Raw genomic sequence first — 228868 nt, 5'->3', positions numbered from 1 at the left:
GGGCCGGTGAGCGTCGCCGTCGTGGTGCCCACCTTGCGCGCCTCGAACCCCGGACGGAAGACGGCGCCCTCCGACGCTCCGCCGGCCGAGAACTCCGCGATCGTGGGATCGGCCGTCGTCCCGCTCCACTCGGCTTCGGTGCCGTCGGGCACCGCGAGCACGAGGGCGGTCGCCACGACGACCGTCGCGTCGCGAGTGTCGAGTTCTCCGGGCGAGACGACGGTCGGCGGAAGCGCCTGCGAGCCAATGGACGCCGCGGGGCTCGCGCCCGAACCCGTCACCGGCGTGTCGCCCGACGCGGAGGGAGTGCATCCCGCGACCAGCAGCGGGAGGGCGACGACAGCGACGACGAGGGACCAACGCTTCACGGGTGACCTGCTTCCGGCTCGGGCCCGTCGACGCGGGCGCTGAGGGGATCGTAGCGAAGCCATGCTCACCCCCGACGAACGCGCCCCCTACTCCTCCGGCGACGTGCTGTCGTCGACGGCGGTCACCGGGATCTCGATCGACGAGATCGACGTCTCACCGAGCCCGAGCAGAGCGGGCGACGCGACGTCGAGTGGAGCGTCGTCGGGCAGGACCTCGGCGCGACTGCGCGGCCGCTGGGGCTCGCCGGGAAGGCCCGCCCACTCGCTCGGTTCTTCGGGACGCTGCACGAAAAGACCCATGGCACCATTCTCGCTCGTCACGACCGGTCGCGCATCGCCTCTCGGACGACCACGGCCCGGCGGGCGCCGATCTCCCCCACGCCAAACCGGATGCCGTTCCTCGCGCCGCACGCGACCCTCGCCCGATCAGCGGGCGAAGACGTACTGCAACGAGAGTCGCCCGTCGGCGTCGACCGCGACGTGGGCCGAGACCGTGATGCTGCCGAGGGGCGTGGGCGGCAGGCTCGCCGTGGTCGCCTGGCCCTCGGCGCGGGCCGCGTCGCCGACCTGTTGCGCGAGGGTGGCGACGTCGGCCTCGGACCATCCCCACTGAGCCGCCCGTTGCTCGAGGTCGGCGCGGATGCTGACCCACGTCGTGCTCGAGGCCGGCTGCACGCTCACCGCCGACAGGCGATCGCCGCCCGTCGCGAGCGCGAACCACGTCACGCCCGAGAAATCCCGGGACTCCCCGTCGGCCCGCACCGTCACCGTGAGCGGCACGAGGGTCTCCACCGGCGTGTCCGCGTCGGCGGGAAGGCCCAGGTCGCTGGCCGACGCCGAGGTCGTCAGATCGATGACGACGGCGCGCTGCCGGTTGAAGAAGTCGGTCCCGGCGCGGTCGAATCGGGATTGTCCGTCCGACAGCTCTTGGTCGGCCGACGGCGCGGGATCCTCGACGACCCACCAGGAGTTCGCCATCGCGTACGCGCCGACGCCGACGGCCGCGCAGATGACGACGACCACCGACAGGGTGATCCACGTCGCGAGCTGCTCCCTGCGACGGCGCCGCTGCTGCGCCGACCGAGGCTGCGCCGACCGAGGCCGCGGGGGCGGCGGTGTGGTTCGGGTCATGCGGCGTGCCCCTTCGCGAGTGCGGCATCACGTCGGGGCGGGAAGAAAGCAAAAGCCCCGGCTTCTCGCAACATACGCGATGACCGGGGCTTTTCGTCTTGCTGGGGTACCTGGACTCGAACCAAGAACAACGGAACCAGAAACCGCCGTGTTGCCAATTACACCATACCCCAAGGCGGTGAGCCGTAACTCGTGCCGAGGGACAAGCTTACGCGACGTCGGCCCGAGTGCCAAAACGGGGCCGGCCCGCGCGCGTCGCGCGGGCCGCTCCGCTCAGCCCAGGTGCTGCACCAGGGCGCCGAGGCGGCGGAGGGTGTCGGCCTTGCCGAGCAGTTCCATCGACTCGAACAGCGGCGGCGACACCCGGCGGCCCGTGAGGGCGACGCGCGGGGGGCCGTAGGCGACGCGGGGCTTGAGCCCCAGCTCGTCGACCAGAGCGCTCGACAACGCCGCCTGCACGGCCTCGGTGGTGAAGGCGGACTCGGGCACGAGCTCGAGGGCGGCGACCGAGGCGACCAGCACCTCGCCCGCGTTGGCCGGAAGGCCCTTCAGGGCGTCCTCGGCGTACTCCACGTCGGGGACGAACAAGAAGCCGAGCATCCCCGGCACCTCGCCCAGCAGCTGCACGCGCTCCTGCACGAGGGGAGCTGCCGACGCGATGATCGCGCGGTGCTCCTCGCTCGGCTGCTCCGCGATGAGACCCGCACCCGCGAGGTAGGGGACGATCCGCGACGCGAAGTCATCGGCATCCAGCAGGCGGATGTGGTCGCCGTTGATCGCCTCGGCCTTCTTCTGGTCGAAGCGCGCCGGGTTGGGGTTGACGTCGGCGATGTCGAACGCGGCGATCATCTCGTCGAGCGAGAACACGTCGCGGTCGCTCGCGAGCGACCATCCGAGCAGCGACAGGTAGTTGAGCAGACCCTCGTGGATGAATCCCTTCTCGCGCTGCAGGAACAGGTCGGCCTGCGGGTCGCGCTTGGAGAGCTTCTTGTTGCCGGTCTCGCCCAGCACGAGCGGCATGTGTCCGAAGCGCGGAACGTAGTCGGTGACGCCGGCGTCGAGCAGCGCGCGGTAGAGCGCGAGCTGGCGAGCGGTGGAGGGCATGAGGTCTTCGCCGCGGATGACGTGGGTGATGCCCATGAGGGCGTCGTCGACGGGGTTCACGAACGTGTACAGCGGGATGCCGCCGGCGCGGACGACCACGAAGTCGGGGAACGATCCGGCCGGGAACGTGACCTCTCCGCGAATGAGGTCGAGGTAGGTGAGGTCTTCGTCGGGCACGCGCACGCGCCAGGCGGGCTCGCGCCCCTCGGCGCGGAAGGCGGCCTTCTGCTCGTCGGTGAGGTCGCGATCGTAGTTGTCGTAGCCGAGCTGCTTCGCCCGACCGTTGGCCGCGTTGCGCGCGTCGATCTCGTCGGCGGTGGAGTAGCTCTCGTACACGGCCCCGGCCGCGATGAGCTTGTCGAGCACCTCGCGGTAGATGTCGTGACGCTGGGACTGCCGGTACGGCGCGTGCGGGCCGCCCACCTCGACGCCCTCGTCCCAGTCGATGTTCATCCACCGCAGCGCCTCGAGCAGCTGCTGGTAGCTCTCTTCGCTGTCGCGCGCGGCGTCGGTGTCTTCGATGCGGAAGACGAGTTTGCCGCCGTTGTGCCGGGCGTAGGCCCAGTTGAACAGGACGGTGCGGATGAGACCTACGTGCGGCAGACCCGTCGGAGACGGGCAGAAGCGGACGCGAACGTCGGCGCCGGAGGCGGTCGTGGTGCGGGGATCAGGCGTGGCAGACATCGCCTCGATCCTACCGGCGGGCGGTGCCGGTTCCCGAGAGACGGAGGTGATCGGCGAGCACGTCGGTCATCACCTCGAGAGCCGCCCCCACGGCGGGAACGTGCTCCGCTCCCCGCGCGGTGACCACGTGCAGGGTGCGCGCCTCGGCGGCGGGCAGACGGGGAGCGGCGATTCCGGCGAGCAGGGGCAATGACACCACGGCCATGCGCGGCAGGATCGCCATGCCGACCCCCTGGGCGACGAGGGCTTCGACCGCGATGAAGTTGTCGGTCTCGAACGCGATGTCCGGCGTGAATCCGGCCCGCCCGCAGGCCTCGAGCAGGTGTCCGCGGCACTGCGGGCAGCCCGCGATCCAGCGCTCCCCCGCGAGCCGCGACAGATCGATCGGGTCGTGGGCGGCGGCGGGGTGCCCGATGGGCACGACCACGACGGTGTCGTCGTCGCCGATCACCCGCGCCGAGAGTCCGGATGCCGCGGACTCCAGGTGTTCGCGCCGATCACCCGGGTAGCTGTAGATGAGGGCGATGTCGGCGCGGTTCTCGCGCACGGCGGAGATGGCTTCGGGCGGCTCGGCCTCGATGAAGCTGATCGAGACTCCCGGACGCCGGGCGGTGACCGCGGCGATCACGCGCGGCACGACCGTCGACGAGGCAGAGGGGAACGCCGCGATGCGCACTCGCCCCGCGCGAAGCCCCCGCAGCTCGGCGAGATCGCCGGCGGCCGCGTCGAGCGCGGTGGTGACGGTCGCTGCGTGCCGCGCGAGCACCAGGCCGGCCTCGGTGAGCCGGATGCCGCGTCCGACCCGCTCGACGATCGGCAACCCGGCGCGCCGCTCGAGCCGGCGCAGCTGCTGGCTCACGGCGGGCTGGCTGTAGCCGAGCGCGCGGGCGGCGGCGGTGATCGACCCCGTGTCGGCGATCGCCTTGACGACGCGGAGGGCGTTCGCATCGAGGACGTCGTCTGTCTCGCTCATCCCCATACATAAGCATTCTTGATGCTTCTCATGCAACACCTGCCCTGGTGCAATAACCCGTTCGGCGGGAACCTGGAACACATGAGCAGCCTCACCTCGCACTTCGCCGGTGGCCGCGACTACCTCGCCGCCTGCACCCTCGGCCTCCCGCCGCGAGCGACGGTCGCCGCCGTCCGCGCCGACCTCGAGTCCGCGGCATCCGGTCGTCCCGACGTCGTCGCGGCGTCGCTGGCCGTCGAGCAGGCCCGATCGTCGTTCGCCCGCTTGGTGTGCGCGCCCGTCGGCGACGTGGCCATCGGCTCGCAGACCTCGGTGCTGGTCTCGCTCATCGCCGCGTCGGTGCCCGACGGTGCCGAGGTGCTCTGCGCCGAGGGCGACTTCTCGTCGCTCGTGGCGCCCTTCGTCCACGCGGGCCGCGGCATTCGCTTGCGCACCGCTCCCCTGCACGAGCTCGCCGACGCGGTCTCGCCCGACACGTGGCTCGTGGCGTTCTCGCTGGTGCAGTCGGCGACGGGCGAGGTGGCGGATGCCGCCGGCATCGCCGCCGCCGCGGCGCGAGCGGGCGCCCGCACCCTCTGCGACCTCACTCAGGCCGCGGGGTGGCTTCCGATCGACGCGACGATGTTCGACGCGACGGTGTGCCACACCTACAAGTGGCTGTGCTGCCCCCGCGGGGTGGCATTCCTCACGATCGATCCCGACTTCGCGCGCGAGATCCGTCCGGTGCAGGCCGGCTGGTACTCGGGCGACGACCCGTGGTCGTCGTGCTACGGCACCGGCGGCACGCTGGCGTCCGACGCCCGACGCTTCGACGTGTCACCCGCCTGGCAGGCGTTCGTCGGTGCAGCCCCCGCTCTCGCTCTCTTCGCCGACGCCGACATCACCGCCATCTACGCCCACGCCACCGGCCTCGCGGCGCGCTTCCGCGACGGTCTCGGCCTGGCTCACCCCGCCCGCCCCTCGGCGATCGTGACGTGGCCGGACGCCACGGGCGAGGCCCTCGCCCAGCTCACCGCCCACGGCATCACGGCGTCGGGACGCGCGGGCCGCGCCCGGGTGGCGTTCCACGTGTTCAACGACGAGCTCGACGTCGACCGCGCCCTGCACGCCCTCGGCGTGCGCAATGCCTCCGACCTGTCCCCGTTCGACGGCCTGGTCTACGCGATCTGACCGCGCCCCGGCGCTCCCGCGGGTCGCGCGTGAGTCGCCAAGGATCGTCGCTACGGGGCTCTCCGAGGCGACGGATTCCGGCGACTCACGCGGGGGTTCGGGTTCGGCGCAGCAGGGCCGCGCTCAGGCAGACCGCCGACACCGGGACCAGAGCCCAGAGCGCCAGGCCGTCGTAGCCCACCGCCCCGAGGATCAGGCCGGCGAGCACCGATCCCACCGCCGCGCACGCCGTCATGAGGGTGTCACTGCGCCCCTGGCGGCGCGGACGGAGCGCGAGCGGGGTCGCCTCGGTGAGCAGCGCCGCGCCCGACACCGTTGCCGCGCTCCAGCCCAGCCCCAGCAGCACGAGCGCGACCAACACCCCCGCCTGCGAATCCGGCATCGTGGCGGCGACGGCGAGCGAAGCCGCCAGCAGCACCTGCCCGAGCACGATGACGCGGATGCGGCCGAACCGATCGGCGAGGGCGCCGAACACCGGCGACAGCCCGTACATGCCGAACACGTGCGCGGCGATCGTGACACCGACGGCGAGGGTCACGGCATCCGGAGCCACGATGTGCGACAGATGCACCGGCGTCATCGCCATCACCGACGCCATGGTCACGTGCGAGGCGGCGACGGCCAGCATGGCGAAGCGGGCGAGGCCGGGGCGGTCGGCCTGCGGAGCGGGCGCGGAGGCGGATGCCGTCTTCTCGCGGTCGAGACGTTGAGCGAGCAGCAGCGGGTCGGGGCGCAGGACCAGCACGTACAGCGCGAACGCGCAGACCTGGGCGGCGAACGAGAACAGGTAGGCGCCGGTCAGGCGCGGCATGCCGACGCTCGCCCCGATCAGCTCCCCCGGCGCGAGGAGCAGGGGCCCCACGACCCCGCCGACGGTGGTCGCCCACACCACCGTCGCCAGGTCGCGGCCGCGGCGGGCGGTGCTCGAGAGGTCGGTGGCGGCGAAGCGCGACTGCAGCGTCGCGGCGTTGCCGGCACCGATGAGCGCGATCCCCACGAGCAGCAGGGGGAAGAGCCGAAGACCCGCCGCCGCAATGACGACGACGATTCCGATCAGGGCCGCGACGTTCCCCGTGGTGAGGGCGACCCGCCGACCGCGGCGCCCCGCCAGGCGCGCGAGCGGGATCGCCGTCAACGCCGCACCGAGCGTGACCGCCGCCGTGGCGAAGCCCGACAGCGCCTCTTGCCCCGAGAGATCGGCGGCCAGAAGAGCGCCGAGCGACAGCGTCGCGCCGAACGCCACGCCGGTGAGCACCTGTCCCGCCGCCAGCACCCGCACCGTGCGGCGCTGAGCGGCGGCGAGGTCGATACCCGCCGGCGCGGCGAGGTCAGGCATCGCGCGCGGTGTTGCGCAGCACCCCGATGCCGCTGACCTCGATCTCGATCGTGTCGCCGGCGTCGAAGGGACCGACGCCCGCCGGGGTGCCGGTGAGGATCAGGTCTCCCGGGAGCAGGGTGAACACCGCCGAGGCGTACGCGACGAGTGCACCGATGCCGTGGATCATGTCGGAGACCGGCCCCTGCTGACGCACCTCGCCGTTGACGCGCGTGGTGATCGCGGCGGCGTCGAGATCGAGGTCGGTCTCGATGACGGGGCCGACGGGGCAGAACGTGTCGAAGCCCTTCGCCCGCGACCACTGCCCGTCGGAACGCTGCAGGTCGCGCGCCGTGACGTCATTGGCGACGGTGTAACCGAAGATGTACTCGCTCGCCCGCTCGGCGGGGACGTTCTTGGCGATGCGGCCGATGACGACGGCGAGCTCGCCCTCGTAGTCGGTGTGCGAGGTCAGGCTCGTGGGGCGCACGATCACGTCGCCCGTACCGATGACCGAGGTGTTCGGCTTGAGGAACATCAGGGGCTCAGCGGGGGCTTCGCCGCCCATCTCGGCCGCGTGATCGTGGTAATTCTTGCCGATGCAGACGACCTTCGAGCGCGGGATGACCGGCGCGAGCAGGGCGACCTCGCCCAGCGGAACGCGCTCCCCCGTCGTCTCGAACCCGGCGAACATCGGGTCGCCGGCGAGCACCACGAGTTCACCGTCGTCGACGATGCCGTAGCGGATGGACTCCTGGTAGCTGAATCGAGCGATCTTCACCGCTCCAGCCTATCGGCGGGCTCCGACACGCCCATCTCGGCCGTCCGGGCGCCGGCCCGACGAGCGGCCCGGCCCCAGGCGCACGCCTTGTCTCCGGCCCGCCCTGCACCTGTGCAACGACGGGCCAGGCCCGCGCAGACCGCTCCCCCGCGATGAACGCCGATCCTCGCGACACACGCCGCGGCGCATAGTGTCTCGGGAAGGACCGTGGTCATCGGGCGCGGGTGAGGCCGCCCTCGATGCAAAACGGAGCGACCCCCGGTCGCCCGGGAGTCCCTCCGTCCGTCGCCACGATTCAGGCGTCGAGGCGGTAGAGCCAGCCGTGCTTGTCTTCGGCGCGACCGTACTGGATGTCGGTGAGCTCCTGGCGCAGCTCGAGAGCCAGGGTGCCCGTGGGCTGCTCGTCGATGAAGTCGCGACCCTTGAGCAGACCGATCGGGGTGACGACGGCGGCGGTGCCGCAGGCGAACACCTCGACGATGTCTCCGGATGCCACACCCTGGCGCCATTCGTCGAGCGAGACGTTGCGCCCCACGACGTGGTGACCGCGGTCACGGGCCAGCTGCAGCAGCGAGTCGCGCGTGATGCCCTCGAGGATCGAGTCGGACTGCGGGGTGACGATCGTGCCGTCTTTGTAGACGAACACCACGTTCATGCCGCCGAGTTCTTCGACGTTGCGGTCCTGGTCGAGGAAGACGACCTGGTCGCACTCGTTCTCGTAGGCCTCGGACTGCGGCAGCAGGCTCGCGGCGTAGTTGCCGCCGGTCTTCGCCGCTCCCGTGCCGCCCTTGCCGGCGCGCGAGTAGTCCTCGCTCAGCCAGATCGAGACCGGTTTCACGCCGCCCTTGAAGTAGGCGCCGGCCGGGCTCGCGATGAGGTAGTAGGCGACCTTGTGCGCGGGACGCACGCCCAGGAACGCCTCTTTCGCGAACATGAACGGGCGCAGGTACAGGCTCTGGTCTTCGCCGGAGGGCACCCAGGCGCCGTCGACGGCGATGAGCTCGCGCAGCGACTGCAGGAAGTAGGGCACGGGCAGCTCGGGCAGCGCCAGGCGCCGCGCGGAGCGCTGCAGACGGCGGCCGTTCTGGTCGGGACGGAACGTGTGCACCGATCCGTCGGCGTGGCGGTACGCCTTGATGCCCTCGAAGATCTCTTGGCCGTAGTGCAGGACGGCCGCGGCCGGGTCGAGCGAGATCGGGCCGTACGGCGAGACGCGCGGGCGGTGCCAGCCGCCGCGGACCGACCAGCAGATGTCGACCATGTGGTCGGTGAAGCTCTGCCCGAAGCCGGGAGCGGCCAGGATCGCGTCGCGATCGGCCGCGTTCTTGGCCGCGAGGTTACGGGTGACCGAGAACTCGAGCGGGTCGAGTCCGGTGTCGGGGTCGGTGTCGATGGTCGTCATCAGTGATCCAAAATCTGTCGATTGCGCGGAGGCGATGCGGGCCGATCGGTCCAGGTTACGCCTGGACGCCGGCGGCGATGGCGTCGCCGATCTGGGCGGTGGTGCGGGCGCCGGTGCGGCTCGCGATGTCGCTCTCGACCGCGCGGGTGATGCGGGCGGATTCGTCGGTGAGCCCGAGGTGGTCGAGCAGCAGGGCGACGGAGAGGATCGCGGCCGTGGGATCGGCCTTCTGGGTGCCCGCGATGTCGGGCGCCGATCCGTGGACGGGCTCGAACATCGAGGGGAACGCGCCGTCGGGGTTGATGTTGCCCGATGCGGCGAGGCCGATGCCACCGGTGACGGCGCCGGCCAGGTCGGTCAGGATGTCTCCGAAGAGGTTGTCGGTGACGATCACGTCGAAGCGGCCCGGGTTCGTGACCAGGAAGATGGTTGCCGCGTCGACGTGCAGGTAGTCTACGGCGACCCCCGGGAACTCGGATGCCACCGCGTCGACGATGCGCTTCCACATGCCGCCCGCGTGCACGAGCACGTTGGTCTTGTGCACGAGGGTGAGCGTCTGGCGGCGACGTTCGGCGAGGGCGAAGGCGTAGCGGACGACGCGCTCGATACCGAAGGCCGTGTTGACCGAGGTCTCGTTCGCGATCTCGTGCGGGGTGCCCTGTCGGATGGAGCCGCCGTTGCCCACGTAGGGCCCCTCGGTGCCCTCGCGCACGACGACGAAATCGATCTCGCCCGGGTCGGCGAGCGGGCCGGAAGCTCCGGGGTACAGCTTCGACGGACGCAGGTTGACGTAGTGGTCGAGCGCGAAACGCAGCTTCAGCAGCAGCCCGCGTTCGATGTTCGCGTTCTTCAGGCGCGGGTCGCCGGGTACTCCCCCGACCGCGCCGAGCAGGATCGCGTCGTGTGCGGCGATGGCGGCGAGGTCGTCGTCGGTGAGCGTGTCGCCGGTGTCGAGGTAGCGACCCGCGCCGAGCGAGAACGGGGTCTTCTCGAACGTGACGTCGGATGCGGCGGTGACGGCGTCGAGAACCTTGACGGCCTCGGCGACCACCTCGGGACCGATGCCATCACCGGGAATGACGGCCAGCTTCACGACACGCGACATCGCTCTCCTCAGAGCTCGGGGCACGTCACTTCTTCGACGTGCTGCGGGATCCTCCCAGGGTAGTGGCAGCGATCACGGCGGCGACGACGATCAGCCCCGCACCGATGAGCGCGGTGATCACGACACCCGAGTCGAAGGCGTGCGCCGCCGCGAGACGCAGCGACTCGGCGAGAGAGGGGTCGGAGAGCGTGTTCGACACCGCCACTGCTCCGGCCAGAGTCTCTCGCGCGGCGTGCGCTGCTTCTTCGGGCAGCCCCGCCGGCAGCACGAGCCGCGCCCGATAGAACGCGGCGAGGATGCCACCGAGCACCGCCGTGCCGAGCACGGCGCCCACCTCGTACGCGGTCTCGGAGACCGCGCTGGCCGCGCCCGCCTTCGCGGACGGCGCGCTGGAGAGGATGAGCTCGTTCGACACGGTCTCGGCGGCGCCGATGCCGATGCCCAGCAGCGCGAAGGCGATGATCAGCAGGGCGAGGTCGGCCGTGGAGATCGCGACCATCACGTACGCCACCACCGAGAACGACAGCGCGACGGGCACGACGATGCGGGGCGAGAAACGTTTCGCCACGGCCACGACGGCCAGACCCGAGATGATCATCAACACGAGTCCGGGGAGCAGGGCGAAGCCCGCGACCATCGGCGACAGCCCGACCACCAGCTGAAGGTGCTGAGCCACGAAGTAGAGGAAGCCGACCAGGCCGACCACGCTGAGCAGGTTGACGAGGATGGCGCCCGAGAAGGTGCCCTGGCGGAACAGGGTCATGTCGAGCATGGGCGAGGGGAGGCGACGCTGACGACGGACGAAGAGCCAGCCGAAGGCGACGCCCACGACGAAGAGCACGGGTGCGAGCGAGATCGGTCCCTCGACGGCCAGCTTCTTGATGCCGTAGACGATCGGCACCATGGTGGCGAGGGAGAGCACCACGCTGAGGGGGTCGAAACGACCCGGGGCGGGATCGCGGCTCTCGGGGACGAAGAAGGGGGCGAGGATCAGCAGCGGCACCAGCACGGGCACGGCCATGAGGAACACCGAGCCCCACGAGAAGTGCTCGAGCAGGAAGCCGCCGACGATCGGGCCGAGAGCGGCACCGGCCGAGAAGCCCGAGGCCCACACGGCGATGGCGATGCGACGCTGGTCGCGGTCGCGGAAGATGGTGCGCAGCAGCGACAGCGTCGACGGCATGAGCATGGCACCGAAGACGCCCATGAGGGCGCGACCGGTGATCAGCAGGGCCGCGGTGGGCGCGAACGCCGACAGAGCGGACACGGCGGCGAAGCCGATGGCCCCGATGAGAAGCATGCGGCGGCGACCGAAGCGGTCGCCGAGGGTGCCCATGGTGACGAGCAGCCCGGCCAGCACGAGCGGGTAGACGTCGATGATCCACAGCTGCTCGATGCTCGACGGCTGCAGCGCCAGCGAGATCTCGGGCAGCGCGAAGCTCAGCACCGTGTTGTCGACCGAGACGAGCAGCACGGGCAGCATGAGCACCGCCAGCGCGAACCATCCCCGCCACCCCGCGCGGGTCACGGTGATCTCATGGGTGGGCAACGACGAGGTGAGCATTTTCGGATTCCGTTTCTAAACCGTCCAGCCGGTATAGTAACAGAGTGTCAGCCCCATCCGCCAGTACGATCGAGGAGCCATGAGCCGCCCCCCACTCGCCCGCGACGCCGTCCTCGATGCGTTCACCCGCATCCTGGTCGATGACGGTGAACGCGCGGCGACCATGGATGCGACGGCCCGCGCCGCGGGGGTGTCGAAAGGCGGCCTGCTCTACCACTTCAACTCCAAGAGCGCCCTCGAGGCCGCCCTGGTCGAGCGCCTCGAGCACCTCGCCCGCGAAGACGTCGCCGAGATCGAGAACTCCACCGAGGGCGTCGTCGCCGCGCATCTGCGCTCCTCGCAGAACACCGGCTCGGCACTGGACGTCACGATCCTCGCGGTGTCGAGACTGGCGCAGAACGGCAACGACACGGCATCCGCGTCTCTCCGCCGCGTGCGGGAGCTGTGGGAAGAGAGCCTGCGCGCGCACACGCGCGACGAGACCGCCCTGCAGATGGTGCTGCTGGTAAGCGACGGGCTGTACTTCAACGCCGTACTCGACCTCAACGCCGTCCCCGGCCCCGCGCTCGAGTGCGCCGACCTCGACAAGCTGATCGAGGCCGTCGTCTCGGCGACCACCTAAGACGTCTCTAGGGCGGATACGCGTCCTCATCGCACGCCGTCCGGATGCCGCTCATGGCTTCGGCGATGACTTTCGAGTCTTCACCAGTGCTACGACGCCACCTGAGACAAGCAGGACACCACCGGCTGCTCCGAGATAACCGACGACTGCGTCGGCCCGAATGGTGAGAACCCCGACAGCGATGAACGCGACCCCGATCGCGATGAGCATCGCGTTGAGCATGATCAAGCTCCTCATTCTCATCCCCTCCTGAAACGAGACGTCGAATTCCACAAATCTTTGCAGGGACCAATCAGCGCGGCTCCGCCGTTGGAGGCCGCGCCGAGAATGGCGAGCCAGTTGCGCCCCAGTATGCCTCCAGCGGCGGCGAAGCCGCTCCCCGCGAGCCGCAATTGACATTGACCAAGGAGAGCTCGTTCTCTCGCAGACAGGTCCGGACCAACAGTCGTGTAAACCGGGCGACCCGTCGAGGGGTTGATGTAACACCCTACTGATGAAGAGCAGTACTGCTGAGGGGGAGGAGCTCCCCACTGCGCATGGGCCGACGCCGTGGGAGCAAGCGTGCTCATCAGAATTGCTCCCACGACGGCCACAGATCTGAGACCCCGCGACCGTCTTACGCGTTGCGAGATGGACGGTTCCGGGGCGATGCCGGTGTCGAGGGTGTGGGAACTGAGACTTTTCATGCCGGAACGTTCTCACCACATCGCTTGTCCGCCGTTCGGGGGACAGTCTGAGAAGCCCGAAATCACTGGGCAGAGAGGAGGGCTATCGGAACCTGAGGCAAAAAAATCACCTCTCTCTTCGCCCGCAGCCCCGAGGCGTTCATCCCGACGACGCGGTTTCCTTCTTCGAGTGAGGTACATCCCAAGACCGCGTGACATGACCGCCCGGCGCCCCGTCCTGCACCCTCTGAGCACGGATGCCGTGGGGGCCGGACACACGACGAAGGGGGCCGCACCCGCGACCCCCTCCCCCGATGCCGTGCGGGTCTCAGCCCTCGACGATCTCGATCTGGCGGAACAGGTCGGCGTTCACGGCCTCGCGCATGGCGCTGAGGATGTCGTCGGGAACGGGCGAGTCGACGGTGAGCACCGAGAGGGCGCGTCCAGTGGCGTCGGGCCGCGCGACCTGGAGCCCGGCGATGTTGATGCCCGCTTCGCCCAGCTTCTGGCCGTAGATCGCGACGATGCCGGGGCGGTCGGCGTACCGCATGACGAGGTGGTGCTGCTCGATCGGCACCTCGATGTCGTAGCCGTTGATCGAGACGACCTTGGGCACCATGCGGGTGCCGGCGAGGGTACCCGCCACGGTCAGCGTCGAGCCGTCGGACAGCGTTCCCCGCAGGATGGTGATGTTGCGGTACAGCGGGCTCTCGGCCTCGACGACCAGTCGCGCCTCGACGCCGCGCTGCTCGGCGAAGAGCGGGGCGTTGACGTACGAGACGGTCTCGCTGACGATCTGGCTGAAGATCCCCTTGAGGGCGGCGAGGCGGTACACGCTCACGTCGTACTGCGCCAGCTCGCCACGTACCTCGATGTCGAGGCTGGTCAGCGCGCTGTCGGCGAGTCCGCTGAAGAACTGACCGAGCATCTCGACGAGCGCGATGCCGGGGCGCACGAACGGGTCGATCGCTCCACCGGCGACGTTCACGGCATCCGGGACCAGGTCGCCCTCGAGGGCGAGCTTCACCGAGCGGGCGACCGAGACGCCGGCCTTCTCTTGCGCCTCGTCGGTGCTCGCACCGAGGTGCGGGGTGACGACGACGTTCGGCAGGTCGAGCAGGCGACGCGCCGGCCCGTCTTCTGCGGGGGGTTCGGTCGAGAACACGTCGAGTCCGGCACCGGCGATCTCGCCCGTGGTGAGGGCCTCGTACAGCGCGTTCTCGTCGATGAGGCCACCGCGGGCGACGTTGATGACGAAGGCGGACTTCTTCATGCGACGGAGCTGCTCGGCGCCGATCATGCCGGTCGTCTCGGGCGTCTTCGGCATGTGGATGGTGACGAAATCGCTCTGCTCGAGCAGTTCGTCGAGCGAGACCAACTGCACACCCAGCTGCTGGGCGCGGGTGGCGGTGACGTAGGGGTCGTAGGCGATGACCCGCATGTCGAAGCCCTGCAGGCGGGCGGCGATCAGGGCGCCGATGCGACCCAGACCGATGATGCCGATGGTCTTCTCGAACAGCTCGGTGCCGGTGAACGAGCTGCGCTTCCACAGGCCCTGCGCGAGCGAGGCGTGCGCCGCCGGGATGTGGCGCGCGAGGCTCAGCACGTGGCCGACGGTGAGTTCGGCGGCCGAGATGATGTTCGACGTCGGCGCGTTGACCACCATGACGCCGGCCGCGGTGGCCGACTTGATGTCGACGTTGTCGAGACCGACACCGGCGCGGGCGACGACCTTCAGCGAGGGCGCCGCGGCCAGGGCCTCGGCGTCGATCTTGGTGGCCGAGCGCACGAGCACCGCGTGCGCATCGGCGAGAGCCGAGAGCAGCGCGGGGCGGTCGGTCCCATCGACGTTGCGCACGTCGAAGTCGGGGCCGAGCGCGTCGATCGTGGCGGGAGAGAGTTCTTCGGCGATGAGCACGACGGGCTTCGTCACGGATGCGTCCTTCGAAACGGTGCGTGGGGACCGGCGCGCACCCCTGTGCCTGTCCGGCGCGAACCGGAAGCGCGAAGCGTGCGGGCCGTCTGCCAGCCTAGCGCGGAGCCGAGGACGCCCCCGACCGTGTGACGGAGAGTTCCGGATGCCGGGAACCGGGCGCCGACAGCGGACGCCGCGAATCGCGCGGTGACGTCAGCGGCTCAGCTCACCCGCCGTAGAGCCCGTACGAGGTCGTCCCGTACCCGACGATGGCCAACCAGAACGCGGCCGACAGCGTCAGACCCGCGAGGAGGACGATGGCGAACTCCCCCGCCTTGCGCCGCTGGCCGATCGCGAAGGCGGCGCCGAACGCGAGCAGGGGGAACACGATGGGGAGGATGTAGACGACCCATCCGAGGCCGTTCAACCCGAGGGGGCCGGTGGCCTGGAGGATCAGCAGCGCGACCGCGCTCCACACGACGTAGGCGTAGAAGAGGCCGAACAGACCGGCGATGGTCACGACGAGGCCGGTAGGCAGGTGACGCGGGCGGGCGGGCGCGCTCATGCGAGGGATCCCATCGACAGGAAGGGCCAGGGAACGAGCAGGACGATGCCCAGGATCAGCAGCAGGAACCGCTGCCAGGTGCGCCACCCGCGCGTCAGCACGAGCACGGCGACGAACCACACGATCGGGGCGAGAGTGGCGCCGATCGTCATCGCGACGACGGTGACCTCGGGGATCGGGATCCCGAGTCCCTGCAGCTGCCGACCGGCGAGCAACCAGCCGACGGCGAAGAGCAGGAAGGTCGCGGCCACCATGCCGATGCCGACGAGACCCGCGTTGCCGAGCGGCGCCGCGCTCCGCGCGGCCGCGGTGTCGTCGGGAGCCGGTTCGACCGGCGCGTCCGCGGCGGTCTCGTGCACGGGGGCGTCAGCGGCGGGCGCGTCCGCCTCGGGACGGTGGACCGGCTCGGGCACGAGAGGTTCGGGCCGCGGCTCGGGGACGAGCGGGTCGGGCCCGGTACCGCTCGGATGCTCGGCGGCACGCTTGTCTCCGACGTCGAGCGTCGGATCGTCGTCACCGCCCCACGAGAGGGCGTCGTCATCGCGCGGAGTACTCACGCGTCCACGGTAGCGTCGCTCCCCCGCCCGCCGCTCGCGCCCCGCCGGACGGGGAACTCGTGCGACGGCCGAGCACGCGGCATCCGATGACCGTCGCCCCCTCGGGAAACACCGAACGCCCCGGAACCGCAAGGTTCCGGGGCGTTCGAGTGGCCAGACTCAGCGCGCGGCCGAGCCCTCGACGTAGTCGCTGTCCTGCTGCTTCCACGCGAACAGACCGCGCAGCTCCTTGCCGGTGGCCTCGATCGGGTGACCCTGCTCCTTCTCGCGGAGCTCGAGGAACTCGGGGGCGCCGTTGTCCTGGTCGGCGATGAAGCGCTCGGCGAACGCGCCCGACTGGATGTCGGCCAGCACACCCTGCATGCTCTTCTTCACGTCGGACGAGATGACGCGGGGGCCCGAGACGTAGTCACCGTACTCGGCGGTGTCGGAGATCGACCAGCGCTGCTTGGCGATGCCGCCCTCCCACATGAGGTCGACGATGAGCTTGAGCTCGTGCAGCACCTCGAAGTACGCGATCTGCGGCTGGTAGCCGGCCTCGACGAGGGTCTCGAAGCCCGCCTGCACGAGGTGGCTCATGCCACCGCAGAGCACGGCCTGCTCGCCGAACAGGTCGGTCTCGGTCTCTTCGGTGAAGGTGGTCTTGATGACGCCGGCACGCGTGCCGCCGATGGCCTTCGCGTACGAGAGGGCGGTGTCCCAGGCCGAGCCCGAGGCGTCGCTCTCGACGGCGATGATGTCGGGGATACCGCGACCCGCGACGTACTCGCGACGCACGGTGTGGCCGGGGGCCTTGGGGGCGACGAGGATGACGTCGACGCCCTCGGGGGCGTCGATGTAGCCGAAGCGGATGTTGAAGCCGTGCGCGAAGGCGAGGGTCTTGCCCGCGGTCAGCTTGTCCTTGATGGAGTCCGCGAAGATCGAGCGCTGGTGCTGATCGGGCGCCAGGATCATGATGAGGTCGGCCCACTCGGCCGCGTCGGCGACGTTCTTGACCTCGAAGCCGTCTTCCTGCGCCTTGGCGGCCGACTTGGAGCCGTCCTTGAGGGCGATGGTGACCTCGACGCCCGAGTCGCGGAGGTTCTGCGCGTGCGCGTGGCCCTGCGAGCCGTAGCCGACGATGGCGACCTTCTTGCCCTGGATGATCGCGAGGTCGGCGTCGTCGTCGTAGAAGATCTCTGCCATGAGGATGTTTCTCCTTGAATCGTGGCCCGCTCCGGGGCCGCTGGTGAATGGAAGTGAAAAAGCTCAGCCGCGCAGGACGCGCTCGGTGATGCTCTTGCCGCCGCGACCGACCGCGAGCAGCCCCGATTGCGCGAGCTCCTTCACGCCGAAGGGCTCGATGGCCTTCAAGAACGCTTCGACCTTGCCCTTGTCGCCGGTGATCTCGATCACGATGGCGTCGGACGCGTAGTCGACGACCGAGGCGCGGAAGAGGTTCACGACCTCGAGCACGTTGGCCCGCGTCGAGTTGTCGGCGCGCACCTTCACGAGCACGTGCTCGCGCTGCACGGATGCCGCGGGGTCGAGCTCGACGATCTTGATGACGTTGATCAGCTTGTTCAGCTGCTTCGTCACCTGCTCGAGCGGCAGCCCCTCGACGTCGACGACGACGGTGATGCGGGACAGGCCCGGCACCTCGGTCACGCCCACGGCGAGGGATTCGATGTTGAAGCCGCGACGGGCGAAGAGCCCGGCGACGCGGGTCAGCAGACCCGGTTTGTCCTCCACCAGGAGGCTCAGCACGTGCCTCGACATGTCAGTCCTCCTGCTCGCTGAACGTGGGCGAGTGGTCGCGGGCGTACTGGACGTAGCTGTTGCTGACGCCCTGCGGCACCATCGGCCACACCATGGCATCGGCACTCACGACGAAGTCGATCACCACGGGGCGGTCGTTCGTGTCGAGCGCGAGCTGGATGGCGGCGTCGATCTCGTCTTCGCTCTCGACCCGGATGCCGAGGCAGCCGTACGCCTCGGCCAGCTTCACGAAGTCGGGGATGCGGCGCGTGCCGTGCCCGGTGTTGAGGTCGGTGTTGGAGTGGCGTCCGTCGAAGAACAACGTCTGCCACTGGCGCACCATGCCGAGCGAGGAGTTGTTGATGATCGCGACCTTGATCGGGATGTCGTTGATGACGCAGGTCGCGAGCTCCTGGTTGGTCATCTGGAAGCATCCGTCGCCGTCGATCGCCCACACCGCGCGCTCGGGCTGGGCCACCTTGGCGCCCATGGCCGCGGGAACGGCGTAGCCCATCGTGCCGGCACCGCCGGAGTTGAGCCACGCGTTGGGACGCTCGTACTTGATGAACTGCGCGGCCCACATCTGGTGCTGTCCGACGCCCGAGGCGTACACGCCCTCGGGTCCGGTCATCTCACCGATGCGCTGGATCACCTGCTGCGGCGACAGCAGACCGTCGGTGGTCTTGGCGTATCCGAGCGGGAACTCCTCGCGGAGTCCGTTCAGGTACGTCCACCACTCGGTGTAGTCGTGCGGCTGCTCGGCGTCTGCGGCGCGGAAGGCGGCCTCGAGGTCGATGAGAACCTCGCGCAGGTCGCCCACGATCGGCACGTCGGCGAATCGGATCTTCGAGATCTCGGCGGGGTCGATGTCGACGTGCACCACCTGGGCGTGGGGGGCGAACAGCGCCGCCTTGCCCGTGACGCGGTCGTCGAAGCGCGCGCCGAGCGAGACGATGAGGTCGCTCTCTTGCAGCGCGAGCACGGCGGGCACCGTGCCGTGCATGCCCGGCATGCCGAGGTGCTGGTCGTGCGAGTCGGGGAACGCGCCGCGCGCCATGAGCGTCGTCACCACGGGGGCGCCTGTCGCTTCGGCGAGCACCTTGAGCTCGGCCGAGGCATTCGAACGGATCGCGCCGCCGCCCACGTACAGCACGGGCTTCTTGGCGGTGGCCAGCAGCTGCGCGGCGGCCTGGATCTGCTTGCCGTGCGCCTTGGTCACCGGGCGGTAGCCGGGCAGGTCGATCTTGGGCGGCCAGACGAAGGGCGCCTCGGCCTGCTGCGCGTCCTTCGTGATGTCGACGAGCACGGGGCCGGGGCGGCCGGTCGAGGCGATCTCGAAGGCCGCGGCGATGGCACCGGGGATCTCGTCGGCGGCCTTGACCAGGAAGGAGTGCTTCGTGATCGGCATGGTGATGCCGACGATGTCGGCCTCTTGGAAGGCGTCGGTGCCCATGAGGGTCGAGAACACCTGACCGGTGATGCACACCAGCGGAACCGAGTCCATGTAGGCGTCGGCGATGGCGGTGACGAGGTTGGTCGCACCGGGGCCCGACGTGGCGATCGCCACGCCGACGCGACCCGATGCGGCCGCGTAGCCCTCGGCCGCGTGGCCGGCGCCCTGCTCGTGGCGCACGAGGATGTGGCGGACGTTCTCGTCGTCCATGAGGGGGTCGTAGACGGGCATGATCGCCCCGCCCGGAAGACCGAACACGTCGGTCACCCCGAGAAGATCGAGCGATCGGACGACCGCCTGCGCACCCGTGAGCACGGGTGCCGGTGCGGTGCGTGCGGGCGGCCGGGGAATGGCCGTGGTGGAATCGACGGACATGGTGGTACCTCGAGAACCAGAGAAGGTGAGAAGGGGACGGCCGTCAGCCCGTGACCGCGCCCTCCGCGGCGGAGTGCACGAGCTTGGAGTACTTGGCCAGAACGCCACGGGTATAGCGCGGGGGGAGCGGTTCCCAGCCCTCACGGCGGGAACTCAGCTCGGCCTCATCGACGATCAAGTCGAGGGTGCGAGCGGCGATATCGACCCGTATCAGATCACCATCGCGCACGAAGGCGATAGGACCTGCGTCCACCGCTTCGGGAGCTATGTGGCCGATGCAGAGTCCGGTTGTGCCGCCTGAGAATCGACCGTCCGTCAAGAGTAGTACATCTTTTCCGAGACCCGCGCCCTTGATGGCGGCGGTGATGGCGAGCATCTCGCGCATACCGGGGCCGCCCTTGGGGCCCTCGTACCGGATGACGACGACGTCGCCGGCGGCGATCTGCCCCGCCTCGAGGGCGTCCATGGCGGCGCGCTCGCGTTCGAACACGCGCGCGGGGCCCTCGAAGACGTTGCCGTCGAAGCCGGCCGACTTCACGACCGCACCCTGGGGCGCCATCGACCCGTGCAGGATCGTGATGCCGCCGGTGGCGTGGATCGGGTTGTCGAACGAGTGGATGACCTTGCCGTCGACGGGGTCGGGGTTGAGGTCGGCGAGGTTCTCGGCGAGCGTCTTGCCCGTGACGGTGAGCGCGTCGCCGTGCAGGAGGCCCTCGTCGAGCATGGCCTTCATGATGACCGGGATGCCGCCGTGGCGGTCGACGTCGTTCATGACGTACTGACCGAACGGCTTCATGTCGGCGACGTGCGGCGTCTTGTCGCCGATGCGGTTGAAGTCGTGCAGGTCGAGGTCGACCTCGGCCTCGTTGGCGATCGCGAGCAGGTGCAGGACGACGTTGGTGGAGCCGCCGAGCGCCATGGCGAGGGCGATGGCGTTCTCGAACGCCTCTTTGGTGAGGATGTCGCGCGTGGTGATGCCCTGGCGCAGCAGGTTGACCACGGCCTCGCCCGAACGGTGGGCGAAGTAGTCGCGGCGACGGTCGGCCGACGGCGGTGCGGCGGAGCCGGGGAGGCTGAGGCCCAGGGCCTCGGCGACGGAGGCCATGGTGTTGGCGGTGTACATGCCGCCGCACGCGCCCTCGCCCGGGGCGATCGCGCACTCGATGCGCTTGAGGTCGGCTTCGCTCATCTTGCCCGCGAGGCACGCACCGACGGCTTCGAAGGAGTCGATGATCGTGACGTCCTTCTCGGTGCCGTCGCTGAGCTTGACCCAGCCGGGGGCGATGGAGCCGGCGTACAGGAAGACGCTCGAGAGGTCGAGACGGGCGGATGCCATGAGCATTCCCGGGATCGACTTGTCGCAACCGGCGAGCAGGACCGACCCGTCGAGGCGCTCGGCCATCATGACGGTCTCGACGCTGTCGGCGATGACCTCGCGCGACACGAGCGAGAAGTGCATGCCCTCGTGGCCCATCGAGATGCCGTCGGAGACGGAGATGGTGCCGAACTGCAGCGGGTATCCGCCGCCGGAGTGCACGCCCTCTTTCGCACCCTGAGCGAGGCGGTCGAGGCTGAGGTTGCAGGGCGTGATCTCGTTCCAGCTCGACGCGATGCCGATCTGGGGCTTGTCCCAGTCCTCGTCACCCATGCCGACCGCGCGGAGCATTCCGCGCGACGTGGTGGCTTCGATGCCGTCGGTGACGACGCGACTGCGGGGCTTGATGTCGAACTCGCCGTTGTTCGGATTCTGCGGTGCGGGCATTGCTGAAGTCTATTGCGCGTGCCGACCCTGCCACGCCCGTCGACGCGCGATCCTTCGATTACCGGTCACGGTCGGATATGCGCTGACGGGATGCGCTCTCAGCCGGTGTGCGCGGCGCGCAGCCGCGCCACCGTCTCGAGCACCTCGACGAACCCGTCGATGTCGGAGACCGTCAGGGCGGCGACGGTCTCTCCCCCGCCCACGCGCACCCCGAGGTCGCCCGGCTCGAGCGAGGCGAGGGCGTCTTCGTCGGTGACGTCGTCTCCGGCGAACAGCACGCCGGTGGCGCCGAGGCGTTCGCGCAGGTGTCGCACCGCGGAGTCCTTGCCCTCGTGACGGAAGGAGTACTCGAGGATGTCGTGGCCCGTGCGCCGACGCCAGGTCGGCGCCTGCGCCTGCACCAGTCGATCGGCCGTCGCGCGCGCGGCCTCGGCTCCCCCGGCGTCCGCCGTGCGGGTGTGCACGCCGAGGCCGTACTGCTTCGGTTCGATGCGCACGCCCGGGATCTCGGCGACGGCGCGCGAGATCTCGGCCGTGAGGCGGTCGCGCAGCGCGGTCTCATCGGCGGCGTCGGCCGGGGTCCCGTCGGCGGTGCCGACCGGAGCGTCGGACGAGACCGTCGTCTGCTCCCCCGGCATCCGGAATTCTGCGCCGTGCGAACCCGCCAACCAGATGGGCGAGTCGTCGCCGTGCTCCGCGATGACGCGCAGATCGGCGAGGGTCCGGCCCGAGACGAGGGCCACGGTCGTGCGGGGAAGCGCGGCGAGCTCGTCGACCACCGCGCGCGCACCCGCGGTCATGCGGGCCGTGAGTGGTTCGTCGACGAGAGGCGACAATGTGCCGTCGAAGTCGAGGGCGACGAGCAGGGTCTCGGTGGTGGCGACGGCCTCGATGGCCGCGTCGGGCGCGGTCATCGGGCGTCCTCGCCCTCGGTGCCCGCCTCGACCTCGACCGCGGCGGTCGCGCTGGTCTTGTCGTGGAAGGCCGAGAGTGCTTCGAGGAAGCCGCGCGACCAGGCCTCGACGTCGTGCTCGCGCACGCGCCTGCGCAGAGTGCGCATGCGTCGTCCCTGCTCGGCCGCGGGCATGTCGATCGCGCGGATCACGGCATCCTTGAGCCCGTCGATGTCGTGCGGGTTGATCCTCAGCGCACTGCCCATCTCGTCGGCGGCACCCGCGAACTCGCTCAGCACGAGGACTCCGCGGTTGTCGATGCGGCTGGCGACGTACTCCTTGGCCACGAGGTTCATCCCGTCGCGCAGCGCCGTGACGAGCATGACGTCGGCGGCGAGGAACAGCGCCACCATCTCTTCGCGCGGGTAGGACTGGTGCAGGTAGCGGATGGCGGTGTGCGTGGTCGTGTCGTAGTCGCCGTTGATGCGCCCGACGGTCATCTCGATCTCGTCGCGCAACTGCATGTAGGCGTCGACGCGCTCCCGGCTGGGACTCGCGACCTGCACGAGGGTGGCGTCTTCGACCGTGGCGCGTCCGTCTTCGAGCACTTCGCCCCACGCCTTGAGGCGGTGGCGGATGCCTTTGGTGTAGTCGAGGCGGTCGACACCGAGCAGGATCTTGCGCGGATTGCCGAGACCCTCGCGGATCTCGCGGGCGCGCTGCTGGATGTCGGGGCGCTGCGCGAGCTCGATATACGACTCGGCGTCGATCGAGATGGGGAACGCCTTCGCGAGCGCGACGCGCGTGCCGCCCTCGCCGTCGGGCACCAGGATGCCGCTGGCCTTGGTCTCGTAGCGCAGCTGACGCCGCACGGCACGGGCGAAGTTACCGGCGTCGGCCACGCGCTGGAAGCCGATGACGTCGGCGCCGAGGAGCCCCTCGAGCACCTGCTTGCGCCACGGCAGCTGCGAGTACAGGCCGTACGCGGGGAAGGGGATGTGGTGGAAGTACCCGATCGTGACGTCGGGGCGCAGCTCGCGCACCATCTTGGGTACGAGCTGCAGCTGGTAGTCCTGCACCCACACGGTGCCGTTCTCGGCGGTGGCGTCGGCAGCGGCCCGGGCGAAGCGCTGGTTCACGCGGACGTAGGCCTCCCACCAGGCGCGCTTGTACGTGGGCGGGGAGATCACGTCGTGGTAGAGCGGCCAGATCGTGTCGTTGGAGAAGCCCTCGTAGTACAGCTGCACGTCGGCGACCGACAGGGTGACCGGCACCAGCAGCGTGCCGTCGAACTCGAAGGGCTCGACCTCGACGTCGGCTTGACCCGCCCAGCCGACCCAGGCGCCCTCGGCGCTGCGCATGACGGGCTCGAGGGCGGTGACCAGCCCTCCCGGGGATCGCCGCCATCCCTCGCCGTCGGGGGTGCGATCGACGGGCAGACGATTGGCGACGACGACGAACTCGGCCTGGGTCACAGGTCCTCCTCGGGGATTGCTCTCAGGCTAACAGCGGTGCGGAAACGCGCAGGGGGCTGGACGGGATGCGACACGAGCGTCGACGGACCGTGGCGCGCGCCCGCGGTCGACGCGGCGTCCGAGCTCGGTCGATCGACGCGTCGGCGCGTCACCGTGTCAAGGCGCGTCGTGCGTTCCCCCACCCTGGGTAGGTTGGGCGCATGCGCCAGTACATCTTCGGAACCGGTCTTCTCAGCGCCATCACCGGCGGCGTCACGCTCTTGCGCGCCCTGCGCAACGACGAGCCGTTCACGTGGCGCGTCGCGCTCGCGTGGCTCAGCTGGGGCATCACCCTGGCCCTGGCCATCGGGTCGGTCGTCGACACCCGTCGCGCACGCCGCGGCAAGGTCATCGCGGGCGACTCCCCCGTGTCGAAGAAGCAGCAGAAGCTCCTGAAGAAGCGCCTCGCGCGCTGACCCCCCCCCCTGACGGCGAACGGATGCCGCGGCCTCGAGGTCGCGGCATCCGTTCCGTGTTTCAGTCGGCGACGTTCTCGCGGGTGAGGATCAGCGCGTCTCCCTGGCCGCCGCCGCCGCAGAGCGCCACCGCCGCCGTGCCACCGCCCCGCTTGACCAGCTCGTGCACGGCGTGCACGACGAGGCGGTTGCCCGAGACCCCGATGGGGTGACCGATCGCGATGCCGCCGCCGTGCGGGTTGACCACGTCGTCGGACAGGCCGAGCTCGGCCTGGGAGCGGGCGACGACCGCGCCGAAGGCCTCGTTGATCTCGACGAGGTCGAGGTCGCCCGCGCTCAGCCCCTGCGCGTCCAGGGCAAGGGCGATCGCGCGTGCCGGCTGGGCGTGCAGCGAGTTGTCGGGGCCGGCGACCTGGCCGGCGGCGCCCACCACGGCGAGAACGTCCCAGCCGTGGTCGGCCGCGGTGCGACGGGTGGTGACGACCACGGCCGAGGCGCCGTCGGAGATCTGCGAGGCGTTGCCGGCGGTGATCGACCCGCCCTCCGCGAAGGCGGGGCGCAGCTTCGCCAGGGTCTCGACCGTGGTGTCGGCGCGGATCCCTTCGTCGGCGCGCACGACGAGCGGCTCTCCCTTGCGCTGCGGGATGGTCACGGGCACGATCTCGGCGTCGAAGACCCCGGCCGCCTGCGCGGCGGCGGCCCGCTGGTGCGAGCGGGCGGCCACGGCATCCTGATCCTGGCGCGACACCTCGTACCGCGTGTTCGCCCGCTCGGTCGACGCGCCCATGCTCTCGTGGTCGTACGCGTCGGTCAGCCCGTCGTGGGCGAGGTGGTCGAGCACCTCGACCGAGCCGTAGGCGTAGCCCTCGCGCGAGTTCATCAGCAGGTGCGGCGCGCGGGTCATGGACTCCATACCGGCGGCGACGACGACCGTGGCGTCACCGAGGCGCAGCATGCGCGCGGCGTCGATGATCGCGGTGAGGCCCGACAGACACACCTTGTTGACCGTCGCGGCGTGCACGTCCCACCCGATGCCGGCGGCGAGGGCCGCCTGGCGCGCGGCGTTCTGCCCGACTCCGGCCTGCAGCACCTGGCCCACGAGCACCGCGTCGACCGACGCGGCCGGGATCCCGCCGCGTTCGAGCGCCCCGCGGATCGCCGCGGCCCCGAGCTCGACGGCGGTGAGCGGGGCGAGCTGCCCCTTCAGCCGTCCCTGGGGCGTGCGGGCGGCGGCGACGATGACGACGTCGGTGTCGTGTGACATGGCGGTGTCGAGTGACATGGGGTGTCCTTCCGGTCGGGAGACGGTGGAGCGGGGCCGTCAGGGCCGTGCGGAGACGCCGGGGGCGACGATCAGGGCGGGCTCGGTGGCATCCTGCACCTCTTCGATGGTGACACCGGGGGCGAGCTCGGTGAGCACGAGCCCCTCGTCGGTCACGTCGATGACGGCCAGGTCGGTGATGATGCGGTCGACGACGCCCCGGCCGGTCAGCGGCAGCGAGCAGGTGTCGACGATCTTGGGCGTTCCGTCTTTGGCGACGTGTTCCATGAGCACGATCACCCGGGCCGCTCCGTGCACGAGGTCCATCGCGCCGCCGGGGCCCTTCACCATCTTGCCCGGGATCATCCAGTTCGCGAGGTCGCCGGATGCCGACACCTGCATCGCCCCGAGGATGGCGGCGTCGATCTTCCCCCCGCGGATCATGCCGAAGCTCAGCGCGGAGTCGAAGAACGCGGCTCCCGGGAGGATGGTCACCGTCTCTTTGCCGGCGTTGATCAGGTCGGCGTCGACGGCGTCGTCGGTCGGATAGGGACCGACGCCCAGGATGCCGTTCTCGGACTGCAGCACGACGGTCACGCCGTCGGGCACGTGGTTGGGCACGAGGGTGGGCAGGCCGATGCCGAGGTTGACGTAGGCGCCGTCGGCGAGTTCGAGGGCGGCACGCGCGGCCATCTCGATGCGGGTCAGGGGCATGTCAGATCCTCTTCTCGGACGGGGCGGACGGGGCGGAGGCGATCGGCGGCCGGGGCGGCGACGGACGCCGGCACGCGCGGCACCTCATCGGGCGCTCCCGCTCACCGTGCGCTTCTCGATGCGCTTCTCGACCTCGCCCACCTCGACGATGCGGTGCACGAACACCCCGGGCAGGTGCACGGCGTCGGGCTCGATCTCGCCCGGTTCGACGAGGGTCTCGACCTGCACGATGCACGTGCGCCCGGCCATCGCCGCGAGGGGGTTGAAGCTCCGCGCCGCCTTTCGGAACACCAGGTTGCCGTGGCGGTCGCCCTTCCAGGCGTGCACGAGGGCGAAGTCGGTCGTGATCGCCTCTTCGAGCACGAACTCCCGGGGCTGGCCGTTCACGTCGAACGTGCGCACGTCCTTGGGGGCGAGGCCACCGCGATGCCCCCGGATCCGTCGTAGCGGCGGGGCAGACCCCCCTCGGCCACCTGCGTGCCCACGCCGGTCTGGGTGAAGAAGGCGGCGATACCGGCGCCCCCCGCACGCAGCTTCTCGGCGAGCGTTCCCTGGGGCGTGAGTTCCAGCTCGAGTTCGCCCGAGAGGAACTGCCGCTCGAACTCCTTGTTCTCGCCGACGTACGACGAGGTCATCTTGCGGATGCGTCCGGCCCCCAACAGGATGCCGAGTCCCCAGTCGTCGACGCCGCAGTTGTTCGAGACGACCGAGAGGTCGCGGGTGCCCTGGGCGAGCACCGCTTCGATGAGGGCGATGGCGTTGCCCGACAGGCCGAACCCGCCCACGGCCAGGGACGCCCCGTCAGGGATGTCGGCGACGGCCTCGGCGGCCGAGCTCCAGGTCTTGTCGATCACGCGAACTCCTTCGTGTCTGCGTCGTCAAATGCTGCTCCGGCGAGCGCCGGGACCGGCAGCGGGTTCTTGCCATGTGGATGAGTCGGGGCGTAGCGTCCACATCATGGACACGGCATCCGGAATCGACCCCGACGACGGCGCGGGTCGACGCGGCGGATCGCCCACCCCGTCCGCGGGCGGGCGCGGGGTGCCCGGCGCTCAGGCGATCGCCCGGGCCGCGCACCTGCTGCGCCTCGTGACGGCGGCGGGCGCACGCGGCGCGACCGTCGGCGACCTCGCCCGCGACGCCGACCTCACCCGCCCGACCACGCACCGGCTGCTCACGGCCCTTCGCGCCGAGGGCCTCGTCGACCGTGACGAGCACAGCGGGCACTGGCTTCCGGGTCCGGAGCTGTACCTGATGGGGAGCGTCGCGGCATCCCGCTTCGACATCACCGCGACGGCGCGCGACATCGTGCGCTCGCTCGCCGTCCGCACCGAGGAGAGCGCCTTCCTCTCGGTGCGTCGCGGGGACGAGACCGTCTGCCTCGTCCGCGAGGACGGCAGCTTCCCCATTCGTTCGTTCGTGCTCTCGGAGGGCGTGCGGTTCCCGCTGGGCGTCGCGTCGGCCGGCCTGGCGATCCTCGCGTTCCTACCGCCCCAGGACGTGGACGCGTATCTCGAGCGGCATCCGGAACTCGTCGAGAAGTGGGGCGCCTCGCACTCGCCCGCGCGGTTGCGCACGCGGATCGGCGATACGAAGGCGCGCGGCTATGCGGTGAACCCGGGGCTCATCGTGGAGGGCAGCTGGGGCATCGGCGCGGCCGTGTTCACCCGCGACGGCGACCCGCAGTGGGCGCTGAGCCTCACGGGCGTGGAGTTCCGCTTCGGCGGCGAACGGCTGGCGGAGCTCGGGCGCATCCTGCTCTCGCACGCGCACCAGCTGTCGACGCGCCTCGGCTCGCGTTAGATACCCCCGGTATATACCTGCGGTATGCTTTTGGTATGACCCGCGACGACGACCTGCAGAAACTCCTGCTCGCGGTGCACGCCCTCACGCGCATCGCGGCCATCGACACCCAGAACGACGCCCCCGGCGCGCAGTGGCGCACCTTGACGCTGCTGCGCGACCACGGCCCCCAGCGCCTCGGCGACCTGGCCACCCTCAGCCGGGTGACCCAGCCCGGCATGACCCGCCTCGTCCACCAGATGGACGCCGCGGGGCTCGTGGCCCGACAGGCCGACCCCGCCGACTCGCGGGTCAGCGTGATCGCCGCGACCGACGCCGGGATCGAGGCGCTCACCCGCTGGTTCGAGTCGCTGCGCACAGCCCTGGCCCCGCAGGTGGCGGATCTGACGGATGCCGAATGGGACGCCGTGCGCGTCGCCGCCGGCGCCCTGTCGGCCCGCGTGGGCCTGCAGCCCACCCCCGCGCCCGAGACGATCGGAGCCGGTCGATGAGCGGCACCACTCCCAGCGTCTGGAAGCAGCCCGCACAGGTGTGGGCGGTGGCGTTCGCCTGCGTCGTCGCCTTCATGGGTATCGGTCTGGTGGATCCGATCCTGCCGGCCATCGCCGACGCCCTGCAGGCGAGCCCCGTCGAGACCGAGCTGCTCTTCACGAGCTACCTCGTGGTCACGGGACTCGCGATGCTCGTCACCAGCTGGATCTCGAGCCGCATCGGCGCGAAGGCGACCCTGCTGGTCGGCCTCGGACTCATCGTGGTCTTCTCGCTGCTGTGCGCTCTGAGCGGCAGCGTGGATGCCGTGATCGGCTTCCGCGCCGGCTGGGGTCTCGGCAATGCCCTGTTCATCTCGACCGCGTTGGCCACCATCGTCGGAGCCGCATCCGGCGGCAGCTCGGCGGCCATCATCCTGTACGAGGCGGCACTCGGCCTCGGCATCGCCATCGGGCCGCTGCTCGGCGGCATCCTGGGCGAGGCGAGCTGGCGCGGACCGTTCTTCGGTGTGGTCGTGCTCATGGCGATCGCGTTCGTCGCGGTCACCCTGCTGCTGCGCGGACCGACGCCCGAGCGGCGGCCGATCGCGTTCAGCGCGCCGTTCCGTGCTCTCGGTCGTCCCGCGCTGGCGATCCTCGCGGCGACCGCGCTGTTCTACAACATCGGCTTCTTCACCCTGCTCGCCTTCTCACCGTTCCCGCTGGGGTTCGGGGCCATGGGGATCGGCCTGACGTTCTTCGGCTGGGGCCTGGGGCTCGCCGTCACGAGCGTGTGGGTCGCCCCGCTGCTGCTGCGGCACCTGCGCTTGACGACCGTGCTGCTGATCGCCCTGCCGCTCCTGGCCGTCGATCTGCTGGTCGCCGCCTTCGTGGTGTCGTCGGCCACGGCACTGGTGGCGTGCATCGTCGTCGGAGGTCTCGTGCTCGGCGTGGTGAACACCGCGCTGACGGAAGCGGTCATGGAGGCCACCGACCTTCCGCGCTCGGTCGCGTCATCGGCGTACTCCGCCGTGCGGTTCCTCGGCGGGGCCGTGGCTCCCCCGCTGGCCGCGCTGCTCTGGCACGCCTACGGCGCCGGAGTGCCCTACGTCATGGCCGCGGTGTCGGTCGTGATCGCGAGCGCGTGCATCCTGTTCGGACGCCGCCTGCTGGCCCACATCGACGGAGCACACGCGGATGCCGCGGACGAAGGCGCTGCGGTGCTGATCGGCGACGCCGCCTGAGGGGCGGCGTGAAGGGCCTCGGTCTGCGGCGTGAGTCGCGGGGCGGGGCCCTTCGTCGGTGTGAAGGGTCTTCGGGGCGGGGGCGTTCCGGGGGCGTGATCGGGCGGGGGTGCGGGCGTTCGGCGGAGTCGCGAGCGTTCGGCGGGGGACGCGGTTCGACCTTCGAGTGTCCCCGTCGACGACCGTTCCGCCGATGTCGGAGGTTGCCGATACCGTCTGGACATGAGCCTCTCCGCCCCCGTGAACGGCAGCCGCCGGGCCGTCGAATGGTGGCGCGATGTGCCGCCTCCGAGCGCCCGAGATCTGCAGCTCGAAGCCGACACGCTCTGGGCGAGAGAGCTCGGACTCCTCGACGGTGAGGAGAATGCCGGCGGCCTTCCCTCCGGCGAGTTCTCCTGGACCGAGATAGACAGGTCGACCGACATCGTCGACTCTGACGACGACCCCGGCGGCGACGACCCAGCGCCCACCGCGCACGACGGCTTAACCAGCGCATCGCAGGACGGCTCGACCCCCACCGCAGACACTGGCGAGGTCGCGAGCGCGCCGATCCTCGACGGCGAGGCCGACGTCGACGATCTGCTACGCGCGCTCGAGGTCGCAGCGGTGACGCAGCGCCGCGCCACCGCCGAGGGGTACCGACTCATCGCGCTTCTCGTGAGCCGCGCGAGCATCGATCCCGAACCCTGGGTCGGCCCCGACCCCACGCTCGACGGCGTGGGGAGCGACCCGCGACGCCGTGGGGCCGCGGCCATCGCGCGCGACCGGTGCGACCTGGCTCAGCGCGCGGCCGTCGCCGAGATCGCCGTGCGCCTGCGCCTCTCCGAGCAGACGGTTCGCCTCCGCGGCTCGCAGGCAGAGAGCATGCAAGAACGCTGCCCGCGCACCTGGAACGACTTCGCCGAGGGGCGCACGTCGGAGCGGCACGCCGTCGAGACCGCTCGTCTCGCGGACAGCCTGCCCGACAGCCCCGAGACGTGGGCGGCCTTCGACGACGGCGCCTCGGAACGCGCGCGCACCTTGACGCCCGCAAAGTTCGTCGTGGCTGCGCGCGCGCTTCGCGAACGCGTCCACGCCGACTCCCTCGAGCAGCGACACGCGCGAGCCGCTCGCGACCGCGGCGTATGGGTGACGGCGGAACTCGACGGCATGGCGACACTGAGCGCGCTGCTGCCCGCGGATCGTGCCCACGCGGCGATGGCGCGCGTAGACCGGTTCGCCCGACACCTGCGCGCGACCCCCGACGAAGAACGGACACTGGCGCAGCTGCGCGCCGACACGCTGGCCGACCTGCTGGACGGAGCCGACACGGTCGACGGCGCGCGCCCAGGCTCCGCACCGGCCACCGCCCCATCCCCCGGCCTGGCCACCCCACACACCCCCACGGCTCGCGCGCGCCCCGCCCCCTCACGCGGCTCCATCGTCGTGACCGTTCCCGCGCTGACGCTCCTCGGCGGCGGCGACGGACCGGCGACCCTCGACGGGTACGGTCCGATCGACCTCGACACCGCCCGTCGCCTCGCGGGTGGCGCCACGAGCTGGACCCGTCTGCTCACGCACCCGCTCAGCGGGGCCCCGTTGGCGCTCGATCGCACGTCGTATCGCGTGACGGCCGCGCTGCGCCGGTGGTTGGGCGTCACCTCACCGACGTGCGTATTCCCCGGCTGTGCGCGCAGCGCGCGGGACTGCGACATCGACCACCTCACGGCATGGGCCGAGGGAGGCACGACAGACGCCGACAATCTCGAACCCGAGTGCCGACATCATCACCGACTGCGGCACGAGTCGCGCTGGAGTCCCTCGCGCGATCCCGACACCGGCGATGTGCGATGGACCTCCCCGCGCGGCCACGAGGTCGACACAGACCCGCCACCGTTCTGACCGAGCGAAGCGCGACGGAGCCCTACACCCCCGCCACCTCGGCGTGAACCGCCCCGCGCGGCCGCGAAGTCGACACAGACCCGCCACCGTTCTGACCGAGCGAAGCGCGACGGAGCCCTACACCCCCGCCATCTCGGCGTGGACCTCCCCGCGCGGCCACGAGGTCCAGACAGACCCGCCACCGTTCTGACCGCAAAGCGGGAGGGAGCCCTACGCCCCCGTCACCTCGGCATCGCCCTCACGCACCCGCTCCCCCAGCACGTCCCAGAGCTGATCGAACCGCATGTTCCACGGGGTGGCGAAGACACCGTCCTTCCACCGCTCGTGCACGACGTCGAGTGTGACCCACTCGGCATCCAGGACCTCTTCCGGGTCGGGGATCGGAGTCACTTCGCTCGCCACCCGCGCGACCCAGAGGTCGAAGAGGGCGCGCGGCTCCACGACACGGCCCACGAGGACGAGGTCGTCCGGGGCCACGGCGATACCGGTCTCCTCCTCCAGTTCGCGGACCGCCCCGCCGCGGCTCGACTCTCCTCGAAGGGCACTGCCCGCGGGGAACTCCCACGCGAGCGGGTAGTCCTTCCCCGCGGCGCGTCGGCTCATCAGCACCCGACCGCTCGGGGCGACGACGCACACCGAGGCCACGATGTGGAACGAGCCCTCCGGCACCGGTCCGTCCCCCCGGCGGTGCAGCCCACCCGTCGGAGTACCCTGCACATCGGTCACGTCCCACAGTTCGTCGTCGGCCATGGCATCCCCCGTCTGCGCCGCGACGAGCACGCGCGGGCTCCTCCATCTTGCCGCGGGACAACCGACCGGCACCCGGAGAATCGCCCCGAAAATGCGAAAATCCCCCCTCGCCCTGGTGAGGCGAGAGGGGAATTTCGGAGGTGGTGCACCCCCTCGGACTCGAACCGAGAACCCATTGATTAAGAGTCAATTGCTCTGCCGATTGAGCTAGAGGTGCGTCTTCACAGTTCGAAATCGGCGTCTCGAACCGAGGGATTACGTTACCAGGCATGACGCGGCGACACCAAATCGTGCCAGGGGCGCCGGTTATCCTGGTGCGGTGTCCTCCACTGCTGCCCCCTCCGCGACCTCGACGGATCTGACCGACGACCTCGCCCTCGCGCTGCGGCTGGCCGACGCCGCCGACGCGGTCGCCATGGAACGCTTCGACGCGGCCGACCTCCGCATCGACACCAAACCCGACCGCACCCACGTCACCGAAGCCGACCTCGCCACCGAGCGCGCGATCCGCGCGATCCTCGATGCCGAGCGGCCCGACGACGCCATCCTCGGCGAGGAGTTCGGCACCTCGGGCGACACCGCGCGCCGGTGGGTCATCGACCCGATCGACGGCACCCACAACTACATGCGCGGCATCCCGGTGTGGGCGACGCTGATCGCCCTCACCGTCGACGGCGTACCTCAGATCGGCGTCGTCAGTCAGCCGGCGATCGGTCGACGCTGGTGGGCCGCCACCGGGCAGGGCGCGTGGACGACCACCGCCACCGGCGACGAGCGCCGCATCCACGTCTCGGGCGTCGACCAGGTGTCGGCTGCGAGCATCAGCTTCCAGAGCATCGAGCAGTGGGATGACGTCGATCACCTTCCCGCACTGGAGCGTCTCACGCGAGCGGTGTGGCGTGATCGTGCCTACGGTGACGCATTGCCCTACATGTGGCTCGCCGAGGGTCGGCTGGAACTCGTCGCCGAATTCGGAGTCAAGGAGTACGACATCGCCGCCATCGCCCCCATCGTGCGCGAAGCCGGCGGACGTTTCACGGCGTTCGACGGCTCCGACCGTCTCGACGCCGAGTCGTCGTTCGCGACCAACGGCCTGCTGCACGACGCGTTTTTCGCCCTGCTGCACGAGGACGCCTCGTGAGGCGCCGTCCCCTCGCCCTCGCGCTCTCGACGACGACGTTGACCGCCGTCGCCCTCATGGTCCTCGCGGGGTGTTCGGGACCGGCAGCGCCTCGGGAGGTACCGGCGGGAGCAGTTACCTCGACGCCGTCGGCCTCCGCAGCACCCGAGGTCACACCGACCACCGACGCCGTCGCAGAAGACCCGACCTGCCAGAACATCATTCCCCAAGCGACGGCCGACGACTTCGTCAGCCTGGGGTGGAGTGCGCAGTCCGAGCCGTTCCGCATCGGAAGCATCGAGCTCGACGAGGGCATCCAGTGCAAGTGGGGCGATCAGAAGATCACGACCGATCGTGTGCAGATGTTCGGCTGGGCACGCATCGACGATGCCGATGCCACGGCGGCCGAGAAGGAGCTCGTCGCCTCGGGCTGGCGTCGCGAGGTCGGCGACGCGGGCACCTACATCACCGAGGACCCCTCGTGGGCGATCAGCACGGACGGCGACGGGTACGGCATCACCTACCTGTTCGGTGACGGCTGGGTGAAGCTCGCCGACACCCGGCAGAGCCTGGTGCTCGTCGAGGGTCCCCAGTAACGCACCCCCGCCTCGGTACACCGGTCGAGGGCGTCCACTCGGACGGTCACCGGTACGGGTTGACCGCAGCCGCATCGCGCGCGGCCCCGAACCCCTCGTCCCAAGCGTCGCCACGCGCCTCGACCTCGCGCCACAGTGCGTCCGCCTGCACGACGCGGTGCGCGAACGCGACCCAGTCCGCCCACGAGGCGGTGATCCCGGATGCCGAGTCCCCCGACTGCTGCGGAGCGTGCGAACCCGAACCCGGTTCCCCGTCGTCATCGGCAGCGGTGATCCCGGATGCCGGCGCACCCCCGCTCTGCCCGGAACCGGTCCCCGTGCCACGGCGCGCGAGGGCGGTCCAGGTTCCGGCGTTCGGGGTGGGAGCGAGGTGGAACGGACCGACGTCGATCCGTGCGGCGCGGGGGTCTGGCATCCCTCGACGCTACGGTCGGGGTGGCACGCGCGGCAACCGTCCCGCAACCGTCCCGCAACCGACCGACCACCGGGGCGGACCGCCCCGCTTCGCGCGAGCCTCTTCCCCACCCCGTCCTGACGTAGGCTCGAGCCTCGTGGCTATCGGCGCGACCATTCACACGTTCACCGTGCAACTGTCCGACGTGGACCGCGGCGTCTACGAGGAGCTGGCCCTGCGCGTCGCGCGGCATCCCTCCGAGACCGCCCCGTACATGCTGACTCGCGTGCTCGCGTACTGCCTCGAGTACGAAGAGGGCATCACGTTCAGCGAGGGCGTCGCCGCCACCGACGAGCCCGCCGTGATGGTGCGCGACCTGACCGGCTCGATCGTCGCCTGGGTCGAGGTGGGCGCCCCCGATGCCGCCCGCCTGCACACCGGCAGCATGAAGGCCGAGCGCACCGTCGTCTACACGCACCGCGACCCCGAGAAGGTCGCCGCCGCGTGGGCGGGCAAGCGCATCCACCGCGCCGAGGACCTGCTTCTGCACAGCTTCGAGCCCGGCTTCGTCGAGCGCGTCTCCGAAGGCATCGAGCGGCGCAACACGGCCACCCTCACCCGCACCGAGGGGCGTGTCTACCTCGAACTCAACGACGTGTCGGGCGAGAGCGACGTGCACACCCGCACGGCCGCCTGAGCGCCCACACCAAGCGCTCGGTTCGATCCCGAAACCAAGAAAGCCCTCGTCCCCGCCGAAACGGGCGGGAACGAGGGCTTTCTCACGTGACAGTGACTCGTGGAGCTGGGGGGAATCGAACCCCCGTCCAACGCTGGGTCTCCGCGTTTTCTCCGGGCGCAGTCTGTGCAGACGTTCTACTCGGCTCCGACCTTTGTCACAGACACCTAAGTCGACAAGCCCAGCCTGGGAAAGTCCCGTGTGACGTCCAGACGCCATCACACAGCAAGACCCCTAAATGACGCCAGGATCCGTGGCGGGGTCGCACACGGTCTGACGGACTATCGGGCTCGCTTACGCAGCGAGGGCGAAGTCAGTGCGCTTAGCATCGGCACTTATTGTTTTGCAGGGAGCGTTTACGAGATAACCCCACATCCTCGGCCCGCTTTCTCGCGGGTTCGCAGACGCTGTCGAAACCGATCAGCCCCGTGAACTCCGTGTGGAGCGGCCACTGTCACGCTGTTGAATTACCAATCCGGATGCCGAAGCACCGGAGCCTCACAGTCTACAACGCTCCGACACCCGGCGCATTCCGCGTGGCCCGCAGCGGTGGCGAGCTGGTGCCGGGAACTCGACGCGACCCCGCGGCGGTCGGCACGACGCGCGGCCCCGTACCCCGCCCCCTCGATCTCCTCCGCAGAACAGCGATTCCCCTCGCGTAGGCTCACCGCATGAGCGAGGTCGTGGTCACCGTCCGAGGAGAGAGCGAAGCACGCGTGCGCGCCGAAGAGGCCGCCGTCCGGGTGACGGTGTCGACCGACGGGCCGTCCCGCGGACCTGTGATCGAGGGCGCCCAGGTACGAGCCTCGTCGGTGCAGGACGGCCTGGTGGCGCACCTTCGCTCCGGCGAGGTGTCGGAATGGTCGAGTGCTCGGGTGTCGGTCTGGTCGGACCGACCGTGGAACAGCGACGGCGCGCAGCTGCCGCTCGTGCACCACGCCAGCGTCGAGCTGTCGGCGACGTTCACCGACGCCGGGGCCCTGTCGTGGTGGCTCGGCGACGTCACCGAGTCCGACGACGTGCAGGTCATCGCCGTGGAATGGCGCCTCTCCCCCGCCACACGCGTGCGCGTCGAGAGCGACGTGGCCGCCGCCGCGGTACACGTCGCCGTCGAGCGCGCGGGCGCGTACGCAAGCGCTCTGGGCTTGGCCTCCGTGTCACCGGTCGAGATCGCCGACGCCGGCCTGCTCGGGGCACGGCCGGAACCGACGGCACCCCTGTCGGCGCGCTTCGCCGCGGCCTCGGACTCGAGCGGCCCGTCGTTCAGCCTGCAGCCACCCGAGATCGTCGTGAGATCGGTGGTCGAGGGGCGCTTCCGCGCGGAATGACCGCGTCCCGCGGCAACCCAGCGCGCTGACCGCGCACGTAGGTCACCGCAACGAGCGTCACGGCAACGCAGGTCACCGCCACGAATCCGACCTCAGTCGCCCAGCCGGTTCTTCGTGCGCATGGCGCGCTCGGCTTCGCGCTTGTCTTCGCGTTCGCGGATCGTCTGGCGCTTCTCGAACTCGCGCTTGCCCTTGGCCACCGCGATCTCGACCTTCGCGCGACCGTCGAGGAAGTACAACCGCAGCGGGACGAGCGTGTACCCACCGGCCGACACCGCGTGCGAGAGCTTCACGATCTCTTCGCGGTGTAGCAGGAGCTTGCGGGTGCGCTTGGCCGAATGGTTCGTCCAGTGACCCTGCGAGTACTCGGGGATGTGCACGGCGTCGAGATACGCCTGCCCGCCGTCGATGTAGGCGTACCCGTCGGTGAGGTTCGCGCGGCCCTGCCGCAGCGACTTGACCTCGGTTCCGGTCAGCACGAGACCGGCTTCGTAGGTCTTCTCGATGGCGTAGTCGTGGCGCGCCTTCTTGTTCGACGCGATCAGTTTTCCACCCTGCTCACGAGGCATGGTGCCACCTCCTCATGATCATGGGCACACAGAGCCCTCCAGCGTACAGGATGCCGGGGTCACCGGCATCCGGGATCCGACGTCGAACGACGCAGGGGTTTATGCGCGCAGCCAGCGACGGATCGCGAAGCTCGCGCTGAGCGCCGCGAGGATCACGCCGATCACCACGATCACCGGGATCACGAAGGCGACGTCGGACAGCCCCACCCACGACGTGATGAAGCCGATGCGGTCGCGCAGGTACTGGTTGACCCCGACCCCCACGATCGCCCAGACGGCCACGCTCGCCAGAGCCGACCCGATGAGGGCCGCCAACACGCCCTCGACGATGAACGGCGTCTGGATGAAGCGGTTGGAGGCGCCGACCAGGCGCATGATGCCGAGCTCTCGCCGTCGGGCGAACGCCGACAGTCGAATGGTCGTCGCGATCAGCAGTACCGCGGCGATGAGCATGAGACCGGCGATGCCGACGGCGACGTAGGTCGCGACCGTCAGCGCCTGGAACAGCGGCTCGAGGTACTGCATCTGGTCCTTCACCTCTTCGACGCCGGTCTGGCCGCCGAAGGCTTCCGAGATGACGTCGGCCTGATTCTGGTCCACGAGGTTGATGCTGAAGGTCGCATTGAACTGGTCGGCCGTCACCACGTCGGCGATGTCGTCGGACAGCAGGCTCTTCGCGTTCTCGAACACCTCGTCGCTCGTCGAGTAGGTGTAGTCGCGGATGAGCGGGGCGAGCGCCTCGCCGTCGAGCGTCGCCTTGACGGCGTCGATCTGCTCCTGCGTCGCGGCTTGCCCCGGGGTGCAGGTGTCGACGTCGGACACCGCCGCGCACATGAACACCGCCACCTGGGCACGATCGGCCCAGTACGACTGCATCTTGCCGATCTGCATCTGCATGAGCATCGCGGCGCCGACGAAGGTCAGCGACACGAAGGTGACCAGGATGACCGAGATCACCATGGACGCGTTGCGACGCAGGCCGGTGAAGGCCTCCGAGAGGATGAGCCCGAACCTCATGACGTGGGTCCCACTTCGTCGTTGCGGTCTTTCTTCTCGCCCAGTCCCAGCCGGTCGGCGAGGCCCAGGGCGTCGACGTCCGGCGTAGTGACCGGGATGGAGCGCGTGTTCGTGCCCGGTTCGCGCGGGGCGTCGGCGGACGGCGTGGTCACGGCGGGCGTGGCGCCCGGGGCCGCCGCGGGCTCGGCGGACGGGGCCGGAGCCGGCGCGCCCTCGGGGCCGCGCAGGGGCTCGACGGGGCCGGAGATGTGGGTCACTTCGCGCTGCACCTCGAGCACGGCCGTGAGGGCGGCGACCGCGGCCGCACCCTTCTCGACCTCGGGGGCCAGGCGGGGCAGGCTCGACGTGTCGCCGTAGCCGCCGTGGCGCTCGTCGCGCACCATCTCGCCCCCGCTCAGCTCGATCACGCGACGCTGCATCTGGTCGACGAAACCGGCCTCGTGGGTCGCCATGACCACCGTCGTGCCACCGGCGTTGATGCGGGCCAGCAGACGCATGATGTCGATCGACGTGCCGGGGTCGAGGTTTCCGGTCGGCTCGTCGGCGAGCAGCACCTGGGGACGGTTGACCAGCGCGCGGGCGATCGCGACGCGCTGCTGCTCACCGCCCGACAGCTCGTGGGGAAGGCGCTTCTCTTTGCCGTCGAGACCGACGAGCGCGAGCACCTCGGGAACGGCCTGCTGGATGAACCCGCGCGAAGCGCCCGTGACCTGCAGGGTGAAAGCCACGTTCTGATGCACGGTCTTGTTCGGCAGCAGGCGGAAGTCCTGGAAGACCGAGCCGATGTGGCGACGGAAGTAGGGAACCTTGCGGTTCGACAGCGTGCGCAGGTCGCGACCGAGCACCACGACACGACCGTCGCTGGGGGTCTCGGCGCGCAGGATCAACTGCAGGCACGACGATTTGCCGGAACCCGAGGCACCGACGAGGAAGACAAACTCCCCGCGCTGCACCTCGAAGTCGACGGCGTTCAGGGCGGGCTTCGCGGTGCCGCGATACCGCTTGGTGACGTTCTCGAACCGGATCATGGCTCGATGAGCCTAAGCGGGTGCCCCGACGACCTCGACAGGACGCGCCGTGTCCGCAAACCGAGAGAGTCCTATGGATGCCGGGGTGACGGCATCCATAGGACTCTCGGACCGCGGGGGTCGCGGATCAGTCGTCGTCCTTGCGCTTGCGCCACCGGATGCCGGCGGCGATGAGCCCGTCGAGGTCGCCGTCGAAGACGACCGCGGGGTTGCCGACCTCGTACCCGGTGCGGAGGTCTTTCACGAGCTGCTGGCCGTAGAGGAAGTAGGAGCGCATCTGATCGCCCCAGCTCGCGGTGATCGTGCCGGCGAGCTCTTTCTTCTTCGCGGCCTCTTCTTCGCGCTTGAGCAGCAGCAGTCGCGTCTGCAGCACGCGCATGGCGGCCGCACGGTTCTGGATCTGCGACTTCTCGTTCTGCATCGACACGACGAGGCCGGTCGGGAGGTGCGTGATGCGCACGGCGGAGTCGGTCGTGTTGACCGACTGTCCGCCGGGGCCCGACGAACGGAAGACGTCGACGCGGATGTCACCCTCGGGGACCTCGACCTCGACGGCTTCTTCCATCACGGGGATGACCTCGACCGCGGCGAAGCTCGTCTGGCGCTTGTCGGCGCCGCCGAACGGGCTGATGCGCGCCAGGCGATGCGTGCCGGCCTCGACCGACAGGGTGCCGTAGGCGTAGGGGACGTCGACCTCGAAGGTGGCCGACTTGATGCCCGCGCCCTCGGCGAAGGACGTGTCCATGACCTTCACGGGGTACTTGTGACGCTCGCACCAGCGCAGGTACATGCGCAGCAGCATCTCGGCGAAGTCGGTGGCGTCGTCGCCCCCGGCGCCGGAGCGGATCGTGACGACCGCCGAACGCGGGTCGTACTCGCCGTCGAGGAGGGTCTGCACCTCGAGCTGACCGATCACGTCCTTGAGCGAAGCGAGCTCGCGCCGCGCCTCGTCGGCGGATTCGTCGTCGTCCATCTCGATCGCGAGACCGACGAGCACCTCGAGGTCGTCGAGGCGCTGCTCGATCTCGGTCACACGCTTGAGTTCGGACTGGCGGTGGCTGAGACGGCTGGTGATCTTCTGAGCGTTGTCGACGTCGTCCCAGAGGTTGGGCGCGCCGGCCTCTTCGCTGAGGCGAGCGATGTCGGCGGTGAGTGCATCGACGTCGACCACGGCCTGGATATCGGCGAAGGTCGAGCGAAGTGCCTGGATGTCGGCGGTCAGATCGAGTTCGAGCATTTGGATTCAGCCTATCGTGGAGACGGTGACAGCCGACTCGCCCCGGAACGTGCTGGTGCGCTTCGCGCCGATGATCTACGGCCCCACCCTGCTGTTCGCCCTCGGCGAGGGGGCCGTCATCCCCCTCATCCCGGTGATCGCCGACCGCCTGGGGGCCGACGTCGCCGTGGCCGCGCTCGTGGCGGCGGCCCTCGTCGTGGGCCAGCTCTGCGGAAACATCCCCGCCGGATGGGCGGTCGCGCGATTCGGCGAGCGCCTGACGATGGGGGTCGCCGGCATCGTGATCCTGGGCGGTCTGACCGGGGTGGTCTTCGCGAACTCCCTGCTGTTGTTCGCCGCGGCCGTGTTCCTCATCGGATTCTGCGCCGCGGCGTTCGCCCTCGCGCGCCATTCCTTCATGACCACCCGGTTGCCCCTGCACTTCCGCGCTCGCGCGCTGTCGCTGCTGGGCGGGACCTTCCGCCTCGGGATGTTCGTCGGGCCGTTCATCTCGGCGGCGCTGCTGGGGATCTTCGGCGACGAGACGGCATCCATCGTCTTCTTCGCCGTGTGCCAGGTCGCGACGATCCTGCTCGTATTCTTCGGCCCCGATCCCGAGAAGGCCGTGCCGGTGGGCGCCGGCTCCGTGAGCCGACGCAACGAGGGCGACTCCCGCGACCCCGACTCCCGCGAGGCCGACTCCCACGATGCCGAAGACACCGGTGAGCCGGTGACCGGAGCCATTCCCGTCGTCGAGCGGGTGGGGGTGTTCCGCACGATGTGGCGCTTCCGCGGTGTGCTCGCGCGCCTGGGTCTCGCGGCGGCCTCGCTGTCTGCCGTCCGCTCGGCGCGTCAGGTGGTGCTGCCGCTCTGGGGTGTGTCGCTGGGATTGGATGCCGGGACCATCGCCGTGGTCGTCGGAGTCTCGGGCGCCATCGATTTCGCGCTGTTCTACGCCAGCGGCCAGGTCATGGACCGCTTCGGACGCCTGTGGGCGGCGTTGCCCGCGATGGCGCTGATGGGGGCGGGCTTCCTCGCGCTCTCGTTCACCCACGACCTCGGCAGCGCGGAGATGTGGTTCGCCCTGTTCGCCGCGGTGCTCGGCGTCGGCAACGGGCTGTCGAGCGGCATCCTGCTCACCCTCGGGGCCGACATCGCCCCGCCGACGGAGCCGGCCGCGTTCCTCGGTTCGTGGCGCACGCTCACCGACGCCGGGGGCGCGATCGCCCCGCTGCTGGTGTCGGCTCTGACCGCGCTGGTCTCCCTGTCGGTCGGCGTGGGGGCCATGGGATTCATCGCCCTGCTGGGCGCGATCGGGTTCGTGCGGTGGGTGCCGCGGTACGTCCCTCGAAGCCGCCCCTGACGCGCGGAGCACGCCGGAACGGCCGCCGTCCGATACCCGACGACCTCGGGGACGTGTTTCGGGACGGTAAAAAATCCGGCGAACTCTGGCCATCTGATGAATTTCCGATGAGAATCGGTCACGCGATCGCCATTTTCACGGCGACGTGTCATTCCCCCTGGATGAAGCGGGCGATGGTGCCCGCGGAGAGGTTTCCCCATCGTGCCCCGGAACACCCTGCACCCCACTGCCTCACGCGCTCGACGCGCGTCGGCCGTGCTGGCGACGAGCGCTCTCGTCGGCGGCGCCCTGATGATCGCCCCGGCGGCGTTCGCCGCCCCCGCCCCCGGCGAGACCCCCGACGACCTCGGCCTCACCGGCGCCGACGTCATGACCCACCTGACCGAGCTGGCCGACATCACCGGGTCGTTCGCCGATCAGGGCTACCGCACCTGGAACGGTCCGGGCTACGAGGCCGCGGCGCAGTACGCCGAGCAGGTCCTCGAGGGCACCGGGGCGTTCACCGTCTCGCGACAGACCTTCGACGTGCCCTACTCCGAGCTGGGCGAAGCCTCGCTGACCGTCGACGGCACCACCTACACCGGCTCGCACTTCGACAACAGCGAAGGCACCGACGAGCCGTACACCGCGGCTCTGGCGCTGCCCCTCGACGCCGAGGGCACGCACATCGGCTGCGCCGCGACCGACTACGCCACCGTCCCCGCCGGCGCCATCGTGCTGATCCAGCGCGGCGTCTGCACCTTCGAGGAGAAGATCGACTTCGCCTCGGCCGCCGGAGCGGGCAGCGTCTTCGTCTACAACAATGAACGGCCGGCCGAAGAGGGCGTCTCTCCCGACGACCAGCTGACCAACGTCGGCTCGGGTCCCCGCAACGAAGAGGACTCCCCCGCGGCGACCCTTCCCCAGTCCGCCGGCGACACGCTCGCCGCTCTCGTCGAGACCGCTGCCGCCGACGCCCCCGTCGAGGGCACCGCCGTCATCGAGAAGCAGTTCCTCGTCGCACAGACCTTCAACGTCATCGCCGACAGCATCGCCGGCGACCCCGAGGACACCGTCGTCATCGGCGCGCACCTCGACGGCGTGGCCGAAGGTCCGGGCGTGAACGACAACGCCTCGGGCTCGGCCGCCGTGCTCGCCCTGGCCGAGAAGGTCGCGGCATCCGAGGTTCCCAACGACAAGCGCATCCGTCTGGCGCTCTGGGGCGCCGAAGAGATCGGCCTGCTCGGCTCGACCGCCTACGTCGACGACCTCGTGCAGAACGACCCCGCCGAGCTCGACCGCATCTCGGCCTACCTCAACTACGACATGATCGGCTCCGAGAACTTCACGGTGGGCGTCTACGACGCCGATCGCTCGACGTTCCCCGCCGACGACGTGACCATCCCCGACGGTTCGGTCGAGATCGAGAAGATCTACACCGACTACTTCGACTCGATCGAGCAGCCGTGGATCGACTCCGAGTACTCGGGTCGCTCGGACTACCAGGCGTTCATCGACAACGACATCCCCTCGGGAGGACTGTTCTCGGGTGGCGACGACATCAAGACCGACGAGCAGGCCGAGCTCTTCGGCGGCACCCCCGGTGTCTTCATGGACCGCAACTACCACACGGTCGACGACACCCTCGCGAACGTGAACCGCGACTCGATCGACATCTTCTCGCCCGCGATCGGCCACGCGGCCTTCGCCCTGGCGTGGGACGCCGCCGTCGATCCGGAGCCCACTCCCGAGCCCACGCCCGGCGAGCCCTCGCCCGAGCCCACCACCGAGCCGACCCCGGAGCCGACGGGTGAGCCCACCGGCGAGCCGACGGCCACCCCGAGCCCGGTGCCCACGGCGACGACGGGTCCCGGTGCGAACGGCCCCGGCGGCAACCTGCCGCGCACCGGTTCCGACGTCGCGGGGTCGCCGCTGCCCGCCATCGGCATCGGCATGCTCGCCCTCGGAGTCATCGTGGCCGCCGGCACCGCCGTCGTCCGCCGACGTCCGCAGCAGTGACGAAGACCGGGGCCGCGTGAGACGCGCGGCCCCGGAACGACCGTCCCGCCGGGATCCGCACCGTGAGGTGCGTGGTCCCGGCGGGACGTTCTCGTTCGAGGCGGGACGATCCGTCCCGCTGCTCTGAGCTTCGGTTGCGGCTCAGTCCTCGTCGGCCACGCGGATCAGGACCTTGCCGGTGACGCCCGCCTCGACGGCGTCGTGCGCGGCGGCGGTCTCATCGAGGGGGAACCCGCTGAGGGGCAGTCCGGCCTCCTCGCCCACCGGCAGCGCTCCGGCCGCCACCGCGGCCGAGACGTCTTCGGCGGCCGCGGCGAGCGCACGCTCGCCCACCGTGTACAGCAGCAGGCCCTGCCAGCGGACGTTCTTGGCGAAGCTCACGCGAACGGCCGCGGTGAAGGCATCGCCCCCGTTGTCGGCGTAGTACCCGATGGTGCCGTGGTTCGCGATCACCTCGACGTCGAGACCGGCGTTGTCGGCGATCGCGACCTCGACGATGTGCTCTACGCCGTTCGGGGCGAGCTCGCGGATGCCGTCGGCGAGCGCCTCGTTCGGATAGCGCAGAACGTGGTGGGCGCCGGCCGCGCGCGCGAGCGCCTCTTTCGCGTCGCTGCTGACGGTGGCGATGACGGTGGCGCCGGCCCAGACGGCGAGCTGGATGGCCGCGTGTCCGACCGCTCCGGCCCCGCCCTGCACGAGCACGGTGCGCCCGGACAGGGCACCCGGGGCGAGGCGCGACGGGCCGTCTTCGTGCACGGTGAGGGCGCGGTGGGCCGTCATCGCGGGAACGCCGAGGCTGGCGCCGAGCTCGAACGACGCCGCGTCGGCCAGCGGGACGGCGCGCTCGGCGGGGAGCACCGAGTACTCGGCCGCGGTTCCGGTCGGACGCTGGTGCGCGGCGAGGTACACCCACACCCGCTGGCCCACCGAGAGACCCTCGACGCCGTCGCCGACGGCATCCACGATTCCCGCCCCGTCCTGGTTGGGCGTGACCTCGTCGAACGCGAGCGGCCGGTCGGTGTTGGCCCGGGCCTTCCAGTCGGTGGGGTTCACCCCCGATACGACGATGCGCACGCGCACTTCGCCCGCACCGGGTTCGGGAAGCGGGCGCTCCGCGAGCGAGAGAACGGAGGAGTCACCGGGCTGGGAGTACGTGATCGCCTTCATGCGGAAGACAAGCACGCGGTCGACGCCCGCATTCCCCCGGCGTGTCGCCCCCGCGCACCACCCGCGGGTGAGGTCGCGGCAGTTGAGGGCCGCTTCACACGTAGCGCCGCTCACGCGGACCTAGAATGAACCCATTCGCGGGAGTGGTGGAATCGGTAGACACGCAGGATTTAGGTTCCTGTGCCTTCGGGCGTGGGGGTTCAAGTCCCCCCTTCCGCACGATTCTCGCTGCTCCCCGCACCGATACTCCGACCCGACGGGACCGATGTGATCCACACCACCAGCGCGCTGCTCCCGTGGCTCGACCCCGCGACGATCATCACCAACTCGCAGCCCTGGGCGCTGCTGGTCGTGTGCTTCATCATCTTCGCCGAGACCGGTCTGCTCATCGGCTTCCTGCTGCCCGGCGACACCCTGCTGATCATGGCCGGGTTGCTCTCGCACTCCACCCCGCAGGCACCCAACGGCGTGTTCGGACTCAACGCCTGGTGGGTGGCGCTCGCCATCGGTGTGGCCGCCTTCATCGGCGGTGAGGTCGGGTACTACATCGGGCACAAGGCCGGACCCTCGATCTTCGAGCGCAAAGAATCCGGCATCTTCAGCAGGAAGAACGTCGAGCGCACGAACGCGTTCTTCGAGCGGTTCGGCGGTCTCACCGTCATCCTCGCCCGCTTCGTGCCCGTCGTGCGCACGTTCGCCCCCATCGCCGCCGGCGTCGGCCACATGCCGTGGCGCAAGTACACGCTCTACAACCTCATCGGCGCCATCATCTGGGGCATCGGCCTCACCATGCTCGGCTACGTCGTGGGATACATCCCGTTCATCCGCGACATCGTGACGGAGTACATCGACGTCATCCTGCTCGCCGCCGTCGCGGGCACGGTCGTGTTCATCGGCATCCACTACTTCCGCGAACGCGCCGCCGCCAAGCGCGACGCCGCCGCGGGCCACGGAGTCGTGACGCACGCCGAGGCCGAGGCCCTCACGCTCGACCCGAAGACGCTCGAAGACGGCGACCAGCCCGCGCGCTGATCAGGACGCCTTCGAGCTCTTCTTCTTCGCCGGCGCCTTCTTGGCCGGCGCGTCGTCGGCCTTCTCGGTGCGGGCCGCGCGACTGCGCTCGACGCTCGCGCGCAGGGCCTCCATGAGGTCGATGACCTCGCCGCCGTCGTCGTCGCTCTCCTGCTCGCCGAAGGTCGCCGCGGTGTCGATGGCGTCGCCCTGCTCGAGCTTCGCGTCGATCAGGGTGCGCAGCTCGGCCTGGTACTCGTCGGTGAACTCCTCGGGGTCGAAATCCTTCGAGAAGCTCTCGACCAGAGAGGCCGACATCTCGAGCTCCTTCGCCGAGATGCGCACGCTCTCGTCCAGCGCGGGGAACGCCGCCTCACGCACCTCGTCGGCCCAGAGCAGCGTCTGCAGCACGAGCACGTCGTCGCGCACGCGCAGGGCCGCGAGCCGCGTCTTCTGACGCAGCGAGAAGCGCACGATCGCGGTGCGGTCGGTCTGCTCGAGCGTCTTGCGCAACAGCACGTACGCCTTCGGCGACGAGGAGTCGGGCTCGAGGTAGTACGCCTTGTCGAGGGTCAGCAGATCGACCTGATCGCTGGGAACGAACTCGACCACCTCGATCTCGCGACTGCGTTCGCTCGGCAGCGACGCGAGGTCGTCTTTGGTCAGCACGACCGTCTGCTCGCCGTCGTCGTACGCGCGATCGATGTCGGCGTAGGGCACCACCTCGCCGTCGACCTCGCAAATGCGCTGGTACCGGATGCGCCCGCCGTCCTTGTTGTGCACCTGGTGCAGAGAGACGTCGTGGTCTTCGGTGGCCGAGTACACCTTCACGGGCACGTTGACGAGGCCGAAGGTCAGGGCGCCCTTCCAGATCGATCGCATGGGAACAGTGAACACCGAAAGAGGGGCGGATGCCGAGGGGGTTGCCGCGCGAGGGACTCGGCGTCGCGGTCGGTTCCCGCCGCGATCCCGGGCGAAACTCCTGAGAAACTCGCCGCGAAGCGTAGAGCGTGGGCACACCGGCCGGTTCGCGCACGAAACTCAGGAGTTCGGCTCCGCGGTACCCCGGTCATCGCCCCCGCTCTACGCTGGGGCGATGACGGAGCAGACGGTGCGCATCGGCGGACGCCGCCTGCGTCTGTCGAACCTCGACAAGGTGCTGTACCCCGAGACCGGGACCACCAAGGGCGAGGTGATCGACTACTACTCCCGCATCGCCCCGCGCCTGCTCCCCCACGTGCGAGATCGTCCTGTCACGCGCAAGCGCTGGCCCGACGGGGTCGGCACCGACGCCGACCCGGGCGAGCCCTTCTTCGCCAAGGCCCTCGAACCCGGAGCGCCGGCCTGGGTGCGGCGCCTGCCGATCGACCACTCCTCGGGCGCCAAGGACTACCCCCTCGTCGACGATCTGCCCACCGTCGTCTACCTGGCGCAGGTCGCGAGCCTCGAGCTGCACGTGCCCCAGTGGCGGTTCTCTGCCGACGGCGAGAGGCTCCACCCCGACCGATTGGTGCTCGACCTCGACCCCGGACCCGGCGTCGGCCTGGCCGAGTGCGCCGAGGTGGCCCGGTGGGCACGCGTCATCCTGCAGGACATCGGTCTCGACCCCCTGCCGGTGACGAGCGGAAGCAAGGGCATCCACCTCTACGCGCACCTCGACGGCCGCCAATCGAGTGATGCCGCCAGCGCGATCGCGAAAGAACTCGCCCGGGCGATCGAAGCCGACCACCCCGACCTGGTGGTCAGCCAGATGTCGAAGTCCGCGCGCCCCGGCAAGGTCTTCATCGACTGGAGCCAGAACAACGGCTCGAAGACCACGATCGCGCCGTACTCGCTGCGGGGACGATCGCACCCCACCGTCGCCGCCCCGCGCACGTGGGAGGAGCTCGACGACCCGGGCCTACGTCACCTGCTGTTCACCGAGGTGCTGGATCGCCCCGGCGATCCGCTCGCGCCGGTCGAGCGCGACGCGGGACCCCTTCGTGCGTACATCTCCAAGCGCACCGCGGGTGCGACCCCCGAGCCCGTGCCCGATGCCCCGCACGCCGACGCCGCACCCGACGGTCTTCCCCGCTTCGTCATCCAAGAGCACCACGCCACCCGCCTGCACTGGGACGTACGACTCGAACACGATGGGGTGCTGGTCAGCTGGGCCGTCCCGAAGGGAGTCCCCCCGACGACGGCGAAGAACAGCCTCGCGGTCATGACCGAAGACCACCCCATGCAGTACCTCGACTTCGCCGGCGAGATCCCCCGCGGCGAGTACGGCGCCGGCATCATGACGGTGTGGGACACGGGCACCTACGAGCTCGAGAAATGGCGCGACGACGAGGTCATCGCCACCCTCGAGGGCGGGCCCGACGGGCCGCTCGGCCGAGTGCGTCTGGCCCTCATCCGCACCGAGGGCGCGGGCGAGAAGTCGCAGTGGCTGCTGCACCGGATGAAGACGGATGCCGAGGGTCGGCCGCAGAGTGATGGCGACCCGGTGGTGGCCCTCGATCACGGCCGCGCGGATCGGGTCGCGGTGACGGTGACTGCGACGGAGAGCGACGAGGCGCCCGAGCCGGAGCCCGCGCCCGAGCCGGCGCCCGGCACCTCGACGCCGCCGGCTCCCCCGAGTCCCGCGCAGCTGCGCCCCATGCTGTCCACCGCCGCCACCGCCGGGATCGCCCGGGCCGCCGCCGACCGCTGGGGCGAGCCGTGGGTCGAGATGAAGTGGGACGGCATCCGCGGAATCGGCCTCTGGGACGGCGAGCGGCTGCGCCTTCGATCGCGCAACGGCAACGACCTCACCGCCGCCTACCCCGAACTCACGACCGTCGACCTCGGGCTCGGCCCGGAGCCCGCGGTCGTCGACGGCGAGATCGTCGCGCTCGACGCGCAGGGACGCCCGAGCTTCCCCCTGCTGCAAAGACGGATGAACCTCGCGCAGCCCCGCGAGATCGAGCGCGAAGCCCGGCGCACACCGGTGCAGCTGTACCTGTTCGACGTACTTTCGGTGGGCGAGCGCGACGTCGCCGCCCTGCCGCTGACCGAGCGGCGCGGCATCCTGGAGGCACTGGCGCAGGATGCCGGGGCCCCCGTCGTCGTGCCGCCCGTGTTCGACGACGTCGACGCCGCCGTCGCGACGAGCGGCCGGTTCGGGCTCGAGGGCGTCGTGGTCAAGGACCCCGGTTCGGTATACCGCCGCGGCGAGCGTTCGGAACAGTGGCTCAAGGTGAAGCACTCGCGTACGCAGGAGGTCGTGATCGGCGGCGTCCGCCCGGGCAAGGGCAACCGCGCGGGCACGATCGGGTCGCTCCTGGTCGGTGTCCCCGGACCGGACGGCCTGCAGTACGCCGGCCGCGTCGGCTCGGGTTTCGGTGACCAGACCTTGGCCAGACTCGGCGAGATGCTCGCCGCGCTGGGAAGCGACACCGACCCGTTCGTGGGGGTGCCCGCCGCCGATGCCCGCGACGCGCTGTGGGTGCGGCCCGAACTCGTCGCCGAGGTGGAGTTCGCGGAGTTCACCCCCGGCGGCATCCTGCGCCAGGCACGCTGGCGGGGCCTGCGGCCCGACAAGGATCCGGGCGAGGTGGTGCGGGAGGTCTGAGCGCGGGCTGGCTGAGCGGGATGCCCGGGCGTGTCGACGCCCTCGCCCGCCCGGACCGAGCCCGGCGGAATCCCCGGCGCTACGCGTGCCGCGAGTCGTGCTCGACGTGCCCCGCGGGCTCGAGCTGGAAGGTCGAGTGCTCCACGTCGAAGTGCTCGGCGAGGCAGCCCTGCAGCGTCGCGAGGATCGCGGCGGCGCGACCGTCCGACAGCGCCGCGTCGTCGACGATCACGTGCGCGCTGAACACCGGCGCGCCCCGCGTGAGCTGCCAGACGTGCACGTCGTGCACGTCGACCACCCCGTCGGCCTCGCGCAGGTGCTGCCGGATCTCGGCCACGTGCACGCCGACGGGCGCCGACTCGGTGAGCACGACGACGACCTCGCGCAGCAGGCCGATGGCACGCGGCACGATGAGCACCGCGATGAGCAGTGAGGCGATGGCATCCGCCTGCGCGAATCCGGTCGTCACGATCACGATCGCCGCGATGATGACCGCGATCGACCCGACCAGGTCGCCCAGCACCTCGAGATACGCGCCGCGCACGTTGATGCTGCGCTTCTGCGCGCGACCGAGTACCCACATCGACACGGCGTTGGCGATCATGCCGACCGTCGCGACGACGAGCATGAGCCCGCCCTGCACCTCGGCGTCGGCCGGGGCGAGCAGCCGCTGCACGGCCTCGACGCCCACCCAGGCGCACAGCGCGATGAGGATGACGCCGTTCGCGAGCGCGCCGAGCACTTCGGCACGCTGGTATCCGAACGTGCGGCGATCATCGGCCGGGCGGGCGGCGATCGCCGTGGCGATCAGCGCCACCACGAGCGCGGCCGCGTCGGTGAACATGTGCGCCGCGTCGGCCAGCAGGGCGAGCGAGCCCGACAGGATCGCGCCCACGATCTGCACGACCATGACCGATGCGGTCAGGGTGAGAGCGATGGTGAGCAGACGTCTGTTGCCGGCATCGCGGATGCCGCCGGCAGGCGCGTGATCGTGCATGACTTCAGGCTAGGCCGCGCACCGCGGGCGCCGCGTGATATCGCGGTAGTCGGGAATGAGAACCGGTGTCGGTGGGCTCCCCCGCGGGACCCGACTGGGCTGCCCCGGCTCGACCCGGTCGCCCGACCGCGCTGTAGGTCAGCGCCGACGTGCGTTCAGCTGCGCCTGGATCCGCCGATGCGCGTGCAGCGCCGGGTACACGCCGAGGAACACCGCCATCGGAGCCCGGAGTCGCACGTCGCGGATGCCGTGCGCGGCGTACGTGTTCTCGAAACGGTCGATGTAACGCCGGAAGTCCCGAGGGCGGTCGTCGAGGCGCCGCGCGCCGATGCCCGCGACCATCCGCGAGAAGTAGCCGATCCGACGCCCCCCGAGGGCGAGGTGGATGGCGATGTCGAGGTCTTCGTGCATCACATCGGCCTCGTCGTCGCACAGGAACTCCCGCACGTCGTGCCACGCCTCCCGCCGCACGGCCATGTTGCTGCCGAACAGGAACACGAAGTCGCCGGCGAGCTTCACCTGCAGGCGCCGGAAGGCATCGTCGATCTGGTGTCCGACCGCACGCAGAGGCAGGTCGTAGTACTCGACGGGTCCCGACGCGGCATCCACGTCTGTCGACGCGAAGATGTGCGAGACCCGCGCCACCCATTCGGGTTTCAGGGCGGTGTCGGCGTCGATCCGCGCGAGCACGTCGCCGGTGGCGGCATCCATCCCCAGATTGCGGGTGGGCACCAGGCCCTGACGGTCGTCCTGGCGCAGCAGACGGATGCCGGCGTCGGGATGCCGCGCGCGCACGCGCTCGACCACCGCGCGCGTGCCGTCGGTCGAGCGGTTGTCGACGACGAGCACCTCGGCGGCGGGGAGCGTCTGACGCACGATGGCGTTCAGGCACTGCTCGATGACCGCCTCTTCGTTGTAGGCGGGGACGATGATCGACACCGACGGAAGAGGACTCATCGGTCCGCCTCCACGCTCAGAGGGACTCGAGCAGCGGCGCGAGGGCGACGAAGGCGCGGGACCTGTGCGATGACGCGTTCTTCTCGGCCGCGCTCCACTCGCCGACCGTCCGCTCGGCATCGGCGGGCTGGCCGTCGGGCACGAAGATCGGGTCGTACCCGAACCCACCCGGTCCGGCCGGCTGCATCGCCAGGCGGCCCGGCCAGCGTCCCTCGATCGTCTCTTCGGTGCCGTCGGAGCGCACGAGCGCGATCACCGACACGAACTGCGCCGTGCGGTGCGGATCGGCGACGTCGGACAACTGATCGAGCAACAGCTCGAGGTTGGCCGTGGAGTCTTTCTTGTGCCCCGCCCAGTAGGCCGAGAACACCCCCGGCGACCCGCCCAGCACGTCGACGGCGATCCCGGAATCGTCGGCCAGCGCGGGCAGCCCCGTGTAGGCCGCGGCCGCGCGGGCCTTGATCAGCGCGTTCGCCGCGAACGTGACGCCGTCCTCGACCGGTTCGGGACCGTCGTAGGCGACGACGTCGAGATCGGGGCGCACCTCGGCGACGATCGCCTGGAACTCCTCGACCTTATGCGGGTTGTGCGTGGCCAGCACGATGCGCGGCATGGTCAGCCTTCGAGCGTCGCGATCTGGATGCCGCGCAGCTCGGCGCAGCCGTTCACGCCCAGCTCGAGCAGGCGGTCGAGCTCAGCCTTGTCGAACGGAGCTCCCTCGGCGGTGCCCTGCACCTCGACGAACAGACCGCGACCGGTGACGACGACGTTCATGTCGGTCTCGGCGCGCACGTCTTCGACGTAGGCCAGGTCGAGCAGCGGTTCGCCGTCGACGATGCCGACCGATACCGCCGCGACCGAGTCGCGCAGGACCTCGGAGCGCTGCGCGATGAACTTCTTCTCGCGGCCCCAGGCGATGGCATCCGCCAGGGCGACGTACGCGCCCGTGATGGCCGCGGTGCGGGTGCCGCCGTCGGCCTGCAGCACGTCGCAGTCGATGACGATCGTGTTCTCACCCAGAGCCTTGGTGTCGACGACGGCGCGCAGCGCCCGGCCGATCAAACGCGAGATCTCGTGGGTGCGGCCGCCGACCTTGCCCTTGATGCTCTCGCGGTCGTTGCGGCTGTTCGTCGCGCGCGGCAGCATGGCGTACTCGGCCGTGACCCACCCCTTGCCCTTGCCGGTGAGCCAGCGGGGAACGCCGTTGGTGAACGACGCCGTGCACAGCACCTTGGTGCCGCCGAAGGTGACGAGGGCCGAACCCTCGGCGTGTGCCGACCAGCCGCGTTCGATGGTGACGGGGCGGAGCTGATCGGCGGTGCGGCCGTCTTTACGGGTCATGTGTCCTCCTCGGACGAAAGGGATGCCGTGCCTCGGCGCGGCAGGTCGATGGCGCCGGTCTGCACGAGCTGCACCTCGCGCACCTCGCGGCCCATGAGGCGGTGCGCCAGGCGCAGGAAGTCGTCGGCCGACGACCCGGTGGCTTCGTAGCGGTGCGTCGGAACGGCATCCGGGCTCGCCAGGAGGTCGCGTGAGACGAGCTGGCGATAGACGTCTTTCGCCGTCTCGCTGTCGCTCGACACCAGGCTGACCTCGGGACCCATCACGTAGCTGATGGCGCCCTCGAGGAACGGGTAGTGCGTGCAGCCGAGCACGAGCGTGTCGACCCCGGCGTGCCGCAGCGGCGCGAGGTACTGCTCGGCGGTGGCGAGCACCTCGGGCGAGTCGGTGACGCCGGCCTCGACGAACTCGACGAATCGCGGGCACGCCTCGGCGAACACCGTGAGGTTCTCGTTGACCTCGAGCATGTCCTGGTACGCCCGCGAGCCGATCGTCCCGGCCGTGCCGATCACGCCGATGCGACCGTTGCGGGTCGTCGACATGGCGGTGCGCACGGCGGGGCCGATCACCTCGACCACGGGCACGTCATAGCGCTCGCGCGCGTCGCGGAGCATCGCCGCCGACGCGGTGTTGCAGGCGATGACGAGCATCTTCACGCCCTGCTCGACGAGGGTGTCGAGCACCTCGAGCGCGTATTTGCGCACGTCGGCGATGGGCTTCGGGCCGTAGGGAGAGCGGGCGGTGTCGCCGATGTAGAGGATCGACTCGCGCGGCAGCTGCGCCGACACGGCCCGGGCGACGGTGAGACCGCCGACTCCCGAGTCGAAGATCCCGATCGGCGCGTTGTCCATAGGTGCCCAGCCTACCGGGCGGGGCCGACACGGATCGGAGCGGGGCGCGGGGGCCGCACGCCTGCGGCGGGGGCGCGGGGGCGGTGCGGGGCTCGGGGGCCGGGCGGGGCGGGGCGGTGCGGGGCGGGGCGGGGCGTGTGCCAAACTCCTGAGTTTCGGGCGCGCTGCGGCCTCGGAGGGCGCCCAGGGCCGTCAGCGAACGCAAAAGTCAGGAGTTCGGCACGGCCGGCAGCCGCGTCACGCGCGGAGACCGCCCGCGCGCAGGTCGCAGGGCGCCGGCGGCGGCGCGTGCCGAACTCCTGAGAACTTGCGCGCGCCGAAGCCGATCCAGCCCTCAGGGGTGTTCGCGGGAGCAGAACTCAGGAATTTGGCACAGCGCAAGGCCGTACCAATACGCGCACAAACTCCCGAGCTGCCCACGACGCCGGAATAGGCTGGCGCGATGAGCCGCAGCACCGCCCTGCACACCGACCGCTACGAACTGACCATGCTCGACGCGGCCCTCCGCGACGGCACGGCCTCGCGACGCTGCGTGTTCGAGGTGTTCGGGCGGCGCCTCTCGGGCGGACGCCGCTTCGGTGTCGTCGCGGGCACCGGTCGGCTGCTCGAGGCGATCCGCGACTTCCGCTTCGGCGACGACGAACTGCGCTACCTGCGGGACGCGAGAGTGGTGGATGCCACGACCCTCGACTTCCTGGCCGATTACCGCTTCACGGGATCGGTGACCGGCTACCGCGAGGGTGAGCTGTACTTCCCCGGCTCCCCCCTGCTGACCGTGGAGGGAACCTTCGCCGAGGCGGTGCTGCTCGAGACGCTCGCGCTCAGCATCCTGAACTACGACTCCGCCGTCGCCACGGCGGCAGCACGCATGAGTATCGCCGCCGGCGACCGACCGCTCGCCGAGATGGGCTCGCGTCGCGCGAGCGAAGAGGCAGCGGTCGCCGCCGCGCGTGCCGCCTACATCGTCGGATTCTCGGCCACCAGCAATCTCGAGGCGGGGCGCCGCTGGGGCGTGCCGACGATGGGCACCGCCGCCCACGCGTGGACCCTGCTGCACGACAGCGAAGAAGACGCCTTCCGTTCGCAGGTCGACGCGCTGGGCAGCGGGACCACCCTGCTCGTCGACACCTACGACATCGCCGAGGGCGTGCGAACTGCCGTGCGCGTCGCCGGTCCGCAGCTCGGCGGTGTGCGCATCGACTCGGGCGACCTGCCGATCGTCGCGGGCGAGGTGCGGGCGCTGCTCGACGAGCTCGGCGCCACGGGCACGCGCATCACCGTCACGAGCGACCTCGACGAGTACGCGCTCGCCGCGCTCGCGGCCTCTCCGGTCGACTCATACGGCGTCGGCACGTCGGTCGCGACCGGCTCCGGCGTTCCGACCGCGGGTCTGGTGTTCAAGCTCGTCGCGCGCGAATCCGCCGACGGCTCATGGGTGGGTGTCGCGAAGGCATCGGCGCAGAAGGCCTCGCACGGGGGCCGCAAGGCGGCGTTCCGCACCCTCGATGGGGGGACCGCCACCTCGGAGCTCATCATGGTCAGCGACGGGTTCGAGGAACTGTCCACCGCCGCCGAGCATCCCGATGCCCGTCCCCTCCAGGCCACGCTCATGGTCGACGGCGAGGCGGATGCCGCGATCCTCGGCCACGCGGGTGTCGAGGCCGCACGCGCGCACCACGCCCGCGTGCGGCAGGAGTTGCCGGTGCGGGCGCTCGCACTCAGCGGGTCGGAGCCCGCCCTGCCGACGGAGTACCGCGAGGCGGGCTGACCGGAGAACAGAAATCCGTACCTCCGCACGCGACGGGGTCCACCCGTTGCCCGTGGGGACCTCTCGCTTCACGCTGGCGCTGTACGGCTCCGACGGAACCACCTCGGCGACGACGACCGTCGAGGTGGGCTGACGCTCACTTGATGAGCGACTCGTAGATCTCTTTGCACTGCGGGCACACGGGGAACTTCTCGGGATCGCGGCCCGGCGTCCACTTCTTGCCGCACAGTGCCCGCACCGGCTTGCCGGTGAGGGCCGACTCGAGGATCTTGTCTTTCTTGACGTAATGCGAGAAACGCTCGTGGTCACCGGGCTCGATGTTCTCTTCGCGGATGAGCTCTTCGAGCTCTCGATCCAGGGTCGCGAGACCCCCGCTGTCAGGACTGTCGAGAGGCGTGCTCATGGTCAGCCAGTGTAGCCGCGGACCGCGCCGAGGGGACGGTGGACCCCACGTCAGGTCGCTTCGGCGAACTCCATCAAGCGGGTTCCGCGGCGCTCGAACAGGGCCGCCCCGATCGCCACACCCGCGACCAGCACGACGAGACCCGCGCCGACGCCGACCGCCAGCGCGAACATCGCGTCGATGGAGTCGCCCGCCACGGCGCGCCAGGTGAGCCAGATCGCGGGGGCCGCGGCCAGCAGCGCTCCCACCATCACGAGGCCCTGCGCCATGACGCCCCCCGAGCCCGACCGCTGAGGCTGCTGGAATGGGCTGTCGCCAGGCCGCGATACCGCGTAAGGCGCCACGACCGACGAGATGCTCGAGAGGCCGAGCCCCGCCAGGAACAGGGCCGCACACACTCCGACCAGGGCGGGGAAGACGGCCCAGCGGCCGTGGGCCACCACCGCGAGGGGAAGGGTGAGCGCGAGGACCGGCAGGCCGATCAGCAGCACCGGAACGAGACGGCCGATGCGATCCGGCGCACCGCGCACGCCCGAGGCGATGTGCATCCACAACGCGGTGGAGTCGTAGGCGAGGTCGTTGTGCGGGAGCCATCCGAAGAACAAGGCCATGATCGGCACGGGCAGCAGCACCGCGATCTCGAAGGGCACACCCGCGACCAGCAGCGGCACGGTCGACACGACGGCGGCGACGGGCACGATGATGACGTTCACGATGTAGCGGCGGTCGCGCAGCCAGTACGACAGGCTGCGGGCGGCGACCGCTCCCCCGGGCGTGCCGGGGAGGATCGCGAACCATCCCATTCCCCCGCGCTCGCGGGCGGCGACGGGACGACGGGTGGTGGTGAGCAGGCGGTCGACCAGGACGAACCACGTGACGGCCAGCACACCGACCGTGGCGAGGGCGACGATCAGGCTGCCGACGGCGGCCCCCGCCGACGGTGCCAACGCGATCCCCCAGGCGGCGCCGATCGGCGTCCACGCCAGGATCTCGGCTGCCGAGGCGAGCTGAGAGGGAACGGCCCCGCGCCATTCGAGCGAGCCGAGGAACACCCCCACCGGCACGACGACGACGAGCACGGCCACGAGGTACACGCCCATGAGCTCCCGCGATTGCCGCGGGCGCTGCACGAGCGCGCCGAGCGCCATGCTGACGCGGGCGAACAGCACGCAGGTGGCAAGACCGAGCACGACCGAGGCCACGCTCGCGAGCGCCGCGGCCCCGTGGGCGCCCCACGCGACGGCGAGGCTCACCCCGAGCACCAGAACGACGAGAACCGGGACGCTGAGGAACCCGGCGAGCAGGAGTGCGCCGGCGAGCGGCCGCGGCTCAGGCCCGACCACCGCGAACCGTCGGGGGTCGAGCGGGTCGATCGAGGCGGTGACGGGAGGACCGACCGCAAAGCCGAGCGTGACCGCCGACCCCGCGAGCACGGTGACCACGGCGGTGGTCAGCCGATCGGCATCCGCGAGACCCGCGGCACTCACGGCCGCGACCGCCGCCGCAGCGACGAGGAGGACCACACCGATGACGCGCCGGACGACCTCGCGGGGGTCGCCCCGCAGGGCGCCCCACATCATCGCCAGTCTCAGGCGGAGAACGTGTGCAACCACTCCAGGCCCTCCACGTCGCCCAGACCACCCGCGAGCTCGAGGAAGCGCTGTTCCAGCGTCGCCTCGCCGCGTACTTCGTCGACGGTGCCCTCGGCGAGCACCTGGCCCGACACGATGACCGCCACGCGCGAGCAGACGCGTTCGACGAGCTCCATGCCGTGGCTGGAGAGGATGACGGTGCCGCCGTGGTCGACGTACGTGCCCAGGATGTCGAGGATGACCGCGCTCGAGACGGGATCGACGGCCTCGAACGGCTCATCGAGGACGAGCAGTCGCGGCGAGTGGATCATCGCGCCGGCGAGCATGACCTTCTTCGTCATACCGGCGGAGTAGTCCGAGACCGGCCGTGCGAGGGCGTCGACGAGATCGAACGCGCGCGCCAGGTCGGCGATGCGACTCTCGACCAGGGGCGCGGGAAGGCTGCGCAGCGCACCGTAGTACGACAGCAGCTGCCGACCCGTGAGCCGGTCGAAGGTGCGCAGACGGTCGGGCAGCACGCCGATGAGCTTCTTCGCCTCGCGTGAGCGGCGGGCGGCGTCGACACCGTTGATCTGCACGGTGCCGCCGTCGGCGCGCAGCAGGCCGGCGATGATCGACAGCGTGGTCGTCTTGCCCGCCCCGTTCGGCCCGACGAGGCCGTAGAACGAACCCGCCGGCACGGTGAGGTCGATCGCGTCGACGGCCCGCAGCTCGCCGAACGTCTTGGTGACGCCGCGCAGCGTGAGCGCCGGGACGGCGTCGGCGGTGTGCTGGTCGGCACGGTCGGCGTCCGCCGTGGCGGCATCGGCGGTGTCGGCTGACGCGGAGCCGGAGTGCGGGGTGGTGAGGGGTGCGATCTCGGGCTCCGGATCGGCTGCCCGCTCGGGCTCGTCGAGCACGATCTGGGCGTCGTTCTCGGGCGAGGACTCCGTCTCGCCCGCCGGCCCGGCCTCGGACGCGAGGGGGGACTCGCGCGTCGCCCCGGCCTCGGACGCGGGGTCTATCTCGTCCGAAAGGACGACATCGTTCTCGTCAGCGACCCGGACATCGGGACGCGTCGGGTCGGAGGGGGGCTCCGCAGATTCGGGTTCCGTTGCCTCGAGCTCTGTCGGCGCGGGCTCGGTGGTGGCCTCGGGCTCGGTCGCCTCGGGCTCGGTCGTTTCGGGCTGAGCCGACTCGGACTCCCCCGACGCGGACTCCCCCGAGGCGTCGTCGGCCACCGAAGGGGTGAGCGCGTCGGCGGGGCCCGTCTCGCTGTCGGCGAGGGGCGTATCGACCACCACGCCGGGGTGAGCGGCAGAGATCGGCGATGCCTGGTCGGCCGGCGCGTCGATCGCGGTCTCGTCCTCGGCTGTGACGCTCGCGGCGTCGGCACCGGAGCCACCGGGGGCGGCCTCGGAGACGACGGGCTCCTCGACAGCGACGTCGGCGGGGGTGGGATCGGCGGGCACAGCATCGGCGGTCGCGGGATCCGCGAGCACAGCGTCAACGGGCACAGCGTCAGCGGGCACAGCGTCCGCCTGCACAGCGTTCTCCGCCACAGCGTCCGTGGTCGCGGGATCCGCGGGCGCGGCGTCGGGGGAGATCGCGTCTGCGGAGGCGCCGGAATCCGTCGTGCGCACCGGGAGCGGAGGGCGCGGGGGGATCACGAGGTCGGGCGACAGAGCCGCCGCGTCGGGCCCCGTGGCGGTGTCGACGCTCGTCTCGGTCACCGCCGACGCGCGGGGCGTCGCCGGCTTCTTCGCCGTGGGGCGCTTGGCTGCGGGCTTTCTCGCGGCCGTCGTACGCGGGGTGGATGACGTGGATGCGGACGCTGCGGAGGTACGCGGTGCGGCCGGCTTCTTAGCGGGGGTGCGCGGCGCCACGCCCGTGGACGCGGCGCGGCTGGCGGTCGTGCGGGGAGTTCGCGGCTTCGGCGCGGGCTTCGGCGTGTCGACGGCCTCGGACGGGTCCGCGGACGCGTCGATCGCGGCGTCTGCCGCCTCGACCGTCGCCTTCGGACGAGCGGTAGTACGACGGGGAGCGCGGGGTGCGGTGGTACGCGGAGCGCGTGGCGCACGCGGTTTCGCGGCCGGCTGCGGAGACTCGGAGGATTCGGCGCTCGCCGCGGCGGCCTCGGTGTCGGACGAGGAATTTTCGGGGGGCTGCGGCAGCGACGCTGTCATCACCCCAAACTAGCAAGCACCTCCGACATCGCCCGACGTCGGGTCGCGGGACGCAACCCCAGGACGGCATCACGAAACCACAACGACCGGCGCGAATCATGCCACCTCACAGGGCCTTTTCGCTAGCATCGATCGAACACGAAGGCGTGACATTCCGGTGAACCGGACATGACGACTCATCCCCCCAGGAGCCAGCCTTGACTGTTCAGATCGTGATCCTCGCCGCGGGCATGGGCTCGCGCCTCGGCCGCAGCCTGCCGAAACCGCTCACCGTGCTCGCCGACGGCCGCAGCATCATGCAGCAGCAGCACGACAACATCCGCGCCGCCTTCGGCCGCACGGCCCGCATCACCAGCGTCGTCGGCTACCGCGCCGAGACCATCGTCGACACGTTCCCGCACGTCGACTACGTCTACAACGACCGGTACGACCAGACCAACACCTCGAAGAGCCTCCTGCGCGCGCTGTCCAAGAGCGGTCGAGGCGGAGTGCTGTGGATGAACGGCGACGTGGTCTTCGACCCCCGCGTCCTCGGTCGCGCAGTCGAACTCATCGACGCGGACCGTTCCTTCGTGACCGTCGACACGGCCAATGTCAGCGACGAAGAGGTGAAGTACACGGTGGATGCCGAGGGCTTCATCGCCGAGCTGTCGAAGGTCGTCGTCGGCGGCATCGGCGAAGCCGTGGGCATCAACTACGTCTCGGCGCGCGACAAGAAGGCCCTGCAACGTCAGCTGCAGCGCGTCGACGACCAGGACTACTTCGAACGGGGCATCGAGCTCGCGATCGCCGAGGACGGCATGCGCGTCGAACCGCTCGACATCTCCGATCTCTACGCGGTCGAGGTCGACTTCGCCGAAGACCTCGAGCGGGCGAACCTCTTCGTCTGACCGTCGCGGTCAGCCGTCGGGGTCCTCCGGCGGCACTGCGCGGCGAAGGCCTCACCCGACCGTCCTTCGGCAGGGCCCAGGACCTCTCCCCCGCACGCGCCGACACGTCGTCGTCAAGTCGCCCTCGCCCCGGCGCGCGACGAGCAAGGATGGTTCAATGTCCGAGAAGGTGCACCGCATCCACTCCCTCCCCGACGACGCGCCCTGGAAGGGCGGGCTCCCCCCGGCAGGGTCGGAGGAACACCCCCGAACCGTCCGCATGCTCGACCGCGTGCTCGCCGTGCAGCGCCCCGCGGTGCTCGCGCATCTCCGCAGCATCCGGCTGCGGCATCCGGATGCCGCTCCCGACGAGATCCTGCGGATCCTCGAGCGCCGCTACCTCGCCGCCGTCACCACCGGAGGCGCGGCCGTGGGGGCGACCGCGGTGGTCCCCGGTATCGGCACCGGTGTGACCCTCGCGCTGAGCGGGGTCGAGACCGTCGGTTTCCTCGAGGCCACCGCGCTGTACGCGCAGTCGGTCGCCGAGGTGCACGGGCTCGTCGTGCAGGACCCCGATCGAGGTCGGGCGCTGGTTCTCGCGCTACTGCTCGGCAAAGAAGGCGTCGACCTCGTGTCGCAGCTCGCCTCGCAGGCCGCCGGTCGCGGCGGCACCCGCGCGAGCTACTGGGGCGAGATGGTGACCAAGACGCTGCCGCGCGCCGCGGTCGGTCCCCTCGTCGACCGCCTCAAGACGATGTTCGTGCGCCAGTTCGCCACGCGCGGCGGAGCGTCGTGGCTCGGGAAGGCCCTCCCCTTCGGCGTCGGGGCCGTCGTCGGAGGTGCCGGGAACCACCTCCTCGGCCGGCGCGTTCTCGTCAACGCGCGACGGGCCTTCGGGTCTGCCCCGCTCCAGCTCCCCGCCGACCTCGAGCCGAGGCCCGGTGCCGAGACGATGGAACGCGCGACCCTGGGCGGTATCCACCGCGTGGGCGGCGCGATCGCCGAGGTCGTCGGCGGCGCGGGCCGCCGCACCGGCTCGGCGGCCCGAAAGGCCCTGCCTCGTCGGCGCCGCGCGGGTGCGGAGGGTGCACGCGATGACGACACGACGGGCGAGACCGCCGACGACGGCCGCGGCGCGGCATCCTGACCCATCTCACCGACACGGCCTCCGGCGCAAGTCCCGCGCGTCGTTCGCCCCGGCGCGTTAGCCTCGCCGCATGGGCGACCTCCTCGATCTCCTCGCGGTCTGGATGCCGCGTCAGCGCTGGTACGGCACGAAAGGCCGCGATCCGCGGCTGACCATCGTGGCCGACTGGGCACTCGACGCGACCGACACGCGACTGCTTCTCGTGCGCGACGACGCTGCGGCGCCGGCGATCCTCTACCAGGTACCTGTCGTCGTGCGGGCCGAGGGTTCCGTGCTGCCGGGCAGCCTGATCGGCGCGGCCGACGAGGGGCAGGTGTGGGCGGATGCCACCACCGACCCCGCCTTCACCGACCTGCTGTACTCCTGGGTCACTCGCGGCGGAGCAGCGGGAACCCCCGACGACGGCCTCACCGCCTTCGCCCTCGCCTCGCCGGACGGTGAGGCGCCTGCGCCCCGCGCCACCGCCCGCGTGCTAAGCGGCGAACAGTCGAACACCTCGCTCATCTTCCGGCCCGACGATGCCGGCCTTCCCGTGATCTGCAAGCTCTTCCGGCAGGTGCATCCGGGCATCAACCCCGACGTGGAGCTGCAGTCGGCTCTCGCTGCCGCCGGTGCGGCGTTCGTGCCCGCCGCGATCGGCGAGGTGCGCGGATCATGGGTGACGCCCGAGGGCGTTCCCGTCAGCGGGTCGCTCGCCTTCGCGCAGGAGTTCTTCGACGGCGTCGAGGACGCCTGGCGCGTCGCCCTCGACGCCGCGGCGGCCGACGACGACTTCGCTGCGCGCGCCCACGCGCTCGGCGCGAGCGTCGCCGGCATGCACGTCTCCCTCGCGCGGGCGTTCCCCACGCGTGAGCCCGACGCCGAGGACCGCGCGGCCGTGGTCGGTGCGTGGGAGCGACGCCTGTCGATCGCCCTCGCCGAGGTCCCGGCGCTGGAGCCGTACGCCGACCGCATCCGTGCCGTGTACGCCGCGGCCGCCACCGCCCCCTGGCCGGCACTGCAGCGCGTGCACGGCGACCTGCACCTCGGTCAGGTGCTCGACACCCCTCGCAACGGCTGGGTGCTGCTGGACTTCGAGGGCGAGCCGCTGCGTCCCATCGCGGAACGGCTGCAGCCCGACGTCGCCGTGCGCGACGTCGCCGGCATGCTGCGTTCGTTCGACTACGTCTCGGGCGCCGTGGCCGACGACGACGGCGCCGCGGTGCGCGCGTGGGTCATCGCCGCCCAGCAGGCGTTCCTCGACGGCTACGCCGAGACCGCCGGCCCCCAGAGCACGGACGACGAGACGCTGCGTGCCGCGTTCGAACTCGACAAAGCCGTCTACGAGGCGATCTACGAGACGCGCAACCGCCCCGACTGGGTCGGCATCCCCCTCGCCGCGATCGGTCGGCTCGCTCCGCTGGAGTGACGGCTCGGAGCCTCAGTCCGAGGGCGGGGTGTCGTCGCGCGATTCTTCGCGCGCGTGCCAGGTGTCCCAGCGCGTCATGAGCTCGGCCACCGCCGCCTCGAACCGGACGGTGGCCGATCCCGGCGTGGTGTCGCCGAAGTAGTGCCGCACCCAGTGCGCGAGACGCTCACCCGACGCGGGGTCGTCGAGCACGCGCTCGGCGTGTCCGACGATGTCGCCGGATGCCGCGGCATCCAGCCATTCACACGCCGACAGGTAGCCGCCCTCGTCGACGACGGCCGCGGGGTCCACGGGCCGCGTGATGAGCAAGGGCTTGCCCACGGCGAGACGGTCGTAGACCATCGCCGAGATGTCGACCACCGCGAGGTCGGCCGTGGTGAGCTGCCAGCCCATCTCGGCGCCGGTGTCGTGCACGTGGCCCGCGCCGGGGTCGGCGCGGTTCGCGGCCTGAAGTGCCGCCGCGATGCGGGCGTTCGCCGCCCCGTACGCCGGATCGACGATTCCCGACCGCGGGTGCGGGCGGTAGATCACGCGATGACGTCCCGTCGCGAGCAGGGCCGCGACGAGCGACTCCCCGTGGGTGACGACCGAGCCGTACCGCGCCGAGGGCCGGTCGCCCTCCCACGTGGGGGCGTACAGCACCACGGTGCGCTCGTCGGGCGGGAACGGCGGCTCACCACCGTAGTGGTCGGCCTGCGGGCGCCCGATCGAGAACGTGCGGCGGTCGAGGTCGTAGTCCCACAGCTCCCGCGACAGCCGCTCGCGGGCCGCGTTTCCGGCGACGAAGGCGTAGTCGTACGCCGTCACCTGGTTCGTGGTCATGTACATCTTGTCGGACTCGCCGTGGTTGATGAACACGTGCCAGCGCCGCCCGTAGCGGAACATCTGGAAGTTGCGGGTGTTCTGGTTGACGTAGAACACCACGCGGATGTCCTGCTCGCTCAGCACCCGCTCGACGTCGGCGATCGTCGGCGCGTACGCGACCGGCAGAGCATCGTCGCGCAGGAGCGCGTCGGCGCCGCGGATCGCCCGGCTGATGACGACGACCGGCCAGCGTTCCGCCAGGTGCTGCAGGGGCGCGTACCACTGCCGCATCTGGTACATGTTCGCGGCGCCGTCGGCGAAGTACACCGCGACGCGGAACCGCCCCTCGGGCAGTGGACCGCGGGCGTCGAGCGCCGCGCGCAGGTCGCGGCGAGCGCGTCGGGTGGCGAGGGCTTTGCGGAGGAGGCCCACAGCGAGCCGGGTGTCGCGGGCGAGGGGCATCGTTCCAGGGTACCGGCCAGCCTCTCGTGACAGGATCGACGGATGCCCCTTTCGACCCCCGGCGAAAGAGACGCGCCCGTTCCTCCCGACGATGCCGGCGTGAGCTTCGTCATGCCCGTGCTCAACGAGCAGCGGTACCTGCGTCGCGCCGTCGCCTCCACCCTCGCGCAGGACGTCCCCGGACCCGTCGAGCTGGTCGTGGCCCTCGGACCCTCCACCGACGGGACCGACGCCCTCGCTCGAGAACTGGCGGATGCCGACGACCGCATCGTGCTGATCGAGAACCCCGCCGCCGACATCCCCGTGGGGCTGAATCGGGCCATCCGCGCCAGCCGGTACCCCACGATCGTCCGCGTCGACGCCCACTCCGAACTGGCCTCGGGCTACGCGCGGCGAGCGCTGCGGACCCTCGCGCGGGTGCAGGCCGCGAACGTCGGCGGAGTGATGCGCGCCGACGGGCGCTCCCCCTTCCAGCGCGCCGTCGCCCGGGCCTACAACTCCCGCGTCGGCCTGGGCGGGGGTGCGTACCACGGCGGCACCGAGGAGGGCCCCGCCGAGTCGGCGTACCTCGGCGTCATGCGGCGTGCGGTGCTCGACGAGGTCGGATTGTTCGATGAGAGCATCCGCCGCGGCGAGGACTGGGAGCTGAACCTGCGCATCCGGCGCGCCGGGTACCGCGTCTGGTTCGACCCGCGGCTCGAAGCGGTCTACTGGCCGCGCGAGAGCTGGACGCGACTCGTGCGCCAGTTCCGCGCCACGGGGGCATGGCGGGGCGAGCTCGTGCGCCGCTACGGGCGCGGCAACTCCCTGCGGTACTTCGCTCCCCCGGCGCTCGTGGGCGCGGCGGCGGTCTCGGCGGTGACGGCCGGCGTGCAGCTCGGCCGCCGTCGGCGGGGGCGCTCCTGGGTGCTGCATCTGCCGGTCGCCGGGTACGCCCTGCTCATCGCCCTCGTCGCTCTCGGTCGGGGCGGCGGCCGCGGGTGGCGCGACAAGGCGTGGACGGCCGCCGTGCTGCCGTCGATGCACGTCTCGTGGGGGCTCGGGTTCGTGTGGGCGCTCGTGCGCGGTGCGCGCGACACCGTCGACACGTCGCGCCTGGACGGCCGGAACACGCCTCTGCCCTAGCCCTGCCCCGTTCGTCGAGGCGTCCGGTCGCTCTCATGAGGCGCGGGCATCAGCGAGGGCATCAGGCGCGGTCGACGAAGCCCTGGTCGAGGATGCGCGCCACGACGCGTTCGGCGGCGCGCCCGTCGTCACGGGCGGTGAACTCGCGCTGCCAGCGCGCGTACCGCTCGGTGAAGACGTCGGGGTCGACCTCGGCCAGGGCTCGCTCCAACTCGTGCTGCGTGCGCACGACGGGCCCGGGTGCGGCGTCGAGAAGGTCGAAGTAGAACCCGCGCAGCTCGCCCCGGTAGTGCTCGAGGTCGGGCACGAGGAAGTACAGGGGTTTGCCCGTGACGCTGAAGTCGAACATCACCGAGGAGTAGTCGGTGATCAGTGCGTCGGCGACGGCGAGCAGGCGGCTGGTGTCGGGGTACCCGGTGACGTCGATGACCCGCGCACCGTCGGCGTCTCGGCCCGGGTGCAGGGTGCGCGTGTGGCCGCGCACGAGCACCACGGCGTCGGCGGCGCGGGCGAGGGCCGCCGGGTCGACGAAGTCGACCATGGCCTCGCGGTCGTCGCGCCAGGTGGGGGCGTACAGCAGCACCCGTTCGTCGGGGCCGATGCCGAGGCGTCGACGCGTGAGAGCGCCGTCGTCGGTGCGCAGGGCGTCGTTGCGCGGGTAGCCCTCGATCCACACCGGTCGGCGCAGGAACGCGTAGGCGCGGGTGAGCACGCGCGCCGCGTACGGGCTCTGCGCGAGCAGCACGTTCCACCGGCGGCTCTCGCGCAGCACCGCGAGCGCACGACGCGGGTCGAACCCGGGCCGGTGCAGCGCGAGGCGCTTGAGGGGCGTGCCGTGCCAGGTCTGCAGCACGACCTGCCCGCGGCGGCGCACGAACCGGCGCCGCAGCCAGTCGTTGACCACGAGCAGGCGCGACACCCCTCGGGCACGCCACCACTCGGGGCTCCCCTCGACGACGGCGACGGCTCCGGCGGGCACGTCGACGGAGTGGTCGACGACGCTCCAGTAACGGGTCACCCCCGGTGCCACGCGGGCGAGCTCGCGGTCGATCGCGAGCGGGTTGCAGCCGGCGGTGCGGCCGTAGAAGCTCTCGAAGAACACGGCGTTCTCGAGCGGGTCGCGCTCGCGCGCGTATCGGCGCTCGAGAGCGGCCTGGCCCGCGGGCGTGCGGTCGGCGGGGTCACCGGGAGGGCCGATGACGACCGTGCCGTCCGACAACGCCGCGCGGAGCCCCGGAAGGGCGACCTCCGGCAGGGTCGTCGCCGGAGGCGCGGCATCCGGAGCCCCGTCCGCGTCGATGCGCACGCGGTACCGGCCCGACGGCAGGGGCAGCGCCGATCCACCCCACCGCGCGGCCCGCAGGGGGATGACCGCGCGCCAGGTGCGCCCCCGTCCGTGCAGGCGCCCGGTCGATCGGGCCCGCGCCCCGACCAGATCGACGGATGCCGGACGGGCACCCGTTCCGCTGAGCTCCAGCGCGGGAGTGCCGTCGTCGTCGAAGAACCGTGCCTCGGTCATCGCGTCGCCTTTCTCGTCGTCCACCGGCGCGCGCCGCGCAGCACGCCGGTACCGGGTGTCGTGCCGCGGGCATCGAGGCGGTTGCGGATCAGGCGGTGCACGCGCTCGGCGTTCCGTCCGTCCCGGTGCGCATGCACGGTGGCGCTGCGTGCGACGGAGGCGGCCAGCGCCTCGGTCGGGTCATTCACGACGGCCTCGATGGCGGTGACCGCCGCGCTCCACGTGCGGGCGGGAACGTCGCCGGCGACGTCGGCATAGCGCCCGTACAGGCCGCGGCGGGCCGTATACGCCTCGAGGTCGGGGGCGAAGAAGACCACCGGCAGGGGCACGAGGGCGGCGTCGAACGCGAGCGAGGAGTAATCGGTCACCAGCACGTCGAGACCGGGGAGCAGGGGCGTGACGTCGGCGACGAGGTCGCTGCCGAGCGGACGCACCCGATCGGTGGGCCAGGGAGGTCGGTACTCCCCCGCGCCGAGGGGATGCGAGCGCACGAGCAGCATGCCGTCGTGGCGGTCGAGCACGGCGCGGATGGCCGCCCACTCGTCGGCCGTGGGAATCGCCGGATCGGGGTCGCCGTCTCGCCAGGTCGGGGCGTACAGCACGACGGGACGTTCGCCGAGCTGCGTGCCCGTGAGCGTGTGCAGCGCCGCGCGGGCACGGGCACGGCGCTCCGCCGCCTCGCCGGAAGACAGCACGTCGACGCGGGGCTCCCCCGTCACGGGAACCTGGGCGTCGGTCAGCGCGAACGCCGTCTCGAGGCGGCCCCGCACGAGATGCGAAGCGGCCGGCACCAGGCCGATGCGACGAGTGGTGCGCCGGTACAGCAGCCGCAGCACCGGACTCAGCACGCTCGGCAGCACGGGAGCGCGCGTGGTCTCGGCCGAGTCGAGGCCGATGCGCTTCAGCGGAATGCCGTGCCAGAGCTGCACGACGAACGCCCCGCCGACGGCGTAGCGCTGCACGTCGCCGAAGCCGTGCGTCACCACGATCACCCGGGCGCGCGCGGTGCGCCACAGACCGCGTGCGGAGTCGCGCCTGACCCACCGGATGCCGAGATCCCGAGCCGTCCGCGCCTGCCCGTCGTCGGCGACGAGCCACGTCGTCTTCTCACCGTGGTCGGCGGCGACCCGGTGCAGGGTCAGAGCACCGTCGGCGACGCCGACCGCACTGCCGAAGACCCATTCGTCGTGGGACCGGGGCACGAGCAACGTCAGGAGCCGACCCGCGAGATACAGCGGAAGACGGCGGAGTTTCTGCGCGTTCCCCGCACCGAACGAGAAAGACGCCACCCCGCGAGCTTATCGCGGGGTGGCGTCCGTCACCTGGAGAGGAGGACCCGCGCCGGTCGTCCGGCGGCGGGCGACGGGCCGGCGACGGCCCGATCCGAGGTCAGTTCTGCATCGTGCCGAGGGTGACCTCGACGGTCTTCTCCTGACCGTTGCGGTTGTACGTCACCTCGGCCTGGGCGCCCGCGGCGAGCGCGCGCACCTGGGCGGTGAGGTCGATCGAGTTGGTGACGGGCACGCCGTCGAACGCCGTGATGACGTCGCCCTTCGTGAGGCCCGCGGCCTGGGCCGCGCCGCCGCTGGTGGCCTCGGCCACGTACGCGCCGGTCGTGGTCGCTCCCTGGATCGACGCGGCATCCTGGACCGAGGCGCCCAAGAGGCCGTGGGTGGCGGAGCCGTTGTCGATGATCTCCTGCGAGATGCGCTTGGCGATGTCGGAGGGGATCGAGAAGCCGACGCCGATGTTGCCCGACTGCGCACCCGACGACGAGCCGCCCGCGCTGGCGATGGCGACGTTGATGCCGATCAGCTTGCCCTCGTTGTCGACGAGTGCCCCGCCGGAGTTGCCCGGGTTGATGGCGGCGTCGGTCTGGATGACGGCGATCTTGATGGTCTGGGTCGCCTGCTGCGACTGCTGGCCCTGGCCGAAGTCGAAGCGGAACGGGCTCTCGCCTCCGGGCTCGGTGCCCTGGTCCTGCTCGGATCCGTCCTTCGGCGCGGCGGACGACGCGACCTGGATCGACCGGTTCAGCGCGCTGACGATTCCGGTGGTGACCGTGTTGGGCAGGCCCAGCGGGGCGCCGATGGCGGTGGTGGCGTCGCCGACGTTGAGCTTCGACGAGTCGGCCCACTCGATGGGCGTGAGGTTCGTCGCGTTCTCGAGCTTGATGACGGCCAGGTCGTACGTGGGGTCGGTGCCGACCACCGTGGCGGCGTACACGTGACCGTCGGAGGTGGTGACCGAGATCTTGGCGTCGCCGGTGGCCCCGTCGAGGGTGACGACGTGCGTGTTGGTGAGCACGTAGCCGTCGTCGCTCAGGATGACGCCCGAGCCGGTGCCGCCCGACGAGGTGCCGGTGGCGCTGATGGTGACGACGCTGGGGACGACCTTGGATGCCACGGCCGCGGTCTCGTTGACGTCGTCGGTGTCGTTCACGGTCACGGCCGTGGGGCCGGCGACGGTGGAGCTGTCGGATCCGCCCCACATGCTGAGGCCCGCGTAGGTGCCCCCGAGACCGGCGGCGCCGCCGACGAGGGCGGCGGCCACCACGAGGGCGGCGATGCGCGGGACCGAGCTCTTCTTGCGCGGCGTGGCGTGCGCGGCGTTCTCGGGCAGCACGAGGGTGGGGTGCGCGCCCGACGCGGCGGGGCCGAAGGCCTGGCCGGTGGGCGAGGTGGCGCCCGAGGGGGCCGAGGCGTAGCCGTGGGTCGGCTGCGGCGCGGTCGGCTGCGGCGCGGCGCTGCCCGCGACGGGCGGCGGCCAGGCGGCGGCGGCCGCGGCGGGCGAGCGCGTCGGCTTCGGCGGTACGTTCGACGCATCGGCGCGGGGGGCCTCGGGCTGCGAGGGCGTGGGCGCGGCGGCGTCGCCCGCGGGGGTGGTGCTGTCGTCGTGACCGTCAGGACGGTTGTTCGTGGTGTCGCTCATGGGGTGCTCCTTCTTCCAGGCGCTTCTACGATGACCGCGCATCCTGTGGTCTACCTATGACGCGCGTGAGCCCTCTCTATGGGTGTAACAGCAGTCGCCCGCGGGGCATCCCCCGGTTGCGCACGAGGGCGTGACATGCCGCCCCCCTCTCGCACCGCCCGACATCGGCGGCGCGGATGCCGTGGCTCTCGGCATCCGGGTGTCCTCGGTCGCCGGCCCCGACCGGGGCTCCGCTACGGTGAAAGCCACCCGCCCCGTTCCTTCGGAGAGCCCCACCATGCAGCAGATCCCCGGCGCCTGGCAGCGCACCGCCCGCGGAGCGGGCCTCCTCTCGCCGGACGGCGGCGCCGTCCCCACGATCTTCGCCGAGATGAGCGCGCTCGCCGCCTCCACCGGTGCGCTCAACCTCGGACAGGGCTTCCCCGACGAAGACGGGCCCGAGCCCGTGCTCGAGGCGGCTCGCCGCGCCATCGCCGACGGGGTGAACCAGTACGCCCCCGGGCGGGGGTTCCCCGACCTGCTGGCCGCGGTGGCGGAGCACCAGCGGCGCTTCTACGGCATCGAGCTGGATCCGACGCGCGAGGTGCTCGTCACCGTCGGGGCCACCGAGGCGCTCGCCGCCACCCTGCTGGCTCTCGTCGACGGCCCCGACGACGAGGTCGTCGTGTTCGAGCCCTACTACGACTCGTATGCGGCGTGCGTCGCCCTCTCGGGTGCACGCCTCGTGCCGGTGCCGCTGCGCTGGCCCGACTTCCAGCCCGACCTCGAGCAGTTGGCGTCCGCCGTCACCGACCGTACGCGCGTGATCCTCGTCAACGATCCGCACAACCCCACCGGCACGGTCTTCTCACGCGAGGTGCTCGACGAGATCGTGCGTCTCGCGCACCTGCACGACGCGATCATCGTCACCGACGAGGTGTACGAGCACCTCGTGTTCGGCGCACCCCACGTTCCGCTGTCGACCCTTCCCGGCGCCGCTGAGCGCACGCTGTCGATCTCGTCGGCCGGCAAGACGTTCTCGCTGACGGGGTGGAAGACGGGTTGGGTCACCGGTCCCGCCGCCCTCGTGTCGGCCGTGCTCGCGGTGAAGCAGTTCCTCACCTACGTCGGGGCGTCGCCCTTCCAGCCCGCGATCGCGGTGGGCCTGCGCCTGCCCGACGCGTTCTTCGCCTCGGTGGCGGCGGAGATGGCCGCCAAGGCCGCCCTGCTCGGCACGGGCCTGCGCGCCGCGGGGTTCGACGTGTCGACGCCGGGGGGTTCGTACTTCACGGTGGTGGATGCCGCCCCGCTCGGCGCCGTCGACGCCGACGCGTTCTGCCGTGAGCTCCCCGCTCGCGCGGGCGTCGTCGGCATCCCCCTCACCGCCTTCGTGTCGCCGCCGCATCGCGGGCAGTACGCCACCCTCGTGCGCTTCGCCGCCTGCAAGCGCGTCGAGGTCCTCACCGACGCGGCCGAGAGGCTCGCGGGGATGTCGCGCGGCTGACCGGTCGGGCGGTCGCCCGGGCACAGCACGCCGGCGACGACCGTCAGCGCGGCGTCACGCGGAATCGTCGGAGCGCGAGGGCCGGATTCACCCGGCGCACCCGGGCGATGGCATCCGGGTCGATGTGCGCGACGGCGACGTCGGTCGCCGTGCCCACCTGCGCGAGAGCGACGCCCTGGGGGTCGACGATCATCGAGTGCCCCACGCCGAGGGGCGGCGGGTGATCGGCCGCCGCGACGAAGAACGTGTTCTCGATGGCCCGTGCCTGCACGAGGGTGCGCCAGTGGTGCTCCTTGAGCGGCCCCCGCACCCATTCGGCGGGGACGAGTGCCACCTCGACGCCGGCGTCGGCGAGCGTGCGCGCCACCTCGGGGAAGCGCAGGTCGTAGCAGGTCATCAGACCGAATCGCAGGCCGTGCGCGTCGAAGGTCTGCGGCGGCGAGATCTCACCCGGCTCGACCCAGTCCGACTCGCGCTGGCCGAAGGCGTCGTAGAGGTGCAGTTTGCGGTACACCGCGCGGATGCCGTCTGCCCCGACCGCCACGACGGTGTTGCGCACCCGTCGGCCGTCGTCGGCCCGCTCGAGCAGCCCCGCGACGACGATCACGTCGAGCTCGGCGGCCAGGGTGGTCAGCGCCGAGACGAAGGGGCCGTCGAGGTCCTCGGCGTTCTGCGCGAGCGAGTCGTCGAAGGGGTCGACGAAGTAGCTCGAGTACTCGGGGAACACCACCACGCGCGCACCTCGCGACACGGCGGTGCGGGTGGTGGCGTCGATGTCGGCCAGGTTGCCCTCGCGGGAAGCGGCCGGCGCGAACTGCGCGACGGCGACGCCGACGGTGTCGTGGCTCATCGCGGGTTCTCCTCTCGCCGGCGCCCGGTGAACGCCGGCGCCACGACCCACAGTACGAGGATCACCAGGGCGCGCACGACCCCGTCAGCACGACGGCAACAGGCTTCACGACGACGTCGACCACGACCACGACGGTCGGCGTCCGCAATACCCGAATTCCTCGAAGACACCGCTCACCAGGACATTATTTTGCAACACGCCCGGGCCACCCCTGCGGATTTGTGCTCCGGTTCATCTCGGCGTAATGTTTTCTCTTGTGCCGCGGGGTGGAGCAGCTCGGTAGCTCGCTGGGCTCATAACCCAGAGGTCGTAGGTTCAAATCCTGCCCCCGCAACAAGAAGAAGGCCCCGGATCGTCAGATCCGGGGCCTTCTGCCTTTCCCGGCGACGCTTCCCGCCCGGCGCCATTCGCACACCGCGACATCCGCGCGCGCGCCGTCAACCCGGCCCTTCCCTCGCGGCCTCGTTGCTTGACTCGGGGCATGCGCACCACGACCACCACTCCGCTCGACAATGACGGACGCGATGAGAACAACCCGCCGGCGCTCCCCTTCGTGCACATGTGGACGGGGCTCGACGGCCGGAGCCGCCTCGACGAGTCGATGCTGCGCGGCTTCGGACTGCAGAGCGTCGGGGGCGGCGCCGACCCCCAGTGGATGCGCCCCTTCCCCGGCGAGGTGTCGGCGGTGCTCTTCGCGGCCCTCCCGGTCGGATGGGTCGGTCAGTGGCATCCCTCTCCCCACCCGCAGTGGGTGATCCCGCTCCGCGGTCGGTGGTTCCTCGAGACGCAGGACGGCTCCCGCGTCGAGATGGGACCCGGCGACCTGCACTTCGGGCAGGACACCGAGACCACCGAGGTCGACGGCAGCACCGGACACCTCTCGGGCACGGTCGGCGACGAGCCGTGCCTGCAGGTGCTCATCCAGTTCGCCGCCTCGCCCGGCGCTCCCACGCCGAACCCGTTCGGCTGAGCCGTCAACCCGGTCTCGCCGCATCGGGGCACGCGGTTGACTGAGGGCATGCTCCGCTTCTCCCTCGACGGCCAGGTCCTGCAGAACCCGCGGGAGCCGCAGCCCGTCGACATCGCTCCCCCGCGGGTGTGGGACGACCGCCTCGCGTGGGTGTTGCCCGCGTCGTCGCGCCTGCTCTCGCTGTACTCCGACGCGACGTGGGCCGAGGGCCCGGTGTGGTGGCCCGCCGAGCAGTCGCTCGTCTTCAGCGACGTGATCGGTCGCCGCACGCTCGCGTGGCGCGAAGACGGCGCCATCGTGACCGTGCGCGATCGCTCGGAATTCGCCAACGGCAATGCCCTGGACGCCCAGGGGCGCCTCGTACAGGCCGAGCACGGCCGTCGCGCGATCAGCCGCACCGACGCCGAGGGCACGACGGTTCTGGCCGACGCGTTCGAGGGCAGGCCGCTGAACAGCCCGAACGATCTCGTCGTGGCCTCCGACGGGGCGATCTGGTTCACCGATCCCACCTACGGCATCTCCGACCCCCGCGAGGGGTACCCCGCGGAGCCGGCGATCGACCACCAGAGCGTGTACCGCTGGCGAGAGGGCGAGGTCCTGCAGCGCATGATCGACCTCGACCAGCCCAACGGCCTCGCCTTCAGCCGCGACGAACGCACCCTCTACGTCGCCGAGTCACGCGCCGACGGCATCCCCCGCGTCGTCGCATGCAGCTGGGACGGCGAGACGCTCGGCGCCCCGCGCACCTTCGCGACGGTGGATGCCGGCATCCCCGACGGTTTCGTCGTCGACAGCCGAGACTGGCTCTGGATCTCGAGCGAGGCGGGCGTCGTCATCGTCGACGACACCGGTCGGCGCCTCGGCGTCATCCCCACTCCTCACGTGGTGAGCAACTGCACCTTCGACGCCGACGAGAAGCGCCTGTTCATCACGGGCGACAGCGACCTGTGGATGGTGGAGCTCGCGTGAGCGACGTCGAGATGACCCGCATCCCCGCGGGCACCGTTCTGCGGGGCTGCCCGAGCCGAAGCGGAGCTGACGGATTTCTCTCGCCGACGCACGCGATCGGTGGCAGGATCAACGGCCCTCGTTCGGCCTACCTGCCCGGCGTCGCCGCCGTATGATCGCGAGGCCCGCGATGACCGGGCCCACAACGGGCAGCAACAGCGCGACCGCGGACCACGCCACCTTCTCGGCGGTGCGGCGACCTGGATCTCGCCAGAGCACGACGAGAACGACGACGATGAGGACGAGGAGCACGATTCCGACGGCCAGCACGACCACATGTACCGGTGACGACTCGAAGTGCACGTAACCCGACGAGGTTGCGACGGATTCTGCAGGCATATGCGTCATTGCCAGAACCGCCCAGAGGCATTGACGAAGATGGTCGAGGTCTCCTCCCAAGAGACGGGAGAGCCCTTGACCCCCAGAGAGAACTTCCACTTCTGGTAGATGCTTCTTTGGGACGAGCTGCCGTAGTCTCCACAACCGGTGTTCGTGACGTCGTACCCCACCGCCCAGTCGACTTTGCAGATGTGCGAACCCGTGTAACGGCCGTACGTGGCGATCCATACCCGGGATCCGTCGTAGTAGACGCGTCCGTACTGCTCCTCTTGATCCGTACCGTTGTTCTTCCCCTGCTGAAAGGGCGCGGCACGGACGGTACCGGCGACCGCTGCCGCCGAAAGGGCTTCGAACTCCCGAGGCGAAAGAGCGGAGCGCGCCGACGCGACGTCCTTCGAACTCGGATGGGTCTCAGCCCCCACAGCCAAAGTGACCGTGCTCGTGCAGGCCGCAACCTCGCGGCCAGAGCCGCCCCTCGCTTGGACCTTCGCAACGCACTCCGAGCTGGTGACCTTCTGAGACGACACCACCTTCAGCTGCCCCTCCTGAACGGGCGCGGCAGCGGACGCGCTCGTCGCCACCATGAGGGTCGACGAAGCCAGAATCACTGCCGCTACTGCACGGACGACGTATGTCATTCCTTGAGACACATTCACTCCTTCGTGAGAGGTTCGACGATCGCCGTCGGACCGAAGAATCGTAAGGAGCCGATCACACCCCTTTCTCCGGAGCGCTGGTCTGCAAGGCTGGGGCAGCGAGTAAGGGTGATGGCTCACGTCCGTTCGCGTGTGGCGGTTCGGTATCGCGCAGCGCCCGACGGCAAGGACAGAACTTCGCCATACACGTCATCTCCCTACGGATTTGGTTCACCTCCTTCCGTCTCGAGGTCACGATTGGTACCGAGGAAAAAGGCCCGGGGGTTTCACCCCGGCAGCAAGAAGTGGGGCTTTCATGAGCGACGTCGAGATGACCCGCATCCCCGCGGGCACCGTTCTGCGGGGCGACCAGCGGGGCGGTGAGCGGCGTGAGATCACCGTCGCGGACTTCGAGATCGGCGTGTACCCGATCACCGAGGAGCAGCTCGCCGAGCACCTCGGGGTGGCCGCACGGCATCCCCGGCGCCCTGCCGTCGAGGTGAGCTGGTTCCGCGCGATCCGCCTGTGCAACGCGCTGAGCGAGTGGGAGGGACTCGACCCGGTCTACTCGTTCGATGGAGAGGTCGTCGACTGGGATGCCGAGGGCGACGGCTTCCGCCTGCCCACCGAAGACGAGTGGGAGTACGCGTGCCGTGCCGGGGCGACCGGATCGACCTACGGCCATATCCGCGAGATCGGATGGACGGCCGCCGATCGCCTGGGCTCCCCCGTCGACGTGGGCCTGCGTCTGCCCAACCTGCACAGCCTGTTCGACACGCTGGGCAACGTGTCGGAGTGGTGTTGGGACCGCTTCGACCCCGAGGGCGCGAGCGAGACCCGGACGTTCCGCGGCGGCGGCTGGGCCGACAGCGCCGCACAGGTGCGCGCGGCCACGCGGCGCGCCGGTCGTCCTCGCGACGCGTACGACGACGTCGGCGTGCGCGTGGCGCGCGGCGCTCTCAGTCGTCGGTCGTGATGGCCTCGGTGAGCGAACCCAGGAAGTCGTTGATCGTGGAGAGCTGGGCGTCGTCGTACCGCCCGGCGACCGCCCCCATGGCGCCCAGGTGAGCACCGAAGTGCTGGAAGAACTCCCGACGCGACTTCTCGGTCAGAACGACCACACGCGCGCGGCCGTCGGACGGGTGCGGTCGGCGCTCCAGGTGGCCGGACGCGACGAGGCGGTCGATGAGCTTCGTCGTCGACGCGGTCGAGATGCGCAGGTGCGTGGCCACATCGTGCGGACTTACGCTCTGCCCCCGGTATTCGCGGATGGTCAGCATGCGCAGCGTCGCGAGATCGCTCGCGTTCATGTCCATGTCGCCCTTCATGCCGCTGTGCATGCGGTCAAGGGCGTCGCTGAGGGTCTGAACCGCACGTAATGTGTCGGTCACAGCGGGTCGCGTACCAGACGCCGAAGCGGGTTTCCTCACGGTGGACACCCCCTTTCCGGCTGGGTATAGTCGCTGACATCGCTAGCTAAACTAGCAAACAGGAGGCACGATGAGCGAGACCGAATATGTCGTCCTTCTCGATGACTTCGGCAACGAGATCGGCACCGCGCCCAAGGCGAGCGTGCACGACACCGACACCGCATTGCACCTGGCTTTCTCGTGCCACGTCGTCAACGCCGCCGGTGAGGTGCTCGTCACCCGCCGGGCGCTGCACAAGAAGACGTGGCCGGGCGTGTGGACGAACTCCTTCTGCGGGCACCCGGGACCGGCCGAGCCGGTGGTGTCGGCGGTACACCGTCGCGCGGAGTTCGAGGTCGGACTTCCGCTGCGCGACCTCGAACTGGCGCTGCCGCTCTTCCGCTATCGCGCCGTCGACGCCAGCGGCATCGTCGAGCACGAGATCTGCCCCGTCTACATCGCGCGCACCGACGCCGAGCCCCAGCCGAACCCCGACGAGGTCGCCGAGTACCGCTGGGTCGACCCCCTCGAGCTCGCCGCGTCGCTCGAGGCGACTCCCTGGGCATTCAGCCCCTGGCTCGTCCTCCAGGCCCAGCAGCTTCACCTCTTCGACTCCTCTCCCGCCGTGCGGCGCGCCTCATGATCGCTCTGTCGACGACCCCCGTCGCCCGTGAGGGCATCGACGCCGCGATCGAGGCGGCACTGGCCCGCCTCGACAGCCGCGTGGCCGATCTCGGAGACGGAGCCCGGGCGCTGGCATCCGCGATCCGTCGCGCCGCCGAGGGCGGAAAACGCTTCCGTCCCCTGCTCGTCGTCGCCGCCTTCGACACGCTCGACGGCCCCGACATCGCGCGCCCCGCCCTGTTCGAGGTCGCCGCGGCGTTCGAGCTGCTGCACACGGCGTTCGTCGTGCACGACGACGTCATCGACCACGACACCGAGCGCCGCGGCGTCCCCAACGTCGGCGGCGAGTTCCGCCAGCGCGGACTGCGTCGGGGCGCAAATGCCGTGGGCGCGGCCCTACTCGGAGACGCCGCCGCGATCCTCGCCGGCGACCTGCTGCTGCACGAAGCCGGACGCCTGGTCGCCCTCGCCGAGATCCCCGCGCCGATCCGCGCCGAGTTGCTGCGCCTGATCGACGACGCCGTGCTCATCTCGGCGGCCGGCGAGCTGTCCGACGTCGAGAACGCCGTGTCGGGCGGTGAGGTCGACGCCGAGTCCATCCTGCGCACCACCCACGACAAGACCGCCGTGTACTCCTTCTCGGCCCCCCTCGAGGCGGGCGCCGTCATGGCGGGCGCCGACGCGCCGCTCCGACACGCGCTGTCGCGCTTCGGTCAGCGTCTGGGCCTGGGCTACCAGCTCGTCGACGACCTCATCGGTGCGTTCGGCACATCTGCTGACGCGGGCAAGGACGAGGGCGGCGACCTCCGCGAGGCGAAGAAGACCCACCTCATCTCCCTGGCCCGCGAGAGCGAGAACTGGCCCGTCGTCAGCGAGGCCCTGGCGCACGCCCACACCGGCCCGGTGGCGGTGCGCGCCGCGCAGGTGGCGCTGTCGGCATCCGGTGCCCGCGCGCGACTCGAGGATCTCGTGCGCGAGACGCTCGACGAGGCTCGAGGCATCGCCGCCGCCTCCACGCTGCCGCCCGCGTGCCAGTCCATGCTGCTGAACCTCGTCGACGCCGTGCAGGGGCGCATGCCGTGAGCTCCGTCCCCACGGGTCTGGCGCTGTACTCCCAGACCGCCGACGACGCGGCCGCCGCCGTGATCAACAGGTACTCGACGTCGTTCGGCATCGCCGCCCGGCTGCTGGGCGCCCGACCCCGCCCGCACGTGCGCAACATCTACGCCCTCGTGCGCGTCGCCGACGAGATCGTCGACGGTCCCGCCCACGACGCCGGCCTCACGCCCGAGCGGGAGCGCGCTGTGCTCGATGGTCTCGAGACCGAGGTGATGGATGCCATCGCCACCGGCTTCAGCGCCAACCTCGTCGTGCACGCGTTCGCCCGGACCGCGCGGGAATGCGGCATCGGAGCCGACCTCATCGCCCCGTTCTTCGCATCCATGCGCACCGACCTCGACACCGCCGCCCACGACGATCTCTCGCACGACGCGTACGTCTACGGCTCCGCCGAGGTCGTCGGACTGATGTGCCTGCAGGTGTTCCTGAACGCCGGCATGTCGGCGCCCGCCCGCCCCGCGGCCGACCTCGTCGACGGCGCGCGACGCCTCGGCGCCGCCTTCCAAGACGTCAATTTCCTGCGCGACCTCGCCGACGACGCCGACCGACTCGGACGCGACTACCTCGACGGCGCCGCCGACGACGAGCGCCGCATCGCCGTGCTCGACCGCATCGACGCCGACCTGGCGGCCGCCGCCGCCGTCATCCCCACCCTCCCGCCCGACTGCCGCGCGGCGGTGACCACGGCGCACGACCTGTTCGCCGAGCTGTCGCGTCGACTGCGCGCGTCTCCTGCCGGCGCCCCCCGCGTCCGCGTCCCCGACGGTGTCAAAGCCACCCTCGCCGCCCGCGCCCTCCTCGGGCGTCCCCCGAAAGGTTCACGCTCATGAGCGCCCAGCGCATCGTCGTCGTCGGAGGCGGGATCGCCGGACTCGGCACCGCAGCCCTGTTGGCCGACCGGGGTCACCACGTCCAGCTCTTCGAGGCCCGAGACGCCCTCGGCGGCCGAGCGGGGTCGTGGGAGAGTGACGGCTTCCGCTTCGACACGGGCCCCAGCTGGTACCTCATGCCCGAGGTGTTCGACCACTTCTTCCGCCTGCTCGGCACGAGCGCGGCGGAGCAGCTCGACCTCGTGCGCCTCGACCCGGCGTACCGCGTCTACGGCCCTCCCGGGAAGGGCGAGCCCATCGACATCGTCTCGGGACGCGAAGCGGTGCGCGCCCTGTTCGAAGAGCACGAGCCGGGCTCCGGCGACAACATCGACGCCTACCTGGACTCCGCCAAGGACGCCTACGAGCTGTCGACCTCGAAGTTCCTGTACGACCCGTATTCGTCGACGAAGGGCCTGCGCGACCCCGCGCTGGTCAAGCGTCTGCCCACGCTCATCCCGCTGCTCACCCGCACGCTGTGGAAGCGCGTGACGACGGACTTCAAGAACACGCGACTGCAGCAGATCCTCGCCTACCCGGCGGTGTTCCTCGGCGGTTCCCCGTTCGAGGTGCCGAGCCTGTACCACCTCATGAGCCACCTCGACCTCGGCGACGGCGTGCTCTACCCCCGGGGCGGCATGACCGAGATCATCAAGGCCATCGAGCGGCTCGCGCGTGAGCGCGGCGTGCAGATCGAGACCTCGTCGCCAGTGGATGCCATCATCACCGAGTCGGGTGTCGCGCGCGGCGTGCGTCTGGCCGACGGCCGCGTCATCTCGGCGGATGCCGTGGTGTCGGGCGCCGACCTCCACCACACCGAGAACGACCTGCTCGAAGAGAAGGACCGTCAGTACCCCGAGAAGTGGTGGAAGGACAAGGTGCCCAGCCCCGGCGCCCTGCTGCTGCTGCTCGGGGTGAAGGGCGAGCTTCCGCAGCTCACCCACCACACCCTGCTGTTCACCGACGACTGGCACACCAACTTCGACGCGATCTTCGGCGAGAACAAGAAGATCCCCGACCCCGCCTCGATCTACATCTGCCGCCCCAGCGCCTCTGACGACTCCGTGGCACCCGAGGGACACGAGAACCTCTTCGTGCTCGTCCCCGTGCCCGCCGACCCCGTGAGCGGACGCGGAGGCGTCTCGGGAGCCGGCGACGAGCGGATCGAGAAGGCCGCGGACCGTGTCATCGCGCAGATCGCCGAGTGGACCGGCATCCCGGATCTTGCCGAGCGCGTGGTCGTCCGCCGCACGATCGCCCCCGAGGACTTCGCGAACGACCTGCACGCGTGGCACGGCAACTCGCTCGGACTCGCGCACACGCTGAACCAGAGCGCGATCTTCCGACCGAAGAACCGTTCCCGCAAGGTGCGCAACCTGTACTACGCGGGCACCTCGGTGCTTCCGGGGATCGGCCTGCCGATGTGCCTGATCTCGGCGGAGCTCGTGGTCAAGCGCCTGACGGGCGACACCTCCGCCGGTCCCCTCGCAGAGCCCGTGCACACGGCGGTCTGAGGTGCCGGGGATCTACCTGGGCGCGATCCTCTTCTCTTTTGCCGGCATGATCGCGATCGATCTGAAGTTCGGTCTGGCCCTGCGCGTCGCCCCGGTGCGCACCAGTGCCGCGGTATTGCTGTCGACGGCGTTCTTCCTCGTCTGGGACGTCGTCGGCATCGTCACCGGAGTGTTCGTCAAGGGCGAGAGCCCGCTGTTCATCGGGGTCACGCTCGCCCCTCACCTGCCCCTCGAGGAAGTCTTCTTCCTGCTGTTCCTCAGCTACCTGTCGATCGTGATGTTCGCGGTGTTCGAGCGGCGCGCGGCGCGGCGACGGGGGCTCGGCGTCTCGGCGCAGCACCCCGCGGGGGCGCCCGGGGAGCGGCCGTGACGTACCCGCTGATCGTGTTGCCGTTCGTGATCGTCACGGTCCTCGTGACGCTGGCCACGCTCCGGCGTCCGCGTTTCGCCGAGCGCATGGTCTCGTCGGGGCTCACCGCCCTCGTCCTGGTGGGTCTCACCCTCGTGTTCGACAACCTCATGATCGCCGTCGACCTGTTCTCGTACCCCGAGGAGCACCTGAGCGGGCTGCGTCTCGGCCTCGCCCCGATCGAGGACTTCGCGTACCCGCTGTGCGCCGCGTTCCTCGTGCCCGCGGTGTACACCCTGCTGTCGTCGCGGTCTCCGTCGCCGCAGCCCTCACCCTCGCGTTCGTCGCGGAAGGACCCCGCATGACCACCCCCGCCGCCCTTACCCCCGCGCACGTGCTGCGCGAGCTGTTCGTGTCCTCGCGGCCGGTGAGCTGGATCAACACCGCCTTCCCCTTCGCCGCGGCGTACCTGCTCACGACCCGGCAGATCGACGCCCCGCTCATCGTCGGCGCGATCTTCTTCCTCGTGCCGTACAACCTCGCGATGTACGGGGTGAACGACGTCTTCGACTACGAGTCCGACCTGCGCAACCCGCGCAAGGGCGGCACCCACGGCGCCGTGCTCGACAAGCGCATGCACCGCATCACCCTGTGGGCCTCGGCGCTGTCGTGCGTGCCGTTCGTGGTGTACCTCGTCGCCATCGGATCGCCGCTGTCGTGGCTCGTGCTGGCCACCAGCCTGTTCTTCGTCGTGTTCTACTCCGCCCCTCCCCTGCGGCTGAAGGAGCGCCCGTTCGCCGACTCGATGACGAGCAGCATCCACTTCTTCTCGCCCGCCGTGTACGGCCTCGTGCTCGCCGGGGCGACGTGGACCTGGCAGCTCGTCGCCGTGCTTGTCGCCTTCGCGCTGTGGGGCATCGCCTCGCACGCCTTCGGCGCCGTGCAGGACGTCGAAGCCGACCGCGCCGCCGACATCTCGTCGATCGCCACGGCGCGCGGCGCCCGCTGGACCGTGCGCTTCGCACTCGTCGCCTACGCCCTGGCCGGAGTCGCCATGCTGCTCACCGCGTGGCCGGGGCCGCTGGCCGCCGTGCTCGTCATCCCGTACCTCGTCGTCTGCTGGCCGTACCGCAACGTCACCGATGCCGAGAGCGACCGCGCCACCGCCGGATGGAACCGCTTCCTCTGGCTCAACCAGATCGCCGGCTTCGGCACGACGATGCTGCTGATCTGGTGGTGGTTCCTGAGCGCCTGACGCGTCGCGGGCGCCGCGCTCCGCCGCGCGTCCGTCCGCGTGCGCGAACGGGTGCGGGGGTGGCGGCACCCCCACCGTTGAGTGTCCAAGACACGCCGTTACGGGCCGGGGTATTGCGGCGTGTCGTGGACACTCAACAGGGTGGGCGGGGCGGTGAGCGTGGCGCGGGGAGCGGTCAGCGTGGCGTCGCGGTCGGCAGCGCGGCTGTCACCGCGCATGAACGGGCCCGGGATGCCGGCACCCCACCGTTGAGTGTCCGAGACACGCCGTTGCGGGCCGGGGTGATGCGGCGTGTCGTGGACACTCGACGGGGTGGGCAGCGCGTAAAGCGCGGCGCGGGGAGCGTGGCGTCGCAGTCGGCAGCGCGACCGTCACCGGGCACGATCGGCGCGGGATGCCGGCACCCCACCGTCGAGTGTCCAAGACACGCCGTTGCGGGCCGGGGTGATGCGGCGTGTTATGGACACTCAACAGGGTGGTGAGCGCGAGGAGCGGGGCACGGTGAGCGCGGCGCGGTGAGCGCGGCGTCGCTGCCGTCACCGCGCACGGGCGGGCCCCGGATGCCGGCATCCCACCGTCGAGTGTCCAAGACACGCCGCTGCAAGCCGCGGTGATGCGGCGTTTTATGGACACTCAACAGGGTGGTGAGCGCGAGGAGCGGGGCGCGGAGAGCGCGGCACGGTGAGCGCGGCGTCGCTGCCGTCACCGCACATGAACGGGCCCGGGATGCCAGCACCCCACCGTCCAGTGTCCAAGACACGCCGACCCGGGCCGAGGCGACGCGGCGTGTCGTGGACACTCAACGGGGGTGCGCGGCGGGAACGACGACGCCGGCGCCCCGCGTGAGCGGAGCGCCGGCGTCGGTGAGCGGAATCAGCCCGCGGGGGTGGCCTCGGGGGTCGGGGTCGCCGACGGGTCGAGCGACACCGTGCCGCCCTGGCCTTCGCTCTCGAGGTCGAGCAGGCGCTGGACGGCCGCGGTGAGGCGGGCGTCCTGCGTCGCGAAGGCCGCGAGGTCTCCGCTCGTCAACGCCGACTGACGCGCTTCGAGGGCACTGCGTGCCTCGGCCAGCGCGGCCGCGTAGTCACCGGCCGGAACCGTCGGGGTGGTGCCCCCGGTGTTCCCGGTGCCGTCGCCCTGGTCGGTCGGGGTGACCGTCTCGTCGCCGGTGTTGGCTCCGGAGTCACCGCCGAACAGGGTGTCGAGCGCTTCGCTCAGGGTGTTCTCGAACGCGATCTTGTTACCGAACGCCACGAGGACTCGCCGCAGCTGCGGGAGCTTGGTGTCACCCGACGACTGCACGAACACCGGCTGCACGTAGAGCAGACCGCCGCCGACCGGGAGGGTCAGCAGGTTGCCGTTGAGCACCTGCGACTGTCCCTGTTTCAGGATGTTGATCTGCGACGACACGTTGGTGTCGGAGTCGAACGTGTTCTGCACCTGTCCGGGTCCGGGCACCGTGGTCGACGAATCGATCACCAGCATGCGCAATCGGCCGTAGTCGTCGCGCTTCGTCCCCTTCTGATCGCCCGCGTTCGAGTCGACGGCGAGGTAGCCCGTCAACACGTTTCGAGCCTGCCCGCCCTGCGAGGCTGGGATGAAGCTCGTGAACATCGAGTAAGACGGGTCGTCCTGGCTCGGCATCTTCATGGTCAGGTAGTACGGCGGCTGGAAGGCGGCCGGGTCCTGCGGGTCGTTCGGCGTCGTCCACCGGTTGTCCTGCTGGAAGAAGGAGCGCGCGTCGTCGACGTGGTAGACGCCGAGCATCGAGCGCTGCACCTTCATGAGGTCGGTGGGATACCGCACGTGGCTCATGAGATCGGCGGACATGTCGGTCCACGGCTTGATCGTCGTGGGGTAGATGTTCTGCCATGCCTTGAGCAGCGGGTCTTCGTCGTCCCAGGCGTAGAGGCTCACGGAACCGTCGTACGCGTCGACCGTGGCCTTCACCGAGTTGCGGATGTAGTTGATGTCATCCAGCGCGTAGGTGGGGGCCGGGTTGTTCGAGTCCGCGATGGCCTGCGACAGCGACACGCCCGACGAGTAGGGGTAGTTCGCGCTCGTGGTGTAGCCGTCGATGACCCACTTGATGCGTCCGTCGACGACCGTGGGGTACGGGTCGCTGTCGAGGGTCAGGTAGGGCGCGAGCTTCTGCACGCGCTCCTTCGGGTTGCGGTCGTACAGGATCTGCGACTCGGAGTTGACGTAGTCCGAGAACAGGATCTGCTCGGACTGGAACTTCAGCGCGTAGATGAGCCGGTTGAACACGTTGCCGACGCTCGGTCCGCCGTCGCCGGCGAAGGTCGTGCGGGTCTCGCTGCCCCCGTCGGCACCCAGCGGGTAGTCGAGCTCGATCTGCTCACCGCCCTCTTCTCCACCCACGATCGAGTACGCCGGCGACTGCTCGCCGAAGTACACGCGCGGCTCGTACTTGAGGTCGGTGAGGAAACCGGTGCCGGGGATGGCCTGCTCGAGGAAGACCGGGTCGCCGTCGGCGGTGCGCTCGTTGCCCGCCGCCGCCACCATGCCGTAGCCGTGGGTGTAGACGAGGGTCGTGTTCTGCCACGATGCGGCATCGCCCAGCTGACCGATGTTCAGCTCGCGCAGCGACACGACGGTGTCCTGCGTCTGGCCGTCGATCGTGTACCGGTCGACGTCGAGCGGGGTGTTGAACTGGTAGTACGCGCGATACTGCTCGAGCTGACGCACGGTGGGGCCGATGATCGCGGGGTCCATGATGCGCAGCTGCGCGGTGGACTCGGCGTCGTTGCGCAGCTGACCGGCCTGGGCCTGCGTCTCGGCCTGGAAGTCTTCTTTCTCGACACCGTCGATGCCGTACGCGGCCTTCGTCCCATCGAGGTTGCGTTGGTAGTACTGGCTCTCGAGGGCGAGCTCGTTCGGGCGCACCTGGAAGGTGTTCACCGCCCACGGGATCGCGGCACCGACGACGATCGCCGAGACGACCAGCAGCGCGGTGGCGATGAGCGGGTAGCGCCAGCGGCCGATGAAAGCCGTGACGAAGAACGCCGCCGCGACGATGACCGCCGCGATCGCCAGGATCGTCTGTCCGGGGATAACGGCGTTGGCACCGACGTAACCCGGTCCGGTGATGCGCTCCGACGGCTCGACGAGCGTGCGGAAGCGGTCGAGCCAGAGGCTCGCACCCTGCAGCAGCAGGTAGACACCGGCGAGGATCGCGAGCTGGATGCGCGCGGCCTTCGAGATGCGCAGTTCGCGCTGACCGACCCGCACCGAGCCGTAGAGGTACGACACCACGGCGGTGAGCAGCAGGCTGACGAGCACGACGGCCGAGGCGAAGCCGAGCGCGGCCGCGTAGAACGGCATCCCGAATAGGTAGAAGCCGGTGTCGAGGCCGAACTGGGGGTCGGTGACCGAGGTGGCGACCCCGTTGAACCACAGCCAGGTGGTCTCCCACTGGGCGGATGCCGCGAACCCGGCGAAGAAGCCGAAGAAGATCGGGATGCCCCACATCGCCAGGCGGCGCAGCGGCTCGACGACCTCCTGGTAGCGGTCGAGCTGCGAGCTCAGACGCGCGTAGACGGGGCGGAGTCGGTAAGCGAGCTGGATGACGCCCCACACAGGCACCGCCATCGCGAGGAAGCCCACGACGAACATCACGGTGCGCCCGATCCACTGGGTGGTCAGCACCTCCGTGAAGCCGAGCTGGGCGAACCACAGCCAATCGGAGTACAGGTTCGCGAAGACGAAGAAGGCGACGAGGAGAGCTGCGATCACCGCCAGGGTGATCGAGATGATCCGTCGTGAGCGGTTCGGGGGCGTGGCCTGGTTCGGCGCTGAGGTCGTGGTCACTCCCCCATCCTAGGCGCGCCCTTCTCGGGGTACGCCGTGAATGCTACGATCCCGAACCACACGTCGGGAGGGCGTCGAGATCGCCTCCGTCGCGGATCGTCTGGAGCACCGTGAGCGACTCCTGGAGCGTCGAGGTGGAGAACACCCGGATGCCGTCGGGCACGTGGCCGACGACCTCGTTGCAGTTCGCCGCGGGTGCGAGGAACCAGGTGGCCCCGGCATCCCGTGCTCCGTAGAGCTTCTGCCGGATGCCGCCGATGGGTCCCACGTTGCCGTCGGCGTCGATCGTGCCGGTGCCGGCGATGTGTTGTCCGCCCGTGAGGTCGCCCGGGGACATCTTGTCGATGATGCCGAGGGCGAACATCATGCCGGCGCTCGGGCCGCCCACGTCGTTCAGCTGGATCTTGACGTCGACGGGGAGGTCGAACGAGAGCATGAGGCCGACGCCCAGCAGGTACTGCTGCTGACCGTTGACGTCGGTCTGGCGCGGGGTGATCTCGACCGTCCCGGCTGCGCCGTCGCGCTCGTAGCCGATCGTCACCGGCGCACCGGCGGCTGCCTGCACCGCCGCGCGCACGGCGTCGACGTTCGGCGCCGTGACGCCGTCGACCGTGGTGAGGACGTCGTTCTGCTGCAGCAGGCCGGCCGCCGCACCCGAGTCGTCGACGGTTGCGACGGCGATCTGCTGCGGCACGTCGTAGCCCAGCGCCCGCAGCGCCGCGGCCGAGGACTCGACCTGCGAGTCGGTCATGAGGGCGGCGTTCTCGGTGTTGCGCTGCTCGGTCGTCTGCCCGGCGGGGAAGATGCGGTCGATCGGCACCACGGCGCGCGAGCGGTCGAACCAGGCCAGCGCGAGCTCGATCCACGACGGTGTGCGCTCGCGGTTGCCGCTGACCTGCACGGTGAGCAGGTCGAGCTGACCGGTGGAGGTGTCGTCGTCCTCGTCGGGCACGCTGATCAGCGGCACCTCCTCGCCCTCGGCGTTGGTCGAGGTGCCGAGGGTGTCGAACACGGGGCCGGGCTGCTGGATGACGTACGCCGACGGCAGGAAGGTCATCACGAACAGCAGGATCACGGCGATCGCGAGCGACCACAGGCCCGCGACGGTGCTGCGCCGCCACCGCTGCGGCGATGCGGGCACGACGGAGGCGTTGTCGTCGAACAGGGTCACGGTCTCAATCCTTTGCCGGGTCGTTCGCGCGCGGCGTAAGCGGCGAGGAGCCGTGCCGGGGGAAGCGGGGAAGCGTGCGACTAGCGTAGGTCGTGATCCCGATGACCCGGCTGAAAGGCGGCTGAAGTGGCAGACGACGACCGAGGCGCCGACGACCGGAGCCCCGAAGAAGAGTTCCAGGAACTCATGCGTCGCCTCATGTCGGGCGACACCAGCGGCATCGACCCCGAGCAGTTGTCGCGCCTCTCGGGCATGCAGATCGACCCGGCCATGCTGCAGCAGGTGATGAACCAACTGCAGGGCGCTTTCGCCGGCACGCAGGAGGGCGTCGACTGGAGCCTCGCCGAACGCCAGGCCCTGCACATCGCCAACCAGGACGGCCTCGGCGTGTCGACGGGTCAGCGCACCGACATCGACCAGGCGTTCACGCTCGCCGGTCTCTGGCTCGGCGAAGCGACGACCATCTCGGACCTTCCGCGTCCCCCGCGCGTGGTCACCCGCGGCGCCTGGGTGAGCGCGACCCTGCCCCTCTGGCAGGAGCTCGCCGAACCCGTCGCGACCAGCATCGCCGACGCGTTGACCGAGGCCCTCGGCCAGCAAGCGCCCGACGACATGCAAGAGATGATCGCGGGCGCCGGGCGGCTCATGCGCACGGTCGGCGGTTCTCTCTTCGCCACCCAGCTCGGGCACGTCGTCGGTCGCCTGTCGACCGAGGTCGTCGGCGGCGGCGATGTCGGCATCCCGGTCATGCCCGAGGGCGACGCGGCGATCCTGCCGCAGAACTTCGCGGACTTCGGTCTCGATCTCGAGATCCCCGACGACCAGCTCGCGCTGTACCTCGCCACGCGCGAGCTCGCGCACGCCCGCCTCTTCCGGCACGCCCGGTGGCTGCGGCTGCACGTCATCGCGCAGGTGCGCGACTTCGCCCACGGCATCCGCGTCGACACCGACGCCCTCGAAGACCTCGCCTCGCGCTTCGATCCGTCGCAGCCCGAAGAGCTGCGCGGCGCGCTCGAGAGCGGCGCGCTGCTGCCGGCGCGTTCCGAGGAGCAGACGGCGGCGTTGACGCGTCTCGAGAACCTCCTGGCGACGATCGAGGGCTGGGTCGACGTCGTCACCGAAGACGCCACCTCGCGCCTCCCGTCGGCGGCGCGCATCGCCGAGGCCGTGCGTCGACGCCGTGCCGTGGGCGGGCCCGCCGAGCAGGCGCTCGGTTCGCTCGTCGGGCTCGAACTGCGTCCGCGTCGCATGCGCGAGGCCGCCGCGATGTGGCGCTCCGTCACCGACGCCGTGGGCGTCGCCGGACGCGACGCGCTGTGGGACTACCCCGACCTCATGCCGTCGGCCGACGACATCGACGACCCCGCCGCCCTCATCGCCCGTCTGACCGCCGCATCACGGGGCGAAGCGGCTCCCTCGGATGCCATGGACGACGCTCTCGCCCAGCTCATCGCCGAAGAGACCAGCGGCGACGGTCGCGACGGGGCGACGGATGCCGATTCCTCGGCGGACGAGGCCCTCCCCGGCGACGTGCTCCCGGGCGATGTGCTCCCCGGCGACGTGCTCCCCGACGACGCGCGACGCGACGACGACCGGCGCGACGACGACGGCACCCCGGGCGACCAGCGCCCCGTCTGATCGGCTCGGCTCGGGTCGGCCGTCGCGCCGACCCGAGCATCGGTTACCCGTCCCGTCCTCCCCACGCGCGATCCGGCGAGGATGGCTGGGGATAACGGCATCCGGGGTCATCGCCTGCGTCATGCTCGGGCGATGATCAGACTCGACCCCTCCGCTCCCCCGCTCTGGCGCCCCGACGGCAGCGTGCAGTTCGGCGCTCCGGCGATCGCGCGCATCCCCCGCGCCGACGCCTGGGTCGACGCCTGCGTCGCCGCCCTCGAAGAGGGCACGACGACCCCGGCCCTGCGCGCCCTGACACGTGTGCACGGCGGAACCGATCACGATGCCGACGCCCTGCTCGCGCAGGTCTCACCGGCGTTGCGCCGCGCTCGGCGTCACGCGCCGTTCGTGCTCCAGGCCGGCGACGACCTGTCCGCACGGGCGGTGCAGGCGGTGCTCGCGGCGCTCCCGCCCCGCACGCGCCTGATCGCCTGGGCGGGGCGCGTGACCGAGCCCGTCCCGCGGGGGACGCGGGTCGTCGTGCTCGCGTCGCACCGTGTCGATCCCCGCCGCGCGGCGATGTACGTGCGCGACGACGTCGTGCATCTGCCGCTCGTGCTCGACGGTGCGAGCGCCACCGTCGGCCCCGTCATCGCCCCCGGGCGCACCGCGTGCCTCGCATGCCTCGACGCCGTGACCCGCCACCACGACGAGCAATGGCCGACGCTCGCCGCGCAGTTGCTCGCGCGGCCCAGACCCGACGTCGACGCGGCGCTGGCTGCCGAGGCCGGACGCGCGGCGCGCTCGCTGCTCAGCTCGCCGATCGCCGAGACGACGCGGTCGGTGCGGCTGCGCGTCGATTCGTTCCGGCGGGTCTGGCAGCTGCATCGACCGAGTGCAGACTGCCACTGCCGATCTCTCGAAGGAACCTCGACGGCGAGCGTTCCATCCGGCCGCGTCCCCGTGCCCAGCTGACCGAGAGCGTGCGCGCGGCACGGGTGACCCCGACGTAGGCGAGTCGACGTTCTTCGTCGACGGCCTCGAAGGTCTTCGCGTACGAGATCGGCAGCAGGCCCTCGCTCACCCCCACGAGGTAGACGTGATCCCATTCCAGACCCTTGGCCGCGTGCAGCGTCGCCAGCGTCACCGTGCGCGTCGTCGGCTCGTGCTGGTCGCGCGCGCGCGCCTGCAGGTCGTCGGTGAACGCGCGGAGGTCCATGTCGTCCGGGGCCTCTTCGGCCAGGCGCAGCAGCGCCGCCCGTGCCTCCCACGCTTCGCGGAGGGCGCCCCCGGCCTCGGGGGGATCATCGGTGAGCCCCATGCCGCGCAGAACGTCACGGACCGTGGCGTGGAAGCCCGTCTCCAGCGGCGCCACCGATGCCGCGCGCAGGGCCATGAGCGCCTGCCGCACCTCGGGGAGGTCGAAGAACTTGCGCCCGCCCAGGACGGATGCCGCCACTCCCACCGCCGACAGCGCCGACAGCAGCGCCGCCGACTGCGCGTGCGAGCGGTACAGCACGGCGATGTCGTGCGGATCGACGCCGCGCTTCATCGAATCGGCGATGGATCGGGCCACGGCCGTGGCCTCGGCTTCGTCATCGTCGAACCCGCGGACGGTGGGGACGACCGCCTCGTCGTCGCGGGCGGCGACCAGTTCGAGAGCGCCCGCGCGGCCGCGCATGAGGTCGTTCGCGACGGCCAGCACCGGCGCACTGGAGCGATAGTTGCGTTCCAGGCGCACCACGCGCGCGTCGTCGTGGGTCCGCTCGAAGTCGAGCAGGTAGCGGGCATCGGCCCCGGTGAACGAATACACCGTCTGACTGGCATCGCCGACGACGCACAGGTCGCGGCGGTCGCCCAGCCACAGCTCGAGCAGGCGGTTCTGAAGGGGCGAGACGTCCTGATACTCGTCGACGGTGAAGTGCCGGTACTGCTCGCGGACGGCGGCGGCCACCCGCGGCTCCGCCTCGATCATGCCCGCGCAGGTGAGCAGCACGTCTTCGAAGTCCATCTGACGCCGCTCGTCCTTGAGCTTCTCGTACGCCCGCTGCAACGCGACCACCTGATCGACCCCGAGTCGACCGACGCCCTCGGGGCGCTCCGCGGCGTACTGCTCGACCGAGCGCAGGGTCACTTTGCGCCACTCGATCGAGGCGGCCACATCCCGCAGGGTCGCGGTGTCGGGCGCCAGCCCCACCCCGTCGGCGGCGTGCGCGAGCATGCGCACCTTGTTGTCGATGATCGAGGGCGCCTGGTCGCCCGCGAGGGTAGGCCAGAAGAAGTTCACCTGAGCCAACGCCGCGGCGTGGAACGTCCGCGCCGAGACGCCCGTCACCCCGAGCGCCCGCAGCCGCCCCCGCATCTCGCCCGCCGCCTTCGAGGTGAAGGTGACCGCCATGACCCGCTGAGGCGAGTAGGCGCCCGTGTCGACGCCGTGCGCGATACGCCGGGTGATGACGCGGGTCTTGCCTGTCCCCGCGCCCGCGAGGACGCACACCGGTCCGCGCAGCGCGCGCGCCGCCTCCAGCTGGTGCTCGTCGAGTCCGTCGAGGGGGCCGGTCACGCGTCGCCCCGAACCCAGCCGTCGATCAGACGCCGGGCGATGGAGGCGGGTCCGGGCAGCTGCACCGATCCCTCGCCGCGCAGGGCGGCGGCGATCTCGCCGCGGTCGAACCAGCGCACCTCGACGATCTCGTCGCCGTCGGGTCGGGCCTCGTCGACGTCGACGGCCCGGGCCCGGAAGCCCAGCATGAGCGACCGCGGATACGGCCAGGCCTGGGAGCCGCGATACGCGATGTCGCGCAGGCGCACACCCGATTCCTCGGTGACCTCGCGCTCCACCGTCTCTTCGAGCGACTCCCCCGCCTCGCCGAAGCCCGCGAAGCACGAATACCGGTCCCCACCCCAGGCCGCGTTCGCGCCGAGCAGCACGCGGTCGTCGTTCTCGCCGCCGGTGACCAGCACGATCACCGCCGGGTCGGTGCGGGGGAAGTGCTGGCGGCCGCACGAGGGGCAGTGGCGCGACCATCCGGCCTGTCCGAGCAGGGTGCGGGCGCCGCAGGCCGGGCAGAACGGCGCATCGCGCAGCCAGCCGGCCAGAGCCACGGCCGTCGTGAGCACCTCGGCCTCGGCAGCGGGCAGATAGCCTCCCCCGGTGCGCAGCGCCATCCACGCGGCGTCCGGGATGCCGTCGAGCTCGGCGTCGTCGGCGAGTACGGCCAGGAGCACCCCCGCACCGTCGGCCGTCCTGCCCAGGAACGCCCACTCGAGCGCCTCGTCGACTTCGGGCACGCTCACCAGTCGCAGGTGAGCGTCGGCGACGGGCGCCGCATCACGTCGGACGGCCAGCACGCGCGTATCGGCCGCCTCACGCAGGGAGTCGAGCAGATCGACGCGATCCCGCTCGATCGCCGATCGGTCGAAGGCCGAGTCGATCGGGTGGTCGAGCGACGTGTGATCGTGCGGCGAAGACGCGGGAAGCGGCATCGAACACCTCTCTCAAGGGCGTGGCGCGGGCGGGTGGGCGAGGGCCCGACCTACCCTGGGGGCATGGCACGCTCGCCCCTCATTTTAGCCGCGTCGGCGACGGCGGCACTGCCGCGCACCGCCATCACCCGCGTCAGCATCCTGACCGAGAACGCCGGCGGGAGGTTCGACACCGCCCTGGCGCGTACCGACGACGGACGGGAGCTCGTCGTGCGTATGCCGGCCGGCGACGACGACGGCGCCGACCTCGCCGCCGAGGCGCGCGCGCTTCACGCGCTCACCCCTGGTGTGCGTGCCCTGCTGCCCTTCGCGGTCCCCGAGGTCGCCGGCGAGAGCGGATCCGGCGCCCAGCGCGTGCTCGTGGTCGGGCACATCGACGGCTATCGCATCGACCCCGCGCACCTGCCCAAGGGCCCGGGGTACGCACCGGCGATCGGCGCTGCCCTGGCCGCCGTGCACGCCCTGCCCGTGTCGATCGTGCGCACCGACGGCCTGCCCGTGCGCTCCGCCGATCAGACGCGCGACGACGTCCGGCGCCTCCTCGACCGCGCCGATGCCACCGGCCGGGTCAGCGACGGCCTCATGCTGCGCTGGCGCCGCGCTCTCGAGGTCGACGACCTCTGGCGGTTCGAAGCGGCGGTCGTGCTCGGCGGCGCGACGAGCTCGTCGATCCTGCTCACCGACGACGACGACGGCGTGCCGCATGTCGTCGGCCTGCTGGACTGGGCGGGATTGAACGTGGGCGACCCCGCGGTCGACCTGCGCTGGCTCGCCTCGGCCCCGCTGGCCACCGATGACGTCTACGCCGGTTACGCCTCCGGTGCGGAGCGCTCCCCCGACCCCCTGCTGCGCGAACGCGCGCGCCTGTACGCCGAACTGGAGTTCGCGCGCTGGCTCGTGCACGGCCACGACGCGGGGGAAGCCGACGTCGTCGCCGACGCCGTCGCCCTTCTCGACGCCCTCGCCGAGGGTGTGCGCGGAGACCACATCGTCCCCGACTCGCGCAGCGACATCGACGACGCCCTCGCCCTGGTCGAGAGCGTGCCCCCCCTGTCGGCGCCCGGGTCGGTCGACACCTCGATGCAGACCGACGCCTACGACCCCGAGGCGCTCTCGCTCTACCTCTCGGCCGAACGCGATCGGGCCGCGGCGGCCGAGGCCCTCGCCGACGCACTCGCCGCCGACCAGGATCCGGATGCCGAGACGGGGGCCCTCTCGTTCGCCCCGCCCGCCCCCAGCTCCACGGACGAGTTCTCCTCACCCGAGCCCGGCGCGACCGAGCCGATCGATCTCGACGGGTGGACCGAGACGCCCGGCACCGCGCCCGGACTAGCGCACGCGGGAGCCGCCGAGCAGGCGAACGTCTCACCCGCCGCCGCACACGGCGACGGCGCGCTCCCCGGCTGGGCTCGGCACGACGAGCCGGCGCTGCGGAACGGTGACGTAGACACCGACCACGACGACACCGACCACGATGACGAGGAAGACGCTGCGCGCGCCAGCCGTGCGGCCCTCCGCCGCTGGGGGGTTTCGGGCGACGGGGCCTGACGCGCTCGCGCCCGTTTCGCACGGCCTCAGCCGTCGCGTCGGCCCGCGCCTGCTCGGTGTAGGCGACCCGCTCGCAAGGCGCTCACCGTGATTGACCGGCCGGAGTCGAGCTCGCTGTGAGCGAGCCGCTCGCGCACTCGACACGTCCGCGCCGTAATCGATGAACGCGACCGGCCCGCGCCGCACTGTACGCGCGCCCCTCCCGCGCCGCCGCCTCAGCCGCGCAGCACGAGCTCGTCGCCGACGTAGAACAGCGCGACGTCGATGCGGTCGAGGTCGATGCCGTGCTTGGCGTGATACGCCTCACGGTAGAGCTCGAGCTGCAACATGCGCGCGGTGCGCTCGGCCTCGGTGCGCGGCGGACGACCGGTCTTCCAGTCGACGATCTCGTAGCGGTCCCCGCGCCGGTAGACGGCGTCGAGTTTGCAGATGACGACGTGTTCGCGGCCGTCGAGCCGCGTCGTGACGAAGTCGATCTCGGTCTCGACCTCGAGCGGCATCAGCGGCGCCCATTCCGACCGCTCGAAGCACGCGCGCAGGCGCTCGAGTTCGGCCGCGTCGGCGGCCGATGCACCCGCCTCGTCGTCGTCCCACAGCGCGTCGTCGTCGAGGCCGATCCCCGCGCCCACGAGCCCCGATCGCTGTTCGACCCAGGCGTGGAACAGGGTGCCCAGGCGCGTCTGGCGGTAAGGGCGCTCGGGGAGGGGACGGCGGAGCGCCTCGACCGCCTCGCCGTAGTCGGCGACGAAGTCCTTGAAGCGAGAAGCGGGAATGCGCGTGGGCGCGGGCGTATGGGCCGGACGCAGCCGGTCGGCGCGCTCGGCGAGAAGCAACGCGAGGTCGGGATCGGCATCGACCGGTCCCGACGCACGCGCGGCGTTCACCGCGGCCGCGGCGGCCGAGACGGCCGTACGACGCGACCCGAGCGGGTCGAGCGGCCAGTGCAGCAGACGACGTTCCCCGTCGTACGGATCGTCGCCCGGATCACCGATCTCGAGGTCGATGCCGAGCGCTTCGGTCGCCTCGTCGAGGAACACGCTCGGGCGGCGCGGGCGCTTCGTCCCCGACCAGCTCGATCCCGAGAGCATCAGATGGTCGCGGGCACGGGTGAAGGCCACGTAGGCGAGGCGGCGATCCTCGTCGAGTTGCCGCGCCCGGTTGTCGGCGACGAAGGCGTCGATGGCGGCCTTGAGGTCCTGCTGAGTCTCGGCACCCCGCCACCCGAACACCGGAAGCCAGGCGGAATCACCGCGGAACTCCGCGGGAAGGATGCCGAACCCCAGCCATCCCTTCGTGTCGCGTGCCAGCGAGGGGAGCTCGTCGGTGACCAGGCGCACCACCGAGACGGCATCCCACTCGAGCCCTTTCGAGCCGTGGATCGTGAGCAGTTGCACCACGTCGTCTTCGGGCGGCTCGGTGCGCGGGGCGAACTCGTCGGCCTGCTCGGCGTGATCGAGCCACGCGAGCAGGCTCGACACCGACCCCGACTCGTCGGCGGCGAGGAAACCGCGGATCTCGTCGACGAACGCGCGCAACTGCGCCGAGGCGATGCGGGCGGGGCCGCGCGATTCGTTCGCGGCGAGCTCGATGTCGAGACGCAACTCGACCTCGATCAATCGCAGGAGCTCCGGGATCGGTGCGCCAACGCTGCGCCGGAGCGCCGCGAACACGGCACCGGCGTCGCGCAGCCGCGCGCGCCCCTCGGGGGTGATCTCGGCCAGCCAGCCGTGGCCGTCGGTCTGACGCGTGAGGAAGTCGAGCGCGTCGACGAGCGAGGCCCGGTCGGCCCCCGGTGTGGAGCGCAGTCGGTCGACGACCTCGGGGGCGAGGGGCTGCAGGCCGACGTCGTGCGTGGCGAGGCGTCGTGCCAGCTGCGCCAGGGCGCGAAGATCGGCCAGGCCCACGGCCCACCGCGGGCCCGACAGCAATCGGATCAGCGCCGATCCGGCCTCGGGGTCGCTGATGACCCGCAGGGCCGAGACGACATCGACCACCTCGGGGGTGGTGAGGAGCCCGCCGAGGCCCAGGATGCGATGAGGGACCCCGCGTCGGCCGAGTGCGTCTCCGAAGCGCACCATGTGCTTCTTGCTGCGGAAGAGGATCGCTCCCGTCGTGGGGCGTCCCTCGGCCGCGCGGGCGGCGCGGACCCCGACGAACCACGACGCGACGCGATCGGCCTCGGCGTCGAGGTCGTTCTCGAAGACCACGTCGACGACGCCCGCCGGCGCGCCGGGGCGCGGGGCGAGTTCGCCCACCTCGACAGCCGCGCGCGCGGCGAGGGGGGCGAGGACCGCGTTGGCCGCCCGCAGCACCGCCGCGCTGTTGCGCCAACTCGTCAGCAGCGCGAAGTGCCGGCATCCCCCCTCCGGGGCGAAAGCGGCGGGGAATCCGCCGAGGTTGCCCGCACTGGCGCCCCGCCACCCGTAGATGGCCTGGTGGGGATCGCCGACGGCCATGACCCCGGTCCCGCCGAACAGCGTCGCGAGCAGGTCGGTCTGCACGACCGAGGTGTCCTGGCACTCGTCGAGGAGCACGACCCGATACCGCGCGCGGAGTTCGGCGACCACCGCCGGGTGCTCCCGGGCGATGCGCAGCGCGCCCGCCACCTGATCGGCGAAATCCATCACCCCGACGCGGGCCTTCTCGCGGTCGTAGTCCGCGGCGAGGGCGGCGAGCAGTGAGAGCGCCGACACTTTCGCCGCGGCGTCGCCCACCTCTTTGTAGACGATCACGCGGGCCGACGTCGAGGGGCGCTCGACGATGCGCGCGAACTCGTCGGGGAACGCGGCGAGACGCTCGAGGTCGACCAGGTTGTCGACGCCGTCGCGCGCGATGCGCAGTGCGGCGTCGATCAACGTGCGCGGGGATTCCTGTCGCTCCTCGAGTCGCGGATCATCGGAGGCGAACACCACGCGCCGCATGAGCAACCAGGCCGCCGACTCCGAGAGCACCGCCGATTCGGCGTCGCGGCCGATGCGCACGCCGTGCTCGCGCACGATTCCGTCGGCGAAGCTGTTGTAGGTCGAGACGGTCGGCCGGTGCAGCAGCTGGTCGCCGTCGTGGGCGTCGTCGGCGTGCGCACCGACCTCGGCGGCCAGCGCGTCGAGCGCCTCACGACGAGCGGCATCGCCGCGGGCACCGTCGAGGGGGGCCAGGTCGGCGAACACCGAGAGCCGACCGGCCTCGTGCAGGGCCGGGAGGAAGGGCAGCAGTCCGCGCGCCTCGAACTCGGCCAGTCGCTGCAACCGCCGCTGGATGCGCTCGGCGAGCTCGCCCGCGGCCTTGCGGGTGAAGGTGAGTCCGAGGACCTCGTCGCGGCGGACGAGGCCGTTCGCGACGAGCCACACCACGCGTCCGGCCATCGTCTCGGTCTTGCCGCTGCCGGCGCCCGCGACCACCAGCGCCGGGGCGAGCGGGGCTTCGATCACCGACGTCTGTTCCGACGTCGGCGGGAACTGCCCGAGGGCCGCGGCGATGACCGCCGCCGAGACGGTGGCGCTCACGAGGCGCTCACCGCCGACACCGTGTGGATGCGGCACAGCCCGTACGAGAACTCGTCTCGACAGTGCACCTCGTAGGGTGCAGCGAAGCTCGTGCCCCGCATCACGCCGACGGCGCGCTGCACGCGGCTGACGAAGTCGGCGCGCTGCGCGTCGTCGAACGGCTTCTGCAACGGCTCGGCGTACTCTTTCGTCGCCGCGGTCGGGCGCAGCACGAGCAGCTTCGCTCCTCCCGGGGCGAGGCCGGCGACCGGCTCGATGGCACCCGACGAGAACGCCAACTGGTACGCGGCGAGCTGGGGGTTGTCGGCGACCTTCGCGTCGGTCTGCGGTTCGTTCTTGCCCGTCTTGAGGTCGACGATCACCACCTCGCCGCTCGGCGTCAGCTCGACGCGGTCGATGTCGCCGCTGAGCACGGCGCGGTGCTCCGCCGCGTCGTCGAGGGGGATGGGCACCTCGAAGTGCCGCTCGGCGCCGATCAGCCGCCCGCCCGCGTCGTCGAACCGGCGGAGGTAGGTCGCGAGCCGTCGCACGAGTTCCCGGGCGCGCGCGCGTTCCGCCCGTTCGCGCCACACGGCGTCGAAGACCAACTCGCCCCAGCGCTCGTCGACCACGGCCCACAGGTCGCTCTCGGAGATGGATGCCGCGGTCTCGAGCGCCGCGTGGATGATCGTGCCGATGCCCGCCGTCGTGCCGCCTCGGTCACCGCCCAGATCGGCGATGACCCAGTCGAGCTCGCACTCTTCGAGGGCGTGGAGTCGCGACGGCGACACCCGCACGTCTTCACGGGTGAGGTCGCGCAGCGGCGCGGTCGAGGTCGGTGCGGCGACGCCGTACCACTCGTCGGGGGCCGCACCGGCCACCCCCGCTGCCGCGAGGAGGGCGAGCTGGCCGGCGGCGTGCGCGCGATCGGCCGGCGGGACCCGGGGCACGGTGAGCGCACGCCGATGACGAGCGACGAGTCCGCGCAGCGACAGGGGGTGCTCCGGGATCGCCGCGGCGGGCTCGGGAGTGGGGAGCATCTCGAACAGCACGCTCGGACCGGTGTCGTCGTCGTCGACCGCGGTGACCACGAGCCGCGCGTTCGCTCGACTGATCGCGCGCACGAACAGTCGCAGCTCGTCGTGCATCGCGGCGCGGCGGCGGTCGAGCATGCCCGAGACGGGGAGGTCGGGCTGCTGGACCGCGTCGGCGAGACGCCACGTCTCGAGCAGACCGCCGCGCAGCCGGGTGTTGGGCCAGACACCGTCTTGCACGCCGGCCACGATCACGGTGTCGAACGCGGTGCCGGCCGCGGCGGCGGGGGTGAGCACGCGCACCGTCTCGGTCACGGCGGGCTGCTCGATGCGATCTTCGGCGACGTCGCTATCGAGCACCGAACGCAGGAACACCGCGGCTTCTCCGTCGGGCTCGCGTTCGGTGAACCGCTTGGCCGCCTGGAAGAGGGCGACGATCGCGTCGAGATCGCGATCGGCCTGCTCGGCGAGCGGACCGTGCCCCCGCGAGGCCTCGCGCCACACCCGCGCCAGAGCGCTGCGCTCCCAGGCGGTCCAGAGCAGTTCGTGCGCCGTGGCCTTCGCCTGCGTCTGCGCCCGCAGGGCCGCCAGTGTCTCGCCCAGTCGAGCCGCACGTCGCCCCTCGCGGGTGTCGACGGTCTCGAGCTCGAGGGGGAAGCGCACGCCCGAGACCAGCAGCTCGCTCGCGGTGCGGGATCCTCCCGCCGACAGCTCGTCGTGGCGGAGCGCGGTGCGAAGACGCCGGAGTTCGATGGGATCGAGGCCGCCGAAGGTTCCCAGCAGCGCATCGGTCACGGCATCGGCCGCCCACCCGTCGGGGTCGCGCATGCCCAGCTCGACGAGCGCGACCAGGTCGCGCACCGGACGCTGCACCCCGAGCGCCAGACCGGGGCCGCTCGAGCGCGCCGGCACCTCGCGCGCCGCGAGCTCGGCCTCGAGCGTGGCCACTTGCCGCGAGTCGTGCGCGATGACCGCGCACTGCGACCAGGGAACCCCGTCGAGCACGTGCCGTTCGCGCAGCAGACGCGCGATCGCGTCGGCCTCTTCGGCGGGAGAGCGCAGCAGGTAGGTGCGCACGGCTCCGGTGGGTGCCGCGCCGACGGGGGCGCGGCGGTGCGCCACGACGCCGGCCGCGCCGATGCGCGCCGCCACCTGCCGCACGAGGTCGATGTGTTCGGGGGTGCCGCGGTGGGGCTCCCCCAGCGCGGCCGTCGCGCCCAGCTCTCGAGCGAGTCGCGCGAAGTTCTCGGGCGTGGCGCCGCGGAAGGCGCCCGAGCCCACGTCGGGGTCCCCGAAGGCGACGACACCGATCCCGAGGTCGCGGCAGGCGCGCAACAGGTCGATGCCGCCCGCGGTGAGCTCTTGCGCGTCGTCGACGAGGACGCAGCGCAACGACGAGAACCGCCCGAGCAGATCGCGCTCCCGGCGCGCCTCCCCGAGCACGGAAACGGCCTCGCGGGCCAGGTCGGCGGCATCGCGGTGCGCTCCGCGCATCGAGGCGCGCACCGCGCGGTACTCGTCGGCGAACGAGGCGAGCGAGGCCCACACCGGGAGCTCGTGCTCTTCGGCCAGTCGCACGAGGGCGGCGGAGTCGACGCCCAGGTCGGTGCACTCCGCGAGGAACGCGCGCAGATCGCCGCGGAAACCGCGCGTCGCGCGAATGGCCGGGCCGAGCCACTCCGGCCACCGCGAGACGCCCTCGGCCTCGTCGAGCGCATCTCCGTCGAGCAGGTCGCGGATGATCTGGTCCTCATCGCCGCCGGTCAGCAGCTGGGGCGGTTCGGCACCGCGACGCACCTCGGCTCCGCGCACCAGGTGGAACGCGAACGACGCCAGCGAGCGCGCCAGCGCGCCCGAGGTCGCCCGTTCCACCGCGAGGGCGAGCGGGTCGCGCAGCGCCGTCGCCGCCGGCCGCGTGGGGGTGAGCACGAGCAGATCGTCGGGGTCGACACCGGATGCCACGAGCACGCGCACGCGGGACAGCAGCGTCGACGTCTTGCCCGAGCCCGGGGCACCGACCACCACACCGCTGGCCTCGGCCGGCCACTGCACCACCGCGCACTGCGCGTCGTCGAGCCGGTCGAGGGAGATCGCCGCCGGTGATCCACCCGCGAGACCGTCGACGCGGGACACCCCGGAGGCGAGCGCGGCCGCGGCGGAGATCTGCATGGCATCCACGCTAACGGCGACCTCCGACATCACCGGCCGCGCCAGGTCTGCCGCGAGGCGCCTCGCGGGACGACCCTCCCCGAGCGGCGCCCCCGTGCGCCCTGTCACCGTGCCGCTCACGTGAGAGGGCGCCCGCTCCAGAACCAGCGCGTTCGCCATCCGCGAAGCGGGGGCCCGCGCGGGACGCGGTGTCGGAGGGCTGCCCTAGAGTCGGAAGCACGCGCCGGGCCGACCGCGGCCCGCGGGGAAAGGACGCATCGTGGAGATCCGTATCGGCATCACCAACACCGGCCGCGAGCTGAACTTCGAGACGAACGAGAGCTCGGACGCCGTCAAGTCGGCGGTCGCCGCCGCCCTCGACAACTCCGCCAGCCACGTCGTCTTCACCGATGTGAAGGGCAACACGTACCTGGTTCCGACCGCGAACCTCGCGTTCGTCGAGTTCGGCACCGAAGAGGCCCGTCGCGTCGGCTTCGTCGCCTGACAGAGCGCCCCGTGCAGATCCTGCTCGGTCTGATCGTGGGGGCCGTCGTGGGCCTCGCCGCCCACGTCGTGCTCCCGCATCGACAGCTCCGCGGCGCGGCCCTCGCCCCGTTCGCGGGCGCCGCGTCGGCCGCGATCGTCTGGACCGCCCTCACGTGGGCTGGCCTGGGGATCGACTCCCCCGTGCTGTGGCTGGTCGTCGTCCTCGCTCCCGTGGCGACGACGTTCTCGCTGGTGCCGGTGATCTCGCGCGCGCGGCTGAACCGCGACGCGGCGGATCGCGCCGAACTCGGCATCTGAGGGCGGCACGACGCTCGTCGCCCACCCCGGCGGCGCGCAGCGGCACCGCCGCCCACCCGTGACCCGCTTCTTACGCTGCGAGCCCCATGGCATCCATGCGCCTCGCGTGCGCGCCCATCAGACCGCTGAAGACGGGCTCGACCTTCGCCTCTTCGTCGCGATCCAGATGAGCGTTGCGCAGGGCGGCGCGAGCCACCAGCAGCGTGTCGCCCACCAGGCGTCGCCCCCACAGCGCGAGCAGCCAACGCCACTCCTCGTCGCTCTGGATCGTGGCGCCGAGGATCTCGACGATGGCCTGGCGGTCGTCGTCGGCCTGCAGAATGCGGGCGACGCGTCGCCCGGTCTCTCCGTAGCTCGACGACAGGGCCAGGTAGAAGTCGTCGAGCATGCCGGCGGTGATGTGGACGGTCAGCATCGTCTCCTGCGGACGCACACCGTGCGTGTTGCGACGGAAGGCGTCGAGCGACTCGCGGAACGGCAGCATGAGCTGGGTGGGATCGGCGCCGCGCTCGCGGATGAGTCCCACCAGCTCCTGGTGCTTGATGAGCGCCGCCCCGGCCGCGCGCGAGAGGGATTCCTTCTCGGCGAGCTCGGGCGTCGAGGCGATCAGCTCGCTGAGCGTTTCGAAGAAGCCGAGCTGCAGGTACGCGGCCTGCCCGAGGAAGGTCTCGACCTCGGGCGCCAGCTCGGCGAAGTCGACGCGGAGTGCTTCGCCCAGGTCTCCGCGCGAGCGCAGCTGCAGAGTGCGGCCCACGGGGCGCTGACGACGACGGAACCACGCGAACACGCCTACAGCCTAGGCGTCGGGGGCCGTCGAAACACGCCGGGTAGAGTGGAACAGCCCCGGCGATGGATCGGGGCCCCGCGCCTGCGGACGAGTGAGGGCGTGGATTCGACTCCCCAGGCGGTCTCTCGCCGCCGGAACAGGCACGCACATGACCACATTCTCCGATCTCGGTGTCGACCAGGACATCGTGGATGCCCTGGCATCCAAGGGCATCATCGATGCCTTCCCCATCCAGGAGCAGACGATCCCCCTCGGCCTCCCGGGGCAGGACATCATCGGCCAGGCCAAGACCGGTACCGGCAAGACGTTCGGTTTCGGCATCCCCGTCGTCCAGCGACTCGGTCTGAATCCCGAGCCCGGGGTGAAGGCGCTCATCGTCGTGCCCACCCGCGAGCTCGCCGTCCAGGTCTACGAAGACATGGACATGCTCACCTCGAACCGCTCCACCAGCGTCGTCGCCATCTACGGCGGCAAGGCCTACGAGGGTCAGATCGACCAGCTCAAAGCCGGCGCGCAGATCGTCGTCGGCACCCCCGGTCGACTGATCGACCTCGCCAACCAGCGTCTGCTCGACCTGTCGAACGCCACCGAGGTCGTGCTCGACGAGGCCGACAAGATGCTCGACCTGGGATTCCTCGCCGACATCGAGAAGATCTTCTCGAAGGTCCCCCCGATCCGTCACACGCAGCTCTTCTCGGCGACGATGCCCGGGCCGATCGTCGCGCTGGCCCGCCGGTTCATGTCGAACCCGATCCACATGCGCGCCTCCGACCCCGACGAAGGCCTCACGCAGGCGAACATCAAGCACCTGGTCTACCGCGCGCACTCGCTCGACAAGGACGAGATCATCGCGCGGATCCTGCAGTCCGACGGCCGCGAGAAGGCGGTCATCTTCACGCGCACGAAGCGCGCCGCTCAGAAGCTCGTCGACGAGCTCGGCGACCGCGGCTTCAACGCCGCCGCCGTCCACGGCGACATGAGCCAGGAGGCGCGCGAGCGCTCGATGGCCGCGTTCAAGGCCGGCAAGCGCGACGTGCTGATCGCCACCGACGTCGCCGCGCGCGGTATCGACGTCAACGACGTCACGCACGTGATCAACCACACGATCCCCGACGACGAGAAGACCTACCTGCACCGCGCGGGCCGCACCGGTCGCGCGGGCAAGACCGGCATCGCCGTGACGTTCGTCGACTGGGACGACCTGCACAAGTGGGCGCTCATCAACCGCGCGCTCGAGTTCGGCCAGCCCGAGCCGACCGAGACCTACTCGTCGAGCCCGCACTTGTTCACCGACCTCGACATCCCCGAGGGCACGAAGGGGCGTCTCGTGACCGCCCCGAAGGCCGTCGTCCCCAAGGTCGAGAAGAAGACCGAGGGCCAGGATGCCGAGGGCGAGCGCGGTCCGCGCCGTCGCCGTCGCGGACCCTCATCGGGCGAGTCCACCGGGGAGAGCACCCCGCGCGCCGAGGGCGGTGCCGGCACGCACGACGGCGCCGGCAAGGAGCACCACGACGGAAACGCGGCCCCGCGTCGCCGCCGTCGTCGTCGCGGCAGCGGAAGCTCGGGAACCCCGACGGCCCCCGTCGCCTGACCCGCACGTCGACACGGCGCCGATCCCTCCGGGGGTCGGCGCCGTTCGCGTCTCCGGGCGCGCCGGCTGCCGGGAGACGCCCGCATGCGGCACGCGCGAGCGACGTCGCCGAGCAGCGGAACGGCGAGAGCGAGGTGACGAGCGGAGGGGATGCAACGAGCGGAGGACGCGAGAGCGCTCCCTCGTCCTCCGCTCGCCCCACGTCCTCCGCTCGCCCACGTCCTCCGCTCGTCACGCCTCCCCACCGCCGGGATGCCCACCGCGGCCCCGCCGCCGACGACGGTCGCCTACGGGAAGACCGGCGCCGTGCCGTGGCCCAGGGCGAAGATGCGCGCGACCATGTCGTCGGCCGTCGTGTTCTCGCCCGGAACGTTGGGTTTGCCGAGGCCGTGGTAATCGCTCGATCCGGTCACGATGAGATCGTGCCGCTCCGCGAGATCGGCGAGCAGCGCCGTGGGCTCGGGCAGGTTCTCGCGGTGGCCGAGCTCGAAGCCCGCGAGTCCCGCGTCGAGCATCGCCTGCGTCACCCCGTCGGGCAGCAGCGCGCGTCCCGCCGGGTGCGCGACGATGGGCACGCCGCCGGCACCGACCACCAGCTCCACCGCCGTCACCGGATCGGGAGCGTAAAGGGCGACGTAGTAGTCGCCCGCGGGATGCAGGATGCCGGCGAACGCCTCGGTGCGATCGGTCACGATGCCCCGTGCGACCAGGGCGTCGGCGATGTGCGGGCGTCCCACGGTCGCCCCGTCGGCGGTCTGGGCGACGATGTCGCCCCAGGCGATGTCGTAGTCGTGGGAGATGCGTTCGGCCATGATCTGCGCGCGATCGAGGCGCGAGGAGCGGATCCGGTCGGTCATGGCGCGCAGCGCGGTGTCGTCGGGGTCGACCAGGTACGCCAGCAGGTGCACGCTGCGCCACCGGTGGCGGGCCGAGAGCTCCATGCCCGGAACGAACGTCATCCCGAGCGACGTCGCCGCCTCGGCGGCCTCGGCCCAGCCCGACGTCGTGTCGTGGTCGGTGAGGGCGGCCGTTCGCAGGCCGTACCGGTGCGCGGCCGCCATCACCTGGGCGGGCGGTTCGGTGCCGTCGGAGTGCGAGGAGTGCAGGTGCAGATCGCTCGGCCCCTCGAATCGACGATCACGCTGCACCCGTCGAGCGTAGCGCGCGGTCCCAGGCCCAGGGCATGCCCGGTCGGCATCGGTCGATCTCTCAGACGGCTCCCTTAGGGTCGGGTGCGTGCGTCGGTTGTTCGGGTTCCTCGTCGCGCTCGTCGTCGCGGCGGGTGCCGCGGTGCTGACGTGGCCGTCGTTCTTCGGCCTGGAGCGCACCTTCCCGCTGGCGCAGATCATCTCGTTCCGCGCCGCTCTGGCCGCCGTTCTGGTGGCCGCGACGCTGCTCATGCTGCTGTTCGCCCTGATCCGTCCGGTGCGGGTGCTCGCTCTCACCCTGGCGCTGGTCCTCGGCCTCGCGGGCGGGATCAACGTCGCCCTGCTCGCGCAGCGCGGCCTCGGCACCGAGGCGCTGCCTGCGAAGACCGACACGAGCCTGCGCATCATGACGTGGAACACCGCGGGCTCGGCCACCTCGGCCGAATCCATCGCCCAGTTCGCCGTCGGCATGCAGGCCGACGTGGTGACCCTGCCCGAGACGACCATCGACACAGGCGCCCGCGTCGCGGAGCTCATGCGCGACATGGGTCAGCCCATGTGGGCGCACCACGCCGAATACGGCGAGTACGGCATCACCGGGTGGGATGCCACCTCGACGACCGTGCTGATCAGACCGGAGCTGGGCGACTACTCCGTGATCCAGTCCTCGCTCGACGGTTCCAGCAACACCTCGACGGTACCGAGCGCGGTGGCGATGCCGACCTCGGGCGACGGACCCATCATCGTCGCCGCCCACGCCGTGGCACCGCGCGAGGAGTACATGACCGAGTGGCGCAGCGACCTGCAGTGGCTGGCCGATCAATGCGCGAGCGACAACGTCATCCTCGCCGGCGACTTCAACGCGACGCTCGACCACATGACCGGCATGGGCGTCGACGGCGGAACGCTGGGTCGCTGCCACGACGCGGCGTCTGCGAGCGGCAACGGCGGTGTCGGCACCTGGCCGACCGACGCCCCGGCCCTGCTCGGCGCCCCGATCGACCACGTCATGGCGACGCCCGACTGGACCGTGTCGGGCTCGGTCGTCATGCGCACCCTCGACGGGTCGGGCAGCGACCACCGCCCCATCGTCGTTCAGCTCGAGCGCACGGGCGGCTGAGCCGCCCCCGCCCGAGCCCGTCGACGGCTTCGGCACGCTCCCCGCGCACCCCCGGCCGCCGCGCTCTCGAGCCCGCTTCACGCCGTCGCCATGCGAGCCGGGCCTAGCGGTGCGAGACTGGAACGATGGATGCCCCCTCCACCAGCGACACGACCGCGCAGACCGCCGAACCGCAGACCGTCGAGAACCCGACGCCCGAGCAGACGCCCGCCGCACCGAGTAATCGCAAGGCACCGTTCCCCCGCGGCTTCCTCGACACCATCTCGACGGGCTGGGCCGAGCACCCGGTCGAGCTCCCCGAGGCGCGCGAACAGGCCGCGTGGGCCGCGCGGCGACGCGAGCGCGTGTCGCAGGCGTTCCCGGGCCGCCGCGTGGTGATCCCCGCGGGCGGTCTCAAGCAGCGAAGCAACGACACCGACTACCCGTTCCGCGCGCACTCCGCCTTCGCGCACCTCACCGGGTGGGGCAGCGACGCCGAGCCCGACTCGGTGCTCGTCTTCGAGCCGCGCGACGAGGGCCACGAGGCCGTGCTCTACTTCCGCGAGCGTGCCGACCGCACGACCGCGGAGTTCTACTCCGACGCCACCGTCGGCGAGTTCTGGATCGGCCCGCGCCCCGCGCTCGACGGCGTCGCGGCCGACCTCGGCATCGCCACGGCCCACCTGCACGACTTCGCCGTCGGCGACGACGACCGCACGCTCGACGACGACGACGAGGTCACCCGCTTCGTGTCGGAGCTGCGCCTGGTCAAAGACGAGTACGAGCTCGCCCAGCTGGCCCTCGCCGTCGAGGTCACGGGCCGCGGCTTCGACGACATCGTCGCGGAGCTGCCCCGCATCGTCGAGCATCCGCGTGGCGAACGCATCGTCGAGGGCGTGTTCCACCAGCGCGCGCGCTCCGACGGCAACGCGGTCGGGTACGACACGATCGCGGCGTCCGGTCCGCACGCGTGCTACCTGCACTGGACGCGCAACGACGGGGCAGTGAAGCCCGGTGACCTCATCCTCATCGACGCCGGGGCCGAGGTCGACAGCCTCTACACCGCCGACATCACGCGCACGCTTCCCGTCTCGGGCACCTTCACCGACGTGCAGCGCCGCATCTACGAGACCGTGCGCGAAGCGGCCGACGCCTCGTTCGCCGCGGCCGAGGTGGGCGTGCCGTTCCGCCGCCTGCACGAGGCCGCGATGGAGGTCATCGCCGCCCGCGTCGCCGAGTGGGGCCTGCTCCCGGTGACCGCCGACGAGGCGCTGCAGGCCGAGACCGGCGGCCAGCACCGCCGCTACATGGTGCACGGCACGAGCCACCACCTCGGCCTCGACGTGCACGACTGCGCGCAGGCCCGACGCGACATGTACTACGACGGACTGCTCGAGCCGGGGATGGCGTTCACCATCGAGCCGGGGCTCTACTTCCAGATCGACGATCTGACGGTGCCCGAGGAGTACCGCGGCATCGGTGCACGCATCGAGGACGACATCGTGATGACCGCCGACGGTCCCGTCAACCTGTCGGCCGACATCCCCCGCACCGCCGACGAGGTCGAGGAGTGGATCGCGCGGTCGTCGCGATGACCTTCACTCCCCCGTCTTCGTTCACCACGCGGCCGACCCTGCGCGGCACGTTCGGCATGTCGGCGTCGACGCACTGGACCGCGACGGCGACCGCTCAGGCCGTGCTCGAGCGCGGCGGCAACGCGTTCGACGCCGCGGTCGCTGCGGCGTTCGTGCTGCACGTCGTCGAACCGCACCTGAACGGCCCCGGCGGCGACCTGGTCGCACTCGTGCGACAGGCCGGTGCCGCCGAGCCCCTGGTGCTCATGGGCCAGGGTCCGGCCCCGGCTGCGGCCACCATCGAGCACTTCGAGCGGCGAGGTCTCGACCTCGTGCCCGGCGCCGGTGCGCTGGCGGCGACCGTTCCCGGCGCGGTCGACGCGTGGCTGCTGCTGCTGCGCGATCACGGCACGTGGGAACCCGCCGATGTCCTCTCCTTCGCCATCGGCTACGCGCGCGAGGGACACCCCCTGGTCGCGGGGGCCGCCGCCACCATCGGCCGTGTCGCCGACCTCTTCCGCGCGCAGTGGCCTTCGTCGGCAGAGCTCTGGATGCCGGACGGCGAGGTGCCGTCCGCCGACACGCTCATGCGCAACCCGGCGTGGGCCGGGGTCCTCGACGAGCTGATCGCCGCCGGCGACACCGCCGCCGACCGCGCGGGGCGTATCGACGCGGCGCGCGAGCACTGGATGACCGCCGTCCTCCCCCGGGCGGCGGAGTTCGTGCGCACCCCGCACCGGCACTCCGACGGCGCCGATCACCCCGGCGTCCTGGACGCCGCCGACCTGGCGTCGTGGCGCGCGGGTTACGAACCCGCGGTGACGGCGCGCTTCCGCGGGTGGGACGTGTACAAGGCCGGCACCTGGTCGCAGGGTCCCGCCCTGCTGCAGGTGCTGCGCATGCTCGAGACCGCCGAGGACTCCCAGCTCGACCCGGCCACCGCCGAGGGAGCGCACCTGCTGCTCGAGACGCAGAAGCTCGCGTATGCCGACCGTGACGCCTGGTTCGGCGACGCGGACGGCGTGGTCGAGGTGTCGGCGCTCCTCGCCGACGACTACCTCGCCCGCCGCCGGGAGCTCATCGGCGACCGCGCCTCGACCGAGCTGCGCCCGGGAGCGCCCGAGGGGCACGCCCCGACGCTGCCTCCGTTGCGTGCCGACGTGGTCGCCGCCGCCGGGGCGACCGGCGAGCCCACGGTCGACCGGTCGGGTCAGACCCGCGGTGACACCGTGCACATCGACGTGATCGATCGCTGGGGGAACGTCGTCTCGGCCACACCGTCGGGCGGGTGGCTGCAATCGTCGCCGGTCGTCCCCTCGCTCGGTTTCTGCCTGGGCACGCGCCTGCAGATGACGTGGTTGCAGCCCGGGCATCCGGCATCCCTCGTTCCGGGCCGACGCCCGCGCACCACTCTCACCCCCACCCTGCTCAGCCGCGGCGACGAGGTCACGGCGATGGGCTCCCCCGGCGGCGATCAGCAGGACCAGTGGCAGCTGCCGGTGCTGCTGCGCATGCTGGTGGGCGCGTATTCGCCGCAGCAGGCGATCGACGCCCCCACCCTGCACACCACCGCCGTGGCCGATTCGTTCTGGCCCCGCAGCTGGTCGCCCGCGGGCGCGGTGGTCGAGGACCGCCTCGGCGACGAGGTCATCGCCGAGCTCGAACGGCGCGGGCACCGCGTGCGCCGGGCCGGAGACTGGGCGCTCGGGCGCGTCAGCGCCGTCGGGCGGGATGCCGAGGGCCTTCTGTGGGCCGCGGCCAACCCCCGCGGAGCGCAGGGCTACGCCGCGGGGCGCTGACCGACCGCCGGAAGACCGCCTCGCGGATCACCGGCTGCCGTACGGGCAGACGTCAGAGAGCGCGCGCGAAGGCCGCGACGATCGGAGCGAGTCCCGCGCCGATCTGATCGGTCGGCCGCCGCGCGCCCTTCACCTCGAACGAGTGGTTCCCGCCCGCGATCCACTCCACGCGGGCGTTGCGGCACGAGGCGACGGCCGCGTCGAACTGGTCGCGCGGCTGGATGAACGGGTCGTTCTCGCCCTCGACGAACAGCTGCGGCACCGCGATCGCGGGCAGGTGGTCGACGCGGGGTCTGTCGGGGCGCCCGGGCGGATGCAGGGGGTAGCCGAGGTAGGCGAGTCCGGCGGGGGCGATCACGCCCTCGGCGGTGGCGACGGATGCCATGCGCCCGCCGTAGGACTTGCCCACCGCCACGTACGGCCCGGGATATGCGGCGGCCAACCAGGCCTCGACCCCCGCCCAGGTCGCGACGGCGTGCGGGGCGGGTCCCGGCATCCGTCTTCCCGCTTCGACGTAGGGGAAGACGAACCGCAGCACGCTCACTCCCTCGTCGACCAGCGCGGCGGCGAGACCCTCGAGGAACGGGTGGTCCATGCCGGCGCCGGCGCCGTGGGCCAGCGCGATCATGGGTCCGGGACCCGGGGCGGGCGACCAGAGACCCGACACCTCGCTCGCGCCCGTCGGCAGCGCGACGGGGAGGCGAACGGCGGTGACGGTCACCGCTCGGTGGGCGCGTCGCCCTCGGGGCGGGTGGACGAGGGCGACTCGGCCGGCGGCGCCGGGTTCTCGCGCGGCGGCACGGGCGTGATGCGTTCGCCGTACCGGGGCGGCTCGTCGTCGACGGGGGTCGCACCGGGAACCGGCGGGCGCGGAGGCGCAGCCGGGGCGCCGGCGCCGGGAGCGACGCGTTCGCCGTACTGCGGCGGCGCAGTGGGGGCGGCGGTGGGGCGCGACACCGTCGTGCGGGTGGCACCGGCGCCGAGCACTCCGCGGGCCTTCTGGATGCTGGTGGCTTCGACGCAGACGTCGTAGTGGTCGGCGGCGACCTGCATGACCGAGGCGAAGTCGCGGCGGCGGCGCACGATCGAGTACGTGCCCAGGCTCAGGATCATGCCGAGGGCCATGCCCACCAGCAGCACGCCGACGAAGGCCGAGATCTGAACGGTCGGCATGCCGAGCACGAAGATGAACGCGAACAGCAGGCCCAGCATCAGGCCGTTCAACGCGCCCGAGCGGGCGGCGGTCGCGTACCCCAGCTTGCCGGTGATGCGTTCGATGGAGCGCAGGCCCGAACCGACGATCGCGATCTCGCGCGCCGGAACCTCGCCCGCGATGAGCGATGACACGGCCTTCTGCGCTTGCTCGTACGTCGGGAAGGAGGCGACCTTCTCGCCCACGTCGTCGCGTCCCGCGCCCGGTCTCCCCGCGAACATGCTCATTTCACCATCTTGTCACGCAGTCCTGACCGTCCCACCGGGTTTGCGCAGCGGTGGCGGACTACGCTGGTCCAGTGAGCACGCAAAGGGTTTTCGTCGCCCGCTTGGCGGGCTGCACGGTGTTCGACCCCGCGGGAGACCGTCTGGGGAAGGTGCGCGACGTCGTGGTGATCTACCGTGCCGCCGCCGCTCCGCGCGTCGTGGGCCTGGTCGTCGAGATCCCCGGCCGGCGACATGTGTTCGTGTCCATCGGACGCGTCACCTCGATTCAGGCCGGCCAGGTCATCACGACCGGCCTCATCAACGTGCGGCGATTCCAGCAGCGCGGCGGCGAGGTGCGCGTGATGGTCGAGATGCTGGGCCGACGCGTGAGCCTCGTCGACGGCTCGGGCACCGCGGTGATCGAAGACGTCGCGATCGAGCGCAACCGACTCGGCGAGTGGGACGTGGGCCAGCTCTTCCTCCGCCGTCCCCGCACCAGCGCCTCGCCCTTCGCCAAGGGGGCGACGACGTTCGCGAGCTGGACCGAGGTGCGCGAGAACCAGACCCCCGGCGAGGCCCAGTCCGCCGAGCAGCTGGTGGCGACGTATTCCGAGCTGAAGCCCGCCGACCTGGCGAACACGCTGCTCGACCTGCCCGAAGAGCGCTTGATCGAGGTCGCCGAAGAGCTCAGCGACGACCGCCTCGCCGACGCGCTCGAAGAGATGCCCGAAGACGAGCAGGTGCACATCCTCGAGCAGCTCGGCGACGAGCGCGCCGCCGACATCCTCGACGCCATGGAGCCCGACGACGCGGCCGACCTCCTCGGTCAGCTGCCCGAGACGCGACTCGAACAGCTCCTCGACCTCATGGAGCCCGACGAGGCCGAAGACGTGCGCGCGCTGCTGCAGTACGGCCCCGACACCGCCGGCGGCCTCATGACGCCGGAGCCGATCGTGCTCTCGGCCGATGCCACGGTGGCCGAGGCCCTGGCCCTGATCCGTCGGCACGAACTGCACCCCGCCCTCGCGGCATCCGTGTTCATCACCCTCCCGCCGTACGAGACGCCCACGGGTCGGCTGCTGGGCACCGTGCACTTCCAGCGCATGCTGCGGTATCCCCCGCACGAGCGTCTGGGTGCGATCATCGACGACACCCTCGAGCCGGTGCCCTCCGACGCGACGGCCGCCGAGGTCGCCCGCATGCTGGCGAGCTACAACCTCGTCTCGCTCCCCGTCGTCGATCAGGCGCACCGCCTCGTCGGCTGCGTGAGCGTCGACGACGTGCTCGACTACCTGCTGCCCGACGACTGGCGCACCCACGACGGCGACGATCCGCGGCCCAAGGTCACCACCAGACCCACCGCCACCACGAGCATTCCCAAGATCGTCCCGCAGACCCGGAGGAGGCGCTGATGGCTCGGAACAACCGCCAGCCCGCACTGGACGCCCCCCGCGGTCGCGCCCGCGTGCTCGCGCCCCGCGCTCCCCAGCCCTCGCGCGACAGGTTCGGCCGCTTCACCGAGTGGGTGGCCCGAGCGATGGGAACCCCCGCGTTCCTGCTGATGCTGAGCCTGTTCTGCGTGGTGTGGATGGCGTGGAACTCGCTCGCCCCCGACGACCTGCGCTTCGACTCCGCGGCGATCGGCTTCACGGCGCTGACGCTCGTGCTGTCGCTGCAGGCCTCGTACGCCGCTCCGCTCATCCTGCTCGCGCAGAACCGTCAAGACGACCGCGACCGCGTGCAGATCGAGCAGGACCGCCAGCGATCCGAGCGCAATCTCGCCGACACCGAGTACCTCGCCCGCGAGATCGTCGCGCTGCGCATGGCGGTGCGTGACCTCACCGATGAGGTGATCACGAAAGACAGCCTGCGCGCCGAGCTGAAGGCCGCGCTCGAACGCCTCGACGATCACGACGAGCCCTCGCGGGCCACGCCGTGACGACCGAGCTCGCCGACCGTGTGCGGGCCGCCGTCGGCGCCGTCACCGACCCCGAGCTGCGCCGTCCGCTCTCGGAGCTCGACATGGTGCGGGGCATCGAGGTGCACGGCGGCGTCGCCGACGTCGGCATCGCGCTGACGATCGTGGGGTGCCCGGCCGCCGATCGCATCGAACGCGAGGTGCGGGATGCCGCGGCCTCGGTCGCCGGCATCGACGCGGTCGAGGTGCGGGTCGGCGTGATGTCGCCCGACGAGCGTCGCGCGCTCACCGACAAGCTGCGCGGGGGCCGCGCGAAGCGCGAGATGCCCTTCGGCCCCGACTCGCTGACCCGCGTGATCGCGGTCACCAGCGGTAAGGGCGGCGTGGGCAAGTCGACGATCACCGCGAACCTCGCCGTCGCCCTGGCGGCCCGGGGTCTGCGCGTCGGACTCGTCGACGCCGACGTGCACGGCTTCTCGATCCCGGGCCTTCTCGGCCTGGTCGACGCCGACGGGCTGCCGCCCGCGCCCACCCGCCTCGACGACCTGATCCTCCCGCCCGTCGCGTACGGCGTGAAGGTCATCTCGATCGGCATGTTCCTGCGCCGCCCCGGCGAAGAGGCCGCGGGGGCCGTCGCCTGGCGCGGTCCCATGCTGCACCGCACCGTGCAGCAGTTCCTCACCGACGTGTTCTTCGGCGACCTCGACGTGCTGCTGCTCGACATGCCCCCGGGGACCGGCGACGTGGCGATCTCGGTGGGTCAGCTGCTCCCCCACGCCGACGTGCTCGTGGTGACGACCCCCCAGGCGGCCGCGGCCGACGTGGCCGTGCGATCGGGCCTCGTCGCCCGCCAGACCGGTCAGCGCCCGATCGGCGTCATCGAGAACATGGCCGCCCTGACGCTGCCTGACGGTACGGTGCTCGATCTGTTCGGCTCCGGAGGCGGCGAGGCCGTGGCACGCGCTCTGTCGAACGAGACCGATGACGTGCCCCTGCTGGCATCCGTTCCCCTCAGCCCGGCTCTGCGCACCGGCGGCGACGAGGGGCGCCCCGTCGTGCTGTCGCAGCCCGACGACCCCGCCGCGCGGGCGATCGACGCGGCGGCCGCCGCACTCGCGGCGCGCCCTCGGGGCCTGGCGGGCAAGCCGCTGCGTCTCGGCGTCTGACCCGGCGCCCACCGCTGCGGACACAGGGCATGCCGCCCTGTCGACCGCTCGGGCGGCGCGGCCGCGCGGGGACGCGAAGAGGGGCTCAGGTCGCTTCGTCGTCGAACGGGGGGCGCTCGCCCGCGACGAACGGCGGCACCGTCGTCTTCTCGCGCGCCGCGAGAGCGGCCGCACCGGCCGCGCGCATCGTGGCCGTCGGAGTGTCGTCGAGCAGTGCCTCGCGGATGATGCGGCGCGGGTCGTACTGACGCGGATCGAGCTTCTTCCAGTCGACGTCGTCGAACTCGGGGCCCATCTCGTCGCGCATGCGCGAGCGCGCCCCTTGCATCGTCTCTTTGGCGCGCTTGGTGAACTTCGCGAGCGTCTCCGCATAGCGGGGTAGGCGCTCGGGGCCGACGAGGACAGCGGCGATCACGCCGATCAGCATCAGCTTCTCGATCGTGAGCCCGAAGAACATGGGAACAGATTACCGGCCGCGCCTGGGGGTGGAGCGCGCTCGGGCCGTCTAGCCTGATCGAGGAGGTCCACGTGAGCGGTTATCAGGCGAACGAGCGGTTCGTGCAGGAGTCGACGGTCGAGCCCGAGCACATCGCTCGGGCGCGCGCGCACGCCCTCGAACTGGGAGCGGCGCCCATCAGCCCCGCGGTGGGCGCGCAGTCGGCGGTGCTGTCGGCCGCGTCCCGTGCCCTCAACATCGTCGAGGTGGGCACCGGCGGCGGTGTGTCGGGCCTGTGGCTGCTGCACGGTTCTCCCCGCGCCACGATCACCACGATCGACAGCGAGCCCGAGCACCTCGGTGCCGCTCGAGCCGCGTTCATCGACGCCCGTGTGCCTGCGGCCCGCGCCCGGTTCATCACGGGCCGCGCGTCGGACGTGCTGCCGCGCATGAACGAGGCCTCGTACGACATCGTCTTCATCGACGCCGATCCCGAGGGCGTCATCGAGTACGTCGAGCACGGTCTGCGGCTCGTCCGCGCCGGCGGCACGGTGCTGATCCCGCGGGTCCTGTCGCACGGTGCGGTGGCGGATCCGGTGCGCCGCGACGCCGTCACGACCGCGTATCGCTCGCTCATCCAGGAGGTGCAGTCCTCCCCCGCCGTCATCGGCGCGCTGTCAACCTCGGGAGAGGGCCTTCTGCAGCTGACAACGCGCCTCACCGACGCCTGAGCGTCCTCACGAACGAAGAAGGCCGGCCCCCGCGGGGACCGGCCTTCACTCGTGGAGATGCGTCACGCCGTGACGACACCGCCGAGTACGTCGTGGAGTTCCTTCGCCTCGGCGTCGTTCACCGAGACGACGAGTCGCCCGCCGCCCTCGAGCGGCACGCGCACGATGATCAACCGGCCCTCCTTCACGGCCTCCATCGGTCCGTCGCCGGTACGCGGCTTCATGGCTGCCATCGCGGCCCCCTTTTCGTCGTTGGTCTACCTAGGAGTTTACCGGTAAGCCGCGAGTGCCGTCGTCCCGTGCGGCGAAGTACGTCATCCTGCACGGTCACGGAATCTGCCAGAAGGTGTTGGCCAGCCCGTACATGTTGTAGATCCACCACCACTGCCCCAGGAGCGACAGGGCCAGAACGCCGATGCGCCAGGCGCGCGAGGTCGGCACGGCGAACGCCCCCCACAGCGACGAGACGGGCACGAGCAGACGGAAGATGCTCGACTGGGGGAAGAACACCAGCAGCAGGTAGACGAGGTAGCTCGCCGACCACAGGCGCACCTCGATCCCGAGCCGCTTCACCTGGGGCAGCAGCAGCAGCGCGGCCGCGGCGCCGACGATGAGCACGACGAGCGCGACGTATCCGACGACGGGCCCGAGCCCCCACTGCGTGAACCAGAATCCCGCCGCCTGCACCCACCCGTCGATCGGGACGAAGTGCCCCCCGCTATCGCCGAGCCAGTTGCGCCGCCACGCGAGCTCGGTGGCGAGGTAGGCGCCCGGATCGCCGGTGACGATCGTCGCGATGCCCTGCCACGCGAACCCGACGAGGGTCGACAGCGCCCCCAGCGCCACGATGTGCACGACGTCGCGTCTCGGCAGCGGCTCCGTGCGGCGACGGAGGAAGCGATGGATGCCGAGCAGGGCGAGGAACAGCGCGAAGGCGAGGATGCCCGGGCGCGTGAACCCCATCGCCGGGACGAGCAGGTACAGCCAGCCCCATCGTCGCAGTTGCACGCAGCGCAGGGCGAGGAAGAGCAGGAACAGGAACAGCGCCTCGGCGTACCCCACCTGGAACAGCGCGGCCAGCGGGCCGCACGCGAAGAAGACGACGGCCCACATCGCCGCCGAGTCGCCGATGCGCTCGCGCAGCAGCGCGTGCAGCACGACGCACGCGCCGTAGCCCGAAGCGAGCGAGATGGCCACGGCCCCCGCGCCCCACGACCCGAGCAGCGCGCCGAGGCCCGCCGACAGGTAGGCGTACAGCGGCATGAACGCCCACGCGTTCTCGGCGACGTGGCCGCCGGCGGCCAGCGGAAGGTCGGCCGGGTACCCCGACACCGCCGCCAGCCAGTACCACTGGGCGTCCCAGCCCAGCGCGAGCTCGCCCAACGAGGGGGCCACGCCGTAGCGCGACGCCGGTCCCGACAGGGCCGCCGTCACGACGAAGAACCCGGTCGTGATCACGCGCGCGATCACGTAGACGAGGGCGATCCGTGCGGCGACGGGCAGCCGCTCCCATCCGCGGACGGACGGGGATGCCGTGACCTCGGCGGTCACGACCCGCTCAGCCACGCCCGCAGACCCCGCTCGACCGCGTCGATCTGCGCGAGAGGAACGCGCTCCTCGTCGTGGTGGGCCAGGTGCGGGTCGCCGGGGCCGTAGTTGACGGCGGGGATGCCCAGGGCCGAGAACCGTGCGACGTCGGTCCAGCCGTACTTCGGTTTCGGGGTCGCCCCCACGGCCGTGACGAAGTCCTGCGCGAGGGCCGCGTCGAGCCCGGGCCGGGCGCCCTCCGCCACGTCGACGATCTCGATGTCGAATCCGGTGAACACGTCGCGCACGACGCGCTCGGCGCCCTCGGCATCGCGGCTGGGCGCGAAGCGGTAGTTGACCTCGACCTCGCACGCGTCGGGGATGACGTTGCCGGCGACGCCGCCCGAGATGCGCACGGCGTTGAGGCCCTCGCGGTAGACGAGGCCCTCGACCTCGATCTCGCGGGCGCGGTACTCGGCCAGGCGGGCGAGGATGGGGGCCGCCTTGTGGATGGCGTTCTCGCCGATCCACGAACGCGCACTGTGCGCGCGCACGCCATCTGTACGGACGAGCGCGCGGAGCGTGCCGTTGCACCCTCCCTCGACCTCGCCGTTGCTCGGCTCCCCGAGGATGGCGAAGTCCCCGGCGAACAGGTCGAGACGGTTGCGCGAGAGACGGCCGAGACCGTTGAGGGACGAGTCCACCTCTTCGTGGTCGTACCACATCCACGTGATGTCGACGGGGGGTGCGACCAGCTCCGCGGCGAGTTTCAGCTGCACGGCGACGCCGGCCTTCATGTCGACCGTGCCGCGACCCCAGAGGAACGCCTCGCCGTCGATCTCGCGGTCTTCCACCGGAAGGTTGCGGTTGATGGGGACCGTGTCGATGTGCCCCGCGATGACGACGCGTCGGTCGCGCCCCAGCTGGGTGCGCGCCACGACGGTGTCGCCGTCCCGGATGATCTCGAGGTGCCCGTAGGCCGAGACGGCGGCCTCGATGGCATCCGCGAGGGTGGTCTCGTCCCCCGACTCGCTGGCGATGTCGCAGATCGCACGGGTGAGGTCGACGGACGAGGAAGTGAGGTCGAGGGCGGCCATGCCCCGATCCTCCCACAGGCGGCACCCCCGCTAGCCTGGACGTGTGAGCAACGAACGACGCATCAGCGCTGCCGGCCTCTCCACCCGCACCCTCGAGGGGACCGTGCTCGACGCGTGGTTCCCCCGGCCGATCCTGGGCGTACCTGATGGCCTGGATGCCGAGCGGGCCGACCTCGGGAAGACGGCCGGGGCCGACGAGCGCCGGGGTGTCGTCGTCGAGGCCGTCGCCCTCACGATCGACGCCGACGCGGCACCGGCGTCGACCGCCGACGCGTACCTGCGTCTGCACGCACTGTCGCACCTGCTGGTGCGTCCCAACGACATCAACCTCGACGGGATCTTCTCCCACCTGCCGAACGTCGCCTGGACCAGCGCCGGCCCGATGCACCCCGACGACGCGGCGCGGCTCCGTCCCTCGCTCCAGCGCCACGGCATCCAGATCCAGGGGCTCGACAAGTTCCCGCGCCTCACCGACTACGTGCTGCCCGCCGGCGTGCGCATCGCCGACGCCTCGCGGGTGCGGCTGGGTGCCCACCTGTCGCCCGGCACGACCGTGATGCACGAGGGCTTCGTCAACTTCAACGCCGGCACGCTCGGCTCCTCGATGATCGAGGGGCGCGTGTCGCAGGGCGTCGTGATCGGCGACGGCACCGACATCGGCGGCGGCGCCTCGATCATGGGCACGCTCTCGGGAGGGGGGACCCACCGCGTCTCGATCGGCGCGCGCACCCTGCTCGGCGCCAACGCGGGCATCGGCATCTCGCTCGGCGACGACTGCGTCGTCGAGGCCGGACTCTACGTCACCGCCGGCACCAAGGTGCGGGTCGGCGACGAGACGGTCAAGGCCGGCGAGCTGTCGGGTCGCGACGGCATCCTGTTCCGCCGCAACTCCCTCACCGGCGCCGTCGAGGTCTCGGCCCGCGCCGGCGTCGGCGTCACGCTGAACGAGGCCCTGCACGCCTGACGCTGCACGCGCGACGCCGCACCGCATCTCGTTCGGGTCGCCCGCTCCGCGGCATCCGTCCCGCAGCCACGGCCGCGCGGCGTCCGTCCGTCCCCCGCGCCCGCGCGGCGTCCGCATCATGCCCATAAACGCTCTTCGTGCGCCTAAACGCCACGACACCGCGTTTATCCGCACGATCAGCGTTTATGGGCGAGGCGGCGCCGGGGTCTCGACGCGGCACCCTGCCGCACTCACCGGTTGCCTCGGCCACACCCGCACCGACGCGCTTCCGGGCCGCCGAGAGCCGGCACCTCCCCGCCGGCAGACGAAACGCCCCGCCCCTCGCGAGAGGGACGGGGCGTTCGAGGGCCGGTGTCAGCCGATGCCGGGGTAGTCGCGCACCGCGGCACCTGTGTACAGCTGCTGCGGGCGGCCGATCTTCGTCTGCGGGTCGCTGATGGCCTCGCGCCACTGGGCGATCCAGCCGGGGAGGCGTCCGATCGCGAAGAGCACGGTGAACATGCGCGTGGGGAAACCCATCGCCTTGTAGATGACGCCGGTGTAGAAGTCGACGTTGGGGTACAGGCGACGCTCCTTGAAGTAGTCGTCCTCGAGGGCGATCTGCTCGAGCTCCTTCGCGAGGTCGAGCAGGGGGTCGCTCACGCCGAGGGCTTCGAGCACCTCGTCGGCGGCGCCCTTCACCAGCTTGGCGCGCGGGTCGTAGTTCTTGTAGACCCGGTGGCCGAAGCCCATGAGCTTGACGCCCTCTTCTTTGTTCTTCACGCGCTCGACGAAGCGTTCGACGCTCTCGCCCGAATCGCGGATGCGGCCGAGCATCTGCAGCACGGCCTCGTTGGCGCCACCGTGCAGCGGGCCCGACAGGGCCTGGATGCCGGCGGACACCGACGCGAACTGGTTGGCGCCGGTGGAACCCACCAGGCGCACCGTCGAGGTCGACGCGTTCTGCTCGTGGTCCTCGTGCAGCATCAGCAGCAGGTCGAGGGCCTTGGTCATGACGGGGTTGATCTCGTAAGGCTCGCTCATGACGCCGAAGTTCAGCTTGAGGAAGTTGTCGACGAAGCTCATCGAGTTGTCGGGGTACAGGAACGCCTGCCCGATGCTCTTCTTGTGCGCGTAGGCCGCGATCACGGGGAGCTTCGCGAGCATGCGCACGGTGTTGAGTTCGACGTGCTCGGGGTTGTGCGGGTCGGACTCGGCCTCGTAGTAGGTCGAGAGGGCCGCGGTCGCCGCCGACAGCACCGACATGGGGTGCGCGGTCGGCGGAAGCGACGAGAACAGGCTCTTCAGGTCTTCGTGCAGCAACGTGTGACGGCGGATGCGCTCGTCGAACGATGCGAGTTCGGATGCCGAGGGCAGCTCGCCGTAGATGAGCAGCCACGCGACTTCGAGGTAGGTGCTGTTCTGAGCCAGCTGCTCGATCGGGTATCCGCGGTAGCGCAGAATGCCCTGGTCACCGTCGATGTAGGTGATGTCCGACTTCGTCGAGGCGGTGTTGACGAAGCCGTAGTCGAGCGCCGTGTGCCCGGTCTGCTTCGTCAGCGACGCCATGTCGATGCTGGGGATGCCGTCGGTGCCCCGAAGAACCGCGAATTCGGCGGTGGTGCCCCCTACCGTGAGGGTGGCCTTGTCCTGCTGCGTACCCACGTCGCTCACCGCGCCTCCTTGCGATTTCTGGTCGCCCACTTGTCGACCGCGAGGGCGGGAGGCACCCGCGATCTTCCCGAACCGGGGATGCCGCGGGGGCGGCGTCCGGGTCGGCGCACGCCCGGAGGGTTGCCCGAACGCACTGCTTTTACAGCCTAGTAGGCCGGGGCGCCTACAGATGACATCGCCAAAGGATGCCCCCATCGAAGGGAGGGATCCTCCTCATGGGGGCGGTCGATCGTGATCGACGACGTGAGGCGACACTCCGAACGGCGCGCCTGGCGCTCCCGTGGGGAATCGACCCACCGGCGAGGTTCGCACCGACTCGGCTACGGAGCCAGCCGCTCCGCCGCCGCGGCGATCCGCTCGTCGGTCGCCGTGAGCGAGAAGCGCACGTGGTTCGGGAAGTGGGTGCCGTAGAAGTGCCCGGGCCCGACCAGGATGCCCAGGTCGGCCAGCCGACCCACGCTCTCCCACGCGTCGCGGCCCTCGGTCGCCCAGAGGTACAGCCCGCCTTCGCTGCGGTCGATCGTGAAACCCGCGGCCTCGATCGCGGGCTTGAGGATCGCCCGCCGACGCGCGTACCGCTCGCGCTGCTCGACGACGTGCGCATCGTCGCCCAGGGCGACGGTCATCGCCCGCTGCACGGGGGCCGGAGGAATGAGACCGAGATGCTTGCGACCGGTCAGCAGTCGCTCCACCAGGGCCGCGTCACCGGCGAGGAATGCCGCACGGTATCCGGCGAGGTTCGACTGCTTGCTCAGCGAGTACACCGACAGCACACCGGTGAAGTCGTCGCCCACGACAGCCGGGTCGAGCACGCTGGGCACCCGCTCGCGGTCCCACGGCGCGTCCCACCCGAGTTCGGCGTAGCACTCGTCGGACGCGAGGACCGCACCGAGCTCGCGCGCCCGGGTCACGGCATCCGTCAGCTCCGCCGCCGACAGCACGCGACCGTCGGGGTTACCCGGCGAGTTGATCCACACCAGACGCGTGTGGGCAGGCCAATCGGAGGGATCATCGGATGCCACGGCCTCGGCGCCGACGAGACGGGCACCCACCTCGTAGGTCGGGTACGCGGCGCGCGGGTGCACGACGGCATCGCCAGGACCGAGGCCCAGCAGCAGCGGCAACAGCGCCACGAGTTCTTTCGATCCGACCGTCGGAAGGGCGTTCGCGGCCGTCAGGCCCGGGACTCCGCGGCGACGGGCGTACCAGTCGACGATCGCCTCGCGCAGCGCCGGCGTGCCGGCCGTCTGCGGGTACGCGTGCGCGTCGGTCGCGTCGGCGAGGGCCGTGGCGATGACGTCGGGCGTCGGGTCGACGGGCGAACCGATCGACAGGTCGACGATGCCGGCAGAGTGTCGCCGCGCGCGCTCCGCGTACGGGGCGACGGCGTCCCAGGGGTAGTCGGCGAGGTCGGCGACGCCCACGGCTCAGTGGGCCTGCGGGGGAAGCGCGGTGATGACGGGGTGGTCCTTGGCGATCACGCCGACCTTCGCCGCTCCACCGGGCGAGCCGATGTCGTCGAAGAACTCGACGTTGGCCTTGTAGTAATCGGACCACTCTTCGGGCAGGTCGTCTTCGTAGTAGATCGCCTCGACGGGGCAGACGGGCTCGCACGCACCGCAGTCGACGCATTCGTCGGGGTGGATGTACAGCGATCGTTCGCCCTCGTAGATGCAGTCGACGGGGCATTCGTCGATGCAGGCACGGTCCTTCACATCGACGCACGGGAGGGCGATCACGTAAGTCACGACCCCAGTCTAATCGCGCAGGAGCGACCGGCCTCGCCGCGCGGCCGCCGATGACCCCTGAGGCGTCACCGCGCGGTCGTGGCCGGGGCCGCGTTCGCGCCCGTGCCGACCTCGGGCTGCTGCTTCAGGTGCGAGAAGTCGGGCCAGAATGCCACGAAGACCATCAGCGCCGGGCCCACGATCGTCCACACCACGGGGATCCATTCGGTGCCCGGGGTAGGGGCTGAGACGATGGCCGACCCGCCGGGACCCACCTGCGAGAACAGATACGTCGCCGCCGAGATGCCGAACCCGCCGGCCAGCGCGTTGATCCGGTCCCCCGTCAGCACGCGCAACGCGATCAACAGCGCCGCGCTGCCGATCGTGGCCAGGATCAGTCCCAGCGGCACGGGCCCGAGGCGGTACGCCTGCGCGACCGTGCCGGCCGCCCCGTAGAAGGCGCCGACCAGCAGCGCCACGACCCAACCGACGATGCGCAGGATGCCAGAGTTCATCGCGTCAGTTTAGGCGCGACGCCTTTGCGCCGAGAGAACCCCCGGTCACGCCGCCCACCCCCACAGGCGCAGCAGCGCCGCGGTGACCGCGGCCGCCACGACCACGATGAGGAACGGGGCGCGCGCCCACAGCAGCAGCGCCGCGACCGCGACGGCCGGCAGTCGCGCGTCGAGGACGATCTCCGAGCCCGCCGCCACCGTCTGCACGATCACCAGCGCCGACAGCAGTGCCACGGTCAGCAGATCGGCGATGCGCGCCGGGCGGGGTGCCTCGAGCCAGTGCGCGGGAGTGAGGTAGCCGACGCCCTTCAGGGCGACGCAGATCACCGAGGCCAGGAGCACGGCGGTCCACAGGGTCATGGCATCCCCTTCTCTTCGGCGACGACTCCGGGAGCGGACGTGGGGCGGCGCGGATCGAACAGCCCCACCGCGACCGCGACGCCCGCGGCGGCGATGACGGGGATGCCCGGCATGAGCACGGGGGTGAGGGCGGCGGCGACGACCGCCGCACCCGCGGCCACCGCGATCGGCTCGCGCCCCCGCAGCCGGGGCCACAGCAGCGCGAGGAACGCCGCCGCCGCGGCCGCATCGAGGCCGTATGTGCGCGGGTCGCCCAGCACGTCGCCGAGCAGTGCTCCCAGGAGGGTCGAGATGTTCCAGCCGATCCAGATCGCGACGCCGGTGACCCAGAACCCCCACTGGCGTGCGCGCGGCATGGACTGCGCAAGGCCCACGGCCACCGATTCGTCGATCGTGAACTGCGTCGCGCCGGCCTTGCGCCAGAATCCGCCCGCCACGACGGGAGCCATCCGCATCGCGTACGCGGCGTTGCGCACGCCCAGCAGCACCGACGACGCGATCGCGGCGGGAGCGGCGGCCGCGCCGCCGGCGGCGATGACACCGACGAAGGCGAACTGCGACCCACCCGTGAACATCAGCAGGCTCAGCACGCACGTCTGCCAGACGTCGAGTCCGGAGGCCACCGACAGGGCGCCGAACGACACGCCGTAGGCGCTCGTCGCGAGCGCGACGGCGAGCCCCTGGCGAGCGGCAACACCCTCGGGTGTTCGGTAGAACGAACGCATGGTCAAGATCGTGAACGCTTGAGCGGCGTTCGTCAAGTCGAACGATCGTTGAGCATAATGAACGCATGACCGATCTGAGCGACCGCATCGCTGCGACCCTGCGTCGCGAGCGCGAACGACGCGATCTGAGCGTCTCGGAGCTCGCCCGCCGCGCGGGCGTCGCGAAAGCGACGGTCTCGCAGCTCGAGAACGGCGGGGGCAATCCCAGCGTCGAAACGCTCTGGGCGCTCGCCACCGCCCTCGAGGTGCCCTTCGCGGTGCTCGTCGACGAGGGCGTGCGCTCCCCCACGCTCATCCGCGCCGGTGAGGCCACCGCGGCCGTGTCGTCCTCGGCATCCGACTATCTCGCCGTGCTCCTGTCGGCGAGCCCGCCGCACGCCCGCCGCGACATCTACCTGCTCAGCGCCGAACCCGGCACGCCACGCCTGTCGGAGCCCCACCCCCGCGGCACGATCGAGCACGTCGTGCTCGTGACCGGTCGCGGCCTCGTCGGCCCGGTCGACGCCCCCTACGAGCTGTCCCCCGGCGACTACCTCTCGTACCCCGGCGACGCTCCGCACGTGTTCGAGGCGCTGGAGCCGGGCATGAGCGTCGTCTGCGTCGTCGAGTCGCGCTGAGCCCACCGCTCGCGCCGCAGCACCCGTCGAGCCCCCCGCGCCACGCCCACGCCGAGCCCCCAGCGCCACAACCCCGTTGAGTGTCCAGGACACGCCGCCACGGCGCGGGCACGCGCGGCGCGTCTTGGACACTCAACGGGAAACGAGCGCCGCGCGCGCAAAACGGCCCCGCGCCACCGCCCAGCCACTCGCGTCGCACCCACGCCGAGCCGCAAGCGCCGCAACCACGCCGAGCCCCCCAGCGCCACAACCCCGTTGAGTGTCCACGACACGCCGCCCCCGCACCGGCACACACGGCGCGTCTTGGACACTCAACGGGGAATCAACCTCGCGGAAACGCGAACGGGCCCGCGTCAGCGCTCAGGCCGCATCCGCGCCCAGCCCAGCCGAGCACTGCCCGGCCCCGCCCCAGCGCCACAACCGCTCGAGTGTCCAGAACACGCCGCCACCGCCCGAGGCACAGCGGCGTGTCCTGGACACTCAACCGGGGGGACGAACGCCGCAGAAACGCGAAACGGCCCCGCCCAGCCGGAGCTGGTGCGGGGCCGTCGTGGATGCAGACGCTTACGCGTTGGCATCCTGACGCTTCAGGCGCGAGGCGGAGCGTCCGCGCTCGGTCGCGTCGAGCACGACCTTGCGGATACGCACGGCCTCGGGGGTGACCTCGACGCATTCGTCGTCGCGAGCGAACTCGAGGCTCTCCTCGAGCGTCAGCAGGCGCGGGGGCGTCATCGACTCGAACGAGTCGGAGCTGGCCGCACGCATGTTGGTCAGCTTCTTCTCTTTGGTGATGTTGACGTCCATGTCGTCGGCGCGCGAGTTCTCGCCGATGACCATGCCCTCGTAGACCTCCTGCGTCGGCTGCACGAAGAACGACATGCGCTCCTGCAGACCGATCATCGCGAAGGGGGTGACGACGCCCATGCGGTCGGCGACGATCGAGCCGTTCTGACGGGTCGAGATGTGACCGGCCCAGGGCTCGTAGCCGTGCGAGATCGCGTTGGCGATACCGGTGCCGCGCGTGGTGGTGAGGAACTCGGTGCGGAAGCCGATCAGGCCGCGCGAGGGGACGACGAACTCCATGCGCACCCAGCCGGTGCCGTGGTTCGTCATGTTGTCCATGCGACCCTTACGGCCGGCGAGCAGCTGCGTGATCGCGCCGAGGTACTCCTCGGGCGAGTCGATGGTGAGGTGCTCGAACGGCTCGTAGGTCTTGCCGTCGATCTTCTTCGTGACCACCTGCGGCTTGCCGACGGTGAGCTCGAAGCCCTCGCGGCGCATGTTCTCGACGAGGATCGCGAGGGCGAGCTCTCCGCGGCCCTGCACCTCCCACGCGTCGGGGCGTCCGATGTCGACGACCTTCAGCGAGACGTTACCGATCAGCTCGCGGTCGAGGCGGTCCTTGACCATGCGGGCGGTGAGCTTGTGACCCTTCACCTTGCCCATGAGGGGCGAGGTGTTCGTGCCGATGGTCATCGAGATGGCCGGGTCGTCGACCGTGATGGCCTTGAGGGGCCGCACGTCTTCGGGGTCGGCGATGGTCTCGCCGATGGTGATGTCGGGGAAACCGGCGATGGCGACGATGTCGCCGGGGCCGGCGTCGTCGGCCGGGTAGCGCTCCAGCGCGCGGGTCTTCAGCAGCTCGGTGATGCGGGCGTTGCTGGTGGTGCCGTCGGCACGGACCCACGCGACCGTCTGACCCTTCTTCAGGGTGCCGTTGAACACGCGCAGCAGCGCGAGGCGGCCGAGGAAGGGGCTCGAGTCGAGGTTGGTGACCCACGCCTGCAGCGGCGCCTCGTCGTCGTACGACGGGGCCGGAACGTGCTCGAGGATCGCGCCGAAGAGCGGCTCGAGGTCGTCGTTGTCGGGCAGGGAGCCGTCGGCGGGACGGTTCAGCGACGCGGCTCCCGCGCGACCCGAGGCGTACACGACGGGGACGTCGAGCAGGGCGTCGACGTCGAGGTCGGGAACGTCGTCGACCAGGTCGGACGCGAGACCGAGCAGCAGGTCGTGCGCCTCTTCTTCGACCTCGCCGATACGCGCGTCGGGTCGGTCGGTCTTGTTCACCAGCAGGATGACGGGGAGCTTGGCCTCGAGGGCCTTGCGCAGCACGAAGCGGGTCTGGGGCAGCGGGCCCTCGGACGCGTCGACGAGCAGCACGACGCCGTCGACCATCGACAGGCCGCGCTCGACCTCGCCACCGAAGTCGGCGTGGCCCGGGGTGTCGATCACGTTGATCGTGACCGGCACGTCGCTGTGGACGCCGTTGTAGGTGATCGCCGTGTTCTTGGCGAGGATCGTGATGCCCTTTTCGCGCTCGAGGTCGTTCGAGTCCATCGCGCGTTCTTCGATGTGCGCGTGGTCGCCGAACGAGCCGGTCTGGCGGAGCATGGCGTCGACGAGAGTCGTCTTGCCGTGGTCGACGTGCGCGACGATCGCGACGTTGCGGAGGTCAGGACGAAGGGCGTGCGCCATGGAGGGTCTCCAGGAAAATTCGGGGTGGCGCCCGGAATCGGGCTCCCCTAGTCTACCGGGCGCCCGCCGCGCAGCCTGGCAGACAGCAGAAAGGGGCGGGATTCCTCGGAATCCCGCCCCTTTCCGACACCTCAGGAGGCCGGGTTGTCCTTCAGCAGCTCGTGGCGAAGCTCGCGGCGAGCGGCCTGGACCTCGACATCGGGCACCGGGATCGCGGCGATGAGTCGCTGCGTGTACTGCTGCTTCGGTGCGCGCAGGATCTGATCGCGGGTGCCCTGCTCGGCGATCTTGCCGCGGTTGAGCACCACGATGCGATCTGCCATGGCATCCACGACGGCGAGGTCGTGGCTGATGAACAGGCACGCGAAACGGTGCTCCTTCTGCAGCTCGCTGAGAAGTTCGAGCACGCGGGCCTGCACCGACACGTCGAGCGCGCTCGTGGGCTCGTCGGCGACCAGCAGACGCGGCTGCAGCGAGAGGGCGCGCGCGATGCCCACGCGCTGCTTCTGCCCGCCCGACAGCTCGTGCGGGTAACGGTTGCGGTAGCTGCGCGGAAGACGCACCTCGTCGAGCAGCTTCTCGATGCGCGCGTCGAGCTCGGCGCCCTTGGCCTCGCCGGCGAGGAACAGCGGCTCGCCGATGGACTCGCCGATCGGCAGGCGCGGGTTCAGCGACGACGACGGGTCCTGGAACACGATGCCCACGCGGCGGCGCAGCGACTTGATGAGCTTGCGCGAGCCGCTCGAGATGTCGACGCCGTCGACCACCAGACGACCGTCGGCGATGGGCTGCAGACCGATGGCGGCGCGGCCGATGGTCGACTTGCCCGATCCCGACTCTCCGACCAGTCCGACGATCTCGCCCTCGGCGATGCCCAGCGTGACGTCGTCGACGGCGCGGAAGGCGGCGACGCGTCCTTTCTTGCCGTACTCGATCGAGACGTTGTCGAGCTGCAGCACCGGGTGGGCGATCTCGGGGGCGGCGACGGCGAGGGCGATCGTCTCGGTGCGGGCGGGACCACTGGCCACCGCGGTGGCCAATGCCTCGACGACGTCGACCGTGGCTTCGCCCTCGAGGGTCTCGCCCAGGCGCGGGACCGAGGCCAGCAGTTCCTTCGTGTAGGCGTCCTGCGGGTCGCCCAGCACCTTCGCGGCGGGGCCCTGCTCGACGATGTCGCCGGACTTCATCACGACGATCCAGTCCGCGAGGTCGGCCACGACGCCCATGTCGTGCGTGATGAGCAGCACGGCCGAGTCGAGGCGGTCGCGCAGGTCGCGGATGAGATCGAGGATCTCGGCCTGCACGGTCACGTCGAGCGCGGTCGTGGGCTCATCGGCGATGAGCAGCGCCGGCTCCAGGCTGATCGACTGCGCGATCATGGCGCGCTGGCGCTGGCCGCCCGACAGCTGGTGCGGGTACGAGGCGAAGGCTTTGGCCGGGTCGGGGAGCCCGACCATCTCGAGCAGTTCCATCGCGCGGGCCTTGGCCTGCGTGGGAGCGATGGGGGTGTGCGCGCGCAGCGCCTCGATGATCTGCGACCCCACCGTCAGCACGGGGTTCAGGGCCGTCATCGGCTCCTGGAAGATCGCCGCGACCTCGGGACCGCGCAGCTGCCGCATCTGCGATGCCGACAGGCCGGTGACCTCGCGGCCGTTGACCTTGATGCTGCCGGTGACGCGGCTGTTGCGCGGCAGCAGGTCGAGCACGGCCATCGAGCTGACGCTCTTGCCCGAGCCCGACTCGCCGACCACCGCGACGACCTGGCCGCGCGCGATCGAGTAGGTGAGGTGCTTCGCGGCGGGAACCCACACGTCGTCGACCGCGAAGTCGACGCTGACGTCGGTCATCTCGAGGGCGGGGATGGCCGCCTTCTCGGTCGTGCTCATGAGAATGTCCTCTCGGTCCCGCCGAGCGGGAGTGAGTGATCGGGGAATGAAAGAATCGGAGGATGCCACGCCAGACGTTCCGTTCGACGTTCACCCGAGTCCTGTGCGGCATCGTCTGGGCGATCATCGCCGTCGTGGCGATCGGTCTGCTCGTCACGCCCGGGGCGAGCGAGGCGCCCGCCCTCGTGATCGTGGGCGCGCTGGGAGCGGCCGCCCTGGTCACCGGCATCCTGTGGTCGCCGTCGGTGTCCGTCGACGACGACGGCGTGCAGGTCGACAACATCGCCCTGCGCTATTTCGTGCCGTGGGCTGCGCTCATCCACGTCGACACGCGGTACTCGCTGCAGCTGCACACGCCCGGTCGTCGTATCGGCGTCACCGCCGCACCGGCGCCCGGCGCGACCGGATCGCTCCGCGCCGCCCGCGCCCACCGCCGCAGCGACAGCCCGTCGACGCCGCAGACGCGCCCCGGCGAGCTGCCGAACACCGACTCCGGACGCGCCGCCGAGATGGTGCGCACCCGCTGGCACGCGCTGCGCGAAGCCGGACGCATCGAGGCGGGCGTCGCCGAGAACGTCCGTGTGCACGTGGGCGTCCGCACGGGCAACCTCGTGCTGCTCGTGGCCGGCGCGGCCGGTCTCGTCGCGGCGGTCGCCCTGGGCTGACACCCGCGCGAAGGCGAGCGTCATGACGACGGGGTCTCCGGGTGCACCCGCGCCTGCGTGCTCGCGGGAGCGGTGGTCGACGACGCCGAGGTCTCTTTCGTGCGACGCAGCGAGAAGCGCTTCTGACGCGGGTCGAACGCGTCGCGCAGGCCGTCGCCGACGAAGTTGACCAGCACCGCCAGCAGCACGATGAACACCGCGGGCCACCAGAACAGCCACGGGCGCGTCGAGAACGCGGACTGGTTGTCGGAGATGATCAGGCCCAGCGACACGTCGGGCGGGCGCACGCCGAGCTGCAGGTAGCTCAACGCGGTCTCGAGCAGGATCGCCGAGGCGGCGAGGAGCGTCGCCGCCACGATGACCACGCCGATGGCGTTGGGCAAAATGTGCTTGAAGATGATGCGCGCGTCGCTGGCACCCGCCACGCGGGCGGCCTCGACGAACTCGCGCTCGCGCAGCGACAGGAACTCGGCGCGCACCAGGCGGGCGATCGTCGTCCACGACACCATCGCGAGGAAGAACGCCAGCGGGATCACACCGAGACCGCCCGTCGCGCGACCGACGACGGCGCCGATCACGATGATCGGGATGACGATGAACACGTCGGTGATGCGCATGAGGACGGCATCCACCCAGCCGCGGTAGTACCCGGCGAGGGCGCCGATGACGGTGCCGACCGTGGTGCCCACGAAGCTGATGATGATCATCACGAGGATCGAGTTCTGGATGCCGCGCATGGTCATCGCGAAGTAGTCGATGCCGATGCGGTCCTGGCCGAACGGGTGCTCGCCCAGCGAGAAGGGGAAGACCGACAGCGTCGGCGCCCCGCCGTCGTTCTGCGGGTTCAGCGACGTGTAGTCGTATTTCCACCAGCCGGGGATGGGCCCCAGGCCGATCGCCGAGATCGAGAAGATCGCCAGCAGCACGAACAGGATGCCGGAGACGACGGAGATCTTGTTCGACAGGAAGCGACGCAGGACGAGCCGTCCCTGGCTCACCCCGACGGTGTCGCGCTCGTCGGCCGGGACCGGCGCATCGACGTTCGCGGGTTCGGGAAGCATCTGAGTCATCGGGAGACCTCCGGGAATCGGACGGCGGCGATCATGCGACCACTCGCACTCGGGGTCGAGCGCCGCGTAGGCGAGATCGGCCAGGAAGTTGAAGACGATGGCGGTGATCGCGATGACGATGAAGTAGCCCATCACCGGGTTCACGTCCACACGCTGGATGGAGGTCACGAACAGCTGACCCATGCCCGAGATCGCGAAGACCTTCTCGGTGATGACCGCGCCACCCAGGAGGGCTCCGACGTCGGTTGCAACGAGCGTCACGATCGGGATGAGCATGTTGCGCAGGCCGTGGCGCAGGATGACCGTCCGCTCCGGCAGACCCTTGGCGCGGGCCGTGCGGATGAAGTCCTGGTTCATCACCTCGAGCATGCCGGCGCGGGCGTAGCGCGTGTATCCCGCGAACGAGATCAGCAGCAGCGAGATCGTCGGGAGCAGCAGGTGCGTGAAGCTGTCGATGCCCGTGATCCACATGTCGCCGTTGAACCCGGGGGTGACGGCGCCGACCGTCGCGATGGGGCGACCGTTGATGCGCGGGTTGTTGACGTATGCCGGCCACGACTGCATGTAGCGGTCGAGGATCACGAGCGCGAACGACAGGAACGCCACGAGGCCGCCGATGCGCGCGGTCATGCCGCGGTCGGGGGCGCCGAGCAGGTAGCCCGTGGCGAGACCGACGACCACGGCGACCAGGCCGATGATGATGATCGTCGCGGGCGTGGAGATGTCGAACAGTCCCTGCAGCAGGAAGAAGCAGAGGTACGAGATCGCGCCGTTGAGCGCCGCGACGATGAGGGCGCGACGGTTGGTGAGCCCGGCGATGAGGGCCGTGACGATGACGACCACACCGGCGATGATCAGCAGCAGGCCCACGGGACCGAAGCCGGGGTTGCGGAACCAGTCGGTGACGTTGAAGTACACCAGCAGCGCCACGGTCGCCGCGGCGGCGGTGGCGCCGACGATCAGGCGACGACGCGCCTCGCCGCCGATCATGGCCTGCCAGACGACGGCCGACACGACCGCCAGGAGGACGATCACCCAGATCGGGATCGAGGTGGCCGACTCGAGGAAACTGTTGAAGCCGAGGGCCAGGAACTCCTTCAGCAGCACCGCCACGAGGAACGACGGCAGCGAGAAGAGGAAGAAGCTCAGCAGCGTGATGCCGAAGTCGAAGCCGCTGTACTGGCGCAGAGCCGAGACGACACCGACCACGATGCCCAGCACGATCGCCAGCACGAACGACGCCGTCACGAGCTGGAGGGTGGAGCCGACCGCGGTGGGCAGAATGTCGAGGACGGGGGCATTGCTGATCGTCAGACCCAGGTTGCAGGTTCCGGCGAAGGGGATGAGGCAGCCGGCGGCGCCGCCCAGCCAGAGGAAGTAACGCAGCGGCGCGGGCACGTTCAGATCGAGCGCGGCGACGCGGGCGGCGATCAGCTGGTCGCGGTTGGCGGCGGTGCTGTCGCGGAGGTCCTGGAGGGGGTCGCCGGCGTTGGCGGCGAGCACGTACATGATGAACGATGCTGCAAGCAGAACCAGGATCGAGACGGCGATGCGCCTGAGAATGAATCCGACCATCGCGGGAGGTCTTCTTTCGATCGGGTGACGGACGCGGAGACGGCGCCCTGGAAAGGATAGTCGCGGGCGCGGCGCAGAGAGCGCGCCGCGCGCAGACGAAGTGAGGCGCCGGAGCCGAGCGACTCCGGCGCCTCACGAGGGATCAACGGGTCATCAACCCGCGAGCGTCCACTCCTGTGCGTTCCAGACGATGCCGGTCTGGCCGCCGAAGTAGTCGACGCCCGTCACGGAACCGTTGTCAGCGAACAGACCGGGCGACTGGAACAGCGGCAGACCGTAGAAGTCCTTCGCCGTGGCCGTGTCGATCTGCACCTTGAGGTCGGCCAGCTTGGTCGTGTCGACCGTGACCTGGGTCTCGTCGACGAGGGTGTCGACGGCCGAGTTGCTGTAGTTGTTGTAGTTACCGCCGCCGCCGCTCTTGAAGATCTGCGGGAGCGCGGCGTTACCGGCACCGGGCGAGACCCAACCGAAGATCGACGCGTCGTAGCTGCCGCTGCCGAGGAGCTTGCTCCAGTCGGGCGAACCGGCGTCCTCGATCACGAAGCCGGCCTGCTGCGCCGACTGCTGGATGGCGCGGAAGCTGTCGACACGGTTCGGGTTGTTGGTGTTGTAGAGGATGCGAACGGTCGGGGTGGCACCGTTGAGCAGCGCCTTGGCGCCCTCGATGTCGGGCTCGGTGAACGCGTCGTATCCGCTCGAGGAGACGGCGGTGGTGTACTGGTCGCCGTCGGTGGGCAGGAAGATCTGCGAGTTGAGCACGTTGGCGTCGGGGTTGACCGGCTTGATGATCGAGTCGAGGATCTGCTGGCGCGGGATCGTCTTGAGGAAGGCCTCACGGACGTTGGCGTCGGCGAAGACACCGCCGAAGGTCAGGTCGACGTGGTCGTACGCGAGCTGGCTGCCCGAGTGGACCGTGGCGTTCGCGTTCTCGAGCGCGGTCAGCGTGTCGGCGGAGGCCTGCGGCTGGATGGCCTGGACCTCACCGTTCTGGAGCGCCGTGACCTGAGCGTTCGAGTCACCGATGAAGCGGATGATCAGCTGGTCGTACGCGGGGGACATCTCGCCCTTGTAGTTGGGGTTCTTGCCCAGCGTGATGCTCTGCTCGGGCGTGAAGTCGGTCACGATGAACGGACCGCTCGCGACGAGCAGGCTCTGGTCGGTCGGCATGGCGGTGACGTCGTAGCCGGTGTTCCAGAAGTCGGCCGCGGCCTTGAGCGTCGCGTTGGGGGCGACGGGCGCGTCGGGGTTGCCCTCGGGCAGCGACTTGAGCAGGTCGACGAACTCGGACTCCGACACGCCGGCCTTCTCGGCGAGCACGTGGGCCGGCTTGCCGATCGGGTTGACGAGCTCGTAGTCCACGAAGGGCTGCGAGTACACCAGCGTCATCGACATGTTGTCGTCGCTGATCGTGGGGAAGGCGGTGGTGTCGAGACCCGCGGTGCTGCCGGCGAGGCTGAAGTACTGCGTGCCGCCGTTGGTGACCTCGCTGGTCGCGGGGTCGAGCTTGGCGTCATCGAAGTAGCCCGAGTTGATGGCCCAGTTGACGAGCATGTCATCGGCGTTGATGGGCTCGCCATCCGACCAGGTGAGACCCTCGTTGATCGTGTACTTGACCGTGAGGGGGTCCTCGGAGACCGTCTCGTACGTGCCGAAGTCGGTGTTGTCGAGGATCGAGAAGTCCTTGTCGAGACGCTGGAAGCCACCGAGGCCCAGGCCGCCGCTGACACCGGTCAGGTAACCGACCATGCCGTTGGTGTCGAGGTTGGCCTCGGGGGTGTCGCCGTTGAACGAGGTGAACGCGTTCGTCGTGGCGATGGTGACGGTGCCGCCGGTGGACGACGCACCGCCCTCGGGGGTGGCGGTGGTGGTGCAACCGGCAAGGGCCAGAGCCGCGACCGCGACTCCTGCTCCCGCCGTAAGGGCGCGCATGCGCCGAGTCTTTTCAGACACTTTGCCTCCAGTGCAGAGTGGACGGGCACCCCCGACACGCGAGTGGCAGGGGGAAGCCGTGGATACCGAAACGATAGATAAAGGCTTCCGGATGGTCAAAACTCCTGGGCAATTCGTTACAGACCTTTAACTTGAGCGCGGTTGCGTAGAGCATTCTGACAACCCCGTTCTGTGTCATCCCCGGAAGCGGCCGATCATCCCCCGCCGATGCTCCTGCGCGCACCCATCGCTCATCGCCCGCCGGTGTTAGATACACGGTGTGACCCGGCATTCGTTCTCCGACCCGCCCTCCCTCGGCGAGGGCGACACGACGTATCGACGACGACGACTGATGTGGGAGATCGCCCTCGTCCTGCTCGTCACCGTGGGCCAGTCCGCGATCTACTCGGTGGTGTCATTCGTGCGCACCGTGACCCGGGCGCCCATCTCGCAGCAGCAGACGCAGTTGAATCCGTCGCGCAGCGCCGAACCGCTCTGGGACGCCGTCTACCAGTTCCTGGACATCGCTTTCTCGCTGGCTCTGGTCGCGCTCGTCGTCTTCCTCTTGTGGGAGCCGGCGAACAATGCGCTGCACCGGATCGGTCTGGATTTCCGGCGGTTCGGCAGCGACATTCTGCGCGGGGTGCTGCTGCTTTTGCTGATCGGCGTTCCGGGGATCGGGGTGTACGCGATCGGACGCGCGCTCGGCCAGAGCATCGCCGTCGTTCCGGCCCCCCTGGACTCGTCGTGGTGGGTCATCGCTCTGCTGGTGCTCGCGGCCCTTCGGGCGGGGCTCACCGAGGAGGTCATCTTCCTCGGGTACCTCTTCGACCGCCTGCGACGCCTCGGCTGGTCGTGGACGGGGATCATCGTGTCGACGGCGTTGCTGCGCGGCAGCTATCACCTCTACCAGGGGTGGCCCTCGGCGCTGGGCAACGTCGTCATGGGACTCGTGTTCGGCTGGTGCTACAAGCGCTGGGGCCGCGTCATGCCGCTCGTCGTGGCGCACACGATCATCGACATCGTGGCCTTCGTGGGCTACCCGCTGGCAGCGGCGTGGTGGCCCGCGATCTTCGCCCCGCCGACCCCCGCGGTCACGCCCACACCGTCGCCGACCGTCACCCCGTGACGCCCCGCGGGCGGCACGAATCGCGCTGAATCGGCGACGGTCGGACCGCCACGCCCGACCTCGCGATCAGGGCTGCGGCGGCGTCCAGGTCCAGAATGCGGGCGGCAGGCCGTTCGGTTGCGACGTGTAGGCCACTCCCCCGACGCCGGCGGCGGTCACGACCGCGCCCGTGCGCTCGAGCAGGGGCACACCGGCGTACGCGGTGAACAGCGACTGATCGATCTTCTTCGCCGCGGCGAGCACGTCGACCGGGTCGGTGTCGTTCGTGAGTCCGGCGAACAGGCGCGCGGTGTCGGGCCCGTCGACCCCCTCGGCGATCCGATCGCGGGCCGAGCGATACAGGCTCTCGTCCTCTCCGACCCAGGCGAGGGTGGCATCCGGAGTCTCGGTCTCGGTCGCGACGCGCACGGCGATGCCCGCGGTCGCCCCCATCGTCACCATGCGCGCGAAGACCTGCGCCGAGATCTCGTCGGTGGCGTCGTACCCCACCCGCAGCACCGCGGCGCGGTCGTCGAGCGCCTCGCGCGCACCGTCGACGTCGCTCCCCGTTCCCGGCGCACCGTTGCCCGAGGTGAGGTCGCGATAGAGCTGACCGGCCGCGGGCGACGACAGGAACGACTGCAGCGGCTGCGCGTCGGGCCGCACGGTGCCCAGCGCGTCCTTCACGATCACCGAGCGGTCAAGCGAACGCGAGGTGGCCTCTCGCAGGGCGGGGGCGGTGCCGTTGGCGAACCGCAGCTGCAGGGTCTCGGTGGTGGGCCCGGTGACCACCTGCAGACCGGCGTCGGTGAGCGTCTTCAGCCCGTCCTCGTCGAGGTCGCCGATGTTCGCCACGTCGACCATTCCCGCCTCGATCGCCGAGAGCTGCGCCGCACGATCCGCGAAGAAACGGACCGTGAGGCCCTCGAGCCCGGGGAAGTGCGCGCCCTGGTAGCTGTCGCGCCGGGCCAGGGTGAGGGTGTCCGTCGTGGCCGAAGCGACGGTCCAGGGGCCGGCGGCGACGACGGATGCCGGATCGGGAGCCGTTCCCGCGGGCACGTCGAAGCCCGTGTTCCAGGCCTGCGCGGCGGCCGCCAGCACGGGGTTGGGGGCGACGGGCGCCGTCGGGTCGCCCTCGGGGACCGTGAGGATGGCGGTGAGCAGGTCCTTCACGCTGACCCCTGCGCGCTGCGCGACGACGTGGACCGGCCGATCGAGCAGCCACTGGCGGTTCCAGTCGGCGAACGGCTCGTCATAGGTGAGGGTCAGGGTGTCGGCGGCACGGTCGATGCTCGGGCGCGCCGTGCGCGCGTTGGGGTCGGCGGGGGCTGCGGTGTCGAAGTACCGCGTGCCCGAGACGATCTGCCCGGTGGCGTCGTACGTGGCGTCGTCGAAGAAGTGCGACGACACCGCCCAGCCGAACAGCAGGTCGTCGAGGGTGACGGGCGTGCCGTCCGACCACGTGCGGTCGGTGAACAGCTCGTAGCTGACCTTCAGGGGGTCGCCCTCGACGCGGGTGATGCGTCCGAGGCCGTCGTTCGGAACGACCTGCAGGTCGCCGTCGAGCGAACCGAGTTGTTCGTCGAGCAGCTCGGACACCGCACGGTTGGCCGCCGTGTCGCCGGTGCGACTCTCGGCGTTGAAGCTCGTGAGGCTGCCGACCACGCCGACCGTGAGGCTGGTGCGTGCCTCCGGCTCGGGCGCGGGAGCCGCGTCGGGCGCAGCGCACCCGGCGAGCACGATGGCGCAGGCGGCGAGCAGGGCGATCGACCGCCCCCGTCCGCGTCGTCGTCGAGTCGGTCGTGAGTGGTCAGTCAGCCCGTGGTGCACACCCGAACTGTACTAAACGCCTCCTGTGCGAACCCCCCGTCCGGGCCGTGGGCGAACGATCCGGCGGCGATCCCGGAACCCGGCCGGGATCGCCGCCGCACTCACGCGGCGCTCAGGCGAACGCCTCCGGCGGAGGGCACGAGCACACGAGGTTGCGATCGCCGTACGCCTGGTCGATGCGGCGTACCGGGGGCCAGTACTTGCCGCGGATGAGAGAACGCACGGGGTACACCGCGGTCTCGCGCGAGTACGCGTGCTCCCACTCGCCCACGACCACCGTCTCGGCGGTGTGCGGCGCGTTCACGAGCGGGTTGTCGTCGGCGGGCCACTCCCCCGCGGCGACGGCGTCGGCCTCGTGCTTGATCGCGATCATGGCATCCACGAACCGGTCGAGCTCGGCGAGGTCCTCACTCTCGGTCGGTTCCACCATGAGGGTGCCGGCGACCGGGAACGACATCGTCGGGGCGTGGAAGCCGTAGTCGATCAGACGCTTGGCCACGTCGTCGACGGTGACCCCGGTCTGCTCCTTGAGGGGACGCAGGTCGAGGATGCACTCGTGCGCGACCAGACCGCCCTCGCCCGCGTACAGCACCGGGTAGTGCTCGCGCAGGCGCACGGCGATGTAGTTGGCCGACACTACGGCCGCGGCCGTGGCCTGGCGAAGCCCCTCGGCCCCCATCATGCGCACGTACGCCCACGAGATGGGCAGGATCCCCGCCGACCCGTGCGGCGCGGCCGACACGGGTCCCCCGTCGAACACGCCGCCGGCGTGGTCGGCGCGCTGCGAGAACGGATGCGAGGGCAGGAACGGCGCGAGGTGCGCCTTCGCGGCGACCGGGCCGACGCCCGGGCCCCCACCGCCGTGCGGGATCGCGAACGTCTTGTGAAGGTTCAGGTGCGACACGTCGCCGCCCAGGTCGCCGAAGCGGGCGAAGCCGAGCAGCGCGTTGAGGTTCGCCCCGTCGACGTACACCTGTCCACCGGCGTCGTGCACGGCCTGGGTGATCTCGAGCACGTCGTGCTCGTACACGCCGTGGGTCGAGGGGTACGTGATCATCAGCGCCGAGAGCGACTCGGCGTGCTGGGCGATCTTGGCCCGCAGATCGTCGAGGTCGACGTTCCCGGCCTCGTCGCAGGCGACGACGACGACCTTCATGCCCGCCAGGATCGCCGAGGCCGCGTTCGTGCCGTGCGCCGACGAGGGGATGAGGCACACCGTGCGCTCGGTGTCGCCGTTCGCGAGGTGGTAGCCGCGGATGGCGAGGAGTCCCGCGAGCTCGCCCTGCGAGCCGGCGTTCGGCTGCAGCGAGACGGCGTCGTAGCCGGTGACCTCGGCGAGCCAGCGCTCGAGCTGCTCGATCATCTCGAGGTAGCCGTGCACGTCGGCCTCGGGGGCGAACGGGTGCACGCGCGAGAACTCCGGCCACGACACCGCGGCCATCTCGGTCGCCGCGTTCAGCTTCATCGTGCACGACCCCAGCGGGATCATGCCGCGATCGAGCGCGTAGTCGCGATCGGCGAGGCTCTTGAGGTACCGCATCATGGCCGTCTCGCTGCGGTGAGTATGGAAGACGGGGTGCGTGAGGTACTCGTCGTCGCGGTGCAGCGCCTCGTCCACGCCGCGGAGCGCCACGCCCTCGGGCAGGTCGTCGCTCGCGAGGCCGAACGCGTCGAGGACGGCCGCGAGGTCGGCATCCGTCGTCGTCTCGTCCACCGAGACCCCCACGGTCGCATCGTCGACCCACAGCAGCTGATAGCCGCGCTCGCGCGCCCGGTCGACCACGTCTTGGGCGCGCCCCGGCACGTGCACGCGCACGGTGTCGAAGAACGCATCGCTCGCCAGCGTCAGGTCGTACGAACGCAGGGCGGATGCCAGGATGTCGGCCTTCCGCGCGACGCGCGTCGCGATCCCCCGCAGCCCCTGCGGGCCGTGGTACACCGCGTACATCGCCGCCATCACGGCCAGCAGCACCTGGGCGGTGCAGATGTTCGAGGTCGCCTTCTCGCGACGGATGTGCTGTTCGCGCGTCTGCAGCGACAGGCGGTACGCGGGGGCTCCCACGGCATCCTGCGACACGCCCACGAGGCGCCCGGGGAGCTGGCGTTCGAGGCCCGCCCGCACGGCCATGTAGCCCGCGTGCGGCCCGCCGAAGCCGAGCGGAACACCGAAGCGCTGGGTCGTCCCGACCGCGACGTCGGCGCCGAGGGCGCCGGGCGAGCGCAGCAGGGTCAGGGCGAGCAGGTCGGCGGCGGCCACGACCAGGCCCCCGGCGGCGTGCACCGTCTCGGCGACGGCCGAGAAGTCCCACACGCGCCCCGTGGCGCCGGGGTACTGCACGAACGCACCGAACGCCTCGGGCAGCTCCCCCGCGAACGAGGTCTCCTCGATGCGGATGCCGACGGCCGCGGCGCGGTGGTGCAGCAGCGCCTTGGTCTGCGGCAGGGCATCGACGTCGACGAGGAAGACGTCGGTCTTCGCCTTCGATGCCCGACGTGCGACGAGCATGCCCTCGACGACCGCGGTCGACTCGTCGAGCATCGAGGCGTTCGCCGTGGCAAGGCCCGTCAGGTCGGTCACCATCGTCTGGAAATTGATGAGAGCTTCGAGCCGACCCTGCGAGATCTCGGGCTGGTAGGGCGTGTACGCGGTGTACCACGAGGGGTTCTCGAGCACGTTGCGGGCGATCACCGAGGGGGTGAAGGTGTCGTAGTACCCCAGCCCGATCAGCGGGCGCGCCGAGCGGTTCGCGGAGGCGAGCTCCCGCAGCTCCGCCAGCGCCTCGGCCTCGGTGGCCGCGGTCGGGATCGAGCTGGTCGCGCGCTGCTGCACGTGGATGGATGCCGGGACGGCGGTCTCGACGAGCGCCTCGACGCTGTCGTACCCGACGACCTCGAGCATGTGGGCTTGGGCGTCGGCGTCGATGCCGATGTGGCGATCGACGAAGACGGCGGGCGCGGCGGTATCGGTCCGCGCGGGAAGGAGGGTGCTCATGCGGTGAGTTCCTCGTACGCGGCGCGGTCGAGGAGGCCCTCGGGCAGATCGCCCTCGACGCGGATCTTGATGAGCCACCCGCCGGCGAACGGCTCGGCGTTGACGAGCGAGGGGTCGTCGACGACCGCGTCGTTCACCTCGACGACGGTGCCGGTGAGAGGGGCGTAGAGCTCGCCGACCGACTTGGTCGACTCGATCTCGCCGCAGACGTCGCCCGCGGCGACCGCGGAGTCGGCGCCGGGCAGCTCGACGAAGACGACGTCGCCGAGCTTGTCGGCGGCGAAGTCGGTGATGCCGACGGTCGCGATGTCCCCCTCGAGGGAGATCCACTCGTGCTCGGACGTGTAGCTGAGGGCGGTGAGGTCGGTCATGCGTTTCTCCGATAGAAGGGAAGGGCGGTGACGATGGCGGGGATGCGGGTTCCGCGCACGTCGATGGTCAGTTCGGTTCCGGGCTCGCTCGCCGACGGCGTGACGAAAGCCATGGCCACGGGGTGGCCGAGGGTGGGGCTCAGGGCACCGCTGGTGATCTCGCCGACGGTGTCATCGCCGCGGAGCACGGAGTAACCGGCGCGGCCCGCGCGACGGCCCTCCGACACGAGCCCGACGAGCACGGGGGCGTCGGCGGGGCTCGACGCCACGCCGTCCTTGCCGACGAACGCCTCTTTGTCGACGGCGACGACGCGGCCGAGGCCGGCCTGCGCGGGAACGATGTCGCGCGAGAGCTCGTGGCCGTACAGCGGCATCCCCGCCTCGAGGCGCAGCGTGTCGCGCGCGGCGAGGCCGCAGGGGACCAGTCCGCGATCGGCGCCCGCGGCGAGCGCGGCGTCCCAGAGGGCGCCGGCCTGGGCGGTGGGGATGAGCAGCTCGTAGCCGTCCTCGCCGGTGTACCCGGTGCGGGCCACGAACAGTGAGGCGCCCTGGAAGGTGCCGTCGGTCCAGGCGTAGTAGCCCAACTCGTCCAGGGCGGTGCCGGTGATCTCGACCCCCGGGGTGGAGCTCAGGATGCCGAGGGCCTCGGGGCCCTGGAGGGCGATGAGCGCGAGCTGATCGGTGACGTCTTCGACCCGCGGGATCGCCCCACCGGACGTCACGGCGTAATCGGTGCCCTCGAGGGGGCCGTCGAGGAACGCCTGCGCCGACGACCACGTGGCGCGGGCACCGTCGAACGCCGCGGCCACGGCATCCCGATTTCCGGCGTTGGCGATCACCAGGAAGTAGTCCTCACCGGTGCGGTAGACGATGACGTCGTCCACGATTCCGCCGTCGTCGGCCAGAACGAGGGAGTACTTGGCCTTGCCGATGCGCATCGTGGAGATGCGGCCGGCGAGCACGAAGTCGAGGAAGTCCGCGGCGCGGCCGCCCTGCACCCAGAACTCGGCCATGTGCGAGATGTCGAACAGGCCCGCGGCCGTGCGCACCGCGTGATGCTCGGCGAGGTCGGAGGTGTAGCGCACGGGCATGTTCCAGCCGCCGAAGTCGGTGAACGAGGCGCCGAGGGCCTCGTGCCGATCGTGCAGCGGCGACGAGCGTGGAGGTGCGGGGGTGTCGGTCATGAGTTCTGCCGTTCGCGATGACGGACAGACGCCGGTCGGCGCCTGGAGAACTCCCCCTCTGTCATGGGCCTGAGAGTTTCGCCACGGCATCCGTTCGATGAACAGGATGGCGGGCTTTCACCGTCGGCGGATCCGGCGCGGTGCACCCGGATCACTTTCCAGAGTGGCCCGATCGACGCGGTACGCGTACCTGAGAGATTGGCGGGGAGGCTTGCTCCTTCGGTGCCCGGCTGCGTTCGCCGGAGCTCTCCCGCATCGATCATGGGGCCGGTGTGGACTTGTGGGGTCAGCCTAGCGGAGGCCCGCTGCGCTCTGTCCAGCCCCGCGGTTCACGACACCGGATGCCGCGGCCTCGATCGCCCACGTCGCCCTCACCGCCGCGGGCCCCGGACTCCCCTCACCCGGTGTACAGGGGCGTGGTGCTGGTGCGCCAGACGTCGATGTCGTCGCTGACCCTCCAGGCGACGGTGAGGGGCTGCACGTCGGCCGAGGGCACGACACTGTCGAGGGCGATGTCCCACCGGCGCTGCGACTCGGAGGCCGCAGCGGAGGCGGTGACCTCCGTCGTGCCGATGTAGGCGACGATCTGATCCGGATCACCCACGAGGCTGGCACCGTCCTCGGCGCCGTCTCCCCGATCGGCGAAGACGATCGCGGCGGGTGCCGTGGGGTCCACGGGCGTCACGTCGCGGATGTCTTCGGGCCCGGAGGCGGGATTCACCCACTCGTACGGGCTCTGTCCGGTGAGGGGAACGCCGGCATCGTCGATGCGGGGGCCTTCCGGCGTGTCCCGCACGATCCACGCATCGGCGTGGCGGTCGGCGACGGCCGTGACGAGGACCACGCCGTCGACCGGCCCCGGCCCCGCGGTGATCACGCCGTCCGTTCCGAGATATCCGGTGGCGTCGTCGACGCGGACGAACCCGCCGACGGCCGTGTCGGCGAACCGTTCGGCGGGCCCCGCGATCGACTGCGCCCCCTCGGACAGCAGCGTGTAGGCGTCGGCGAAACGCTCCTCCTGGAACGCCGTCAGGTAGTCCTCGACGAGGCTCACGGCCTCCGATTCGCTCACCCCGTCGGCGGAGGGCGAAGCCGGGGCCGAAGACGTGACGGACGGGCGGCTCGGAGATGCGGGCGGGGTCGAGGCGGAGGGTTCGGAGCTGCTCTGTCCGACGCACCCCGCGAGGAGCAGGACGACCGTCGAGGCGGCGAGGGCGGTGGACACCGTGCGAAGCGTTGTCTTCTGGCTCATCCCCCCACGGTAGGAAACGGCGGCGGACGCCGGCTGCCCGGTTGTCCGCGAGCACCGGATGTGGAAGGGTCCGCCCCCGGCGCGGGGCCCTCGCCCCGGCGCCCCGTTCAGCGGCGCGTGCAGCTTCCCGAGGCGACGGGCGCCGACAGGGCGTCCATCTGCGCCATCACCGGGAGCAGCTCGGCGGGGGTCATCGCGTAACCGACGTTGTCGTCGGTGTCGCTGCGGGCGAAGACGATGCCCGCGATCTCACCCGTCGTCGTCAGCAGGGGTCCCCCCGAGTTCCCCGGCCGGACCACCGCGGCCAGCGCGTAGATGTCGCGCGGCACCGAGGAGGTGTCGTAGATGTCGGGAACGGGGACGGTGCCCGACGACAGCACCTGGGCGCTGCCCGAGGTGAACGGTCCCCCGCCCGGGTATCCCTGCACCACGGCGGAAGCCCCCACCTCGAGGGTCGGGGAGATCGGCAGGGGCGCGGCGTCGAGACCGTCGACCGAGACCACGGCGATGTCGTCGGTCGGGTCGAAGTAGACCACCCGCCCCTCGCGCGCCGGGCGGCCGGGCAGCTCGACGAGGGGCGTGTCGACGCCGGCGACGACGTGCGCGTTGGTGACGATGCGGTCGGCCGCCACGACGAAGCCCGAGCCGCTCGAGGTGATGCCGCAGGCGTAGGCGGTGCCCGAGATCCGCGCGACCGACTGCGCGGCCTGCGTCAGCGCGGGGTCGTCGAGGGCGACCGCCGGGGCGCTCGGCACGGGTCCGATCTGGATGAGCTCGCCGAGGCGGGGGATCCCCTCGGCGAAGACCGTTCCGCGCAACTCGGCGAGCGCGCCGCGCACGGGGGCGGGGGTGAGGTCGTCGATCGTGCGGATGACGGCCGACGAGCCCAGCGCTGCCGACACGACGGGAACCCCGACCGGGGTGAGCGATCCGGCGACGAACGACACGGCGAGCGCGGCCGCGGCGACGTTGACGACTCCGCCGAGCAGACGCTCGGGGACGCGGAGCTTGATGCGGTCGGCGCCCCGACGGAAGAAGCCGCCCAGGGCGCTGCCGAGACCCGAGCCGATGAGCAGCAACAGGATGCCGGCGCCGATCATCGCGGGGCCCCGCCAGGCCGGCTCGGTGATCCACTGGCCGACGAACGGCGTCACCCAGTACGCGGCGACGGCGCCGACCGCGAGGCCGGCGAAGAAGCCGATCGTGGCGAGGAAACCTCGCGAGAGGCCCGTGATGAGCGCGATCGCCAGAAGGGCGATCAGAACGATGTCGATGATCGGCATCCGACCTCCCCAATCCGACTCTCACGCTAAGCCGCGCGTCTGGGAGAACCCTTTCGACGCGGCCGCTGCGGGCGGGCGCGGTTCCGGGGCGAAGAACCCGCGCCCGCTCCTCCATCCCGCGGTCGCCGCGGTTCGGGGCGCGATTGGCGCATCGGGGCGGATATCGCCCGCCCCAGTGCGCCAATCGTGCCCCGAACCGCCCACGCGGCCATGACCCGCCGCCCCGTCACCGCGGACGGCGGGCACCGATTCGCCCTTCGGGTCGGGATGACACTAAGATCGATCCCGGAGATATGGTCACCATGACACGAACCCCTGAGCCCGAGTCCCGCGACGCCGACGTGCGCGTCGCGGTGTCGACCGTGATCTTCAGCGTGCGCCGCGGCGCCGACGACGAACCCGTCCTGTCGCTCCCCCTGGTGCGCCGCACCCGCGACCCCTTCGACGGGCGGTGGGCCCTGCCGGGCGGTTGGCTCGACGCGACCGAAGAGCTCGACACGGCGGCATCCCGGACCCTCGCCGAGACCACCGGGCTGACCCCCAGCTACCTGGAGCAGCTGTACGCGTTCGGCGCCGTCGACCGCTCCCCCACCCGCGTGGTGTCGATCGTGTACTGGGCGCTGCTGCGCTCCGACGAGGTCGACGCGCAGGTCGCCGCCCACGCCCGCCAGGGCGACGCCCCCGAGAACGTCGAGTGGTTCGACGCGACCGCCCTGCCCGCTCTCGCATTCGACCACGACCACATCGTCGAGTACACGCTGTGGCGCCTGCGCAACAAGGTCGGCTACAGCCGCATCGCGCACGGGCTGCTCCCCGACGAGTTCACGCTCGCCGACCTCCGCGAGGTCAACGAGACCATCCTCGGCAAACGCCTCGACCCGGCGAACTTCCGCCGCCAGGTCGACACGTCCGACACCCTCATTCCCACCGAGCGCTTCCGCACCGGAAGCCACCGCCCCGCCCGCCTGTACCGCTACAACCGCGACGTGGAGCTGGCCGACCGCGGCCCCCTCCCGTCCCGTCACTGATCGGAACGCCCATGTCCGCCACGCCCCTCACCCTGCAGCCGCGTCCCGCGATCGACCCGAGCGTCGACCACGCGATCCAGGCCATCGTCTCCGGCGCCTCCATCGACGCCACCTGCACCACCGACCTCGCGGTCGGTCCCTGGGACTTCGACACCCGCCCGGGCTACGGTCCGGGCTCGTCGATGGGAGACGTCATCCCCACCGGCGCTCCCCGCCAGGGCGAACTGCCGCAGGCGTACCGCGACGCCTCCGACGACGAGCTCGACGCCCGCATCCGCGCGGCGAAAGCGACGCTCGGCGACCGGGTCGTCGTGCTCGGGCACTTCTACCAGCGCGAAGAGGTCGTGCGCCACGCCGACTACGTGGGCGACTCGTTCCAGCTGGCGAACGCCGCGAAGGACCGGCCCGAGGCCGAGGCCATCGTGTTCTGCGGCGTGCACTTCATGGCAGAGACCGCCGACCTGCTCTCGCGGCCCGAGCAGGCCGTGATCCTGCCGAACCTCGCCGCCGGGTGCTCCATGGCCGACATGGCCGACATCGATCAGGTCGAGGAGTGCTGGGAGCAGCTCGCCGACGTGCTGGGCGATCTCGACACCCCGGATGCGGAGGGCCTCGTGCCGGTGATCCCGGTGACGTACATGAACTCCAGCGCCGCCATCAAGGGCTTCGTCGGGCGCCACGGCGGCATCGTCTGCACCTCCTCCAACGCCCGGACGGTGCTGGAGTGGGCGTTCGCGCGCGGGCGCCGCGTACTGTTCTTCCCCGACCAGCACCTGGGCCGCAACACCGCCAAGGCGATGGGCGTGCCCCTCGAGCAGATGCCCATGTGGAACCCTCGCAAGCCCCTCGGCGGGTCGTCGGACGCGCAGATCGTCGACAGCCGCGTCATCCTGTGGCACGGCTTCTGCTCGGTGCACCGACGCTTCACCGTCGAGCAGATCGAGCGCGCCCGCGTGGAGCACCCCGGAGTGCGCGTGATCGTGCACCCCGAGTGCCCGATGGACGTCGTCGACGCGGCCGACGAGGCGGGGTCGACCGACCTCATCCGCAAGGCCATCGCCGCGGCCACAGAACCCACCACCTTCGCGATCGGCACCGAGATCAACCTCGTGCAGCGCCTGGCCGCGCAGTATCCGCAGCACGAGATCTTCTGCCTGGACCCGGTCGTCTGCCCCTGCTCGACGATGTACCGCATCCACCCCGGCTACCTCGCGTGGGTGCTCGAGTCGCTCGTCGCGGGCGAGGTCGTCAACCGCATCACCGTGCCGACCGAGGTCGCGGCCCCGGCCACCGTCGCCCTCGAGCGCATGCTCGCGGCCAAGCCCAGCGGCGCCGTGAAATGACCACGGTCGTCGTCGTCGGCAGCGGCATCGCCGGCCTGACGGCAGCGCTCCACGCGGCCGAGAACGGATGCGCGGTGACCGTCGTGACCAAGGGCGCGGTGGCCGACACGAACACGCGCTGGGCCCAGGGCGGCATCGCCGCGGTGACCTCTCCCCTCGATGACGTCGCCTCGCACGCGGCCGACACGCTCACCGCCGGCGTGGGGATGAACGATCCCTCCGCGGTCGACGTGCTGGTGGGCGAGGGGCCGACGCGCATCGTCGAGCTCGTCGCGCGCGGTGTCGCGTTCGACCGGGGCATCGACGGCGACTTCGCCCGCGGTCTCGAGGCCGCCCACGCCCGTCCCCGCGTGCTGCACGCCGGCGGCGACGCCACCGGAGCCGCGATCCAGGCGGCGCTCGGGGCCGCCGTGCGCACGGCGGGCGTCGTGGTGCGCGAGCACGCGCTGCTGCGCGACCTGATCCTCGACGACGGTCGCGTCACGGGCGTGGAGCTCGCCGACGGCGAGCGCCTCACCGCCGACGCGGTGATCCTCGCGACCGGCGGCGCGGGCCAGCTCTACGCCCACACGACCAACCCCCTCGGCGCGACCGGTGACGGCATCGCCGCCGCCATCCGGGCCGGCGCCGCCGTCGCCGACCTCGAGTTCGTGCAGTTCCACCCCACCGCGCTCGCGGTGGGCGCGCCGTTCCTCGTCTCCGAGGCCGTGCGCGGCGAGGGGGCCGTGCTCGTCGACGAGGCGGGTCGGCGCTTCGCTTTCGACGCGCACCCCGACGGCGAGCTCGCTCCGCGCGACGTGGTCGCCCGCGCGAACGCCCGAGCCATGGCCGCGCAGGACGGCCGACCCGTGCGGCTGGATGCCACCGCCCTCGGCGCCGCGCGTCTCGCCGAGCGCTTCCCCACGATCGACGCCGCCGTGCGCGAACGCGGGCTCGACTGGGCGCGCGACCCGATCGCCGTGACTCCCGCGGCGCACTACCTCATGGGCGGTGTGGTGACCGACCTCGACGGACGCAGCAGCGTGCCGGGCCTGTACGCGGTGGGTGAGACGGCGCGCACCGGAGTGCACGGCGCGAACCGCCTGGCATCCAATTCCCTGCTCGAGGGGGCCGTGTTCGGCGCCCGCGCCGGAGACGCCGTCGCGCGTGACGAGGCGTGGCCCGAGGCCTCCCCCGCGCTGCCGCTGCAGACGTCCGCCCCCACCGAGGCCCCGCCGTTCTCACGTGAAGCCCTGCAGAAGCTCCTGTGGGCCGAGGCCGGACTCGTGCGCGACGGCGCCGGCCTCGCTCGCGCCGCCGGCGTGCTCGCCGCGTGGAGCGCCGAGACCGCGTCCCGGTCGATCGAGGACGCCAACCTGCTGCTGGTGGCCACGCACGTCGTCGCTGCCGCCCGTGCCCGCTCGGGCTCGATCGGAGCGCACTTCCGCTCCGACGCCCCGGATGCCGGGACCCCGGCCGCCGCAACACCGGGCACGGTGACACCGGGCACAGTGACACCGGGCACAGTGACACCGGGCACAGTGACACCGGGCACGGCCACGCGGGGCGCCCGCACGCGGGATGCCTCGCCGCCGCGACCCGACGTCTCGCCTTCCGCCCCGGCATCCCGTCCCCGTCCCCAGGAGGTCTCCGCATGCTGACCCGCACCGCCATCGACCGCGTGGTCTCGGCCGCGCTCGACGAAGACGCCCCGTGGGGCGACCTCACCAGCGAAACGCTGATCCCCGAGCACGCCACCGCGCGGGCCGAGCTGGTCGCCCGGGCGCCCGGCGTCTTCAGCGGCGGTGCGGTGTTCACGGCCGCGTTCACGCTGACCGACCCCTCGGTCGTCGTCGAGATGCGCGTGGCCGACGGCGCCGCCTTCGCGCCCGGCGACACGCTCGCCGTCGTCACGGGCCCCGCGCGGGCGGTGCTGACGGCCGAGCGGATCGGCCTCAACTTCGTGCAGCGCATGGCGGGCATCGCCACCCTCACCCGTCGCTACGTCGACGAGGTCGCGCACACCGGCGCGCGCATCGTGGACACCCGCAAGACCACCCCGGGCCTGCGCGCGATCGAGCGCCAGGCCGTGCGTGACGGCGGAGGCCACAACCACCGTTTCTCGCTGTCCGACGCGGTGATGGCGAAAGACAACCACCTCGCCGTGCTCACCGCCAGCGGGATGTCGGTGACGCAGGCCCTCGAGAGCGCGATCGCACGACTCCCCCACACGACCCACGTCGAGGTCGAGGTCGACCGCCTCGACCAGATCGACGCCGTGCTCGCCGCCGGGGTCGGCACGATCATGCTCGACAACTTCTCGCTCGACGACCTCCGCGTCGGCGTCGCCCGCATCGCCGGAGCCGCCCAGGTCGAGGCGTCGGGAGGGGTGAGCCTCGACACCGTGCGGGCCATCGCCGAGACCGGCGTCGACGTCATCTCGGTCGGCGCCCTCACCCACTCCGCGCCCTCGCTCGACCTCGGGCTGGACATCCGCATCGAGACGGCGTGACCCTCTACCTCGACAACGCCGCCACCACCCCCGTGCGCCCCGAGGTGCTCGAGGCCATGGCGCCCTACCTCACGCGGTTCTTCGGCAACCCGTCGAGCCAGCACGAGATCGGCGAGGCCGCGGCATCCGCCCTCGACGACGCCCGCTCGCGGGTCGCCCGGGTGCTCGGCCTGCGCGCCGGAGACGTGATGTTCACCTCGGGAGGCACCGAGTCCAACAACGCGGCCCTCAAAGGTCTCGTGCTGGGCTCGGAGCGCCGGCACCTCGTCACCACCGCGATCGAACACGAGTCGGTGCTCGCCTCGGCCGACTACCTCGCCCGTTTCCACGGCACCGAGATCACGTACGCCCCCGTCGACGCCGTCGGCACGCTGACCCCCGACGCCCTCGCCGACGTGCTGCGCGATGAGACCGCGCTGGTGAGCGTGGGCTACGCGAACAACGAGGTGGGCACGATCCAGGATGCCGCCGCCCTCGCCGCCGTCGCCCACGCCCGGGGGGTCCCCCTGCACCTCGACGCCGTCCAGGCCGCCGGGTGGCTGCCGCTGGCGGGGCTCGGGGCCGATGCGATCACCGTCGCCGGGCACAAGATCGGCGCGCCGAAAGGCACCGGGATCCTCGCCGTGCGCGGCCGGCTCCCTTTCGAGCCGCTCCTGCACGGCGGCGGTCAGGAGCGCGGTCGCCGCTCCGGCACTCCCGACGTCGCGGGGGCCGTCGCGATCGCCACCGCCTTGACCCTGGCCGAGGACGAGCGCGAAGCCGAGGCGCGGCGCGTCTCGGCGCTCCGCGACGCCTTCGTCGCCCGTGTGCTCGCGCTCGTTCCGGGCGCGCGCCTCACCGGCCACCCCGAGCGACGGCTGCCCGGCACCGCGAGCTTCGTGTTCCCCGGCACGAACGGTGAGACGGTGCTGCTCGAGCTCGAACGGCGCGGGGTCGTGTCGTCGAGCGGATCGGCGTGCGCCGCCGGAAGCGACGAGGCGTCGCACGTGCTACTCGCGCTCGGCATCGCGCACGACGAGGCCCGCACCGCCGTGCGCTTCACCCTGCCGCGAGGGCTCACCGGATCTCTCGACCCCGTAGCGAATGCCGTCGTCGCCGCGGTCGCCGCCGTAGGATCACGCGGGTGAGTTCCACCGCCGTCACCGTCATCATCCCCGGCTTCGACGTGGCGGACTTCGCCGAAGAGGCGCTCGACTCCGTCCGCGGCCAGACGCACTCGAACTGGACCGCCGTCCTCGTCGACGACGCCTCCACCGACGACACGACCCGCATCTTCGCCGACGCCGCGGCCGCCGACGCCCGCTTCCGCGTCGTGCGCCACGAGGAGCAGCGCGGCCTCGGCGCCGCCCGCAACACCGGCCTCGCCGAGGTCGACACCCCCTACACGGCCTTCCTCGACGCCGACGACCGCTATCGCCCCGACGCCCTGGCACGCCTCGCCGACACCCTCGACCGCACCGGCAGCGACTTCGTCGTGGGTGCGTACGTGCGCCTGCGCCCGGATGCCGACGGCCCCGGCTACACGGCCGGCGACGTGCAGCCGTGGGTCGCCGCCGCCACCGACCCGGCGCGGCAGCGCACCACGCTGACGGAGCACCCGGCGGCATCCGGGAACATCGTCGCCTGGTCGAAGCTGAGCCGCACCGCCTTCTGGCGCGCGCACGACCTGCGCTTCCCCGAGGGCCGCTACTACGAAGACCAGGTGCTCGCGCAGCGCATGTACACGCTCGCGTCGGCGTTCGACGTGGTGCCCGACGTCGTCGTCGACTGGCGGGAACGCCGCGATGGCGGATCGATCACTCAACGCCTGGCCGAGGTGGACGTGCTGCGCGACTACCTCGACGCCCTGGGCGAGGGCATCGCGCTGCTGCGCGCCGCCGGCGCCGACGCGGCCGTCCGCGAGCGTGGAGCGCTCATCCGCACGCTCGATCTTCCGCCCCTGTTGCGGATCGCCGAGGCGCACCCCGACCCGGCGTACCGCATCGCGCTCGAGGCGTTCCTCGAGACGCTGCCGGACTGAGGGCACGCCGCCGGGCGACTCCGCCCGTCGAGCCGTCGGGCGTCCCTTCACTCATCGCTGCGGCCGATCCCGACCCACGACGACGATCGTTCACTCCGGCGGTTCATCCGCCCGGCGGGAGGGCAGTGCCGCGCGGGCGAGGCCCGCCGCGTCGAGCTGCTCGTCGGCGAGGACGAACGAGGCGGCGAGCTGCTCGGCGGCGAGGCTGGAGTACAGCCCTCCCGCGGCGAGCAGTTCGGAGTGGGTACCCGACTCCACGATGCGACCCGCGTCGACGACGTGGATCTGATCGGCACTGATGACCGTCGACAGGCGGTGCGCGATCGACAGCGTCGTGCGCCCGTGCGACGCGGTCTCGAGGGCCTCTTGAACGATGCGCTCCGACACGGTGTCGAGAGCACTCGTGGCCTCGTCGAGCAGCAGCACGGGAGGGTCTTTGAGCAGCACGCGCGCGATCGCGATGCGCTGCTTCTCGCCGCCCGAGAGGCGGTATCCGCGCTCACCGACGACGGTGTCGTATCCGGCTTCGAAGCCGGCGATGACGTGGTGGATGTTCGCGGCGCGACAGGCGGCCTCGATCTCGTCGTCGGAGGCCTCGGGGCGGGCGTAGCGCAGGTTCTCGCGCACCGTCGCGTGGAACAGGTACGTCTCTTGCGACACGATGCCGATCTCGTCGACGATCGAGGCCCGATCGAGGTCGCGCACGTCGGCTCCCGAGAACAGCAACGCACCGCCCGACGCCTCGTACATGCGCGGCGTCAGGTACAGGATCGTCGTCTTGCCCGCCCCCGAGGGGCCCACGAACGCCACGTGCTGCCCGGGTTCGACGGTGAACGAGACCCCGTCGAGCGTGGGCCGCGCGTTCGCGGGTGCGTCGGGGTAGCGGAACTCCACGTCGCGGAACTCGACCCGCCCTACCGGGCCTGGCGCGGCCGAGACCGGTAGGGCGTCGGGGACGTCGACGATGGCCGGCTGCAGGTCGAGGTACTCGAAGATGCGGGCGAACAGCGCCGACGAGGTCTGCACGTCGAGCGCCACGCGCATGAGCCCCATCAGCGGCATGAGCAGCCGCGCCTGCACGGTCGTGAAGGCCACGATGGTGCCGGCGGTGATGGCACCCGCCCCACCGGCGATGAGATACCCCGCGACGAGGTAGATCACGGCGGGGACGCTCGACATGATGACCTGCACCACCGCGAAGAAGCCCTGGCCGCTCATCGCGCGCCGCACCTGCAGGTGCACCTGGTTGTCGTTCTCGGCGTCGAAGCGTGCCGACTCGGTGCGCTGGCGGTTGAACGACTTCGACAGCAGGATGCCGGACACGCTCAACGTCTCTTGAGTGATCGCCGAGAGCTCCGACAGGGACTCCTGCGTCTCGCCCGCGATGCGCGCACGCACCTGCCCCACCCGGCGCTGCACGAAGATGAGGAACGGCATGAGCGCGACGGCGATGAGGGTCAGTCGCCAATCGATGAGGATCATCGCCACGAGCGAGGCGATCACCGTCACCGCGTTGCCGAGGATGCTGGTGACCGTGTTGGTCAGCACGCCCGACACGCCGCCGACGTCGTTCTGCAGACGCGACTGGATGACGCCCGTCTTCGTGCGGGTGAAGAACCCGAGCTCCATCGATTGCAGGTGATCGAACAGGCGCGTGCGCAGATCGCCCGTCACGCGGTTGCCCACGGTCGCCGTGAACCACGTCTGCCCCACGTTCAGCCCCGCCGACACCAGGAACAGCACCATCATGATGCTGACCAGCACGGCGAGCAGCTGCAGATCGGGGCGCGACCCGTCGATCGGGAAGAGCGCGTCGTCGAAGATGCGCTGCACCAGCAGCGGCGGGATGACCGCGATCGCCGCCCCCACCACCACGAGCACCGCCGTCATGACGATGCGACCGCGATAGGGCCGGAACAGGTCGACGACCCGTCGTCCGAGGTTCGCGACGCGCGGTGCCTGGGAGTTGCGTCGGCGCTGTTCGGCGGCGTCCACGCCGCGGAACATGCTTCCGCCTACTCCACCCGGGGTCATGCGGGCCAGCCTACGTCCGACCGCCGACACCGGCTCCCGCCCGTGCACCGCGGAGGGCGGCCGCGAGACCCCGACCCGCGCTTCCCCGACATCGTCCCGGCGAATTTCTCTCGACGTCGGAATATCCCGCCGACCGCTGCCGTTCGGTCTGAGGCACGTCGCCTCTCCGGCGCCACGAAGCCCCCCGCACGAAAAGGACCTCGTCATGGCTGCCACCGGCACCCCCGTCGCTTCCCCGCCCGCCACCGCCTCGGGCGTGACCACCGAGCAGAGCCGCGTCATCTGGCTGCTGCTCACCGCCGCGTTCGTCGCGATCCTCAACGAGACGACGATGAACGTCGCGATCCCGTTCCTCATTCGCGACCTGGGCATCACGGCCGTCGCCGCGCAGTGGCTGACCACCGCGTTCATGCTGACGATGGCCGTCGTCATCCCGATCACGGGCTTCCTGCTGCAGCGCTTCACCACGCGTCAGGTCTTCATCGCGGCGATGTCGCTGTTCTCGACCGGCACGCTCGTGGCCTTCCTCGCCCCCGGGTTCGAGGTCCTCGTGGTCGCCCGCGTCATCCAGGCCTCGGGGACCGCCATCATGATGCCGCTGCTGATGACCACGATCATGACGATCGTGCCGCCGCAGCAGCGCGGACGCATGATGGGGCGCGTCAGCATCGTCATGGCGCTCGCCCCCGCGATCGGTCCGACCATGTCGGGGCTCGTGCTGCAGTCGCTCGGGTGGCACTGGATCTTCGGCATCGTGCTGCCCATCGCCCTGGTCGCCCTCTTCGTGGGCGCCCGCTGGATCCACAACCTCGGCGAGACCCGCAACGCCCCCATCGACATCCCGTCGGTGGTGCTCTCGGCGCTCGGCTTCGGCGGCCTCGTTTTCGGCCTCAGCCAGATCGGCGGCGGCCACGGTTCCGACCCGGATGCCGCGTCGACCTCGCTCGTGACCCTCATCGCCTCGCTCGCGGTGGGTGTGATCGGACTGGGCCTCTTCGTCTGGCGTCAGACACGGCTCCAGCGCAGCGACAGCGCCCTGCTCGACCTGCGCGTGTTCCGCTCCCGCAACTTCACCCTCTCGGTGGCGCAGCTCGGCGTGATGTCGATGGCGTTCTTCGGCGCGATCACGCTGCTGCCCCTCTACCTGCAGACGGTGCTCGAGAAGACGCCCCTCGAGACGGGCCTGGCCGTGCTGCCCGGCTCTCTCGCGATGGGCCTCGCGGGTCCCGTGATCGGGCGCATCTACGACCGCTTCGGCACGCAGGTGCTGCTCGTGCCGGGCGCCGTGATCACCAGCGGCTCGCTGTGGTTCTACACGACCGTCGGCACCGACACCCCGTTCGCGCTGCTCATCGCGGTGCAGACCGTGATGATGATCGGTCTCGCGCTGTCGTTCACGCCGCTGTTCACGGCATCCCTCGGTTCGCTCGAGCCCCGGTTCTACTCGTACGGCTCCGCCGTCGTGGGAACCGTGCAGCAGGTCGCCGGCGCCGCCGGTATCGCTCTGCTGGTCACGCTGATGTCGTCGGTCTCGGCCGCGGCGGGCGGGGGCCTCGAGGCCGGAGCTGCGGGAACGCGGGCCGCGTTCCTCGTCGCCGCGATCATCTCGGTGCCCCTGATCGTGGGAGCGTTCCTCATTCGCAAGCCCGCCGATCAGCCCGAGGGCGCGGCGCCGATCGCGCACTGAGGGGCGCAACGCTGATCGCGCCCCGGCGGTGATGACGCGCGGGGAGGCACAACGACGACAGCGCCGGGATGCGCGTCCCGGGGCGCAGGTCCCGGGGCGCAGGTCAGATCACGGTGCGCCGGACGACATGACCACGACGGGCCGGGTGCGCCGGGGGTACAGGCTCAGAGCGAGCAGGAACCGCCGCCGCAGCACTGCGACGCCGCGGGGCGAGACTCGTCCTTCTCTTCGACGGGAGCGTTCAGAAGCGTGATCAGCGGCTTCGATGCAGAAGTCGTCTCAGACGTGGTGTCAGCGGACATGCGCTCCATGCTACGCCCGCGCAGGACTCCGGCGGGCCGCCGACGGAACCGGGCGATCGACGCACGTCACCGCTAACGCCGGGGCGCGGCATCCGCAACCCCCGCCCCCGTCCGCGCGGCGGTTTCTAGCGTGGAAGGCGTTCCTAATCGAGAAAGAGAGAGTCGCACCATGACCGATCTCACCGGCAAGCGCATCGCCTTCCTGCTCACCGACGGATTCGAAGACAGCGAGCTCACGAGCCCGTGGGAGGCCGTCACCTCCGCGGGCGCCGAAGCCGTGCTCGTCTCGCCCGCCGACGGCAGCATCACCGGCGAGAAGGGGCACCAGCAGCCCGTCGACCTCGCCGTGGGCTCGGCCTCGGCAGCCGACTTCGATGCCCTCGTGCTGCCCGGCGGCGTGCAGAACGCCGACGACATCCGCATCGTCCAGGATGCCGTGTCCTTCACGCGCGATTTCTTCGACCAGCACAAGCCGGTCGCCGTCATCTGCCACGGGGGCTGGATCCTCACCGAGGCCGACGTGCTGAAGGGCCGCACCCTCACCAGCTACCCGACCTTGAAGACCGACCTGCGAAACGCCGGAGCCACGTGGGTCGACGAGGAAGTGCACGTCGACCAGGGGCTCGTCTCGAGCCGCAACCCCGACGACCTGCCCGCGTTCAACGCCAAGCTCGTCGAAGAGATCGCCGAGGGGAAGCACCCCGGCCAGACGGCCTGAGCGTCTCCGTCGGCAACGGCCCCGGGCTTCGGCTCGGGGCCGTCGTCGTTTCGGCCGAGCGGGCGTTGGTGGGGCGATGGTCCGACTGGTTTCCCACGGACACCCCTCGGTCCCGCGCCCGCCCGACGCGACCCCCGCACGAGACGAGCGGCCGATCAGCCCGGCAGCACCTGGCACGACGGGCAGTACTGCCCGCCGCCCTTCGTACCGGGGATGTCCTCGATCACACCGCCGCAGTCGGGGCAGGGCTCGCCCGTGCGCCCGTGCACCGCCATGGCCGCCACCTTGGCGGCCTTCTGCTGGGCGATGGGGACGCCCCGCCGCGCCAGCACCGCGGCGGTCAGCGTGTCGTGCAGCGCCGCGTGCAACCGCGAGACGTCGTCGCTCGAGAGGCTCGACGCGTGCGCGACGGGCGACAGTCGGGCGGCGAAGAGGATCTCGTCGGAGTACGCGTTGCCGATGCCGGCGAGCGACTCCTGCTCCTGCAGCAGCGCTTTGAGCTGTTTGCGCCGTCCGCCGAGAGCGTGCGCCAGCGCCTCGCGTGAGAACGCGGGGTCGATGGCATCGGGTCCGAGCTTCGCGACCGACGGAACCTCGTTCGCCGCATCGACGACGTGCAACTGCACCGAAAGCCAGTCCCCCGCGTCGGTGATCCCCAGGATGCCGTCGTCGAGCACGAGGCGCGCGATCACCGCCGCCGGTGCGACGGCATCCACCGAACCGGAGCCGGGCTCGACGTCGGACTCGGCGCCCGCGTCCGTCCACGTCGCCCACCCGGCCCGACCGAAGCCCACGCCGAGGTGCACGCCGTCGAAGTCGAGGTCGAGGTGCTTGCCGTGCCGGGTCACCCCGGTCACGGTGCGCCCCACGAGCTCGTCGAGCGGCCGCGGCCGTGTCTTGAGCGCACGCCCCTCGACGAGCTCGACGTCGCGCACCACGTGCCCGCCGAGGCGCTCACGCAGGAACAGCGTGAGCGCCTCGACTTCGGGGGCTTCGGGCATGGAACGACCCCGCGCTCAGGCCCCGGGCTCGGGGGCCGTGGGCGTCGTCGCCGGGGCCGGAGCAGCCGCAGCGGTGGTCGGGTGCTGCGCGTTCGCGAACGCGTCGGCCATCGCACGGCCCTGGATGATCTGCGTCAGGTCGATGCCGGTCGCCGCGCGCACGGCCTCGAACGACGAGCGCAGGCCCGTCGCCGATTCCGCGGCGAGGTGTCCGCTGGCACCCTCTCCGCCGAGCACCGTGATGGAGCCGACGCGGTCGAACCCCTTCGCGAACTCGGTCATCATCGGCACGAGCGCCTCGAGGGCACGCTGCGCGAGCAGAGCCTCCTGGTTGTGCGCCAGGGCCTCGGCCTCGGCGCGGATCGCCTCGGCGCGGGCCTCGCCGGCCAGGCGCACCGACTGCGCGTCGGCCTCGGCGCGCACGCGCACGGCCGCGGCCTCTTGCTCGGCGATCTGCGCGCGGGCCTGCGCGGCCTTGATCTGCGCGTACGAGTCGGCGTCGGCGTTCTTCTGACGCTGGTACAGGTCGGCGTCGGCGACGCGGTTGACCTCGGACTCCAGGCGCGCCTCGGTGTTCTGCGCCTCCTGCTCGAGCACGGCCTGGCGGCGTTCGGCGCGCGCGAGGGCCTCGGCCTGCTCGGCCTCGGCGTTGGCACGGCCGACCTCGGCCTTGGCCGCGGCGCTGTTCTTGTCGAGCGCGGTCTGCTCGATCAGGTTGGCCTCGTCGGTGGCGATCTGGCGCGCGCGGATCTCGCGCACGGCGTTGATGCGGGCGACCTCGGCCTCGCGCTTGACGCGCTCGACCTCGGTGGCACCCAGCGCCGAGATGTAACCGTTCAGGTCGGTGATGCCCTGGATCTGGAACGAGTCGAGGATGAGCCCCTGCGACGAGAGGTCCTGCTTGATGCCCTCGGCGATCTGGTCCGACAGCCGCTGGCGGTCCCGCATGAGCTCTTCGACGGTCAGGGTCGCGACCACTCCGCGCAGCGCACCCTCGAGCTGCTCGGTGGTGAACTGCTCGATCGCCTTGTCCTGCGAGGCGAAGCGCTCGGCCGCACGACGCACGGATTCGGGGTCGGAGCCGATCTTCACCAGCGCGACACCGCTGACGTTCACGGTGACGCCCGTCGACGACTGCGCCGTGGGCTCCATCTTGATCTGGCGGGCACGGAGCGAGATCATCTCGCCGCGCTGGGTGAGCGGGTTGACGATCGCGCCACCGCCGGTGATGACGGTGATCCGCGACGAGTTGCCGTCAGAGCTCTTCTGGCGCTTACCGACGATGACCAGGGCTTCGTCGGCCTTGGCGACGCGGTACCAGCCGCGGATGATGAGCGAGAGGACCAGGAGGACGACGACCGCCACCACCACGACGATGGCGACGATGACTCCGACGGCTCCCAATGCGGCGAGTTCCATGCTTCTCCTTCGACAGGCGCCGAAAGACCGACGCGGGGGAATTGTCTCCAACCTATCCGGGAGGCCGCAGGCGGTGTCCACCCCTTCTGCGCACGAATCCCGTCGCCGGCCGGGTGGGGAGGAGCGTACCGTTGAGGGTGAGGCGGCCCGAACCGCCGAAAGAAGGGTCCCCCATGAAGATCGTTTCGTCGCAGGACTGGCGGGATGCCATCCGCTTCGACGCCCCTGTCCTCGTCGCCGACGTCGTCCCCGGCGACGCCACCCGCTGCGTCGCCTGTGGAACCGACGGCCGCCTGTACGAGCGCACCGAGCTGTGGGCCGTCAAGCACCGCCACCCTAAGCACCACGACGGATTCGTCCGCTTCTACTGCGAGGAGCACACGCCGGCCGCTGCTCCTCCGCCCCCGGCGCCCGTCGAGCTGAAGCGCACCCGCGCGGCCGCTCCTCGTGCCGAGCGCCGCACGCCCAGCTCCAAGCCCACGCCGATCACCGACCGGCCCGTGCGCACGATGTGCCCCGACTGCTTCGTCGAGGTGTCGGTCGGCGGCGACTGCGGAATGTGCGGAGCCCAGGTCGTCTGACGCTCGCAAAAAACGAACCGCCCCGCCACTTCCGCGACGGGGCGGTCGTGCGTCAGAGCGCCGAGATCGTCCAGCTCGCCTCGTGCGACGCTCCCGGGGCGAGGGCGACCACCCCGGTGTCGAAGTCGTAGGCGTCGTCGTTGAACGCGTCGGGCGCGCAGGTCATCGGCTCGACGGCGAGTCCCGCGCGGTGCCCTGGCGTTCCAGGGCCGGCGGGCAGGTCGGCGGTGTGGATCTGCACCCAGGCGCACGCGGCGTCCCAGCTCATGGCCACTCCCGTGCCCGACGGATCGGTGAGGGTCACCGTCGCCCGTGAACCGGCATCCCGCACCAGGTCGGTGTAGGCGTGGTCGATCTCGACCGCGCCGAGCACGCGGGGCGCGCGGAAGTCGAAGCGTTCGGCATCGACGGTGACGGATGCCAGCGCCACGGGTGCGAGTCGGTCCGGCGTCACCTCGAGCACGGTGTCGGCCGGCAGTCCCAGGGTCCAGGCGTCCAGCGGCGCGGAGCCGGCGACGAGGTAGGGGTGGGGACCGGTCCCCCACGGCGCCGGAGTGTCGGCGAGGTTCGTGGCACGCACGGTCTGGGTCAGGCCGTCGGCGCCGAGGCGGTAGGTGGTCGAGACGACGAGCCACCACGGGTACCCGGCCTGCGCCGGCACGGCCGCCGTCAGCGTGACGGCGTCGGCGGTGGCATCCGAGACGTTCCAGCTGACCCACGACAACAGGCCGTGCAGGGCGTGACCGCGATCGGGTTCGGTGAGGGCGAGCTGGTGCTCGGCTCCTCCGAAGCGATGAATTCCGTCGACGATCCGGTTCGGCCACGGGGCGAGAGTCGTCCCGCGATAGGCGGGACGCAACTCGTCGGCGTCGAACGGCACGACGAGATCGCGCCCCTCGTGGGTGAGGGAGCGCAGCGAGGCGCCGACGCTGGCGATCGCGGCCTCATAGCCGTGGGCGCGCAGGACGACGGGGGTGCCCGAGACGACGGTGGGGGTCTCGGTGGGAGCGACATCGGTCATCCCGCCATTATCCCGGCCCGCCGCGTCGGCTCCCGCACCGCAAAACGACGAATGCCCCGATCCGCACGGGACCGGGGCATTCGGGGAGGGCGACTTACTTGAAGGCGTCCTTGACGTTTTCGCCGGCCTTCTTGACGTTGGCCTTGCTCTGATCGGCCTGACCCTCGGCTTCGAGGCGCTCGTTGTCGGTCGCCTTACCGAAAGCTTCCTTGGCCTTGCCGGTGATGTCCTCTGCGGCGTTCTTGATCTTGTCGTCGAGTCCCATGTCGGCTCCTCCCATTAGGTATGCGGGTAATTCCCGTTGCCATCACGGTAGATCTCTGTCCTTTCGGGCTCGGGGGGCTTGAAATTCGGCGCGACCTGAGCAAGGCGTCGGGGTTAGGTTCGAACCGTGCGCCCGGGCCTTCACATCACGCCATTGATCCGAGTCGCGTCGTGAGCGCGTCGTCCGACCCGGGAACGCTCGACGACCTCGTCGACCTTCTCGACGAGTCGCCCGGCGCGCAGCGCGGGAGTGGACGGGGCGGTCGCATCGCCCTGGTCACCTTCCTCGTCGTGGTTCTGATGGTGCTCGCCGGCGGCGGCGGATACGTGTGGTGGGCGTCCTCCGCCGCCCTCCCCGCACCGACCGTCACCTCGGAGGCATCCGCCGTCGCACCCGGCGCGCCCGCGGCGATCGCCCTTCCCTCCGAGGGGGCCATGCTCGTGAGCGTGGCGGGCGGAGAGGACTACCTCGGGCCCGATGCCGCCGGCGCCTTCGCCTCGTCGGGCGGCAATGATCCGCGCCCCCTCGCGAGCGTCACGAAGCTCATCACGGCGATGGTCGTTCTCGATGCGCACCCGCTCGACGGGCCGAACGACCCCGGACCAACCATCTCGTTCACCGAGGCCGACACCGATCTCTACGACCAGTTCTACGTGCAGGGCGTCACGATCGCCCGCATGCCCGACGGCACGTCGATGTCGCAGCGCGACGCGATGGCGACGATGCTGCTGCCGTCCGCGAGCAACTACGCCGTGGCCCTGGCCCGCTGGGGCTTTGGCTCGGAGGGCGCTTTCGTGCAGGCGGCCCGGTCGTGGCTGAGCGCGAAAGGGCTGAACGACACCCGGATCGTGGATGCCACGGGCGTCGACGAACGCAACAGCAGCACGCCCGGTGACCTCGTCGCCCTCGGCCGCCTCGCCGCCGCCGATCCGGTGATCGCGACCCTCACCGCCACCCGCTCGATCAGCGTCGTCGGTCCGGGAACGGTCACGAACACCAACGACCTGCTCGGAACGCTCGGCATCACCGGGCTGAAGACCGGCAACCTCGGCGACGGCCTGTTCAACCTGCTGTTCACGTCGACCCTCGACGTGGGCGTCAGTGGACCGTTGAAGATCACGGGAGTGCGCATGGGCGGGGCGACGCACGACAGCACCGACGCCGACGTGCGCGCGCTGCTGCAGAGCATCGAAGACGGGTTCCACGATGTCTCCGTCGGCCGATTGGGCGATGAGGTCGGCACGATCACCACGCCGTGGGGGTCCACGGCCACCATCGTGCTCGCGAAGAACGCCGCATTGCGAACCTGGTCGGACACCCCCGTCGCCGCCTCGCTCGTCACCGTCGCTCCGCGCAGCTACGCCGACGGCGAGGTCGTCGGCACCGTCACCTGGACCGCCGGCCCGAACACGGCGAGCGCCGACGTGAAGATCTCCGGCACCATCGAGGAGCCCACTCTCTGGTGGCGGCTGACCCACCCGGGCGACCTGGGCTGAGGGGCCGGGGTTTCCGGCATCCGGGGTCCGCGGCCGCGGCCGTCCCCGTCTGAGGTCTCGCCCTGAGGGAGTCGAGTCCGGCTGCTCTTGGTGTGACCGCGGTGTCGAGGGTGGCGGCCCTGACGAACCCCGAGGCACAGCGCGGCGCGTCTAGGAGGTGTGCGACCCCCGGAGCGCGTCCTCGATGACACGGGCATCGACATCGAGGGAGTTGGCCGCGATCGAACGGCGGCGTCGCTTGCCTCCGTCGTGCCGGGTGAACTCGACGCGCGCCGCCTGCAGACCGGACGCACGGAAGACCTCGACGCTCGTCCACTCTCGCGGCCACTCCTCCGCACGAAGGCGAGGCGCCAGCGCCGACGGCCGCTCGATGGCCGGAAACAACACGGAGGTGGGGGTGATCGTGACGGCGACCTCGGGCAGGCGCGGACGCCGCTGCAGCTGCCGTGCTCCCAGCACGATCAGCACGAGGGGAATGACGAGGAGCGCGCCCCCGACGACGACGAAGGCCGCATCGATACCGGCACTCGCCGCCGCGACGAGCGGCACCAGCACCAGCGCCCCGAGCAACGTCCCGAGAACGAGCATCAGGATGCCCCGCATGCGCACGAGCGTGCGGAGGGTCTGCTCTACGACTGTTCTGTGGGCCTCGTCGTACCGCACGACCACCGTCGCGTCGGGGGTCATCGATCCTCCTCAGCGGAGTCGTGGTTCCTGTCGCTGGAATCGTGCGAGGACGTCACGTCGATTCGTTCGCGAACGAAGGCCTCAGTTGTTGAAGCGGAACTCCACCACGTCGCCGTCCTGCATCACATAATCCTTGCCCTCGAGGCGCGCCTTGCCCTTCGCGCGGGCCTCGGCGACCGAGCCGAGCTCGACGAGGTCGGCGAACGAGATGACCTCGGCCTTGATGAAGCCCTTCTCGAAGTCGGTGTGGATGACACCCGCCGCCTGCGGCGCCTTCGCGCCCTGCGGGATCGTCCAGGCACGGGCCTCTTTCGGACCCGCGGTGAGGTAGGTCTGCAGTCCGAGGGTGTCGAAGCCGATACGCGCGAGCTGGTCGAGACCCGACTCGTCCTGGCCGGTGGAGGCCAGCAGCTCCGCGGCGTCTTCGGGGTCGAGGTCGATCAGCTCGGACTCGATCTTGGCGTCGAGGAACACGGCCTTCGCCGGGGCGACCAGGGCGGCCAGCTCGTCCTTGCGCGCCGGGTCGGTGAGCACGGCCTCGTCGACGTTGAAGACGAAGATGAAGGGCTTCGCCGTCAGCAGTCCCAGTTCGCGAATGGGGCTGAGGTCGATCTTGGATGCCGAGAGCAGCACCCCGCGCTGAAGCGCGTCTTCGGCCGCCTTGGCCGCGTCGAGCACCGAGGGGTCGAGCTTCTTGCCCTTGACCTCTTTCTCGTAGCGCGTGATGGCCTTCTCGAGGGTCTGGAGGTCGGCGAGCGCGAGCTCGGCGTTGATGGTCTCCATGTCACCGGCGGGGTTCACCTCACCGTCGACGTGGACCACGTCGTCGTCGGCGAATCCGCGGACGACCTGGGCGATGGCATCCGCTTCTCGGATGTTCGCGAGGAACTGGTTGCCGAGCCCTTCGCCCTCGCTCGCGCCGCGCACGATGCCGGCGATGTCGACGAACGACACCGCGGCGGGCACGAGGCGCTCGCTGCCGAAGACGTCGGCGAGCTGCTGCAGTCGCACATCGGGAAGGTTGACGACCCCGACGTTGGGCTCGATGGTCGCGAACGGGTAGTTCGCGGCGAGCACCGAGTTCTTGGTCAGAGCGTTGAAGAGGGTCGACTTTCCGACGTTGGGAAGGCCGACGATTCCGATGGTAAGAGCCACGGGAGTCCAGATTACCCGGCTGCGACGGATCACACGGCGCCGCACTGCTCCACGTGGGCGCGCGCCGCTCGTCCGAACGCCCGACGCTTACGCCGGGCATGCGCGCGGCGCGAGCGATCAGGGTCGCCGCGCGCGGAACGCGTGGGTGACGTACGGCAGCGCGACTGAGCCGCCGGCGGCGAGTTCGGGAACGGATGCCACCACCTGGTCGACCGCGGCGTCGATACGCGCGCGCTTCTCGGGGTCGGCGGTGATGATGTCGCTGCGCGAGAGAACGAGGTCGCGCAGCTGCGGAAGGGTGATCGTGCGCTCCCAGCGCCACTCGTGATGCTCGAGCTCGCCGAACGGCGCGGCGACCCGGGGTCCGGTCGTCGCGAGCAGGACCTCGGCGTTCGACCCGCCCATGGCGGAGGTCAACCGACGCACCCAGTCGACGCTCTCGTCGCGGATGTTCCAGACGAGGCCCAGCACTCCCCCGCGGCGCAGCACGCGGCCGATCTCGCGGGACCCTTCGTCGGGGTCGACCCAGTGCCAGGCCTGCCCCATGACCACGGCGTCGAGGGCCCCGTCGGGAAGCGGCAGCGCCTCGGCCGTTCCGGCGAACGTGGGCACCCCGCCGACGTTGTGCCGCAGGGTCGCGAGCATGTCGGCATCCGGATCGACCGCCACCACGTCGGCACCGTGCTCCACGATCGTCCGGGTGAATTTGCCCGTTCCGGCGCCCACGTCGGCGACGCGCAATGCACGACCCGGTTCGCGCGCGGGCTCGAGCATCCACGCCACGGCGTCGGACGGGTACGCGGGACGCCCGGATTCGTAGGCGGAGGCCGCCTGTCCGAACGACGTCGACTTCTCGCGATCGGTCATGCCCCGACCCTACGCCGACCCTCCGACACCACCACGGGCGTCGCCGTCGCGACCGGTCCCGGCGACACGCGGGCTTCCCGGCGCGCCTCCCGCCGTCGACGTCGACCGGCGGTGAAGGTGGTTCCGTGGCTTTGGATTTCACCGCGATCGACTTCGAGACGGCGAACTCCAGCGGCGCCTCCGCGTGCGCCGTGGGGCTCGCCCGGGTGCGCAACGGACGGGTCGTCGCGACCGCGGCGTGGCTGATCAAGCCCCCGAGCGGGCACGACCACTTCGCGCCGATCAACGTGGGCATCCACGGCATCCAGGCCGCCGACGTCGCACACGCCCCCGACTGGAGTGCTCAGCTCGCCCGGCTCACCGCCTTCGCCGGGGCCGACGTGCTCGTGGCCCACAACGCCGGGTTCGACATGTCGGTGCTGCGCCGTGCCTGCGCCGCCACCGGCGACGAGTGCCCGCCGTACCGCTACCTGTGCAGCGTGCAGATGTCGCGCAAGACCTACACGCTCGACTCGTACCGTCTTCCGCTGGTGGCCGCCGAGGCGGGCTGCTCGCCGTTCGCGCACCACGACGCCCTGGCCGACGCGGTCGCGTGCGCCGAGATCACGATCGACTGCGCCCGCCGCGCGGGGGCCGACGACGTGCAGGCCTTGGCCTCGCACCTGGGCGTGCGCATCTCGCGCGTCCCCGTCGAGTCCGCCGAACGCGCCGTCGCCTGACCTCCCGGCCCGTCTCTCGGGCGATGTCGGAGGTCTGGTGCATGCTGACCCCATGGATGCCATCGCCCTCGTTCTCGTGATCCTCGCGCTCGCCCTCGGCGTAGCCGGCGGGTGGGTTGTCGCCTCGGCGCGCGCAGCGGCGCGGGGTGCGGTCGAGCAGCAGGCGCTCGGCGCCCGCGTGGCGGCGGCCGAGACCGCCCGCTCCGGTCTGCAGGCGCAGCTCGATCACCAGGTCGCGTTGTACCGCGAGCTCGTCGGTCAGTCCCGCTCCGACCAGGCGGCGCGCGAAGAGCGGGAGCGGCGCGAGCAGACGGTGCTGCGGGCACTCGATCCCGTGCGCGAGACCCTCGACGCGATGCAGCGCAAGGTCGACGGCCTCGAGCGCGACCGCGTCGAGCAGTACTCCGCGCTCGGTGAGCAGCTGAGGCTCTCGCGCGAGGCCGACGAAGCCCTGCGCGCGACCACCGAATCCCTGGCCTCGGCGATGCGCTCGGGAACGACCCGCGGGGTGTGGGGCGAGACCCAGCTGCGGCGCGTGGTCGAGGCCGCGGGCCTCACGCGGTACGTCGACTTCGATCTTCAGGCGTCGATGTCCAGCGACGCCGGCGCCGGTCGCCCCGACATGGTGGTGCGCCTCCCCGGGGGAAAGGCGCTGGCGGTCGACGCCAAGGTCCCCCTCGAGGCGTACCTGCAGGCCAGCGCCATCGCGGTGACCGCCCAGGGCGACGAGGGCGCGCGCCGGGCGAGCCTGCTGTCGCGCCATGCCAAGGCGGTGCGGGCGCACGTCGACGCGCTCGCGAAGAAGACCTACTGGGCAGGTCTCGCCTCGAGCCCCGAGTTCGTCATCTGCTTCCTTCCGAGCGAATCGCTGCTCGCCTCGGCCCTCGACGAAGACCCGGCCCTGCTCGACTATGCGTTCACCCGGCGCGTGGCGCTCGCGTCCCCCGTCAACCTGTGGGCGGTGCTCAAGACCGTCGCGTTCACGTGGACCCAGCAAGACGTCTCCGACGAGGCGCGCACCCTCTTCACACTCGGCACCGAGCTGTACGAGCGGGTCGGCGTTCTGGCCGGGCACGCCAACGACCTTCGTCGAGCGATCGAGAAGACCGTCGACAGTTACAACAGGTTCGCGGGCTCGCTCGAGTCACGCGTCCTGGTGACGGCCCGCAAGTTCCCGGGTATCGACGAGACCAAGCTCGACGCCGTCGCCGCACCCGCCGCGCTCGACGCGACCCCGCGCCGGTGGACGGCGCCCGAGATGATCGAGCTCGACGGCATCACGACGACGACCGACGGCGCAGCCGATCCGCACGAAGCGGAGTCCCTCGGGTCACCGACCGGCGTCGCGGTTTCGGCCGATCTGGGGGGCGTGCGCGAACGCGCCGGACTGTCCGACGAGAATCTTCACGGCTGAGACCCGCCGGGCCTCGAGCTCAGGAGCCGCCCGGAACCCAGCTGAGCAGGCTGATCACCGCAGCCGAGACGCCCACGAAGGCGCCGACCATCCACCAGGCGCTGATCTCGTGCCCCTCGTCGCGGCGAACGCGAAGCAGGACATCGGGGCGACGTGCGGGGTCCACCGCGCTGGCCACCACCGCGTGCGCACCTGTCTGAGGTGCGGTCGAATTCGTCGGAGCTGCTGCCATGGACGATCCCCCTTCGGGTCTCGGAAGTCACAGCGTCACCGTTGACACTGCTGACGATTCTGCCAGACAGCCTCTCCGACACCGGTCACGCTTGCGTCACGACACGCCCGGCTGTAGGTGCGCATCGGCTGAGCGCGGCGTGCCGGGGCGGCCTGCACGGCGCGTCAGGGTGAGACTGCACGCCCCGAGGCCGCGGCTCCTCCCCGACGGGGTCAGAGCCACTTCGACGTGAGGTGCTCCGACGTGATGCGGCGCAGAGTTCCCGACGCGCCGCGCAGCACGACACTCTCGGTGTAGAGGAAGTCGCCTTCGCGGCGAACGCCCGCGACGAGCTGACCATCGGTCACGCCGGTGGCGACGAAGATCGTGTTCTTGCCCTTCACCAGACCATCGGCCTCGTAGACCTCGCCGTCGACCTGCAGTCCGGCGTCGCGGCCCTTCTGCTTCTCGTCGTCGTTGCCCGGGGTCAGAATGCCCTGGATGTGACCGCCGAGCGCCTTGATCGCGCACGCCGTCACGATGCCCTCGGGGCTGCCGCCGATGCCGACGCACATGTCGGTGCGGGCGTTGTGGCGGGCCGCGTTGATGCCTCCGGCGACGTCGCCGTCGCTCATCAGGCGGGTACCGGCTCCGGCTTCGCGGATCTCGGCGATGAGCTTCTCGTGGCGGGGACGGTTCAGCACCGACACGACGATCTCGTCGACGGGCTTGCCGAGCGCCTTGGCCAGCAGACGGATGTTCTCGCCGATCGGAAGGCGGATGTCGACGACACCGACGCCCGCGGGACCGGTCACGAGCTTGTCCATGTAGAACACGGTCGAGGCGTCGAGCATCGTGCCGTGATCCGAGACCGCGATGACCGACAGGGCGTTCTGGCGACCGGCGGCGGTCAGCGAGGTGCCGTCGATCGGGTCCACGGCCACGTCGCAGCGGGGGCCGCGGCCGCTGCCGACGCGCTCCCCGTTGTAGAGCATGGGGGCGTTGTCCTTCTCGCCCTCACCGATGACGATCGTGCCGTCGAAGTCGACGGTGCTGAAGAAGGCGCGCATCGCGTCGACCGCGGCGCCGTCGGCGGCCTCTTTGTCGCCGCGACCGATGAAGGGAACGGCGCGGATGGATGCCGCTTCCGTCGCCCTCACCAACTCGAGAGCCAGGTTTCGGTCGGGATGCAACGGGCTCATGTCGGCAGTCAGGCTCACCATGTGGCCACTGTATCCACCGGGAGCGCGACAATCCCGGGATTTGACCGACGCCAAGGCGAAGGAATCGCTCTTCTTAACGAATGGGCAGAAGTGCACCGTTCCTACCGAGGTCGCACCGTCACGATCCGGCGCCTTCGCTAGGCTGACGGTGTCCCGACAACACCAAGGAGCACCTCCATGCCCGTCGCTTCCCCTGAGCAGTACGCCGACATGCTCGACCGCGCCAAGGCCGGCAGCTTCGCGTACCCCGCGATCAACGTCTCGAGCTCGCAGACCATCAACTCGGTGCTCCAGGGCCTGACCGAGGCCGGCTCCGACGGCATCATCCAGGTCACCACCGGTGGTGCCGACTACTTCGCCGGTCACACGGTCAAGGCCCGCGCCACCGGCGCCCTCGCCTTCGCCCGCTACGTCACCGAGGTGGCGAAGAACTACCCCATCACGGTGGCCCTGCACACCGACCACTGCCCGAAGGACGCCCTTCCCGGCTTCGTCCTGCCGCTGCTCGAAGCCTCCGAAGAAGAGGTCAAGGCCGGTCGCAACCCCATCTTCCAGTCGCACATGTGGGACGGCTCGGCCGTTCCCCTCGACGAGAACATCGACATCGCGGCCGAGCTCCTCCCCCGCATGAAGGCCATCAACGCCATCCTCGAGATCGAGGTCGGCGTCGTCGGCGGCGAAGAAGACGGCGTGCAGCACGAGGGCTCGAACGACGCGCTCTACACCACCGTGGCCGACGTCACGAAGGCCGTCGAGCGTCTCGGCCTCGGCGAGAACGGCCGGTACATCTCGGCCCTCACCTTCGGCAACGTGCACGGCGTGTACAAGCCCGGCGGCGTCAAGCTCCGTCCCGAGCTGCTCGGCGAGATCCAGGAGGGCATTGCCGCCAAGTTCGGCACCGGCCCCAAGCCCCTCGACCTCGTCTTCCACGGCGGCAGCGGCTCGACCGATGAAGAGATCGCCCTCGCGGTGGCCAACGGCGTCGTGAAGATGAACATCGACACCGACACCCAGTACGCCTTCACGCGCTCGATCGCGGGCTACATGTTCTCGAACTACGAGGGCGTGCTCAAGCTCGACGGCGAGGTCGGAAACAAGAAGCAGTACGACCCCCGCGCCTGGGGCAAGGTCGCCGAGTCGGCCATGGCCGTCCGCGTGGTCGAGGCCACGAAGCAGCTCGGCTCGTACGGCCAGTCGAAGAGCTGACCCACCCGCATCACCGCGAACGCCCCGGCCTCGGCCGGGGCGTTCGTCGTTTCCGGATGCCACGGCCCGAGCCTGACCCGCAACGCTCGCCCGCCGTGCACAACGGCAGCTCAGCCCGGCGACATGCTGATCTCACGCCGCCGCGAACGGCGTGGCATCGAAACGCCCCGCCGTTGTGCGCGCACCCCGCCTCGGGCGACCGGATGCCGAGACCCCGCGTCTCAGCCCCGGTACACCTCGAGCACCGTCGGCGCGCCCTCGGGCGAGGACACGATCTCGATCGCATCGCCCGCGCGCACCTCCCCCGCGCGTCGCACCCGCAGGTACGCGCCGAGGCGCCCCTCGTCGGAGAACCGCTTCACCCATCCGCGCGCCGCGGCGCCTCCGACCCAGCGCGCGAACGTCGCGCAGGGGGTGCGCGGCATCGTCACCTCGACCTCGACGGTGTCGCCGATGCGCCACACCTCGCCGATACGGGCGCCGTTGACGTCGAGCCCCTCGACGCGCAGGTTCTCGCCGAACCAGCCGGCGGGCAGCTCACGGTCGAGTTGCCCCTCCCAGAACTCGGCGTCGTCCTGCGCGTAGGCGTACACCGCCTTGTCGGGGCCGCCGTGGTGCTTGCGGCTCGCCTGCACGTCGGCGCGGACGCCGAGCTTGCCGACACGCACCGCCCCGTCGAGCGGGCGCTTGTCGATCGCGGTGACGCCGATCGACCCGGCATCCGGGTGCAGGCGGTGAACGGCGCAGACGGCGACGAGACGAGGCATGCGACGATGCTACGGCCGTCCCGATCGCCGCGCCGACCCGCCGAGGTGGCGCCGCGCGTCAGGGCGTCGCGAAGTCGCGCCGCATGATCACGCGGTCGCCCTCGACGGTGCGGATCTCGACCGAGCCGATGCTCGAAGCCGCCAGATCGGTGCCCGCACTCAACTCGGTCGTCGCCCCGGGGCCGGCCCGCCAGGTCGACAGCACGCTCGTCGCACCTGTCTCGTCGGTGATCGCGAGCGCGTAGGGCCAGCCACCCGGAGGCGCGTCGAGGACCTGCCCGGTGTACTCGCACACCAGGTCGATGCGGGTGCCCCACGGCACCGACGTGAGCTTGACCGAGGCTTCGATGGGCGCCCCCGCGACGTCGTCGAGGGCGTAGACCGCGCCCGACGATGAGCTGACGGCGTTCGTCACCGCGATTCCCGCCGGCACGGCGACCGCGATGAGGGCGATCGACGCCGCGAGCGTCCAGGCCGTGGCCCGCCGCGCGCGTCGACGCCGCGCCGCCTCGACCACCCGGCCCCGCAGCGACGGGTCCGGGGCCGCGATCGGCACCGGCCCCGTCGTCGCACCGACCGCGCGGGCGCGATCGGCGGACACACGTGAGAGCAGTCCGGCGGTGGGCGCGAGGTCGGCGATCGCGGCACGGCACTCGGCGCAATCGGACAGGTGCGCTTCGAACTCGGCTCGGTCCGGAGCGTTCAACGCCCCGAGCACGTAGGCGCCGTCCCACATCGACAGACGTTCATGATCGACGCTCATCGGGTCACCCCTCTTTCCTGCAGCGCGAGCCTCAGCGCTCGCACCGCGTAATGCAGTCGCGACTTCACCGTTCCGGCCGGGATGCCGAGTTCTTCGGCGGCCTGCGCGACGCTACGACCCCCGTAATAGGCGCTCACGATGACCGCACGGTGGTCGGGGGTGAGGGTCGCGAGAGCCTCCTCGACGAGGAGCGCATCGAACATGGCATCCGTGTCGTCGTCGCGCACCGTCTCGGGCAGTTCGTCGACCGGCAGCTCGTGCCGGCGCCGCGCGCTGCGCGCTTCGTCGATGACGAGGTTGCGCGCCACGGTGTACATCCACGAACGAAGGGTCGCGGGCTCGTCGTTCATCACGCGCGGCGTCCGCCACGCGCGCAGCAGCGTCTCTTGCACGACGTCGTCCGCGCCGGCGTGATCACCCGTGAGGCTCACCACGTACCGCCACACGGGCACGGCGTGGGCGTCGTACAACGCCGTCAGCTGCGCGTGTTCATCTCGCACCACGCCGGTCCCCTCTCTTCGTTCACGGGGAACACGGGATACCGGGCCCGACGGTTCAGTTCGGAACGCTGCCGATGATCGCCGTCATGAACTGCTGGTCACCGACCAGGGCCAGCGTCACGCAGAGGCCGGCCAGCAACGCCGTGACCACGAAGCCCGCGAGCGGGATCCAGAACGCGACGCGCCCGCGCCGCAGGCGACGCCAGGTGAGCACCGCGGTGAGCAGCCAGCCGATGCCGTAGACGAAGGCGGCCGCCGCACCCCAGAGGTATCCGGCCGACAGGTTGGTGTAGCTCGCGTCGACCCCGAGGATCTTGGCGGCGGTCTCGGCGTACGTGGGGAAATCGAGCAACTGCACGATCGTCGACACCGTCGACACCAGTCCGTACGCGAGCAGACCGCCCGTGAGGATGCGGTCCCAGAGCGGGCCGCGCAGGCCCACGCGCCCGGCGCCGGCCGGCGGGGTCGCCTTCTCGGCCACCGGCGCGACGGGTTCGGGCTGCGGTGCGACCCCGGCCTCGAGCGCCTCGGTCACCTCGGGACGCTGGATGCGCGCGCGCTGTTCCTCCGGCGTCGCGTACTCGCCGTACTGCGGGCGGGGGCGCGCGTCGTCGCCCGGGGCGGTCGACCGTTCTGCGCCGTCGCTCACGCGCTGCTCCGGCCGCCGAGCGCGCGGCTGTCGCGCTTGCCGCTGGCATCCTGTCGCAGTTCCTTGGGGAGCGAGAAGATCAAGTCCTCTTCGGCGGTGCGCACCTCTTCGACATCGCGGTAGCCGGCGCGGGCGAGCTCTTCGAGCACCTCGCTCACGAGCACCTCGGGCACCGAAGCGCCGCTGGTGACGCCGACGGTCTCGACACCGTCGAGCCACTCCTGCTTCACCTCGTCGATGTAGTCGACGCGATAGGCGGCCTTGGCGCCGTACTCGAGGGCGACCTCGACCAGACGCACGCTGTTCGAGGAGTTGGCCGATCCCACGACGATGACCAGGTCGGCGCCGACGGCGACCTTCTTGATCGCGACCTGACGGTTCTGGGTGGCGTAGCAGATGTCGTCCGAGGGCGGGTCCTGCAGCTGCGGGAAGCGCTCGCGCAGGCGCCGCACGGTCTCCATCGTCTCGTCGACCGACAGCGTGGTCTGCGAGAGCCAGACGACCTTCGACGGGTCGCGCACCTCGATGGCATCGGCGTGCTCGGGAGAGTTGACCACCGTCACGTGCTCGGGGGCCTCGCCCGCGGTGCCCTCGACCTCTTCGTGGCCTTCGTGGCCGATCAGCAGGATCTCGAAGTCGTCGCGCGCGAAGCGCACGGCCTCGCGGTGCACCTTGGTCACGAGGGGGCAGGTCGCATCGATCGCCTGCAGACCCCGATCGGATGCCGCCGACACGACGGCGGGCGACACCCCGTGCGCGCTGAAGACGACGTGCGACCCCGGGGGAACCTCGTCGACCTCTTCGACGAAGATCGCCCCCTTCTTCTCGAGCTCGGTGACCACGTGGATGTTGTGCACGATCTGCTTGCGCACGTACACGGGCGCGCCATAGCGCTCCAGGGCCTTCTCGACGGCGATGACCGCGCGGTCGACGCCCGCGCAATAACCGCGCGGCGCCGCCAGCAGCACCTTCTTCTTTCCCTGTACGGGGATATCCTGGAGCCGCCCGCGTCGACCCGGGATACGGGGAACGGGCAGTTGGACGACAGGTGTGCTCACCCCTCGATTCTATCGGGGCGCCCCTGGATGCCGGCCGAACCGGCCACCTCGACCCTTCCGGAGACCATGACCTCGTTCCAGCCCGAGACCATCGCGGGGCAGGCGCCGCCCGCCGACTCCGTGCACCCCCGCGAGTCGAGCACCGATGCGCCCACCTCGGTGTCGCGGCTGAACGACACCATCCGCGGCTTCATCGAACGATGGGGTTCGGTCTGGGTCGAGGGCGAGATCACCTCGTTCAACCGGCGCGGCGGCAACGTGTTCGGCCGTCTGAAAGATCTCGGCACCGAATCGACCGTGGCGTTCCGCATCTGGTCGAGCACGCTCAACCGCCTCCCCGCAGACCTCAAGGTGGGCGACCGCGTCGTCGCGTGCGTGAAGGCCGACTACTTCCCCCGCACGGGCGACTTCTCGTTCGCCGTGTCGGCGATGCGGCACGTGGGGCTCGGCGAACAGCTCGAGCGCCTCGAGCGCCTGCGCGTGCAGTTGCGGTCCGAGGGTCTGTTCGACCCGGTGCGCAAGAAGAAGCTCCCGTTCCTCCCCCACTGCATCGGGCTCATCACGGGTGAGAACTCGGATGCCGAGAAAGACGTGCACCGCAACGCCGAGCTGCGCTGGCCACGAGTGAACTTCCGCACGAAGTACGCCGCCGTGCAGGGCGAGCGCTGCGTGCCCGAGACGCTCGCCGCGCTCAAGGCGCTCGACGCCGACCCCGAGGTCGACGTCATCGTCATCGCCCGCGGCGGGGGCGATCCGCAGACGCTGCTGGGCTTCAGCGACGAACGACTCGTGCGGGCCGTGGCCTCGGCATCCACCCCCATCGTCAGCGCCATCGGGCACGAGAACGACCGCCCCCTGCTCGACGACGTCGCCGATGTGCGCGCATCGACCCCCACCGACGCCGCCAAGCGCGTCGTGCCCGACGTGGCCGAGCAGCGGGCGATCGTGGCGCAGCTGCGGGCCCGGCTCACCGGCCGACTGACCCAGCGCGTGCTGCACGACATCGCGCAGCTCGAGCAGATCCGCTCGCGCCCGGCGCTGCGCACTCCGCACTCCATGCTCACCTCCCGTGCGCAGGAGCTGTGGATGCTGTCGAATCGGGGCCGCGACATCGTCGACCGTCGGCTCGAGAGCGAACGTCGCCGCACGCGCGAGCTCAGCGCGGGCCTGCGCGCGCTCTCCCCGCTCGCCACCCTCGCCCGCGGATACGCGATCGTGCAGAGCGACGGCGGCTCCGTCGTGCGCGACGCCCGCGACGCCCCCGCCGGCGCCGCCCTGAAGATCACGGTCGAACAGGGCACGCTCGCCGCGCGATCCGAGGGCGCCCTGCCCGACGACCGACCGCTCGACGCCGAGGCACCGGGCGACGGCACGACCGCGCGTCCCGCCTAGAATGGATGCCATGACCGCGACGACCCCGGGCTCCGCCTCCGACGTCGCCACCCTCTCGTTCGAGCAGGCCCGCGACGAACTCGTGCGCGTGGTCGCCGAGCTCGAGCAGGGTGCCCCCACGCTCGAGGAGTCGCTGGCGCTCTGGGAACGCGGCGAGAAGCTCTACGCGCGCTGCGAAGAATGGCTCCTGGGCGCGAAGCGCCGGCTCGATGCCGCTCGCGGTGACGCAGGGGACGACTGATGGCCCGCGTCGTCGCCCATCTCGGCCGCCCCGAGACCCCGCAAGAGGCGGCCGACCGCAAGGCCGAGTCGTCGCGCCGGTATCGCTCCAGCAAGACCTTCCGCAACCTCATCGCCGCGCTGCTCGTGACCGTGGCCGTGGTGCTCGTCGTCGTGGCCGCCGTGCCGCGTGGCGAACCCGCCCCCCGTCCCGAGCCCGACGTGGTCGCCCTCACGGCTGATCTCGAAAGCGATCGCGGGCGTCCGGTGCTCACCCCCTCGCTCGGCGAGGGGTGGCGCGTCAACCAGGCCACCATCGAGGGCAGCGGCGGCACGCAGGCGTGGACCATGGTCTACGTGCGCTCCGGGGAGTCCGGCTTCCTCCGGATCGCGCAGGGCTTCGACGCCGACGAGGCCTGGGCCGGACAGCTGCTCGACGGAACCCGGGCCACCGACACCACGACCATCGACGGCATCGAGTGGAACGTCTACCGCCCGGCGAACCCCGCGGGCACCGGCAACATCGAATACGCGCTGGCCACCGCCGCCGGCCCCGACTACGTGCTCGTGTACGGCGACGCCGCCCCCGAGACCGCGGCCCTGGCGGCCGCCTCCGTGACATCCCAGATCGAGCAGTTGAGAGAGGTCCCGTGAGCGAGCGCATGACCCCCCACCAGGTGTGGGAGCAGATGGTCGAGGGAAACCGTCGTTTCATCTCCGGCGCACCCGCCCACCCCCGGCAGGACGTCGAGCGTCGCGCCGAACTGGCCTCCGCGCAACACCCTTCGGCGGCACTGTTCGGCTGCTCCGACTCGCGCCTCGCCGCCGAGATCATCTTCGACGAGGGCCTCGGCGACCTGTTCGTCGTGCGCAACGCCGGCCAGGTCATCTCCGATTCCGTGATCGGCAGCCTCGAATACGCCGTGGGCGTGCTCGAGGTCCCCCTCATCGTGGTCCTCGCCCACGACGCGTGCGGCGCCGTCGGTGCGGCCATCGAGAGCACCGGGGTCGATGCGCCCACCCTGCCCGCGTACATCTGGCGCCAGATCGCCCCGATCGTCCCCGCGGTGCGCCGCGTCCAGCGCGCCGGCGCCGTCGAGGGCCGAGTCCCCGACGCCGTCGATCCCGAGCTGGTCGGCCGCGAACACCTGCGCTACACCGTCGGCGAGCTGCTGCGGGCGTCCGAGCTGATCAGCGAAGCCGTCGCCGAGGGCCGCTGCGCCGTGGTGGGCGCGAACTACCGACTCGACGAAGGGGAAGCCTTCCCCGTCGTCATCGTGGGCGACATCGACGACTCGCGCGTCGAAGCGCCCGCGTGATGAGCCCCAACTGAAGCAGAACGACCGACCTGGAGGAACGACGACGTGACCGACATCGAGTACCGCATCGAACACGACACCATGGGTGAAGTGCGCGTGCCGAAGGACGCCCTGTACGCCGCGCAGACGCAGCGCGCCGTCGAGAACTTCCCCATCTCGGGCTCGGGCCTCGAGTCGACGCAGATCGCGGCCCTCGCCCGCATCAAGAAAGCCGCCGCCCTGGCCAACAAGGAGCTGGGCACGCTGGATGCCGGTATCGCCGACGCCATCGCGCAGGCCGCCGACGAGGTCGTCACCGGTCAGCACGACGCGCACTTCCCCGTCGACACGTACCAGACCGGCAGCGGCACCTCGTCGAACATGAACATGAACGAGGTGCTCGCGACGCTCGCGACCCGCATCCTCGGCTCGACCGTGCACCCCAACGACCACGTCAACGCGTCGCAGTCGTCGAACGACGTCTTCCCGACCTCGGTGCACATCGCCGTCACCCAGGCGCTCATCACCGACCTCATCCCCGCCCTCGACCACCTCTCGGTGGCGCTCGAGGCCAAGGCCGACGCGTGGAAGGGCATCGTGAAGTCGGGGCGCACCCACCTCATGGATGCCACCCCCGTCACCCTCGGTCAGGAGTTCGGCGGCTACGCCCGCCAGATGCGCCTGGGCATCGAGCGCGTGCAGGCCGTTCTCCCCCGCGTCGGCGAGGTCCCGCTCGGCGGCACCGCCGTCGGCACCGGCATCAACACCCCGCTCGGCTTCCCGCAGAAGGTCATCGAGCTGCTCGCGGCCGAGACCGAGCTGCCCATCACCGAGGCGAAGGATCACTTCGAGGCCCAGGCCAACCGCGACGGTCTCGTCGAGGCATCCGGAGCCCTCCGCACGATCGCCGTGTCGCTGACGAAGATAAACAACGACATCCGCTGGATGGGATCGGGGCCGAACACCGGCCTCGGCGAGCTGCACATCCCCGACCTGCAGCCCGGATCGTCGATCATGCCCGGCAAGGTCAACCCGGTCGTCCCCGAGGCCACCCTCATGGTGTGCGCCCGCGTCATCGGTAACGACGCCACGGTCGCCTGGGCCGGTGCGTCGGGCTCGTTCGAGCTCAACGTCGCCATCCCCGTCATGGGCACGGCGCTGCTGGAGTCGATCCGCCTGCTCGCCAACGCCATGCGGGTGCTCGCCGACAAGACGATCGACGGCCTCGAGGCCAACGTCGCGCGCGCCGAGGCGTTCGCCGGCATGTCCCCCTCGATCGTCACCCCGCTGAACAAGGTCATCGGCTACGAGGCCGCCGCCAAGATCGCGAAGCACTCGGTCGCCAAGGGCATCACCGTGCGCGAGGCCGTCATCGATCTCGGCTACGTCGAGCGCGGCGAGATCACCGAAGAGGTGCTCGACGCCAAGCTCGACCTGCTGTCGATGACGCACCCGGGCTGAGCCGCACGACGACGACGCCGAGGCGCGCCATAATCGGAGGATGAGCCCCACGACGAGACCGATCTCGACGCGGGTGCGAATCCTCGGCGCGATCCTCGGCGTCGTCCTGCTCGGCATGATGATCGCCGGCGGCATCACCTTCGCCGCTCAGCGCGAGCGTGTGCTGGCGAACGCGCAGAAGCAGCTCGACGGTTTCGCCTCGTCGGTGGCGTCGAGCTCCGACGATCCGGTCGACCTGGTCGCGGGAACGATCCCCGGCCGCACCGACGGCACGCTCGCGCTCGACGGCGACCAGGTGCTCGCCGCGACCCCCTCGCCCCCCGGTCTGGCCATCGCCGACGATCCGGTGCTCTTGTCCTCGCTGACCGCCCGTCTCGCCGACCAGCAGCTGAGCGGGCAGGCCGACAGTTCCCACGGTCCCGTGCTGTACGTCGCCGTCGCGGATCGCGGAGCGACCGCCGTGCAGGTCATCTCGATCGACCAGCGCATGGAGCTGGTGGCGCTGTCGACGACCACCTACGCCCTCTCGGCGGTGGGAGTCCTGCTGCTCGTGGGAGTCGCGGGGTGGTTCGTGACGGGCCGCCTCTTCTCGCCCCTCAAGCGCCTCCGCGACACCACCGACGCCATCACGATCGACGACCTCGGCACGCGGTTGCGCGCACACGGGTACGACGAGATCTCCGACCTCACGACGTCGGTGAACGGCATGCTCGACCGCCTCGCGATGTCGGTCGACGCGCAGCGACACCTGCTCGACGACGTGCGGCACGAGCTGAAGACGCCCATCACCATCGTCCGCGGACACCTCGAGATGATGGACCCGTCCGATCCTCAGGACGCCTCCGACACCCGTGATCTCGGGATCGCCGAACTCGACCGCCTGGCGCGCCTGGTCGACGACATCGACGCCCTGGCCGATGCCGAGACGGCCACCCTCTCGGCATCCCTCATCGACGTGGGGGGTCTCACCGACCGGGTGGCCGAACTCGTCGGGGCCATTCCCCATCACACCTGGAGCATCGAGGCACGGGCATCGGGCCGTGTCCACGGTGATGCCGACCGTCTCGTGCAGGCGTGGTTGCAGCTGGCCGACAACGCGGCGAAATACACCCCCGCCGGCTCCGCCATCGAGATCGGCAGCAGCGCCGACGACACGACGGCGCGGCTGTGGGTGCGCGATCACGGGCCGGGCATTCCGCCCGCCGCCCGTCACCGCGTCTTCCGGCGCTTCGATCGGATCTCCCCCGGGCGCGGGATCGAGGGCTCGGGTCTCGGCCTCGCCATCGTCGACGCCATCGTGCGCGCGCACGACGGACACTGCTCGGTGGGCGACACCCCGGGCGGCGGCGCCACGATGACCCTCCACCTCCCCCTCGTGCGCGGACGCTCCGCCGCCGAGCTTCCCACCCCGGTTCGCGCCGGAGACGTGGTCCTGCAAAGAGAGGCAACCGGATGACGCGCATCCTCATCGCCGAGGACGAAGAACGCATCTCGGCTTTCGTGGCCAAGGGCCTCGAATCGGCGGGGTATCAGACGGTCACCGTCGGCGACGGCGCCGAGGCGCTCGACACGGCGCTGTCCGGTGAGGTCGACCTGGTGCTCCTCGACGTCGGCCTTCCCTCGATCGACGGCTTCGAGGTGCTCCGCAGCCTGAGGGGGCAGGGTTCGTCGGTGCCCATCATCATGCTGACGGCCCGTACCGGCACGCGCGATACCGTCGAGGGCCTCGACGCCGGAGCCAACGACTACGTCGCGAAGCCGTTCAAGTTCGACGAGCTGCTCGCGCGCATCCGATCGCGCCTGCGCGAACCCGTCCCGACGGGCACGATGACCGTGGCCCACGGCGACGTGACGCTCGACGTGCTCGCCCGCCGTGCGACCGTCGGCAGCCGCGCGATCGATCTCAGCGCCCGCGAGTTCGCCCTCGCCGAGGAGCTCATGCGCCACGCGGGCCAGGTGCTCAGCCGCGAGCAGTTGCTGAGCCGGGTGTGGAACATGGACTTCGATCCCGCGTCGAACGTCGTCGACGTGTACGTGCGCTACCTGCGCGCCAAGCTCGGCGCCGCGCACATCGTCACGGTCCGAGGCGCCGGGTACCGCTGGGAGTGACGCGCACGGGGTGAGGTGCGGTGCCACCGCCCCGGGGCCGGCCGAGCCCGGCGGCGACCGTGCGCGGAAACTCGAAACCCCCGGTGGTGTACCGGGGGTTTCGAGGAGATCACGTTCACTACCGGCCGACGTACCCGAACGACGGCGGCAGGGGTGGAACGGATCTCGGGTTTCCTCAGGGGGAACCGCCGAGGCGGTGACGAGGTTTCCCTCGCCTCTGTGTCCAGCCTGAAGGGTCAAAGTGAGAGCGCGGGGAGGTGGACATGAGAAAGCTCTCATGTGGACCCGCAAGCACGAGAAGAGGGTCGGGACACCGTGGCATCCCGACCCCTCCTCGACCGCGGATCAGGACAGTTCGCCGGCCTCCAGCAGCTCGGTGACCAGGGCGGCGATGGCGGAGCGCTCCGAACGGGTGAGCGTGACGTGGCCGAAGAGCGCGTGCCCCTTGAGCGTCTCGATGACCGAGGCGACCCCGTCGTGCCGACCCACCCGCAGGTTGTCGCGCTGCCCCACATCATGGGTGAGCACCACCCGCGAGTTCTGGCCGATGCGGCTCAGCACCGTCAGCAGCACGTTGCGTTCGAGCGACTGGGCTTCGTCGACGATGACGAAAGCGTCGTGCAGCGACCGACCGCGGATGTGCGTGAGCGGCAGCACCTCGAGCATGCCCCGCGCCAGCACCTCCTCCAGCACGTTGCCCGAGACGACCGAACCCAGGGTGTCGAAGACCGCCTGACCCCAGGGGCCCATCTTCTCGGCCTGGTCGCCGGGCAGGTAGCCGAGCTCCTGACCACCCACGGCGAACAGCGGCCGGAACACGATGATCTTCTTCTGCTGCTGACGCTCCAGCACGGCCTCCAGCGCCGCGCACAGGGCCAGCGCCGACTTTCCGGTACCGGCACGTCCGCCGAGCGACACGATGCCGACCTCGGGGTCGAGCAGCAGGTCGAGCGCGATGCGCTGCTCGGCCGAGCGACCGTGCAGCCCGAAGGCGTCGCGGTCGCCGCGCACCAGCCGGAACTCGCCGTTCCCGGTCACGCGCCCGAGGGCCGATCCCCGCTCGGAGTGGATGATGAGACCGGTGTTGACCGGCAGCCCCACCACCGACTCGCTGACGGCGACCTCGCTCTCGTACAGGTCGGTCATCTCATCGCCCGACACGTCGAGCGAGGTGATGCCCGTCCACCCCGAGTCCATCGCCTGCTCGGCGAGGTACTCCTCGGTGTTCAGGCCCAGCGATGCCGCCTTCACGCGCATCGGCAGGTCCTTCGACACGACGGTCACCTCGGCGCCGTCCTGGGCGATGTTCATCGCCACGGCGAGGATGCGACTGTCGTTGCCGCCCATCCGCATGCCCGAGGGCAGCACCTGGGGGTCGGTGTTGTTCAGCTCGACACGTAGGGTGCCGTCGGTGCCCACGGGGACGGGGAAATCGAGGCGGCCGTGCTCGACGCGCAGTTCGTCGAGGTGGCGGAGGGCCTGGCGGGCGAAGTAGCCGATCTCGGGGTCGTGACGTTTGCCCTCGAGTTCGGTGATCACCACGACGGGGATCACCACCGAGTGCTCCGCGAAGCGGAAGAAGGCCCGCGGGTCGCTGAGAAGAACGGAGGTATCCAGGACATACGTGCGCAGGGCCTGGTCGGATCCGGTTTCGGATCCGGTGTTCTCGACGACGCGACGCTGGTCGTATGGTGCTCGTGCAGTCACAACCCACTCCCGACCCGGGTGAATCACCCGGTTGCCTCGAGTCGACCTGTGGGTCACGAGTCGCGATCCGAAGGTCGACCCGACCGGGCTCCGTGCCCGATGTGATCACCGTACGTCTCCGCGACACCGACGCGGGTCGTTAACACGCCACGAATGTGACGACTTCGTGAACAGCACGTTTTGGCGCCCGACGGGGTGGAGATCACTCGCGTCGAAGGTCGCCCCTCGGCGCCCGAGCGGGTCGTCCTGCTACTGCCCGTAGCGTCGGTCGCGCGCCGAGAAGTCGCGGATGGCCCGCAAGAAGTCGACCTCGCGCAGATCCGGCCCCAGCGCCTCGACGAAGTAGAACTCGGAGTGCGCCGACTGCCACAGCAGGAAGTCGCTCAGCCGCTGCTCCCCCGACGTGCGGATGACGAGGTCGGGATCGGCCTGACCGCCCGTGTACAGGTGCTCGCCGATCTGCTCGGGGGTGAGGCTCGCGGCCAGCTCCTCCATCGAGCCGCCCGAGGCGTCGTGCTTGCTGATGATGGAGCGCACGGCATCCACGATCTCGCTGCGCCCGCCGTACCCGACCGCGAGGTTCACGTGCAGACCCTCGTGACCGCGCGTGCGCTCGGTGGCCTCGTGCAGCACCTCGGCGAGCTCGGCCGGGAGCCCTTCGGCGCGACCGACGTGCTTGACGCGCCAATCGGGCTCGTGCGACAGCTCGCCGGCGAGCTGGGCGATGATCTCGAGCAGGTCTTGCAGCTCTTTGCTGTCGCGCTTGACGAGGTTGTCGTTGGACAGCAGGTAGAGCGAGACCACCTCGATACCGAGGTCGTCGCACCACCGCAGGAACTCGTGCATCTTCGCGGCACCCGCGCGATGCCCGTGAGCGGCGCTGTCGTACCCGAGCTGACGTGCCCAGCGGCGGTTGCCGTCGATCATCATGGCGACGTGGTGCGGCACGGTGGCCGGCATGCGGCGACGCAGGCGCGAGATGTACAGACGGTAGAGGGGCCCTCGCCCCTCGTTCCTCCACACGCGCGCCACCTTCCTACGCTACCGCGTCCCGGCCCGTTCACCGTGAACGTTCAGGTGCCCCTCGCTGGGGAAAGGGTGAGCCCTGCCCCCATGTACGCACCCTGGCATGGGGGCGGACGTAGGGTCGAAGACGTGACGCGCACGACCCCCTCAGACGGACCCGACATGCCCCAGCTCCCCCTCCTCGATGCCGGGGCGGTGGGCGCGCAGGCCGAGGTCAAACCCACCTGGCGCGGCTGGATCCACGCCGGAACGTTCCCCGTCGCGATCATCGCGGGCATCGTGCTGATCGTTGTGGCCCAGGGAACCCCGGGCAAGTGGGCGGCGGCCGTGTTCACGGCCACCTCGATGCTGCTGTTCGGCAACTCCGCCCTGTACCACCGCTTCCACTGGAAGCCCAAGACGCTCGCGGTGCTCAAGCGCATCGACCACGCGAACATCCTGCTGCTGATCGCGGGCACGTACACGCCCCTGGCGGTCCTGGCCCTGCCGACGCCCAAGACGGTGCTGCTGCTCTCGATCGTCTGGGGCGGTGCGATCCTCGGCATCCTGTTCCGCGTGTTCTGGATCAACGCCCCGCGCTGGCTCTACGTCGCGCTCTACCTCGCCCTCGGGTGGGCGGCGGTGATGTACCTCGGCGACCTGCTCGCGGCGAACGTCGCGATGATGGTGCTGGTCGTGGTCGGCGGACTGCTCTACACCGGCGGCGCCGTGATCTACGCGATCAAGAAGCCCAATCCGTGGCCCGGGCACTTCGGGTTCCACGAGATCTTCCACGTGTGCACCGTGCTGGCGTTCCTCTGCCACTGGACGGCGTGCCTGCTGATCGCCCTCGCCCCGGCATACCACGGCGGATGATCCCGGATGCCGGGACCTCCGGCAGGAGTCAGATGCGCGGGGCGGTGGGGTCGGCGTCGTCGGCCGACGCCTCGCGTGCCCGCGCTTCTTCGGCGTCGAGCTCCGCGTTGACCTCTTCGCGGTACCGACCGCGGCGGATGCGACGCAGCATGTCCCAGACGAGCAGGAACACGGCGACGCCGATGAACGCGATGGCGGCGAAGCCGAGCGGACCCGGCGTGACGATCGCGGGGTCGGGAGTGACGGCCGGGGTGGGCGTTGTCGCGAGAGCGACGAGCACGGGGAGCATGGAGTCCTTCGGTCCGGGCGGAAGCGCGTAGCCTGGATGTCCAGCCTAAAGCCCGGAGAGACCATGACGACGCAGGCCCAACTCGACGACCGCTACGGACGCACGCGTTCGCCGCGGCGGCGCATCGTGGGGTGGTCGATCGTGGCCGTGCTCGCCCTCGGCGCGATCGGGTACCTCGGCTGGACGACGGTGGCCGGCAGCCTCGGTTCGGTCACCGCGACCGACACCGGGTTCACGGTCGAGAACGAGCGCTCGGTCTCGACGACGTTCCAGATCACCGCCCCGGTCGGCGAGCCCGTCGCCTGCGCTCTCGAGGCGCGCGACGAGGAGCACGGGACGGTGGGATGGCGGGTCGTGCAGTACCCGGCATCCGAGGAACATTCCCGCGCGTTCACCGAGCAGATCCCGACGCTCGCGCTGGCGACGACAGGTTTTGTCAACGCCTGCTGGGTGCCGTAAACTCGCGGGATCACGACGCGCCCCGGCTCGATGCCGGGGCGTTCGACATATCCCCCGCCGACGGCTTCCGATCCCGCGCCGTCTGCGTTTCGACGAAGGAGTAACCGTGTCCAACGACGCTCAGGTGACGTTCCTCACGCAAGACGCCTACGACCGCCTGCACAACGAGCTCGAGCGCCTCTCGACCACGGGCCGTGAAGAGATCGCCAAGCGTATTGAGTCGGCGCGCGAAGAGGGCGACCTCAAAGAGAACGGCGGCTACCACGCCGCGAAAGACGAGCAGGGCAAGCAAGAGGCGCGCATCCGCACCCTTCAGCAGCTGCTCAAGGACGCCAAGGTCGGCGAAGCGCCCGAGAGCCACGGCGTCGTCGAGTCGGGCACCGTCGTGACCGCCATCGTCGCCGGCGGCGAAGAGGTCTTCCTCCTCGGCAACCGCGAGATCGCCGTCGACTCCGAGCTCGACGTCTACAGCGAGGCCTCGCCGCTGGGCGCGGCGATCCTGGGGCTCAAAGAGGGCGACAAGGGTTCGTACACGGCGCCGAACGGCAAAGAGATCAAGGTCGAGATCGTCAAGGTCGAGACCTACTCGGGCCAGTAAGCCCCACCGTCCGCGAGCCGCTCTCCCCTTCGGGGTGGGCGGCTCGCGGCGTTCGCGGCGGGTGTCGCGCTCAGTGCCTCAGTTGGGAACGACCGTGGCCACGAATCCAGCGTCTTCGAGCGTGCGGATGACGAGGGCCCGGTGCTCTTCGCCGCGGGTCTCGACGCTCAGCTGCAGCACGACCTCGCTGATCTGCATGCCCTGACCGTGACGCGTGTGGAGCACCTCGATGACATTGGCGCCCGCCTGGGCGAGGAGTTCCGAGACGCGGGCGAGCTGGCCCGGACGGTCGGGAAGCGGAATTCGTAGCGACATGTAGCGACCGGATGCCGCGAGGCCGTGCGCCACGACGCGCTGCAGCAGCAGGGGGTCGATGTTGCCACCCGACAGGATCGCCACCGTGGGGCCGGTCGCCGTGACCTTTCCGGCCAGGATGGCGGCGACACCGACGGCACCCGCGGGCTCCACGACCTGCTTGGCGCGCTCGAGCAGCACGAGCAGGGCCCGGGCGATGTCGTCTTCGGTGACCGTGACGACCTCGTCGACGAACTGTCGGACGAGCTCGAACGGGAGATCGCCGGGCCGCGCCACGGCGATGCCGTCGGCGATGGTCGGCGTGGTCTCGATCTGCATCGGGTACCCGGCGGCCAGCGACGACGGGTACGCCGCGGAGTTCTCGGCCTGCACGCCGATGACGCGCACGGTGCGCCCCTCGGCGGCAGCGCGCGTCTTCACCGCCGTGGCGACTCCCGCGGCGAAGCCCCCGCCGCCGATGCCGACGATCACCGTCTCGAGGTCGGGCATGTCTTCGACCAGCTCGAGCCCGAGCGTTCCCTGGCCCACGACGATGTCACGGTGGTCGAACGGGTGGATCAGCACCGCGCCGGTGCGCTCGGCGAACTCGGCGGCAAGACGCAGCGGGGTCTCGACGGTGGCGCCCTCGAGGATGACCTCGGCGCCGTACCCGCGCGTGGCCAGGAGCTTCGGCAGCGGCACCCCCAGCGGCATGAAGATCGTCGCCGCGATGCCGAGCTGCTGCGCGGCGAGGGCGACCCCCTGCGCGTGGTTCCCGGCGGAGGCGGCGACCACGCCCCGGGCACGCTCCTCGGCGGTCAGGCGCGAGAGACGGTATGTCGCGCCGCGGATCTTGAACGAGCCGGTGCGCTGAAGGTTCTCGAGCTTGAGGTTGACCGGCACGCCGAGCAGTTCGGTGAGGTGCAGCGATTCGTCGAGGGGCGTCCGCGTGATGATGCCGCGCAGAGCCTGCGCGGCATCTTCGAACTCGGCCAGGGTGGGAGTGTCGTTCATGTCTTCCTTCCGCGCTCGCGCGGGACTGTCTGCCAGATGAGATCTCGGGATGCCAGGGCCTCGCCGTCGTGCTGCCATGCCTTCGAGCTGAGGTACACGGCGACGACGTTGACGAAAGCGGCGAGGGGCACGGCGAACAGCGCGCCGGCGATCCCGCCGATCATCGCGCCCCCGGCGACGACGAGGACGACGGCGAGCGGATGCACCTTGACGGCCGAGCCCATGAGGATCGGCTGAAGGATGTGACTCTCGACCTGCTGCACACCCAGCACCACGATCAGCATGAACAGCGCGATGAGCGGTCCGTTGTAGACCAGCGCGATGAACACCGCGAGAGCGCCGGTGGCGACGGCTCCCACGAACGGGATGAACGCGCCGAGGAACACCAGCACGCCGATCGGGATCGACAGCGGAACGCCGAGCAGGAAGGCACCGAGACCGATGCCGATCGCATCGATGGTGGCGACCAGCAACTGCGTACGGGCGTAGCTCTTCACGGTACGCCAGCCGGCCCGGCCGGCGCCGTCGACCGCGGGGCGGGCGACGCGCGGGAAGAGCCGCGTGGTCCAGCGCCAGATCCCGCCGCCGTCGGCGAGCAGGCACAGGAGGATGAAGAAGGTGAGCAGCAGTCCGGTGCCCACGTGCCCGAGCGTCGTTCCGATGGCGAGGGCCCCGGTCCACAACACCTCGGCCTGCTGCTGGAGGAACGTGCCCGCGCGGTTCAGGCCGTCGTCGATCTGCTGCGCACTGAGGTGCAGCGGGCCGTCGATGAGGTACTGCCGGAACTGCCCGACCGCGGCGACCGTGCGCTCGCGTACCGACCCGAATTCTCGGGCGATCTGCCAGACCGCGAGCCAGACCAGGCCCGAGATGATCGCGATGGTGGCGAGCACCGTGACGACGATGGCGAGCCATTTGGGCCACCGGTGTCGCAGCAGGAACGAGAAGCCGGGCCACACCAGCGCGGTGACGAGGATCGCCACCAGCAGCGGGATGACGAGCAGCTTCAACTGGATGACGATGAAGATGACGACGCCGAGGGCCGCGGCGATGATGAGCAGCCGCCACGCGTAGGCCGTGGCCTGGCGCAACGCCGGCGGAACCGGGGGCTGCAGATCGCTCGAGACGGTGCGCCGCTTCAGGGCGTCGAGGAAGGATCCGCGGGGTTCGGGATCGGTTCCGGTCATTCCGTCAGCCTACCGCCGCTCTCCCCAGCGATCGCTGCGATGTCGGCGGTGGTGGATACGGTGAGGAGCATGACCACGACGCTTCGTCGCGCCGACGCGCGCCGTATCGCCCTTGCCGCGCAGGGCTTCGCCCGCGCCCGTCCCGAGATGGTGGGCACGCGCCAGATCACCGGGGCGCTGCATCGCATGCGCATCCTTCAGATCGACTCGGTCAACGTCTTCGCGCGCTCCCACTACATGCCGCTGTTCGCCCGCCTCGGCGCCTACGACACCGGGCTGCTCGACAAGCTCGCGTTCTCGCGGCGGCCGACCTGGGTCGAGTCGTGGGCGCACGTGGCGTCGCTCGTCTCGGTCGACGATTGGCCGCTGCTGCAGTTCCGTCGCGACGCGATGCGCGCCAAGTACGGCGACGACGAGTGGGCGCGGGCGAATCGGCCCCTGCTCGACTGGCTGCGCGACGAACTGGCCGCGCGCGGGCCGCTCCGACCGGCCGACATCGACCACGACGCCCGAAGCGGCTCGCGGGGGTCGTGGTGGGGGTGGGACGACGTGAAGAACGGGCTGGAGCGACTGTGGCTGAGCGGCGACGTCGCCATCGCCGGACGCCGGGGGTTCGAGAGACGCTACGGGCTGGCATCCGATGTGCTGCCGGCGGCGGCGCTCCAGACATCGGTCCCCCGCGTCGCGGCCATCGCCGAGCTCGTGCGCCGCGCCGCCGTCGCGTACGGCGTCGCCACCGCGGCCGACCTGGCCGATTACTGGCGCATCCGCGACCGCCCCGTGGTCCTCGCCGCGATCCGCGATCTGGTCGACACCGGCGAGCTGCTTCCCGTCGAGGTCGAGGGCTGGCTCGTGGCGGGTCGCCCCGCGAAAGCCTGGCTGCATCGCGACGCCGCCCGCCCTCGCAAGCTCGACGTCGCGGCCATTCTCACCCCGTTCGATCCGATGGTGTGGTTCCGTGACCGTGCCGAGCGACTCTTCGACTTCGATTACCGGATCGAGATCTACACGCCCGCGCCGCAGCGGCGGTTCGGGTACTACTCGCTGCCGGTCGTGGTGGGCGACGACGTGGTGGGCCGCCTCGACCTCAAAGCCGATCGCGCGAACAGCACTCTCCGCGTGCAGTCGGCCTGGTGGGAGCAGGGGGCGCCGCCCGATGCCGCCGACCGAGTCGCCGAAGAGCTGCGAACCGCGGCGCGGTGGCAGGGCCTGGAGCGCGTGACGGTCTCGCGCTGGGGCGACGCGGTGGACGCCATCGCGGGGGCGTTGCGCGCCGAGCGGCACGACCACCCCGACGACCGCGCCAACGTAAACGCGCCCCCTCCGGTGAGAGGGGGCGCGTGAGGTCAGAACTGCACGCGTGGGGGTTCCGCGATCGCCGCACCGTCGACGACCTCGAAGAACTCGCGCTCGCGGAAACCGAGCTGACGCGCGAAGAGGTTGTTGGGGAAGACCTTGATCTTCGTGTTCAGCTCCCGCACACCCCCGTTGTAGAACCGGCGCGAGGCCTGGATCTTGTCTTCGGTGTCGACGATCGAGTGCTGCAGCTGCAGGAAGTTCTGGCTCGCCTGGAGCTGCGGGTACGCCTCGGCAACGGCGAACAGCGACTTGAGCGCCTGCTGCATGTGCCCCTCGGCGACACCGGCCTCGGCCGGGCTCTGGGCCGACAGCGTCTCGGCGCGGGCGCGGGTGACGTTCTCGAACACGGCTTTCTCGTGGGCCGCGTAGCCCTTCACCGTCTCGATGAGGTTGGGCAGCAGGTCGGCGCGACGCTTGAGCTGCACGGTGATGTCACTCCAGGCCTCGTCGACACGCACGTTCAACGCGACCAGGGCGTTGTAGGTGGCCCACAGGTAGATCCCGGCGATCGCCAGAATGCCGACGATCACGATGACCGGTACAAGCCACTCCCACATAAGTCCCCACCCTCAGTTCGCGAGATTGCCCTTCAGTGTAACTGCGGGGCGCCGGCCGGAACGGGCGGGTGGCGGGGACTCCCAGAGAACGTGCATAGTACGCGGAGCGTCCGTGGAGCGCGAGGATACGGCGTACCCCCGGTGGGACTCGAACCCACACTGAAGCGATTTTAAGTCGCCTGCCTCTGCCATTGGGCTACGGGGGCCCGACCTCCACCGTATCGCTCGACGGCGCGGCATCCGGGGCCGTGTACGACGAGACCCCCGTACCCGGCGGGGTACGAGGGTCTCGATCAGCGGAAGGTCACTTCGCCGCGACGGGCTCGGCCTTCTTCTCGGCCGGAGCTGCCGGCGCCGGAGCGTCGGCCGCGGGCGCCGCCGGACGCGGGCGCGCGGCGAACTCCTCGAACGCGGCGCGGGGCTGCTGGACGGCCTCGAGGTTGACGACCTCGCGACCGTGCAGGAAGTTCTGCACCCAGTCGCCGACGACGCGGAACTTGCGCTCCCACGTCGGCATGGCCAGACCGTGGTAACCGCGGTGGGCGAACCAGGCGATCAGGCCGGTCAGCGCGATGTTGCCCGACTGGAATGCGCCGTTGTAGAGCCCCAGGCCGGCGACGGCGCCGAGGTTCTTGTGGTTGTACTCCTTGGGCTCCTCGCCGCGCAGCACCGCGACGAGGTTCTTCGCCATGAGCTTGCCCTGGCGCACCGCGTGCTGGGCGTTGGGAACGCAGAAGCCGCCCACGCCGCCACCCGACAGGTCGGGGACAGCCGAGACGTCTCCGGCGGCCCAGGCACCCTGGACGATCTCTTCTTCGGTGCCGACGCGCAGGTCGGGGCGCGTGCGGATGCGACCACGCTCTTCGACGGGCAGGTCGCTGCCACGGACGACCGTGGGGTTGGCCATGACACCGGCGGTCCAGATGATGAGGTCGGTCGGCAGGTTCTCGCCGGTCGACAGCTCGATGACGCCGTCGACGGCGCCCTTGACCTGCGTGTCGAGGTGCACGAAGGCACCCTTCTTCGCGAGGTCGGCGAGCACCCACTCGCTCGTCTTCTGCGACACCTCGGGCATGATGCGGCCCATCGCCTCGATGAGGTGGAAGTGCGTGTCCTCGAACGCGAGCGTGGGGTACTGCTTGAGCAGCGACGACGCGTACGCGCGGAGCTCCGCGAAGACCTCGATGCCGGCGAAGCCACCACCGACGACGACGACGGTCAGCAGGCGGTCCCGCTCGGGACCGGCGGGCAGCACCGACGCCTTGTCGAAGTTCGACGTGAGGCGGTCGCGGATGGCCACGGCCTCTTCGATGGTCTTGAGCCCGATGGCGTTGTCGGCGATGCCCGGGATCGGGAACGTGCGCGACACGGCGCCGGCGGTCACGACGATGTGGTCGTAGCTCTGCTCGAACGTCTCGTCACCGGCGATCGGAGAGATCGTCGCCGACTTGGTGGCGTGCGAGATCCCGGTGATCTTGCCCGCGATGACGGTGGTGCGCTTGAGGTGGCGGCGCAGGCTCACCACGACGTGGCGCGGCTCGATCTCGCCGGCGGCGACCTCGGGGAGGAACGGCTGGTACGTCATGTACGGCAGCGGGTCGACGAGCGTGACTTCGGCCTCGTTACGGCCGAGGAGCTTCTCGAGCTTCCACGCGGTGTAGAAACCTGCGTAGCCCCCACCGACGATGAGGATTCTGGGCACGGTAGTGGTCACGATGTGAGGGACTCCTCGTTTGTGGTGCGGCTCGGCTCGCGGGAGATGCGCGCCTGTCTTATTCGCCGGGCAGCAGCAGTGACACCGAGCGCAATCATTATAGCGGCCAGTGTGCCCGCGCCGAGCGGCAGCGATCCGTACAGAACGCTATCGCGCGACGGCAGCAGAGGCGAACCCGCCTCGGGCGCCGATGTCACCGGCGGCAGCGGTGGAATCTCGACCGCCGTGGCGGTCGGGGTCGGCGCGGGTTCCGCGTCGGCCCGACGGTAGAGCCGGATCCACTCCGACAGGCTCCCGAGCGGGTTCTCCGAGACGGTGTCGACCCGCGCCGAGATGGCTGCCGCCGCGTTGACGAGTCCGTAACCGTAGAGCTTGTCGGGCACGGTCGTGGCGCCGGCGGCGGGCTTCGCGGTGCTGATCAGACGGTTGAGGACGTTATCGGCATCCAGGTCGGGGTGGGCCGCGCGAACGAGGGCGGCGATGCCGGCGACGATGGGAGCGGCCCCGCTCGTACCGTTCCATTGCACGAGCGTGCCGTCGGCCGACACCCCGCGCAGGCGCTCACTCGGCGCCGACAGCCCGATCGTGATGCCCTGCGTCGACGCGCTGCTGCTCGCGGTGCCGTTCGGGTCGACGCCGCCCACGGCGAGGACGCCCGGGATCGTGGCGGGCGCCCCGACGCGGTCGGTACCACTCCCCCGGTTGCCCGCGGCGACGACCACCACGACGTCGTTGTCGAAGGCGTACTCGAACGCGTCGTCCCAGCTGCGGTCCCAGTCGAGGGTGTTGGTGGTCAGCGACAGGTTGATGACGGTCGCACCGTTGTCGACCGCCCACCTCATGGCCTCGGCGATCTGCTCGGTGAACGGTTTGGTCGTCGAGGCGCCGAAACCGACCGAGATCGACAGCAGCTCCGCTTCGGGTGCCACCCCGATCATGCCGCGGCCGTTACCGGTCCCCCGCGAAGCCGCGAGCGAGGCGACCCAGCTGCCGTGGTTGGCGTCGACGGCGCCGACCGGGGTGCGCCCGTCCGACGAACCGACACCCGACACGTCGGTGCCCCCCGCGATCGCACCGTTGAACTCGACGGGGCCGCGCCCGATCCCGGTGTCGATGATCGCGATCTTCTGCCCCGCGCCGCGCGTGGTGTTCCACGCCTCGCGCACGCCGTACTGGTCGAGCCAGTACTCCGACGCGCGGACCGAGTCGGTGGGGTCCTCGGGCACGGGCGGAGCCGGTGTGGCGTTCGCGGGGGCCGAGGGAGCCGTGCCGGTCAGCACGGGCGGAGCGGTCGCCGCGCCGGTCAGCACCATCGCGACGACGATGGATGCCACCCCCGCGACGACGCGTTTCATCCGCCGGTCCCGGGGCTCTCGCACTCGCAGCGCTCGGGCGAGAAGGTGCCGCGCTCCAGTGCACGGTCGCCGATGGGGTTCACACCCGGCCCGGCGGCCAGGGAGTGACCGGCGAGGGCGTGCAGACACTTCACCCGGGTGGGCATGCCACCCGCCGAGATCCCCGCGATCTCCTCGGGCTCGCCGTACGCCGCGCGATCGCGCAGATAGGCCTCGTGCGCGGCGAGGTACTCGGCGCGCAGGTCTTCGTCGGCGGCGAGCTCGTCGGTGAACTCCACCATGACGTGACCGGCCTCGAGCACCGACATCGCCGCCGTGGCCGCGGGGTGCGTGAGGTAGTAGAACGTCGGAAACGGGCTGCCGTCATCGAGTCGGGGCGACGTGGCCACGACGGTCGGGTTGCCGCAGACGCACCGCGCGGCGATGCCGATGACCCCGCGGGGCACGCGACCCAGCTGCGCCTGCAGCACGGCGAGGTCGGCGTCGGACGCGGGGGGAAGGTGCGTGGTAGTCATCGCTCCCAGGGTACCGGTCCGGTCTCGGCGTTCCGCGAGATCGGCGTCGGCGGTCGGAGTCCGAGCGCGACGGGAGCCCCGCGGGTCGCGCGACGGGCGCGCCCGTCGCTGTCGCCGCTCACGGGGCGGGCGTCGCCTCGGGTGCGGGGGTGGGGTCGGGCACGCCGATCTCGACCGTGGTCGGCACGGCCACCTGCGCGGCACCCGAGTCGGCGACCGAGCGCACGAGCTGCGCCATCCAGTCGGTGCGGGTCTGACCCACGTCCTCGCTGACGTCCTGCTGCTCTTGGGGGGTGGCCGAGACGGGCAGGTCGTTGTCGATGAGGTACACGACCTCGCCGGGGAACGTGTAATACAACCGCTCGCGCGCCTGGGTGGTGATGTAGGCGGGGTCGGACCAGCGCTCTCGCTGCGACTCCAGTTCGGCGACGTCGTCGCGGCTGACGGCGACCGCGTTCTCCAGCGCCTGGATCTGCTGACGCTGATCCATGTAGGTGCCCACGGTCGGCACGAGCACGAAGGTGCCGAGCACGACGAGCCCCAGCATGATGACGACGAAGCCCGACACACGCACCTTGCCGAGCCACTCGCGCACGTCGACGCGACGCGGGGTCGACGGCGCCGAGCGCGATGCACGGGGTGACGGGGCGGCCTTCGCCGACTTCTTCGTGCCGGTCTTCTTCGCGGGCGTGGTGCCGGATGCCACGGGCCGGCGGGGAGGCAATGTCGGTCGGTCCACGGCATCCCCTCTCGTTCTCGCCCGCGCGGTTACGGGCGACGGGCGGAGCCGAGTCTACGTCGCCGACCTGCGGGGTCCCAGGGACGCGCCGAGCCTCCGGCGAGGGCACGGAAACGCGAAAGGAGAGGAAGCCGTAGGGCTCCCTCTCCTTTCGTCGGACGATCAGCCCTTGAAGCGGGGGAACGCCGAGCGGCCCGCGAACACCGCGGCGTCGCCGAGGTCTTCTTCGATGCGGAGCAGCTGGTTGTACTTCGCGACGCGCTCGCTGCGCGCCGGGGCACCGGTCTTGATCTGGCCGGCGTTCACGGCGACGGCGAGGTCGGCGATCGTGGTGTCCTCGGTCTCACCCGAGCGGTGCGACAGCATCGAGGTGTAGCCCGAACGGGTGGCCAGGTTGATGGCATCCAGGGTCTCGCTCAGCGTGCCGATCTGGTTGACCTTCACGAGCAGCGAGTTGGCGATACCGAGGTCGATGCCCTTCTGCAGACGCTGGGGGTTGGTGACGAACAGGTCGTCGCCGACGAGCTGCACCTTCGAGCCGATGGCGTCGGTGAGCTTCTTCCAGCCGTCCCAGTCGTCTTCGGCGAGCGCGTCTTCGATCGTGACGATCGGGAAGTTCGCGACGAGGTCGGCGAAGTAGTCGACGAGCGTGTCGACGCTCCACTCCTTGCCCTCGACGGTGTAGACGCCGTCCTTGAAGAACTCGGTGGCGGCGACGTCGAGGCCGACGGCGATGTCCTGACCGGGGGTGAAGCCGGCCTTCTCGATCGCGCGGATGAGGAAGTCGAGGCCCTCGCGGTTGCTGGGCAGGTCGGGGGCGAAGCCGCCCTCGTCGCCGAGACCGGTGTTGTAACCCGCGGACTTCAGCTCGCCCTTGAGGACGTGGTAGACCTCGGTGCCCCAGCGGAGCGATTCGCTGTAGGTCTCGGCGCCGATGGGCGCGAGGAAGAACTCCTGGAAGTCGATGCCGTTGTCGGCGTGCTCGCCACCGTTGATGACGTTGAACAGCGGAACGGGAAGCAGGTGCGCGTTGGGGCCGCCGAGGTAGCGGAACAGGGGCAGGTCGGCGCTGTCGGCGGCGGCCTTGGCGACGGCGAGCGAGACGCCGAGGATGGCGTTGGCGCCGGTGCGCGACTTGTTCTCGGTACCGTCGGTCTCGATGAGGATCTCGTCGATGATGCGCTGCTCGCTGGCTTCGACGCCCTCGATGGCGGGGCCCAGCTCGTCGACGACAGCAGCGACGGCCTTGAGCACGCCCTTGCCGCTGTAGCGGCTCTTGTCGCCGTCACGCAGCTCGTAGGCCTCGAAGGCGCCGGTGGATGCGCCGGAGGGAACAGCCGCGCGCTGAACGATGCCGTCGTCGAGGAGCACCTCCACCTCGACGGTCGGGTTTCCGCGCGAATCCAGAATCTCGCGCGCGTTGACAGCCTCGATAAGTGCCACGAAGGACTCCTCGTTGGTTCTTGAGTGAAAGAGGGCGGAGCGTCATCGGTCCGTGGTCGAGTCTAGTGACCGCCCCCGACGCTCGTGGGCCAGAGCGTCATTCCGCGTCGGACTCTGCCTCGCCACGCTCGCAGCCGCGCACGTCAGGACGCGGCGCCGGCCTCTCCGGCATCCACGACGATCGCGAGGGCCACACCGTCCCAGCCCTTGCGGTCGAGGGTCTGCAGGGCGGTGGCGTCGAAGCGGGGGTCGCTTCCGAGCATCAGGATGCCGCGGCGCGCGCCCTGCACCTTCGAGTCGGTGGCGTCGGCATCGGCGACGTCTCCCCCGCGCACGACGTTGTCGAGCACGACGACCGTGCCCGGACGCCCGAGCCGTGCGGCCCAGTCGAGATACAGCGTGTTGGATTCCTTGTCGGCGTCGATGAAGACGAAGTCGAAGGCCTCCTCGCCCTCGAGGGAGGGGAGCACGTCGGCGCCCCGCCCCACGCGCACGTCGACACGGTCGCCCACGCCGGCGCGCCGCAGGTTGGCCCGTGCGAGCTCGGCGTTGGCCGATTCGGCCTCGATCGACACGACCCGCCCTCCCTCGCCGACGGCGCGGGCGAACCAGATCGTCGAGTATCCGCCGAGGGTGCCGATCTCGAGCACGCGGCGAGCGCCGGCCATACGCGTGAGCAGGTGCAGGAACTTGGCGTTGACGGGGGCGACCTCGATCGAGGGGAGGCCCGCCGCGTGCTGCGCCGAGAGCGCGGCATCCAGGATCGGGTCGGAGCCGACGAGCGTGCGGGTCAGGAAGGCGTCGACGTCGTCGTGGGTGGGCACGGTCCCAGCCTGGCGGGGCGGCGGTCGTGGGTCAACGCGCGTCAGCGTTCGCCGCGCAGGTGCGCGCGGGTCATCTCGTCGTACTCCTCGTCGGAGAGCTCGTCGAAGCCCTGGGCCTCGACGCGGTCGGTGCGCATCCAGCGGACGAGCAGGATGACGAGGATCGGCACGTCGGCGAACTCGGCGATGAACCAGATCATGTCGCCGGCGAGATGCTGATCGTGCAGCGTCGACGGCCACCACGACATCGTCTGCACGGCATCCGGGATCAGGTCGACGACCGAGTCGTTGAGGCGCAGCAGCAGCCCGGGGACGGAGTCGATCAGCAGCTCGACGAAAGCCAGCAGGAACTCGATCGCGATGAAGGTGCCCGAGTGCACGGCCCCCAGCGCCATCATCGGCAGCACCATCGCGAGCCCGACGAGCGGCACGACCACCCCCAGCGACGCCTCGACGACGGGGTTCACACGCAGGATGCCGGCGAGCGGGGTCAAGAAGAGGCAGAACACCGCGGCGATGACGACGGTGGCCACCATTGCGTTGCCGAAGATCCGCGTGACGCGGGAGGCGAGGACGCGCTCGATCACGGCGCCCGCGCCCAGTCGGGCGGCCAGGTCGAGCGGGCGTCCGGCGGCGATCCCGGCCGGGACGGCGAAGATCAGCAGCGCGATGCGGGTCGAGAACGCCCAGCGGAGCTCGGCCGAGAAGACCGCGAGGAATCCGAGCTCGATCGCGGCGTACGGCAGGAGCCCGAGTGCGAAGAACCCGATCGTCCGGCGCAGGGGCCACTCCTCGCCCCGACGACGCAGACGCGCGACACCGACGAGGTAGGCCGCGGATGCCACGAACAGCACGCCGAGCGTGAGGGGGTCGGCGCGCCAGGTGGTCAGGAGGATGTGCAGAGGAGGCGTGGGGGAACGGTACGACCGCGAGCTATGGGTTGGCCGGGACGTCGGCGGGAGGCAGCGGCGACACCGAGCGCGACGGCTCCGCGTCGCCCCGGAGGGCGCCGAGCACCGCCGGCAGCAGGGCCTCGGCCGTGCGCCGGTAACCCAGGGCGCTGGGATGGAAGCGGTCGATGCTGAACATCTCGTCGGGGCGTTCGGCGAAGACCGGTCCCACCGCCCGGGCCAGGCCCACCACTCGCGCGCCGGCACGCTCGGCGGCGCGGGCCTGCGCCGCCGCCAGCTGGCGCGAGGAGCGCGACGCGAGGGTGCGCAGCGGCTGCGGCACCGCGCGCAGCGTGCCGAGGTCGGGGCAGGTTCCCACGACCACGGCCGTCCCCCGGGCCGTCAAGGCGCCGACGGCCTGCTCGAGCTGCGCCGCGGCGCGCACGGGGGGAACGCGGTGCGTGACGTCGTTGCCGCCCACCACGACGACGGCGACGTCGGCGCGGTAGTCCGGCGGAAGGGCGGCGATCTGCGCCGCGAGCGCCGAGGTCTCCGATCCCACGACCGCGGCGGTGCGCAGGCGCACGGGTCGCGCGGCCGCGCGGGCGATGCCCTTGGCGAGCCGTGCCCCCAGGGTGTCGCGCCGGTGTCCGGCGCCCAGACCCGCAGCGATCGAGTCCCCCAGCACCAGAAGCTCGACCGGTCGACCGTCGTGCTTCTTCCGGCGCCAGACGCGGTCGGCATCCAGAGCCTGTTCCCCGAGCGGCTTGCCGATGCGGCGCCGGGCGATCGCCGCCTGACGCGAGATGAGGGTACGCAGGGCCACCGCCGTGGCCCCCAGCACCGCGACCGACGACGCGGCGGCGAGGGCCACCGGCCGTCGAACCGGCCGTCGAACCCTCGCGCGACGCATGTCCCGATCACACCTCGACGACGTGAACACCGGGTGACCGAGGCGTGGCCGCCGAACGACGGCGGTCGCGCAGCGACTCTCAGCCGAGCGGCTTGATCTCCAGCGACGCGCTCGTCGTTCCGGCGTTCACCGTCGCGAACGACGTGTATCCGTCGGCGCTCGCCCGTTCGAGCAGAGCCTTGAGGTTCTTCGTGCGCTGCTCGAGACGTACACGCGCGCCGTCGGCCACGAGCTCCGCCTTCACCCGCAGCAGGTCCTCGAGGGCGACGTCGCGATCGTGCACGAGCACCACGGCTCGCTCGCCGGTGTCCTCGGCATCCTGCAACATGTCGACGATGCGCTCGAAGCCGATCGAGAACCCGACGGCCGGAACGTCCTGACCGAGGAAACGCCCGATCATGCCGTCGTAACGACCGCCCCCGCCCAGCGAGTAGTCGACGCTCGGGTGGGCCAGCTCGAAGATCGTGCCGGTGTAGTACCCCATGCCTCGAACGAGGAACGGGTCGAAGACCAGCGGCGCGTCGGCGCCGCGTGCGGCGGCCACCGTCTCGCCGAGCGCCACGAGGTGCGCGATGACCTCGTCGGGGATGCCGTCGGGCAGGGCGGCGCGGATGCCGTCGTCGTCGAAGCGCACGCCGTCGGGGCGAGGACGTTCGAGGTAGGCCGCGACGGCGTCGGCCGCCTCGGGCGTCGCTCCGCGGTCACGCAGCTCGGCGACGACACCCGAGGCGCCGATCTTGTCGAGCTTGTCGATCGTGATCAGGACCCCGGGCCGCTCGTCGGGGGCGAAACCGAACACGTCGAGCATCGCGTCGAGGACGCGACGGTCGTTGACACGGATCGTTCCGCCCTCGAGCCCCAGCGCGTCGAGCACGTCGAGGCTCGCCGTCATCAGCTCGGCCTCGGCGCGGGCCGACGCGTCGCCGATGATGTCGATGTCGCACTGCAGGAACTGGCGGTACCGGCCCTTCTGGGGGCGCTCCGCCCGCCAGACCGGCGCCATCTGGATCGCGCGGAACACCGTCGGCAGCTGGGCACGGTTCGTGGCGTAGAACCGGGCGAGCGGAACGGTGAGGTCGTAGCGCAGGCCGAGGTCGGCGAGAGCGGCCGGGTCGTCGGCGGCGGCGCGGATGCCCTCGGCATCCATTCCCCGCTTCAGGATGCTGAACGACAGCTTCTCGTTGTCGCCGCCGATCCCGGCGTGCAGCCGCGAGTACTCCTCCATCACGGGCGTCTCGATCTCGTCGAAGCCGTGGGCGCGGTAGCGCTCGCGGATGACGGCGAGCACGCGCTCGCGACGGGCTTTGTCAGCGGGGAGGAAGTCGCGCATGCCGCGCGGCGGGTTCACGGATGCCACCCGTCCATTGTCTCAGCCCCCGCCGGTGCGCTCGCGCCGTCGCCGTCGAGAACACCCGCAACGACGTGTGCGGTCGTGACGCGGGGGCGGGGCTCAGGAGGCGCCCGGCGCGGCCTCGGCCGCCGTGACCTCGGCGCGCAGGGTGCGCAGACGCTCGCGCAGGGCGCGCTCGGCGTCCCAGCCCCGGTCGCGGCCCTGCTGCACCAGCGCCAACAACGCGTCGCCCAGCTCCGTCTCGGTCGCGGGATCGGCGAGCCGGTGCGACGGCGCGTGCACGCCCACCTGCGCGGCCTTGCCGACCAACTTCTGCGCGAGCGCGAGCGCGGGCATGTGGTCGCTGACCCCGTCGAGGACACTCGTGCGCTCGCTCTTCTCGGCCGCCTTCGCCGCGTTCCAGTGCACGAGCACCTCTTCGGGAGTGGATGCCACGGCCCCGGCGAAGACGTGCGGATGCCGACGCACCATCTTTTCGGTGAGTCCGCGAGCGACGTCGTCGATGTCGAAGGGCTCTTCGGGGTCGCCCGACGCGATCTCGGCGTGGAACAGCACCTGCCACAGCAGATCGCCCAGCTCCTCGCGCAGGTCGGCGCGGGTGCCCGACTCGACGGCGTCGATCACCTCGGCGCTCTCTTCGACGAGGTAGGGCACGAGGGCCGCGTGGTCGATCGTCTTCGTCCACGCGCAGCGCTGGCGCACAGCCCGCATGGTCTCGGCCGCTTGCCTCAGCGCGTCGTCGCTCACGAGCCCTCCCTCCGCGGCGCCGTCGGCGCCCTCGCCCCGAGTATCCCTCGCCGGGGCGGTGAGCGAGCCGGGGCCGGGCCGAACTCCTGAGTTTTCGGGATGCCGGATCGACGGGCGTGCAGGATCGCGGCGTCGGAGACACATGGCGAGCGGAAACTCAGGAGTTCGGCGCGCGTCGTCGGACCGCCTAGCGGGATCCACCCCCGGACACCTGCGCGCGCGGTCGGGGGTCCGACCGGTAATCCTGCGGCGCATCGGCATCCCACCCGGACGAACTCCGGCATCCTGCCCGGACAGTACGGGCCCGCACCGGTGGGAGCGAGGCTCCGGCGTGCACCACCGCGCCCCGGTGTCACTCGCGCGTCACCGGACGCCGATAATCTGGGGCTGTGCGTGAACTGACCCCGACCGAGGCCATCGACCTCGTGGGCCGCTTCGAAGCCGGCCAAGAGCTCCCCGAACAGATGCGCGCCGACGTGCGCCTGCTCGGCTCGCTGCTCGGCCGCGTCCTTCAGGAGAGCGGCTCCCCCGGCCTGTACGACGATGTCGAGCGGCTGCGCTCGGCGACGATCCAGGCCTACACCGACGAGACGCCCGAAGCGTTCGAGCGGGCCGCGGCGATCGCCGACGGCTTCTCGATCGCGCGGGCCGACGAGGTGGCCCGTGCCTTCACGGCCTACTTCCACCTCGTCAACCTCGTCGAGGAGCACCAGCGCGTGCGCGTGCTGCGCGAGCGAGGAGACAACCCGTCGCGCTCCGGCACGCCCGACACCATCGCGACGGCATACGAGCGGCTGTCGAGCGAAGTGGGCGAAGAGACCGCGCTCGCGCGCCTCCAAGCGCTGCGCTTCCACCCGGTCTTCACGGCTCACCCCACCGAAGCCCGCCGCCGCGCGATCTCCACGAGCATCCGTCGCCTGTCGGAGCTGCTCGCCGAGCACGACGCCGCCTCCGACGGTGGCACCGAGAGCCGTCGAACCGAGCGCCGCATGCTCGAAGAGATCGACACGCTGTGGCGCACCGCTCCCCTCCGGCGCGAGAAGCCGTCGCCCGTCGACGAGGTGCGCTCGGTCATGTCGGTGTTCGACGAGACGCTCTACACCGCCGTGCCGCGCGTGTACCGCCGCATCGACGACATCCTGCAGGGCGAGCACGCCGGTTCCCGCGCCCCGATCGTGAAGCCGTTCGTGCGCGTCGGCTCGTGGGTGGGTGGCGACCGCGACGGAAACCCCTTCGTCACGGCATCCGTCACCCGCAAGGCCGCCGCAATCGCGAGCGAGCACGTGCTGCTGGGCCTCGAACGCACCACGCAGCGCGTGGGTCGCGGACTGACCCTCGATGCCGAGTCCACGCCGCCGAGCGATGTCCTCGTCACCCTGTGGCACCGTCTGCGCGCCGCCGACGAAGACGCCGCGGCCGAGATCGCCGAGCGCTCCCCCGACGAACCCCACCGCCGCATCATGCTGTTGCTCGCACGCAAGATCGCCGCGACCCGTTCCCGCAACGCCGACCTCGCGTACCGCGACCCCGAGCACCTTCTCGCCGATCTGCGGACGGTGCAGGATTCACTCGTCGCCGCGGGAGCCGCACGTCAGGCCTACGGCGCCCTGCAGCGCCTGGTGTGGCAGGTCGAGACCTACGGCTTCCACCTCACCGAGCTCGAGGTGCGACAGCACTCGGCCGTGCACCGGAAGGTGCTCGAAGAGCTCCGCGCGGGCGGTGGCCGCAGCGAGCAGACCGACGAGGTGCTCGAGGTCTTCCGTTCCATCGCCTACGTGCAGGAGCGCTTCGGGCCCCGCGCCGCCGGTCGGTACATCGTGTCGTTCACGCAGTCGGCCGAAGACCTGGCCAACGTGCACGAACTGGCCGCGTTCGCGATGGGCCCGGGTGAGGACGTGCCCGTTCTCGACGTCATCCCTCTCTTCGAGACCTTCGCCGACCTGCAGGCCGCCCCCGGCATCCTCGCCGAGATCGTGTCGCATCCGTCGTTCGTCAGTCGACTGGATGCCACGGGCCGGCGCCTCGAGGTCATGCTGGGTTACTCCGACTCCTCCAAAGACGTCGGACCGGTCGCGGCGAACCTCGCGCTGTACGAGGCGCAGGCGAAGATCTCGACGTGGGCCGAGACCGAGGGCATCGAGCTGACGCTCTTCCACGGTCGCGGTGGTGCGCTCGGACGAGGCGGCGGACCCGCCAACTCCGCGATCCTCGCGCAGCCCCCGCACTCCGTCGACGGCCGGTTCAAGCTCACCGAGCAGGGCGAGGTCATCTTCGCCCGCTACGGCGATGCCGACATCGCCATGCGCCATATCGATCAGGTCGCGGCGGCCGTGCTCACGGCCTCCTCCCCCTCGATCGAGCGCCGCAACCGTGGGGCCGCTGAGGCGTTCGCCGATGTCGCGAGCACGATGGACGTCGCCTCGCGGGAGCGTTTCTTCGCCCTCGTGAAGGCTCCCGGCTTCGCACCGTGGTTCGCCACGGTCACGCCGATGGAAGAGCTCGGTCACCTGGCATTGGGCTCTCGCCCCGCGCGACGCGGCCTCTCGGTGGAGTCGCTCGAAGACCTCCGGGCCATTCCCTGGGTGTTCTCGTGGACGCAGGCGCGCATCAACCTCGCCGGATGGTTCGGCCTGGGCACGGCGCTCGACGCCGTCGGCGATGAGCCGCGCCTGCGCGACGCGTACGAGCAGTGGCCGCTGTTCCGCACCATGATCGACAACGTCGCGATGAGCCTCGCGAAGGCCGACGAGCGCATCGCCCGCCGCTACCTGGCACTCGGCGACCGTGACGACCTCGCGGGGCTCGTGATGGACGAGATGCTGCTCACCCGGTCGTGGGTCGAACGCATCACCGGCGGCGACCTGCTGGGCAACAAACCCGTGCTGCAGCGCGCGGTCAAGATGCGCAGCCCCTACGTCGACGCGCTCTCGCTGCTGCAGTTGCGGGCGCTCCGCGCCCTGCGCGACGCGGCGAACACCTCCGAGACACCGGATGCCGAACAGCAGCGCCTGCTGCTGCTGTCGGTGAGCGGTGTGGCCGCGGGACTCCAGAACACCGGGTGATCGACCCCTCGCCACCGCGAAGCGCCGGCTCCCTTGCGAGGGGGTCGGCGCTTCGCACGTCACGGCGAGTTGTCGTCTTGCCGCTCACCGGCCATCCCTCGCGCAGACCAACCGCGCGCGGTGGCCTCAGTCGACGGCTCGATCGGACGCGTGTCGCGACAGGCTGCGACCGTACCGCTCGGTGAGCTGCACCATCAGGTCCGGTGTCTCACGATCGAGCCCGAAGACGTAGCCGGGGAAGTCGAGTTCCTTCTGCGCCGCCCAGATCTCGTCGTGCCGATCCGGCGAGAGCAGACGGAGCGGGTCGCCCACCGCGACCCACCCGATCGGCACGACCGTCTCGGGCGGCAACACGGTGCGCAGGTGCACGACGGCGTTGATCCGCACTTCACTGCGATCACCGATCTCGGCCCCGTTGAAGATCCGCGTGCCGGTGGCCAGGAACACCTCGTCGCCGATATCGGCTCCGGCGACGCTCGCCATCGGACCGACCAGGGTGTGCGCGCCGATGTGAACGGGGTGCGTGGCGCTCGCGCGAATGAGGGCGTTCTCCATCACGATCGTGTTCTCGCCCAGCACGATGCGGCTCCCCTCGGACGTGAGGACGGCACCATGCAGCACCTGGCATCCCGCGCCGATCACGACATCACCGCTGATGACCGCGGTCGAAGCGACCACGGCGTCGGGGTGGATACGAGGCTCCGCGCCCAGGTGAGAGAAACGCATGGATCGATCCTTCCAGTCGGTGCCGTCAGCGTAGCCCCGGCCTGACGCCGCGTCAGCCTTATCGACCCCGCGCGGCGAACAGCCAGGACAGGGACGGCGCCTCTCAGCAAGCCGTCGCGACCGTCGTCGGGGTACAACGAAGCGCCGGGTGGTGTCCCCCGCAACAGGGAACGCCACCCGGCGCTGACACACGAACACAAAATGTGCCCGTAAATGCGGAATGGCCACCCAACATTGGGTGGCCATTCCGACTAAAAGAAGTCCGGCGGTGTCCTACTCTCCCACAGGGTCCCCCCTGCAGTACCATCGGCGCTGAGAGGCTTAGCTTCCGGGTTCGGAATGTAACCGGGCGTTTCCCTCTCGCTATGGCCGCCGAAACACTATTGATGTTTCAAAAACCAACAACGACATCATCATTGTTGAGTTCCCGACCGTACATCGAGAACCACTCAGTGGACGCAAGCACCAAAAACGGTGTGTTATCAAGTCATCGGCTTATTAGTACCGGTCAGCTTCACGTATTGCTACGCTTCCACATCCGGCCTATCAACCCAGTAGTCTGGCTGGGAGCCTCTCGCCCCGAAGGGCATGGAAGTCTCATCTTGAGGCCGGCTTCCCGCTTAGATGCTTTCAGCGGTTATCCATCCCGAACGTAGCTAATCAGCGGTGCTCCTGGCGGAACAACTGACACACCAGAGGTTCGTCCAACCCGGTCCTCTCGTACTAGGGTCAGATCCTCTCAAACTTCCTACGCGCGCAGCGGATAGGGACCGAACTGTCTCACGACGTTCTAAACCCAGCTCGCGTACCGCTTTAATGGGCGAACAGCCCAACCCTTGGGACCTACTCCAGCCCCAGGATGCGACGAGCCGACATCGAGGTGCCAAACCATGCCGTCGATATGGACTCTTGGGCAAGATCAGCCTGTTATCCCCGAGGTACCTTTTATCCGTTGAGCGACAGCGCTTCCACAAGCCACTGCCGGATCACTAGTCCCGACTTTCGTCCCTGCTCGACCTGTCAGTCTCACAGTCAAGCTCCCTTGTGCACTTACACTCGCCACCTGATTGCCAACCAGGTTGAGGGAACCTTTGGGCGCCTCCGTTACATTTTGGGAGGCAACCGCCCCAGTTAAACTACCCACCAGGCACTGTCCCTGAACCGGATCACGGTCCTAAGTTAGATATCCAGAGTGACCAGAGTGGTATTTCAACAATGACTCCACACTCACTGGCGTGAATGCTTCACAGTCTCCCACCTATCCTACACAAGCCACACCGAACACCAATACCAAGCTGTAGTAAAGGTCACGGGGTCTTTCCGTCCTGCTGCGCGTAACGAGCATCTTTACTCGTAATGCAATTTCGCCGAGTTCGCGGTTGAGACAGTTGGGAAGTCGTTACGCCATTCGTGCAGGTCGGAACTTACCCGACAAGGAATTTCGCTACCTTAGGATGGTTATAGTTACCACCGCCGTTTACTGGGGCTTAAATTCTCAGCTTCGCCTTACGGCTAACCGGTCCTCTTAACCTTCCAGCACCGGGCAGGCGTCAGTCCGTATACATCGTCTTGCGACTTGGCACGGACCTGTGTTTTTAGTAAACAGTCGCTACCCACTAGTCTCTGCGGCCACCACACCCTTTCGGAGCAAGTCCTAATAAGTGGATGGCCCCCCTTCTCCCGAAGTTACGGGGGCATTTTGCCGAGTTCCTTAACCACGATTCTCTCGATCTCCTTGGTATTCTCTACCTGACCACCTGAGTCGGTTTGGGGTACGGGCGGCTTGAACCTCGCGTCGATGCTTTTCTTGGCAGCATAGGATCACCCACTTTTTATCCGCATCGTGTCTCAGCCTCAATGAGTGACGGATTTGCCTATCACTCGGCCTACGCACTTGCACCAGGACTACCATCGCCTGGCTTGGGCTACCTTCCTGCGTCACACCTGTTAATACGCTAGCCGCACCAGCATGGGGTCGAGCGTTCACACAGACGTCCATCACCCCGAAGGGATCCAAACAATTCTGAGCTAGGACTCTTAGCACCACTGGATTAACTTGGGCGGTTCTTCGCCGGTACGGGAATATCAACCCGTTGTCCATCGACTACGCCTGTCGGCCTCGCCTTAGGTCCCGACTTACCCAGGGAAGATTAGCTTGACCCTGGAACCCTTGGTCTTTCGGAGGACGTGTTTCTCACACGTCTTTCGCTACTCATGCCTGCATTCTCACTCGTGTGGCGTCCACGGCTGGGTCACCCCGCCGCTTCACTCGCCACACGACGCTCTCCTACCCATCAACACGGCTGGACCACGAAGGCCTACCAAAAATGCTAATGCCACAACTTCGGTGGCGTGCTTGAGCCCCGTTACATTGTCGGCGCGGAATCACTTGACCAGTGAGCTATTACGCACTCTTTCAAGGGTGGCTGCTTCTAAGCCAACCTCCTGGTTGTCAAAGCAACTCCACATCCTTTCCCACTTAGCACGCGCTTAGGGACCTTAGTTGGTGGTCTGGGTTGTTTCCCTCTCGACTATGAAGCTTATCCCCCACAGTCTCACTGCTGCGCTCTCACTTACCGGCATTCGGAGTTTGGCTGACGTCAGTAACCTTGTAGGGCCCATCGGCCATCCAGTAGCTCTACCTCCGGCAAGAAACACGCAACGCTGCACCTAAATGCATTTCGGAGAGAACCAGCTATCACGAAGTTTGATTGGCCTTTCACCCCTATCCACAGCTCATCCCCTCAGTTTTCAACCTAAGTGGGTTCGGTCCTCCACGACGTCTTACCGTCGCTTCAACCTGGCCATGGATAGATCACTTCGCTTCGGGTCTAGAACACGCGACTCAAACGCCCTATTCAGACTCGCTTTCGCTACGGCTACCCCACACGGGTTAACCTCGCCACGTATCACTAACTCGCAGGCTCATTCTTCAAAAGGCACGCTGTCACCCCTACTAAGGAGGCTCCAACGGTTTGTAAGCAAACGGTTTCAGGTACTATTTCACTCCCCTCCCGGGGTACTTTTCACCTTTCCCTCACGGTACTTGTCCGCTATCGGTCATCTGGGAGTATTTAGGCTTATCAGGTGGTCCTGACAGATTCACACGGGATTTCTCGGGCCCCGTGCTACTTGGGATACTTCTCACGCCAAGAACAGGCATTTCGACTACGGGGTTCGCACCCTCTATGACCGGCCATTCAAAACCGTTCGTCTATACCTACTTGTAACGTCGACTGCTCGGCAGAACAATCAGAAAAGTCCCGCAACCCCCAACGTGCAACACCTGCCGGCTATCACACACGCTAGGTTTAGCCTCTTCCGGTTTCGCTCGCCACTACTTACGGAATCGCTTTTGCTTTCTCTTCCTGTGGGTACTGAGATGTTTCACTTCCCCACGTTCCCTCTACCCGCCCTATATATTCAGGCGGGAGTCACCAGGTCGGCACGCCGCCCAGCGGGGTTTCCCCATTCGGACACCCTCGGATCAAAACTCGCTTATCAGTTCCCCGAGGCTTATCGCAGATTGCTACGTCCTTCTTCGGCTCCAGATGCCAAGGCATTCACCGTTTGCTCTTAAAGACTTGAAATCACATGAGTTGAATCGTCAAAAAATTGACTAATGATCTTTAAGATCATCTTCACGACACCATCCCGAAGGACAATGTCGAAGATGCTCGCGTCCACTGTGTAGTTCTCAAAGTACGGGCGGTACCCCACCCCAACCACCGGAACACCGGCGCCGAGACGAGGCCCACAAGGAAACAGCCACCAACCACCCCAGCCCGAAGACTGACGCAATCAGCGCCCGGTCCCTCAGGACCCAACAGCGTGCATGTGCAAAAAACTCCGACCCAGATCATTCCAATAGCAAGCTACGTACTAGACCCGGAAACATCGTCCCTCACACCTCATCAAATGTTCCACCCATGAGCTACCGGCAGACACATTCGGTCTGATCCGGCGCCTGGACACCACACGCTCCAAAGAACACGTGATGCCAGATGCTCCTTAGAAAGGAGGTGATCCAGCCGCACCTTCCGGTACGGCTACCTTGTTACGACTTAGTCCTAATTACCGATCCCACCTTCGACGGCTCCCTCCACAAGGGTTGGGCCACCGGCTTCAGGTGTTACCGACTTTCATGACTTGACGGGCGGTGTGTACAAGACCCGGGAACGTATTCACCGCAGCGTTGCTGATCTGCGATTACTAGCGACTCCGACTTCATGAGGTCGAGTTGCAGACCTCAATCCGAACTGGGACCGGCTTTTTGGGATTCGCTCCACCTCACGGTATTGCAGCCCTTTGTACCGGCCATTGTAGCATGCGTGAAGCCCAAGACATAAGGGGCATGATGATTTGACGTCATCCCCACCTTCCTCCGAGTTGACCCCGGCAGTATCCCATGAGTTCCCACCATTACGTGCTGGCAACATAGAACGAGGGTTGCGCTCGTTGCGGGACTTAACCCAACATCTCACGACACGAGCTGACGACAACCATGCACCACCTGTTTACGAGTGTCCAAAGAGTTGACCATTTCTGGCCCGTTCTCGTATATGTCAAGCCTTGGTAAGGTTCTTCGCGTTGCATCGAATTAATCCGCATGCTCCGCCGCTTGTGCGGGTCCCCGTCAATTCCTTTGAGTTTTAGCCTTGCGGCCGTACTCCCCAGGCGGGGAACTTAATGCGTTAGCTGCGTCACGGAAACCGTGGAATGGTCCCCACAACTAGTTCCCAACGTTTACGGGGTGGACTACCAGGGTATCTAAGCCTGTTTGCTCCCCACCCTTTCGCTCCTCAGCGTCAGTTACGGCCCAGAGATCTGCCTTCGCCATCGGTGTTCCTCCTGATATCTGCGCATTCCACCGCTACACCAGGAATTCCAATCTCCCCTACCGCACTCTAGTCTGCCCGTACCCACTGCAGACCCGAGGTTGAGCCTCGGGATTTCACAGCAGACGCGACAAACCGCCTACGAGCTCTTTACGCCCAATAATTCCGGATAACGCTTGCGCCCTACGTATTACCGCGGCTGCTGGCACGTAGTTAGCCGGCGCTTTTTCTGCAGGTACCGTCACTTTCGCTTCTTCCCTGCTAAAAGAGGTTTACAACCCGAAGGCCGTCATCCCTCACGCGGCGTTGCTGCATCAGGCTTCCGCCCATTGTGCAATATTCCCCACTGCTGCCTCCCGTAGGAGTCTGGGCCGTGTCTCAGTCCCAGTGTGGCCGGTCACCCTCTCAGGCCGGCTACCCGTCGACGCCTTGGTGAGCCATTACCTCACCAACAAGCTGATAGGCCGCGAGCCCATCCCAGACCGAAAAATCTTTCCAAACACGACCATGCGATCACGTCTCATATCCAGTATTAGACGCCGTTTCCAGCGCTTATCCCAGAGTCCAGGGCAGGTTGCTCACGTGTTACTCACCCGTTCGCCACTGATCCACCAAGCAAGCTTGGCTTCACCGTTCGACTTGCATGTGTTAAGCACGCCGCCAGCGTTCATCCTGAGCCAGGATCAAACTCTCCGTAAAAGAAAAATGCCCACCCAACCGGAATAAGGTCAAGGCAAGCGAGTTCAATCTGACCAAACAGGAAGTCAAAACTGACTATCCAGATGCCAACCCCCAAAAAGAGGATTGGACTTTGATCCAAAGGAATTCTCGCGATCCGAAGACCAACGAGGATAAAATTGGCATTTGACAAGTGCACGCTGTTGAGTTCTCAAGGAACGGACGCACCCACAGAAACAATCTCTCGACCTACCCGTGAGGCAATTCACGCCTACGACCCACGACCCCTTGTCTCTCACCGTGGGACCTGTAGAAGATCAACGTCGTGAGAAGCGGGCCGAAGGCCAGACCAGAACGTTACACCATTCGGTGAGTGTTCTGGGTGGTTCACCACTTGAGAGGATGCGGGGCCTTTCGGCCGAGCCGCTCTCCCCTGTGGGGCGAACAAGTAAAAGATTACGTGCGGGACACCGACTCGGCGAATCCAGCCACATCCCGGGCGTGTCACGGCGCCGGATCACCGGAATGACGCGGGATTCGCCGCTCCCCCGGAGACCCGCCCCGTCACGGGTGCGGGTCTCATCCGATCAGACCGACGCGGGCTCGGAGGCCTTGTCGACCGGCAGCGGCCAGAGGGCGTCGAGCAGCTGACGCACCCACGCGAGGAGGTTCGCATCATCGGCATCCTGCGGAAGCGGAACCACCATGGCGTCTCCCCCCGCGACGAGCTTCGCCTTGGGGTACAGGCGCTGAAGGCGCACCCGCATGGAGTCGGCGAGGTTCGCCGGTGCGACCCGCAGGTTCGACCCCATCGCGACCACGTCGGCGAGACCCGCTTGCGCGGCCCGCCGGCGAAGTCGAGCGACGGCGATGAGCCCCTCGACCTCGGCCGGTGGCTCGCCATACCGGTCGCGGAGCTCCTCGACCACCAGGTCGATGGCGTCGTTCTTGGCCGTGGCGGATGCCGCCGCCGACAGCTTCTGGTACGCCTCGAGGCGCAACCGCTCACTGTCGATGTAGAACTCCGGCAGACGCGCGTCGATCGGCAGCTCGAGACGGAGCTCGGTGGGGCCGTCGACGTCTTCGCCGCGGAACGTCGACACGGCCTCGCCGATCATGCGCAGGTACAGATCGAAGCCGACGCCGGCGATGTGCCCGGCCTGCTCGGCACCGAGCAGGTTTCCCGCGCCGCGCAGCTCGAGGTCTTTCAAGGCGACCTGCATGCCGCTGCCCAGGTCGTTGTTGACGGCAATGGTCTCGAGACGGTCGGCCGCCGTCTCGGAGAGCGGCTTCATCTCGTCGTACAGGAAGTACGCGTAAGCCCGGTCGCGCCCACGGCCCACGCGTCCGCGCAGCTGGTGCAACTGCGAGAGTCCGTACTTGTCGGCCCGGTCGATGATGATCGTGTTGGCGTTCGAGATGTCGAGGCCGGTCTCGATGATCGTCGTCGAGACGAGCACGTCGGCCCGGCGCTCCCAGAAGTCGTCGACGACCTGCTCGAGGGCGTGCTCCCCCATCTGCCCGTGCGCGACCACGACGCGCGCCTCGGGGACGAGTTCGGAGAGATGAGCGGCGACCCGCTGGATGGACGACACGCGGTTGTGCACGTAGAAGATCTGTCCCTCGCGCAGGAGTTCGCGGCGGATGGCAGCCGCCACCTGCTTGTCGTTACGGGGACCCACGTACGACAGGATCGGATGCCGGTCCTCGGGCGGAGTCGCCAGCGTCGACATCTCGCGAATGCCGGTGACCGCCATCTCGAGTGTGCGCGGAATGGGCGTGGCACTCATGGCCAGGATGTCGACGTTCGTCTTGAGCTTCTTGAGAGAGTCCTTGTGCTCGACGCCGAACCGCTGCTCCTCGTCGATGATCATGAGACCGAGGTCTTTGAAGTGCACCTTCTCGGTGAGGATGCGGTGCGTTCCGATGACCATGTCGACGGTGCCGTCGGTGATCCCCGCCAGCGTCGCCTTCGCCTCTTTGTCGCTCTGGAAGCGCGACAACGGCCTAACCGTGACCGGGAAGCCCGCGAAGCGCTCCGCGAAGGTCTCGAGGTGCTGTTTGACCAGCAGCGTCGTCGGCACGAGCATGGCGACCTGCTTGCCGTCCTGGATCGCTTTGAAGGCGGCGCGCACGGCGACCTCGGTCTTACCGAAACCCACGTCGCCCGACAGCAGGCGATCCATGGGGATCGGCTTCTCCATGTCGGCCTTGATCTCGTCGATCGTCTGCAGCTGGTCGAGGGTCTCGGCGAACGGGAAGGCCTCTTCGAGCTCGCGTTGCCAGGGGGTGTCGGGTCCGAAGGCGTACCCCTTCGACGCCATGCGCGCCGAATACAGCTTCACCAGTTCGACCGCGATGTCACGGACCGCCTTGCGTGCCCGCCCCTTCGCCGCGGCCCAGTCGCCTCCGCCCATCTTCGACAGCGTGGGCGCCTCGCCGCCGACGTACTTCGACAGCAGGTCGAGCTGGTCGGTGGGGACGAAGAGCTTGTCGCCCGGGTACCCGCGCTTGGCCGGGGCGTACTCCAGGACGAGGTACTCCTTGGTCGTCTTGACCGCGTTGCGCCCGCCGCTCGACACCTCGCGCTGCGTGAGTTCGAGGAACTTGCCGATGCCGTGGGTCGCGTGCACCACCACGTCGCCCGGCTTCAGCTGCAGCGGGTCGACGACGTTGCGGCGGCGCGACGCCAGCTTCTTCGGGCCGCGGTTGTCGCCGCTGACCGAACGACCGTAGAACTCGGTCTCGGTGATGACGGCGAACTTCGCCTCGGGCAGGTGGAATCCGCGTTCCAGCGGTGCGCACACGACGTGCGCGACCCCCGGCTCGGGGGGCGTGCGCACCTCGTCGACGCGTCGCGCCGCGATGCCGCGCTCGGCCAGCACGTCGCGCGCTCGATCGACCATGCCGGGGCCCGACGCGGTGACCACCACGGACCACCCGTCGGCCAAGAGCTGTCCGACGTGCGACGTCGCGCCGTCGACATTGCCCTGGTACGAGGGGACGGGATCGGCCTTCACCCGGTACGCGGACTCCTCACCGACCACGAGGCCCTCGTCTTCGGCATCCGCTGCGCCCGAGTCGAACGCACTCAGCTGCCACCACACGCCGCCACGTCCGCTCGAGATCTCGTGCAGGTCGTGCAGGGTCACGAAGTCGCCCGAGTCGAGGTCGACGGGGGTGTCGGCGCCGGCGGTCGCCGCCGACCACGCGGCCTCGAGGAATTCGCGGTTGGTGTCGCCGAGCGTCGTGGCACGCGCCGTCGAGCGCTCGGGGTCGACCAGCGCCACCGCACTGCCGCCCGGGAGGTAGTGGACGAGGGTGACGAGGTCGTCGACCAGCACCGGGATGAGGGACTCCATGCCCTCTGCGGGGATGCCCTCGGCCATCTTCTCGAGCAGCTGACGCAGGCCCGGGTAGCCGTCGCGCAGGTCGGCGGCACGGGAGCGCACCTCGGCGGTGAGCAGGAGTTCGCGGCTGGGGTTGAGCGACACGGATGCCACGTCTCCCGGCAGAGAGCGCTGGTCGGCGACCGAGAAGGCCCGGATCTGATCGACCTCGTCGCCGAAGAACTCGACGCGGAAGGGGTGGTCGGCCACGGTGGGGAACACGTCGAGGATGCCGCCGCGCACGGCGAACTCGCCGCGCCGCGAGACCATGTCGACGCGGTGGTAGGCCAGCTCTACCAGGCGCATGATGACGGACTCGAGCTCGTGGCCGCGTCCGCCCACGACGAGTTCGATCGGCTCGACGTCGCCGAGGCCGGGGGCCAGCGGCTGCAGGGCGCTGCGCACCGAGGCCGTGACGACGAGGGGTGCCCGCCGATCCCACGCCGCGATCCGCCGCAGCACATCGAGGCGGCGTCCGACCGTCTCGGGGCTCGGGCTGAGCCGCTCGTGCGGCAGCGTCTCCCACGCGGGGAAATGGAGCACCTGCGCACCCGGAAGGACGGCGTCCAGAGCCGGACCGAGCGACTCGGCGCGTCGGCCGGTCGGGGTGATCACGAGGACGGCACCCGGCTCACCCGCCGCCCGGCGTCGTTCGACGAGGCCCGCGATGACGGGGGCGTCGAGTCCGTCGACGAGGGAGAGAGACAAGTCGGCGGAGGCCGCAGAAGCGGCCTCACGGTACGACTCAGCCTGCTCGAGGGCGCGCACGATCCCGGGAACTGTCACTCGCAGAAGTCTACGCGGGGGTACCGACATCGGGCCCGGCTGGACAGTCGCGGTCGCCCGTGATCGACACCCGGATCCGGCTCACCGTCCGCTCGGGCGTTCTCGTAGAGTGGCCGCATGTCCTCTCCGAGCGCCCCGAACGGCCCGGTCTTCGCCGCACCGCACGTCGCGCCCCCGGCCGGCACGCTGCTGACTCCCCCGCCCGTCGCGCGTCGAGGACGCCCCCTGGGAACCTGGGCGCTGCTGCTGTCGCTCATCGCCACGGTGCTGGCATCCGCCGTCGGAGGGTTCCTCGCCTTCCGCATCGCCCGGGGCGTCGGCCCCGACCTCCTGAACTCGACGACGGTCGACTGGCGGGTGTTCTCGCCCGTACGCGACCTGGTCCTCGCCGCGGAGGTCACGTTCTGGACGGCCACCGTCATCGGCCTCATCGCCTTCGTGCTGGGCGTGGTGGCCACGGCCCGCGACGCGGGTCGCGGCGCCGGCATCGGGGCGATCGTGGTGTCGGTGCTCGGCCCCCTTCTGTTCGCGGCGTTCATCGTGATCGCCGTCGTCGGTGGAGTCGCGACAATGCCGGCGGGCGGGGGCTCGGTCGTCTGAGCCCGCGCTACCGTGCTCCGGCGCGGCGCGTCCAGCCCGGTCGGTCACCCCGCCGTCGTTCCTACACTGGAGCGACGGGCGGATCCGGCCCGTCTCCGACCTGAGGAGGACACCGTGAGCAGCGTCACCCCACCGCCCCCCGAGCCCTACGACCCGCCCGTCGCGCGCGCCGGCGCCGCGGAGCCCGCGTACGGCGCACCCGCCGCACCGGCCTACGCTCCCCCGCCGTCGTCCCGAGGGGCGAAGGGTTCGCGGACCCTGGGCCTCATCGCGTTCCTCGCGTCGATGGTCGGCGTGGTCGTCGGCATCGTCTGCGCCCTCATCGCGGGCCTGCAGAGCGGTTCCCTGGCGCAGTACGCCGACGCCAGCGGCGAGATCGACCCGAACACCCTCCCGCCCGGTACCGAACAGACCGCCATCCTGATCGCCGTCCTCAGCGTGACGGCCTTCGCGGTCTACGGCATCTTCGGCCTCTGGGGCTTCATCCAGGGCATCGTCGCGGCGGTCAAGAACCGCGGACGCGGCTGGGGAATCGCCGCCGTGGTCATCGCCGTGCTCGGCGGCATCGCCGTCATCGTCGCCTTCGTGGGCGGGGTCGGCCTGGGAGTGGCGCCCAGCATGTGACACCGACACATCGACGGCCCCGGTCTCTCGAGACCGGGGCCGTCGTCGTTCGAACCCGCGCGGGTCGCGGTGTCAGCTGCGCGGGGCGTGGAAGCGCTGCTGCGCGGCCACCAGGCCCTCGTCGACGAGCATCTCCACCGCGTCCGCCGCGTCGGACACGAGGATGGGGAGCGTCTGACGCTCGGTCGCGCTGAAGGGATCGAGCACCCAGTCCGCGGGATCCTGCCGCCCCACCGGCCGGCCGATGCCCACGCGCACCCGGGGGAACTCGGGCGTCGCCAGTGCCTTCGCGATGTCGCGCACGCCGTTGTGGCCGCCGTGACCCCCGCCGGTCTTCAGCTTGATCGTGTCGTAGGGGATGTCGAGCTCGTCGTGCACGACGACCACGCGCTCGGGCTCGGTGCCGTAGAACCGGGCGAGACCGGCCACCGGGCCGCCCGAGACGTTCATGAAGCTGTTCGGCTTGGCCAGCACGAGCTTCGCCGCGCCCGGCCGCAGCCAGGTCTCGACGACGCGCGCGTTCGCCTTGTGCGCGCGGAAAGCCTCGCGGCGGCGGGATGCCAGCTCATCCATGACCATCTGACCGATGTTGTGCCGGGTCGCCTCGTACCGCGGGCCGGGGTTGCCGAGACCGACGATCAGCCAGGTGTCTGCCATGGCATCCATCCTTCCGGGTCCGCGCTCGGACCCCGCACAGAGAAAACGAGGGGGCGCGAAAACGCGCCCCCTCGTGGTCGGCAGGCCGTGACGCGGCCCGCCGGAGATCAGTTCTGGTCGCCCTCGGCCTCTTCGGACTGCTCCTCGGCGACCTCTGCGTCGGCTTCGGCGATCTCTTCGTCGGCCGCGAGCGTGTCGAGGGGGACCGAGACGCCGATGATCAGCGTGTCGGGCTCGGTCACCAGAACCGCGCCGGCGGGGAGCGTCAGGTCGGCGGCGGTGATCTGCGTACCGTCCTCGGCGCCCTCGACCGAGACCTCGATGTTCTGAGGGATGTGAGTGGCCTCGACTTCGAGCGACACCGTGGTGTTCTCGAGGTTGGCGACCGTGCCGGAGAAGGGCTCGCCGACGACCGTGACGGGCACGTCGACCTGGACCTTCTCGCCCTTGTTGATCACGATCAGGTCGATGTGCTCGATGATCTGACGCACGGGGTCCTTCTGCACGTCCTTGACGAGGACGAGCTGGCCCTTGCCGGCGATGTCGAGGTCGAGCAGCGCGTTGGCGCGACGGATGAGCAGCGCGACCTGGTGGCCGGGCAGCGCGACGTGCTGGGGCTCGGTGCCGTGACCGTAGATGACGGCCGGGATCTTGCCCGCGGCGCGGAGGCGACGGGCGAAGCCCTTGCCGAAGTTCTCGCGGAGTTCCGCGACGACCTTGTTGTCTTCCGACATGATGTTCTCCTCGCGGGTACGTGTCCCGCAGCTTGTGAGCGGACCGGGTCCGCGCGTGTGTGGTCTGGATTCGACTCGAACGCGATCGCGTGAGGAAAGCCGGAAGCCTGCATCACCGCGTCGATCACGGATGCCGCGTGCACCTGACGGTGCGCGGCATTCCCTCGCCGAAGTTCCCCGGAAGTCTACCAGCGCGCGACCGTCGGCACGACCCGCCCGGAGGTGGGCCTCCTCGACGCCCACTCGGGGCTCGACGAGCTCCCGCGGCCACCGCCCCGATCACCCTCACCGATGCGTGCGGCACCGCCGGGTGCGGAGCCCCAGAGGCGCACGGCGTCGGTTCGGTGGGCGCGACGGTAGAGTCGAGAGGCCAATCGACCCGGAGGATCATCATGGACAGCGGCTTCTTCTCTCACGTCGTGCTCTGGGTCATCGGCGGCATCGCCGCGGTCGGCCTGGTCGGCACGGTCGGCGCCCTCTTCACCCTGGGCCGCTCGGCGGCGTACAAGAAGCACTGACGCCGTTCAGTCCTTTCGCGCCGCGCCCCGCATGGCGTCGTCGGCTTCGCGGACGATCCACCGCATCGCGTCGGCGGCCTCGTCGGCCCGACCGGCGGTCACGGCGAACGCCACGTCCTGATGCCAGCGCACCGCGTGCGGGTTGGCGTCGTGCGGCATGAGTTCGTGCAGCGTGCGCCCGACGAGCACGGATTCGACGACCGTGCCCAGCGCGGCGAACATCGCGTTGCCCGACGCCGAGAGCAGCGTCCGGTGGAACCGCACGTCGGCCGCGAGGTACTCCCCGCCGTCGGCGTGGTTCTCGGTACGCGCCATCTCCATGACGGCGGAGACGAGCTCCCGACGCTGCGCGTCGTCGGCGTGGACCGCCGCCCCGTGGGCCGCGAGCGGCTCGATGGCCGCGCGGAGCTCGCCGAGTTCGCGCAGTTGCGCGTCGCGGCCGGGTCCGGCGAGACGCCAGGCGATGATCTCGGGGGCGTAGACGTTCCAGTCCGTCGCCGGCAACACCTCGACACCGGTTTTGCGTCGCACCCGCACCAGCCCCAGCGACTGCAGCACGCGCACCGCCTCGCGTCCGGCTCCGCGTGACGACCCCTCCGCGAGTTCGCCCGTGACCAGGCGGGACCCCGCGGCGATCTCGCCGTGCACGATCGCCGAACCAACACGGTCCACGAGTGCGTCGTGCAGGGTCGGCACGGGCGGACGGTCCATCGTCATCCCCCGATGATGACAGACGTCATCCGGACCGACCGACATATTTGTCGTGCAGAATTCGTCATCCTGTGCTTTTATGTACGACAAATAGACCCGCGGCATCGCTGCCGCCCGCCGGACCAAGGACGCTCATGGCCATCACATCCCTCTCCCCCGCGCTCGTGCTCGCCGCCGCCGACAGCGGTCCCGCCGCGCCCGCCGGGCAGCTCATCACCGCCGCCCTCGTGGGCGTCGCGCTCATCGTGGTGCTGATCACGTGGGGCAAGCTGCACCCCTTCCTCGCCCTGACCATCGGCGCCTTGACCACCGGTGTCGTGGCCGGCATGGCGATCCCCACCACCGTGACGAGCTTCACCGGAGGCTTCGGATCCACCATGGGCGGGGTGGGCATCCTCGTCGCCCTCGGCGCCATCTACGGCAAGCTCCTGGCCGACTCCGGAGGAGCGGACCGCATCGTCGACACCCTCGTCGCCCGCGCCACCCCGCGCAGCCTGCCGTGGGTCATGGGGCTCATCGGCGCGATCATCGGACTGCCGATGTTCTTCGAGGTCGGCCTCGTGCTGCTGGTGCCCGTGATCATCCTCGTGGCCCGCCGCTCGGGCGTCGCCCTGATGAAGATCGCGATCCCCACCCTCGCCGGCTTGTCGGCGATGCACGGTCTGGTGCCCCCGCACCCCGGCCCCCTCGCCGCCATCGACGCGCTCGGCGCCAACCTCGGCCTCACCCTGTTCTTCGGCGTCATCGTGGCCATCCCGGCCGTCATCATCGCCGGCCCCCTGTTCGCGCCCCTCGCCGCCCGCTGGGCCCCGGTGCCCGTTCCCGAGCTCTTCCTCTCGGCCGAGGAGAAGGGCGACGAGCCCGCGCGGCGTCCCTCGTTCGCCGCCACCCTCGGCAGCATCCTGCTGCCCGTCTTCCTCATGCTGCTGAAGGCCGTCGCCGACATCGTCGCGCCGGGCTCGACCGACGCGTGGAAGGTCGTCCTCGACTTCCTGGGCCTGCCGATCATCGCGCTGCTGCTCGCCGTGCTCGTCGGCTTCGTCGTCCTCGGCCGCGGCGCCGGCTTCGATCGCGCCCGCCTCACGACCGTCGTCGGCTCCTCTCTCGGTCCGATCGCCGGCATCCTCCTCATCGTCGGCGCCGGTGGAGGCTTCAAGCAGGTCCTCGTCGACACGGGTATCGGCAAGGTGATCGCCGACCTCGTCGCCGGTTCCAGCGTGTCGGTCCTGCTTCTCGCCTGGCTCGTCGCCGTGGTCATCCGCGTGGCGACCGGCTCGGCGACGGTGGCGACCATCACCGCCGCCGGCATCCTCCAGCCGCTCACCGAAACCCTCGACGCCCCCATGACCGCGCTGCTCGTGCTGGCGATCGGTGCGGGATCGGTGTTCCTCAGCCACGTCAACGACGCCGGATTCTGGCTCATCAAGGAGTACTTCGGTCTCGACATCCCGATGACCCTGAAAACATGGACCGTGCTGGAGTGCGTGATCTCGGTCACGGGCCTGGCCGGCGTCCTCGTGATCAGCGTGTTCGTCTGAGTCGAGCGAAGGGAACCCCGACATGACCTCCACACCGACCTCTGCCGCACACGTCGACCCCGAACGGGCCGCCGCGTCGTCGGCATCCGCTCCCCCCGTCCTCGTGTTCATGGGACCCGCCGGAACCGGCAAGTCCACGGTCGCCGGCATGCTCGCCGGTCGCCTCGGCTGGGACTTCCAAGAGGGCGACGACCTGCACCCGCAGGAGAACGTCGCCAAGATGGCGGCCGGTCACGCGTTGAACGACGACGACCGCTGGCCCTGGCTCGACCGGGTCGCCGGCTGGATCGACGGGCAGATCGCCGCCGGACGCCCCGGCGTCATCACGTGCTCGGCGCTCAAGCGCAGCTACCGCGACGTGCTGCGGCGCGAGCAGGTGTCGTTCGTGCTGCTGATGGGCGACCCGAAGCTCGTGCTCGAACGTCTCCTGCGCCGCCAGGGCCACTACATGCCGCCGTCGCTGCTGACGTCGCAGTTCGAGACCCTCGAGATCCCGGATGCCGACGAGCAGGCGATCCGCATCGACCTCGACATGACGCCCCAGGAGCAGGTCGACGAAGCCATCGCCCTGCTCCGCCTCGCCACCCCCTGAGAGACACGCGGGTCGAGCCGATACAGTGGCAGCGGCAGCCCGCGTGCGCTCGCCCACCCCTTTCTCGCACCCGAATACGGAGCAACGAATGACGTCGACCCCCTCCCCGACCGGACCTTCGACCGACCAGGATCAGGCCCCTCACGAAGCCGCCCAGGTGCACGAGGGTGCGCCCGGCATCGAAGAGGTGGACCGCCCCACCGTCGAGGCCGACTCCCGCCCCCAGGGCGAGGGCGACGGCCGCGCCAACATCGGCGTCGTGGGCCTGGCCGTGATGGGCTCGAACCTCGCGCGCAACCTCGCCAGCCGCGAGGGCAACACGGTCGCGGTGTTCAACCGCAGCGCCGACAAGACCGAGCACCTCGTCGAGGCGCACCCCGAGGCCGAATTCGTCCCCTCATTCTCGTACGCCGACTTCGCGGCGTCGCTGTCGGTGCCGCGCACGGCGATCATCATGGTCAAGGCCGGCCGCCCCACCGACTTCGTCATCGACGAGCTGGTGAAGGTGTTCGAGCCGGGCGACATCATCGTCGACGGGGGCAACGCCCTGTTCACCGACACGATCCGCCGTGAGAAGGCCGTGCGCGACACGGGCATCAACTACGTCGGAATGGGCGTCTCGGGCGGAGAAGAGGGCGCGCTGCTCGGCCCCTCGATCATGCCCGGCGGCTCCGACGAGGCCTGGGCCACCCTCGGCCCCATCCTGAAGTCCATCGCCGCGGTCGCCGAGGGCGAGCCGTGCGTGGCGCACGTCGGCCACGACGGCGCGGGCCACTTCGTGAAGATGGTGCACAACGGCATCGAGTACGCCGACATGCAGCTCATCGCCGAGGCGTACGACCTCATCCGTCGCGCCACCGGCAAGAGCCCGGCCGAAATCGCCGACGTGTTCGCCGAGTGGAACCGCGGGGAGCTCGAGTCGTACCTCATCGAGATCACCGCCGAGGTGCTGCGCCAGACCGACGCAGACACCGGCAAGCCCCTGGTCGACGTGATCCTCGACCAGGCCGGCGCCAAGGGCACCGGCGCCTGGACGGTGCAGACCGCCCTCGACCTGGGCGTCCCCGTCTCGGGCATCGCCGAGGCCACCTTCGCCCGGTCGCTGTCGAGCCACCCCGAGCAGCGCGAGGTCTCGCGCGAGCTCCCCGGCCCCTCGGGCACGGACGTGCTCGCGGGCGCCGACGCCGACGCGTTCATCGAGCAGGTGCGCCTGGCGCTGTACGCCTCGAAGATCGTGGCGTACAGCCAGGGCTTCGACGAGATCCGCGCCGGTGCCGCCCAGTACGACTGGAACATCGACCTGGGCGCCGTGTCGAAGCTGTGGCGCGGCGGCTGCATCATCCGCGCGCAGTTCCTCAACCGCATCGCCGAGGCCTACGACGCCGCCCCCGAGCTGCCCGTGCTGCTGACCGCTCCGTACTTCGTCGAGGCCCTGGGCCGCGCGCAGGACGCGTGGCGCCACATCGTCTCGCTGTCGGCCGACAGCGGCATCCCGGCCCCCGCGTTCAGCTCGTCGCTGGCGTACTACGACGGCCTGCGCGCTGAGCGTCTGCCCGCCGCCCTCATCCAGGGCCAGCGCGACTTCTTCGGGGCGCACACGTACCGCCGCATCGACAAGGAGGGCACGTTCCACACCCTCTGGTCGGGCGACCGCACCGAGATCGAAGCCGAGGACACCCACTGATCAGGGCCCTCTCGAAGCGGCGGCGAGCACTGCTCGTCGCCGCTTCGGCGTTGTACGCGTTCGGTCTCTGGTGGATGACGCTGCGCCCCTCGATCTACGACGCCAGTGTGGGCGGCATCCTCACCGCCGTCCTGCGCGTGCTGGCGGCGTGGCCGCCCACCGCGTGGGTCACGTTCGATGTGGTGGAGTCCGCCTCGAACGTGGCGATGTTCGTCCCCCTGGGACTGCTCGTGCTCGGCTGGGGCGGGCGGTGGTGGCACGGCATCCTGATCGCTCTGCTGCTGAGCATCGCGATCGAGACCACCCAGCTGGCGTTCCTTCCCACGCGCGTCGCCGATGCGCGCGACGTCGTCGCGAACACCCTCGGGGCCGGTCTCGGCGTGGTCGCGCTGGTCCTTCTCAGGCGCCTGCTGCCCGGCTCTCAGGATTCCCATAACCCACGCCATAGAAAGCTCATAGATACGCGAGCACAATGAGTTCCATGACCGCGACCGCCCCCGCCCCCGCCTTCACCCGCCCCGACGGGAGCGCCCTGCGGGTGCTCGTCGTCGACGACGAGCAGATGCTCACCGATCTGCTCTCGATGGCCCTGCGCATGGAGGGCTGGGAGGTGCGCACCGCCGGGTCGGGCTTCGACGCCCTGTCGGCCGCCCGCGATTTCGAACCGGATGCCATGGTGCTCGACATCATGATGCCCGACCTCGACGGCATGGCGGTGTTGCAGCGACTGCGTCACTCGGGCAACGACGTGCCCGTGCTCTTCCTCACCGCGAAGGACGCGGTGGCCGACCGCGTCGCCGGTCTCACCGCGGGCGGCGACGACTACGTCACCAAGCCGTTCAGCCTCGAAGAGGTCGTGGCGCGGCTCCGCGGCCTCATGCGGCGCGCGGGCACCGCACTCACCCGCGACTCCGAGCCCATCCTGCGCGTCGGCGACCTGTCGCTCAACGAAGACAGCCACGAGGTCGTGCGCGGGGGCCACGAGATCGAGCTGACGGCGACCGAGTTCGAGCTGTTGCGCTTCCTCATGCGCAACCAGCGGCGCGTGGTGTCGAAGGCGCAGATCCTCGACCGCGTCTGGAACTACGACTTCGGCGGACGCTCCAGCGTCGTCGAGCTGTACATCTCGTACCTGCGCAAGAAGATCGACGCCGGCCACGAGCCGCTCATCCACACGGTGCGCGGCGTCGGCTACATGATCAAAGCCCCCCAGTGAGCATTCCCCCGCGGCCGGCGCCGCCCGCCGCGACCGCGGGTGAGAGGTTCACGCGCCTCCGTCGACCCTGGACCCTGCAGGCGCGCCTGATGACGGCGGTCATCGGCATGGTGGCCTTCATCCTCGTGATGATCGGCATCTCGACCAGCGCGATCCTCAGCCAGATCCTCTTCTACAACCTCGACGCCTCGGTCACCGACGCCGCCTCGTCGGTGCAGTCGCAGATCGGATTCCAGAGCACGGCCGAAGAGGTGCTCGAGGCGGGCCCCCGCGACCCGGGCACCCTGCTCGTGATGAACTCGCGCAACGCCCTCACCGGCGCCGTGGTCAGCGACGGCGGCGCGCGGGCCCTGACCACCGACGACCTCGGGCAGATCGCCGACAGCCTGCGCTCCACCGACCCCGCCGCGCAGACGGTGAACCTGCCGAACCTCGGCGAGTACCTCGTGCGCTCCTACAGCTCGCCCGGCGGCGTCGCGTTCCTCGTCGGTCTCCCCCTGTCCAACGTCACGGGCTACATCGGGGCCATCCTCACCACCGTCGCCCTCGTGACCGCCGGCGGCCTGCTGCTGCTCGCCGTCGTCATCGCCATCGTCATCCGTCTGGGGCTCAAGCCCCTGCGCGCCGTCGCCGAGACCGCCACCCGCGTCGCCTCGTTGCGCATGGACCAGGGCGACGTGTCGATCACCGAGCGCGTCCCCGCCGACCAGGTCGACGAGCACACCGAGATCGGTCAGGTCGGCCTCGCCCTCAACTCCCTCCTCGACACCGTCGACGCCTCGCTGACGGCTCGCCAGCGCAATGAGGAGCTCATGCGCCGCTTCGTGGCGGATGCCAGTCACGAACTGCGCACGCCCCTCGCATCCATCCGCGGGTTCTCGGAGTTGTCGCTGCGAGCCATGCGCCAAGCGCACGACGACGAGAGCCGCCAACGCATCGAGCTGGCCGTCGAGACCACCGAGCAGTCGCTCGAACGCATCCAGGCGCAGTCGCTGCGCATGACGACGCTCGTCGAAGACCTGCTGCTGCTGGCGCGCCTCGACGAGGGCCAGGAGCTCGTCTACGGGTCGGTCGACCTCACCCGCCTCGCGGTGGAGGCCGTCGGCGACGCGCGTCCCGCCGGACCCGACCACGCCTGGACCATCGACGTGCCCGACCAACCGGTCGAGCTCGCCGGCGACTCCTCGCGTCTGCATCAGGTCGTCGCGAACCTCCTCGCCAACGCCCGCACGCACACGCCGGCGGGCACCGTGGTGGCCGTCTCGGTCGCCCACGAGGGCGACGAAGCCGTGCTGCGCGTGCACGACGACGGCCCCGGGATCGATCCCTCGGTCGCTGCGCAGTTGTTCGAGCGCTTCGCCCGCGGCGATCGCTCCCGCGACCGCAAGACCGGCGGAACGGGTCTGGGGCTCTCGATCGCCCGCGCGATCGTCGAGGCGCACAACGGCACGATCGGCGTGCGGAGCACGCCCGGCGACACGACCTTCGAGGTGCGCCTGCCCGCGAAGCCCGCCGACCCCGTGTGAGCCGACGCGCTCAGTCGGCGCGGCGCTCGAAACGCGCGGGGCCGGTCTGGCGGGCGGCGCGCACGCGCCCGGCCATCTCGGCGTCGAGGAGGGCGTCGACCTCGTCGAGGGCGAACCAACCGACCTCGGTCATCTCGCCGTCGACCGGCACCGGCTCGCCCGAGCGCCACGTGCAGGCGAAGACCAGGTCGAGGTAGTCGCTCTGATCGCCGTTGTCGTACGTCACGCGCGGGATCTGGTGAACCCAGACCAGTCGGTCGACGTCGATGCGCACGCCGGCCTCTTCTTCGGCCTCGCGCGCCGCGGCGTCGGCCGGCTCCTCGCCCGGGTCGACGATGCCGGTGATCGGGGTGAGCCGGCCCGAGTCGCTGCGGCGACCGAGCAAGACGTCGTCGCCGCGGACGATCACCGCGGTGACGCCGACGAGCGGTAGGGGCATGGTGCCGACGTGGCGGCGCAGCTCGAGGACGAAGTCGGGAGTGGGCACGCGTTCACTGTAGACCGAGCCCGGCGGACGGCCGGGTCGATCCCCCGCCGCCCGCCGCCGCATACACCATCTCGGCCGCTCAGTACCCCGCGAACGCGTCGGTCGTGAGCGACTTCGCCTTCCCCAGGGCGGGTGCGAGAGCCGCGATCAATCGCGGCGGGCCCGACACGTAGGCCGCACGCTGCGCGAGGTCGGGAACGGCGCGCAGGAGCCCCTCGGCATCCACCCGATCGGGTCCCGCCCAGACCCACCCGGCCGGCAGATCGACCGGCTCGTCGGGCGAGAACACCACGACCGGGATGCCACTGGCGACGATGTCGTCGCGGAACGCGAGCTCGTCCGACCCCGACACGACATAGGCGAGCACCGCGTCGCGACGCTGACCCGTGGCGGCGAGGTGCCGCAACTGCGACACGAACGGGGTCACGCCGATGCCGGCCGCCACCATCAGCACGGGCGCCGTGGGGCGCGCGGGGAGCACGAAGTCGCCCCACACGCCGGTCACCGCGAGCGTTCCGCCGGGCTCGACCGCGGCGAGGGCCTTCTTGTACGACGACTGCGAACCGTCCTTGAAGGCGATGCGCACCTCGGGCAGGTCTTCGGGGGCCGAGGCGATCGAGAACTCGCGGCGCGTTCCGCGGCCGTCGGGGCGACGGTGGGGCACATCGAGCTCGAGGTACTGCCCGGGCGAGAACGAGAAGGGTCGCGCCGCGTGGAACGTCAGTTCGCGCACGGTGGGAGTGAGGTCCCGCCGCCGCTCCACACGCAGCCGCACCGCGGCGCGCAGGCAGAACAGGAACGCCACGAGGTTTCCGATCAGCAGGGCGCGCTCCTGACCGAGCGTGATCGCGCCGACCGCCAGCGGCCAGCCGGCCAGCACGCCGACCACGACCGCGACGACGTATTGCTGCGCGCGGCGCGGGGGCAGCGTCAGGGGCTCCGAGAGCATGAAGGCCCCCAGGAACAGGAACGGCGACGAGAACGCGACCTGCAACAGCACGGCCGGCACATCGACGGGGAATCCCGCCGACTGGAACTGCACCGTCGTGCGCACGAAAGCGACCGTCATGGCCACGAGCCAGAAGGTTACGACCACGGGGAGCTTGTCGGTGCGCACCAGCAGCAGCACGCCCAGCACGAGAACGGGGGCCGCCATCCACGGCGAGCCGACCCACCAGGCGGAGGAGCCCAGATCGGGCGCCCAGATGCTGACGATGGTCAGCACGGCGGCTCCCGTGGCGGCCGGGTTGAAGATGTGGCGACCGCGCCAGGCGAGCAGGTACTTCGATGCGGATGCCACGACACCCGCGAGCACGAGACCGGCGAGGCCGACCGGCTCCAGCGTCGGCCGCAGCACGAACAGCAGGATCGCGGCGGTGATCAGCGAGGACTCGAGCCGGCGCGGCATCCGGAGCAGGCTCTGCGCCGCGAGATCGGTGAGGGCGCACGCGAGCGCGAGTACCACCGCGCTGACGACGATCTCGAGCGGCTGCGGACCGACCTGGCCGGCGAACGACAGCACGAGCGCGATCAGCGCCAGAAGGCCCAGTGAGAACATCACGAGCCGGTACATCGAGACCCGGCCGATCAAGCCGAGCACGCGGGTGGAACCCGCGGTGAGGGTGGTGGTCACGAGAAGACCTCTCCGTCGAATCCGGGCGACCACTCCACGCGGCCGTCGGTACGCATGCGCACCCAGTGCGCCTTCCAGGTGGCGGCGAGCTCGGGCCCGCCGTCGAAGAACAGTGCCGTCGCGAGGGCGTCGGCCCGCATCGCGGTGTCGGCGAGCGCCCAGGTCGCCGCGAACGCGCGCACCGGTGCTCCCGTGCGGGCGTCGAGGACGTGATGGAGCCCGTCTCCCCACGCGCGTCGGTTGATCGCCGAGGCGCACAGCGCGCCGTCGACCACGGTGGCCACGCCGATCGCGCGCGTCGAATCGTAGGGGTGCTCGAGGGCGACGCGGATCGGGGCCCCGCTCGCGGCCAGGTCTCCCGACCCGTCGACCACGACGTCGCCGTCGACGTGACGGCGCACCGTGTCGTGCACGAGGTCGACCAGCCGCCCCTTGCCGAGGGCGCCGACGTCGATCGTCGCGGGTGCGCGCAGGGCGAGCTGATCGCTCCCCCACGTCAGGGTGTCGCGCCACGACGGTGCGGGCTGCGGCTCACCCCGGGGGGCGAGCGTGAGTCGCGCGTCGTAGCCCAGACGGGCCAGCGAGTCGCCGACCAGCGGGTTGACCGCCCCGCCCGTCGCGGCGTCGAGCTCGTCGTACATCGAGAGCATGGCGTGCGCGTCGTCGGGGGCGGGCACGGATGCCGCCCGGCCCTCGGCGAGGGCCGACACCAGCGAGTCGTCGCGGAATCGCGACCACTCCCGGTCGAAACGCTCGACGACGGCCGACACCGCGTCGCGGGCGATCGAGGGCAGGGGGTGTGCCGTCTCGATCGCCCACGACGTGCCGATCGCGTCGAAGACCCAGGTCGAGCCCGTCGCGGTCGGAGTGGACACGAGGGTCAGGCCTTCGCCTCGGTCTTGATGGTGTCGACGGCCTTCATGAATCCGCCGCTGGTCAGCGACGAACCGGCCACCTTGCTCACCGAGATCTCGTCGAGCTTCTTGCCGACGACCTCGTCCTTGATCCCGCCGATGAACTCGCCCTGGTAGCGCTGCGATTCGGCCGCCTGCGGGTCGCCCGTCACCGTGACGTCGGTGACGGTGTCACCGGCCAGGACGAGGGTGACGTCGATGGTCTCGACGCTCTCGGGGGTGGCGTACTGACCGGTGGCCTCGTACGTGCCGTCCGTGTAGGTCCCCGCGGCCGTCGAGCCGCCAGCGGCAGCGCTCGCGGTGGCGTTGGGGGCAGCGCTCGCGGCGCTGGTCTCGGCGGGGGCCGCGGCGTCGGTGGTGGTGGTACCGCCGGAGCATCCGGCGAGGGTGACGATTCCGGCGACGCCCAGCAGGGCGGTGCCGATGCGGACGGGACGGGGTACGGCTGTGGTGCGGATCATGAGGGTCCTCCTTCGGTCGTGCCTCGCGGCGCGTTCGTTCTCACGGTAGGGACACGACCTTGGTGGCGTTCCGGTTCACACCTTTGTGCGGGCTGTGAACGAGGACGCGAAAACCCCCGCCTCGAACCGCAGGCGGGGGTTGTCGAACGGTCGCTTACGCGTCGCCGCCGAACATGCTCGTGACCGAGCCGTCCTCGAAGACCTCGTGGATCGCGCGGGCCAGCAGCGGCGCGATCGGCAGCACCGTGAGCCGGTCGAAGCGGCGCTCGGGCGGCAGCGGGACGGTGTCGGTGACGACGACCTCGTCGATCGCGGCATCCTGCAGTCGCTCGGTGGCCGGGTCACTGAAGATCGCGTGGGTGGCGGCGACGATGACCTTGCGGGCACCAGCGGCCTTGAGCGCCTGCGCGGCCTTCTGGATCGTGCCGCCGGTGTCGATCATGTCGTCGACCAGCAGGCAGGTGCGGCCGTTCACGTCACCGACGATCTCGTGCACCGAGACCTGGTTGGCGACCTTCGGGTCACGGCGCTTGTGGATGATCGCGAGCGGCGCGCCCAGGCTGTCGGACCAGGTGTCGGCCACGCGCACGCGGCCCATGTCGGGCGAGACGACCGTGAGGGTCTCGCGGTCTTCGCCGGTGAGCGTGTGCTGGAAGTGCTCGAGCAGCACGGGCTTGGCGAAGAGGTGGTCGACGGGGCCGTCGAAGAAGCCCTGGATCTGCGCTGCGTGCAGGTCGACGCTCATGATGCGGTCGGCGCCGGCCGTCTTCAACAGGTCGGCGACGAGACGGGCACTGATCGGCTCACGGCCGCGGCCCTTCTTGTCTTGCCGCGAGTACGGGAAGTACGGAGCGACGACCGTGATGCGCTTGGCCGAGGCGCGCTTGAGCGCGTCGAGCATGATGAGCAGCTCCATGAGCCACTCGTTGACCGGCGGCCCGAAGGACTGGATGACGAACACGTCGCACCCGCGGATCGACACCTCGAAGCGGGTGTAGATCTCGCCCGAGGCGAAGGTGCGGTGCTCGGTGGGGGCCAGTTCGGTGCCCAGGTGATGGGTGACCTGTGCGGCGAGGTCGAGGTGCGAGCGTCCGGACGCGACGACCAGCCGCTTCTTCGTCTTGGCGACGAGGCCGGGGGCGATGCCGTTGTCGCGGTCGAGATCTACACGATTCTTCTTACGAGCCATCGGCCGCTTCCTGTTCAGCCCGGGCCCGCGCGGCCACGTCGGCCGCCGCAGTGCCCGGTCGGTTCTTCTCGACCCACCCCTCGATGTTGCGCTGGGGTGCCACGCTGAGCGCCAACGCACCGGCGGGGACGTCCTTGCGGATGACGGCGCCGGCGCCCGTCTTGGCGCCGTCTCCAATCGTAACCGGCGCGACGAAGACGTTGTGCGAGCCGCTGTGCACCTCGTCGCCGATCACGGTGCGGTGCTTGGTGAGATCGTCGTAGTTCGCGGTGATCGCTCCCGCGCCGAGGTTGACGCCGCGACCGATGTCGGTGTCGCCGATGTACGACAGGTGGGGCACCTTGCTGCCCTCGCCGATGGAGGAGTTCTTCACCTCGACGAACGTGCCGACCTTGCCGTTCACGCCGACGCGCGCGTTGGCGCGCAGGTAGGCGAAGGGGCCGACGGTGGCTCCCGCTTCGACGACCGCGAGCGTTCCATCGGTGCGCGTGATGGTGGCGTCCTCGCCCACCTCGCAGTCGACGAGGGTGGTGTCGGGTCCGATCGTGGCGCCCGAGGCGATCACGGTGGCACCGCGCACGTGCGTGTTGGGCAGGATCGTGACGTCGGGGGCCAGCGTCGCGGTGACGTCGATCCAGGTCGTGGCCGGGTCGACGACGGTGACGCCCTCGAGCTGCCACCGGCGCACGGTGCGGGCGTTGAGGGTGCGCCCCGCCTCCGACAGCTGCACACGGTCGTTGACGCCGAGGGCCGCGGAGGCATCGGGGGTGACGGATGCCGCGACCCCGAGCTGCGCGTCGCGGAGGAGCCCGATCACGTCGGTGAGGTACTTCTCGCCCTGGGCGTTCGCGGTCCCCACGAGCGCCAACTGCGCGCGCAGGGGCGCTGCCTGGAAGACGTAGACGCCCACGTTGATCTCGGTGACCGCGGCCTCGTCGGCCGTGGCGTCTTTCTGCTCGACGATGCGGCGGACGCCGTCGGCGTCGTCGCGGATGATGCGGCCGTAGCCGAACGGCTGGTCGACGCGAGCGCTCAGGAGGGTGACCGCCGACCCTCCCGTGCGGTGAGTGGCGAGCAGCTCGGTGAGCGTTCCGGTCTCGAGCAGCGGCACGTCGGCGCTCAGCACGAGCACGTCGCCCTCGAACCCGCCGAGCGTCTCCAGCGCGGCCTCGACCGCGCGGCCGGTGCCGGGGACCTCGTCTTGATCGACGACGACGACACCCGGGGCGAGCTCGGCGACGGTGTCGGCGACCAGCTGCCGCTCGTGTCGCACGACCACGACGATGCGCGCCGGGTCGAGGGACGCCGCGGTGTCGAGCACGTGACCGACGAGCGGACGACCACCGACGGGGTGCAGCACCTTGGGGGTGCGCGACCGCATGCGGGTGCCTTGACCCGCGGCGAGGACGACGACGGCGAGCTCGGTCGGTGATGTCATGCTCCGCCGCCAGGATTCGAACCTGGACCTAACAGCTCCAAAGGCTGTCGTGCTGCCGTTACACCACAGCGGACCGTGCCCGCGGGCACCGGTCAAGTCTGCCAGACGACGCCGTCTCGCACGGGCGGCGCGACGCGACCGCGACGGGCTCTCGACATAATGAGACGGTGAGCCGGGACAGCGACGAGGTCGACCGCATCGTCGATGCGTGGATGCATCAGCGCCCCGACCTCGATTTCTCCCC

202 protein-coding genes, 6 tRNA genes, 3 rRNA genes, 1 other RNA gene, 2 pseudogenes and 1 riboswitch (2 of these 215 only partly in view) are annotated in these 228868 nt (G+C 70.5%); of the genes and pseudogenes, 85 read left to right on the top strand and 129 right to left on the bottom strand.

Features of this window, described 5'->3' with window-relative positions:
- From BJP65_RS15985 to BJP65_RS15960, 6 genes are all read right to left on the bottom strand, one after another.
- Positions 1-368: the 5' portion of a hypothetical protein gene (locus BJP65_RS15985; protein WP_070409759.1), read on the bottom strand. The gene continues 46 nt to the left of window position 1, outside the view; the window shows 368 of its 414 coding nt (coding positions 1-368); the start codon lies at positions 366-368; its stop codon lies beyond the left edge, outside the window.
- 87 nt (positions 369-455) lie between these two features.
- Entirely contained in the window at positions 456-668 is a 213-nt protein-coding gene (locus tag BJP65_RS15980) for a hypothetical protein (RefSeq protein ID WP_055836492.1), read from the bottom strand.
- Between the two features lie 126 nt (positions 669-794).
- Positions 795-1499: a hypothetical protein gene (locus BJP65_RS15975; protein ID WP_156784920.1), complete on the bottom strand. Its 705-nt coding sequence runs from the start codon at positions 1497-1499 to the stop codon at positions 795-797.
- A 101-nt stretch (positions 1500-1600) separates the two neighbouring features.
- Positions 1601-1672, bottom strand: a tRNA-Gln gene (locus tag BJP65_RS15970).
- A 100-nt stretch (positions 1673-1772) separates the two neighbouring features.
- Positions 1773-3287 carry a glutamate--tRNA ligase gene (gltX, locus tag BJP65_RS15965; protein ID WP_070409757.1) on the bottom strand — a complete coding sequence of 505 codons (1515 nt, stop codon included), beginning with the start codon at positions 3285-3287 and terminating at the stop codon, positions 1773-1775.
- 10 nt (positions 3288-3297) lie between these two features.
- Positions 3298-4260 (bottom strand): LysR family transcriptional regulator, encoded by a 963-nt coding sequence (locus BJP65_RS15960; RefSeq protein ID WP_070409756.1) that lies wholly within the window; start codon positions 4258-4260, stop codon positions 3298-3300.
- A gap of 81 nt (positions 4261-4341) precedes the next feature.
- Between BJP65_RS15960 and BJP65_RS15955 the strand changes: the two genes are divergently transcribed.
- On the top strand, positions 4342-5430 hold the full coding sequence (locus tag BJP65_RS15955) for an aminotransferase class V-fold PLP-dependent enzyme (RefSeq protein ID WP_070409755.1): 1089 nt from the start codon (positions 4342-4344) through the stop codon (positions 5428-5430).
- Positions 5431-5515: 85 nt separating this feature from the next.
- Here the strand turns inward: BJP65_RS15955 and BJP65_RS15950 are convergent, their stop codons facing one another.
- From BJP65_RS15950 to BJP65_RS15930, 5 genes are all read right to left on the bottom strand, one after another.
- Positions 5516-6766: an MFS transporter gene (locus BJP65_RS15950; RefSeq protein ID WP_070409754.1), complete on the bottom strand. Its 1251-nt coding sequence runs from the start codon at positions 6764-6766 to the stop codon at positions 5516-5518.
- A complete protein-coding gene (locus BJP65_RS15945; RefSeq protein ID WP_055836472.1) occupies positions 6759-7526 on the bottom strand; it encodes a fumarylacetoacetate hydrolase family protein in 768 nt (255 codons plus the stop codon). The genes BJP65_RS15950 and BJP65_RS15945 overlap by 8 nt, the downstream gene beginning before the upstream one ends.
- Before the next feature lie 295 nt (positions 7527-7821).
- Complete coding sequence (locus tag BJP65_RS15940) at positions 7822-8928, bottom strand: branched-chain amino acid aminotransferase (RefSeq protein ID WP_055836469.1); 1107 nt, start codon at positions 8926-8928, stop codon at positions 7822-7824.
- A gap of 55 nt (positions 8929-8983) precedes the next feature.
- Positions 8984-10033, bottom strand: a complete 1050-nt coding sequence (locus BJP65_RS15935) for a 3-isopropylmalate dehydrogenase (protein ID WP_070409753.1) — start codon at positions 10031-10033, stop codon at positions 8984-8986.
- A gap of 25 nt (positions 10034-10058) precedes the next feature.
- Positions 10059-11597 (bottom strand): MFS transporter, encoded by a 1539-nt coding sequence (locus BJP65_RS15930; RefSeq protein WP_070409752.1) that lies wholly within the window; start codon positions 11595-11597, stop codon positions 10059-10061.
- 79 nt (positions 11598-11676) lie between these two features.
- Here BJP65_RS15930 and BJP65_RS15925 point away from each other — a divergent pair, with 79 nt between their 5' ends.
- Positions 11677-12219 carry a TetR/AcrR family transcriptional regulator gene (locus tag BJP65_RS15925; RefSeq protein ID WP_070409751.1) on the top strand — a complete coding sequence of 181 codons (543 nt, stop codon included), beginning with the start codon at positions 11677-11679 and terminating at the stop codon, positions 12217-12219.
- Between the two features lie 51 nt (positions 12220-12270).
- Here BJP65_RS15925 and BJP65_RS16710 read toward each other — a convergent pair whose 3' ends face one another.
- From BJP65_RS16710 to BJP65_RS15880, 10 genes are all read right to left on the bottom strand, one after another.
- A complete protein-coding gene (locus BJP65_RS16710) occupies positions 12271-12492 on the bottom strand; it encodes a hypothetical protein (protein ID WP_156784919.1) in 222 nt (73 codons plus the stop codon).
- A 720-nt stretch (positions 12493-13212) separates the two neighbouring features.
- Positions 13213-14817: a phosphoglycerate dehydrogenase gene (serA, locus tag BJP65_RS15920; protein WP_070409750.1), complete on the bottom strand. Its 1605-nt coding sequence runs from the start codon at positions 14815-14817 to the stop codon at positions 13213-13215.
- A gap of 208 nt (positions 14818-15025) precedes the next feature.
- Positions 15026-15364, bottom strand: a complete 339-nt coding sequence (locus BJP65_RS15915; protein ID WP_070409749.1) for a bacitracin resistance protein — start codon at positions 15362-15364, stop codon at positions 15026-15028.
- Positions 15361-15921 carry a hypothetical protein gene (locus BJP65_RS15910; protein WP_055939753.1) on the bottom strand — a complete coding sequence of 187 codons (561 nt, stop codon included), beginning with the start codon at positions 15919-15921 and terminating at the stop codon, positions 15361-15363. Before BJP65_RS15910 ends, BJP65_RS15915 begins: the two co-directional genes overlap by 4 nt.
- A gap of 159 nt (positions 15922-16080) precedes the next feature.
- The gene (gene ilvC, locus BJP65_RS15905) at positions 16081-17106 is read right to left on the bottom strand and encodes a ketol-acid reductoisomerase (RefSeq protein WP_055836447.1); all 1026 of its coding nucleotides are present in this window, start codon (positions 17104-17106) and stop codon (positions 16081-16083) included.
- Between the two features lie 63 nt (positions 17107-17169).
- On the bottom strand, positions 17170-17679 hold the full coding sequence (gene ilvN / locus BJP65_RS15900) for an acetolactate synthase small subunit (RefSeq protein WP_055836445.1): 510 nt from the start codon (positions 17677-17679) through the stop codon (positions 17170-17172).
- Between the two features lies 1 nt (position 17680).
- Positions 17681-19486, bottom strand: coding sequence for an acetolactate synthase large subunit (locus BJP65_RS15895; RefSeq protein ID WP_055836442.1), 1806 nt, complete (start codon positions 19484-19486; stop codon positions 17681-17683).
- Between the two features lie 43 nt (positions 19487-19529).
- The gene (ilvD, locus tag BJP65_RS15890) at positions 19530-21248 is read right to left on the bottom strand and encodes a dihydroxy-acid dehydratase (protein WP_070409748.1); all 1719 of its coding nucleotides are present in this window, start codon (positions 21246-21248) and stop codon (positions 19530-19532) included.
- A gap of 98 nt (positions 21249-21346) precedes the next feature.
- On the bottom strand, positions 21347-22162 hold the full coding sequence (gene otsB, locus BJP65_RS15885) for a trehalose-phosphatase (protein ID WP_070409747.1): 816 nt from the start codon (positions 22160-22162) through the stop codon (positions 21347-21349).
- Positions 22159-23616: a trehalose-6-phosphate synthase gene (locus tag BJP65_RS15880; RefSeq protein ID WP_070409746.1), complete on the bottom strand. Its 1458-nt coding sequence runs from the start codon at positions 23614-23616 to the stop codon at positions 22159-22161. The genes otsB and BJP65_RS15880 overlap by 4 nt, the downstream gene beginning before the upstream one ends.
- A 200-nt stretch (positions 23617-23816) precedes the next feature.
- On the opposite strand from BJP65_RS15880, the gene BJP65_RS15875 reads away from it, so the two are divergent.
- On the top strand, positions 23817-24071 hold the full coding sequence (locus tag BJP65_RS15875; protein WP_055939745.1) for a hypothetical protein: 255 nt from the start codon (positions 23817-23819) through the stop codon (positions 24069-24071).
- Positions 24072-24132: 61 nt separating this feature from the next.
- Here the strand turns inward: BJP65_RS15875 and BJP65_RS15870 are convergent, their stop codons facing one another.
- From BJP65_RS15870 to BJP65_RS15860, 3 genes and pseudogenes are all read right to left on the bottom strand, one after another.
- Entirely contained in the window at positions 24133-25335 is a 1203-nt protein-coding gene (locus tag BJP65_RS15870) for an acetyl-CoA C-acetyltransferase (RefSeq protein WP_070410072.1), read from the bottom strand.
- Between the two features lie 57 nt (positions 25336-25392).
- Entirely contained in the window at positions 25393-26046 is a 654-nt protein-coding gene (locus BJP65_RS15865) for a CoA transferase subunit B (protein WP_181015951.1), read from the bottom strand.
- A gap of 84 nt (positions 26047-26130) precedes the next feature.
- Positions 26131-26900, bottom strand: a pseudogene (locus BJP65_RS15860) (CoA transferase subunit A).
- 103 nt (positions 26901-27003) lie between these two features.
- Between BJP65_RS15860 and BJP65_RS15855 the strand changes: the two are divergent.
- The 4 genes from BJP65_RS15855 to BJP65_RS15840 all read left to right on the top strand — a co-directional run bounded on the left by BJP65_RS15855 (position 27004) and on the right by BJP65_RS15840 (position 31441).
- Entirely contained in the window at positions 27004-27849 is an 846-nt protein-coding gene (locus tag BJP65_RS15855) for an IclR family transcriptional regulator (RefSeq protein ID WP_083285905.1), read from the top strand.
- A gap of 35 nt (positions 27850-27884) precedes the next feature.
- Positions 27885-28340: a MarR family winged helix-turn-helix transcriptional regulator gene (locus BJP65_RS15850; protein ID WP_070409745.1), complete on the top strand. Its 456-nt coding sequence runs from the start codon at positions 27885-27887 to the stop codon at positions 28338-28340.
- Positions 28337-29560 (top strand): MFS transporter, encoded by a 1224-nt coding sequence (locus BJP65_RS15845; protein ID WP_070409744.1) that lies wholly within the window; start codon positions 28337-28339, stop codon positions 29558-29560. The genes BJP65_RS15850 and BJP65_RS15845 overlap by 4 nt, the downstream gene beginning before the upstream one ends.
- Before the next feature lie 222 nt (positions 29561-29782).
- The gene (locus tag BJP65_RS15840; protein WP_070409743.1) at positions 29783-31441 is read left to right on the top strand and encodes an HNH endonuclease signature motif containing protein; all 1659 of its coding nucleotides are present in this window, start codon (positions 29783-29785) and stop codon (positions 31439-31441) included.
- A gap of 210 nt (positions 31442-31651) precedes the next feature.
- On the opposite strand, the gene BJP65_RS15835 is transcribed toward BJP65_RS15840, so the two are convergent.
- Both BJP65_RS15835 and BJP65_RS15830 read right to left on the bottom strand, forming a co-directional pair.
- A complete protein-coding gene (locus tag BJP65_RS15835) occupies positions 31652-32221 on the bottom strand; it encodes an NUDIX domain-containing protein (RefSeq protein WP_070409742.1) in 570 nt (189 codons plus the stop codon).
- Positions 32222-32332: 111 nt separating this feature from the next.
- A tRNA-Lys gene (locus BJP65_RS15830) sits at positions 32333-32408 on the bottom strand.
- A 102-nt stretch (positions 32409-32510) separates the two neighbouring features.
- Here BJP65_RS15830 and BJP65_RS15825 point away from each other — a divergent pair.
- On the top strand, positions 32511-33332 hold the full coding sequence (locus BJP65_RS15825) for an inositol monophosphatase family protein (protein WP_055939734.1): 822 nt from the start codon (positions 32511-32513) through the stop codon (positions 33330-33332).
- The gene (locus BJP65_RS15820; protein WP_083285904.1) at positions 33329-33907 is read left to right on the top strand and encodes a hypothetical protein; all 579 of its coding nucleotides are present in this window, start codon (positions 33329-33331) and stop codon (positions 33905-33907) included. The genes BJP65_RS15825 and BJP65_RS15820 overlap by 4 nt, the downstream gene beginning before the upstream one ends.
- 46 nt (positions 33908-33953) lie before the next feature.
- Here BJP65_RS15820 and BJP65_RS15815 read toward each other — a convergent pair whose 3' ends face one another.
- Positions 33954-34322 (bottom strand): hypothetical protein, encoded by a 369-nt coding sequence (locus BJP65_RS15815; protein ID WP_070409741.1) that lies wholly within the window; start codon positions 34320-34322, stop codon positions 33954-33956.
- A 136-nt stretch (positions 34323-34458) separates the two neighbouring features.
- Here BJP65_RS15815 and BJP65_RS15810 point away from each other — a divergent pair, with 136 nt between their 5' ends.
- Positions 34459-34998 carry a YaeQ family protein gene (locus tag BJP65_RS15810; RefSeq protein ID WP_055939728.1) on the top strand — a complete coding sequence of 180 codons (540 nt, stop codon included), beginning with the start codon at positions 34459-34461 and terminating at the stop codon, positions 34996-34998.
- Positions 34999-35095: 97 nt separating this feature from the next.
- On the opposite strand, the gene ssrA is transcribed toward BJP65_RS15810, so the two are convergent.
- Positions 35096-35465: a transfer-messenger RNA gene (ssrA, locus tag BJP65_RS15805) on the bottom strand.
- 243 nt (positions 35466-35708) lie between these two features.
- On the opposite strand from ssrA, the gene BJP65_RS15800 reads away from it, so the two are divergent.
- Positions 35709-36365, top strand: a complete 657-nt coding sequence (locus BJP65_RS15800) for an SIMPL domain-containing protein (RefSeq protein ID WP_070409740.1) — start codon at positions 35709-35711, stop codon at positions 36363-36365.
- Between the two features lie 92 nt (positions 36366-36457).
- Here BJP65_RS15800 and smpB read toward each other — a convergent pair whose 3' ends face one another.
- From smpB to prfB, 4 genes are all read right to left on the bottom strand, one after another.
- Positions 36458-36934, bottom strand: coding sequence for an SsrA-binding protein SmpB (smpB, locus tag BJP65_RS15795; RefSeq protein WP_070409739.1), 477 nt, complete (start codon positions 36932-36934; stop codon positions 36458-36460).
- Positions 36935-37033: 99 nt separating this feature from the next.
- The gene (gene ftsX / locus BJP65_RS15790) at positions 37034-37951 is read right to left on the bottom strand and encodes a permease-like cell division protein FtsX (protein WP_055836391.1); all 918 of its coding nucleotides are present in this window, start codon (positions 37949-37951) and stop codon (positions 37034-37036) included.
- On the bottom strand, positions 37948-38979 hold the full coding sequence (gene ftsE / locus BJP65_RS15785; protein ID WP_055939721.1) for a cell division ATP-binding protein FtsE: 1032 nt from the start codon (positions 38977-38979) through the stop codon (positions 37948-37950). Before ftsE ends, ftsX begins: the two co-directional genes overlap by 4 nt.
- Positions 38980-39106: 127 nt before the next feature.
- Positions 39107-40216: a peptide chain release factor 2 gene (prfB, locus tag BJP65_RS15780; RefSeq protein WP_055939718.1), complete on the bottom strand. Its 1110-nt coding sequence runs from the start codon at positions 40214-40216 to the stop codon at positions 39107-39109.
- 70 nt (positions 40217-40286) lie between these two features.
- On the opposite strand from prfB, the gene BJP65_RS15775 reads away from it, so the two are divergent.
- Entirely contained in the window at positions 40287-41558 is a 1272-nt protein-coding gene (locus BJP65_RS15775; protein WP_070410069.1) for an MFS transporter, read from the top strand.
- A gap of 201 nt (positions 41559-41759) precedes the next feature.
- Positions 41760-43556 carry a M20/M25/M40 family metallo-hydrolase gene (locus BJP65_RS15770; protein WP_156784918.1) on the top strand — a complete coding sequence of 599 codons (1797 nt, stop codon included), beginning with the start codon at positions 41760-41762 and terminating at the stop codon, positions 43554-43556.
- A 141-nt stretch (positions 43557-43697) separates the two neighbouring features.
- Here BJP65_RS15770 and BJP65_RS15765 read toward each other — a convergent pair whose 3' ends face one another.
- Positions 43698-44723: an NADPH:quinone reductase gene (locus BJP65_RS15765; protein ID WP_070409738.1), complete on the bottom strand. Its 1026-nt coding sequence runs from the start codon at positions 44721-44723 to the stop codon at positions 43698-43700.
- Between the two features lie 137 nt (positions 44724-44860).
- On the opposite strand from BJP65_RS15765, the gene BJP65_RS15760 reads away from it, so the two are divergent.
- Positions 44861-44942 (top strand) — tRNA-Leu (locus BJP65_RS15760).
- 48 nt (positions 44943-44990) lie between these two features.
- Positions 44991-45755 (top strand): DedA family protein, encoded by a 765-nt coding sequence (locus BJP65_RS15755; RefSeq protein ID WP_055837845.1) that lies wholly within the window; start codon positions 44991-44993, stop codon positions 45753-45755.
- Here BJP65_RS15755 and BJP65_RS15750 read toward each other — a convergent pair whose 3' ends face one another.
- On the bottom strand, positions 45756-46616 hold the full coding sequence (locus BJP65_RS15750; RefSeq protein ID WP_070409737.1) for a Ku protein: 861 nt from the start codon (positions 46614-46616) through the stop codon (positions 45756-45758).
- Between the two features lie 214 nt (positions 46617-46830).
- Between BJP65_RS15750 and BJP65_RS15745 the strand changes: the two genes are divergently transcribed.
- Positions 46831-49326 (top strand): ATP-dependent DNA ligase, encoded by a 2496-nt coding sequence (locus tag BJP65_RS15745; RefSeq protein WP_070409736.1) that lies wholly within the window; start codon positions 46831-46833, stop codon positions 49324-49326.
- 79 nt (positions 49327-49405) lie between these two features.
- On the opposite strand, the gene BJP65_RS15740 is transcribed toward BJP65_RS15745, so the two are convergent.
- The 5 genes from BJP65_RS15740 to murI form a co-directional block, all read right to left on the bottom strand.
- Entirely contained in the window at positions 49406-50323 is a 918-nt protein-coding gene (locus BJP65_RS15740) for a cation diffusion facilitator family transporter (RefSeq protein ID WP_070409735.1), read from the bottom strand.
- A gap of 138 nt (positions 50324-50461) precedes the next feature.
- Complete coding sequence (locus BJP65_RS15735; protein ID WP_070409734.1) at positions 50462-51280, bottom strand: glycosyltransferase family 2 protein; 819 nt, start codon at positions 51278-51280, stop codon at positions 50462-50464.
- A gap of 16 nt (positions 51281-51296) precedes the next feature.
- Entirely contained in the window at positions 51297-51893 is a 597-nt protein-coding gene (gene rdgB, locus BJP65_RS15730; protein WP_070409733.1) for an RdgB/HAM1 family non-canonical purine NTP pyrophosphatase, read from the bottom strand.
- A gap of 2 nt (positions 51894-51895) precedes the next feature.
- Positions 51896-52621, bottom strand: a complete 726-nt coding sequence (gene rph / locus BJP65_RS15725; protein WP_055939699.1) for a ribonuclease PH — start codon at positions 52619-52621, stop codon at positions 51896-51898.
- Complete coding sequence (murI, locus tag BJP65_RS15720) at positions 52618-53472, bottom strand: glutamate racemase (RefSeq protein ID WP_055836356.1); 855 nt, start codon at positions 53470-53472, stop codon at positions 52618-52620. Before murI ends, rph begins: the two co-directional genes overlap by 4 nt.
- Positions 53473-53914: 442 nt before the next feature.
- Between murI and BJP65_RS15715 the strand changes: the two genes are divergently transcribed.
- A complete protein-coding gene (locus BJP65_RS15715; protein WP_070409732.1) occupies positions 53915-55240 on the top strand; it encodes a nicotinate phosphoribosyltransferase in 1326 nt (441 codons plus the stop codon).
- A 136-nt stretch (positions 55241-55376) separates the two neighbouring features.
- Here the strand turns inward: BJP65_RS15715 and BJP65_RS15710 are convergent, their stop codons facing one another.
- From BJP65_RS15710 to BJP65_RS16375, 3 genes are read right to left on the bottom strand one after another with little or no spacing between them, the layout of a single operon-like run.
- The gene (locus BJP65_RS15710; protein WP_055836348.1) at positions 55377-55643 is read right to left on the bottom strand and encodes a DUF3039 domain-containing protein; all 267 of its coding nucleotides are present in this window, start codon (positions 55641-55643) and stop codon (positions 55377-55379) included.
- Positions 55644-55693: 50 nt separating this feature from the next.
- Positions 55694-57256, bottom strand: coding sequence for a hypothetical protein (locus BJP65_RS15705; RefSeq protein WP_070409731.1), 1563 nt, complete (start codon positions 57254-57256; stop codon positions 55694-55696).
- Positions 57232-58731, bottom strand: a complete 1500-nt coding sequence (locus tag BJP65_RS16375) for an ATP-binding cassette domain-containing protein (protein WP_258027502.1) — start codon at positions 58729-58731, stop codon at positions 57232-57234. The genes BJP65_RS15705 and BJP65_RS16375 overlap by 25 nt, the downstream gene beginning before the upstream one ends.
- Before the next feature lie 187 nt (positions 58732-58918).
- On the opposite strand from BJP65_RS16375, the gene BJP65_RS17070 reads away from it, so the two are divergent.
- The 4 genes from BJP65_RS17070 (at position 58919) to BJP65_RS15680 (ending at position 62824) form a co-directional block, all read left to right on the top strand.
- Complete coding sequence (locus tag BJP65_RS17070; RefSeq protein ID WP_258027501.1) at positions 58919-59413, top strand: hypothetical protein; 495 nt, start codon at positions 58919-58921, stop codon at positions 59411-59413.
- Between the two features lie 184 nt (positions 59414-59597).
- Positions 59598-60290, top strand: a complete 693-nt coding sequence (locus tag BJP65_RS15690; RefSeq protein WP_070409729.1) for an NTP transferase domain-containing protein — start codon at positions 59598-59600, stop codon at positions 60288-60290.
- Between the two features lie 157 nt (positions 60291-60447).
- Positions 60448-61416 (top strand): hypothetical protein, encoded by a 969-nt coding sequence (locus BJP65_RS15685; protein ID WP_070409728.1) that lies wholly within the window; start codon positions 60448-60450, stop codon positions 61414-61416.
- Positions 61417-61486: 70 nt separating this feature from the next.
- Complete coding sequence (locus tag BJP65_RS15680) at positions 61487-62824, top strand: hypothetical protein (protein WP_070409727.1); 1338 nt, start codon at positions 61487-61489, stop codon at positions 62822-62824.
- A gap of 12 nt (positions 62825-62836) precedes the next feature.
- Here BJP65_RS15680 and BJP65_RS15675 read toward each other — a convergent pair whose 3' ends face one another.
- A complete protein-coding gene (locus BJP65_RS15675; protein WP_070409726.1) occupies positions 62837-64090 on the bottom strand; it encodes a hypothetical protein in 1254 nt (417 codons plus the stop codon).
- A 42-nt stretch (positions 64091-64132) separates the two neighbouring features.
- Here BJP65_RS15675 and BJP65_RS15670 point away from each other — a divergent pair, with 42 nt between their 5' ends.
- The gene (locus BJP65_RS15670) at positions 64133-65215 is read left to right on the top strand and encodes a glycosyltransferase family 2 protein (RefSeq protein ID WP_070409725.1); all 1083 of its coding nucleotides are present in this window, start codon (positions 64133-64135) and stop codon (positions 65213-65215) included.
- A gap of 61 nt (positions 65216-65276) precedes the next feature.
- Here the strand turns inward: BJP65_RS15670 and BJP65_RS15665 are convergent, their stop codons facing one another.
- The 3 genes from BJP65_RS15665 to BJP65_RS15655 all read right to left on the bottom strand — a co-directional run bounded on the left by BJP65_RS15665 (position 65277) and on the right by BJP65_RS15655 (position 69665).
- Entirely contained in the window at positions 65277-66734 is a 1458-nt protein-coding gene (locus tag BJP65_RS15665; protein ID WP_070410066.1) for a CDP-glycerol glycerophosphotransferase family protein, read from the bottom strand.
- Entirely contained in the window at positions 66731-68023 is a 1293-nt protein-coding gene (locus tag BJP65_RS15660; RefSeq protein WP_083285901.1) for a CDP-glycerol glycerophosphotransferase family protein, read from the bottom strand. The genes BJP65_RS15665 and BJP65_RS15660 overlap by 4 nt, the downstream gene beginning before the upstream one ends.
- Before the next feature lie 100 nt (positions 68024-68123).
- Positions 68124-69665, bottom strand: coding sequence for a trypsin-like peptidase domain-containing protein (locus tag BJP65_RS15655; protein ID WP_070409724.1), 1542 nt, complete (start codon positions 69663-69665; stop codon positions 68124-68126).
- Between the two features lie 277 nt (positions 69666-69942).
- On the opposite strand from BJP65_RS15655, the gene BJP65_RS15650 reads away from it, so the two are divergent.
- Positions 69943-71148 (top strand): aminotransferase class I/II-fold pyridoxal phosphate-dependent enzyme, encoded by a 1206-nt coding sequence (locus BJP65_RS15650; RefSeq protein ID WP_070410065.1) that lies wholly within the window; start codon positions 69943-69945, stop codon positions 71146-71148.
- A gap of 43 nt (positions 71149-71191) precedes the next feature.
- Here the strand turns inward: BJP65_RS15650 and BJP65_RS15645 are convergent, their stop codons facing one another.
- Complete coding sequence (locus tag BJP65_RS15645; RefSeq protein ID WP_070409723.1) at positions 71192-71998, bottom strand: carbon-nitrogen hydrolase family protein; 807 nt, start codon at positions 71996-71998, stop codon at positions 71192-71194.
- Positions 71999-72258: 260 nt separating this feature from the next.
- Between BJP65_RS15645 and BJP65_RS15640 the strand changes: the two genes are divergently transcribed.
- From BJP65_RS15640 to BJP65_RS15630, 3 genes are all read left to right on the top strand, one after another.
- A tRNA-Met gene (locus tag BJP65_RS15640) sits at positions 72259-72332 on the top strand.
- A 147-nt stretch (positions 72333-72479) separates the two neighbouring features.
- The gene (locus BJP65_RS15635; RefSeq protein ID WP_070409722.1) at positions 72480-72968 is read left to right on the top strand and encodes a hypothetical protein; all 489 of its coding nucleotides are present in this window, start codon (positions 72480-72482) and stop codon (positions 72966-72968) included.
- 48 nt (positions 72969-73016) lie between these two features.
- Complete coding sequence (locus BJP65_RS15630) at positions 73017-73937, top strand: SMP-30/gluconolactonase/LRE family protein (RefSeq protein WP_070409721.1); 921 nt, start codon at positions 73017-73019, stop codon at positions 73935-73937.
- Positions 73938-74045: 108 nt separating this feature from the next.
- Here BJP65_RS15630 and BJP65_RS16845 read toward each other — a convergent pair whose 3' ends face one another.
- Both BJP65_RS16845 and BJP65_RS16840 read right to left on the bottom strand, forming a co-directional pair.
- Positions 74046-74315: a PLDc N-terminal domain-containing protein gene (locus tag BJP65_RS16845; protein ID WP_181015950.1), complete on the bottom strand. Its 270-nt coding sequence runs from the start codon at positions 74313-74315 to the stop codon at positions 74046-74048.
- A gap of 5 nt (positions 74316-74320) precedes the next feature.
- Positions 74321-74953 carry a hypothetical protein gene (locus tag BJP65_RS16840; RefSeq protein WP_181015949.1) on the bottom strand — a complete coding sequence of 211 codons (633 nt, stop codon included), beginning with the start codon at positions 74951-74953 and terminating at the stop codon, positions 74321-74323.
- 313 nt (positions 74954-75266) lie between these two features.
- On the opposite strand from BJP65_RS16840, the gene BJP65_RS15615 reads away from it, so the two are divergent.
- Positions 75267-75926: an SUMF1/EgtB/PvdO family nonheme iron enzyme gene (locus BJP65_RS15615; RefSeq protein WP_070409718.1), complete on the top strand. Its 660-nt coding sequence runs from the start codon at positions 75267-75269 to the stop codon at positions 75924-75926.
- On the opposite strand, the gene BJP65_RS15610 is transcribed toward BJP65_RS15615, so the two are convergent.
- The gene (locus BJP65_RS15610; protein ID WP_308447285.1) at positions 75910-76341 is read right to left on the bottom strand and encodes a MarR family transcriptional regulator; all 432 of its coding nucleotides are present in this window, start codon (positions 76339-76341) and stop codon (positions 75910-75912) included. The genes BJP65_RS15615 and BJP65_RS15610 overlap by 17 nt on opposite strands.
- A gap of 109 nt (positions 76342-76450) precedes the next feature.
- Here BJP65_RS15610 and idi point away from each other — a divergent pair, with 109 nt between their 5' ends.
- The 7 genes from idi to BJP65_RS15575 are packed head-to-tail and all read left to right on the top strand — an operon-like array spanning position 76451 to position 82089.
- Positions 76451-77002, top strand: coding sequence for an isopentenyl-diphosphate Delta-isomerase (idi, locus tag BJP65_RS15605; protein ID WP_070409717.1), 552 nt, complete (start codon positions 76451-76453; stop codon positions 77000-77002).
- Positions 76999-78066, top strand: a complete 1068-nt coding sequence (locus tag BJP65_RS15600; protein WP_055836298.1) for a polyprenyl synthetase family protein — start codon at positions 76999-77001, stop codon at positions 78064-78066. Before idi ends, BJP65_RS15600 begins: the two co-directional genes overlap by 4 nt.
- The gene (locus tag BJP65_RS15595; protein ID WP_055836296.1) at positions 78063-78932 is read left to right on the top strand and encodes a squalene/phytoene synthase family protein; all 870 of its coding nucleotides are present in this window, start codon (positions 78063-78065) and stop codon (positions 78930-78932) included. The genes BJP65_RS15600 and BJP65_RS15595 overlap by 4 nt, the downstream gene beginning before the upstream one ends.
- On the top strand, positions 78929-80485 hold the full coding sequence (crtI, locus tag BJP65_RS15590) for a phytoene desaturase family protein (protein WP_070409716.1): 1557 nt from the start codon (positions 78929-78931) through the stop codon (positions 80483-80485). The genes BJP65_RS15595 and crtI overlap by 4 nt, the downstream gene beginning before the upstream one ends.
- Position 80486: 1 nt before the next feature.
- Positions 80487-80855, top strand: coding sequence for a lycopene cyclase domain-containing protein (locus tag BJP65_RS15585; RefSeq protein WP_070409715.1), 369 nt, complete (start codon positions 80487-80489; stop codon positions 80853-80855).
- A complete protein-coding gene (locus BJP65_RS15580; protein ID WP_070409714.1) occupies positions 80852-81199 on the top strand; it encodes a lycopene cyclase domain-containing protein in 348 nt (115 codons plus the stop codon). The genes BJP65_RS15585 and BJP65_RS15580 overlap by 4 nt, the downstream gene beginning before the upstream one ends.
- A complete protein-coding gene (locus tag BJP65_RS15575) occupies positions 81196-82089 on the top strand; it encodes a prenyltransferase (protein ID WP_070409713.1) in 894 nt (297 codons plus the stop codon). Before BJP65_RS15580 ends, BJP65_RS15575 begins: the two co-directional genes overlap by 4 nt.
- 873 nt (positions 82090-82962) lie before the next feature.
- Here the strand turns inward: BJP65_RS15575 and BJP65_RS15570 are convergent.
- Together BJP65_RS15570 and BJP65_RS15565 are read right to left on the bottom strand one after the other, a co-directional pair.
- The gene (locus BJP65_RS15570) at positions 82963-85920 is read right to left on the bottom strand and encodes a UPF0182 family protein (RefSeq protein ID WP_083285898.1); all 2958 of its coding nucleotides are present in this window, start codon (positions 85918-85920) and stop codon (positions 82963-82965) included.
- A gap of 43 nt (positions 85921-85963) precedes the next feature.
- A complete protein-coding gene (locus BJP65_RS15565; RefSeq protein ID WP_055939654.1) occupies positions 85964-87091 on the bottom strand; it encodes a PDZ domain-containing protein in 1128 nt (375 codons plus the stop codon).
- A gap of 186 nt (positions 87092-87277) precedes the next feature.
- Here BJP65_RS15565 and BJP65_RS15560 point away from each other — a divergent pair, with 186 nt between their 5' ends.
- Positions 87278-88729 (top strand): zinc-dependent metalloprotease, encoded by a 1452-nt coding sequence (locus BJP65_RS15560; protein WP_070410063.1) that lies wholly within the window; start codon positions 87278-87280, stop codon positions 88727-88729.
- Between the two features lie 790 nt (positions 88730-89519).
- On the opposite strand, the gene BJP65_RS15550 is transcribed toward BJP65_RS15560, so the two are convergent.
- Entirely contained in the window at positions 89520-91271 is a 1752-nt protein-coding gene (locus BJP65_RS15550) for an ATP-dependent helicase (protein ID WP_070409711.1), read from the bottom strand.
- Positions 91268-92194, bottom strand: coding sequence for an NAD(+) diphosphatase (gene nudC / locus BJP65_RS15545; RefSeq protein ID WP_083285896.1), 927 nt, complete (start codon positions 92192-92194; stop codon positions 91268-91270). The genes BJP65_RS15550 and nudC overlap by 4 nt, the downstream gene beginning before the upstream one ends.
- Positions 92195-92257: 63 nt before the next feature.
- Here nudC and BJP65_RS15540 point away from each other — a divergent pair, with 63 nt between their 5' ends.
- A complete protein-coding gene (locus BJP65_RS15540; RefSeq protein WP_070409710.1) occupies positions 92258-93742 on the top strand; it encodes a phosphotransferase in 1485 nt (494 codons plus the stop codon).
- A 215-nt stretch (positions 93743-93957) separates the two neighbouring features.
- Here BJP65_RS15540 and BJP65_RS15535 read toward each other — a convergent pair whose 3' ends face one another.
- Together BJP65_RS15535 and BJP65_RS15530 are read right to left on the bottom strand one after the other, a co-directional pair.
- Positions 93958-97245, bottom strand: a complete 3288-nt coding sequence (locus BJP65_RS15535) for an ATP-dependent DNA helicase (protein ID WP_070410060.1) — start codon at positions 97243-97245, stop codon at positions 93958-93960.
- Positions 97242-100427 (bottom strand): ATP-dependent DNA helicase, encoded by a 3186-nt coding sequence (locus BJP65_RS15530; RefSeq protein ID WP_083285895.1) that lies wholly within the window; start codon positions 100425-100427, stop codon positions 97242-97244. Before BJP65_RS15530 ends, BJP65_RS15535 begins: the two co-directional genes overlap by 4 nt.
- 259 nt (positions 100428-100686) lie before the next feature.
- Here BJP65_RS15530 and BJP65_RS15525 point away from each other — a divergent pair, with 259 nt between their 5' ends.
- Positions 100687-100911, top strand: coding sequence for a DUF3107 domain-containing protein (locus BJP65_RS15525; RefSeq protein ID WP_055836269.1), 225 nt, complete (start codon positions 100687-100689; stop codon positions 100909-100911).
- Positions 100912-100922: 11 nt separating this feature from the next.
- A complete protein-coding gene (locus BJP65_RS15520; RefSeq protein ID WP_055836266.1) occupies positions 100923-101210 on the top strand; it encodes a hypothetical protein in 288 nt (95 codons plus the stop codon).
- A 70-nt stretch (positions 101211-101280) separates the two neighbouring features.
- Here the strand turns inward: BJP65_RS15520 and BJP65_RS15515 are convergent, their stop codons facing one another.
- Entirely contained in the window at positions 101281-101997 is a 717-nt protein-coding gene (locus tag BJP65_RS15515) for a ferritin-like fold-containing protein (protein WP_055939647.1), read from the bottom strand.
- A 148-nt stretch (positions 101998-102145) separates the two neighbouring features.
- Here BJP65_RS15515 and BJP65_RS15510 point away from each other — a divergent pair, with 148 nt between their 5' ends.
- The gene (locus BJP65_RS15510) at positions 102146-103588 is read left to right on the top strand and encodes a DEAD/DEAH box helicase (RefSeq protein ID WP_070409709.1); all 1443 of its coding nucleotides are present in this window, start codon (positions 102146-102148) and stop codon (positions 103586-103588) included.
- Positions 103589-103875: 287 nt separating this feature from the next.
- Here the strand turns inward: BJP65_RS15510 and BJP65_RS15505 are convergent, their stop codons facing one another.
- Positions 103876-104736, bottom strand: a complete 861-nt coding sequence (locus tag BJP65_RS15505) for a PHP domain-containing protein (protein WP_070409708.1) — start codon at positions 104734-104736, stop codon at positions 103876-103878.
- An 88-nt stretch (positions 104737-104824) separates the two neighbouring features.
- Between BJP65_RS15505 and BJP65_RS15500 the strand changes: the two genes are divergently transcribed.
- The 3 genes from BJP65_RS15500 to BJP65_RS15490 all read left to right on the top strand — a co-directional run bounded on the left by BJP65_RS15500 (position 104825) and on the right by BJP65_RS15490 (position 109208).
- Complete coding sequence (locus BJP65_RS15500; protein WP_070409707.1) at positions 104825-105856, top strand: endonuclease/exonuclease/phosphatase family protein; 1032 nt, start codon at positions 104825-104827, stop codon at positions 105854-105856.
- 125 nt (positions 105857-105981) lie between these two features.
- Positions 105982-107430, top strand: a complete 1449-nt coding sequence (locus BJP65_RS15495; protein ID WP_055836255.1) for an aminopeptidase P family protein — start codon at positions 105982-105984, stop codon at positions 107428-107430.
- Positions 107427-109208 carry a gamma-glutamyltransferase family protein gene (locus BJP65_RS15490; protein WP_070410059.1) on the top strand — a complete coding sequence of 594 codons (1782 nt, stop codon included), beginning with the start codon at positions 107427-107429 and terminating at the stop codon, positions 109206-109208. Before BJP65_RS15495 ends, BJP65_RS15490 begins: the two co-directional genes overlap by 4 nt.
- A gap of 52 nt (positions 109209-109260) precedes the next feature.
- Here BJP65_RS15490 and BJP65_RS15485 read toward each other — a convergent pair whose 3' ends face one another.
- Complete coding sequence (locus BJP65_RS15485) at positions 109261-109929, bottom strand: alpha/beta family hydrolase (RefSeq protein WP_070409706.1); 669 nt, start codon at positions 109927-109929, stop codon at positions 109261-109263.
- The gene (locus BJP65_RS17065) at positions 109926-110648 is read right to left on the bottom strand and encodes a general stress protein (protein ID WP_258027500.1); all 723 of its coding nucleotides are present in this window, start codon (positions 110646-110648) and stop codon (positions 109926-109928) included. Before BJP65_RS17065 ends, BJP65_RS15485 begins: the two co-directional genes overlap by 4 nt.
- A gap of 71 nt (positions 110649-110719) precedes the next feature.
- Between BJP65_RS17065 and BJP65_RS15475 the strand changes: the two genes are divergently transcribed.
- The 3 genes from BJP65_RS15475 to BJP65_RS15465 are packed head-to-tail and all read left to right on the top strand — an operon-like array spanning position 110720 to position 113711.
- Entirely contained in the window at positions 110720-112039 is a 1320-nt protein-coding gene (locus BJP65_RS15475) for a magnesium transporter MgtE N-terminal domain-containing protein (protein ID WP_055836246.1), read from the top strand.
- Positions 112039-112566, top strand: a complete 528-nt coding sequence (locus tag BJP65_RS15470; RefSeq protein ID WP_055836243.1) for a DUF1003 domain-containing protein — start codon at positions 112039-112041, stop codon at positions 112564-112566. The genes BJP65_RS15475 and BJP65_RS15470 overlap by 1 nt, the downstream gene beginning before the upstream one ends.
- On the top strand, positions 112563-113711 hold the full coding sequence (locus BJP65_RS15465) for an Mrp/NBP35 family ATP-binding protein (RefSeq protein WP_070409705.1): 1149 nt from the start codon (positions 112563-112565) through the stop codon (positions 113709-113711). The genes BJP65_RS15470 and BJP65_RS15465 overlap by 4 nt, the downstream gene beginning before the upstream one ends.
- Before the next feature lie 85 nt (positions 113712-113796).
- On the opposite strand, the gene BJP65_RS15460 is transcribed toward BJP65_RS15465, so the two are convergent.
- Positions 113797-114168 (bottom strand): Sec-independent protein translocase TatB, encoded by a 372-nt coding sequence (locus tag BJP65_RS15460; RefSeq protein ID WP_070409704.1) that lies wholly within the window; start codon positions 114166-114168, stop codon positions 113797-113799.
- A gap of 71 nt (positions 114169-114239) precedes the next feature.
- Here BJP65_RS15460 and BJP65_RS15455 point away from each other — a divergent pair, with 71 nt between their 5' ends.
- Positions 114240-114878: an O-methyltransferase gene (locus BJP65_RS15455; RefSeq protein WP_055836233.1), complete on the top strand. Its 639-nt coding sequence runs from the start codon at positions 114240-114242 to the stop codon at positions 114876-114878.
- A 62-nt stretch (positions 114879-114940) separates the two neighbouring features.
- Here the strand turns inward: BJP65_RS15455 and BJP65_RS15450 are convergent, their stop codons facing one another.
- The 3 genes from BJP65_RS15450 to dapE all read right to left on the bottom strand — a co-directional run bounded on the left by BJP65_RS15450 (position 114941) and on the right by dapE (position 117502).
- The gene (locus BJP65_RS15450) at positions 114941-115111 is read right to left on the bottom strand and encodes a DUF3117 domain-containing protein (protein ID WP_070409703.1); all 171 of its coding nucleotides are present in this window, start codon (positions 115109-115111) and stop codon (positions 114941-114943) included.
- Between the two features lie 94 nt (positions 115112-115205).
- On the bottom strand, positions 115206-116444 hold the full coding sequence (locus BJP65_RS15445; RefSeq protein ID WP_258027499.1) for a hypothetical protein: 1239 nt from the start codon (positions 116442-116444) through the stop codon (positions 115206-115208).
- A complete protein-coding gene (dapE, locus tag BJP65_RS15440; RefSeq protein WP_070409701.1) occupies positions 116426-117502 on the bottom strand; it encodes a succinyl-diaminopimelate desuccinylase in 1077 nt (358 codons plus the stop codon). The genes BJP65_RS15445 and dapE overlap by 19 nt, the downstream gene beginning before the upstream one ends.
- Before the next feature lie 43 nt (positions 117503-117545).
- On the opposite strand from dapE, the gene dapD reads away from it, so the two are divergent.
- Complete coding sequence (dapD, locus tag BJP65_RS15435) at positions 117546-118466, top strand: 2,3,4,5-tetrahydropyridine-2,6-dicarboxylate N-succinyltransferase (protein WP_070409700.1); 921 nt, start codon at positions 117546-117548, stop codon at positions 118464-118466.
- A 354-nt stretch (positions 118467-118820) separates the two neighbouring features.
- Here the strand turns inward: dapD and BJP65_RS15430 are convergent, their stop codons facing one another.
- The 6 genes from BJP65_RS15430 to BJP65_RS15405 form a co-directional block, all read right to left on the bottom strand.
- Positions 118821-120119, bottom strand: coding sequence for a citrate synthase (locus BJP65_RS15430; RefSeq protein WP_082509624.1), 1299 nt, complete (start codon positions 120117-120119; stop codon positions 118821-118823).
- A gap of 320 nt (positions 120120-120439) precedes the next feature.
- The gene (gene dapC / locus BJP65_RS15425) at positions 120440-121543 is read right to left on the bottom strand and encodes a succinyldiaminopimelate transaminase (RefSeq protein ID WP_070409699.1); all 1104 of its coding nucleotides are present in this window, start codon (positions 121541-121543) and stop codon (positions 120440-120442) included.
- 3 nt (positions 121544-121546) lie between these two features.
- Complete coding sequence (gene fdxA / locus BJP65_RS15420; protein WP_055836218.1) at positions 121547-121867, bottom strand: ferredoxin; 321 nt, start codon at positions 121865-121867, stop codon at positions 121547-121549.
- A gap of 65 nt (positions 121868-121932) precedes the next feature.
- Positions 121933-122361: a DUF6113 family protein gene (locus BJP65_RS15415; RefSeq protein ID WP_070409698.1), complete on the bottom strand. Its 429-nt coding sequence runs from the start codon at positions 122359-122361 to the stop codon at positions 121933-121935.
- A gap of 45 nt (positions 122362-122406) precedes the next feature.
- Positions 122407-122721 (bottom strand): AzlD domain-containing protein, encoded by a 315-nt coding sequence (locus BJP65_RS15410; protein ID WP_055836212.1) that lies wholly within the window; start codon positions 122719-122721, stop codon positions 122407-122409.
- Entirely contained in the window at positions 122718-123446 is a 729-nt protein-coding gene (locus BJP65_RS15405) for an AzlC family ABC transporter permease (RefSeq protein WP_070410057.1), read from the bottom strand. The genes BJP65_RS15410 and BJP65_RS15405 overlap by 4 nt, the downstream gene beginning before the upstream one ends.
- A 65-nt stretch (positions 123447-123511) precedes the next feature.
- Between BJP65_RS15405 and BJP65_RS15400 the strand changes: the two genes are divergently transcribed.
- Positions 123512-124063 (top strand): helix-turn-helix domain-containing protein, encoded by a 552-nt coding sequence (locus tag BJP65_RS15400; protein ID WP_055836207.1) that lies wholly within the window; start codon positions 123512-123514, stop codon positions 124061-124063.
- A gap of 564 nt (positions 124064-124627) precedes the next feature.
- On the opposite strand, the gene typA is transcribed toward BJP65_RS15400, so the two are convergent.
- Together typA and BJP65_RS15390 are read right to left on the bottom strand one after the other, a co-directional pair.
- On the bottom strand, positions 124628-126538 hold the full coding sequence (typA, locus tag BJP65_RS15395; protein ID WP_055836205.1) for a translational GTPase TypA: 1911 nt from the start codon (positions 126536-126538) through the stop codon (positions 124628-124630).
- 131 nt (positions 126539-126669) lie between these two features.
- On the bottom strand, positions 126670-128424 hold the full coding sequence (locus BJP65_RS15390; protein ID WP_055836202.1) for an ABC transporter ATP-binding protein: 1755 nt from the start codon (positions 128422-128424) through the stop codon (positions 126670-126672).
- A gap of 62 nt (positions 128425-128486) precedes the next feature.
- Here BJP65_RS15390 and BJP65_RS15385 point away from each other — a divergent pair, with 62 nt between their 5' ends.
- Positions 128487-129089, top strand: a complete 603-nt coding sequence (locus tag BJP65_RS15385; RefSeq protein ID WP_070409697.1) for a PH domain-containing protein — start codon at positions 128487-128489, stop codon at positions 129087-129089.
- 20 nt (positions 129090-129109) lie between these two features.
- Here the strand turns inward: BJP65_RS15385 and BJP65_RS17115 are convergent, their stop codons facing one another.
- From BJP65_RS17115 to BJP65_RS15370, 3 genes and pseudogenes are all read right to left on the bottom strand, one after another.
- A complete protein-coding gene (locus tag BJP65_RS17115) occupies positions 129110-130159 on the bottom strand; it encodes an ABC transporter permease (RefSeq protein WP_055836196.1) in 1050 nt (349 codons plus the stop codon).
- Between the two features lie 1005 nt (positions 130160-131164).
- Positions 131165-131668: pseudogene (locus BJP65_RS17110) on the bottom strand (ABC transporter permease); the annotation flags it as partial.
- Positions 131669-131887: 219 nt separating this feature from the next.
- Entirely contained in the window at positions 131888-133663 is a 1776-nt protein-coding gene (locus tag BJP65_RS15370; RefSeq protein WP_070409696.1) for an ABC transporter family substrate-binding protein, read from the bottom strand.
- Positions 133664-134015: 352 nt separating this feature from the next.
- Here BJP65_RS15370 and BJP65_RS15365 point away from each other — a divergent pair, with 352 nt between their 5' ends.
- Entirely contained in the window at positions 134016-134792 is a 777-nt protein-coding gene (locus tag BJP65_RS15365; protein ID WP_083285894.1) for a CPBP family intramembrane glutamic endopeptidase, read from the top strand.
- Positions 134793-134858: 66 nt separating this feature from the next.
- On the opposite strand, the gene BJP65_RS15360 is transcribed toward BJP65_RS15365, so the two are convergent.
- The 6 genes from BJP65_RS15360 to BJP65_RS15335 all read right to left on the bottom strand — a co-directional run bounded on the left by BJP65_RS15360 (position 134859) and on the right by BJP65_RS15335 (position 143683).
- Positions 134859-136601, bottom strand: a complete 1743-nt coding sequence (locus BJP65_RS15360) for an ABC transporter substrate-binding protein (protein WP_083285893.1) — start codon at positions 136599-136601, stop codon at positions 134859-134861.
- Positions 136602-136713: 112 nt separating this feature from the next.
- Positions 136714-139593 carry an aminomethyl-transferring glycine dehydrogenase gene (gcvP, locus tag BJP65_RS15355; RefSeq protein ID WP_070409693.1) on the bottom strand — a complete coding sequence of 960 codons (2880 nt, stop codon included), beginning with the start codon at positions 139591-139593 and terminating at the stop codon, positions 136714-136716.
- Positions 139590-139964 carry a glycine cleavage system protein GcvH gene (gene gcvH, locus BJP65_RS15350; RefSeq protein WP_055836177.1) on the bottom strand — a complete coding sequence of 125 codons (375 nt, stop codon included), beginning with the start codon at positions 139962-139964 and terminating at the stop codon, positions 139590-139592. The genes gcvP and gcvH overlap by 4 nt, the downstream gene beginning before the upstream one ends.
- Complete coding sequence (locus BJP65_RS15345; protein ID WP_070409692.1) at positions 139961-141148, bottom strand: glycine cleavage system aminomethyltransferase GcvT; 1188 nt, start codon at positions 141146-141148, stop codon at positions 139961-139963. The genes gcvH and BJP65_RS15345 overlap by 4 nt, the downstream gene beginning before the upstream one ends.
- A gap of 168 nt (positions 141149-141316) precedes the next feature.
- Positions 141317-141411, bottom strand: a riboswitch (glycine riboswitch).
- Between the two features lie 134 nt (positions 141412-141545).
- Positions 141546-142400: a hypothetical protein gene (locus BJP65_RS15340; RefSeq protein WP_156784917.1), complete on the bottom strand. Its 855-nt coding sequence runs from the start codon at positions 142398-142400 to the stop codon at positions 141546-141548.
- 107 nt (positions 142401-142507) lie between these two features.
- A complete protein-coding gene (locus BJP65_RS15335) occupies positions 142508-143683 on the bottom strand; it encodes a MarP family serine protease (RefSeq protein WP_070409690.1) in 1176 nt (391 codons plus the stop codon).
- A 302-nt stretch (positions 143684-143985) separates the two neighbouring features.
- On the opposite strand from BJP65_RS15335, the gene BJP65_RS15330 reads away from it, so the two are divergent.
- The 6 genes from BJP65_RS15330 to BJP65_RS15305 are packed head-to-tail and all read left to right on the top strand — an operon-like array spanning position 143986 to position 150565.
- Positions 143986-144711, top strand: a complete 726-nt coding sequence (locus BJP65_RS15330; protein WP_055837813.1) for an NUDIX domain-containing protein — start codon at positions 143986-143988, stop codon at positions 144709-144711.
- Between the two features lie 11 nt (positions 144712-144722).
- Entirely contained in the window at positions 144723-146054 is a 1332-nt protein-coding gene (gene nadA / locus BJP65_RS15325; RefSeq protein WP_070409689.1) for a quinolinate synthase NadA, read from the top strand.
- On the top strand, positions 146051-147694 hold the full coding sequence (gene nadB, locus BJP65_RS15320) for an L-aspartate oxidase (protein ID WP_083285892.1): 1644 nt from the start codon (positions 146051-146053) through the stop codon (positions 147692-147694). The genes nadA and nadB overlap by 4 nt, the downstream gene beginning before the upstream one ends.
- Positions 147688-148545: a carboxylating nicotinate-nucleotide diphosphorylase gene (gene nadC / locus BJP65_RS15315; RefSeq protein ID WP_070409688.1), complete on the top strand. Its 858-nt coding sequence runs from the start codon at positions 147688-147690 to the stop codon at positions 148543-148545. The genes nadB and nadC overlap by 7 nt, the downstream gene beginning before the upstream one ends.
- A 56-nt stretch (positions 148546-148601) precedes the next feature.
- Positions 148602-149672, top strand: coding sequence for a cysteine desulfurase family protein (locus tag BJP65_RS15310; protein WP_070410056.1), 1071 nt, complete (start codon positions 148602-148604; stop codon positions 149670-149672).
- Entirely contained in the window at positions 149669-150565 is an 897-nt protein-coding gene (locus BJP65_RS15305; protein ID WP_070409687.1) for a glycosyltransferase family 2 protein, read from the top strand. Before BJP65_RS15310 ends, BJP65_RS15305 begins: the two co-directional genes overlap by 4 nt.
- Before the next feature lie 90 nt (positions 150566-150655).
- Here the strand turns inward: BJP65_RS15305 and BJP65_RS15300 are convergent, their stop codons facing one another.
- Positions 150656-152572, bottom strand: a complete 1917-nt coding sequence (locus tag BJP65_RS15300) for an ABC transporter ATP-binding protein (RefSeq protein ID WP_258027497.1) — start codon at positions 152570-152572, stop codon at positions 150656-150658.
- 232 nt (positions 152573-152804) lie between these two features.
- Here BJP65_RS15300 and BJP65_RS15295 point away from each other — a divergent pair, with 232 nt between their 5' ends.
- Positions 152805-154286 (top strand): MDR family MFS transporter, encoded by a 1482-nt coding sequence (locus BJP65_RS15295; protein ID WP_055836156.1) that lies wholly within the window; start codon positions 152805-152807, stop codon positions 154284-154286.
- Between the two features lie 164 nt (positions 154287-154450).
- Here the strand turns inward: BJP65_RS15295 and BJP65_RS16705 are convergent, their stop codons facing one another.
- On the bottom strand, positions 154451-154588 hold the full coding sequence (locus BJP65_RS16705) for a hypothetical protein (protein WP_156459416.1): 138 nt from the start codon (positions 154586-154588) through the stop codon (positions 154451-154453).
- Positions 154589-154757: 169 nt separating this feature from the next.
- Here BJP65_RS16705 and BJP65_RS15290 point away from each other — a divergent pair, with 169 nt between their 5' ends.
- Positions 154758-155306: a type 1 glutamine amidotransferase domain-containing protein gene (locus tag BJP65_RS15290; RefSeq protein ID WP_070409685.1), complete on the top strand. Its 549-nt coding sequence runs from the start codon at positions 154758-154760 to the stop codon at positions 155304-155306.
- A 155-nt stretch (positions 155307-155461) separates the two neighbouring features.
- On the opposite strand, the gene BJP65_RS15285 is transcribed toward BJP65_RS15290, so the two are convergent.
- Both BJP65_RS15285 and BJP65_RS15280 read right to left on the bottom strand, forming a co-directional pair.
- A complete protein-coding gene (locus tag BJP65_RS15285) occupies positions 155462-156307 on the bottom strand; it encodes a DNA-formamidopyrimidine glycosylase family protein (protein ID WP_070409684.1) in 846 nt (281 codons plus the stop codon).
- A gap of 15 nt (positions 156308-156322) precedes the next feature.
- Positions 156323-157726, bottom strand: a complete 1404-nt coding sequence (locus tag BJP65_RS15280; protein WP_055836146.1) for a flotillin family protein — start codon at positions 157724-157726, stop codon at positions 156323-156325.
- A 173-nt stretch (positions 157727-157899) separates the two neighbouring features.
- Here BJP65_RS15280 and BJP65_RS15275 point away from each other — a divergent pair, with 173 nt between their 5' ends.
- On the top strand, positions 157900-158307 hold the full coding sequence (locus tag BJP65_RS15275; RefSeq protein ID WP_055836143.1) for a hypothetical protein: 408 nt from the start codon (positions 157900-157902) through the stop codon (positions 158305-158307).
- A 52-nt stretch (positions 158308-158359) separates the two neighbouring features.
- On the opposite strand, the gene BJP65_RS15270 is transcribed toward BJP65_RS15275, so the two are convergent.
- Together BJP65_RS15270 and BJP65_RS15265 are read right to left on the bottom strand one after the other, a co-directional pair.
- The gene (locus tag BJP65_RS15270; protein ID WP_070409683.1) at positions 158360-159328 is read right to left on the bottom strand and encodes an aldose 1-epimerase family protein; all 969 of its coding nucleotides are present in this window, start codon (positions 159326-159328) and stop codon (positions 158360-158362) included.
- Positions 159329-159422: 94 nt separating this feature from the next.
- Complete coding sequence (locus BJP65_RS15265) at positions 159423-159593, bottom strand: CsbD family protein (RefSeq protein ID WP_055836137.1); 171 nt, start codon at positions 159591-159593, stop codon at positions 159423-159425.
- A gap of 170 nt (positions 159594-159763) precedes the next feature.
- On the opposite strand from BJP65_RS15265, the gene BJP65_RS15260 reads away from it, so the two are divergent.
- Complete coding sequence (locus BJP65_RS15260) at positions 159764-161089, top strand: D-alanyl-D-alanine carboxypeptidase (protein WP_258027496.1); 1326 nt, start codon at positions 159764-159766, stop codon at positions 161087-161089.
- A 150-nt stretch (positions 161090-161239) separates the two neighbouring features.
- On the opposite strand, the gene BJP65_RS15255 is transcribed toward BJP65_RS15260, so the two are convergent.
- The 3 genes from BJP65_RS15255 to BJP65_RS15245 form a co-directional block, all read right to left on the bottom strand.
- On the bottom strand, positions 161240-161776 hold the full coding sequence (locus BJP65_RS15255) for a hypothetical protein (protein ID WP_070409682.1): 537 nt from the start codon (positions 161774-161776) through the stop codon (positions 161240-161242).
- 81 nt (positions 161777-161857) lie between these two features.
- The gene (gene ychF, locus BJP65_RS15250) at positions 161858-162931 is read right to left on the bottom strand and encodes a redox-regulated ATPase YchF (protein ID WP_055939562.1); all 1074 of its coding nucleotides are present in this window, start codon (positions 162929-162931) and stop codon (positions 161858-161860) included.
- 117 nt (positions 162932-163048) lie between these two features.
- Positions 163049-163798, bottom strand: a complete 750-nt coding sequence (locus tag BJP65_RS15245; RefSeq protein ID WP_070409681.1) for a class I SAM-dependent methyltransferase — start codon at positions 163796-163798, stop codon at positions 163049-163051.
- A 125-nt stretch (positions 163799-163923) separates the two neighbouring features.
- Between BJP65_RS15245 and BJP65_RS15240 the strand changes: the two genes are divergently transcribed.
- Together BJP65_RS15240 and BJP65_RS15235 are read left to right on the top strand one after the other, a co-directional pair.
- Entirely contained in the window at positions 163924-164517 is a 594-nt protein-coding gene (locus tag BJP65_RS15240; RefSeq protein ID WP_070409680.1) for a 3'-5' exonuclease, read from the top strand.
- Positions 164518-164569: 52 nt separating this feature from the next.
- Positions 164570-165931, top strand: a complete 1362-nt coding sequence (locus tag BJP65_RS15235; protein ID WP_070409679.1) for a DNA recombination protein RmuC — start codon at positions 164570-164572, stop codon at positions 165929-165931.
- Positions 165932-165950: 19 nt separating this feature from the next.
- Here the strand turns inward: BJP65_RS15235 and BJP65_RS15230 are convergent, their stop codons facing one another.
- Complete coding sequence (locus BJP65_RS15230) at positions 165951-166163, bottom strand: hypothetical protein (RefSeq protein ID WP_055836109.1); 213 nt, start codon at positions 166161-166163, stop codon at positions 165951-165953.
- 212 nt (positions 166164-166375) lie between these two features.
- Complete coding sequence (glpX, locus tag BJP65_RS15225; protein ID WP_070409678.1) at positions 166376-167365, bottom strand: class II fructose-bisphosphatase; 990 nt, start codon at positions 167363-167365, stop codon at positions 166376-166378.
- A 177-nt stretch (positions 167366-167542) separates the two neighbouring features.
- Between glpX and fbaA the strand changes: the two genes are divergently transcribed.
- Positions 167543-168571 carry a class II fructose-bisphosphate aldolase gene (gene fbaA, locus BJP65_RS15220; RefSeq protein WP_055939551.1) on the top strand — a complete coding sequence of 343 codons (1029 nt, stop codon included), beginning with the start codon at positions 167543-167545 and terminating at the stop codon, positions 168569-168571.
- A 221-nt stretch (positions 168572-168792) separates the two neighbouring features.
- Here fbaA and BJP65_RS15215 read toward each other — a convergent pair whose 3' ends face one another.
- The 5 genes from BJP65_RS15215 to BJP65_RS15195 are packed head-to-tail and all read right to left on the bottom strand — an operon-like array spanning position 168793 to position 172308.
- Entirely contained in the window at positions 168793-169338 is a 546-nt protein-coding gene (locus BJP65_RS15215) for an MOSC domain-containing protein (protein ID WP_070409677.1), read from the bottom strand.
- 58 nt (positions 169339-169396) lie between these two features.
- Positions 169397-170101, bottom strand: coding sequence for a zf-HC2 domain-containing protein (locus BJP65_RS15210; protein WP_070409676.1), 705 nt, complete (start codon positions 170099-170101; stop codon positions 169397-169399).
- Complete coding sequence (locus BJP65_RS15205; protein ID WP_083285890.1) at positions 170098-170604, bottom strand: sigma-70 family RNA polymerase sigma factor; 507 nt, start codon at positions 170602-170604, stop codon at positions 170098-170100. Before BJP65_RS15205 ends, BJP65_RS15210 begins: the two co-directional genes overlap by 4 nt.
- A gap of 52 nt (positions 170605-170656) precedes the next feature.
- Positions 170657-171250 carry a DUF6264 family protein gene (locus BJP65_RS15200; RefSeq protein ID WP_070409675.1) on the bottom strand — a complete coding sequence of 198 codons (594 nt, stop codon included), beginning with the start codon at positions 171248-171250 and terminating at the stop codon, positions 170657-170659.
- Positions 171247-172308, bottom strand: coding sequence for a 4-hydroxy-3-methylbut-2-enyl diphosphate reductase (locus BJP65_RS15195; protein WP_181015947.1), 1062 nt, complete (start codon positions 172306-172308; stop codon positions 171247-171249). The genes BJP65_RS15200 and BJP65_RS15195 overlap by 4 nt, the downstream gene beginning before the upstream one ends.
- Before the next feature lie 66 nt (positions 172309-172374).
- On the opposite strand from BJP65_RS15195, the gene xseA reads away from it, so the two are divergent.
- Genes xseA through BJP65_RS15160 form a run of 7 tightly spaced genes read left to right on the top strand, consistent with a single transcriptional unit; the run spans position 172375 to position 178787 of the window.
- Positions 172375-173700 (top strand): exodeoxyribonuclease VII large subunit, encoded by a 1326-nt coding sequence (gene xseA, locus BJP65_RS15190; RefSeq protein WP_070410053.1) that lies wholly within the window; start codon positions 172375-172377, stop codon positions 173698-173700.
- Position 173701: 1 nt separating this feature from the next.
- Positions 173702-173941, top strand: coding sequence for an exodeoxyribonuclease VII small subunit (locus BJP65_RS15185; protein ID WP_055836088.1), 240 nt, complete (start codon positions 173702-173704; stop codon positions 173939-173941).
- Entirely contained in the window at positions 173941-174573 is a 633-nt protein-coding gene (locus tag BJP65_RS15180) for a DUF4245 family protein (RefSeq protein WP_070409674.1), read from the top strand. The genes BJP65_RS15185 and BJP65_RS15180 overlap by 1 nt, the downstream gene beginning before the upstream one ends.
- Positions 174570-175238: a carbonic anhydrase gene (locus BJP65_RS15175; protein ID WP_082509617.1), complete on the top strand. Its 669-nt coding sequence runs from the start codon at positions 174570-174572 to the stop codon at positions 175236-175238. Before BJP65_RS15180 ends, BJP65_RS15175 begins: the two co-directional genes overlap by 4 nt.
- A 45-nt stretch (positions 175239-175283) precedes the next feature.
- Positions 175284-176678 (top strand): class II fumarate hydratase, encoded by a 1395-nt coding sequence (locus tag BJP65_RS15170; protein WP_070409673.1) that lies wholly within the window; start codon positions 175284-175286, stop codon positions 176676-176678.
- Between the two features lie 40 nt (positions 176679-176718).
- Positions 176719-178134: a HAMP domain-containing sensor histidine kinase gene (locus tag BJP65_RS15165; protein ID WP_070409672.1), complete on the top strand. Its 1416-nt coding sequence runs from the start codon at positions 176719-176721 to the stop codon at positions 178132-178134.
- Positions 178131-178787 carry a response regulator transcription factor gene (locus tag BJP65_RS15160; RefSeq protein WP_070409671.1) on the top strand — a complete coding sequence of 219 codons (657 nt, stop codon included), beginning with the start codon at positions 178131-178133 and terminating at the stop codon, positions 178785-178787. The genes BJP65_RS15165 and BJP65_RS15160 overlap by 4 nt, the downstream gene beginning before the upstream one ends.
- A 345-nt stretch (positions 178788-179132) precedes the next feature.
- Here BJP65_RS15160 and BJP65_RS15155 read toward each other — a convergent pair whose 3' ends face one another.
- Both BJP65_RS15155 and BJP65_RS15150 read right to left on the bottom strand, forming a co-directional pair.
- Entirely contained in the window at positions 179133-180494 is a 1362-nt protein-coding gene (locus BJP65_RS15155; protein ID WP_055939533.1) for a PhoH family protein, read from the bottom strand.
- A 249-nt stretch (positions 180495-180743) separates the two neighbouring features.
- Positions 180744-181517, bottom strand: coding sequence for an isoprenyl transferase (locus BJP65_RS15150; protein WP_070410052.1), 774 nt, complete (start codon positions 181515-181517; stop codon positions 180744-180746).
- A gap of 165 nt (positions 181518-181682) precedes the next feature.
- On the opposite strand from BJP65_RS15150, the gene BJP65_RS15145 reads away from it, so the two are divergent.
- Positions 181683-182375, top strand: a complete 693-nt coding sequence (locus tag BJP65_RS15145; RefSeq protein ID WP_055837791.1) for a hemolysin III family protein — start codon at positions 181683-181685, stop codon at positions 182373-182375.
- 28 nt (positions 182376-182403) lie between these two features.
- Here BJP65_RS15145 and BJP65_RS15140 read toward each other — a convergent pair whose 3' ends face one another.
- Complete coding sequence (locus BJP65_RS15140; RefSeq protein WP_070409670.1) at positions 182404-182664, bottom strand: hypothetical protein; 261 nt, start codon at positions 182662-182664, stop codon at positions 182404-182406.
- 63 nt (positions 182665-182727) lie between these two features.
- Between BJP65_RS15140 and BJP65_RS15135 the strand changes: the two genes are divergently transcribed.
- On the top strand, positions 182728-183123 hold the full coding sequence (locus tag BJP65_RS15135; RefSeq protein WP_055836069.1) for a DUF4307 domain-containing protein: 396 nt from the start codon (positions 182728-182730) through the stop codon (positions 183121-183123).
- 106 nt (positions 183124-183229) lie between these two features.
- Entirely contained in the window at positions 183230-183721 is a 492-nt protein-coding gene (greA, locus tag BJP65_RS15130) for a transcription elongation factor GreA (RefSeq protein WP_055836066.1), read from the top strand.
- A gap of 78 nt (positions 183722-183799) precedes the next feature.
- Here the strand turns inward: greA and ilvA are convergent, their stop codons facing one another.
- Positions 183800-185029, bottom strand: coding sequence for a threonine ammonia-lyase (ilvA, locus tag BJP65_RS15125; RefSeq protein WP_070409669.1), 1230 nt, complete (start codon positions 185027-185029; stop codon positions 183800-183802).
- Positions 185026-186216 (bottom strand): AI-2E family transporter, encoded by a 1191-nt coding sequence (locus BJP65_RS15120; protein WP_070409668.1) that lies wholly within the window; start codon positions 186214-186216, stop codon positions 185026-185028. Before BJP65_RS15120 ends, ilvA begins: the two co-directional genes overlap by 4 nt.
- A 69-nt stretch (positions 186217-186285) precedes the next feature.
- Between BJP65_RS15120 and BJP65_RS15115 the strand changes: the two genes are divergently transcribed.
- A complete protein-coding gene (locus tag BJP65_RS15115) occupies positions 186286-187560 on the top strand; it encodes a winged helix-turn-helix domain-containing protein (RefSeq protein ID WP_070409667.1) in 1275 nt (424 codons plus the stop codon).
- Positions 187561-187562: 2 nt separating this feature from the next.
- On the opposite strand, the gene BJP65_RS15110 is transcribed toward BJP65_RS15115, so the two are convergent.
- The 12 genes from BJP65_RS15110 to BJP65_RS15055 all read right to left on the bottom strand — a co-directional run bounded on the left by BJP65_RS15110 (position 187563) and on the right by BJP65_RS15055 (position 198587).
- Entirely contained in the window at positions 187563-188132 is a 570-nt protein-coding gene (locus BJP65_RS15110) for a LemA family protein (RefSeq protein ID WP_055836054.1), read from the bottom strand.
- A gap of 133 nt (positions 188133-188265) precedes the next feature.
- Positions 188266-188338 (bottom strand) — tRNA-Leu (locus BJP65_RS15105).
- Positions 188339-188436: 98 nt separating this feature from the next.
- Entirely contained in the window at positions 188437-189846 is a 1410-nt protein-coding gene (locus BJP65_RS15100) for an NAD(P)/FAD-dependent oxidoreductase (protein ID WP_235561593.1), read from the bottom strand.
- A complete protein-coding gene (locus BJP65_RS15095) occupies positions 189843-191201 on the bottom strand; it encodes a S8 family serine peptidase (protein ID WP_070409666.1) in 1359 nt (452 codons plus the stop codon). The genes BJP65_RS15100 and BJP65_RS15095 overlap by 4 nt, the downstream gene beginning before the upstream one ends.
- Positions 191198-191716, bottom strand: coding sequence for a DUF501 domain-containing protein (locus BJP65_RS15090; protein ID WP_055836045.1), 519 nt, complete (start codon positions 191714-191716; stop codon positions 191198-191200). The genes BJP65_RS15095 and BJP65_RS15090 overlap by 4 nt, the downstream gene beginning before the upstream one ends.
- 118 nt (positions 191717-191834) lie before the next feature.
- Positions 191835-192455, bottom strand: coding sequence for a septum formation initiator family protein (locus tag BJP65_RS15085; protein ID WP_258027495.1), 621 nt, complete (start codon positions 192453-192455; stop codon positions 191835-191837).
- A 162-nt stretch (positions 192456-192617) separates the two neighbouring features.
- Entirely contained in the window at positions 192618-193898 is a 1281-nt protein-coding gene (eno, locus tag BJP65_RS15080) for a phosphopyruvate hydratase (RefSeq protein ID WP_055836041.1), read from the bottom strand.
- A gap of 143 nt (positions 193899-194041) precedes the next feature.
- Entirely contained in the window at positions 194042-194722 is a 681-nt protein-coding gene (locus tag BJP65_RS15075; protein WP_070409665.1) for an O-methyltransferase, read from the bottom strand.
- A gap of 41 nt (positions 194723-194763) precedes the next feature.
- A complete protein-coding gene (locus tag BJP65_RS15070) occupies positions 194764-195567 on the bottom strand; it encodes a cytochrome c oxidase assembly protein (RefSeq protein ID WP_258027494.1) in 804 nt (267 codons plus the stop codon).
- Positions 195568-195655: 88 nt separating this feature from the next.
- On the bottom strand, positions 195656-196486 hold the full coding sequence (locus tag BJP65_RS15065) for an SGNH/GDSL hydrolase family protein (protein ID WP_258027493.1): 831 nt from the start codon (positions 196484-196486) through the stop codon (positions 195656-195658).
- A 118-nt stretch (positions 196487-196604) separates the two neighbouring features.
- The gene (gene hisS / locus BJP65_RS15060; protein WP_070410051.1) at positions 196605-197855 is read right to left on the bottom strand and encodes a histidine--tRNA ligase; all 1251 of its coding nucleotides are present in this window, start codon (positions 197853-197855) and stop codon (positions 196605-196607) included.
- Between the two features lie 120 nt (positions 197856-197975).
- Positions 197976-198587, bottom strand: coding sequence for a MazG family protein (locus BJP65_RS15055; RefSeq protein ID WP_083285996.1), 612 nt, complete (start codon positions 198585-198587; stop codon positions 197976-197978).
- Positions 198588-199012: 425 nt separating this feature from the next.
- On the opposite strand from BJP65_RS15055, the gene BJP65_RS15050 reads away from it, so the two are divergent.
- Positions 199013-201685 carry a phosphoenolpyruvate carboxylase gene (locus tag BJP65_RS15050; protein WP_070409662.1) on the top strand — a complete coding sequence of 891 codons (2673 nt, stop codon included), beginning with the start codon at positions 199013-199015 and terminating at the stop codon, positions 201683-201685.
- 126 nt (positions 201686-201811) lie between these two features.
- Here BJP65_RS15050 and BJP65_RS15045 read toward each other — a convergent pair whose 3' ends face one another.
- The 5 genes from BJP65_RS15045 to mfd all read right to left on the bottom strand — a co-directional run bounded on the left by BJP65_RS15045 (position 201812) and on the right by mfd (position 212102).
- On the bottom strand, positions 201812-202411 hold the full coding sequence (locus BJP65_RS15045; protein ID WP_055836021.1) for a gamma carbonic anhydrase family protein: 600 nt from the start codon (positions 202409-202411) through the stop codon (positions 201812-201814).
- A gap of 260 nt (positions 202412-202671) precedes the next feature.
- Positions 202672-202788, bottom strand: a 5S ribosomal RNA gene (gene rrf, locus BJP65_RS15040).
- Between the two features lie 101 nt (positions 202789-202889).
- Positions 202890-206001: ribosomal RNA gene (locus tag BJP65_RS15035) — 23S ribosomal RNA — on the bottom strand.
- Between the two features lie 425 nt (positions 206002-206426).
- Positions 206427-207948 (bottom strand): 16S ribosomal RNA (locus tag BJP65_RS15030).
- The 16S, 23S and 5S rRNA genes sit together here, the layout of an rRNA operon.
- Before the next feature lie 566 nt (positions 207949-208514).
- Positions 208515-212102, bottom strand: a complete 3588-nt coding sequence (gene mfd, locus BJP65_RS15025) for a transcription-repair coupling factor (protein WP_070409661.1) — start codon at positions 212100-212102, stop codon at positions 208515-208517.
- A gap of 117 nt (positions 212103-212219) precedes the next feature.
- On the opposite strand from mfd, the gene BJP65_RS15020 reads away from it, so the two are divergent.
- Positions 212220-212702 (top strand): hypothetical protein, encoded by a 483-nt coding sequence (locus tag BJP65_RS15020; protein WP_055839625.1) that lies wholly within the window; start codon positions 212220-212222, stop codon positions 212700-212702.
- Between the two features lie 114 nt (positions 212703-212816).
- On the top strand, positions 212817-213326 hold the full coding sequence (locus tag BJP65_RS15015; RefSeq protein WP_070409660.1) for a hypothetical protein: 510 nt from the start codon (positions 212817-212819) through the stop codon (positions 213324-213326).
- Between the two features lie 72 nt (positions 213327-213398).
- Here the strand turns inward: BJP65_RS15015 and pth are convergent, their stop codons facing one another.
- Both pth and BJP65_RS15005 read right to left on the bottom strand, forming a co-directional pair.
- Positions 213399-213983 (bottom strand): aminoacyl-tRNA hydrolase, encoded by a 585-nt coding sequence (gene pth, locus BJP65_RS15010; RefSeq protein WP_055839631.1) that lies wholly within the window; start codon positions 213981-213983, stop codon positions 213399-213401.
- Positions 213984-214090: 107 nt separating this feature from the next.
- Complete coding sequence (locus BJP65_RS15005; RefSeq protein WP_055839634.1) at positions 214091-214717, bottom strand: 50S ribosomal protein L25/general stress protein Ctc; 627 nt, start codon at positions 214715-214717, stop codon at positions 214091-214093.
- Between the two features lie 392 nt (positions 214718-215109).
- On the opposite strand from BJP65_RS15005, the gene BJP65_RS17055 reads away from it, so the two are divergent.
- The gene (locus tag BJP65_RS17055; protein WP_258027492.1) at positions 215110-215235 is read left to right on the top strand and encodes a hypothetical protein; all 126 of its coding nucleotides are present in this window, start codon (positions 215110-215112) and stop codon (positions 215233-215235) included.
- A gap of 6 nt (positions 215236-215241) precedes the next feature.
- Here BJP65_RS17055 and BJP65_RS15000 read toward each other — a convergent pair whose 3' ends face one another.
- The gene (locus BJP65_RS15000) at positions 215242-215952 is read right to left on the bottom strand and encodes a FadR/GntR family transcriptional regulator (protein WP_083285886.1); all 711 of its coding nucleotides are present in this window, start codon (positions 215950-215952) and stop codon (positions 215242-215244) included.
- Positions 215953-216080: 128 nt separating this feature from the next.
- On the opposite strand from BJP65_RS15000, the gene BJP65_RS14995 reads away from it, so the two are divergent.
- From BJP65_RS14995 to BJP65_RS14970, 6 genes are all read left to right on the top strand, one after another.
- Positions 216081-217484, top strand: a complete 1404-nt coding sequence (locus tag BJP65_RS14995) for a GntP family permease (RefSeq protein ID WP_070409658.1) — start codon at positions 216081-216083, stop codon at positions 217482-217484.
- A gap of 109 nt (positions 217485-217593) precedes the next feature.
- On the top strand, positions 217594-218076 hold the full coding sequence (locus tag BJP65_RS14990; protein WP_055939295.1) for a gluconokinase: 483 nt from the start codon (positions 217594-217596) through the stop codon (positions 218074-218076).
- Positions 218077-218164: 88 nt separating this feature from the next.
- Positions 218165-219760, top strand: a complete 1596-nt coding sequence (gene gndA, locus BJP65_RS14985) for an NADP-dependent phosphogluconate dehydrogenase (protein ID WP_055839643.1) — start codon at positions 218165-218167, stop codon at positions 219758-219760.
- Between the two features lie 74 nt (positions 219761-219834).
- Positions 219835-220236 (top strand): VanZ family protein, encoded by a 402-nt coding sequence (locus BJP65_RS14980; RefSeq protein ID WP_083285995.1) that lies wholly within the window; start codon positions 219835-219837, stop codon positions 220234-220236.
- Between the two features lie 5 nt (positions 220237-220241).
- Positions 220242-220976: a response regulator transcription factor gene (locus BJP65_RS14975; RefSeq protein WP_055839647.1), complete on the top strand. Its 735-nt coding sequence runs from the start codon at positions 220242-220244 to the stop codon at positions 220974-220976.
- Positions 220973-222502 carry an ATP-binding protein gene (locus BJP65_RS14970; protein ID WP_308447283.1) on the top strand — a complete coding sequence of 510 codons (1530 nt, stop codon included), beginning with the start codon at positions 220973-220975 and terminating at the stop codon, positions 222500-222502. Before BJP65_RS14975 ends, BJP65_RS14970 begins: the two co-directional genes overlap by 4 nt.
- A 10-nt stretch (positions 222503-222512) precedes the next feature.
- On the opposite strand, the gene BJP65_RS14965 is transcribed toward BJP65_RS14970, so the two are convergent.
- The 7 genes from BJP65_RS14965 to BJP65_RS14935 all read right to left on the bottom strand — a co-directional run bounded on the left by BJP65_RS14965 (position 222513) and on the right by BJP65_RS14935 (position 228697).
- On the bottom strand, positions 222513-222989 hold the full coding sequence (locus tag BJP65_RS14965; protein WP_055839652.1) for an NUDIX domain-containing protein: 477 nt from the start codon (positions 222987-222989) through the stop codon (positions 222513-222515).
- Between the two features lie 79 nt (positions 222990-223068).
- On the bottom strand, positions 223069-224622 hold the full coding sequence (locus BJP65_RS14960; protein ID WP_070409656.1) for an FAD-dependent oxidoreductase: 1554 nt from the start codon (positions 224620-224622) through the stop codon (positions 223069-223071).
- On the bottom strand, positions 224619-225497 hold the full coding sequence (locus tag BJP65_RS14955; protein WP_070409655.1) for an FAD:protein FMN transferase: 879 nt from the start codon (positions 225495-225497) through the stop codon (positions 224619-224621). The genes BJP65_RS14960 and BJP65_RS14955 overlap by 4 nt, the downstream gene beginning before the upstream one ends.
- Positions 225498-225502: 5 nt before the next feature.
- Complete coding sequence (locus BJP65_RS14950; protein ID WP_070409654.1) at positions 225503-225997, bottom strand: hypothetical protein; 495 nt, start codon at positions 225995-225997, stop codon at positions 225503-225505.
- 154 nt (positions 225998-226151) lie between these two features.
- Positions 226152-227186: a ribose-phosphate diphosphokinase gene (locus BJP65_RS14945; protein ID WP_055839665.1), complete on the bottom strand. Its 1035-nt coding sequence runs from the start codon at positions 227184-227186 to the stop codon at positions 226152-226154.
- Positions 227176-228624 (bottom strand): bifunctional UDP-N-acetylglucosamine diphosphorylase/glucosamine-1-phosphate N-acetyltransferase GlmU, encoded by a 1449-nt coding sequence (glmU, locus tag BJP65_RS14940; protein WP_070409653.1) that lies wholly within the window; start codon positions 228622-228624, stop codon positions 227176-227178. Before glmU ends, BJP65_RS14945 begins: the two co-directional genes overlap by 11 nt.
- Position 228625: 1 nt before the next feature.
- Positions 228626-228697: transfer RNA gene (locus BJP65_RS14935), tRNA-Gln, on the bottom strand.
- Positions 228698-228836: 139 nt separating this feature from the next.
- Between BJP65_RS14935 and BJP65_RS14930 the strand changes: the two genes are divergently transcribed.
- Positions 228837-228868 carry the start of a MarR family winged helix-turn-helix transcriptional regulator gene (locus BJP65_RS14930; RefSeq protein WP_181016034.1) on the top strand. It continues 421 nt past the right edge of the window, so 32 of the gene's 453 nt are visible here — the first part of the coding sequence; the start codon lies at positions 228837-228839; the stop codon falls past the right edge of the window.

This window comes from Microbacterium sp. BH-3-3-3 (genome assembly GCF_001792815.1).
Taxonomy (GTDB): domain Bacteria; phylum Actinomycetota; class Actinomycetes; order Actinomycetales; family Microbacteriaceae; genus Microbacterium.
Note: the sequence above shows the minus strand (reverse complement) of the source record. Positions and strands in the feature narration are given on the sequence as shown.

Coding starts and splice junctions, on each gene's coding strand:
- BJP65_RS15095 (WP_070409666.1), bottom strand. CDS start 191,201: ATGAAACGCGTCGTCGCGGGGGTGGCATCCATCGTCGTCGCGATGGTG.
- BJP65_RS15510 (WP_070409709.1), top strand. CDS start 102,146: ATGACCACATTCTCCGATCTCGGTGTCGACCAGGACATCGTGGATGCC.
- BJP65_RS15230 (WP_055836109.1), bottom strand. CDS start 166,163: ATGGCAGCAGCTCCGACGAATTCGACCGCACCTCAGACAGGTGCGCAC.
- BJP65_RS15255 (WP_070409682.1), bottom strand. CDS start 161,776: ATGACCCCCGACGCGACGGTGGTCGTGCGGTACGACGAGGCCCACAGA.
- BJP65_RS15265 (WP_055836137.1), bottom strand. CDS start 159,593: ATGGGACTCGACGACAAGATCAAGAACGCCGCAGAGGACATCACCGGC.
- BJP65_RS15340 (WP_156784917.1), bottom strand. CDS start 142,400: ATGAGCCAGAAGACAACGCTTCGCACGGTGTCCACCGCCCTCGCCGCC.
- BJP65_RS14945 (WP_055839665.1), bottom strand. CDS start 227,186: ATGGCTCGTAAGAAGAATCGTGTAGATCTCGACCGCGACAACGGCATC.
- BJP65_RS15385 (WP_070409697.1), top strand. CDS start 128,487: ATGCCACGCCAGACGTTCCGTTCGACGTTCACCCGAGTCCTGTGCGGC.
- BJP65_RS15980 (WP_055836492.1), bottom strand. CDS start 668: ATGGGTCTTTTCGTGCAGCGTCCCGAAGAACCGAGCGAGTGGGCGGGC.
- ilvD (WP_070409748.1), bottom strand. CDS start 21,248: ATGCCCGCACCGCAGAATCCGAACAACGGCGAGTTCGACATCAAGCCC.
- BJP65_RS15020 (WP_055839625.1), top strand. CDS start 212,220: ATGTCCTCTCCGAGCGCCCCGAACGGCCCGGTCTTCGCCGCACCGCAC.
- BJP65_RS15405 (WP_070410057.1), bottom strand. CDS start 123,446: ATGCGTTCGTTCTACCGAACACCCGAGGGTGTTGCCGCTCGCCAGGGG.
- BJP65_RS15865 (WP_181015951.1), bottom strand. CDS start 26,046: ATGCCCCTGACCCGCATCGAGATGGCCGCGCGTGCCGCCCTCGAACTC.
- BJP65_RS15655 (WP_070409724.1), bottom strand. CDS start 69,665: ATGAGCGACACCACGAACAACCGTCCTGACGGTCACGACGACAGCACC.
- dapE (WP_070409701.1), bottom strand. CDS start 117,502: ATGGCCGCCCTCGACCTCACTTCCTCGTCCGTCGACCTCACCCGTGCG.
- BJP65_RS15245 (WP_070409681.1), bottom strand. CDS start 163,798: ATGACCGATCGCGAGAAGTCGACGTCGTTCGGACAGGCGGCCTCCGCC.
- BJP65_RS15960 (WP_070409756.1), bottom strand. CDS start 4,260: ATGAGCGAGACAGACGACGTCCTCGATGCGAACGCCCTCCGCGTCGTC.
- BJP65_RS15560 (WP_070410063.1), top strand. CDS start 87,278: ATGCGTCGCCTCATGTCGGGCGACACCAGCGGCATCGACCCCGAGCAG.
- BJP65_RS15925 (WP_070409751.1), top strand. CDS start 11,677: ATGAGCCGCCCCCCACTCGCCCGCGACGCCGTCCTCGATGCGTTCACC.
- BJP65_RS15165 (WP_070409672.1), top strand. CDS start 176,719: ATGAGCCCCACGACGAGACCGATCTCGACGCGGGTGCGAATCCTCGGC.
- BJP65_RS15685 (WP_070409728.1), top strand. CDS start 60,448: ATGTCCGAGAAGGTGCACCGCATCCACTCCCTCCCCGACGACGCGCCC.
- BJP65_RS15870 (WP_070410072.1), bottom strand. CDS start 25,335: ATGTCACACGACACCGACGTCGTCATCGTCGCCGCCGCCCGCACGCCC.
- BJP65_RS15180 (WP_070409674.1), top strand. CDS start 173,941: ATGGCCCGCGTCGTCGCCCATCTCGGCCGCCCCGAGACCCCGCAAGAG.
- BJP65_RS15120 (WP_070409668.1), bottom strand. CDS start 186,216: ATGACCGGAACCGATCCCGAACCCCGCGGATCCTTCCTCGACGCCCTG.
- BJP65_RS15460 (WP_070409704.1), bottom strand. CDS start 114,168: ATGTTCTTCGGGCTCACGATCGAGAAGCTGATGCTGATCGGCGTGATC.
- nadA (WP_070409689.1), top strand. CDS start 144,723: ATGTCCGCCACGCCCCTCACCCTGCAGCCGCGTCCCGCGATCGACCCG.
- BJP65_RS15950 (WP_070409754.1), bottom strand. CDS start 6,766: ATGCCTGACCTCGCCGCGCCGGCGGGTATCGACCTCGCCGCCGCTCAG.
- gcvP (WP_070409693.1), bottom strand. CDS start 139,593: ATGAGCACCCTCCTTCCCGCGCGGACCGATACCGCCGCGCCCGCCGTC.
- hisS (WP_070410051.1), bottom strand. CDS start 197,855: ATGCGCGACTTCCTCCCCGCTGACAAAGCCCGTCGCGAGCGCGTGCTC.
- idi (WP_070409717.1), top strand. CDS start 76,451: ATGAGCGAGACCGAATATGTCGTCCTTCTCGATGACTTCGGCAACGAG.
- BJP65_RS15895 (WP_055836442.1), bottom strand. CDS start 19,486: ATGTCCGTCGATTCCACCACGGCCATTCCCCGGCCGCCCGCACGCACC.
- BJP65_RS15670 (WP_070409725.1), top strand. CDS start 64,133: ATGCCCCTTTCGACCCCCGGCGAAAGAGACGCGCCCGTTCCTCCCGAC.
- BJP65_RS15935 (WP_070409753.1), bottom strand. CDS start 10,033: ATGTCGCGTGTCGTGAAGCTGGCCGTCATTCCCGGTGATGGCATCGGT.
- BJP65_RS14980 (WP_083285995.1), top strand. CDS start 219,835: ATGACGCTGCGCCCCTCGATCTACGACGCCAGTGTGGGCGGCATCCTC.
- BJP65_RS15645 (WP_070409723.1), bottom strand. CDS start 71,998: ATGAGCCACGACACCGTCGGCGTCGCCGTCGCGCAGTTCGCGCCGGCC.
- BJP65_RS14990 (WP_055939295.1), top strand. CDS start 217,594: ATGGGACCCGCCGGAACCGGCAAGTCCACGGTCGCCGGCATGCTCGCC.
- BJP65_RS15410 (WP_055836212.1), bottom strand. CDS start 122,721: ATGACCCTGTGGACCGCCGTGCTCCTGGCCTCGGTGATCTGCGTCGCC.
- BJP65_RS15735 (WP_070409734.1), bottom strand. CDS start 51,280: ATGAGTCCTCTTCCGTCGGTGTCGATCATCGTCCCCGCCTACAACGAA.
- BJP65_RS15210 (WP_070409676.1), bottom strand. CDS start 170,101: ATGAGCGTCGATCATGAACGTCTGTCGATGTGGGACGGCGCCTACGTG.
- BJP65_RS15000 (WP_083285886.1), bottom strand. CDS start 215,952: ATGACGATGGACCGTCCGCCCGTGCCGACCCTGCACGACGCACTCGTG.
- gndA (WP_055839643.1), top strand. CDS start 218,165: ATGACGTCGACCCCCTCCCCGACCGGACCTTCGACCGACCAGGATCAG.
- glpX (WP_070409678.1), bottom strand. CDS start 167,365: ATGGTGAGCCTGACTGCCGACATGAGCCCGTTGCATCCCGACCGAAAC.
- BJP65_RS15160 (WP_070409671.1), top strand. CDS start 178,131: ATGACGCGCATCCTCATCGCCGAGGACGAAGAACGCATCTCGGCTTTC.
- BJP65_RS15415 (WP_070409698.1), bottom strand. CDS start 122,361: ATGAACTCTGGCATCCTGCGCATCGTCGGTTGGGTCGTGGCGCTGCTG.
- BJP65_RS15875 (WP_055939745.1), top strand. CDS start 23,817: ATGCGCCAGTACATCTTCGGAACCGGTCTTCTCAGCGCCATCACCGGC.
- BJP65_RS15490 (WP_070410059.1), top strand. CDS start 107,427: ATGACCTTCACTCCCCCGTCTTCGTTCACCACGCGGCCGACCCTGCGC.
- ftsX (WP_055836391.1), bottom strand. CDS start 37,951: ATGAGGTTCGGGCTCATCCTCTCGGAGGCCTTCACCGGCCTGCGTCGC.
- BJP65_RS15675 (WP_070409726.1), bottom strand. CDS start 64,090: ATGCCCCTCGCCCGCGACACCCGGCTCGCTGTGGGCCTCCTCCGCAAA.
- typA (WP_055836205.1), bottom strand. CDS start 126,538: ATGGCGCACGCCCTTCGTCCTGACCTCCGCAACGTCGCGATCGTCGCG.
- BJP65_RS15290 (WP_070409685.1), top strand. CDS start 154,758: ATGACCGATCTCACCGGCAAGCGCATCGCCTTCCTGCTCACCGACGGA.
- BJP65_RS15135 (WP_055836069.1), top strand. CDS start 182,728: ATGACGACGCAGGCCCAACTCGACGACCGCTACGGACGCACGCGTTCG.
- nadB (WP_083285892.1), top strand. CDS start 146,051: ATGACCACGGTCGTCGTCGTCGGCAGCGGCATCGCCGGCCTGACGGCA.
- BJP65_RS15630 (WP_070409721.1), top strand. CDS start 73,017: ATGCTCCGCTTCTCCCTCGACGGCCAGGTCCTGCAGAACCCGCGGGAG.
- BJP65_RS15575 (WP_070409713.1), top strand. CDS start 81,196: ATGACCACCCCCGCCGCCCTTACCCCCGCGCACGTGCTGCGCGAGCTG.
- BJP65_RS15955 (WP_070409755.1), top strand. CDS start 4,342: ATGAGCAGCCTCACCTCGCACTTCGCCGGTGGCCGCGACTACCTCGCC.
- BJP65_RS17055 (WP_258027492.1), top strand. CDS start 215,110: ATGGACAGCGGCTTCTTCTCTCACGTCGTGCTCTGGGTCATCGGCGGC.
- BJP65_RS15215 (WP_070409677.1), bottom strand. CDS start 169,338: ATGCCTCGTCTCGTCGCCGTCTGCGCCGTTCACCGCCTGCACCCGGAT.
- xseA (WP_070410053.1), top strand. CDS start 172,375: ATGACCTCGTTCCAGCCCGAGACCATCGCGGGGCAGGCGCCGCCCGCC.
- nudC (WP_083285896.1), bottom strand. CDS start 92,194: ATGCCGCTTCCCGCGTCTTCGCCGCACGATCACACGTCGCTCGACCAC.
- BJP65_RS17065 (WP_258027500.1), bottom strand. CDS start 110,648: ATGAGCATGTTCGCGGGGAGACCGGGCGCGGGACGCGACGACGTGGGC.
- BJP65_RS15930 (WP_070409752.1), bottom strand. CDS start 11,597: ATGCTCACCTCGTCGTTGCCCACCCATGAGATCACCGTGACCCGCGCG.
- BJP65_RS15045 (WP_055836021.1), bottom strand. CDS start 202,411: ATGCGTTTCTCTCACCTGGGCGCGGAGCCTCGTATCCACCCCGACGCC.
- BJP65_RS15115 (WP_070409667.1), top strand. CDS start 186,286: ATGACCACGACGCTTCGTCGCGCCGACGCGCGCCGTATCGCCCTTGCC.
- BJP65_RS15110 (WP_055836054.1), bottom strand. CDS start 188,132: ATGTGGGAGTGGCTTGTACCGGTCATCGTGATCGTCGGCATTCTGGCG.
- BJP65_RS15300 (WP_258027497.1), bottom strand. CDS start 152,572: ATGTTCCGCGGCGTGGACGCCGCCGAACAGCGCCGACGCAACTCCCAG.
- BJP65_RS15855 (WP_083285905.1), top strand. CDS start 27,004: ATGGACACGGCATCCGGAATCGACCCCGACGACGGCGCGGGTCGACGC.
- BJP65_RS15185 (WP_055836088.1), top strand. CDS start 173,702: ATGGATGCCATGACCGCGACGACCCCGGGCTCCGCCTCCGACGTCGCC.
- otsB (WP_070409747.1), bottom strand. CDS start 22,162: ATGACCGCGCCCGACGCGGCCATCGAGGCCGTCGCCACCACCGAGACC.
- gcvH (WP_055836177.1), bottom strand. CDS start 139,964: ATGACCGACCTCACCGCCCTCAGCTACACGTCCGAGCACGAGTGGATC.
- BJP65_RS15295 (WP_055836156.1), top strand. CDS start 152,805: ATGGCTGCCACCGGCACCCCCGTCGCTTCCCCGCCCGCCACCGCCTCG.
- BJP65_RS15470 (WP_055836243.1), top strand. CDS start 112,039: ATGGCTCGGAACAACCGCCAGCCCGCACTGGACGCCCCCCGCGGTCGC.
- BJP65_RS15750 (WP_070409737.1), bottom strand. CDS start 46,616: ATGCGATCGATCTGGAAGGGCGCCCTGACCTTCGGCCTCGTCAACGTG.
- BJP65_RS15840 (WP_070409743.1), top strand. CDS start 29,783: ATGAGCCTCTCCGCCCCCGTGAACGGCAGCCGCCGGGCCGTCGAATGG.
- ftsE (WP_055939721.1), bottom strand. CDS start 38,979: ATGATCCGGTTCGAGAACGTCACCAAGCGGTATCGCGGCACCGCGAAG.
- BJP65_RS15650 (WP_070410065.1), top strand. CDS start 69,943: ATGCAGCAGATCCCCGGCGCCTGGCAGCGCACCGCCCGCGGAGCGGGC.
- BJP65_RS15495 (WP_055836255.1), top strand. CDS start 105,982: ATGGATGCCCCCTCCACCAGCGACACGACCGCGCAGACCGCCGAACCG.
- BJP65_RS15365 (WP_083285894.1), top strand. CDS start 134,016: ATGTGGGAGATCGCCCTCGTCCTGCTCGTCACCGTGGGCCAGTCCGCG.
- crtI (WP_070409716.1), top strand. CDS start 78,929: ATGAGCGCCCAGCGCATCGTCGTCGTCGGAGGCGGGATCGCCGGACTC.
- BJP65_RS15765 (WP_070409738.1), bottom strand. CDS start 44,723: ATGAAGGCGATCACGTACTCCCAGCCCGGTGACTCCTCCGTTCTCTCG.
- BJP65_RS15740 (WP_070409735.1), bottom strand. CDS start 50,323: ATGCACGATCACGCGCCTGCCGGCGGCATCCGCGATGCCGGCAACAGA.
- BJP65_RS15055 (WP_083285996.1), bottom strand. CDS start 198,587: ATGCGGGCTGTGCGCCAGCGCTGCGCGTGGACGAAGACGATCGACCAC.
- BJP65_RS15530 (WP_083285895.1), bottom strand. CDS start 100,427: ATGCAGATCTCCGCCGCGGCCGCGCTCGCCTCCGGGGTGTCCCGCGTC.
- BJP65_RS15600 (WP_055836298.1), top strand. CDS start 76,999: ATGATCGCTCTGTCGACGACCCCCGTCGCCCGTGAGGGCATCGACGCC.
- fbaA (WP_055939551.1), top strand. CDS start 167,543: ATGCCCGTCGCTTCCCCTGAGCAGTACGCCGACATGCTCGACCGCGCC.
- BJP65_RS15370 (WP_070409696.1), bottom strand. CDS start 133,663: ATGCGCGCCCTTACGGCGGGAGCAGGAGTCGCGGTCGCGGCTCTGGCC.
- nadC (WP_070409688.1), top strand. CDS start 147,688: ATGCTGACCCGCACCGCCATCGACCGCGTGGTCTCGGCCGCGCTCGAC.
- BJP65_RS14975 (WP_055839647.1), top strand. CDS start 220,242: ATGACCGCGACCGCCCCCGCCCCCGCCTTCACCCGCCCCGACGGGAGC.
- BJP65_RS15850 (WP_070409745.1), top strand. CDS start 27,885: ATGACCCGCGACGACGACCTGCAGAAACTCCTGCTCGCGGTGCACGCC.
- rph (WP_055939699.1), bottom strand. CDS start 52,621: ATGACCCGTAAAGACGGCCGCACCGCCGATCAGCTCCGCCCCGTCACC.
- BJP65_RS15330 (WP_055837813.1), top strand. CDS start 143,986: ATGACACGAACCCCTGAGCCCGAGTCCCGCGACGCCGACGTGCGCGTC.
- BJP65_RS16705 (WP_156459416.1), bottom strand. CDS start 154,588: ATGTCCGCTGACACCACGTCTGAGACGACTTCTGCATCGAAGCCGCTG.
- BJP65_RS15275 (WP_055836143.1), top strand. CDS start 157,900: ATGAAGATCGTTTCGTCGCAGGACTGGCGGGATGCCATCCGCTTCGAC.
- ilvN (WP_055836445.1), bottom strand. CDS start 17,679: ATGTCGAGGCACGTGCTGAGCCTCCTGGTGGAGGACAAACCGGGTCTG.
- ilvA (WP_070409669.1), bottom strand. CDS start 185,029: ATGAACGACACTCCCACCCTGGCCGAGTTCGAAGATGCCGCGCAGGCT.
- BJP65_RS15680 (WP_070409727.1), top strand. CDS start 61,487: ATGGGCGACCTCCTCGATCTCCTCGCGGTCTGGATGCCGCGTCAGCGC.
- gltX (WP_070409757.1), bottom strand. CDS start 3,287: ATGTCTGCCACGCCTGATCCCCGCACCACGACCGCCTCCGGCGCCGAC.
- ilvC (WP_055836447.1), bottom strand. CDS start 17,106: ATGGCAGAGATCTTCTACGACGACGACGCCGACCTCGCGATCATCCAG.
- BJP65_RS15710 (WP_055836348.1), bottom strand. CDS start 55,643: ATGAGCACGCCTCTCGACAGTCCTGACAGCGGGGGTCTCGCGACCCTG.
- glmU (WP_070409653.1), bottom strand. CDS start 228,624: ATGACATCACCGACCGAGCTCGCCGTCGTCGTCCTCGCCGCGGGTCAA.
- BJP65_RS15745 (WP_070409736.1), top strand. CDS start 46,831: ATGACGGAGCAGACGGTGCGCATCGGCGGACGCCGCCTGCGTCTGTCG.
- BJP65_RS16840 (WP_181015949.1), bottom strand. CDS start 74,953: ATGACATACGTCGTCCGTGCAGTAGCGGCAGTGATTCTGGCTTCGTCG.
- BJP65_RS15345 (WP_070409692.1), bottom strand. CDS start 141,148: ATGACCGACACCCCCGCACCTCCACGCTCGTCGCCGCTGCACGATCGG.
- BJP65_RS16845 (WP_181015950.1), bottom strand. CDS start 74,315: ATGCCTGCAGAATCCGTCGCAACCTCGTCGGGTTACGTGCACTTCGAG.
- BJP65_RS14950 (WP_070409654.1), bottom strand. CDS start 225,997: ATGATCCGCACCACAGCCGTACCCCGTCCCGTCCGCATCGGCACCGCC.
- BJP65_RS15005 (WP_055839634.1), bottom strand. CDS start 214,717: ATGTCGGAAGACAACAAGGTCGTCGCGGAACTCCGCGAGAACTTCGGC.
- BJP65_RS15270 (WP_070409683.1), bottom strand. CDS start 159,328: ATGACCGATGTCGCTCCCACCGAGACCCCCACCGTCGTCTCGGGCACC.
- BJP65_RS15090 (WP_055836045.1), bottom strand. CDS start 191,716: ATGACTACCACGCACCTTCCCCCCGCGTCCGACGCCGACCTCGCCGTG.
- BJP65_RS15235 (WP_070409679.1), top strand. CDS start 164,570: ATGGATGCCATCGCCCTCGTTCTCGTGATCCTCGCGCTCGCCCTCGGC.
- BJP65_RS15940 (WP_055836469.1), bottom strand. CDS start 8,928: ATGACGACCATCGACACCGACCCCGACACCGGACTCGACCCGCTCGAG.
- BJP65_RS15815 (WP_070409741.1), bottom strand. CDS start 34,322: ATGCCAGACCCCCGCGCCGCACGGATCGACGTCGGTCCGTTCCACCTC.
- BJP65_RS15390 (WP_055836202.1), bottom strand. CDS start 128,424: ATGAGCACGACCGAGAAGGCGGCCATCCCCGCCCTCGAGATGACCGAC.
- BJP65_RS15285 (WP_070409684.1), bottom strand. CDS start 156,307: ATGCCCGAAGCCCCCGAAGTCGAGGCGCTCACGCTGTTCCTGCGTGAG.
- BJP65_RS15310 (WP_070410056.1), top strand. CDS start 148,602: ATGGCGCCCTACCTCACGCGGTTCTTCGGCAACCCGTCGAGCCAGCAC.
- rdgB (WP_070409733.1), bottom strand. CDS start 51,893: ATGCCGCGCATCGTGCTGGCCACGCACAACCCGCATAAGGTCGAGGAG.
- BJP65_RS15845 (WP_070409744.1), top strand. CDS start 28,337: ATGAGCGGCACCACTCCCAGCGTCTGGAAGCAGCCCGCACAGGTGTGG.
- BJP65_RS15915 (WP_070409749.1), bottom strand. CDS start 15,364: ATGAGCGCGCCCGCCCGCCCGCGTCACCTGCCTACCGGCCTCGTCGTG.
- BJP65_RS15975 (WP_156784920.1), bottom strand. CDS start 1,499: ATGACCCGAACCACACCGCCGCCCCCGCGGCCTCGGTCGGCGCAGCCT.
- BJP65_RS15635 (WP_070409722.1), top strand. CDS start 72,480: ATGCGCACCACGACCACCACTCCGCTCGACAATGACGGACGCGATGAG.
- BJP65_RS15145 (WP_055837791.1), top strand. CDS start 181,683: ATGCCCCAGCTCCCCCTCCTCGATGCCGGGGCGGTGGGCGCGCAGGCC.
- BJP65_RS15450 (WP_070409703.1), bottom strand. CDS start 115,111: ATGGCAGCCATGAAGCCGCGTACCGGCGACGGACCGATGGAGGCCGTG.
- BJP65_RS15540 (WP_070409710.1), top strand. CDS start 92,258: ATGGCACGCTCGCCCCTCATTTTAGCCGCGTCGGCGACGGCGGCACTG.
- BJP65_RS15400 (WP_055836207.1), top strand. CDS start 123,512: ATGACCGATCTGAGCGACCGCATCGCTGCGACCCTGCGTCGCGAGCGC.
- BJP65_RS17115 (WP_055836196.1), bottom strand. CDS start 130,159: ATGACTCAGATGCTTCCCGAACCCGCGAACGTCGATGCGCCGGTCCCG.
- BJP65_RS15775 (WP_070410069.1), top strand. CDS start 40,287: ATGATCTACGGCCCCACCCTGCTGTTCGCCCTCGGCGAGGGGGCCGTC.
- prfB (WP_055939718.1), bottom strand. CDS start 40,216: ATGCTCGAACTCGATCTGACCGCCGACATCCAGGCACTTCGCTCGACC.
- BJP65_RS15335 (WP_070409690.1), bottom strand. CDS start 143,683: ATGCCGATCATCGACATCGTTCTGATCGCCCTTCTGGCGATCGCGCTC.
- murI (WP_055836356.1), bottom strand. CDS start 53,472: ATGGACAACGCGCCGATCGGGATCTTCGACTCGGGAGTCGGCGGTCTC.
- BJP65_RS15800 (WP_070409740.1), top strand. CDS start 35,709: ATGAGCGAGGTCGTGGTCACCGTCCGAGGAGAGAGCGAAGCACGCGTG.
- BJP65_RS15665 (WP_070410066.1), bottom strand. CDS start 66,734: ATGACCGAGGCACGGTTCTTCGACGACGACGGCACTCCCGCGCTGGAG.
- BJP65_RS15615 (WP_070409718.1), top strand. CDS start 75,267: ATGAGCGACGTCGAGATGACCCGCATCCCCGCGGGCACCGTTCTGCGG.
- BJP65_RS15280 (WP_055836146.1), bottom strand. CDS start 157,726: ATGGAACTCGCCGCATTGGGAGCCGTCGGAGTCATCGTCGCCATCGTC.
- smpB (WP_070409739.1), bottom strand. CDS start 36,934: ATGCCTCGTGAGCAGGGTGGAAAACTGATCGCGTCGAACAAGAAGGCG.
- BJP65_RS14995 (WP_070409658.1), top strand. CDS start 216,081: ATGGCCATCACATCCCTCTCCCCCGCGCTCGTGCTCGCCGCCGCCGAC.
- BJP65_RS15715 (WP_070409732.1), top strand. CDS start 53,915: ATGAGCCGCAGCACCGCCCTGCACACCGACCGCTACGAACTGACCATG.
- pth (WP_055839631.1), bottom strand. CDS start 213,983: ATGGCAGACACCTGGCTGATCGTCGGTCTCGGCAACCCCGGCCCGCGG.
- BJP65_RS15140 (WP_070409670.1), bottom strand. CDS start 182,664: ATGCTCCCCGTGCTCGTCGCTCTCGCGACAACGCCCACCCCGGCCGTC.